Annotated in this window: 222 protein-coding genes, 9 tRNA genes, 3 pseudogenes and 2 other annotated features (2 of these 236 cut by a window edge); of the genes and pseudogenes, 104 read left to right on the forward strand and 130 right to left on the reverse strand. The window is 57.9% G+C overall.

Translation table 11 applies throughout. The annotated features are described in order from the left end of the window. From yghU to CTT34_RS04960, 3 genes are all read right to left on the reverse strand, one after another. A protein-coding gene (gene yghU / locus CTT34_RS04950) for a glutathione-dependent disulfide-bond oxidoreductase (RefSeq protein WP_159341450.1) crosses the window boundary here: on the reverse strand, window positions 1–161 show its 5' portion. The gene continues 700 nt to the left of window position 1, outside the view; the window shows 161 of its 861 coding nt (coding positions 1–161); the start codon lies at window positions 159–161; its stop codon lies beyond the left edge, outside the window. Window positions 162–412: 251 nt separating this feature from the next. Continuing rightward, window positions 413–838, reverse strand: a complete 426-nt coding sequence (locus CTT34_RS04955; protein ID WP_139525340.1) for an organic hydroperoxide resistance protein — start codon at window positions 836–838, stop codon at window positions 413–415. Window positions 839–965: 127 nt separating this feature from the next. Further along, on the reverse strand, window positions 966–1415 hold the full coding sequence (locus CTT34_RS04960) for a MarR family winged helix-turn-helix transcriptional regulator (RefSeq protein WP_139525341.1): 450 nt from the start codon (window positions 1413–1415) through the stop codon (window positions 966–968). A 308-nt stretch (window positions 1416–1723) separates the two neighbouring features. Here CTT34_RS04960 and CTT34_RS04965 point away from each other — a divergent pair, with 308 nt between their 5' ends. The 6 genes from CTT34_RS04965 to CTT34_RS04990 all read left to right on the forward strand — a co-directional run bounded on the left by CTT34_RS04965 (window position 1724) and on the right by CTT34_RS04990 (window position 7340). Further along, window positions 1724–2797 carry a TRAP transporter substrate-binding protein gene (locus tag CTT34_RS04965; protein WP_159341451.1) on the forward strand — a complete coding sequence of 358 codons (1074 nt, stop codon included), beginning with the start codon at window positions 1724–1726 and terminating at the stop codon, window positions 2795–2797. Between the two features lie 72 nt (window positions 2798–2869). Continuing rightward, window positions 2870–3496 (forward strand): TRAP transporter small permease, encoded by a 627-nt coding sequence (locus tag CTT34_RS04970; protein WP_159341452.1) that lies wholly within the window; start codon window positions 2870–2872, stop codon window positions 3494–3496. 5 nt (window positions 3497–3501) lie between these two features. Then, window positions 3502–4782: a TRAP transporter large permease gene (locus tag CTT34_RS04975; RefSeq protein ID WP_159341453.1), complete on the forward strand. Its 1281-nt coding sequence runs from the start codon at window positions 3502–3504 to the stop codon at window positions 4780–4782. A gap of 57 nt (window positions 4783–4839) precedes the next feature. Beyond that, a complete protein-coding gene (locus CTT34_RS04980) occupies window positions 4840–5340 on the forward strand; it encodes a gluconokinase (RefSeq protein ID WP_159343713.1) in 501 nt (166 codons plus the stop codon). 79 nt (window positions 5341–5419) lie between these two features. Beyond that, window positions 5420–6415, forward strand: coding sequence for a gluconate operon transcriptional repressor GntR (gene gntR, locus CTT34_RS04985; RefSeq protein ID WP_159341454.1), 996 nt, complete (start codon window positions 5420–5422; stop codon window positions 6413–6415). 88 nt (window positions 6416–6503) lie between these two features. Next, complete coding sequence (locus CTT34_RS04990; protein ID WP_159341455.1) at window positions 6504–7340, forward strand: MOSC domain-containing protein; 837 nt, start codon at window positions 6504–6506, stop codon at window positions 7338–7340. Here CTT34_RS04990 and CTT34_RS04995 read toward each other — a convergent pair. Then, window positions 7300–8205, reverse strand: a complete 906-nt coding sequence (locus tag CTT34_RS04995) for a DMT family transporter (RefSeq protein ID WP_159341456.1) — start codon at window positions 8203–8205, stop codon at window positions 7300–7302. The two genes, CTT34_RS04990 and CTT34_RS04995, sit on opposite strands and share 41 nt — an antisense overlap. Window positions 8206–8407: 202 nt before the next feature. Here CTT34_RS04995 and CTT34_RS05000 point away from each other — a divergent pair, with 202 nt between their 5' ends. The 3 genes from CTT34_RS05000 to CTT34_RS05010 all read left to right on the forward strand — a co-directional run bounded on the left by CTT34_RS05000 (window position 8408) and on the right by CTT34_RS05010 (window position 10601). Next, window positions 8408–9196 carry a MotA/TolQ/ExbB proton channel family protein gene (locus CTT34_RS05000; RefSeq protein ID WP_159341457.1) on the forward strand — a complete coding sequence of 263 codons (789 nt, stop codon included), beginning with the start codon at window positions 8408–8410 and terminating at the stop codon, window positions 9194–9196. Window positions 9197–9199: 3 nt separating this feature from the next. After that, a complete protein-coding gene (locus tag CTT34_RS05005; RefSeq protein WP_159341458.1) occupies window positions 9200–10069 on the forward strand; it encodes an OmpA family protein in 870 nt (289 codons plus the stop codon). Window positions 10070–10178: 109 nt separating this feature from the next. Beyond that, complete coding sequence (locus CTT34_RS05010) at window positions 10179–10601, forward strand: OsmC family protein (RefSeq protein WP_159341459.1); 423 nt, start codon at window positions 10179–10181, stop codon at window positions 10599–10601. Between the two features lie 117 nt (window positions 10602–10718). Here the strand turns inward: CTT34_RS05010 and CTT34_RS05015 are convergent, their stop codons facing one another. Further along, window positions 10719–11192: a PRC-barrel domain-containing protein gene (locus tag CTT34_RS05015; protein WP_159341460.1), complete on the reverse strand. Its 474-nt coding sequence runs from the start codon at window positions 11190–11192 to the stop codon at window positions 10719–10721. A 366-nt stretch (window positions 11193–11558) separates the two neighbouring features. Here CTT34_RS05015 and CTT34_RS05020 point away from each other — a divergent pair, with 366 nt between their 5' ends. Then, window positions 11559–12440, forward strand: coding sequence for a L,D-transpeptidase family protein (locus tag CTT34_RS05020; RefSeq protein ID WP_390620279.1), 882 nt, complete (start codon window positions 11559–11561; stop codon window positions 12438–12440). Here the strand turns inward: CTT34_RS05020 and CTT34_RS05025 are convergent. Genes CTT34_RS05025 through CTT34_RS05040 form a run of 4 tightly spaced genes read right to left on the reverse strand, consistent with a single transcriptional unit; the run spans window position 12437 to window position 15986 of the window. After that, window positions 12437–13099, reverse strand: a complete 663-nt coding sequence (locus CTT34_RS05025) for a response regulator transcription factor (RefSeq protein WP_159341462.1) — start codon at window positions 13097–13099, stop codon at window positions 12437–12439. The genes CTT34_RS05020 and CTT34_RS05025 overlap by 4 nt on opposite strands. Continuing rightward, complete coding sequence (locus CTT34_RS05030; protein ID WP_254436458.1) at window positions 13099–14628, reverse strand: PAS domain-containing sensor histidine kinase; 1530 nt, start codon at window positions 14626–14628, stop codon at window positions 13099–13101. The genes CTT34_RS05025 and CTT34_RS05030 overlap by 1 nt, the downstream gene beginning before the upstream one ends. A 21-nt stretch (window positions 14629–14649) precedes the next feature. Next, window positions 14650–15318: a 2OG-Fe(II) oxygenase gene (locus CTT34_RS05035; protein WP_159341463.1), complete on the reverse strand. Its 669-nt coding sequence runs from the start codon at window positions 15316–15318 to the stop codon at window positions 14650–14652. Further along, window positions 15315–15986 (reverse strand): CoA pyrophosphatase, encoded by a 672-nt coding sequence (locus tag CTT34_RS05040; RefSeq protein ID WP_159341464.1) that lies wholly within the window; start codon window positions 15984–15986, stop codon window positions 15315–15317. Before CTT34_RS05040 ends, CTT34_RS05035 begins: the two co-directional genes overlap by 4 nt. 93 nt (window positions 15987–16079) lie before the next feature. Between CTT34_RS05040 and CTT34_RS05045 the strand changes: the two genes are divergently transcribed. Then, on the forward strand, window positions 16080–16637 hold the full coding sequence (locus CTT34_RS05045) for an NUDIX hydrolase (protein ID WP_089675368.1): 558 nt from the start codon (window positions 16080–16082) through the stop codon (window positions 16635–16637). A 5-nt stretch (window positions 16638–16642) separates the two neighbouring features. Here CTT34_RS05045 and CTT34_RS05050 read toward each other — a convergent pair whose 3' ends face one another. After that, the gene (locus CTT34_RS05050; RefSeq protein WP_159341465.1) at window positions 16643–16954 is read right to left on the reverse strand and encodes a YqfO family protein; all 312 of its coding nucleotides are present in this window, start codon (window positions 16952–16954) and stop codon (window positions 16643–16645) included. Between the two features lie 124 nt (window positions 16955–17078). On the opposite strand from CTT34_RS05050, the gene CTT34_RS05055 reads away from it, so the two are divergent. The 11 genes and pseudogenes from CTT34_RS05055 (at window position 17079) to CTT34_RS05105 (ending at window position 28551) form a co-directional block, all read left to right on the forward strand. Next, the gene (locus tag CTT34_RS05055; protein ID WP_159341466.1) at window positions 17079–18032 is read left to right on the forward strand and encodes a sugar-binding transcriptional regulator; all 954 of its coding nucleotides are present in this window, start codon (window positions 17079–17081) and stop codon (window positions 18030–18032) included. 164 nt (window positions 18033–18196) lie between these two features. Further along, window positions 18197–19517, forward strand: a pseudogene (locus tag CTT34_RS05060) (ABC transporter substrate-binding protein). A gap of 77 nt (window positions 19518–19594) precedes the next feature. Next, window positions 19595–20485, forward strand: coding sequence for a carbohydrate ABC transporter permease (locus CTT34_RS05065; protein ID WP_159341467.1), 891 nt, complete (start codon window positions 19595–19597; stop codon window positions 20483–20485). A gap of 32 nt (window positions 20486–20517) precedes the next feature. Further along, window positions 20518–21369: a carbohydrate ABC transporter permease gene (locus CTT34_RS05070; RefSeq protein WP_159341468.1), complete on the forward strand. Its 852-nt coding sequence runs from the start codon at window positions 20518–20520 to the stop codon at window positions 21367–21369. Window positions 21370–21380: 11 nt separating this feature from the next. After that, window positions 21381–22538: an ABC transporter ATP-binding protein gene (locus CTT34_RS05075; protein ID WP_159341469.1), complete on the forward strand. Its 1158-nt coding sequence runs from the start codon at window positions 21381–21383 to the stop codon at window positions 22536–22538. Then, window positions 22535–23233, forward strand: coding sequence for an HAD family hydrolase (locus tag CTT34_RS05080; RefSeq protein ID WP_062359319.1), 699 nt, complete (start codon window positions 22535–22537; stop codon window positions 23231–23233). Before CTT34_RS05075 ends, CTT34_RS05080 begins: the two co-directional genes overlap by 4 nt. Then, a complete protein-coding gene (locus CTT34_RS05085; protein ID WP_159341470.1) occupies window positions 23217–24002 on the forward strand; it encodes an L-iditol 2-dehydrogenase in 786 nt (261 codons plus the stop codon). Before CTT34_RS05080 ends, CTT34_RS05085 begins: the two co-directional genes overlap by 17 nt. Before the next feature lie 7 nt (window positions 24003–24009). Continuing rightward, window positions 24010–24630 (forward strand): nucleoside/nucleotide kinase family protein, encoded by a 621-nt coding sequence (locus CTT34_RS05090; RefSeq protein WP_159341471.1) that lies wholly within the window; start codon window positions 24010–24012, stop codon window positions 24628–24630. A gap of 36 nt (window positions 24631–24666) precedes the next feature. Continuing rightward, window positions 24667–26154 (forward strand): mannitol dehydrogenase family protein, encoded by a 1488-nt coding sequence (locus CTT34_RS05095; RefSeq protein ID WP_159341472.1) that lies wholly within the window; start codon window positions 24667–24669, stop codon window positions 26152–26154. Next, complete coding sequence (gene xylB, locus CTT34_RS05100) at window positions 26154–27638, forward strand: xylulokinase (protein ID WP_159341473.1); 1485 nt, start codon at window positions 26154–26156, stop codon at window positions 27636–27638. The genes CTT34_RS05095 and xylB overlap by 1 nt, the downstream gene beginning before the upstream one ends. A 73-nt stretch (window positions 27639–27711) precedes the next feature. Then, entirely contained in the window at window positions 27712–28551 is an 840-nt protein-coding gene (locus CTT34_RS05105; protein WP_159341474.1) for a fructosamine kinase family protein, read from the forward strand. A 16-nt stretch (window positions 28552–28567) separates the two neighbouring features. Here the strand turns inward: CTT34_RS05105 and cynS are convergent, their stop codons facing one another. The 4 genes from cynS to CTT34_RS05125 are packed head-to-tail and all read right to left on the reverse strand — an operon-like array spanning window position 28568 to window position 32252. Then, window positions 28568–29008 (reverse strand): cyanase, encoded by a 441-nt coding sequence (gene cynS / locus CTT34_RS05110; RefSeq protein ID WP_159341475.1) that lies wholly within the window; start codon window positions 29006–29008, stop codon window positions 28568–28570. After that, window positions 29001–29957: an ABC transporter ATP-binding protein gene (locus tag CTT34_RS05115; protein ID WP_159341476.1), complete on the reverse strand. Its 957-nt coding sequence runs from the start codon at window positions 29955–29957 to the stop codon at window positions 29001–29003. Before CTT34_RS05115 ends, cynS begins: the two co-directional genes overlap by 8 nt. A gap of 10 nt (window positions 29958–29967) precedes the next feature. Next, window positions 29968–30825 (reverse strand): nitrate ABC transporter permease, encoded by an 858-nt coding sequence (gene ntrB, locus CTT34_RS05120; RefSeq protein WP_159341477.1) that lies wholly within the window; start codon window positions 30823–30825, stop codon window positions 29968–29970. Between the two features lie 2 nt (window positions 30826–30827). Continuing rightward, window positions 30828–32252 (reverse strand): CmpA/NrtA family ABC transporter substrate-binding protein, encoded by a 1425-nt coding sequence (locus CTT34_RS05125; protein ID WP_159341478.1) that lies wholly within the window; start codon window positions 32250–32252, stop codon window positions 30828–30830. 292 nt (window positions 32253–32544) lie between these two features. On the opposite strand from CTT34_RS05125, the gene CTT34_RS05130 reads away from it, so the two are divergent. The 5 genes from CTT34_RS05130 (at window position 32545) to CTT34_RS05150 (ending at window position 41543) form a co-directional block, all read left to right on the forward strand. Continuing rightward, entirely contained in the window at window positions 32545–34503 is a 1959-nt protein-coding gene (locus CTT34_RS05130; RefSeq protein ID WP_159341479.1) for a sigma 54-interacting transcriptional regulator, read from the forward strand. Window positions 34504–34652: 149 nt separating this feature from the next. Next, the gene (locus CTT34_RS05135; protein ID WP_159341480.1) at window positions 34653–36134 is read left to right on the forward strand and encodes a TolC family outer membrane protein; all 1482 of its coding nucleotides are present in this window, start codon (window positions 34653–34655) and stop codon (window positions 36132–36134) included. Between the two features lie 65 nt (window positions 36135–36199). Further along, the gene (locus CTT34_RS05140; RefSeq protein WP_159341481.1) at window positions 36200–37465 is read left to right on the forward strand and encodes an efflux RND transporter periplasmic adaptor subunit; all 1266 of its coding nucleotides are present in this window, start codon (window positions 36200–36202) and stop codon (window positions 37463–37465) included. Continuing rightward, the gene (locus CTT34_RS05145; RefSeq protein WP_159341482.1) at window positions 37465–40653 is read left to right on the forward strand and encodes an efflux RND transporter permease subunit; all 3189 of its coding nucleotides are present in this window, start codon (window positions 37465–37467) and stop codon (window positions 40651–40653) included. The genes CTT34_RS05140 and CTT34_RS05145 overlap by 1 nt, the downstream gene beginning before the upstream one ends. Window positions 40654–40868: 215 nt before the next feature. Next, window positions 40869–41543 (forward strand): hypothetical protein, encoded by a 675-nt coding sequence (locus CTT34_RS05150; RefSeq protein WP_159341483.1) that lies wholly within the window; start codon window positions 40869–40871, stop codon window positions 41541–41543. A gap of 12 nt (window positions 41544–41555) precedes the next feature. On the opposite strand, the gene CTT34_RS05155 is transcribed toward CTT34_RS05150, so the two are convergent. Together CTT34_RS05155 and CTT34_RS05160 are read right to left on the reverse strand one after the other, a co-directional pair. Then, complete coding sequence (locus CTT34_RS05155; protein ID WP_159341484.1) at window positions 41556–42482, reverse strand: alpha/beta fold hydrolase; 927 nt, start codon at window positions 42480–42482, stop codon at window positions 41556–41558. Between the two features lie 70 nt (window positions 42483–42552). After that, complete coding sequence (locus CTT34_RS05160) at window positions 42553–43164, reverse strand: TetR family transcriptional regulator (protein WP_062373572.1); 612 nt, start codon at window positions 43162–43164, stop codon at window positions 42553–42555. Window positions 43165–43395: 231 nt separating this feature from the next. Here CTT34_RS05160 and CTT34_RS05165 point away from each other — a divergent pair, with 231 nt between their 5' ends. Both CTT34_RS05165 and CTT34_RS05170 read left to right on the forward strand, forming a co-directional pair. Beyond that, window positions 43396–44427: a succinylglutamate desuccinylase/aspartoacylase family protein gene (locus CTT34_RS05165; protein ID WP_159341485.1), complete on the forward strand. Its 1032-nt coding sequence runs from the start codon at window positions 43396–43398 to the stop codon at window positions 44425–44427. Window positions 44428–44613: 186 nt separating this feature from the next. Continuing rightward, window positions 44614–46068 carry a catalase gene (locus CTT34_RS05170; RefSeq protein WP_159341486.1) on the forward strand — a complete coding sequence of 485 codons (1455 nt, stop codon included), beginning with the start codon at window positions 44614–44616 and terminating at the stop codon, window positions 46066–46068. A 67-nt stretch (window positions 46069–46135) separates the two neighbouring features. Here the strand turns inward: CTT34_RS05170 and dusA are convergent, their stop codons facing one another. Further along, window positions 46136–47188, reverse strand: coding sequence for a tRNA dihydrouridine(20/20a) synthase DusA (gene dusA, locus CTT34_RS05175; protein WP_159341487.1), 1053 nt, complete (start codon window positions 47186–47188; stop codon window positions 46136–46138). A gap of 322 nt (window positions 47189–47510) precedes the next feature. On the opposite strand from dusA, the gene CTT34_RS05180 reads away from it, so the two are divergent. Beyond that, window positions 47511–48341, forward strand: a complete 831-nt coding sequence (locus CTT34_RS05180; protein WP_159341488.1) for a site-specific integrase — start codon at window positions 47511–47513, stop codon at window positions 48339–48341. Here the strand turns inward: CTT34_RS05180 and CTT34_RS05185 are convergent. From CTT34_RS05185 to CTT34_RS05240, 12 genes are all read right to left on the reverse strand, one after another. Further along, complete coding sequence (locus tag CTT34_RS05185) at window positions 48338–48556, reverse strand: pyocin activator PrtN family protein (protein WP_159341489.1); 219 nt, start codon at window positions 48554–48556, stop codon at window positions 48338–48340. The genes CTT34_RS05180 and CTT34_RS05185 overlap by 4 nt on opposite strands. Beyond that, on the reverse strand, window positions 48553–48804 hold the full coding sequence (locus tag CTT34_RS05190; protein ID WP_159341490.1) for a hypothetical protein: 252 nt from the start codon (window positions 48802–48804) through the stop codon (window positions 48553–48555). Before CTT34_RS05190 ends, CTT34_RS05185 begins: the two co-directional genes overlap by 4 nt. A 93-nt stretch (window positions 48805–48897) precedes the next feature. Then, on the reverse strand, window positions 48898–49833 hold the full coding sequence (locus tag CTT34_RS05195; RefSeq protein ID WP_368027126.1) for a DNA cytosine methyltransferase: 936 nt from the start codon (window positions 49831–49833) through the stop codon (window positions 48898–48900). Continuing rightward, a complete protein-coding gene (locus CTT34_RS05200; protein ID WP_159341492.1) occupies window positions 49802–50020 on the reverse strand; it encodes a TraR/DksA C4-type zinc finger protein in 219 nt (72 codons plus the stop codon). Before CTT34_RS05200 ends, CTT34_RS05195 begins: the two co-directional genes overlap by 32 nt. 14 nt (window positions 50021–50034) lie before the next feature. Beyond that, on the reverse strand, window positions 50035–52338 hold the full coding sequence (locus tag CTT34_RS05205; protein WP_159341493.1) for a replication endonuclease: 2304 nt from the start codon (window positions 52336–52338) through the stop codon (window positions 50035–50037). Next, complete coding sequence (locus CTT34_RS05210; RefSeq protein WP_159341494.1) at window positions 52335–52616, reverse strand: hypothetical protein; 282 nt, start codon at window positions 52614–52616, stop codon at window positions 52335–52337. Before CTT34_RS05210 ends, CTT34_RS05205 begins: the two co-directional genes overlap by 4 nt. Continuing rightward, entirely contained in the window at window positions 52613–53014 is a 402-nt protein-coding gene (locus tag CTT34_RS05215; protein WP_159341495.1) for a hypothetical protein, read from the reverse strand. The genes CTT34_RS05210 and CTT34_RS05215 overlap by 4 nt, the downstream gene beginning before the upstream one ends. Then, a complete protein-coding gene (locus CTT34_RS05220) occupies window positions 53011–53340 on the reverse strand; it encodes an ogr/Delta-like zinc finger family protein (RefSeq protein WP_159341496.1) in 330 nt (109 codons plus the stop codon). The genes CTT34_RS05215 and CTT34_RS05220 overlap by 4 nt, the downstream gene beginning before the upstream one ends. Beyond that, window positions 53333–53521, reverse strand: a complete 189-nt coding sequence (locus tag CTT34_RS05225) for a hypothetical protein (RefSeq protein WP_159341497.1) — start codon at window positions 53519–53521, stop codon at window positions 53333–53335. Before CTT34_RS05225 ends, CTT34_RS05220 begins: the two co-directional genes overlap by 8 nt. A 37-nt stretch (window positions 53522–53558) precedes the next feature. Then, a complete protein-coding gene (locus tag CTT34_RS05230; protein WP_159341498.1) occupies window positions 53559–53762 on the reverse strand; it encodes a hypothetical protein in 204 nt (67 codons plus the stop codon). 31 nt (window positions 53763–53793) lie between these two features. Next, window positions 53794–54000: a hypothetical protein gene (locus CTT34_RS05235; RefSeq protein WP_159341499.1), complete on the reverse strand. Its 207-nt coding sequence runs from the start codon at window positions 53998–54000 to the stop codon at window positions 53794–53796. Window positions 54001–54041: 41 nt separating this feature from the next. Further along, complete coding sequence (locus tag CTT34_RS05240; protein WP_159341500.1) at window positions 54042–54338, reverse strand: hypothetical protein; 297 nt, start codon at window positions 54336–54338, stop codon at window positions 54042–54044. 65 nt (window positions 54339–54403) lie between these two features. Between CTT34_RS05240 and CTT34_RS05245 the strand changes: the two genes are divergently transcribed. Genes CTT34_RS05245 through CTT34_RS05255 form a run of 3 tightly spaced genes read left to right on the forward strand, consistent with a single transcriptional unit; the run spans window position 54404 to window position 56547 of the window. Beyond that, entirely contained in the window at window positions 54404–55060 is a 657-nt protein-coding gene (locus CTT34_RS05245) for a S24 family peptidase (RefSeq protein WP_159341501.1), read from the forward strand. 30 nt (window positions 55061–55090) lie between these two features. Continuing rightward, window positions 55091–56023, forward strand: a complete 933-nt coding sequence (locus tag CTT34_RS05250; RefSeq protein ID WP_159341502.1) for a hypothetical protein — start codon at window positions 55091–55093, stop codon at window positions 56021–56023. Continuing rightward, complete coding sequence (locus CTT34_RS05255; RefSeq protein WP_159341503.1) at window positions 56008–56547, forward strand: hypothetical protein; 540 nt, start codon at window positions 56008–56010, stop codon at window positions 56545–56547. Before CTT34_RS05250 ends, CTT34_RS05255 begins: the two co-directional genes overlap by 16 nt. A gap of 16 nt (window positions 56548–56563) precedes the next feature. Here the strand turns inward: CTT34_RS05255 and CTT34_RS05260 are convergent, their stop codons facing one another. Further along, window positions 56564–57133, reverse strand: coding sequence for a hypothetical protein (locus CTT34_RS05260; RefSeq protein ID WP_159341504.1), 570 nt, complete (start codon window positions 57131–57133; stop codon window positions 56564–56566). Window positions 57134–57405: 272 nt separating this feature from the next. On the opposite strand from CTT34_RS05260, the gene CTT34_RS05265 reads away from it, so the two are divergent. Continuing rightward, window positions 57406–57756 carry a S24/S26 family peptidase gene (locus CTT34_RS05265; RefSeq protein WP_159341505.1) on the forward strand — a complete coding sequence of 117 codons (351 nt, stop codon included), beginning with the start codon at window positions 57406–57408 and terminating at the stop codon, window positions 57754–57756. A 59-nt stretch (window positions 57757–57815) separates the two neighbouring features. Here CTT34_RS05265 and CTT34_RS18575 read toward each other — a convergent pair whose 3' ends face one another. The 30 genes from CTT34_RS18575 to CTT34_RS05405 all read right to left on the reverse strand — a co-directional run bounded on the left by CTT34_RS18575 (window position 57816) and on the right by CTT34_RS05405 (window position 79459). Further along, the gene (locus tag CTT34_RS18575; protein WP_302476123.1) at window positions 57816–57950 is read right to left on the reverse strand and encodes a hypothetical protein; all 135 of its coding nucleotides are present in this window, start codon (window positions 57948–57950) and stop codon (window positions 57816–57818) included. 337 nt (window positions 57951–58287) lie between these two features. Then, a complete protein-coding gene (locus CTT34_RS05270; RefSeq protein ID WP_159341506.1) occupies window positions 58288–58872 on the reverse strand; it encodes a DUF2335 domain-containing protein in 585 nt (194 codons plus the stop codon). Next, window positions 58820–59047 carry a hypothetical protein gene (locus CTT34_RS05275; RefSeq protein WP_159341507.1) on the reverse strand — a complete coding sequence of 76 codons (228 nt, stop codon included), beginning with the start codon at window positions 59045–59047 and terminating at the stop codon, window positions 58820–58822. The genes CTT34_RS05270 and CTT34_RS05275 overlap by 53 nt, the downstream gene beginning before the upstream one ends. A 387-nt stretch (window positions 59048–59434) precedes the next feature. Continuing rightward, window positions 59435–59854 carry a type II toxin-antitoxin system HicB family antitoxin gene (locus CTT34_RS05280; protein WP_159341508.1) on the reverse strand — a complete coding sequence of 140 codons (420 nt, stop codon included), beginning with the start codon at window positions 59852–59854 and terminating at the stop codon, window positions 59435–59437. A 37-nt stretch (window positions 59855–59891) separates the two neighbouring features. Next, window positions 59892–60074, reverse strand: coding sequence for a type II toxin-antitoxin system HicA family toxin (locus tag CTT34_RS05285; protein WP_159341509.1), 183 nt, complete (start codon window positions 60072–60074; stop codon window positions 59892–59894). Between the two features lie 84 nt (window positions 60075–60158). Continuing rightward, on the reverse strand, window positions 60159–61145 hold the full coding sequence (locus CTT34_RS05290; RefSeq protein WP_159341510.1) for a contractile injection system protein, VgrG/Pvc8 family: 987 nt from the start codon (window positions 61143–61145) through the stop codon (window positions 60159–60161). Beyond that, window positions 61142–61585, reverse strand: a complete 444-nt coding sequence (locus CTT34_RS05295; RefSeq protein ID WP_159341511.1) for a phage tail protein — start codon at window positions 61583–61585, stop codon at window positions 61142–61144. Before CTT34_RS05295 ends, CTT34_RS05290 begins: the two co-directional genes overlap by 4 nt. Before the next feature lie 10 nt (window positions 61586–61595). After that, on the reverse strand, window positions 61596–64688 hold the full coding sequence (locus tag CTT34_RS05300; protein WP_159341512.1) for a phage tail tape measure protein: 3093 nt from the start codon (window positions 64686–64688) through the stop codon (window positions 61596–61598). Between the two features lie 21 nt (window positions 64689–64709). Beyond that, window positions 64710–64853: a GpE family phage tail protein gene (locus CTT34_RS05305; RefSeq protein WP_159341513.1), complete on the reverse strand. Its 144-nt coding sequence runs from the start codon at window positions 64851–64853 to the stop codon at window positions 64710–64712. Between the two features lie 26 nt (window positions 64854–64879). Then, complete coding sequence (locus tag CTT34_RS05310) at window positions 64880–65230, reverse strand: phage tail assembly protein (RefSeq protein WP_159341514.1); 351 nt, start codon at window positions 65228–65230, stop codon at window positions 64880–64882. Window positions 65231–65289: 59 nt separating this feature from the next. Next, window positions 65290–65799, reverse strand: coding sequence for a phage major tail tube protein (locus CTT34_RS05315; protein ID WP_159341515.1), 510 nt, complete (start codon window positions 65797–65799; stop codon window positions 65290–65292). 37 nt (window positions 65800–65836) lie between these two features. Beyond that, entirely contained in the window at window positions 65837–67345 is a 1509-nt protein-coding gene (locus CTT34_RS05320; RefSeq protein WP_217352981.1) for a phage tail sheath protein, read from the reverse strand. A gap of 317 nt (window positions 67346–67662) precedes the next feature. Next, on the reverse strand, window positions 67663–68334 hold the full coding sequence (locus CTT34_RS05325) for an HU family DNA-binding protein (protein ID WP_159341516.1): 672 nt from the start codon (window positions 68332–68334) through the stop codon (window positions 67663–67665). Window position 68335: 1 nt separating this feature from the next. Beyond that, window positions 68336–70861, reverse strand: coding sequence for a tail fiber protein (locus CTT34_RS05330; RefSeq protein ID WP_159341517.1), 2526 nt, complete (start codon window positions 70859–70861; stop codon window positions 68336–68338). A gap of 1 nt (window position 70862) precedes the next feature. Beyond that, window positions 70863–71396 (reverse strand): phage tail protein I, encoded by a 534-nt coding sequence (locus CTT34_RS05335; protein ID WP_159341518.1) that lies wholly within the window; start codon window positions 71394–71396, stop codon window positions 70863–70865. Beyond that, the gene (locus tag CTT34_RS05340; protein ID WP_159341519.1) at window positions 71389–72279 is read right to left on the reverse strand and encodes a baseplate assembly protein; all 891 of its coding nucleotides are present in this window, start codon (window positions 72277–72279) and stop codon (window positions 71389–71391) included. Before CTT34_RS05340 ends, CTT34_RS05335 begins: the two co-directional genes overlap by 8 nt. Then, on the reverse strand, window positions 72276–72614 hold the full coding sequence (locus CTT34_RS05345) for a GPW/gp25 family protein (protein ID WP_159341520.1): 339 nt from the start codon (window positions 72612–72614) through the stop codon (window positions 72276–72278). The genes CTT34_RS05340 and CTT34_RS05345 overlap by 4 nt, the downstream gene beginning before the upstream one ends. Beyond that, window positions 72614–73183, reverse strand: a complete 570-nt coding sequence (locus tag CTT34_RS05350; protein WP_159341521.1) for a phage baseplate assembly protein V — start codon at window positions 73181–73183, stop codon at window positions 72614–72616. The genes CTT34_RS05345 and CTT34_RS05350 overlap by 1 nt, the downstream gene beginning before the upstream one ends. 78 nt (window positions 73184–73261) lie before the next feature. Further along, the gene (locus CTT34_RS05355; protein ID WP_159341522.1) at window positions 73262–73729 is read right to left on the reverse strand and encodes a phage virion morphogenesis protein; all 468 of its coding nucleotides are present in this window, start codon (window positions 73727–73729) and stop codon (window positions 73262–73264) included. After that, window positions 73726–74211 (reverse strand): phage tail protein, encoded by a 486-nt coding sequence (locus tag CTT34_RS05360; RefSeq protein ID WP_159341523.1) that lies wholly within the window; start codon window positions 74209–74211, stop codon window positions 73726–73728. Before CTT34_RS05360 ends, CTT34_RS05355 begins: the two co-directional genes overlap by 4 nt. Next, window positions 74208–74414: an Rz1-like lysis system protein LysC gene (gene lysC, locus CTT34_RS18700; protein WP_475326169.1), complete on the reverse strand. Its 207-nt coding sequence runs from the start codon at window positions 74412–74414 to the stop codon at window positions 74208–74210. The genes CTT34_RS05360 and lysC overlap by 4 nt, the downstream gene beginning before the upstream one ends. Beyond that, window positions 74329–74679: a hypothetical protein gene (locus tag CTT34_RS05365; protein ID WP_159341524.1), complete on the reverse strand. Its 351-nt coding sequence runs from the start codon at window positions 74677–74679 to the stop codon at window positions 74329–74331. Before CTT34_RS05365 ends, lysC begins: the two co-directional genes overlap by 86 nt. After that, on the reverse strand, window positions 74676–75488 hold the full coding sequence (locus CTT34_RS05370; RefSeq protein WP_159341525.1) for an N-acetylmuramidase domain-containing protein: 813 nt from the start codon (window positions 75486–75488) through the stop codon (window positions 74676–74678). Before CTT34_RS05370 ends, CTT34_RS05365 begins: the two co-directional genes overlap by 4 nt. A 1-nt stretch (window position 75489) precedes the next feature. Beyond that, window positions 75490–75762 carry a phage holin family protein gene (locus CTT34_RS05375; protein WP_159341526.1) on the reverse strand — a complete coding sequence of 91 codons (273 nt, stop codon included), beginning with the start codon at window positions 75760–75762 and terminating at the stop codon, window positions 75490–75492. Beyond that, on the reverse strand, window positions 75759–76103 hold the full coding sequence (locus CTT34_RS05380) for a putative holin (RefSeq protein WP_159341527.1): 345 nt from the start codon (window positions 76101–76103) through the stop codon (window positions 75759–75761). The genes CTT34_RS05375 and CTT34_RS05380 overlap by 4 nt, the downstream gene beginning before the upstream one ends. Before the next feature lie 19 nt (window positions 76104–76122). Continuing rightward, window positions 76123–76338, reverse strand: coding sequence for a tail protein X (locus CTT34_RS05385; protein ID WP_159341528.1), 216 nt, complete (start codon window positions 76336–76338; stop codon window positions 76123–76125). Continuing rightward, window positions 76335–76796, reverse strand: a complete 462-nt coding sequence (locus CTT34_RS05390; RefSeq protein ID WP_159341529.1) for a head completion/stabilization protein — start codon at window positions 76794–76796, stop codon at window positions 76335–76337. The genes CTT34_RS05385 and CTT34_RS05390 overlap by 4 nt, the downstream gene beginning before the upstream one ends. Window positions 76797–76900: 104 nt before the next feature. Beyond that, window positions 76901–77581 (reverse strand): phage terminase small subunit, encoded by a 681-nt coding sequence (gene gpM, locus CTT34_RS05395; RefSeq protein ID WP_159341530.1) that lies wholly within the window; start codon window positions 77579–77581, stop codon window positions 76901–76903. After that, window positions 77581–78603, reverse strand: a complete 1023-nt coding sequence (locus CTT34_RS05400; RefSeq protein WP_159341531.1) for a phage major capsid protein, P2 family — start codon at window positions 78601–78603, stop codon at window positions 77581–77583. Before CTT34_RS05400 ends, gpM begins: the two co-directional genes overlap by 1 nt. Window positions 78604–78646: 43 nt before the next feature. Further along, on the reverse strand, window positions 78647–79459 hold the full coding sequence (locus CTT34_RS05405) for a GPO family capsid scaffolding protein (RefSeq protein ID WP_159341532.1): 813 nt from the start codon (window positions 79457–79459) through the stop codon (window positions 78647–78649). A 144-nt stretch (window positions 79460–79603) separates the two neighbouring features. Between CTT34_RS05405 and CTT34_RS05410 the strand changes: the two genes are divergently transcribed. Together CTT34_RS05410 and CTT34_RS05415 are read left to right on the forward strand one after the other, a co-directional pair. Continuing rightward, the gene (locus tag CTT34_RS05410; protein ID WP_159341533.1) at window positions 79604–81394 is read left to right on the forward strand and encodes a terminase large subunit domain-containing protein; all 1791 of its coding nucleotides are present in this window, start codon (window positions 79604–79606) and stop codon (window positions 81392–81394) included. Next, window positions 81391–82452 carry a phage portal protein gene (locus tag CTT34_RS05415; protein ID WP_159341534.1) on the forward strand — a complete coding sequence of 354 codons (1062 nt, stop codon included), beginning with the start codon at window positions 81391–81393 and terminating at the stop codon, window positions 82450–82452. Before CTT34_RS05410 ends, CTT34_RS05415 begins: the two co-directional genes overlap by 4 nt. A 375-nt stretch (window positions 82453–82827) precedes the next feature. Here the strand turns inward: CTT34_RS05415 and CTT34_RS05420 are convergent, their stop codons facing one another. After that, window positions 82828–83091: a hypothetical protein gene (locus CTT34_RS05420; protein ID WP_159341535.1), complete on the reverse strand. Its 264-nt coding sequence runs from the start codon at window positions 83089–83091 to the stop codon at window positions 82828–82830. Window positions 83092–83601: 510 nt separating this feature from the next. Between CTT34_RS05420 and CTT34_RS05425 the strand changes: the two genes are divergently transcribed. Continuing rightward, the gene (locus tag CTT34_RS05425; RefSeq protein WP_159341536.1) at window positions 83602–84180 is read left to right on the forward strand and encodes a hypothetical protein; all 579 of its coding nucleotides are present in this window, start codon (window positions 83602–83604) and stop codon (window positions 84178–84180) included. 21 nt (window positions 84181–84201) lie between these two features. Here CTT34_RS05425 and CTT34_RS05430 read toward each other — a convergent pair whose 3' ends face one another. Beyond that, window positions 84202–84726: a helix-turn-helix domain-containing protein gene (locus CTT34_RS05430; protein WP_159341537.1), complete on the reverse strand. Its 525-nt coding sequence runs from the start codon at window positions 84724–84726 to the stop codon at window positions 84202–84204. Between the two features lie 286 nt (window positions 84727–85012). Between CTT34_RS05430 and gltX the strand changes: the two genes are divergently transcribed. From gltX to CTT34_RS05445, 3 genes are all read left to right on the forward strand, one after another. After that, complete coding sequence (gene gltX / locus CTT34_RS05435) at window positions 85013–86491, forward strand: glutamate--tRNA ligase (protein WP_159341538.1); 1479 nt, start codon at window positions 85013–85015, stop codon at window positions 86489–86491. A 129-nt stretch (window positions 86492–86620) separates the two neighbouring features. Next, window positions 86621–86696 (forward strand) — tRNA-Ala (locus tag CTT34_RS05440). A 51-nt stretch (window positions 86697–86747) separates the two neighbouring features. Beyond that, window positions 86748–86823: transfer RNA gene (locus CTT34_RS05445), tRNA-Glu, on the forward strand. Between the two features lie 375 nt (window positions 86824–87198). Here CTT34_RS05445 and CTT34_RS05450 read toward each other — a convergent pair. Both CTT34_RS05450 and gltA read right to left on the reverse strand, forming a co-directional pair. Further along, on the reverse strand, window positions 87199–88080 hold the full coding sequence (locus CTT34_RS05450; protein ID WP_217352982.1) for an NAD(P)-dependent oxidoreductase: 882 nt from the start codon (window positions 88078–88080) through the stop codon (window positions 87199–87201). Window positions 88081–88179: 99 nt separating this feature from the next. Continuing rightward, a complete protein-coding gene (gene gltA / locus CTT34_RS05455; RefSeq protein WP_139525436.1) occupies window positions 88180–89466 on the reverse strand; it encodes a citrate synthase in 1287 nt (428 codons plus the stop codon). A 488-nt stretch (window positions 89467–89954) separates the two neighbouring features. Between gltA and sdhC the strand changes: the two genes are divergently transcribed. The 9 genes from sdhC to sucD all read left to right on the forward strand — a co-directional run bounded on the left by sdhC (window position 89955) and on the right by sucD (window position 101712). Beyond that, window positions 89955–90332 carry a succinate dehydrogenase, cytochrome b556 subunit gene (gene sdhC, locus CTT34_RS05460; RefSeq protein WP_217352983.1) on the forward strand — a complete coding sequence of 126 codons (378 nt, stop codon included), beginning with the start codon at window positions 89955–89957 and terminating at the stop codon, window positions 90330–90332. Then, window positions 90326–90673, forward strand: a complete 348-nt coding sequence (gene sdhD / locus CTT34_RS05465; RefSeq protein ID WP_139525437.1) for a succinate dehydrogenase, hydrophobic membrane anchor protein — start codon at window positions 90326–90328, stop codon at window positions 90671–90673. Before sdhC ends, sdhD begins: the two co-directional genes overlap by 7 nt. Before the next feature lie 3 nt (window positions 90674–90676). Beyond that, entirely contained in the window at window positions 90677–92452 is a 1776-nt protein-coding gene (gene sdhA / locus CTT34_RS05470) for a succinate dehydrogenase flavoprotein subunit (protein WP_159341540.1), read from the forward strand. A gap of 27 nt (window positions 92453–92479) precedes the next feature. Beyond that, complete coding sequence (locus CTT34_RS05475) at window positions 92480–93190, forward strand: succinate dehydrogenase iron-sulfur subunit (RefSeq protein ID WP_016914530.1); 711 nt, start codon at window positions 92480–92482, stop codon at window positions 93188–93190. A gap of 333 nt (window positions 93191–93523) precedes the next feature. Beyond that, on the forward strand, window positions 93524–96358 hold the full coding sequence (locus CTT34_RS05480) for a 2-oxoglutarate dehydrogenase E1 component (RefSeq protein ID WP_159341541.1): 2835 nt from the start codon (window positions 93524–93526) through the stop codon (window positions 96356–96358). A 38-nt stretch (window positions 96359–96396) separates the two neighbouring features. Beyond that, window positions 96397–97956: a 2-oxoglutarate dehydrogenase complex dihydrolipoyllysine-residue succinyltransferase gene (gene odhB / locus CTT34_RS05485; RefSeq protein ID WP_159341542.1), complete on the forward strand. Its 1560-nt coding sequence runs from the start codon at window positions 96397–96399 to the stop codon at window positions 97954–97956. 112 nt (window positions 97957–98068) lie between these two features. Next, window positions 98069–99508 carry a dihydrolipoyl dehydrogenase gene (lpdA, locus tag CTT34_RS05490; RefSeq protein WP_159341543.1) on the forward strand — a complete coding sequence of 480 codons (1440 nt, stop codon included), beginning with the start codon at window positions 98069–98071 and terminating at the stop codon, window positions 99506–99508. 165 nt (window positions 99509–99673) lie between these two features. After that, on the forward strand, window positions 99674–100840 hold the full coding sequence (gene sucC / locus CTT34_RS05495; protein ID WP_016914526.1) for an ADP-forming succinate--CoA ligase subunit beta: 1167 nt from the start codon (window positions 99674–99676) through the stop codon (window positions 100838–100840). Further along, window positions 100840–101712, forward strand: coding sequence for a succinate--CoA ligase subunit alpha (gene sucD, locus CTT34_RS05500; RefSeq protein ID WP_044627828.1), 873 nt, complete (start codon window positions 100840–100842; stop codon window positions 101710–101712). Before sucC ends, sucD begins: the two co-directional genes overlap by 1 nt. Before the next feature lie 86 nt (window positions 101713–101798). Here the strand turns inward: sucD and CTT34_RS05505 are convergent, their stop codons facing one another. The 3 genes from CTT34_RS05505 to CTT34_RS05515 all read right to left on the reverse strand — a co-directional run bounded on the left by CTT34_RS05505 (window position 101799) and on the right by CTT34_RS05515 (window position 105997). After that, window positions 101799–102815, reverse strand: coding sequence for a glucosaminyl phosphatidylglycerol flippase (locus CTT34_RS05505; RefSeq protein WP_159341544.1), 1017 nt, complete (start codon window positions 102813–102815; stop codon window positions 101799–101801). Continuing rightward, the gene (locus CTT34_RS05510; RefSeq protein WP_159341545.1) at window positions 102793–103911 is read right to left on the reverse strand and encodes an N-acetylglucosaminyl phosphatidylglycerol synthase; all 1119 of its coding nucleotides are present in this window, start codon (window positions 103909–103911) and stop codon (window positions 102793–102795) included. Before CTT34_RS05510 ends, CTT34_RS05505 begins: the two co-directional genes overlap by 23 nt. Window positions 103912–104056: 145 nt before the next feature. After that, window positions 104057–105997 (reverse strand): exoribonuclease II, encoded by a 1941-nt coding sequence (locus CTT34_RS05515; protein WP_159343717.1) that lies wholly within the window; start codon window positions 105995–105997, stop codon window positions 104057–104059. Window positions 105998–106178: 181 nt separating this feature from the next. Here CTT34_RS05515 and CTT34_RS05520 point away from each other — a divergent pair, with 181 nt between their 5' ends. The 7 genes from CTT34_RS05520 (at window position 106179) to CTT34_RS05550 (ending at window position 113908) form a co-directional block, all read left to right on the forward strand. Beyond that, window positions 106179–106976, forward strand: coding sequence for a Cof-type HAD-IIB family hydrolase (locus tag CTT34_RS05520; RefSeq protein WP_159341546.1), 798 nt, complete (start codon window positions 106179–106181; stop codon window positions 106974–106976). 116 nt (window positions 106977–107092) lie between these two features. Beyond that, entirely contained in the window at window positions 107093–107809 is a 717-nt protein-coding gene (locus tag CTT34_RS05525) for a response regulator (RefSeq protein ID WP_159341547.1), read from the forward strand. A 74-nt stretch (window positions 107810–107883) separates the two neighbouring features. Further along, window positions 107884–109287, forward strand: coding sequence for an ATP-binding protein (locus tag CTT34_RS05530; protein WP_254436481.1), 1404 nt, complete (start codon window positions 107884–107886; stop codon window positions 109285–109287). Between the two features lie 155 nt (window positions 109288–109442). Next, window positions 109443–110723, forward strand: a complete 1281-nt coding sequence (locus tag CTT34_RS05535) for an ABC transporter substrate-binding protein (protein ID WP_159341549.1) — start codon at window positions 109443–109445, stop codon at window positions 110721–110723. A gap of 101 nt (window positions 110724–110824) precedes the next feature. Further along, window positions 110825–111739, forward strand: a complete 915-nt coding sequence (locus CTT34_RS05540) for a carbohydrate ABC transporter permease (RefSeq protein WP_159341550.1) — start codon at window positions 110825–110827, stop codon at window positions 111737–111739. Next, window positions 111732–112610 carry a carbohydrate ABC transporter permease gene (locus CTT34_RS05545; protein WP_159341551.1) on the forward strand — a complete coding sequence of 293 codons (879 nt, stop codon included), beginning with the start codon at window positions 111732–111734 and terminating at the stop codon, window positions 112608–112610. Before CTT34_RS05540 ends, CTT34_RS05545 begins: the two co-directional genes overlap by 8 nt. Before the next feature lie 176 nt (window positions 112611–112786). Next, window positions 112787–113908, forward strand: coding sequence for an ABC transporter ATP-binding protein (locus CTT34_RS05550; RefSeq protein WP_159341552.1), 1122 nt, complete (start codon window positions 112787–112789; stop codon window positions 113906–113908). A gap of 22 nt (window positions 113909–113930) precedes the next feature. On the opposite strand, the gene CTT34_RS05555 is transcribed toward CTT34_RS05550, so the two are convergent. The 4 genes and pseudogenes from CTT34_RS05555 to CTT34_RS05570 form a co-directional block, all read right to left on the reverse strand. Next, the gene (locus tag CTT34_RS05555) at window positions 113931–114968 is read right to left on the reverse strand and encodes a YcjF family protein (protein ID WP_159341553.1); all 1038 of its coding nucleotides are present in this window, start codon (window positions 114966–114968) and stop codon (window positions 113931–113933) included. Beyond that, window positions 114965–116353, reverse strand: coding sequence for a YcjX family GTP-binding protein (locus CTT34_RS05560; RefSeq protein WP_159341554.1), 1389 nt, complete (start codon window positions 116351–116353; stop codon window positions 114965–114967). The genes CTT34_RS05555 and CTT34_RS05560 overlap by 4 nt, the downstream gene beginning before the upstream one ends. A 49-nt stretch (window positions 116354–116402) precedes the next feature. Continuing rightward, window positions 116403–116594, reverse strand: coding sequence for a hypothetical protein (locus CTT34_RS05565; protein ID WP_058576924.1), 192 nt, complete (start codon window positions 116592–116594; stop codon window positions 116403–116405). 58 nt (window positions 116595–116652) lie between these two features. Continuing rightward, window positions 116653–117521, reverse strand: a pseudogene (locus tag CTT34_RS05570) (D-hexose-6-phosphate mutarotase). Window positions 117522–117650: 129 nt separating this feature from the next. Between CTT34_RS05570 and CTT34_RS05575 the strand changes: the two are divergent. From CTT34_RS05575 to CTT34_RS05590, 4 genes are all read left to right on the forward strand, one after another. After that, the gene (locus tag CTT34_RS05575) at window positions 117651–117893 is read left to right on the forward strand and encodes a GlsB/YeaQ/YmgE family stress response membrane protein (protein WP_139525453.1); all 243 of its coding nucleotides are present in this window, start codon (window positions 117651–117653) and stop codon (window positions 117891–117893) included. A gap of 183 nt (window positions 117894–118076) precedes the next feature. Then, window positions 118077–120542, forward strand: coding sequence for a DUF1266 domain-containing protein (locus CTT34_RS05580; protein WP_159341555.1), 2466 nt, complete (start codon window positions 118077–118079; stop codon window positions 120540–120542). Between the two features lie 106 nt (window positions 120543–120648). Further along, on the forward strand, window positions 120649–121284 hold the full coding sequence (locus CTT34_RS05585) for an NlpC/P60 family protein (RefSeq protein WP_159341556.1): 636 nt from the start codon (window positions 120649–120651) through the stop codon (window positions 121282–121284). Between the two features lie 37 nt (window positions 121285–121321). Then, a complete protein-coding gene (locus tag CTT34_RS05590) occupies window positions 121322–122503 on the forward strand; it encodes an MFS transporter (RefSeq protein WP_159341557.1) in 1182 nt (393 codons plus the stop codon). Here the strand turns inward: CTT34_RS05590 and CTT34_RS05595 are convergent. The 5 genes from CTT34_RS05595 to CTT34_RS05615 are packed head-to-tail and all read right to left on the reverse strand — an operon-like array spanning window position 122477 to window position 127297. Beyond that, on the reverse strand, window positions 122477–123103 hold the full coding sequence (locus tag CTT34_RS05595) for an ABC transporter ATP-binding protein (RefSeq protein ID WP_159341558.1): 627 nt from the start codon (window positions 123101–123103) through the stop codon (window positions 122477–122479). The two genes, CTT34_RS05590 and CTT34_RS05595, sit on opposite strands and share 27 nt — an antisense overlap. Then, window positions 123096–123917, reverse strand: coding sequence for an ATP-binding cassette domain-containing protein (locus CTT34_RS05600; protein WP_159341559.1), 822 nt, complete (start codon window positions 123915–123917; stop codon window positions 123096–123098). The genes CTT34_RS05595 and CTT34_RS05600 overlap by 8 nt, the downstream gene beginning before the upstream one ends. A gap of 23 nt (window positions 123918–123940) precedes the next feature. Continuing rightward, window positions 123941–124744: an ABC transporter permease gene (locus CTT34_RS05605; RefSeq protein WP_159341560.1), complete on the reverse strand. Its 804-nt coding sequence runs from the start codon at window positions 124742–124744 to the stop codon at window positions 123941–123943. After that, on the reverse strand, window positions 124737–125723 hold the full coding sequence (locus tag CTT34_RS05610) for an ABC transporter permease (protein WP_159341561.1): 987 nt from the start codon (window positions 125721–125723) through the stop codon (window positions 124737–124739). The genes CTT34_RS05605 and CTT34_RS05610 overlap by 8 nt, the downstream gene beginning before the upstream one ends. Then, entirely contained in the window at window positions 125714–127297 is a 1584-nt protein-coding gene (locus tag CTT34_RS05615; RefSeq protein ID WP_159341562.1) for an ABC transporter substrate-binding protein, read from the reverse strand. Before CTT34_RS05615 ends, CTT34_RS05610 begins: the two co-directional genes overlap by 10 nt. Window positions 127298–127401: 104 nt before the next feature. On the opposite strand from CTT34_RS05615, the gene nikR reads away from it, so the two are divergent. Then, the gene (gene nikR / locus CTT34_RS05620) at window positions 127402–127803 is read left to right on the forward strand and encodes a nickel-responsive transcriptional regulator NikR (RefSeq protein ID WP_159341563.1); all 402 of its coding nucleotides are present in this window, start codon (window positions 127402–127404) and stop codon (window positions 127801–127803) included. Between the two features lie 60 nt (window positions 127804–127863). Here nikR and CTT34_RS05625 read toward each other — a convergent pair whose 3' ends face one another. Further along, on the reverse strand, window positions 127864–128346 hold the full coding sequence (locus tag CTT34_RS05625; RefSeq protein WP_159341564.1) for an FKBP-type peptidyl-prolyl cis-trans isomerase: 483 nt from the start codon (window positions 128344–128346) through the stop codon (window positions 127864–127866). A 176-nt stretch (window positions 128347–128522) separates the two neighbouring features. On the opposite strand from CTT34_RS05625, the gene CTT34_RS05630 reads away from it, so the two are divergent. Continuing rightward, a complete protein-coding gene (locus tag CTT34_RS05630) occupies window positions 128523–128801 on the forward strand; it encodes a hypothetical protein (RefSeq protein ID WP_159341565.1) in 279 nt (92 codons plus the stop codon). 164 nt (window positions 128802–128965) lie between these two features. On the opposite strand, the gene CTT34_RS05635 is transcribed toward CTT34_RS05630, so the two are convergent. The 9 genes from CTT34_RS05635 to CTT34_RS05675 form a co-directional block, all read right to left on the reverse strand. Continuing rightward, window positions 128966–129433, reverse strand: coding sequence for an outer membrane lipoprotein (locus tag CTT34_RS05635; protein WP_062373622.1), 468 nt, complete (start codon window positions 129431–129433; stop codon window positions 128966–128968). 248 nt (window positions 129434–129681) lie between these two features. After that, window positions 129682–131280 carry an isocitrate lyase gene (locus tag CTT34_RS05640; protein ID WP_159341566.1) on the reverse strand — a complete coding sequence of 533 codons (1599 nt, stop codon included), beginning with the start codon at window positions 131278–131280 and terminating at the stop codon, window positions 129682–129684. 388 nt (window positions 131281–131668) lie between these two features. Continuing rightward, the gene (locus CTT34_RS05645; protein ID WP_159341567.1) at window positions 131669–132094 is read right to left on the reverse strand and encodes a GNAT family N-acetyltransferase; all 426 of its coding nucleotides are present in this window, start codon (window positions 132092–132094) and stop codon (window positions 131669–131671) included. 3 nt (window positions 132095–132097) lie between these two features. Beyond that, complete coding sequence (locus CTT34_RS05650; RefSeq protein WP_159341568.1) at window positions 132098–133279, reverse strand: cupin domain-containing protein; 1182 nt, start codon at window positions 133277–133279, stop codon at window positions 132098–132100. Between the two features lie 50 nt (window positions 133280–133329). Further along, entirely contained in the window at window positions 133330–134715 is a 1386-nt protein-coding gene (gene purB, locus CTT34_RS05655) for an adenylosuccinate lyase (protein ID WP_159341569.1), read from the reverse strand. A 55-nt stretch (window positions 134716–134770) separates the two neighbouring features. Then, a complete protein-coding gene (gene hflD / locus CTT34_RS05660) occupies window positions 134771–135409 on the reverse strand; it encodes a high frequency lysogenization protein HflD (protein WP_159341570.1) in 639 nt (212 codons plus the stop codon). Beyond that, complete coding sequence (mnmA, locus tag CTT34_RS05665) at window positions 135406–136563, reverse strand: tRNA 2-thiouridine(34) synthase MnmA (protein ID WP_159341571.1); 1158 nt, start codon at window positions 136561–136563, stop codon at window positions 135406–135408. The genes hflD and mnmA overlap by 4 nt, the downstream gene beginning before the upstream one ends. Before the next feature lie 73 nt (window positions 136564–136636). Further along, window positions 136637–137107 carry an NUDIX hydrolase gene (locus CTT34_RS05670; protein ID WP_159341572.1) on the reverse strand — a complete coding sequence of 157 codons (471 nt, stop codon included), beginning with the start codon at window positions 137105–137107 and terminating at the stop codon, window positions 136637–136639. Further along, window positions 137104–137775, reverse strand: coding sequence for a pseudouridine synthase (locus CTT34_RS05675; protein ID WP_159341573.1), 672 nt, complete (start codon window positions 137773–137775; stop codon window positions 137104–137106). Before CTT34_RS05675 ends, CTT34_RS05670 begins: the two co-directional genes overlap by 4 nt. Before the next feature lie 290 nt (window positions 137776–138065). On the opposite strand from CTT34_RS05675, the gene CTT34_RS05680 reads away from it, so the two are divergent. From CTT34_RS05680 to clpA, 3 genes are all read left to right on the forward strand, one after another. Beyond that, window positions 138066–140300, forward strand: a complete 2235-nt coding sequence (locus CTT34_RS05680; protein ID WP_159341574.1) for an NADP-dependent isocitrate dehydrogenase — start codon at window positions 138066–138068, stop codon at window positions 140298–140300. A gap of 300 nt (window positions 140301–140600) precedes the next feature. Further along, window positions 140601–140909 (forward strand): ATP-dependent Clp protease adapter ClpS, encoded by a 309-nt coding sequence (clpS, locus tag CTT34_RS05685; protein ID WP_159343718.1) that lies wholly within the window; start codon window positions 140601–140603, stop codon window positions 140907–140909. Window positions 140910–141062: 153 nt separating this feature from the next. After that, window positions 141063–143339 (forward strand): ATP-dependent Clp protease ATP-binding subunit ClpA, encoded by a 2277-nt coding sequence (gene clpA / locus CTT34_RS05690; RefSeq protein WP_159341575.1) that lies wholly within the window; start codon window positions 141063–141065, stop codon window positions 143337–143339. Window positions 143340–143492: 153 nt separating this feature from the next. On the opposite strand, the gene infA is transcribed toward clpA, so the two are convergent. The 3 genes from infA to aat all read right to left on the reverse strand — a co-directional run bounded on the left by infA (window position 143493) and on the right by aat (window position 145365). Next, window positions 143493–143711 carry a translation initiation factor IF-1 gene (gene infA, locus CTT34_RS05695; RefSeq protein WP_007111068.1) on the reverse strand — a complete coding sequence of 73 codons (219 nt, stop codon included), beginning with the start codon at window positions 143709–143711 and terminating at the stop codon, window positions 143493–143495. Window positions 143712–143849: 138 nt separating this feature from the next. Further along, complete coding sequence (locus CTT34_RS05700) at window positions 143850–144584, reverse strand: arginyltransferase (RefSeq protein ID WP_159341576.1); 735 nt, start codon at window positions 144582–144584, stop codon at window positions 143850–143852. 28 nt (window positions 144585–144612) lie between these two features. Then, window positions 144613–145365: a leucyl/phenylalanyl-tRNA--protein transferase gene (gene aat, locus CTT34_RS05705; RefSeq protein ID WP_159341577.1), complete on the reverse strand. Its 753-nt coding sequence runs from the start codon at window positions 145363–145365 to the stop codon at window positions 144613–144615. Between the two features lie 117 nt (window positions 145366–145482). On the opposite strand from aat, the gene CTT34_RS05710 reads away from it, so the two are divergent. Together CTT34_RS05710 and lolA are read left to right on the forward strand one after the other, a co-directional pair. Continuing rightward, window positions 145483–148752, forward strand: a complete 3270-nt coding sequence (locus CTT34_RS05710) for a DNA translocase FtsK (protein ID WP_159341578.1) — start codon at window positions 145483–145485, stop codon at window positions 148750–148752. A 148-nt stretch (window positions 148753–148900) separates the two neighbouring features. After that, on the forward strand, window positions 148901–149557 hold the full coding sequence (gene lolA / locus CTT34_RS05715) for an outer membrane lipoprotein periplasmic chaperone LolA (RefSeq protein ID WP_159341579.1): 657 nt from the start codon (window positions 148901–148903) through the stop codon (window positions 149555–149557). 64 nt (window positions 149558–149621) lie between these two features. On the opposite strand, the gene CTT34_RS05720 is transcribed toward lolA, so the two are convergent. Then, window positions 149622–150947 carry a replication-associated recombination protein A gene (locus CTT34_RS05720; RefSeq protein ID WP_159341580.1) on the reverse strand — a complete coding sequence of 442 codons (1326 nt, stop codon included), beginning with the start codon at window positions 150945–150947 and terminating at the stop codon, window positions 149622–149624. Between the two features lie 243 nt (window positions 150948–151190). On the opposite strand from CTT34_RS05720, the gene CTT34_RS05725 reads away from it, so the two are divergent. From CTT34_RS05725 to CTT34_RS05745, 5 genes are all read left to right on the forward strand, one after another. Continuing rightward, entirely contained in the window at window positions 151191–151736 is a 546-nt protein-coding gene (locus tag CTT34_RS05725) for a hemerythrin domain-containing protein (protein WP_159341581.1), read from the forward strand. A 160-nt stretch (window positions 151737–151896) separates the two neighbouring features. Beyond that, on the forward strand, window positions 151897–152709 hold the full coding sequence (murI, locus tag CTT34_RS05730; RefSeq protein ID WP_159341582.1) for a glutamate racemase: 813 nt from the start codon (window positions 151897–151899) through the stop codon (window positions 152707–152709). A 42-nt stretch (window positions 152710–152751) separates the two neighbouring features. Continuing rightward, entirely contained in the window at window positions 152752–153861 is a 1110-nt protein-coding gene (gene trmA / locus CTT34_RS05735) for a tRNA (uridine(54)-C5)-methyltransferase TrmA (protein WP_159341583.1), read from the forward strand. Between the two features lie 193 nt (window positions 153862–154054). Beyond that, on the forward strand, window positions 154055–158878 hold the full coding sequence (locus CTT34_RS05740) for an NAD-glutamate dehydrogenase (protein ID WP_159341584.1): 4824 nt from the start codon (window positions 154055–154057) through the stop codon (window positions 158876–158878). A 154-nt stretch (window positions 158879–159032) separates the two neighbouring features. Further along, window positions 159033–160049: a quinone-dependent dihydroorotate dehydrogenase gene (locus CTT34_RS05745; protein ID WP_159341585.1), complete on the forward strand. Its 1017-nt coding sequence runs from the start codon at window positions 159033–159035 to the stop codon at window positions 160047–160049. A gap of 95 nt (window positions 160050–160144) precedes the next feature. Here the strand turns inward: CTT34_RS05745 and rmf are convergent, their stop codons facing one another. Next, window positions 160145–160354 carry a ribosome modulation factor gene (gene rmf / locus CTT34_RS05750; RefSeq protein WP_159341586.1) on the reverse strand — a complete coding sequence of 70 codons (210 nt, stop codon included), beginning with the start codon at window positions 160352–160354 and terminating at the stop codon, window positions 160145–160147. 388 nt (window positions 160355–160742) lie between these two features. On the opposite strand from rmf, the gene rlmKL reads away from it, so the two are divergent. After that, window positions 160743–162953: a bifunctional 23S rRNA (guanine(2069)-N(7))-methyltransferase RlmK/23S rRNA (guanine(2445)-N(2))-methyltransferase RlmL gene (gene rlmKL, locus CTT34_RS05755; RefSeq protein WP_159341587.1), complete on the forward strand. Its 2211-nt coding sequence runs from the start codon at window positions 160743–160745 to the stop codon at window positions 162951–162953. A gap of 34 nt (window positions 162954–162987) precedes the next feature. Beyond that, the gene (locus CTT34_RS05760; RefSeq protein WP_159341588.1) at window positions 162988–163323 is read left to right on the forward strand and encodes a glutaredoxin family protein; all 336 of its coding nucleotides are present in this window, start codon (window positions 162988–162990) and stop codon (window positions 163321–163323) included. Between the two features lie 34 nt (window positions 163324–163357). Here CTT34_RS05760 and CTT34_RS05765 read toward each other — a convergent pair whose 3' ends face one another. Continuing rightward, window positions 163358–163639, reverse strand: a complete 282-nt coding sequence (locus tag CTT34_RS05765; protein WP_139525487.1) for a hypothetical protein — start codon at window positions 163637–163639, stop codon at window positions 163358–163360. Window positions 163640–163723: 84 nt separating this feature from the next. Between CTT34_RS05765 and pdxB the strand changes: the two genes are divergently transcribed. Then, a complete protein-coding gene (pdxB, locus tag CTT34_RS05770; RefSeq protein WP_159341589.1) occupies window positions 163724–164869 on the forward strand; it encodes a 4-phosphoerythronate dehydrogenase PdxB in 1146 nt (381 codons plus the stop codon). A gap of 76 nt (window positions 164870–164945) precedes the next feature. Here the strand turns inward: pdxB and htpX are convergent, their stop codons facing one another. The 8 genes from htpX to CTT34_RS05810 all read right to left on the reverse strand — a co-directional run bounded on the left by htpX (window position 164946) and on the right by CTT34_RS05810 (window position 173392). After that, entirely contained in the window at window positions 164946–165851 is a 906-nt protein-coding gene (gene htpX / locus CTT34_RS05775) for a protease HtpX (RefSeq protein ID WP_159341590.1), read from the reverse strand. Window positions 165852–165953: 102 nt separating this feature from the next. Beyond that, window positions 165954–167201, reverse strand: coding sequence for a pyridoxal phosphate-dependent aminotransferase (locus CTT34_RS05780; RefSeq protein ID WP_159341591.1), 1248 nt, complete (start codon window positions 167199–167201; stop codon window positions 165954–165956). 55 nt (window positions 167202–167256) lie between these two features. Continuing rightward, the gene (ylqF, locus tag CTT34_RS05785) at window positions 167257–168210 is read right to left on the reverse strand and encodes a ribosome biogenesis GTPase YlqF (RefSeq protein ID WP_159341592.1); all 954 of its coding nucleotides are present in this window, start codon (window positions 168208–168210) and stop codon (window positions 167257–167259) included. A 79-nt stretch (window positions 168211–168289) separates the two neighbouring features. Further along, the gene (gene msrB / locus CTT34_RS05790; RefSeq protein ID WP_159341593.1) at window positions 168290–168688 is read right to left on the reverse strand and encodes a peptide-methionine (R)-S-oxide reductase MsrB; all 399 of its coding nucleotides are present in this window, start codon (window positions 168686–168688) and stop codon (window positions 168290–168292) included. Window positions 168689–168834: 146 nt separating this feature from the next. Continuing rightward, the gene (locus CTT34_RS05795; RefSeq protein WP_159341594.1) at window positions 168835–170421 is read right to left on the reverse strand and encodes a gamma-glutamyltransferase family protein; all 1587 of its coding nucleotides are present in this window, start codon (window positions 170419–170421) and stop codon (window positions 168835–168837) included. A gap of 27 nt (window positions 170422–170448) precedes the next feature. Further along, window positions 170449–171774: a TRAP transporter large permease gene (locus CTT34_RS05800; RefSeq protein WP_062373659.1), complete on the reverse strand. Its 1326-nt coding sequence runs from the start codon at window positions 171772–171774 to the stop codon at window positions 170449–170451. A gap of 3 nt (window positions 171775–171777) precedes the next feature. Continuing rightward, window positions 171778–172287 (reverse strand): TRAP transporter small permease subunit, encoded by a 510-nt coding sequence (locus tag CTT34_RS05805; protein WP_058576902.1) that lies wholly within the window; start codon window positions 172285–172287, stop codon window positions 171778–171780. A gap of 1 nt (window position 172288) precedes the next feature. After that, entirely contained in the window at window positions 172289–173392 is a 1104-nt protein-coding gene (locus CTT34_RS05810; protein ID WP_159341595.1) for a TRAP transporter substrate-binding protein, read from the reverse strand. 360 nt (window positions 173393–173752) lie between these two features. Here CTT34_RS05810 and CTT34_RS05815 point away from each other — a divergent pair. From CTT34_RS05815 to CTT34_RS05840, 6 genes are all read left to right on the forward strand, one after another. Further along, window positions 173753–173828: transfer RNA gene (locus tag CTT34_RS05815), tRNA-Glu, on the forward strand. Between the two features lie 25 nt (window positions 173829–173853). Then, a tRNA-Gly gene (locus tag CTT34_RS05820) sits at window positions 173854–173928 on the forward strand. Window positions 173929–173932: 4 nt separating this feature from the next. Then, window positions 173933–174008 (forward strand) — tRNA-Glu (locus tag CTT34_RS05825). Window positions 174009–174050: 42 nt separating this feature from the next. Further along, a tRNA-Gly gene (locus CTT34_RS05830) sits at window positions 174051–174125 on the forward strand. 4 nt (window positions 174126–174129) lie between these two features. Further along, window positions 174130–174205 (forward strand) — tRNA-Glu (locus tag CTT34_RS05835). 31 nt (window positions 174206–174236) lie between these two features. After that, a tRNA-Gly gene (locus tag CTT34_RS05840) sits at window positions 174237–174311 on the forward strand. 153 nt (window positions 174312–174464) lie between these two features. On the opposite strand, the gene CTT34_RS05845 is transcribed toward CTT34_RS05840, so the two are convergent. Continuing rightward, the gene (locus CTT34_RS05845; protein WP_159341596.1) at window positions 174465–176093 is read right to left on the reverse strand and encodes a methyl-accepting chemotaxis protein; all 1629 of its coding nucleotides are present in this window, start codon (window positions 176091–176093) and stop codon (window positions 174465–174467) included. 275 nt (window positions 176094–176368) lie between these two features. Here CTT34_RS05845 and CTT34_RS05850 point away from each other — a divergent pair, with 275 nt between their 5' ends. The 6 genes from CTT34_RS05850 to CTT34_RS05875 all read left to right on the forward strand — a co-directional run bounded on the left by CTT34_RS05850 (window position 176369) and on the right by CTT34_RS05875 (window position 180288). Next, entirely contained in the window at window positions 176369–177331 is a 963-nt protein-coding gene (locus CTT34_RS05850; protein ID WP_159341597.1) for an ABC transporter ATP-binding protein, read from the forward strand. Beyond that, window positions 177328–178101 (forward strand): ABC transporter permease, encoded by a 774-nt coding sequence (locus CTT34_RS05855; protein ID WP_159341598.1) that lies wholly within the window; start codon window positions 177328–177330, stop codon window positions 178099–178101. Before CTT34_RS05850 ends, CTT34_RS05855 begins: the two co-directional genes overlap by 4 nt. A 54-nt stretch (window positions 178102–178155) precedes the next feature. Then, entirely contained in the window at window positions 178156–178989 is an 834-nt protein-coding gene (gene queF / locus CTT34_RS05860; protein WP_159341599.1) for an NADPH-dependent 7-cyano-7-deazaguanine reductase QueF, read from the forward strand. 28 nt (window positions 178990–179017) lie between these two features. Further along, the gene (locus CTT34_RS05865; RefSeq protein WP_159341600.1) at window positions 179018–179578 is read left to right on the forward strand and encodes a nitroreductase family protein; all 561 of its coding nucleotides are present in this window, start codon (window positions 179018–179020) and stop codon (window positions 179576–179578) included. A 23-nt stretch (window positions 179579–179601) separates the two neighbouring features. Continuing rightward, window positions 179602–180108 (forward strand): YiiD C-terminal domain-containing protein, encoded by a 507-nt coding sequence (locus CTT34_RS05870; protein WP_159341601.1) that lies wholly within the window; start codon window positions 179602–179604, stop codon window positions 180106–180108. A 92-nt stretch (window positions 180109–180200) separates the two neighbouring features. Next, window positions 180201–180288, forward strand: a tRNA-Ser gene (locus CTT34_RS05875). A gap of 1112 nt (window positions 180289–181400) precedes the next feature. On the opposite strand, the gene CTT34_RS05880 is transcribed toward CTT34_RS05875, so the two are convergent. Continuing rightward, complete coding sequence (locus tag CTT34_RS05880) at window positions 181401–182096, reverse strand: hypothetical protein (RefSeq protein WP_159341602.1); 696 nt, start codon at window positions 182094–182096, stop codon at window positions 181401–181403. Window positions 182097–182353: 257 nt separating this feature from the next. On the opposite strand from CTT34_RS05880, the gene CTT34_RS05885 reads away from it, so the two are divergent. From CTT34_RS05885 to CTT34_RS05910, 6 genes are all read left to right on the forward strand, one after another. Continuing rightward, entirely contained in the window at window positions 182354–183967 is a 1614-nt protein-coding gene (locus CTT34_RS05885; RefSeq protein WP_159341603.1) for a helix-turn-helix domain-containing protein, read from the forward strand. A gap of 78 nt (window positions 183968–184045) precedes the next feature. After that, window positions 184046–184246 carry a helix-turn-helix transcriptional regulator gene (locus CTT34_RS05890; RefSeq protein WP_153843651.1) on the forward strand — a complete coding sequence of 67 codons (201 nt, stop codon included), beginning with the start codon at window positions 184046–184048 and terminating at the stop codon, window positions 184244–184246. Between the two features lie 440 nt (window positions 184247–184686). After that, a complete protein-coding gene (locus CTT34_RS18615) occupies window positions 184687–185220 on the forward strand; it encodes an inovirus Gp2 family protein (protein ID WP_287706254.1) in 534 nt (177 codons plus the stop codon). Between the two features lie 836 nt (window positions 185221–186056). Beyond that, window positions 186057–186749, forward strand: a complete 693-nt coding sequence (locus CTT34_RS05900; RefSeq protein ID WP_159341605.1) for a PDC sensor domain-containing protein — start codon at window positions 186057–186059, stop codon at window positions 186747–186749. Window positions 186750–186761: 12 nt separating this feature from the next. Further along, a protein-coding gene (locus tag CTT34_RS05905; RefSeq protein ID WP_159340751.1) for an IS3 family transposase occupies window positions 186762–187978 on the forward strand; the annotation gives its coding sequence in 2 pieces (ribosomal slippage) (window positions 186762–187047 and window positions 187047–187978; 1218 coding nt in all). After that, window positions 187037–187153: a sequence feature (AL1L pseudoknot), on the forward strand. It overlaps the preceding gene by 117 nt. 41 nt (window positions 187979–188019) lie before the next feature. Beyond that, window positions 188020–189378, forward strand: coding sequence for a diguanylate cyclase (locus tag CTT34_RS05910; protein ID WP_159341606.1), 1359 nt, complete (start codon window positions 188020–188022; stop codon window positions 189376–189378). A gap of 152 nt (window positions 189379–189530) precedes the next feature. Here the strand turns inward: CTT34_RS05910 and CTT34_RS05915 are convergent, their stop codons facing one another. The 6 genes from CTT34_RS05915 to CTT34_RS05940 all read right to left on the reverse strand — a co-directional run bounded on the left by CTT34_RS05915 (window position 189531) and on the right by CTT34_RS05940 (window position 195318). Then, the gene (locus tag CTT34_RS05915) at window positions 189531–189947 is read right to left on the reverse strand and encodes a hypothetical protein (RefSeq protein WP_159341607.1); all 417 of its coding nucleotides are present in this window, start codon (window positions 189945–189947) and stop codon (window positions 189531–189533) included. A 131-nt stretch (window positions 189948–190078) separates the two neighbouring features. Next, on the reverse strand, window positions 190079–190849 hold the full coding sequence (locus CTT34_RS05920; RefSeq protein WP_159341608.1) for a copper resistance protein B: 771 nt from the start codon (window positions 190847–190849) through the stop codon (window positions 190079–190081). Between the two features lie 9 nt (window positions 190850–190858). Continuing rightward, complete coding sequence (locus tag CTT34_RS05925; protein WP_159341609.1) at window positions 190859–192748, reverse strand: copper resistance system multicopper oxidase; 1890 nt, start codon at window positions 192746–192748, stop codon at window positions 190859–190861. 68 nt (window positions 192749–192816) lie between these two features. After that, window positions 192817–194151 carry an ATP-binding protein gene (locus tag CTT34_RS05930; protein ID WP_254436460.1) on the reverse strand — a complete coding sequence of 445 codons (1335 nt, stop codon included), beginning with the start codon at window positions 194149–194151 and terminating at the stop codon, window positions 192817–192819. Continuing rightward, window positions 194138–194803 (reverse strand): response regulator transcription factor, encoded by a 666-nt coding sequence (locus CTT34_RS05935; RefSeq protein ID WP_159341611.1) that lies wholly within the window; start codon window positions 194801–194803, stop codon window positions 194138–194140. Before CTT34_RS05935 ends, CTT34_RS05930 begins: the two co-directional genes overlap by 14 nt. Window positions 194804–194817: 14 nt before the next feature. Further along, window positions 194818–195318 carry a cupredoxin domain-containing protein gene (locus CTT34_RS05940; RefSeq protein WP_159341612.1) on the reverse strand — a complete coding sequence of 167 codons (501 nt, stop codon included), beginning with the start codon at window positions 195316–195318 and terminating at the stop codon, window positions 194818–194820. Window positions 195319–195660: 342 nt separating this feature from the next. On the opposite strand from CTT34_RS05940, the gene CTT34_RS05945 reads away from it, so the two are divergent. Both CTT34_RS05945 and CTT34_RS05950 read left to right on the forward strand, forming a co-directional pair. After that, window positions 195661–196098: a DUF411 domain-containing protein gene (locus CTT34_RS05945; protein WP_016915528.1), complete on the forward strand. Its 438-nt coding sequence runs from the start codon at window positions 195661–195663 to the stop codon at window positions 196096–196098. Window positions 196099–196185: 87 nt separating this feature from the next. Beyond that, window positions 196186–197442 carry an ISL3 family transposase gene (locus tag CTT34_RS05950; protein WP_159341613.1) on the forward strand — a complete coding sequence of 419 codons (1257 nt, stop codon included), beginning with the start codon at window positions 196186–196188 and terminating at the stop codon, window positions 197440–197442. Window positions 197443–197464: 22 nt separating this feature from the next. Here CTT34_RS05950 and CTT34_RS05955 read toward each other — a convergent pair whose 3' ends face one another. The 13 genes and pseudogenes from CTT34_RS05955 to CTT34_RS06015 all read right to left on the reverse strand — a co-directional run bounded on the left by CTT34_RS05955 (window position 197465) and on the right by CTT34_RS06015 (window position 207892). Then, window positions 197465–199777 carry a heavy metal translocating P-type ATPase gene (locus CTT34_RS05955; RefSeq protein ID WP_159341614.1) on the reverse strand — a complete coding sequence of 771 codons (2313 nt, stop codon included), beginning with the start codon at window positions 199775–199777 and terminating at the stop codon, window positions 197465–197467. Beyond that, complete coding sequence (locus tag CTT34_RS05960; protein WP_254436461.1) at window positions 199770–200033, reverse strand: hypothetical protein; 264 nt, start codon at window positions 200031–200033, stop codon at window positions 199770–199772. Before CTT34_RS05960 ends, CTT34_RS05955 begins: the two co-directional genes overlap by 8 nt. Then, window positions 200020–201236 (reverse strand): IS3 family transposase gene (locus CTT34_RS05965; RefSeq protein WP_159340751.1). Its coding sequence is split into 2 segments (ribosomal slippage): window positions 200020–200951 and window positions 200951–201236, totalling 1218 coding nucleotides; the frame shifts between segments, so codons are not numbered across the junction. Before CTT34_RS05965 ends, CTT34_RS05960 begins: the two co-directional genes overlap by 14 nt. Beyond that, window positions 200845–200961, reverse strand: a sequence feature (AL1L pseudoknot). (Overlaps the previous gene by 117 nt.) After that, window positions 201175–201537, reverse strand: coding sequence for a hypothetical protein (locus CTT34_RS05970; protein WP_174788516.1), 363 nt, complete (start codon window positions 201535–201537; stop codon window positions 201175–201177). Before CTT34_RS05970 ends, CTT34_RS05965 begins: the two co-directional genes overlap by 62 nt. Before the next feature lie 27 nt (window positions 201538–201564). Next, the gene (locus tag CTT34_RS05975; protein ID WP_159341615.1) at window positions 201565–202902 is read right to left on the reverse strand and encodes an APC family permease; all 1338 of its coding nucleotides are present in this window, start codon (window positions 202900–202902) and stop codon (window positions 201565–201567) included. A gap of 220 nt (window positions 202903–203122) precedes the next feature. Further along, window positions 203123–203467 carry a hypothetical protein gene (locus CTT34_RS05980; protein WP_022522184.1) on the reverse strand — a complete coding sequence of 115 codons (345 nt, stop codon included), beginning with the start codon at window positions 203465–203467 and terminating at the stop codon, window positions 203123–203125. A gap of 40 nt (window positions 203468–203507) precedes the next feature. Then, on the reverse strand, window positions 203508–203714 hold the full coding sequence (locus CTT34_RS05985; RefSeq protein ID WP_035586996.1) for a DUF2933 domain-containing protein: 207 nt from the start codon (window positions 203712–203714) through the stop codon (window positions 203508–203510). Window positions 203715–204189: 475 nt separating this feature from the next. Then, a complete protein-coding gene (gene radC / locus CTT34_RS05990; protein ID WP_451923648.1) occupies window positions 204190–204732 on the reverse strand; it encodes a RadC family protein in 543 nt (180 codons plus the stop codon). Between the two features lie 44 nt (window positions 204733–204776). Further along, a complete protein-coding gene (locus CTT34_RS05995) occupies window positions 204777–205388 on the reverse strand; it encodes a lambda exonuclease family protein (protein WP_159341617.1) in 612 nt (203 codons plus the stop codon). A 37-nt stretch (window positions 205389–205425) separates the two neighbouring features. After that, window positions 205426–206175 carry an ERF family protein gene (locus CTT34_RS06000; RefSeq protein ID WP_159341618.1) on the reverse strand — a complete coding sequence of 250 codons (750 nt, stop codon included), beginning with the start codon at window positions 206173–206175 and terminating at the stop codon, window positions 205426–205428. Window positions 206176–206197: 22 nt separating this feature from the next. After that, window positions 206198–206368, reverse strand: a complete 171-nt coding sequence (locus tag CTT34_RS06005) for a hypothetical protein (protein WP_159341619.1) — start codon at window positions 206366–206368, stop codon at window positions 206198–206200. Window positions 206369–206487: 119 nt separating this feature from the next. Then, window positions 206488–207455 (reverse strand): annotated as a pseudogene (locus tag CTT34_RS06010) (DUF932 domain-containing protein). 98 nt (window positions 207456–207553) lie between these two features. Next, window positions 207554–207892, reverse strand: coding sequence for a hypothetical protein (locus CTT34_RS06015; RefSeq protein ID WP_159341620.1), 339 nt, complete (start codon window positions 207890–207892; stop codon window positions 207554–207556). A gap of 156 nt (window positions 207893–208048) precedes the next feature. On the opposite strand from CTT34_RS06015, the gene CTT34_RS06020 reads away from it, so the two are divergent. Continuing rightward, a complete protein-coding gene (locus CTT34_RS06020; RefSeq protein WP_159341621.1) occupies window positions 208049–208498 on the forward strand; it encodes a LexA family protein in 450 nt (149 codons plus the stop codon). Next, window positions 208495–209772 (forward strand): Y-family DNA polymerase, encoded by a 1278-nt coding sequence (locus tag CTT34_RS06025; RefSeq protein WP_159341622.1) that lies wholly within the window; start codon window positions 208495–208497, stop codon window positions 209770–209772. The genes CTT34_RS06020 and CTT34_RS06025 overlap by 4 nt, the downstream gene beginning before the upstream one ends. 225 nt (window positions 209773–209997) lie before the next feature. Here CTT34_RS06025 and CTT34_RS06030 read toward each other — a convergent pair whose 3' ends face one another. Then, window positions 209998–211188, reverse strand: a complete 1191-nt coding sequence (locus CTT34_RS06030) for a tyrosine-type recombinase/integrase (protein ID WP_159341623.1) — start codon at window positions 211186–211188, stop codon at window positions 209998–210000. A 229-nt stretch (window positions 211189–211417) separates the two neighbouring features. Continuing rightward, complete coding sequence (locus CTT34_RS06035) at window positions 211418–211795, reverse strand: DUF6746 family protein (protein WP_159341624.1); 378 nt, start codon at window positions 211793–211795, stop codon at window positions 211418–211420. A gap of 226 nt (window positions 211796–212021) precedes the next feature. On the opposite strand from CTT34_RS06035, the gene CTT34_RS06040 reads away from it, so the two are divergent. Next, entirely contained in the window at window positions 212022–212903 is an 882-nt protein-coding gene (locus CTT34_RS06040; RefSeq protein ID WP_159341625.1) for a GGDEF domain-containing protein, read from the forward strand. Window positions 212904–213042: 139 nt separating this feature from the next. On the opposite strand, the gene CTT34_RS06045 is transcribed toward CTT34_RS06040, so the two are convergent. Then, entirely contained in the window at window positions 213043–213822 is a 780-nt protein-coding gene (locus CTT34_RS06045) for a CLCA_X family protein (RefSeq protein WP_159341626.1), read from the reverse strand. A 500-nt stretch (window positions 213823–214322) separates the two neighbouring features. Here CTT34_RS06045 and CTT34_RS06050 point away from each other — a divergent pair, with 500 nt between their 5' ends. Beyond that, window positions 214323–215009 (forward strand): type 1 glutamine amidotransferase domain-containing protein, encoded by a 687-nt coding sequence (locus CTT34_RS06050; protein ID WP_159341627.1) that lies wholly within the window; start codon window positions 214323–214325, stop codon window positions 215007–215009. A 76-nt stretch (window positions 215010–215085) separates the two neighbouring features. On the opposite strand, the gene CTT34_RS06055 is transcribed toward CTT34_RS06050, so the two are convergent. The 3 genes from CTT34_RS06055 to CTT34_RS06065 all read right to left on the reverse strand — a co-directional run bounded on the left by CTT34_RS06055 (window position 215086) and on the right by CTT34_RS06065 (window position 218084). Further along, the gene (locus CTT34_RS06055) at window positions 215086–215874 is read right to left on the reverse strand and encodes a MipA/OmpV family protein (RefSeq protein ID WP_159343719.1); all 789 of its coding nucleotides are present in this window, start codon (window positions 215872–215874) and stop codon (window positions 215086–215088) included. 355 nt (window positions 215875–216229) lie between these two features. Continuing rightward, window positions 216230–216445 (reverse strand): hypothetical protein, encoded by a 216-nt coding sequence (locus CTT34_RS06060; RefSeq protein WP_159341628.1) that lies wholly within the window; start codon window positions 216443–216445, stop codon window positions 216230–216232. Between the two features lie 379 nt (window positions 216446–216824). Further along, window positions 216825–218084: a M20/M25/M40 family metallo-hydrolase gene (locus tag CTT34_RS06065; RefSeq protein ID WP_159341629.1), complete on the reverse strand. Its 1260-nt coding sequence runs from the start codon at window positions 218082–218084 to the stop codon at window positions 216825–216827. A 190-nt stretch (window positions 218085–218274) separates the two neighbouring features. On the opposite strand from CTT34_RS06065, the gene CTT34_RS06070 reads away from it, so the two are divergent. Continuing rightward, entirely contained in the window at window positions 218275–219498 is a 1224-nt protein-coding gene (locus CTT34_RS06070; protein ID WP_159341630.1) for a YbfB/YjiJ family MFS transporter, read from the forward strand. A 63-nt stretch (window positions 219499–219561) separates the two neighbouring features. Beyond that, on the forward strand, window positions 219562–221025 hold the full coding sequence (locus CTT34_RS06075) for a sodium-dependent transporter (RefSeq protein ID WP_159341631.1): 1464 nt from the start codon (window positions 219562–219564) through the stop codon (window positions 221023–221025). Here CTT34_RS06075 and CTT34_RS06080 read toward each other — a convergent pair. Both CTT34_RS06080 and CTT34_RS06085 read right to left on the reverse strand, forming a co-directional pair. Next, window positions 220948–222333 (reverse strand): Y-family DNA polymerase, encoded by a 1386-nt coding sequence (locus CTT34_RS06080; protein WP_159341632.1) that lies wholly within the window; start codon window positions 222331–222333, stop codon window positions 220948–220950. The two genes, CTT34_RS06075 and CTT34_RS06080, sit on opposite strands and share 78 nt — an antisense overlap. Continuing rightward, complete coding sequence (locus CTT34_RS06085) at window positions 222330–222773, reverse strand: LexA family protein (protein ID WP_159341633.1); 444 nt, start codon at window positions 222771–222773, stop codon at window positions 222330–222332. The genes CTT34_RS06080 and CTT34_RS06085 overlap by 4 nt, the downstream gene beginning before the upstream one ends. A 363-nt stretch (window positions 222774–223136) precedes the next feature. Here CTT34_RS06085 and CTT34_RS06090 point away from each other — a divergent pair, with 363 nt between their 5' ends. Continuing rightward, window positions 223137–224027 (forward strand): alpha/beta fold hydrolase, encoded by an 891-nt coding sequence (locus tag CTT34_RS06090; protein WP_159341634.1) that lies wholly within the window; start codon window positions 223137–223139, stop codon window positions 224025–224027. A 28-nt stretch (window positions 224028–224055) separates the two neighbouring features. After that, entirely contained in the window at window positions 224056–225105 is a 1050-nt protein-coding gene (locus CTT34_RS06095; RefSeq protein ID WP_159341635.1) for a patatin-like phospholipase family protein, read from the forward strand. Window positions 225106–225167: 62 nt separating this feature from the next. On the opposite strand, the gene CTT34_RS06100 is transcribed toward CTT34_RS06095, so the two are convergent. Further along, on the reverse strand, window positions 225168–225731 hold the full coding sequence (locus CTT34_RS06100; RefSeq protein WP_159341636.1) for a Smr/MutS family protein: 564 nt from the start codon (window positions 225729–225731) through the stop codon (window positions 225168–225170). Between the two features lie 150 nt (window positions 225732–225881). Here CTT34_RS06100 and prmB point away from each other — a divergent pair, with 150 nt between their 5' ends. Continuing rightward, on the forward strand, window positions 225882–226595 hold the 5' portion of the coding sequence (prmB, locus tag CTT34_RS06105; protein ID WP_159341637.1) for a 50S ribosomal protein L3 N(5)-glutamine methyltransferase. The gene runs 246 nt beyond the window's last position; 714 of the gene's 960 nt are visible here — the first part of the coding sequence; it begins with the start codon at window positions 225882–225884; the stop codon falls past the right edge of the window.

The following is a 226595-nucleotide window of genomic DNA, read 5'->3' on the forward strand; positions in this document are numbered from 1 at the left end:
TTGGGCGTGGCGAGGGAGTAGAGCTGTAGCGGATGTTTGCCTACCGGCAGCGCTTTATCATGGGTGGCGCCCGCTACCGGACGATTGATGTTTGCAAACTTACCGCCGTTGCCCGGCTCCCACTTCCAAACTCGCGGTGGCGTGTAGGTCGTATCGCTCATAATAGCCTCGCTGTTGAACAGGTGAAAAGTGCAGTACCAATTGCCTAGCTTGCTAAGTTGTGTCTTTTTAATGGGGACGTAAAACCTGGGTACAAGGGTAGTTCGCGTGTTCGTCAAATAAAAATATGCAGGGGTCGTATAGGGGGGCTGACGGTAGGAGCTGTCTGGATGACCCGCAAGGGTGGGAGAAAGCGCAGAGCAGATGCAGTGTCGCCGCCTTGCTGATTGGCAAGGCGGCAAAGAGAGCGGCTTTACACCAGTGTCAGCGTGACATCGATGTTGCCACGAGTGGCATTGGAGTAGGGGCAAACGATATGCGCTTTATCGACCAGTGCCTGCGCGACGTCCTTCTCAAGACCTGGCAAGCTGATTTTTAGCTCTACTTCGATCCCGAACCCCGTGGGGATAGCGCCAATGCCTACGCTACCATCGATCTGAGTATCTGTGGGCAGTTTGACTTTTTCTTGGCTGGCCACGTGCTTCAGCGCGCCTAGAAAGCAAGCGGAGTAGCCTGCCGCAAACAGCTGCTCTGGGTTGGTGCCGTCGCCACCTGCGCCACCCAGCTCTTTGGGGGTGCTCAGTTTGACATCCAGCGCGCCATCGGAGGACTTGGCATGGCCTTCACGGCCACCCTTGGCGTGAGCATGTGCACGATAAGCAATCGTTTCAATCGACATAGACGTCTCCTTTTTTGGTCGTTAAGTGGGTCATGCTGGGATAATGATCTGTTTTAATTTAGTCCAGCTTTATTTTGCGCGCAATATAATTGAGCGAAAAAATGTTTCCCATTTAAAAAGCGAGTCGTCATTTTGCTTTTTGCAAACTCTCACGCAGCTGTACTAAGTCCTCTTTGAGCTGCGTCAGGGCCTCGACCGATTTCTCGCTGGCATTCACTACGCAGCTAGGGATATGGCGAGCCTGTTCGCGCAGCGCCCGGCCTTTGTCGGTGAGAAAGAGCTCGACGACGCGCTCATCTTGCACACTGCGCTGGCGGCGCAGTAGCTGGTCCGCCTCCAAGCGTTTGAGCAGTGGAGTGAGTGAGCCAGGGTCCGTCAGCAGTCGCTTACTCAGCGCGCCAACGGTGATGCCATCTTCTTGCCATAGCACGAGCATGGCGAGGTATTGCGGGTAGGTCAGCCCTAGCTCTTTCAAAAGTGGTTTATAGATTTTGGTCATCGTCAACGACGTTGAATAGAGGGCGAAACAGAGCTGGTGATCGAGCTCAAGTTCGCTGCAAGGGTCTAACGCAGGCATGTGGACTCCCAGACGAAATGCATAGTGGGTAATGTAGCGCGCCAAACGATGAGTGGCTATCCCTAGACGTTGGTCGTAAGTGAGCAGTTTTGTTTTGACACCCCGCCAAGCGATCGCTAGCCTTCGCTTATTGAATGTTACCGGTAACAAAAAAGGCGTAACCCGTCGATTAGCCGCAGCATTCATATTGACGCGTTATTCGATAAAGCGAATGAAGACGCGGCTCGCTCGGGTGGCAGATAAACGCTCAGCATCTCAGTACACCACTGCTCAACATTTAACAACAATGAATGTTTGGAGATAACGTCATGACAGCGATTTGGCGCAGCACGCTTACCCTAGTGGGCGCAACGACCCTGACTTTTGGCATGGCGCATGCCCAGAGCCCCGAGCTTTCCGACCCGCCGGCCATCGAAGGGGATATCGTGGCCGACCACGGTAGCCATACGCTTCGTATGGGCATTGGCCTATCGGAAACGTCTCCGCAGTTTCTCTCTAGCCAGTACTTTGGCGAAATTCTGGAGCAGCGTACCGAAGGCCGCATTACGGTCAACGTGTTCCCCAACAGCCAGTTGGGTGACGACGTTCAAATGATGGAAATGCTGCAGACCGGTACGCTGGATATGACGTATCCCTCCAGCTCGGCCACCACCAGCTACGTCGAAGAGCTCTCCGTCTTTGACCTGCCGTTCCTGCTGCCCAGCCGTGAAGCCGCCATGGCCGTCATGCAGAGCGACGTGGCTCAGGAAATGCTGGATAAGTTCGAAGGTACTGGCCTGAAAGCGTTGGCCCTCTCCGAGAACGGCTACCGCCAGCTCTCCAACAGCGCACGCCCGGTGGAGTCGCCGGAAGACGTGGCAGGCCTGGACGTTCGCGGTTTGAGCGTACGTACCATGCAGAATCCGGTGCACCTGGCGATTTGGGAAGCCCTCGGTGCTAACCCCACGCCGATGGCCTTTGGTGAACTCTTCTCTGCGCTAGAGCAGGGCGTCGTCGATGGTCAGGAGAATCCCTGGAGCACCATCCTGACCTCCAACTTCAATGAAGTGCAGGATTACGGCACCGAAACCCGCCACGTTTACACCCCGTTCATCATGATGCTGTCCGAGCGTACCTGGGACCGCATGGCACCCGAGTATCAAGAGCTGGTACTGGAAGCTGCGCGTCAATCTGCCGAGTACGAAATTCAGCTCTCCGCTGAGTACGACGACTGGTCTCGTGAGCAGTTAGAAGAGCGTGGTATGCAGATCACTCGCTTGAGCGATGAGCAGCTGGCCGCGTTCCAAGACGCCGTGCAGCCCGTTTACGAAGAGTGGGCGCCGCGCATTGGCGAAGATCTGATCGCTGAAATTCAGCAGATCGTCGAAGACAGCAGCAACTAATACGCACCATTAAGCGCGCCATCGGGCAGGCCATTGTGCCTGCCCGACTTGTCAGTGCCCCTTGGAGTTCTTATGACACCCTCCTCAACACCTTCCAATGCTGAATCCTCTTTGAAAGCGCCCGCGATGGAAGATCCGTCGGTCTATCTGGACGATCCCAATCGCAAGCTGCTGGAAATCGATACCGAAACGCGCCAGGGCCCGGCGCTGTTTCGCTGGTTAACGCTTGGCATGGAGTATTTGATTGGCGCGATTTTGGTCGCGTTGATCGTGGCGGTGTCGAGCAATGTGGTGGGCCGTTCGCTGTTCAACCACTCGCTGCCTTGGGTCGACGAGCTGGCGCGCATGCTATTCATCTGGCTGGTCTTCATTGGTGCAGCGGCCGCGTTCGCCCGCTATGAGCACATTGCCGTGGATGCACTGGTGCGGCGTTTGCCGCTGCGTTTGGCGCATATGCTCTACTGCCTGCAGCACCTGATTATTACTGGCCTGATGCTGGTCATGATATTTGGTGGCTATCAGGTTCTGGCGCGCTCCAGCGGTCGCTCGGCCATCATGGGAGTGCCGCTGAGTTTGGTCAGTCTTTCCCTCGTGCTGTGTGTCATCTTTATCGCTGCCGTATCGCTGTGGCGGGTTTGGATGAGCGTGCGCGTCATTGTTCAACCACATGGCCCTTCGGCTAACGCGCAAGGGGAGTAAGCGTCATGCTATGGATTTTTCTCATTATTTTATTCGTGTCGATCATCATTGGCCTGCCTATCGCCTTTGGTTTAGGGGTAGCGGCGCTGGTGATGGCGGTACTGTCCGATATTCCGCTCTCCATCATGATCGAGCAGTCCATCCGTGGGGTGAATAGCTTCCCGCTGCTGGCCATTCCGTTCTTTATCTTGGTCGGTGAAGTGATGAGTAACGGCGGCATCGCGCGCCGTCTGATGGAACTGGCCGGTGCGCTGGTTGGGTTCATGCGCGGTGGCCTGGGGCAAGTGGCGATCACTGGCTCGATGTTCTTTGGCGGCATTAGCGGCTCGGCGGTGGCCGATACGGCGGCCACCGGCTCGATGATGATTCCCTCCATGAAGCAGCAGGGCTACACCGCTGCCAACGCCACGGCGATTAACACCGTCTCGTCGGTGATCGGGATCATTATTCCTCCCTCCATCCCGCTGATTCTTTACGGCATCGTCACGGAAACCTCCATTAGCCGTCTGTTCATCTCCGGTATCGTCCCGGGGCTGCTGATCGGCGCGGCCTTGATGGTGACCACCTTCATTTTGGCCAACAAACAGGGTGGCGGGGTGCGTAAATTCCGCTGGGACGTGCTGTGGAAAGCCTTCAAAGACGCGTGGCTGGCCCTGGTGCTGCCGGTGATCGTGATTGGCGGCATTATTGGCGGCGTGTTCACTGCAACAGAAGCCGCTGTGGCGGCGCTGCTCTATTCGCTGGCGATTTCGCTCTTGGTCTACCGGGAGTTCAAGCTCAGTGAACTCATGGGCATGCTGATTCGCACGGCCAGGCTGACGGGCATGGTAATGATGCTCCTGGCCTTTGCCACCGTCATTGCTTGGTTCTTGACCATCAACATGGTGCCGCAAACGCTGGTGCGTCAGGTTCAGGCGATTACCCAGGAGCCGTTCCTACTGCTGTTAATCGTGGCGGCTCTTTTACTGCTCGTCGGCTTCGTGATGGACCTGACGCCGGCCATGGTCATCATGGCGCCGATGCTGGCCCCTATCGTCACCTCGGTGGGGGTGGATGCCGCTTACTTTGGCGTGCTGATGGCCTTCATCCTAGGGATTGGCCTACTCACGCCGCCGGTGGGCACCTGCCTCTATGTGGGCTGTGGCGTGGGCAAGGTCTCCATGGAGTCGCTGGTCAAAGCCATGCTGCCTTACTACGCGGCGCTGCTGGTCGTGCTGGTGCTGCTGATTGCCTTCCCAAGCATCGTGACTTGGTTACCTGACCTCACCGCCGTACGCGGTAACTGATAGGAGTCGCGTGTGACTACTTACTCAGCTCATAACGGCTCGCATCGTATTCTCGTCATGGGCGTCTCTGGGTCGGGCAAGTCGCACATTGGTCAGCAGCTAGCGGCCAGTGTGGGGGCCACGTTCATCGATGGCGACGATCATCATTCGCCCGCCAACGTGGCCAAGATGGCCAGTGGGACGCCGCTGAACGACGATGACCGCCGCGACTGGCTGGCGACCCTGGCTGGGCTGTTTGCCGATTACAAGTCGCGGGACGAATCGGTGGTGATTGCCTGTTCCGGCCTCAAACGGCGTTACCGCGACCGTCTGCGAGAAGGGGATAGCGCGCTGCGTATCCTGTATTTAGAAGGCACCCAAGCGCTGCTACGCGAGCGCTTGGAAACGCGCGCCGGGCACTTTTTCAAGGGCGACAGCATGTTGGCCAGCCAACTGGCCGATTTGGAACCGCCCCAGGCAGATGAGGCCGTGACGCTCTCCATCAGCCTGACGCCCGAAGTGATCGTCGAGCGTTTTCGTGCCACGCTCGCGCCAGAGCCGCACCGCTCATTAGGCTAAAGGGAGGGATAGGCGACGGGCCCTGCTATTCGTTATGGTAGGGCCCGAGCGCCATCCACTGTACAAGGCAGCGACGCCATTGAAGAAAAAACGCCCTACATTACAAGATATTGCTGATCGCGTTGGTGCCACCAAAATGACCGTCAGCCGCTGTTTGCGTGACCCGGAAACGGTGTCTGAAGGTCTTCGAGAGCGCATTTTCAGCATTGCCGAGCAAATTGGCTACATCCCCAATCGCGCCCCCGACCTGCTTTCCCGTGCCACCAGCCACTCCATCGGCGTGCTGGTTCCTTCGCTGACCAACCAGGTGTTTGCCGACGTCATCGTGGGGATCGAAGCCTACACCGAGCCTGCGGGCTATCACTTGATGCTCTCCCACTACGGCTACAGTCAAGAACTGGAGGAGCGCAGCCTTGCCTCGCTGCTCTCCTATAATGTGGATGGGGTGATTCTATCCGATCGTGACCACACGCCGCGCAGCCTGCGCATGCTGGAAACGGCGGGTATTCCCATCGTCGAGATCATGGATACCCACCGTCCGCCGCTGCAGCAGGCGGTGGGCTACGACAACGTTCGTGCCGCTTACGACATGGTCAGCGAGATGATTCGCCGCGGCCGTCGTCAGGTGATCTACCTCGCCGTTCGGCTCGATGAGCGTACCCGTCAGCGCGAGCTGGGGTATCGTCAAGCCATGGAAGAGCGGGGTCTTACCCCCGTGACGCTACAGAGCAGTCAGCGCTCCTCTTACACCGTGGGTGCCGCGTTGATGCAGGAAATTCAGCGCGACTACCCCGACGCGGACGGCATTTTTTGTACCAACGACGACGTCGCAGTGGGGGCCTATTTCGAGTGCTTGCGCCAGAGCATTGCCGTGCCAGAGCAGATGGCCATTGCCGGTTTCCATGGCCACGACGTTGGGCAGGCGATGACGCCACGTTTGGCGAGTGTCGTGACTCCTCGTCAAGCCATCGGTAAAGCGGCTGCCAAGACGCTACTGGCGCGCATTCGTGGCGAAGCGCTGGAGCAGAAAGTGGTGGATTTGGGATACCGCATCGAGGCAGGGAGCACGCTTTAACGTCCGCGCTAAAAACTGTTTGGCTGCTTACGATAACCCCGTTAGGCTAGCGATTCATTCTGCTATGCCCAAAGCGTACGAGGCCGCTGTGAAGATTACGCAATTAACGGTTTACCCGGTGAAATCCCTGCAGGGGATCGATGTGACCCAGAGCGAGATTCATGCCCACGGCCTTGCTTGGGACCGCCGGTGGATGCTGGTGGATGCCCAGCAGCGCTTTGTCACCCAACGGCAGCTGCCCGCGCTGGCGACGATATCCGTGGCGTTGACGTCGGAAGCCCTGGTGCTCTCTCACCCCAGCGTCGAGCCGATATTCATCTCGTTGGCAGAGCCCGAGGGTAACCTGAGGCTGGTATCGGTATGGAATGATCACTGTAAAGCGCTGCCGGAGAGCGAGGCAGTGTCCGAATGGTTGGAGGCTGCGCTGGGTGAGCAGGCCCGAGGCATTAGCCTGGTCCGCTTCGCCACGACCTTTACCCGAGCGGTGGAAGAGGATTTTCTGGCAGGGGGTGAAGCCCACAGCTACTTCGCTGATGGCTACCCCTTTTTGATCACCACTACCGGTTCCCTGGATGCGTTGAACAGCGCGCTGGTGGCGGGAGGCAATACACCGGTACCCATGAACCGGTTTCGCCCCAATATCGTGGTAGACGCCGACGAGGCTTGGCAGGAGGATCGCTGGGCAACAATCGAGAGTGACACCTACCAACTCACCCTGCGCAAACCCTGCCAACGCTGCAAGATCACTACCGTCGATCAGCACACAGGCACGATTCCCACTCAGGCCGAGCCGCTCAAAACGCTCTTGGCGTTGAATACCCAGCCTCATTTGAAAGGCGCGCACTTTGGTCAAAACGCCACGTTAACGGCGGGTGAAGGCAGCGTCATTCGTGTGGGGGATGCGGTGTCCGTAACGCCCCGCTAGGCTTGAAGCGCAAAAGCTTCGTGGCAATCGCGGTGCCCAGTAGAGTAATCACCATACCCGTGACGACCTGTAGGCTCAGCGTTTCATCCAGTAGCAAATAGCCCCACAGCAGGGCACTGACGGGGACGAGAAACGTCACCGTCGACGCCGCCGTTGCCCCGGCGCTTGCCAGTAAACCAAAGTACAGCAAGAAGGCGAGCGTCGTGCTGAGCATGGCCAGTGCCAGGGCGTTGCCCCACGCCAGGGGGCTGATGGGCTCGCTGGGCCATAGCAGCACGCCAGGAAGGAGTAACACCAGCGCCGACATGGCGCTGCTGCCAGCGGCCAGTACCCGGGTAGGCAAGTGGCTAAGGCGCGTTTTGGAGTAGTTGCCCGCCAAGCCGTAGCAGAACGTCGCACCCAGTACGGCGATGATGAACCAGCCATCGCCGCCCAAACCGAAGTCCAGCCGGTTGGCGGAGAGCACATAGACGCCCAATAGCGCCAGCGCCAACCCCAGATACTGCTGGCGTTGCACGGGCGTCGCAAAGAAGGCGGCCCCTAACAGCGCGGTAAAAATCGGCGTGGTGGCGTTAATCAGTGACGTAAACCCCGCCTCTAACCGCGTCGTCGCTAGTGCCAGCAGCGAGAAAGGCAAGACATGGTTGACCACTCCCAGTAGCAGCAGCGGCCCTTTGTGCTGCCAGATCAGACGCACGTAATGCAGGCTCAACAGCAGCGGTAGCAGCAGTAGGGCGCCAATCCCCATTCTCACCAACACCAGCGGCAGAGGGCCAAACTCGGGCGCTGCGACCCGCATGAAGATAAACGATAGCCCCCATAACGAAGAGAGTAATAAAAGGCGCAGCGCATCGGCCGATGACATGGTGTGTCCTTACGTAAAAAACCACGGGGTTGAGTGGCCGTCAGCTTATCCATAAAGCGTATGAAAGCGAAGTATGTACAAGTCAGTAAATAGATTTGTCAATATTTGTCATGTCACGAATTTGGCGTTGACGCCTATGGTGGGAGTCTCTACTGTCTCAGCCAATCGTAGTAGGGCAATGGATACTCGTTGAGGAAACGCCGTGGATCTCGCAACGCTGATTGGCTTGGTAGGAGCTGCCGTGCTGGTAGGTGCCTCTGTCATCATGGGCACGTCGCCGGAAGTGTTTATGAACCCTACCGGGCTTTTATTGGTGGTGGGCGGCAGTTTATTCGTGGTGCTCGCCAAGTTCAGCATCACACAGTTCAAGTTTGCGTTTAAAGCAGCGGCGCGGGCCTTCAAGTTTCAGTTACCCAGTATTCAAGAGAGTATCGACGAGTTGGTGGAGCTTTCTAAGGTCGCCCGTCGAGAAGGCATGATTGCGCTGGAAAGCCGAGACGTAAACTCTCCGTTCTTGAAGAAAGGGCTACAAATGCTGGCCGATGGCTTTAGTGCCGACATGATCAAGGAGATGATGGAGAAAGAGCGCCTACTGACGCTCGAGCGTAACGAAGCCGGTGGCCAAGTCTTCTCCGCGCTCGGTGAAGTATCGCCCGCCATGGGCATGATCGGCACGCTCGTGGGGCTGGTGCAGATGCTCTCGAATATGGGAGACCCTTCCCTCATCGGCCCCGCCATGGCAGTCGCGCTGCTCACCACGCTGTATGGCGCGATGATCGCAACGATGATCGCCACCCCCCTGGCCGACAAGCTTTGGGTGCGCATGAACCAAGAATCCAAAATGCAGGAGCTTTGGATAGATGCGCTTCTCGCCATCAAGGGCGACAAAAACCCGCGGGTACTCGAACAGATGCTGACCATTTATCTGCCGCCAGAGCATCGCACTGCCGAGAGCAGCGAAGAGCGCGGTGCGGCAAGCGAGCGAACGTAGGCCATGGCACAAAAGCAGACCAACATTCCCGCATGGATGGTGACCTACGCCGACCTGATGTCGCTGCTGCTGTGCTTCTTCGTGCTGCTGCTGTCGTTTGCCGAAATCGACGCGCAGAAGTTTCGCCGCGTGGCGGACGAGCTGTCCAAAGCCTTTGGGGTGCAGCGGGACATCGAAGCCATGCAGATTCCCATGGGAACGAGTGCGGTGATGCAAAACTTCTCCCCTGCGACGCCGGACCGAACGCTCATCGAAGAGGTGCGCCAGCGTACCATGCAACAGCAGCCGCAGTTGGAGTCGATGCGTAGCATGCTGGAAACCCAGCAGCGACAGCGCAGCTTGCAAGTGGCTGGCAGCGTCGAGTCGCTGCTCGAAGACGCCCTGCCTGAAGGCGTAGCGGAGATTACGGTGGATGAGTACCGCGTGGTGGTACGCATTGCCGAAAACGGCACGTTCGACTCGGGAACCGCTACGGTGACCCCCGCGTTTGCCAGCTTGCTGCAGGAGCTTGCCGTGCTATTGGGGGAGTTGACCGGTACCGTCTCGATTGATGGCCATACCGACGATGTCCCTATTCGCACCGCGCAGTTTCGCAGTAACTGGGATCTGTCGGCGATGCGCGCCGCTTCGGTAGCCAACGTCCTGGTGAATTCCGGTGCCATTGCCCCCGGGCGTTTGATCATCCAAGGGTTTGCCGAAACGCGGCCGCTTGCCGCCAACGATACGCCAGAAGGGCGGGCCGCGAATCGCCGGGTCGAGTTGACCATCGATGCTAGCGCGCCCTTCGATGATCGCGGTGAGCGCTCCATGCAGTCGTTGCAGGCCAGTGCTTCGGAGGCGTCGCCATCGTTGGCGACGATCAGCGCACCGTAAGACGAGGGTCGTAGAATCACCGCCTAGAATCAGCTACGCTGAACAAGCACCGAACGTAACCCTGCGTTCACCCTGCGAGAAGCACACTACCCTAGGAAAGGAGAACAGAATGGATAGTAAAGCAAGCGCACATTGGGAAGGTGGTCTGAAAGATGGCCAAGGTAAGGTCGCCACTGAAAGCGGTGTCCTGGATGCAGGTTACTCCTTCAAGCAGCGTTTCGAAGGCGAACCGGGCACTAACCCCGAAGAGCTGATTGGCGCCGCACACGCCAGCTGTTTCTCCATGGCGCTGTCGATGATTCTGGGCGAGAAAGGCTACACGGCCGATGCGATCGATACCCAGGCGCGCGTCACGCTGTCACAAAGCGATGCGGGTTTCGATATTTCCAGCATTCACCTGGACGTGGAAGCCAGCGTGAGCGGTGCCGATGACGCCGCTTTCCAGGAAGCCGCAGAAACCGCCAAGGCCAACTGCCCGGTCTCCAAGGTCCTCAAAGCTGACATCACGATGTCAGCCAAGCTGAAAGGCTAATACCTTTGCCCCTGGGCAGCGGCTTTCCCGCCGCACTGCCCTGAAGACGAGAAGGGCCTTGCCAAGTGGCAAGGCCCTTTTTGCGAGCAATGGCTGCTAGAAAACCCAATGACGAGATTAGCTTTGTGTCTCGTCCATGGTGTTTTCGTCGCTATTGTTCATCTCGGTATCGCGCTCCGTGTGCAGGTCTCCCTCCCGCTCGTACGCCTGCGCATCCTGTAGCGCTTCTTCCGAGGCGTTGACGGAAATCACGTACTCCTCATTGTCCTCGCCTTTCGTCAGTTCCAGGGAGTCCCACTCGATGGCGACATTCTTTTCGCCCATTCCCAGGAAACCGCCTACACCGACGACCACGGCGTTGATTTTGCCATCCTCGTCGATGATCAAGTCGTTGATGGTGCCGATGTCTTCGTCGTTTTCAACGCTGCTGCGTACTTGATTGCCCGTCAGCGAATCGGAGTGGAAAGTGTTGTCTGGGGCATTGGTCAGGTAAGACGCTTCCGTACCCGTGTTGCCCTCATTGGCTTGAGCGATGCCTGCCGTGGCCATCAGGGCGGGAAGAATGAGGGTCGTGAGAAAAGTCGGTTTCATCGTGATTGCTCCTTGCGTGGTGATGAAGAGGGCACACGCGAGTGGCACCTCTTTTCGTCCGAAGTGTCCCGGCACCTCGCTGTGCAGGGACACTTCTCAAGGTAGGCGTTGAAGCCCTCTTTGCAATCATTAGGGCGCACTCTTAATCCATATCAAGAAAGAGCGGCGGCGACGTTAAACGCGCTGCGACAGTCTGGCGAATTGACCCGCTGCCCGTGGCTGGGCATATTCATAGCCATCCAGGCTTGCCGCAGCGCGGTGGCTGCATATAAAGGAGACTTCATGACCCTGACTGCCCCCTTACTGTCGTTTCAGCCGTTGAAACAGCGCTTAGCCAGTGGCGTTGTGGCACTCAGCACTTGGCTGATGACGGCCAGCGCGATGGCCAGTGACGCCGAACTGCCGAAAGGCCACTTTCTGTTGCCCGAATCAGGCAACATGGTCGGTGAGGTATATACCGTCACCGCCAGCGAAGAGGATACGCTGCTGGATATCGCCCGGGAGCATAACGTGGGCTACGAAGAGATCCGCATGGCCAATCCGGATGTCAGTATCTGGGTGCCGGGAGAGGGCGCCGAGGTCACCATCCCCAGCCAGTTCATTCTGCCTGATGAACCTCGCACAGGGATCGTAATCAACGTGGCCGAGCTGCGGATGTACTACTATCCCGAGGTCGAAGACGGAGAAGCGCCCCGCGTCGAAACCTATCCGATCGGGATTGGCCGCGATGCCTACAATACGCCGCTCGGTATCACCGAAACCACCATGCGTTTGGAAAACCCTGCGTGGTATCCGCCTGAGTCGATCCGTCGCGAGGCAGCCGAGCGGGGGGATCCACCGCCTGCGGTCGTTCCGCCCGGCCCAGACAATCCGTTGGGCCAGTATGCCATTTTGCTGGATATCCCCGGTTATCTGATCCACGGCACCAACCAGCCGGATGGGATTGGCATGCGCGCTAGCCGCGGCTGTATCCGTATGCACCCGGAGGATATCGAGTCGGTGTTTTGGCGTGTGCCGGTGGGCACCCAGGTGAACATCATCGACGCGCCCATCAAGCTCGGCTGGGGCGCCAATGACGATGCCTACATTCAGGCGTTCACGGCGACCGATGAGCAGGCCTTTGGCATGGAAACGCTGTTGAACGTGGTGAGCCTGATCGAAGAGCATAAAGGGGAAGGTCGTGCCAACTACGAGCAGGTGAGCCGCGTGTTGGAAGAAGCCAACGGCCAGATCGTACCGCTGAGCTAATCACGCGTCCCTGGGGCAGGAGGAAGTGCGGGCACTAGCGACAGTGCCACTGCCTGACGCACGAGGGCGGCCACATTGGCCGCTCCCATCGCCTTCATCGCCCGCAGTCGATACACCTCGACGGTTTTGGCGCTGATCCCCATATGGTCGGCGATTTCCCGGCTCGTCATCCCCTCCGCCACGTGCACCACAATGCGCTGCTCTTTCGGGCGAAGCGTCTCGAAGCAGGCTTTTAGCTGCGCTATCGACTGCTGGCGTTGGTGCTGCTGCTCGGCACTGCTGAGCGCTCGCTGCACGACGTCGATCAACTGCTGGTGGTTGAAAGGCTTTTCGATGAACTCGAACGCGCCATTTTTTAGCGCCGCCACCGCCATGGGCACGTCGCCATGCCCGGTCATCATGATGATCGGCAGGCGGGCCTGCTGGTCGATTAGCCGTTGCTGCACCTGCAGCCCGCTCATGCCCGGCATGCGCACGTCCAACAGTAGAGCGCCTAAGTCATCGTGGGAGGCCGCAAAAAAAGCGTCACCGCTGGCGAAGGCGCGGGGGGTGAGCCCCACCGATTCCAACAGCCAGACAAGAGAGTCACGCAGGGCGTCGTCGTCGTCGATCACCGCAATGACGTTAGGGGGCGTCGATAAAGGAGTAGGCGAGGGCATTAGGCATCGGTCTCCGTTCGCAGTGATACGTCAAAACAGGCGCCCCTGGCACTCTCGTCGCGCAAAGAGAGGGCGCCGCCCATACTCTCCATGAGCGTGCGGCTAATGGCCAGCCCCATGCCCAACCCTTCCTCGCGGGTGGTGAAGAAAGCGTCAAAAATGGTCTGCTGGTGTGCTTTTTCAACCCCCGGCCCCTCGTCCTCAACGCTTAGGGTGATCTGGCGCTGGCCGCTTCGCCGGGCGCTCATGAAGACCACCTTGGCGTCGTTCACTCGGCGGCTAGCGGTCAGCGCGTTCAGCAGTAAGTTCACGATGACCTGCTCCAGGGCAATCGGGTCGGCGTAGACGCGCGGCAGCGTATCGGGCAGGCGTACTACGAGTTCGATCGATGCTTGCTGATACTGCCACTCACAGAGGCGACAGGCAGCCGCGACCACCTCGTCCAGCGCCAGTGGGCGCACGTGATGGCTGCGCTTACGGACGAAGCTGCGCAGATGACGCAGCCGCTGAGCAAGGCGCTGTACCTGCTCGTCAATGCGCTCCAGAGGCAGCTGTAGCTCGCTGGCAAGCGGTGTGGGCTGCTGTTGGCACTTGAGCAGCGCGCCGCTGGTATAGTTGGCAATGGCACCTAAAGGTTGGTTTAGCTCGTGGGCGATATTGGAGGCAAGCTCGCCTGCGGCGGCTAACCGGTTAGCGTGGGCAATCTGCTCTTGATGGCGACGCGCTTGGGATTCGGCGGCTTTTCGAGCGCTAATATCGCGATTGACCAGGGCGTAGTGGCCAGGCTCGGCTCCTCGGCTGCGGTGGGCCAGTACCACGCTGAGCACCGGTACGCTGCCGCTCGCGGTGCGCATCTCCAATTCCCCGCTCCAGGAGCCGTAACGCTCCACGGCTGGAAACACTACCTCATTTAACAAGCACAGCGACTCGGCTTGGTATAGCTCACTGAGCGCAGTGGACGCTTCGTTGGGTAAGGCAAAGCAGCGGCGAGCGGCTTCGTTAGCGCTGAATACCCGCAGGTTGGGCCCTAAAAACAGCACGTAGTCGGTGGTGGATTCAACCACCTGTGCCAAACGCTCCCGAGTGGCTTCGGCCTCGATACGACGCCCGACGTCTCGGGAGACGCAGAGGATATCGATCAATTCGCCAGTCTCGGCGTCCCGCCGAGTGCGGCTGGTGGTTTCGAACCATACGTAATGGCCCGCCTTGGCGCGGAAACGGTAGGTTTGCTGATAGAAGCCGTCGTGGTAGTACACCCGCGGCGACTTGTTGAGCAGGTCGCTCAAATCGGCTGGGTGAAACAGCTGGTACGCGGAGACGCCGATGAGCTCGTCGGGTTCATAGCCCAGCAGCTCCCGCGCGGCCTGGGAGGCATACAAAAACGTGCCGTCCCGGGCGTGACGGGAGATCAGGTCCGTGGTGCTTTCGGCCAGCCACTGATAGTGGCGCTTTTCCTCCTCGAGTGCGGCGTTGCGCGCTTCCAGGGCCGCTACTTTCGCCGCCAGGGCGGCCGCTCTGTCAGCACTCACGGGACACGTCTCGCTCATCATTTAGCGCGCAGGGTCCAACACGCCGCCCATCGATGCGTTGCGGCGGAACCAGCCCGCAATGCTGGCGCGAGGCTGGCGGGTGGGCAGCACTTCATGGGGAATGGTTTCCGATAAAAAGCAGGCAAAGGTGCCGGCTTCGGGCACCACGCGGGCCACTTCTAGCGTTGGGTCATCCGGATGATAAATCACCATTTCACCGCCGCCGTCGCTCGGCCAGTCGGGATTCAAGTAGCCGACAGTAGAAATCACTCGGTTGGCCCGCCCGCGAAAGCTGTCTAGGTGACGCTGGTAGAAGGCACCGGCAGGGTAATGAGCAAAGTGGGCCTCGTACTCGAACAGACCCAGAAACAGCGCTTGGTTGAGAGACTGCTGTAGCGCTGCCATGGCATCCAGATAGCGGCGTTGGGCGTCACTTTCTCGGTCTAGCCAGTGGATGGCATCGCCGCGTATGTCTTTGCGCAAGTGATGCTGCTGGCCGCGGCCAATACCCGCCTCGTCCAGGGCGTCCAGCTCGGCCAGCTGATGAATCTCCCGGTGCAGCGCTTGGCAAAGCGCCGGGTCGATCACGCCTTTACCTACATACCACCCCTGTTCCACCAGCGCGTCTACCAGCGCTAGGTGGGCGTGGGGATCGAGGGCCGGGGTGTCGATGTCAGGCGAAGCAATCATTTCGTGGTTCTCGTCACGGGCGCGCGCTCGGCGTTGGCCGAGCGTCGGCTAGTCGGGGTACGACGTTCAGGGTAGTGGCGCAAAGCACCGGGCGGGCGCTGATACAGGTCAATCTCCATACCAAACCCCTCGGCCAGCAGCTCCACCAGCATCATCGCAGATAAGCCCCAGATCACGTGGCCATCGACGTGATAGCTGGGCACGTAGTGGGCAACGCCATCGACGGTGATCACATCGGTATGGGTACGCTGGTCGTCTAAAAAGTGGCTGAGCGGGACTTCGAAAATGGCGTCCAACTCCGCGGGATCCGCCACCAGCGGTAGGTCCGGCGGAATGATACCCACCCAGGGCGTCACGCGAATGCCGTGCAGCGAAATGACGTCCGACAGCCGCCCCAGGGGCTGTACCAGGCCAGGGGCTAACGCAATCTCTTCTTCTGCTTCCCGCAACGCCGTGGCATATAGATCAGCGTCACCCGGTTCACGTTTACCGCCAGGAAAAGCGACTTGGCCACGGTGGGTATTCAAGTGGCTGGCTCGGCGAGTAAACAGTAGGGTGGGGGCAGGGCGCTCAACAATCGGCATGAGCACGGCAGCTTCCGGCAGTGCTACATGGTCTAGCCGTTGAGGGGTATGCTGTTGCAGCCGTTTGCGCAGTTTCTCTAACATAGGAGTCTCTTTACTTTGCTCTCTTTTACCCAGCCACGGTGATCATCGTCAAGCACGTTGATGCCTCGACCCACCAGCCGTAGAGAAAACTCGATGAACTTTTGTAGTCAGTGTGGTGAGAAAGTCCGGTTTGCCGTTCCCGAGGGAGACGACCGCCCCCGCTACCTGTGCGACGGCTGTGGCACGATCCACTATCAAAATCCCCGCATCGTGGCGGGTACGCTGCCGGTGAGCGGCTCCAAAGTGCTGCTCTGCAAGCGAGCGATCTCCCCTCGAAAAGGGTACTGGACGCTACCGGCAGGGTATATGGAAAACGCTGAGACCACCCAGCAGGCCGCCACGCGGGAAACCTGGGAGGAAGCCTTCGCTGAGGTCACGCTGGGCGACTTGTACACGCTGATCGATCTTCCGCATATCAATCAAGTCTATATGATCTTTCGCGCGGATTTGGTGGGCGGCTTTGGTGCCGGGCCAGAGAGCCTGGAGGTGGCGCTATTCGAGGAACACGAGATTCCTTGGGACGCGCTGGCCTTCCCCACCATCGAGCGCACGCTGCGCCACTACTTTGCCGACCGCGAAAACGCCGTGTTTCCGCTGCATATCAGTAAAATCACGCCCGAAGATCGCGAGCGCTATGTGGGTAGCGCCTAGTCGTCTTAAAGGTCGGCGAGCTGCCACACGTCGTAGGCGACTTCTTCATAGGGATGCGCCAGTTTGAGCGCCGCAATAGCGGCCTGAATATGCTCGTCGGCGCAGACCAGCTCGACCTTGAACTCCTCGACGGTTTCTAGCGTGCCGACCTGTCCGATATGCGGCTCGGCGCCTGCCATCGGACGGAACTGACCGGTGCCTCGGGTCTGAAAGCAAACATGCTCGTAGTTGCCGATTCGACCGGCACCCGCGTCGAAGACGGCGCGTTTGACGCTGTCGGCATTCTCAATGGGAACGAAAAACGCAAGTTTATACATAGCAGCGACCTCTGTGCATCGGGATACGTCGTCAGGCGCTTATGTTAGCGGATAGGACACTACTGGTCTTGGCGAAGGCTTTGTATGATGAGGTTTTTTTAACGACAAGGCGGCGACCCCCTCCATGGATAAGTTTGAAGTAAAGCTCGACCAAGCAGCCAGGGCCGCCTGGATGTCCTATGTGGGCGGCATGACCCAGGATGAGATTGCCACTCAGCTTGGCGTCTCACGCCCTGGCGTCCAACGCTTACTGGCCCTGGCGCGCCAAGAGGGGTTGGTAAAAGTGCATATCGATCACCCCATCTCAACCTGTATGGCGCTGGGCAGCGCGCTGCGGGAGCGCTTTCAGCTGGCCTACTGCGACGTGGTGCCTGCGGACACCCAGGCCCCCGAAAGCGGCGCGTACTATCTGGCCGTGGCGGGGGCCGAGCGCATTGCGCGGCTGGTGGAGCGCAGCGAGCCGCTGACGCTCTCGCTGGGGACCGGGCGTTCAGTACGTGCGGCAGTGGAAGCGCTAAGCCGCGTGGAGCGGCCGCAGCATCGGTTTGTCTCGCTGGTGGGCAACGTGGCACGGGATGGCTCCGCCAACCGCTACGACGCCGTGATGGTGCTGGCGGATAAGACCGGCGGCGAGCGCTTTTTATTGCCTGCACCCGTAGTGGCGGAGTCGCTGGCGGAAAAAGAGGCCATGCTGTCCCAGCGCTTGTTCAAAGCGATCGCCGATGTAGCGCGAGAGTCAGAGGCGGCGTTTATCGGCATTGGCCGTATTGACCGCCAGGCCACGCTTTTTCAAGACCACTTCATTAGCGAAAGCGAGCTAGATGAGCTGCTGGGCCGCGAAGCGGTGGGAGAGCTACTGGGTTGGCCGCTGAACCGGCGTGGAGAGGTGATCGATTGCTCGATTACCCGGCGTGTGACCAGCCTGCCGCTGGAGCGTTTTGGAAAGCACCTCATGGTGGGGATTGCCGGTGGCAGGGATAAAGCGCCTGCCATTTTAGCCGCACTGCGCGGTGGCTGGCTGAAGGGCTTGATCACCGATGAGATCGCTGCGCGGCATATCCTCGAGGCGATGGAGTGAGCGCTATCTTCGCGGTTGCAACATGCAAGCGATTGAATGAATTAGCGTAAAGTCTAACGCGGCAAGCTTTGCTTTTTTTTGGCTCGCATACGATCATTTGTTCGGTTGGTGATCAATAAGATCAAGGCAACAACAATGCCAATATTTGCCAAGAGGAGTGCTGTATGCGTCTCGCGCGTCATTTGCCCGTCACGACCCTAGCGGCCGCCATTGCGGTGGCTGGCCAAGCCCAGGCTCAAACTGAGATCACCGTCGCCACGGTGAACAATAATGACATGGTCATTATGCAGAGCCTGACCGATGCCTTTGAGCAAGCGCACCCGGATATCACGCTGGACTGGGTGGTGCTTGAGGAGAACGTGCTGCGTCAGCGTATGACCACGGATATTGCCACCGGCGGTGGGCAGTTCGACGTGATGACCATCGGCACTTATGAAGTGCCCATTTGGGCGGAACGCGGCTGGCTTGAGCCGCTGGACAGCCTGCCCGATGACTATAACGAAGACGATCTGCTGGCATCGGTACGCGACGGCTTAAGCCTGGACGGCACGCTGCACGCCCTGCCGTTCTATGCGGAAAGCTCGATGATGTATTACCGCACCGATCTGTTTGAGCAGGCAGGTATCGAGATGCCCGAGCAGCCCACCTGGACGCAGGTGCGCGACTGGGCCGAACAGCTCCACGGTAGCGAAGAGGGCCTGGCGGGTATCTGTTTGCGCGGCAAGCCGGGCTGGGGCGAGAACATGGCCTTCGTCTCGACGCTGGTGAACACCTTCGGCGGCCGCTGGTTTGATGAGCAGTGGAATCCGGAGCTGAACTCTGAGGCGTGGAATAACGCGATTTCGCTCTACGTAGACCTGCTCAGCAACTACGGCCCGCCAGGCGCCAGCTCCAACGGCTTTAACGAGAACTTAGCGCTCTTCTCACGCGGTAACTGCGCCATGTGGGTCGGCTACCTCGGCGGCAGGCAAGCTCTACGACGAGAGCGAATCCGACGTAGCCGGTACGCTTGGCTTTGCGCCCGCGCCCATCGCGGAAACTCCCAAAGGTTCCCACTGGCTGTGGTCTTGGGCACTGGCTATCCCAGCCTCCTCTGAGCATAAAGAGGCAGCTCAAGCGTTCATTACTTGGGCCACTTCTGAAGAGTATATCGAGCTTGTCGGTGAGACTAACGGCTGGACCAGCGTACCGCCGGGCACTCGTGAATCCACCTATGCTAACGAGCAGTACACCTCAGCCGCGCCGTTTGCTGGCTTCGTACTGAACGCCATTAAAGAGGCTGACCCCACCGACTCTAGCCTAGAGCCGAACCCCTATGTGGGCGTGCAGTTTGTGGGTATTCCTGAGTTCCAATCGATTGGCACTCAGGTAGGCCAAACCATTGCGGCGGCGCTGACCGGCGATACGTCGGTTGAGCAGGCGCTAGATAGCGCCCAGCGTGCGACTGAGCGCACGATGCAGCGGGCGGGCTACATCGAACGTTAATGCACTCCTGCGCCTGCCCGGCCACGGGCAGGCGTTTTTGGTGGTTCTCGCAGGTCTGTTTTCTTGCAGGTATTTCCATGAATAGAACACGTGCTTCTGGCCGTACGGTCGGCGGGCTGAGAACGCTTTCGCTTCAAGCGCCCGCCGTAACGCTGCTCCTGCTCTGGATGATTGTGCCCCTAGGCATGACCATCTGGTTCTCTTTCCAGCGTTACAACTTACTGATGCCCGAGATGACCGGCTTCGCCGGGTTGGAAAACTATGAGTACCTGCTGACCGACCCCGCGCTATGGTCGGCCATGGGCACCACGCTGCTGCTAGTGGGTTGGGTGCTGGTGATTACCGTGGTGGGCGGTACGCTCTTAGCGATTCTGTTTCAACAGGATTTTGCTGGGCGGGGCATAGCCCGCGTATTGGCGATCTCTCCCTTCTTTGTCATGCCAACGGTGAGCGCGCTGGTATGGAAAAACATGATGATGCACCCCTCTAACGGGGTGTTGGCGTGGTTAGCACAGTCGCTGGGACTTTCTGCGCTGGACTGGTTCTCATCGCTACCGCTGACCTCCATCATCATCATCGTCTCGTGGCAGTGGCTGCCGTTTGCGCTACTGATCCTGCTGACGGCGATGCAATCGCTGGATGAAGACCAAGTGGAAGCCGCGCGGATGGATGGCGCGGGGCCGCTGGCGATTTTCTTCTTTATCACGTTACCGCACCTAAAGCGGGCGATTAGCGTGGTGATCATGATTGAAATGATCTTCCTACTGACGATTTTTGCCGAGATCTTTGTCACTACCTCCGGTGGGCCTGGGCTCGCCACCACCAACTTGGCTTATTTGATCTACATCCAAGCGCTGCTGGATTTCGATGTGGGCATGGCTTCGGCGGGTGGGGTGATCGCCATCATTCTGGCCAATATCGTCGCGATTTTCCTTGTCCGTATGGTCGCTAAGAACTTAGAAGACTGACCCCGGCACCAGGACGTCTTGGGAGCATTTCAATGACAACTCATCGTAATAGCGCACCAGCACATACTCGCTCGTTGCCCATCCGGCAACTGGTCTTGACCCTGTTGGGCTGGTCGATCGCGCTGATTATCTTTTTTCCTATCCTGTGGATGGTGCTGACCGGTTTTAAAACCGAGACGGCGGCGATAGCCGACCCCAGCTTTATCTTTTCGCCCACGCTGGAAAGCTATCAGGAGGTGCAGGCACGCTCGGGCTATGCCCGTTTCGCGCTGAACAGCATCGCGGTGGCGTTTGGCTCTACGTTTTTAGCGCTGCTCATCGCTATTCCTTCGGCCTATGCCATGGCTTTTTTGCCCACTAAGCGCACCAAGGGCACGCTGCTGTGGATGCTCTCCACCAAAATGCTGCCGCCGGTGGGTGTTCTGGTGCCTATCTACCTGATTTTCCGCGATGTCGGGCTGCTGGACACCCGCACCGGGCTGATCATTATTTATACCTTGATGAACCTGCCCATCGTGGTGTGGATGCTCTACACCTTCTTTAAAGATATGCCCAAAGACATTCTCGAAGCGGGCCGGATGGACGGTGCCTCCACTCTGCAGGAAGTGTTCTTCCTGCTACTGCCGCTGACCCTGCCAGGGATTGCGTCGACTGGGCTGCTCTCGGTGATTTTGAGCTGGAACGAAGCGTTCTGGAGTCTCAACCTCACCTCGTCGAAAGCCGCGCCGTTGACCGCCTACATTGCCTCGTTCTCAAGCCCCGAAGGGCTGTTCTGGGCCAAGCTGTCGGCGGCTTCTACCATGGCCATCGCCCCCATCCTAATCCTCGGCTGGATGACCCAAAAACAAATGGTGCGCGGCCTGACCTTTGGCGCCGTCAAGTAAAGGAGTTCCCCATGGCAACCTTACAACTCAAGAATATTACTAAGCAGTTTGGCGACACCAAGGTCATCAAGGGCATTGATCTCGACGTTAACGATCGTGAGTTCGTGGTGTTCGTTGGCCCCTCGGGCTGCGGTAAATCCACGCTGATGCGCATGATCGCAGGCCTGGAAAGCGCCAGCGACGGCGATATTCTCATAGATGGCAAGCGCATGAACGAGGTGGGGCCCGCCGACCGCGGTTTGGCGATGGTGTTTCAAAGCTACGCGCTGTACCCGCACATGACCGTTGAGGGCAACATGGGCTTCAGCATGCGCTTGGCCGGGGTGCCCAAAGAGGAGCGCCGCGCCAAGGTGCTGGAAGCTGCCAAGATCCTTCAGCTTGAGCCGCTGCTGGATCGCAAGCCCAAAGCGCTGTCCGGCGGGCAGCGCCAGCGGGTGGCGATTGGCCGAGCGATTGTGCGCAACCCCAGCATCTTCCTGTTCGACGAGCCGCTCTCCAACCTAGATGCGGCGTTGCGGGTGCAGATGCGTATCGAGCTGGCGCGGCTGCATGAAGAGCTGGATGCCACGATGATTTACGTGACCCACGACCAAATAGAAGCCATGACCATGGCCGATAAAATCGTCGTACTACACGATGGCGTGGTGGAGCAGGTGGGTTCGCCCATGGCGCTCTACCACCACCCGCGTAACCGCTTCGTGGCAGGCTTTATCGGCTCGCCCAAGATGAATTTCTTCAGCGTCGAGCAGCAGTCCATTGGTGATGATGGCGTCACCGTGCGCCTGCCCGGCGGGCGGCCCTGCACTATCCCTGTGGCGGGCGAACAGCTCGCCAGCGATGAAGCGCTGGAGCTGGGCATTCGTCCTGAGCATCTGCAGCTGGAGGAAAACGGCCCGCTGAGTGGGCAGATTAAAGTGTTGGAGCGCTTAGGCGGGCAGACCTCGCTGTACGTGCAGATGGGCGAGCTACTGATCACTATTATGGCCGATGGCGACGTGGCCTACCGGGTGAACGATACCGTGCAGTTTGGCTTTGCCGCCGAGCGTGCTCATCTGTTCGACGCCCAAGGCTTGGCGCTAGAGAGCCTGTCACAGCACCCGCTGGCCAGCCTGACCCGCCAGGATAACCGTGCGGCTACCGAGCCTGCTGCGCCAGGGGCGCAGGTATGAAAGCGCTGATTTTTGATTGTGACGGCGTCCTGGTGGATAGCGAAGCCCTGGCTGAAGAGACCCTGGAAACTCACCTTGGGCAGTGGCTGCCGGATCTGGATATTCCCACACTGCTCAGCCAAGCCCTGGGCATGACGACCGCCGACATCCTTAAGCACTTGGCGCAGTTAAGCCGCCATCAGCTGCCGCCTGATGCCTCCGAGCGGGTCGATAGCGCCATAGAAGCGCGTCTGGCACGAGAACTCACCGCGATTGCAGGGGTTCACGACGCCGTTAGTAGTCTCGATTTACCTAAGGCCGTGGTCTCCAACAGCCGCCGCTGCCGCGTATTGGCATCGCTTGCAACAACGCAGTTGGAAGAGGCGTTGGGCGATGTGCCGATTTTCACGGCCGAGCAGGTCGATAACCCTAAGCCGGACCCAGCAATTTACCGCTTGGCGGCGCATGAGCTTGGCTGCCCGCCCAGCCGCTGCCTAGTGGTTGAGGATAGCGTGGCAGGCGTTACCGCTGCCCATGCCGCCGGCATGCGGGTGATTGGTTTTGTGGGCGCCAGCCATATCGACGACGAGCAGCCTAACCGCCTGCTCGCGGCGGGTGCTTGGCGAATTTTGCCCCATATGCGCGGGCTTCGCGCCTTAGTGGACGAGTGGCAATTACATCTGCAAGGACAAGATAACAATGAAACTGCTCAATAAACGTGCCGTGATTACTGGCGGTGCCCGTGGCATCGGACTCGCCATTGCCCAGCGCTATTTGGCCGAAGGGGCCAGTGTCGTGGTGGCCGATATCGATGCCAAGGCCATCGAAGACGCACTCACCACGCTGCAGCAGGATGCCAGCGCCGAGCGGATCATGGGTGTGGTGCTGAACGTGTGCGACCAAGGCTCTATCGATGCCATGGTGGAGAGCGTCACCGAGCGCTTTGGTGGCATTGATATTTTGGTCAATAACGCGGCAGTGTTCGATATGGCGCCGGTGCTGGAAGTGACCCAGGCCAGCTTCGACAAACAGTTTGCGGTGAACACCAAAGGCATGTTTTTCACCCTGCAGGCCGTGGCCCGCGCCATGGTGGCCCAAGGTCAGGGAGGCAAAATTATCAATATGGCCTCCCAGGCGGGTCGGCGTGGCGAACCGCTAGTGAGTGTTTACTGCGCCAGTAAAGCCGCCGTGATTAGCCTGACCCAGTCCTGCGGGCTCGATTTGATCAAACACCGCATTAACGTCAACGGCATTGCCCCCGGCGTGGTGGATACCCCGATGTGGGAAGAAGTCGATGCGTTGTTTGCTCGCTACGAGAACCGCCCATTGGGCGAGAAAAAGCGCCTAGTGGGCGAGGCGGTGCCCTATGGCCGTATGGGGCTGCCGGAAGATCACACCGGCGCCGCCGTGTTTCTTGCCAGCCAGGATAGCGATTACGTCGTCGCCCAGACGCTCAACGTCGATGGCGGCAACTGGATGAGCTAAGACGCCTATGAGCCCTGATCTTGTTTCGTTAAGCCACCAACTGCTGGATGCCGCCGAAGGCAAGCCGCGCTTTATGGTTGCCCTGGCGGGGCCGCCGGGGGCCGGAAAATCCTACCGCAGCGCGCTGCTCTGCGAGGCGATTAATCAACTGCGCCCAGGGCACGCGGCGGTGGTGCCGATGGATGGCTACCACTTCGATAACGCCGTACTAGGCGATGAGCAGTTGCCTGTGAAAGGTGCGCCCCACACCTTCGACGTGGAGGGCTTGCATCACGATTTAATGCGCATCCGTCGGGCGGATAAGCCGGTGGCCGTGCCGGTCTTTGATCGGCCGCTGGACCTTGCCCGTGCCGGTGGGCGGTTAATTACCCCCGCGCATCGCATTGTGATTGTGGAAGGCAATTATCTGCTATTGAACCAAGATCCGTGGCGGTCACTGCACGCGCTGTTCGACTGGACGCTAATGATCGACGTCGACGACGCAGTTCTCGTAGAGCGGTTGGTGAACCGCTGGCTCTGTATGGGCCAAGACCACAGCGGCGCGCTTGAGCGCACCCACCAAAAAGACATGCTGAGCGCCGCGCTGGTAAAAACCCGCAGCGTGCCACCTGACCAGCGCTGGCGCTAGGACGCGCTTGCCCAGCCAATAACCCGGAGAGTGACGATGACCCAGCTTAATAACCACAATGTGGGTTCCCTCAGCGCGGCGGTTGAGACGCCGACCTATGATCGTCAGGCCGTGACGCCTGGCATCGTCCATATTGGCGTCGGTGGTTTTCATCGTGCCCATCAGGCGATGTACGTAGATGCGCTGATGAACCAAGGCGAAGCGCTGGATTGGGGCATTGTGGGCGTGGGGGTCATGCCCGGCGACAAACGCATGCAGCAGGCCCTCGCCGCACAAGACTACCTTTACACCCTCGTGGTCAAGCACCCTGACGGTGAATATCAGCCTCGGGTGATTGGCAGCATGGTGAACTACCTGTTTGCCCCGGAAGACCCCGAGGCGGTCATCGAAACCATGGCCGACCCTGCCATCAAAATTGTCTCGCTCACCGTTACGGAGGGCGGCTACAACTTTCATCCGGTGTCCGGAGAATTCAACATGGACGCCCCCCAGGTGCGCGACGATCTCGCCCATCCTGAGCGCCCCTCCACCAGCTTTGGCTTGGTGGTGGAAGCCCTGGTACGCCGCCGGGCACGGGGTATTGCACCGTTTACGGTGATGTCCTGCGATAACATTCAAGGCAACGGCGATGTCGCCAAGCGCATGTTCAGCGCCTACGCCCGCGCCCGCAGTGCGGAGCTGGGCGACTGGCTAGCCGCTGAGGTAGCGTTCCCCAACGCCATGGTGGACCGCATCACGCCAGTGACCGCGCCCACGGATATCGAAGAGCTCTCCCAGCGCTTTGGCGTTGAAGATGCCTGGCCCGTGGTGTGCGAGCCCTTTACCCAGTGGGTGTTGGAAGATCACTTCCCCTTGGGCCGCCCGGCGTTCGAGAAGGTCGGTGTGCAGGTTGTCGAGGATGTCGAGCCGTACGAACTCATGAAGCTGCGCCTGCTCAATGCCAGCCATCAGGCGCTGACCTACTTTGGCTATTTGGCGGGCTACCGCTACGCCCATGAGGTGTGCCAAGACCCGCTGTTTGTCGAGTTCTTGCTCGGCTACATGCGCGAAGAGGGCACACCGACGCTGGCCCCCGTGCCGGGGGTGGATCTAGAAACCTACCGGCTGACGCTGATTGAGCGCTTTGCGAACCCGCAAATCAGAGACACCTTGGCGAGGCTGTGCGCCGAAAGCTCGGATCGCATTCCTAAATGGTTAGTGCCGGTGATTCGCCGGCAGCTTGCCCAGGGCGGGGAGATTGAGCGCAGCGCCGCCGTGGTGGCCAGCTGGGCACGCTACGCCGAAGGCGTCGATGAGCAGGGTCAGTCCATTGAGATCGTGGACCGTTTGCGCGAGCCGTTAATGGCCATTGCCGCCAATAACCGCACCCATCCAGCGGCCTTCGTGGAAAACCGCGAGCTGTTTGGCGACTTGGCGGACCATCCTCGCTTCCTTAACGCCTACCTGGAAGCGCTGAAGTCGCTGCATGAACGAGGCGCACGGGCTACTCTTGAGGCTCTGGTCGCGTCCAAAGGAACGTTGTGATGTATATCGGGGTGGATTGCGGTACCCAAAGTACCAAAGTCGTGGTGGTTGATGTGGAGCGGGGCGTCATTCTGGGTGAGGGCAGCCGCCCGCATCGCCTGGATGAAGGGGAGCATGGCCGCCGGGAGCAGGCGCCGGCGGAGTGGCTGGCGGCGCTCAAAGGCGCGTTCTTTCAAGCGATTGAGCGCGCCGGGATCGATGCCAAGCAGGTGCGCGGTATTGGTGTGTCTGGCCAGCAGCACGGTATGGTGGCACTCGATGCCGATGGCGTGCCGGTGTATCCCGCCAAGCTGTGGTGCGATACCGAAACCAGCGCTCAAAATAGCGCGTTGGTGGAAACGCTGGGGGGCAAGGCGGGCTGCCTGGAGAAGCTGGGCCTGGTGCTGCAAACGGGCTATACCGCCTCAAAAGTGGCCTGGCTACGCGAGCATCAACCGGATGCCTACCAGCGTATTGCTACGCTCTTGCTGCCCCATGACTACCTGAACTTCTGGCTGACCGGCGAACGGGTTACTGAGGCAGGCGACGCCTCGGGCACCGGTTACTTCGATACCCGCGTCCAGTGCTGGCAAAAAGAGGTGTTTGCCGCCATTGCGCCGGAGCTCGACCCTGACCGTGTACTGCCTCGGATCATTGACGCCCATGAACCCGCTGGCCGCGTGCGCCCGCTAGTGGCTCAGGAGCTAGGGCTGAGCGATAACGTGTTGGTCTCCTCCGGCGGTGGCGACAACATGATGGGGGCGATTGGCACCGGCAATATTACCCAGGGGCTGGTCACGCTCAGTTTAGGCACTTCCGGCACGGTGTGTGCTTACTCACCTAATTCGGTGGTGTGTGACAGCGCCATGGTGGCGAATTTTTGCGCCAGCCACGGGGGATGGCTGCCGCTGATCTGCACCATGAACGTGACCTCGGCAACGACTCGCGTGCGTGAGCTGTTTGGGTTGGACTTGGCTACCTTTGGCGAACAGGTCGCCAGCGCCCCGATTGGTGCCGAGGGCGTCACCGTGCTGCCGTTCTTCAACGGCGAACGAGTGCCCATGCTGCCCGATGCCACCGGCGATTTTCTCGGGTTGACCAGCCTGAATATGACCCAGGCCAACCTTTGCCGAGGCGTAATGGAAGGCGCGACCTTTGGCCTACGCTACGGGCTGGAGCTGCTGGGCGAGCTAGCCGCGGGCACCAGCCAGATTCGATTGATTGGCGGCGGGGCGAAAAGCCCGGTGTGGCGGCAAATGGTCGCTGACATTACCAACACCCAGGTGATTTGCCCCGAGATTACCGATGCCGCCGCGCTAGGGGCAGCCATTCAAGCGGCCTGGTGCGATTTACAGTCCGAAGGCGTTAGCCTGGCATCGCTCTGTGAGCGCCTGGTGCATCTGGATGCGGCCTCGCTGGCGGAGCCTGATGCCGAGCGTGTGGCCGCCTATGAAGGAGCCTATCAGCGCTATTTGGCCGCGCTAGGGCAGCGCCATACGCTGTAACCACCCATTGCCTCCATGGCCGATTGCCTTGTACCGTGATCCACTCAACCACGGTAACGCAGCGGAGAATGCCATGGAGGCTAGCTTACGCCATCTGCTCACTACTCACGATATAGCGCCTACTGGCGAGCTAGAGCCGCTAAGCGGCGGCGACAGTGCGGCGGTGTATACGTTAGCCACGCGCCAGGGGCGGGTGATCGTGAAGCATGACGATCCCGAGCGCCTCAGGGGTGAGGCAGAAGGGCTGCACGCCCTTGCCGGGGCCAATATCTCGCTCATCATTCCCGAAGTGCTCGGCCAAGCGGAAGGCTGGCTAGTGATGGAAGCCCTGGAGACTCAGCCCGCCAACAAGCAGGATGCGACCGCGCTGGGAGAGGGCCTTCGCCAGCTGCACGGCGTGATAGGCACCTCCCACGGTTGGCATGAAGACAACGCCTGCGGATTGACCCCGCAGCCCAATGCGCCACTGGCTGACGGGCGGCAGTTTCAGCGCGAGCGCCGCCTGCTCCCCCTTTGCGAGGCCTGTTTTCAGCGTGGTTTGCTTGATAGCGCGCTACGTCGCCGTATCGAACAGCAGGCCGAACAGCTGGAGCGCTGGTTGCCGGATGCTCCTGGGAGTTTGGTTCACGGCGACCTGTGGTCGGGCAATGTACTGACCACCCCCCGCGGGCCCGCGCTGATCGACCCGGCGATTTATCGCCACTACCCCGAGACCGACCTTGCCATGCTGACGCTGTTCGGCTCCCCCGGTGACGCATTTTTCGAGGCCTACTGGAACGGCAACGCCCCGGCCGACTGGCCGAGGCGTGAAGCACTGTTTCAACTCTACCCACTGCTTAACCATCTGCTGCTGTTTGGTGCCAGTTACCGCAGTGGCGTCGAGCGCAGCGTAACGCTGCTGGAACGCGATTAAGCGCGCGTTATTAACGTTACCAGGACTTATAAGGCAGGAATTTGCCGTTCAGGGTCAGCAGTACTCGGTCGCCTTTCGGGTCTTCGATTTTGTCCACTTCCATGGTGAAGTCGATGGCGCTCATGATGCCGTCGCCGAACTTCTCTTGCACCACGTCTTTCAGCGTTTCGCCGTACACGCCGACCACTTCGTAGAGGCGGTAGACGAATGGGTCTTGGGGGATGGCTTCATCCCACGCTTTTGTGGGGAAGGCCGTGAGCGCGGTGGCCACGTCGCCATCCACTTCGAGTACGTCGCAGAGCTTATGGGCGATATCGGCGCTGGCGCTGTTCATGCCGTAGCAGGCAGAGGCGACCCACACCGGCGACATGCCGACGGCGCTGGCAATGTCATCCCAACTCATTTTTTTACGGGCTTTGGCAGCCAGCAGGGTATGGCGCATTTCGAGCTTATCCATGACGGACCTCCTTGGGAGTGAACTTCACTAGGTTTTCTTGTGGTTCGGTGGCAGGGGATGCCGGGGGTGAATCTGTAGTGGTGTCTGCAGACGCTAGTTGTACCGGGTTCACCGGCGTCGGGTAGCGCAGGCCTTGGCCGTCGAACTCCTGGGTGCGCAGCTCGCTGGAGCGGTTCACCAGGAAATCGACCAGGTAGTTACGAATCGTGTAGAAGTGCGGATGCTTGACGATCTCTGCCCGCTGGCGGGGCCTTGGCAGATCAATTTCCACCGCTTCGGCGATACGCGCTTGGGGGCCGTTGGTCATTAAGAAGATGCGGTCGGCCAGTAAGATCGCTTCGTCCACATCGTGAGTGATCATGAACACGGTTTGCTGATCCTGGCTCCAAATTTTGATCAGCTCGTCTTGAATGACGCCCCGGGTCAGCGCATCCAGCGCGCCGAACGGCTCATCCAACAGCAGCAGTTTGGGTTTGGTGGCAAACGCCCGGGCGATGCTCACCCGCTGGCGCATACCGCCAGAGAGCTGGGAGGGCTTGCGGTCTACCACCTCTTTCAAGCCGACCATTTCCAGGTACTTCATGCTGTGGTCGGTGACTTCCCGATCGCTCCACGCTTTCCAGCGGGCGCGTACGCCAAAGCGAACGTTTTCAAGCGCGGTGAGCCAGGGCAGCAGGCTGTAGTTTTGAAACACCACGCCACGCTCAAGGCCAGGGCCACTGATCTCTTTGTTCTCCATCACCATGGAGCCTTCAGAGAACTGATCCAGCCCGGCGAGTGCGTTCATAATGGTGGATTTGCCGCAGCCAGAGTGGCCGATGATGCACACAAACTCGCCCTTCTTGAGCTGAAAACTAATGTTCTCAAACACCGTTAGCGGTTCTGCCTCTTTAGTGGCGCCGGGGAAGCGCTTGGCAGCTTTCTGTACCTCTACAAAAGCATGACTCATGGTCGGCTCCTTATTCGGCGTAAGTGACAAAGCGGGCAATATAGGCAAGCGACATATCCAGCAGCATGCCCACCACGCCGATCATCAGGATGGAGAAGATCACGCTGGTCAGGTCGAGGTTGTTCCACTCATTCCAGACGTAGTAGCCAATGCCGGTGCCGCCCACCAGCATCTCGGCAGCCACGATGACCAGCCAGGCAATGCCGATGGAGATCCGCATGCCGGTCAGAATGGTGGGTGCGGCCGCAGGTAGAATCACTTTGAAGGCCGTTTGCAGCGACGACAGCTCGTGGGTGCGGGCCACGTTCACCCAGTCGTTGCGCACGCCCGCCACGCCAAAGGCGGTGTTAAGCAGCATTGGCCAAATCGAGCAGATAAAGATCACGAAGATGGCGGAGGCTTCAGAGTCGCGAATGATGAACAGCGCCAGCGGCATCCAGGCCAGCGGCGAGATAGGCCGCAGCACTTGAATAAACGGGTTGAGCGCTTTGTACGCCAGGGGCGACATGCCAATTAAGAAACCAATCGGAATCGCCACCAGCGCGGCCAGCAGGTAGCCGCTGAGCACGCGGTAGAGCGAGTAGCCCAACTGAATGCCAATGCCTTTGTCGTTGGGGCCTGCATCGTAAAAAGGGTTAGAAAGCTCCTGCCACGCTTTCACGGCAATTTCCGAGGGCGGCGGTACTTTGGCGCTCTCATCGGCCCCGGCCAGCAGCTGTTCGTACTCGCTTAGCGCCTCGCCGCCGCCCATCAAGGGCGATTGGTTCAACCCTTCCCAGACGCCCAGGCCAACCACGAGCAGCATAATGGCGAGAATCGTGGCACGAGCGTTAAGGCTTAATTTCCATTCGGTGGTGGTGCGGTCCATGGTTAGCCCCTCCGAATGGCGAAGCTGTCGACATACGCTTCAGGCTGGGTGTAATCAAAGGTTTTACCCATGATTTGGTAGTTGCGGGCGGTCTCTTCGGGCGCTTCGTATCCCAGCTCGCGCATCACGGTCTGGGCATCGGTGGCCAGGTACACATCCCGGGCAATCTGCTGATAATCCACGTCGCCTTCGATATAGCCCCAGCGCTTCATTTGCGTCAGGATCCACACCGCCATGGAGTGCCAGGGGAAGGGGTCGAAATCGATGCGGTCCGGCACGTTCTGCACGCCGCCTAAACCGTCGGCAAAGCGCCCGGTGAGTACCTGTTCAATCACCGTGACCGGCTGGTTCAGGTAGTTCGTCGGGGCAATGGCTTCGGCAATTTCTGAGCGGTTAGCGGGGTCTGAAGAGTACTGGGTGGCATCGATAATCGCCCGCAGCAGTGCGCCATAGGTGTTCGGGTTTTCGCGGGCAAAGCGGGCGCTGGTGGCAAAGGCGCAGCAGGGGTGGCCGTCCCAAATCTCTTTGGTCAGCAGGTGAATGAAGCCGATGCGTTCAAACACCGCGCGCTGGTTGAACGGGTCGGGGGATAAGAAGCCGTCGATGTTGCCTGCCCGCAGGTTGGCGACCATTTCGGGCGGCGGAATCACGCGGATTTGAATATCTTGATCCGGGTCTAAGCCGTGCTCGGCCACGTAGTAGCGCAGTAGGAAGTTGTGCATGGAGTACTCGAACGGTACGCCAAAAGTGAAGCCTTTCCACTGCTGCGGGTCGCGCTTATCCAGGTGGTCGTTATGTAGCACAATCGCCTGGCCGTTGATGTTTTCTACGGCGGGCATAATGAACGGCTCTGGGGTAGAGCCTGCACCGAGGGTCATCGCCAGCGGCATGGGCGTTAGCATGTGGGCCGCGTCGTATTCACGGTTGAGGGACTTGTCCCGCGCTACCGCCCAGCCAGCGGTTTTAATCACCGAGACATCCAGGCCGTAGCGCTCATAAAAGCCCATAGGGTGGGCCATGATAATGGGCGTGGCGCAGGTGATCGGAACGAAGCCGACATTAAGCTGGGTTTTCTCAAGCGGCCCTAAACTCTCTTTCACTGCGGCTTTAATCGAATCTAGGGGGAACAGGCTCGCCAGCGCCGCAGCGGCCGTCCCGCCACCTACCAGCTTCATAAACTGGCGGCGGTGCATGTCGCTATGGCCAAACATGCCGCGCACCAGCGCGCTTTCGACCATGCGATCCATCACATCATCGGCACTATTCGGCGTGGACGCCGCTGTTTTCGTGGTTGGCGGAGTAGACGACGTAATAATGCTGGGTTGGGAAGAGTGGCACTGATGACAATCGCACTGCCGTCCGTGAATCAGTGATTGGCGATGATCAAACGGGTTGCCAAGACTGCTGTGGTCGTTGTTCTCTTTCATGGACGTTCACCTCACAGGAGCAAAAGGGCTTTAAGCTGCGCCGTCTTGGTGCGAAACGTGTCCCTGCGGCGCTACTTAGTAGATAGCGACTTACGTGCCATAACGTCTTATTTTGGATTTAATACAATAAAATCAAATACTTAATATTTTTCATGGCGGCATTTTTCGAGTAGCAAAAACTCACGATATTTCGTTGATAACGATATTTCGTTGTTTAAATAACGAAAGTTCGTGATTGGCCCGTTGTTTGTATGGAGTAAGCGACATCCTGCTGGCAAATGAGGAGCCTGCGATGCACGCTGCCACCCTGAAAGATGACGCTCACCCGTCCTTAACGCTGATGGCTCACCACACGCCGTTGGCCATGGTGATTATTGACCCACTGAGCGACCGCTTAATTGATGCCAATACCGCAGCGTGTCAACTGCTGTTGATTCATCACGAGCAGCCGCTCGCTACTCCTTTTAGCCACCGTCTAAGCGCTTCATTGCCGCTATGGGTCAGCTTTACCGATGAGGTGCTGACGACCGGCCAAGGCTGGTCGGATGATTTAGTGCTGTTGGATAGCGTCCGCCAGCCTCGCCGTGTCGAGGTCTATGGGCAGCGCTTACACGACTCCTCACAGCTATTGCTGACGGTGATAGATCGCAATAAAGCCGAGCAGCGCCGCGCCAAGGCTGAGCTCAGCCGCCAGCACCGCCAGGGGGAGGTGGGTTGGCAGCGGGTCGAGCAGGTGTTCGAGCGTATCGAAAAGCAGAACCAGCTGATTCTCAGCGCCGCCGGGGAAGGCATTTATGGCCTGGATGCGGAGGGGAAAACCACGTTCGTCAACCCGGCTGCCGAACGCATTCTCGGCTGGAACACGGAAGATATGGTGGGCCACGATGCGCACTTAATGTTTCACCACACCCACGCCGATGGCAGCCACTTTCCGGTACAGCAGTGCCCCATCCATGCCTCGTTTAGCGATGGCCAAGTGCACCATGTGGATGACGAGGTGTTCTGGCATAAAAACGGCGAGGCGATTCCCGTGGAGTACACCAGCACACCGATCTTTGAAATGGGCCGACTAGTGGGGGCCGTCGTGCTGTTTCGCGATATTCGCGAACGTAAACGGGCCGAGCAGCAGCTGCGCGATGCACTGGAAGAGGTGGAGTCGCTCAAGCGCCGATTGGAGCTGGAGAACCAGTACCTGCAAGAAGAGATTAAAGCCGAGGTCAACCACCGCAATATCGTCGGCAACAGCCCAGCGGTCGCCAAGCTGGTGCAGCAGATCGCCATGGTGGCCCCCACCAGCGCGAACGTGCTGATTAGCGGCGAATCGGGCACGGGCAAAGAGCTGATTGCCCGGGCGATTCATGCAGGCAGTACCCGCAGCGACCGGCCGCTGATCCGCGTGAACTGCGCCGCGATTCCTCGTGACCTCTTCGAGAGTGAGTTTTTTGGCCATGTAAAAGGCGCCTTTACCGGTGCGGTACAAGACCGGCCAGGGCGCTTTGAGTTGGCCCACGGCGGCACGCTGTTTCTGGATGAAGTGGGGGAGATCCCGCTGGAGCTGCAGAGCAAGCTGCTGCGCGTGCTACAGGACCAGCAGTTCGAGCGGGTGGGGGATAACCGCACCCGCGAAGTGGACGTGCGGGTGATTGCGGCGACCAACCGCGAGCTAAAAGAGATGATCGATGCCGGTCAGTTTCGCGAGGATCTCTACTTCCGTTTGAACGTTTTTCCCATCGATTCCGTCCCGTTACGAAAACGTATCGAAGACGTCCCGCTGCTGGCGCGCCACTTCTTGCATCGCGCCTGCCTGAAAATCAACAAGCCGGGCGTGCGAATACCGCCAGCTCAGCTAGAGGTCCTCGCTCGTTACCCGTGGCCGGGCAACATTCGTGAATTGGAGAACGTGATCGAACGCCAGGTGATCGTGACCCAGGATCAGCGGCTCTCTTTTGATGATTTGCTACTGGCAGAGCCGCTATCCCGTCATACGACGTTCAACATACCGGCGCAAGATCATAGCGCGCTACCTGAACACCCGCTCACCGAGCAAGCGCTATGTCACCAGCAGCGCTGCAATGCGCTAAAAGCGTTGAAAGCGGCAAAGGGCAAAGTGTCTGGAGCGGGAGGGGCGGCGGAACTGTTAGGGATGAAGCCGACGACGCTGGCCTCACGTCTACAGAAATGGGGCGTCGATCCGCAGCAATATCGCCAGCGTGGTCGCAAAAGTGCGCCCACCAACGATGCTTTGGACTAAGGTAAGGAAGGATCCGCTTGACATCAGTGTTGTACACACAAATCAGGCAAGTTCAAGTCTAGCATACATACATGAATGTAACTATAATGCCACTCTTTCAGAATGGCGCTCTGCCGCGCCGTCTTACGTTGACACCTAGAGGCAATCCCATGCGACTAGCACACTGGGCAGTCAATGCCCCCTTTCGCCCCCTGTTGTTAGCAGTGCTCACGTCTTCGTTCATCCTACCTGCCCAAGCGGCCGACTTGGTGACCATTACCCGTGATGCGCTGAATAACAACGCTGCCCTGGCCTCTGCACGGTCTGAGTTTTCCAGCGTCGAGGCGGCACGAGACGTTGCACGTGGCGGACTGTTGCCGCAGGTGAATGCCTCCGGTAGCGCTACGCATAACGAGCAATTCGAGAGCCAGGGCTCTGCCCGCAGTGCAGGTACCGGCACCGGTGCTGGAGCGGGTTCCAGCGCTGGCGTCGGCGTCAGTGACGATAGCTATAACACTGTCTCCTTGACGCTAGAAGCCACCCAGGCGCTGTTCAACGCGGTCACGCGCCAGGAAGTCAACCAGGCAGAGCGTCAGATTGATCAGCAGGTGTATCTGCTGGCCGCCACCGAGCAGCAACTGCTGATCGATGTGGCAAGTGCCTACTTCGATATTCTACGCGCCCACGAAGTGTTAGAAGCGCGCTTGGCCCAAGAGCGTGCCATTGGTCGCCAGCTCGAGCAGGCCCGCGAGCAGTTCGAAGTCGGCCTGATCGCGATTACCGAGGTAGAGGAAGCGCGGGCGAGCTTCGATCAATCTCGCGCCGATCGCATTGCCGCCGAGAGCAACCTGCAAGTGGCGTTTGAAGTATTAGAGCAGCTCACGGGGCAGCGTTATGCCAGCATCGAAGCCCTGGGCGACAGCATGCCCATCGCGCTGCCGACGCCCACCGACCGTGACTACTGGGTCGAGCAGTCTCTGGAGCGCAACCCGCAGGTACTTGCCCAGCAGGCGGGTATCGAAGTCTCCCGTGTGGGGGTAGAGCTGGCCCGCGCGGGTCGCTTGCCCACCGTGCAAGCGTTTGCCAACTACCAGTACGCCGACAGCGATAGCGAGCTGGTCAGCGGTTACGACACGTCTGCTCAGGTCGGTGTGTCAGCGAACGTGCCGATTTACACCGGCGGCAGTACCAGCGCCAGCATTCGTCAGGGCACGTTCCAGTTAGAGAGCAGTCAGTACGACTTCGAGTCTCAGCGCCGCACCACGATTCAGCAGGTTCGCTCGCTCTACACCCAGGTCAGCAACAACGTCGAAACGGTCGAAGCGCGCCAGCAGGCCATCGTGTCCAACCGCAGCGCCCTGGAAGCGACCCGCGCCGGTTACGAAGTGGGAACCCGTAACATCGTCGACGTGCTGAACGCCGAGCAGAATCTCTATAACGCCATCGCCAACTACGCCGAAGCGCGTTACGACTATGTCGTGAATCTGTTGTCGCTGCGCCAGCAGGCGGGACTGCTCGACGTGGACGCCATCGAAGAAGTGAACGCATGGCTCACCGGCGATGACGTCAACTTCACCCTACCGGAAAGCAACGAGCCCGACGCGTACCAGCGCGCGATGGACATTGGCGCGCCGCCCACCCCAGGCGCCTAATCTTCGTTGTGCATGCCCCCGTGGCGATCGGTCAATGTTTAGAAAAATGAATGGGAAATCGACGCATGAAAAGAGTGATTCACTCAGGTAGAGCGAGTCTAGTGACGCTGATCGCCGCGTTAGCGCTCACGGCATGTGGTCAGGAGCAGCCACAAGAGCAGCAAAGCCAGCAGGAAGCGCCGCCCCACCCGGTGGAAGTCGCTGAAATAGCGCGTCAAGACATACCGCTGGATAAATCCTACCCCTCGCTGCTACGCAGCGACAGCGAAGTGACGCTGGTGGCGCGGGTGAGCGGGTTTCTGGAAGAGCGCCACTTCGAGCCGGGCCAAATGGTGGAGCAGGGCGACCGGCTTTATACCATCGAGCCTGACCTTTATCAGGCGACCGTCAACCAGCGTGAAGCCGACCTGCAAAGCGCTCGCGCCGAGCTGGCACGTGCCCAGCGGGATGCTCAGCGTTTCGAGCAGTTGCTGAGCCAAAACTCCGTTAGCCGCCAGCAGTACGACCAAGCGCTTGCCGAGCAGCGCGTGGCGCAAGCCAACGTGGCCCAGGCGGAAGCGGCGCTGACCAGCGCCAATTTGGATTTAGGCTACTCCAACGTGACGGCACCGGTGTCCGGCATGATCAGCTTGAGCCAGATCAACGTCGGTAACCTGGTGAATTCGGGCACCGAGCTCGCCACGATCACGCCGCTGGATCCGCTGGAAGTGCGCTTCCAACTGCCCCAGCGGGATGCCTTCGAGCTGCGTCGTCAGCTTGGCAACGACGGTGATGCTTCCCAAATCACCGCTCGCCTACAGGTGCCTGGGCTGGATGGTAGTGAAGGCAGCGAGCTGGAAGGTCGTTTGGACTTCCTCGGCTCCCGCGTGGATACCGGCACCAGCACCGTGCAGGCCTCGGCGACCTTTGCCAATCCCGATGGCGCGGTACTGCCCGGCCAATTCGTACGCGTGCGCATCGAAGGTTTGAAACGCTTCGACGTACTGGCCGTGCCGGAAATTGCCGTGACCCAAGGTCTGATGGGCCCGCTGGTCTACGTGCTGGATGACGAGAACAAAGCTCGCGAACGCACCGTTCAGTTAGGCGAAGTCGCAGGCCCCTGGCAAATCATCCGCAATGGCTTGGAGCCAGGTGACCGCGTTGTCGTCGGCGATCCGGCTGGCTTGGAGGCGGGCGTCGTGATCGACCCTCAGTCGTTTAGTGGCGACGCTGCTGACCTCGTGGAAGAGACCGAGCAAGAAGAAGCCCAGGAAGAAGCGGAAGCCGCCGACGCGATGCAACAAGCCGACGGCGCACAACCCGCTGCTGAAGGGGAAGAGGGCGCGCAATAATGAATTTCTCTAACTTCTTTATCAGCCGCCCGATTTTTGCCACGGTACTGGCAATTATCGTCACGCTGGTAGGTGTGATGGCCATGCGAGTGCTGCCGATCGAGCAGTACCCTAGCGTGGTGCCGCCCACGGTATCGGTTCAGGCCCAGTTCCCAGGGGCGGATGCCGAAACCGTGGCACAGACGGTCGCTGCGCCGCTGGCCGAGGCGATTAACGGCGTCGAGGACATGCTCTACATGACCTCCAACAGCGCCGATAATGGCACCATGAGCCTGAGCGTGGCGTTCAACATCGGCACGGATGGCGACATCAATACGATCAACGTCAATAACCGTGTTCAGGGGGCACTATCGCAGCTGCCCGAGGCCGTCCAGTCTCAGGGAGTGACCGTCGAGCTGCGGTCAGACTCGATCCTGATGCTGGTGGCCTTGACCTCCCAGAGCGGTGATTATGACAAGATCTATATGCAGAACTACGCTACGCTCAATATTCTCGATGAGCTGCGCCAAGTGCCTGGGGTGGGTAACGCCGAGGTACTTGGCGGTGGCGAGTTTGCCATGCGTATCTGGATGGACCCTGACAAGCTAGCGCAGTACGACCTTACGCCTAGCGAAGTGGCCAGTGCCATTCGTGCTCAGAACACCGAAATCCCCGCCGGTAACTTGGCCGCGACGCCACAAAGCGAGCCGCGCGCCTATACCTATACGATTACCGCCGGTGGACGTCTCACGAGCACTGACGACTTCCGCGAAATCTTCCTGCGTACCAACCCCGATGGCTCATCGCTGCGTCTGGAAGACGTCGCACGGATCGAGCTGGGTGCCTCCTTTTATGGTGTCGATGCGCGTTTGAACGGCGATGCCATGACGCCGATCATTATCAACCAGCAGCCGGGGGCCAACGCGCTGGAAACCGCGGATGCGGTGCGCGCTACCATGGAGGAGTTGTCCGGGCGTTTCCCGCCGGGCCTGGAGTACGTAACTCCGTATGATACGACGCTGTTCATCGATGCCTCGGTCGAAACGGTCATCAAGACGTTCATCGAAGCGTTCCTGATCGTTATCGTAATTCTGTTTATCTTCCTGCAGAACTGGCGCTTTACCGTCATCGCCATGTCGGTGGTGCCGGTATCGGTGATCGGTACCTTCGCAGGCTTCTATCTATTCGATTTCTCGATCAACCTGCTGACGCTATTCGCGTTGGTGTTGTCGATAGGTATCGTGGTGGATGACGCGATACTGGTGGTCGAAAACGTCGAGCGGGTCATTAGCGAAGAGGACGATATCAGCGTTCGTGACGCGACGATCCGCGCTATGAAGGAAGTGGGCGGGCCGGTTATCGCCACGTCACTGATCATGGCGGCGGTCTTCGTGCCGGTGGCTTTCCTGGGCGGGTTTACCGGGCAGATCTATCAGCAGTTTGCGATCACCGTGGCCATTTCGGTAGCGCTGTCGGCGTTGATGGCGTTGACCTTTACCCCAGCCCTGTCGGCGATCTTCATCAAGCACAACTTGCACCATTCCAAGCAGTCGGCCTTTAGGCGTGCCATCAGCACGCCACTGCGTCTGTTCGACCGCTTCTTTGCCGGTTTTACCGCCGTGTACATGTGGTTCGTCAAGAAGCTGGTGCGCTTCTGGGTGCTGGCGTTGGCGCTCACCGTGGCAGTGGGCGCGGGCTCCTATTGGCTCTACGCCAACACGCCCTCGACACTGGTGCCCGAGACCGACCAGGGGATCGTGCTGGCGAGTATCTCCTTGCCGGATGCTGCCTCGCTGAGCCGTACCCAGGCATACATGGCGGAGCTGAGCGAGCAGATCGAAGCGATTCCAGGGGTCGAGTACTCTTCTGCGGTGGCGGGCTATGACATTCTGTCCAGCGCGGTGAATACCGCACGCGGCATCATGTTCATCAACATGAAGCCATGGGCGGAGCGTGAGCTCACTGCCAATGAGCTGGTTGGCCGCATCATGCAGCTGGGTGCCAGTATCGATGGCGGTTCGGCGATGGCCTTCAACGTGCCGCCGATCATGGGACTGTCTACCACCGGTGGTTTCACCGGTTACCTGCAGTCGTTCGACGGGGCGTCTACTCGGGAACTGTATGAAGCCTCGCTGCAAATCATGCAGGCCGCGAACCAGCACCCTGTATTGAACCGAGTGTTCACGACGTTCAACGTAAACGTGCCCTCGTACCGGGCGGAGATCGACCAGCAAAAAGCGCTCAGCTACGGCGTCGCGCTTGAGAATATCAATTCGGCGCTGGCGAACACCTTTGGTAACGGGTTCGTGAACTACTTCAGCTACCAAAACCGTAACTTCCAGGTGTACTTGCAGAACGAAGACGAGTTCCGTAAAACGCCGGAAGACGTCAACAACGTCTACGTGCGCGGCGGTAATGGCGAGCGTATCCCGCTCTCTGAGTTCGTCACCCTCGAACGCCAGACGGGGCCTGCGGTCGTGTCACGGTTTGGGGTCTACGCAGGGGCGCAGTTCCAGGGTAACCCGGCACCGGGCTACAGCTCGGCTCAGGCCATCGAAGCCATGGAAGAAGTGGTGCAGGAGACGCTGGGTGATAACTGGGGCATGGGCTGGACCGGTACGGCGTATCAGGAATCCAACCTGGGGAATACGGCAACGCTTGCGATCGTGTTCGGTATCCTGATGGTGTTCCTGATCCTAGCGGCTCAGTACGAAAGCTGGTCGTTGCCGCTGGCGGTACTGACCGCCACGCCTTTCGCATTCCTTGGCGGTATTGGGGGGATCGTGCTGCGTGGTTTGGATACCAGTGTCTACGTGCAGATCGGCATGCTAGTGGTGGTCGGTCTGGCGGCGAAGAACGCCATCCTGATCGTCGAGTTTGCCGAGCTGCAGCGTAAAGAGCTGGGTAAATCGATTCGCGAAGCGGCGATTACCGCAGCAGAACTGCGCTTCCGTCCGATCGTCATGACGTCGCTGGCGTTTGTCTTCGGTACTTTGCCCTTGGCCTTGGCGACCGGTGCCAGTGACGTAAGTAGTCACCACATCGGTACCACGGTCGCCGTGGGGATGGCATCCGTAGCGATTCTGGGGAGTCTGTTCATTCCCAGTTTCTACGCCATGATTGCTGCAGTATCGGATTGGCTCTATCGCAAGCGCCATCCGAACCAGGAGCGTCAAGAGCAAGCGGAGCTCGGACACGATAAGGCGTAACCTATCTGGCCAGGCCTACCACGGGCGCCCCTTTACGGGGCGCCCGTTTTTTTGCCAGCGTTATGATGCGGGTCAAATCTGCCGCTTCATAAGCGATTAAGATGAGCTACGCTAGTAGTGACCACCGTTTTCAGCTTGTACTAATAAACGCCAATAAATAGAGCTTGGGTCAGGCGAAAACAAGACTGGGCAACGCGCTCAGAGGAGAACACGCCATGCAAACGCTTATCTCTGCTGCTCTGCAGTTTCCTACCATCGTTTTTACCTTTTTATTAGCGCTCATTGCGCTCTATTGGCTGATGGTGCTCATTCGGCTAGCGCCGTTGGAGCTATTCGAACGCGACAGCTTGCGCGATGATCACATGGCCAGCACGCTCGTTTCGCTAGGGTTTGCTGGCGTGCCCGCCACGCTAGCGCTCAGCGTCTTAGTGCTCTTTGCTGGGGCGCTGTCGCTTGCCGTTGAGCTCCTGGCCCTGCGCTGGATGGCGCTGGGCATGCTTAGGGTGCCGGTGGGGGTACTGGTGGTGTGGGCTGCGCTCGCGGTGGCTTCTCCCATGGCCGCCGCTGTATGCCATGTGTTGCAGCGTGGGCTGCACCGTTATCAACCCTTCAAACGCCGCTGCCTGCTGGGCGCTACCGTCGTGGTGGCAGAGCGCCAAAACGATGAATCTGCCAGCGCTACGCTGCTCAATGAGCCCAGCAGTACGGTCAAATTGCACTGCAAAGCCGGGGACTGCCCGCAGCCAGGGGAGCGCCGTGTGCTGGTGAAATATCTTGCTGAGGAGGGTGCGTACCGAAGCGTTTTAGAGCAGCACTACTTGGACACGCGCGTGCGTATCAATAAGCTTCGTTTGCAGCACAAGCATCACCCTAACGGCTACTCTACCTGACTTCTGTTTGGGTTAATGAAACCAGCGCCGCCACTGCTTCGTCAGCCAACTCAGTAATGAGGACGAAACGGCGGTGCTGGGGGCCGCTGCGCGATGTGCACGTGCCGGTTCGTTGAGGAAGTGGCGAATGGGCGTAACCTGCTCAGGCGTATTGAGCATCGGCGCGTGACCACAGCCCGCTGCGGTCAACGTCGTCAACGTAGGCTGTGCCTCCGCCATCTTGGGAAGCGTCTCGGCGTCGAGCAGGGTCGATGTCTCCCCTCGAATCACCATGATCGGGCAGCGTATATTGGCCCAGTCCGCCCAGGTGTCCCTGGGCGTGTCGTGGATAAACTGCTCGCCGATGCGTGGGTCGAAGTGGTAGGTCCAACTGCCATCGGGCAGGCGGCGGGCACTATGAAGGGCAAGCTCTCGCCACTCCTCGGCGCGAGTAATGCCGAAGCTAGCGTAATGCTTGGTGAGTTCCGCTTTTAAGTCGGCAAAGTTGTTGAACCGATGCGTCACGCCAAAGTAGCTCGACAGAGCGATCAATCCCTCTTTGTTCAATTCTGGCCCTACGTCGTTGAGGATCAACCGTGAAATACGCGCGCGATGCTGCTCGTTAGCCGCGATGAGTATCCCTAACAGGCCGCCCATCGACGTGCCGAGCCAGTCCACCTGTTCGAGCTGATAGTGATCCAGTAGTGCGATCGCGATGGTGAGGTAGTGACTGTAGAGATAGTCGTGAGCGGGAAACAGCGACCAGCTCGATAACCCTCGTCCGGGGGTATCGGGCGCGAGGATTCGCCATTCACTGCCCAGCTCTCTTGCCAGCGCAGCAAAGTCGCCGCCGTGACGGGCAAGCCCGTGCCAGGCGATCAACGTGCGTGGTGCATCTGGGTTCCAGATACGAACGGCAATGTCCAGTTCGCGCACGCGAACAAACTCTAACGCATCCATACGGGGTACCTGTCAAAACGGATACGCTCAGTATAGTCCGCTATGCTGCAGTGCAATAGGGAGAGTCAGCTCAGCGGTGTAGCATGGCCATCAGGGCATCGATCAATTCGCCGCCTCGTTCGCGAAGCGAAAAGGCATCCGGGTTGCGCAGCCAGTCGTGGAACAGGCCGCCCAGCGTGGACTGCATGAGCCGCGTGGCCACCTCCGGCGTGACATCGTCGCGTAAAAGCTGTTGCTGTTGAGCGAGCTGAAACACCACGAGCATCTCGTCGAAGCACTCTTCCGCAATTTCGTCCTGCATTTCGATGGGATTGATATCACTAAAGAATTCACAGCGATGCAGCAAAATGGAAAGAATGCGCTGGTGGGAGGGCTGCTCCAAACGGTTCAACCCCGCGTGGCAGGCAAGACGAATGGCATCGAGCGGCGATACGGTTGGGTCGGCGTTATTGACCTCTTCCATCAGCGACTGGAACGGCATGCGCACTCGCTGCACCAGGGCCATGAACAGGTCGCCTTTGTTCTTGAAGTGCCAATAAACGGCGCCTCGGGTAAGGCCAGCATGGCGAGCGATTTGCTCTAACGACGTGCGTGCAACGCCTTTTGCGAAAAACACCTCTTCAGCAGCATCCAACAGCGCTTCGCGAGTTGCAGCAGCCTCCGCTTTGGTTTTTCTTGCCATGAAACCATTACCTCAATATCGACACAGAATGGCGCTATTTTATCTGATGTGACGGCTTTTTTACATTCAAAACTGTATGGATAGCGGGTTAAGTTGATAATGTAGGTTATCAAGCGCGTTACTTGATGCTGAAAAGCGTATAAGATCGATTTAGAAACGCTGTTTTAAAACCCTGAGGCACCGTGTTTTGGCGTGTCAGGCTCTGTCTCAACGTACGTGTAAGGAATGGCAATGGCGCGAGCACCTTTCTCTCTAGCTGGGCATACTGTGATGCCTGGGCAACGTTTACAGATCGACGTGCCGGTGGCGCGCCTTTATACCCATACGCCGCTGCATATTCCGGTCGAAGTGGTCCACGGCCGCAAAGAGGGGCCGGTGATGCTGGTCTGCGGCGGCATCCATGGCGATGAAATCAACGGTGTTGAAATTGTACGTCGTTTGCTGCGCTCGAAAGCGATCAATAGTCTGCGCGGTACGCTAATTGCGGTGCCGGTGGTCAACGTATTCGGCTTTTTACAGCAAACCCGCTACCTGCCAGATCGACGTGATTTAAACCGCTGCTTTCCGGGCAGTGAAAAGGGCTCGCTGGGTGGCCGAATTGCGGCGCTGTTCCGGGAGGAGATCGTCGATCATGCCACCCATATCATCGATTTGCATACGGGGGCCATTCACCGCACTAACTTGCCGCAAATCCGTGCACAGTTGAGTGCGGGCAGCGAAACCGAGCGTATGGCCGACGCTTTTGGCGCGCCGGTCATTTTGAACGCGGAACTGCGCGAAGGCAGCCTGCGCCACTACGCCCAAAGCCGCGGTATTCCGGTACTCACCTATGAGGCTGGTGAAGCGTTGCGCTTCGATGAGTGGGCTATCGCCCCTGGCGTGCAGGGCGTTCTGCGCGTTATGCGCCGGTTGGGCATGCTGACAGGCGAGCAGCGCCGCCGAGCACCGGCCCCGGCGGAGCTGGCCAATGGCTCAAGCTGGGCGCGTGCGCCCATCGATGGCATCCTGCGCCCCAAAGTGCGCCTGGGGGCACGGGTGGCCAAGGGCGAAGTGCTGGGCAAGGTAGCGGACCCGTTCGGTAACGACGAAGATGAAGTACGTTCCATGGCCGATGGTATCGTCATCGGCATGAGCCGCTTGCCGCTTGCCAACGAAGGGGAAGCGCTCTACCACATCGCCCGCTTCGACGAAATCGAAGAGGCCGAAACGGCGATCGAGAGTTTTCAATCCAGCCTAACGCCTCCGCCAGACGCAATGTATTAATAAACTTCGATAGAAAAATGCTATTAGGCTAATAGCCATGCAACCAGCGCCATGGATGGCGCGATACCGCCTTGTTGACTATACCTGTGTGGGTGCCGCCTTAGCTTACGTTAAAAAAGCAGCAGCGAGCGGTGCTTTCCAGTGGTACATACCGTGCCATGTCGAGCGTGACAAGGAGGAAGAGTAATGAGCAGTGGTAGCCAGCATCCCACCACCAATGAAGCAGGTATTCCGGTATCGAGCGATGAGCATTCGCTATCGGTAGGCGCGGATGGCCCGATCGTCATGCACGATCACTACCTGATGGAGCAAATGGCGGCGTTTAACCGGGAAATGATTCCCGACCGCCAGCCCCACGCCAAAGGCAGCGGCGCGTTTGGCCACTTCGAAGTCACTCACGACGTCAGCCAATACACCAAGGCGGCCTTCCTGCAGCCAGGCACAAAGACCGATGTGCTGATCCGTTTTTCCACCGTGGCAGGCGAGAGCGGTAGTCCGGATACGTGGCGCGACCCGCGCGGCTTCTCGATTAAGTTCTACACCGAAGAAGGCAACTTCGACATGGTGGGTAACAATACCCCCGTGTTCTTCGTGCGCGATCCCATGAAGTTCCAGCACTTCATCCACTCCCAAAAGCGCCGCGCGGATAACGGCCTGCGGGACCACGATATGCAGTGGGATTTCTGGACGTTGGTGCCCGAGTCTGCCCACCAAGTCGCGTGGTTAATGGGCGACCGCGGTGTGCCCGCCACGTGGCGACATATGAACGGCTACTCCAGCCACACCTATATGTGGGTGAACGAGGAAGGTGAGCGGTTTTGGGTGAAGTATCACTTTAAAACCGATCAGGGCATTAAGTGCATGACCCAAGAGCAGGCCGACCAGATGGCCGGTAGCGATGCGGACTACCACCGCCGGGATCTGTTCGAGGCGATCAAGCGCGGCGACTACCCGACTTGGACGCTGCACATGCAGATCATGCCGTTTGAGGATGCCAAGACCTACCGCGTTAACCCCTTCGACCTTACCAAAGTGTGGTCGCATAAGGATTATCCGCTGATCGAAGTGGGCAAGCTGACGCTAGACCGCAATCCCACGGATTTCCATAGCGAGATCGAGCAGGCCGCGTTCGAGCCCAACAATATGGTGCCGGGCACCGGGCTTTCGCCGGATAAAATGCTGTTAGCGCGCTCCATTTCCTACGCCGACGCTCACCGTGCGCGGTTGGGGGTGAACTACAAGCATATTCCGGTCAATACGCCCAAGTGCCCCGTGCATAGCTACGGTCAGGGTGGTGCGATGCGCATTCGTCATGCCACCGACCCTGTGTACACGCCCAATAGCAAAGGCGGCCCCAAGGCCGACGGACAGCGCTATCCGGAAGACGCGGTGTGGTCGACGGATGGGCAATTCGTGCGCGCCGCGTATACGCTGCGCAAAGACGACGATGACTGGAGCCAAGCGCACGCATTAGTGCGTGAGGTGATGGACGATGCCCAGCGCGACCGTTTGGTTTCCAACGTGGTGGGGCATCTTTCCGGTGGCGTGACGGAACCGGTCTTGGAACGCGCCTTTGAGTATTGGCGCAATATTGATCAAGAAGTGGGCGAACGTATTGAGCAAGGCGTTCGCGCGCAGTAGCCCCTCAAAAGAAAACGCCCAGCGATAGCATCGCTGGGCGTTAGCTAAACCGTCAGCCCGTTAACCGTTAGGTTACGGGCTGGTTGGTCGTATTCTTCTCAAAAGCTTCCACTTCAAACTCAGGCTCGCGAACCAAGCCGAGCGCGTCATCAAACAAGCGTAAGCCCGCGCCCTCTTTATGTGCGTGCTCCGACAGGTGACGGCGGAACCGACGCCCGCCAGGGCAGCCCTGGAAAAGCCCTAGCAAGTGGCGAGTAATATGATTGAGCTTCGCCCCCTCATCTAGCCGCTGCTGAATGTACGGGCGAAACGCCGTGGCCGCTTCCAAGCGTGTACGGGCAGGGCCCTGCTCGCCAAAGAGCTGCTCATCCACACCCGCCAGTAGCCATGGGTTTTGGTACGCTTCACGACCCACCATCACGCTATCCACCTGCGCAAGCTGCTCTTGGCACTCCGCCAGGGTTTTAATACCGCCATTGATACCAATATGCAGCTCAGGATGGCTCTGCTTTAGCCGATGTACGCGGGGGTAATTCAGCGGCGGAATATCGCGATTCTCTTTCGGCGACAGCCCCTGCAGCCACGCCTTACGGGCGTGTACGGTAAATACTTCACAGCCTGCTGAGGCCACAATATCAATAAACCGCGCTAAATCGGTGTCTTCATCCTGGTCATCGATACCAATACGACACTTCACCGTGACCGGAATCGACACCGCCGCCTGCATGGCCTTCACCGCAGCGGCCACTTTGTCGGGGTGGCCCATGAGGCACGCGCCAATCATATTGTTCTGCACCCGGTCACTTGGGCAGCCAACGTTTAAGTTGACCTCATCATAGCCCCACGCCTGCGCAATCGCCGCGCACTCCGCCAGCTCACCCGCATCGCTGCCTCCCAACTGCAGAGCAATGGGATGCTCCACTTCGCTATAGCCCAAAAAGCGCTCGCGGGGAGAACCATGTAGCACCGCCCCGGTGGTCACCATCTCGGTATACAGCAGCGCCCGCTTGGTGAGCGTGCGGGCGAAGGCGCGGTAGTCGCGGGTCGTCCAGTCCATCATGGGGGCAATAGAAAACAACCTACCCCTGTCAGCACTGCTATTTCTATTTAAATCAGTCATTTAAGAAATTCTGTAACTGTATGGATATACATTTCTAATACCACCTGATACCGTTAAAAACCGCCCTTAGTGTACCACCAGTGTACCAAGCGGCGGCAAACTCCCAATTTCCAAAAATCTTGGTACACCAATGGCTAGTTTTCAGAAGCGGCAAGGGGCTTGGCGGGCTATTGTACGGAAGAAAGGCCACCCCTCCCAGAGTAAAACGTTCAGCACCAAAGCCCGGGCCCAGAAGTGGGCGCGCCAGGTCGAAGGCCTCATCGAAGCGGGCCTGATAGGTGAGGGCAACATACCCACCATTGATGACCTATGCCGGTGGCACTTGGCTCACCTGGAAAGAACCTCCAACCGTGGCCGCAAAAACCAGACCGGAGCGAACAACATCAAGCGGGGCCTGGGTGCAGAAACGCTAATCACCGAGATCAATTATTTGAAGCTGCAGGTGTTCTGCGAGACGCGAATAAAGGTTGACGGTGTTAAGCCCTCTACCACGCTGCTGGATGTCCTCTTTCTCTCGGGTGCCATCACCACCGCAGTGGTAGAAGGTCGCCTGCACTCTGATTATAAGACCAAAGTGAGTGGTTGGTTATCAGGCTTGAAGCGGGCAGGCTTAACAGGTAACCCGGAAGATCGGGAGCGGCGGCCGTCAAATGAAGAGCTAGAACTGCTGCTGGTTCATACCCAGCACAATCGGGCGCTTCGCACGATTCGCTATCACGACATTATCCGCTTTGCCGTGGATTCCTGCATGCGGCTTGATGAGATCTGCTCACTGCGCTGGTCAGACTTCGACGCTAAGAGCGGCACCATCGTGGTCAGGCTGCGCAAGCATCCGGTTAATAAAACCGATCAGGTCGTCCCGCTCATGGGGAAAAGCCAGGCCATTATCGAAGCCCAGCCACGCGCCGGAGAGAAGATCTTTCCCTTCAACACGGATTCGGTTTCAAACGGCTTTCGTCGTGTGTGTAATCACTTAGGGATTGAGAACTTACACTTTCACGATTTGCGGCATGAAGGTATTAGCAGGCTGTTTGAACGGGGGTATCAAATTCAGGAGGTGGCCATCGTTTCTGGCCACCGGGATTGGAAGAGTTTAAAACGGTATGTGAATCTCAAGCCCGGTGAGTTGGTGAAGAGGGAAAGGGCGGCTTAGGCCGCCGTTTCGCGTTGGGCGTCAATGAATTTGGCGGCATCGGCAATATGCACCATGGGTTGGCGGGCGGTGCGGGTGAGTGGCACCGGGAAAGTGCCTTGCGCGATCCGGTTGCGGGCGGTCTGTAGCGACACGCCCATAATGTCAGCGCAGAACACTTCCAGAGGTATCAGCGGCTTTTCGTAGCATGCCAGCAGCATGAACTCAGTTTTCATTGTGGGCTTACTCCTTTCTGACGCGCCCGCCAGTGGTTGAATCGGTTGCGTATCATGCGAAACGTTTGGCACGCGGCTGGGTTGCTATCCAGCTCGGCGCGGCTGTTAATTTTGCAGGCGGCACACAGCCAGTCGCGTGCATCTTCGGCGGTATGGGTGCCGTCGGGTAACTGGCTTTCGTTTAGTTGGTGTTTGTACCGGCGGCGGCGATCCAGGTAGAGCTGAAACGCTTTGTCTTGGCACAGCATTGCTGCCTGGCGTGCGTAGGCACCACCTTTTGGTGGTGGCGGCGTTCTCGCTGGCGGAGTGTGGCTGTGTCTTGTATTTATCATGCTGCTACCTCACTCTTCGCTGAGCAGGGCGAATGCTGCCGCCGCCACTCGTGGAACTTGTCCATTTCCAAGGGCTTTAATTCTGTCCACCCGATTGGCCACCCCATCAGCCACTCGACCCACGTCGGGTTCAGCCGGCCACCTTGACCACCCTCGGGAGCTACTGCTGTGCTCAGCCGAACCTGTTGACCTTTTTCCTTTCTCTCCAGAAGTGACTGATTGCTCCATTTGTTTGCATCCGAGGCATTTGGTGTGGGGTACATCTTTACTACATCCGCCAGTGACGGAGACCGCCGAGCCATATCTCCCGGATAGCCATTTTTGTTCCAATCTGACGCCAGCGGCGTCGGGTACTTTTTTACTGCTGTTGCTAGTCCGTCCCCGCTTTTCGCACTTACCCCTTTCCGGTTGTTGTTCCCGCAGACTGTGGGAGTAGGCCACAATCCAGATTCTTTCCCTCTCATGGTGTGCACCAAGGTCGGCAGCGGATACGCAGCCCCATGGTGCATCAAACCCCATTTCGGCCAGGTCTCCGAGAACCCTTCCGAGTCCGCGAGAAGTGAGCACTGGGCTGTTTTCCACGAAGACGTAGCTGGGCTGTACTTCGCGAATGATCCGCGCCATTTGCTCCCATAATCCTGACCGCTGCCCCTCGATGCCGGCACCTTTTCCTGCAGCGGAGATGTCTTGGCAGGGAAAGCCGCCAGAAACGACGTCAACACGGCCTCGCCATGGCTTTCCGTCAAAACTGCACACGTCAGACCAAATTGGGAAAGGCGCGAGGGCTCCATCATTTTGTCGTTGCGCCAGAACTTGTGCGGCGTAGGCATCACGCTCAACGGCGCAGACGGTGCGCCACCCAAGCAGGTGGCCGCCGAGTATTCCGCCACCAGCGCCCGCGAAAAGAGCCAGCTCATTCACGAAACCCCCGCGCCTTGTGCTCACGGATGCCTTGGCAACCGATGCAAGTAGTGGCCCAAGGCGCGGCCTGGCGGCGCGCGACTGGGATCTCGTAGCCGCAATCGTCACACTCGGTGTTTGTGACGTGTCGGGCCAGCGCAGCACGGTTGGCCAGCGTGGCTTCCAGGCTTTGTTGGATGGTGACCGCGGCGCGGTCGACGTTATCGGCCATCGTTTTTCCTTCGGTTAACACAATTCAGGCGGGAAGTACTCTTCCTGCAGGGTTGGGGGTGGCGGCGCGAAGAGGTTTCGCGCGGCTTCTCGGGCGGCGATGGCGTCTTCGTACTCGGCATCGCGCTCGACTCGGTAAATTTCTGAGCTCTGCCACGCCTTGAGGCGTTCGAGCTGGGCTTTTAGCTCTGCTGGTGATGGCTCGCGGGGCTGGATATCTGGCCCCTGCGTACAGTTAGTGACACGAGTCCAAGGGGACGCGGCTTCGCCGCCTCCCGAAACCCCCTGGTGGCGCTGCGCTTTACTGCGCACTTCCCACTTATAAAAGCGGGTCAGGTATTCGTGTTCGTTGCCTCGGCCGTCGGAGACGACGATGCCGAAAGTGCCCAGTTTGTTTTCGCCGTGGCGGCCTTTGGCTTCGACGCCTTGGCGCACTTCGCCGGTGGCGTGGCTGAATTCGGCTTGTTGGAGATCCACGCGGGGCATCGTCCAGGGTTTGATGGGGCGCTGTTTGCGGGGCAGGTTAGGGCCGCCCATCAAACGTAAGAATTGGTCCCACTGGCCCGCGTTGGCGGCCTTGCGGATCTGGTGCAGGCGATCCGCCACGCGGCGCTCGGGGCGGGTGGCGGCTTCCCAGGCGGCCAGCTCATCGATGTGCTTTTCGTTCAGGCGGCGCACTTCACGCCACACGGTAACGCTAGGCAGGCCGACAAACTGAAACTGGCGAATGCCCCACACCGCCGCCCAGGATTCAATGCGCGGCGCCACACTGTTCAGCTCATGGCCATAGCGGTCTTTATCGTCGTTGGCCACGCCTTCGCGGGTGAACTGCTCGCCGTTGATGTTTTTTGAGATGTACTTGGCCACGTAGCCAGCGGCGGTGCCTTTCGCGTAGTTGATGCGTTCCACCTTGAACCGCGCAGTGGTTTTGCGGCCACGGCGGTCGTAAAGCTCTTGGGGCGTGTCGGCTTCTGCGTGGCTCTGCATGATCTGGTTGATGCGCTTGATGTCTTCGCGCTTCATCCAGAGCAGTAGATGCCAGTGGGGCGTGCCATCGTGATTGGGTTCCGCCACGCGGATGCCGTAGATACTCAGGTTCTCGCGGGCCAACGCTGCGCGGATGCGTGCCCACACCTTCTGCAAATAGGCCTGCGCCTCGCGCGGGGTGCTGCCGTCGTACTTCGGATTGCGGGCACTATTGCTGAATAGCACTGGATGAAAGCGCGACGGCGCGGTGATGGTGTAGAACATGCCCACGTGGCCCATGCGGCGAGATTCCGCCTCGGTGTCGCTGATGCGCAGCATCAATTCAGCGCGGCGGTGGTCGGGGTTGGATAAGCCTAGCTCGGCCAGTTCGGCCAGCGTGTATACCTGACCTTCCTGGTTGATGGCTTCCAGCGCTTCCAGCAGGGCGCGGGTACGGTTCTTTTGTGAACGGCGGCGGTCGAGCGTGAGGTTGCTGCAGTAAATGCCTGCGCGTTTGTGCACACGGTGCGCTTCACGTTGCACCTGTTCTAACCGTCGACCACACAAACTTCGCAGCCGCCGACGCCACCAAAGATAGTCGGTTAGCTTGGCAAGTTGCACGCTGCTTTTCAGCTTGAGGCTAGGTGGGTTAAGGCCATGCAGGCGCGCGCGGTGGCGGGCCTTTTCGAGCGCCATTTCATTGACGACAGCGAGGTTCATCACCGGGGTGCGATGCCACCGGAAAACAGCCATCAATGGAATGATGCCCAGAGGCGGGCTTAACGGGTTGCGTGAGGTGGCGATTTGCAGCGCCACTTCAAGCGCTTGGCCGGAAAGGGTGCGCGCCTTAGGCGTTTTCAGGTTGAGCGGGGGCGGCAGCAAGCCCAAACGCAGGCGGCGGTTATGCTCGGCGATGCCGCCGATCAGCTTGCTGCGCTCGCGTTCCAGCGCCGTGGCTTGGGCTTGGGCGTGGTTTGTCATCGCTTCATCGTCGTGGGTGGCATTCAAGCCGTGCACCACTAAGCGATCCTGAACGCTGGTCAGCCACGCGCAGGCGGCTTTCAGGCCTTCGATAGTGGTGGAGGCTCGCTTCACCAGAGCGTTAAAGCCACGCTCTAAATCCTCGGCGATGGCCGAAAAGCGGCGGTAGATGCTGGCCGGGTCGATGAGATCTTGCGCGTTGCGGCGTAGCCAGAGGTTAGCCGCGGCGTGGCCATGCCGCTTGGACACATGCGCGTATCCCTCGGCCAGCTTCTGAGCCAACGACGGCAAGCGCTCGAAGTGCGCCTGCAAAAAGAGGTAGCAATCTTTGCTGCCAGAGCTGTGTTGAAAGGCTAGGGCTAACGCGCTCACGCGGTTACCTCTTGAACCACCGTGCGCTCGCTGCCCACGGCTGCCATGTCTACCCCGATGAAGCGCGGCAGAGCAGGGGGAAGCTGAACGGCCGCAATGTCGATGCGGTAGTCCTCCAGCACGCTTTCAATTTGCGTGAGCTGGCAGCCGAAGTGATGCGCCTCGCGCTTTAGCTCCTCGGCGGCCATGCGGTGGCCCGCTTGTTCCAGCTGCTGGGCGAGGTAATCGAAACGCGCCTTTACGAGGTAAAGGCTGTGCATGGTGGTGTCCAGGTTCATGCGACCCCCTTTTCGATCAAGCTGAGCCAGTGAAGCGCGGCCTTGGTGTTGCCTTCCGCGATGGCTTGGCGGGCGTGGCTGGCCAGTTCAGCACTCGGGTGCTTGCGGTTGCGCAGCTGGTCTTTCAGGCCGCTGGCGTACTCGCTCATGCGGTGGATGGCGGCGCGCACGGCGGTGCGTTCGGTTTTATCGAGCTGGCTGATAGCTAGCGTGGCATCCACGGCCACGCCTGCGCTTTTCAGCACCAGACGGCGCTCGGCAAAGGGGAGATCCGACCAGACGACGACCAGGTCTTGGTCGGAAGCGCGCTGGTGAAGCTCGGCGCGGAGTGCGCCGAAGCCCGCGCGGTCTTGCTGAACGCGGGGTGTTTGGCGAACGGGTAACGGAGTGACGTTCATGCTGAGGCTCCTTTCTTCGGTGGCGATTCAAAACCCAGACGCATCTGGCCCTCGGCCTCTAGGCGAATTTGCCGTTTCAACCACGCACCAAATTTGATGTTCACGTCTGGGTTCGGGCGGTAGCTGGGCACGATGGTTTCGATGATTCCCAGGCTCGCTTTACAGCGGAACCCACACGCAAACTCACTGGTGCAGTTCAGGTACAGTTCGCGGTAGTCGGGTAGATGCGTCTTCGAAGTTCGCACCTTCATGTGGCTACCGCAGTGAGGGCAGTCGACCCTTAGCCGACTGACCTCGTGCATGGCGACTTCAGCGTCTTCAGCCACTGCGCCCCCTTAATTCGTAAAGCGCACGGCCTCGGCCGGTGAGGTTGCCCACGCCCTTGCGCAAGCGGCGGCGGGCGAGCCATTCGGCGGCTTGGTCGATGGTTTCCAAGCCTTGTTGCAGCCTCACCGCCTCTAGCTGGCGTTCGAGTTCGTCATCCAGCACTAGGTGGTTCTGGGGCATTTCAAGTGCTCCTTTTGGCCCTTTTAAGGACCTGGTTTTAGGATGCACGCTGGCCCACACTGGACCCCACGATGTCGCTGACGCCGAGCGTTTCCAGGGCCTCTTTCAGCACCAACTGGCGCAGCAGGGTGGCTTTGGAAAGGCCGGTGTAATCGACCAGGGCATCAATGACTTTGGCCTCGTAGTCATCCAGGTTGATGGCAGCGTAACGGTGGCGAATACGGCGAGAATCTTGGTGCATGACGGTGTTCCTTCTGCAGCGGCACACAGCGCTATTCGGCGGAGAGAGTGTCTTGGTCGTACTGTGCAATACCGCGCAGCATCAACATGCGGGCGGTGGCCGATTTGGAGCGCACTTCGAGCTGTTGAATCCTCTCCAGGTCGGCGCACTCGCTCTCGGTGAGGTAGGTCATCACGGGCTGTTGGCAGCCGCGCGGGGCGTAAATCGGCTTAGGGGGAATGGTGTTGGCGGTGTTCATGGGTTAGGCTCCAAATGTGAAAGACAATGCTTTTTAACCGCTCAGCGTTCGTACAAACGCACGAGTTTGCGCTGTAGGAAGTGCTCATCCATGTGGGCGCGCAGTTCCGCCAGGGCGTCTTCGATATCCACGGCGGGGGTATGGCTGGCCAACATCGTGGCAGCGAGTTGGCCAACCGCGTTGGCCGTGGTGCTTTCTTCCAGGGCTTCGAGATCCGCCAGCGGGTTACCGCCGCCGATCTCGGCCGTGATGGCTTGGCGGGTGGCGGGCGAGCAGCGGTTCAGTTCGACCTCGACACCGCGAAACAGCAGGATCGATTGAGGTGCAGGTGTGGCCATGGCAGTGGCTCCCTTGTGCTTGTGTAATAAAGTAAAAGACTTCACTAGATTGGTGTAAATATTACATGTCGTCAAGCGTAGATGTGGAAAAAATGCTGGCTCGACTGCGTGAAGCTATTCAAAACGCGGGTTACGAGACACTGGCTGATGCCTCGCGGGCTATTGGCGACGCGACCCCGCAAGGGCTGCGCGATGTAGTGACGGGGCGTAAAAGAGCATCTGTGGAATTTATGATGCGCCTGAGTGCTGCGGGTGTAGATATTACATACGTGATGGGTGGTAACGACGTTGCTATACCCGCTCAGGAGCAAACACCGATCAAGATGTACGACATTGAAGCCGCAGCGGGCGCTGGACGCAGCTTTGAAGGCGAACCAGTAAAAACCATCCTGCACTTTCCGAGCAGTGAGCTGGCCGAGCACGGACTAGACCCGGCTCAAGTGGTGGGCATCAAAGTCCGTGGCGATTCGATGGACGGCACCCTGGCCGATGGTGACTGGGTGCTGGTGGATCGGAGTAACCGCGACCCTAAGCAGGAAGGGGTTTTTCTGCTGCTGGTGAGTGGGGAGCGGCGGATTAAGCGGGTGCAGCGCTTGGCGGGCGGGGCGCTGTATTTGATTAGCGATAACGAGCACTACCAGCCGGAAATGATCAAACCGCAGGATATGCACGATGTGGAGATCCTTGGGCGGTGTGAGATTCGGATTGGGCGAGTTGTTTGAGTTTAAATAATTAATGAGCAAGGGATAAGTATGCATTCAGTTTCTCTGTATCACATGCGGGCATTTAATAAGCATAAAAAATATGATGACGGGTCAAATTACGCTCCTTTAGATGATGTGAATGGGAAAGATATTGTTGATATATTCAAGGCCTTTGCTGATGAATTAACAAAGGATGATTTTGAGGTTTCAGAAGAGGATAAGACTGTTATTTCTTTTCAACAGCCGAATGTCTCTGCAGGGGGGAGGTGTATATGGGGTGTTATAAACACTGGTGAGTTTGGCAATAAAGGGAATATACAAGATTATAGAACTGGAAAGCTTAGCTATGCAAAAAAGCCAAATGATGCTGATGTGAAAGAGATTTTTTATCTGCTTTTTTCTCCTGAGAAAAAGAATGAAGCAATTTTTGTTTTGCACAATATTAGTGGCAATGGCATTAAAACTATTCTGGATAAGAAGTTTGGGAATAGGTTTAAGGCTCAGACAAAATTGAATCTTCAGTTTAACCCAGTGGCTTATGAGAAAGCTGTTGAGCAATGGCTTCAAGGTCAGGTTAAAGAGATAAGGGCTATAAACTTTACCCCTTTTTCAGATAAAACTGACGCCCTTCCTGGGATGGGGCATAAACAGGCAATTCTAGTTCTGAAGCCTGAGCGCAATAGAAGCTTTGGTAAATTTTTGAATTTTCGTAAGGGTGAAAGATCTGAAGCCATTGAGTTTTTAGAAACAAACTGTAAAGACTTAAAAGCAGTTGTTGCAATTGATGGAAAAGAAAGAGTTTTCCGTATTGGAGGTAATAGGCAGAATCCTGTGTTTCGGCTAGACTTAGGCGAAGAAGTGACGGTAGAGCATGGTGTGCCTGACTTTAATGAAATGTATGAATGGGCTGTAGGTGTGGTTAATGATATTTGTGCTAAGGTTTATCCAGGCATGGGGGTTAAGTTATGTCTAGAAAAATAGATGTCTTTTTTATTCTTAAAAAGCATTGCCAAACATTAAATGTCTATAAAGATGGCGAGGAGAAAATATCATTCATAGATGTTTTCTCATTTTTCTTGCTGCCAGCACTTCTTGGTGTTTTGGTTGCTTTTTTCTCACACGGTATAAGCGATAATATTCTTACTCTCACGGTGAATTTTGGTGCAATCTCGACAGCTCTTCTAATGAGTGTTTTGGTATTGGTTTATGACCAAGAAGCCAAAATAAAAGACGTTCAAGATAAAAGCCGTTTAGTAGGTGGAAGTGCTGATGACAAATTAATTCTTCTCAAAGAGCTTTATCAAAATATTTGTTACACTATTGTTGCATCTATTGTTTTAGTGATTTTTTCGGTGGCTGGCATGTCCATGATTGGAGAGAATCTTTCTTGTTTTAGACAGATAGGTTTACAAGTGACTTCAGGGTTAGTTGTTGCTGTTTTTGTAAATATTGTACTTACTATGCTTATGGTTATTAAAAGGTTTCATGCGCTACTCACTAATTGATCTTAGTTTATTTGTGCTAGAGGTGCTTTTTGATTTCAATCAAGGCATCCTGTGAAGTCCAGTCGTAGTCTACTTTTACTTTTCTTGGCATGTCATTTTGGTAATGTATAGCGTATTTTTTTCTTAATTCCGTCAAAGGGTTTTCAACTTCTTTTATTTCAAGGTGTTGCAGTATAAATGATAATCGGATTGTTTTTGTTTTGATGTTTTCTTCAAGCGCGATTATTTCCTTTTCAATGAATGACTTTGTATCATCGTGTATGAATGCATAATTTTCAGACGTGTGTTCTCCGTCAATTCTGGCTGATATCACTGCGCCGTATTTTTCATCTATTTCATATTCTGCAAAGTTTGAAAACTGTGTGGCTACTCTTTTTTTGTAACGTTGCAGTCTTTCTATGTTGTTTTTTGTTTTTTCGTTTAAAAAGAAAATGTCTATTAGTTTCCATGCCGTTAAATCTCGAAGTACGAGTATTGAGGGCTTGAGTATAGAGGCTATTATTATTGCTAAACCTGCAGAAAACATAGTTATTAGTACTGTTTTAAAACTTAGCGCTAAAGTGATTTCTTTTGGTATCTCTTCCACCTTGTAGCCTCTCTTTATTAACGTTTATAAATAATCATTAGTGTGAATTTTCCACAGTCCACAGATCAAATTATTCTGAACAGCTTGGGCTAATCCTACTGCGTAGGTAATAGAATTTTCCAGCTATTTGTTGAATTGTCTATCAGGCCTCTTTGTTATGGCCACAAGAATTAATTCCATAACCCTTGTTAAGTACTGATAATTTTTACAGTATAAGACATTGGGACGCGGTGCAGTGCATCGCTCGTAATGGAGCCAACAGGGGAACGCGGATGCGAGTGAACTACTTGGGGCCTGCCGTGGTGGGTGTGGAGCACCCTGCGGTAGCGGAGATGGACCGGCGGAAGTTTCCGCCGAGTTGTTTTCTGGTCGAGATCGGCGACGAAGTGCCCCCAGGTGGGCCATGGATGGAGGGCGATGTGCTGGTGGTGGACGAAGCCCGCTCATATGGTCACGCCGATCTGGTGGTGGCGGAGGTAGAGGGCGAGTTCCGATTATTCAAAACCCACCGCGTCGGCAGCCGCTGCCGCTTATTGCCACCTTCGGGTGGGGAAGGGTGCTTCATCACCGCGACGCAGTTTCGCGGGGTGGTGGTCAGGCAAGCGCGGTGTTGGGCGGTGTAGGCGTACTTCTGTCAGTAAAAAGCCCTTAGCCATTGCCGATGACTAAGGGCTTATTTGTATTAGCTTTTCTTGCCTTTTCCTCCACTCGGCTTGGTCACTGTCTGAACGAACGTGGTGCTGGGCTTTGCCTTCACTTCTTTCGCGGAAACAAAGCGGCCAGTTTTCGCGCTCTTATTGACGGTCGTTTTGGTCATGCCGAATGCCCTCAAGTGGCTATATATGGTACTCCACCATAGAGTACTATACTTTATATAGTGAGGGTCGTAGCGTTGGTCAAGGTCGAATTTGGTAAAATTACGGGGCTTATCGACACGGGGGCGTAGGCGGATTGCTGAGCCGTGTAAGTGATCTCTTACACACGAATCAGCAATGGCCTACAGATGTGCCGGTGTTTTTTTGAGACGATTCCTTCGTCGCTTGGAAGCACGCGGGACGGATTCCGCCTCGCCAGAAGGATGCGGCACCCACGCCCCCGGCCATGGATTGGTTGGGGGCTTTTTGTGAATAGCCTTAGGGTATTTTCTGATGTGCCTAGTCTTCGGCGCTGCGTCGACCATAGATAAAGGCCGCGACCATACCACCTATATCCATGGCTGTGATCATCGCAGCGACGCCTGCATGGTCTAAGTACAAAGCAAAAGCCGCTACGCTGAAACCTGCCAGTGCTACTGTTGCGGCTAGTAATTGGCCACGTAAATCACGAGTGGTCTCAGCACGTACAATCGTCGTTTCCGTACGGTGGCGGTGTTCGCGTTCGCTGTCAGCCCAGTCGATTATTTTGGCTGCCGAGCCAGGCACTATAGCCTCATAGCCGCTCAAAATACTGGGAGGGGGTAAAGGCCCTTGAAATGCCGAGGTAGTGCGTCGGCTGATGGCCACCGCAACGTCTGATTTGTGGCGCTGCAGTAGTTGAGTAAGTGCCTGCTGTTCTTCATCTGAGAGATCGTCTTTGCTTAGCAGGGTGCCAAGTTCGGCGAGCTCTTGTTGATCCTCAGGCGAATCAGCTTCTTGATCCGCCCGAAGGTTTTGATGATGTGGCGTATGCTCGTCGTGATCCGTTTGATCAGGCTTCTGCGACTCGCTGGCGGGCTGAGGGTTTGATGAAGGTTTGGTCATATCGTTCGACAGCGCGGTCCATGTCTTTACCGATCTGTTCCCAGTCAGAGCTGAGTCGTTCAAGATCGGTTTTATGAGCGTCAATCAGATCACGATAACGAGTATTTGGCTGGATGTCGATAAGGCTACCGACGGCGCTCAGCAGACGCTGACGGCGTGAAGATGACATCTTCATGGTCTTGGCCTCCTTTGCAGCCTTTCTTACACATCGATTCACGGAAAATTCCGCCATTTCTGATGTTCTGATGGGTATGTCAGTTACCTATAGTCTGACACTTTAAGTGTACAGCGCAAGAGCTATAGGGAAAAAATAGTAGCCTATAGCATTTATTAAGTGATGTAAGTTATTGATTTTGTATTAAAAATAAATTTAATTAGGCTGGTTTTTGAGCTGTTTTTGAAGACGCCCGTACCGGGGGCTTGACCGCAAATTAAAGGGGCCAATTCGGGCTTACAATGGCAGCTCAATGATGTGGCAGCCTGATGCAATTGTGTGTTGGCAGCCAGTATGAAATAGCCTGTTATCAAAAGCCCCGCTGAGTGCGGGGCTTTTGCGTGGGGGTTAGCTGGCTTGTTTGTTCCTGGCCAGTTCGGCCATGGCGACGCGGGAGAGAAAGCCGGAGCGGGTTTTGTCGCCGGGGTGACGGGCCACGAAGTCGTCGATCTGTTTGACCAGGAGGTCGGGCAGGGTGACGTTGATCTTGTGGCTTTTGCCCAGGTACGGGGTCACGTCGATATCGACAACGGCCCAGATCCAGCCGGTGAAGTCGGGGTTGTCCATGTGATGTTCGATGGACGTGGCTTCGGGGATGGGGTCGCCGTATTCAACGGCCACTTCCAGCCAGCCATCGATGGCTTCTTTGGCGTTGGCCAAGGCGTCTTCGAAGGTGTCGCCTGCGGAGTGGCAGCCGGGCAGGTCGGGCACCACGACGCCATAGGCGTGTTGTTCGTCGCCGCGTTCAATGGCAATGGGAAATAACATGGCTCACCTCTATCAGTGGGGGCAGCAGTGGCCAGCCTCATTCGAGGCCAGCGCTTTTCCTGATGGCTTTGACCAATCCCGTTTTCAGATCCTTTTTCGGATGTGGCACGGTGATGGTGCCGGGTTTGGTCGGGTGCCTGAAGTGGTGGTGGCTGCCTTTGACTCTGACTAGTGCCCATCCATCCGCTTCCAATTGCTTGATCAGTGCTCTGCTGTTCACCTCCTGCCCCTTCGTCGTTGAATATGGGGTTACTATAACCCCGTTTTGTGAGCCTGTCAAAATTTATAACCCCAATAACCCTGTTTATAGTTCGGAGCGCTTTTCTAGCTGTAGCGCCGTGGTGTAGCTGGCATCGGTGAGGCTGTGGGTCACTTCGGTGATGATCCAGGGCGTGGCGTCGATCTGTGGTTTCCAGCCGATGCACCAGGCAGGCGTTTCGGGGAATAGTTCGGGGTTGCCTATTGCCTGGTTGATGCTGAAAAAGGCGGTGCCGCGTTGTATGCGTTGCCATTCGGCTTGGGCGGCCTCTAACGCTTCTTCCTCACTGGCGTAGGTGTGGCGTAGCTGCTGTGCGTTTTGTGGGTCGCCGACGGTGACGGCTTCGCGGGTGGCTTGGGCGGTGTTATTCCATAGCGCGGTCACGCCGGTGTACGCATCGCGTTCGGCTTTTAGGTAGCGGTGCTGGTCGCCGCTTTGGCGGCGCAGCTGAATGGGCGGAATCTCTAGCCCGGTGGCTGTTGTGGCTTGGCCAGCGGGTACAAAAATCAGGTGGCCGGTTTTGACGGTGGCCACCGCGTCGAATCTCTCTGCCAAGCGTGTGAGGAAGTGGAGGTCTGATTCGTCGGTTTGGTCGATGTGGGTGATGCGCACGCCTGCCAGCGTTGCGCCCACGCTGGCCACTAGGTCATGCCGCGCGGCGATGGTTTCGATAATGTCTCGCACCGTCACGCTATCCCAGCTTTGTGTCCGTTTCCCCGGCAGGCCTGCGCGCATGTTGGCACTGGATGCGCGGATGTTGAGGGTATCCGGTGCGCCGGTGTGCTCGATTTCGTCCACGATAAACGTGCCGCGCTCGGTGAGCGCTTGGCCTTTCCAGCCGATGGCCAGGGTAAGTTCCGCCCCGGTGGGGGGTATATCGAGCATGCCGTCGTCGTCGGTGAGGGTGATATCGAGCTGATCCGCTTGCATGCCGCGCCGATCATGCAGCGTGAGCGATGCCAGGCGCGCGCGGAACTCGGGGCTGATGATTTGGCCCTGTAGGCTGATGCGGTAGTCGGGTTGCATGGTCATGCCAGTGCTCCGGTAATAGCGCGTAGGGCGCTGCTTTCCAGGATGCCGAGCAGTTCGGTTCGGCCTTCATCAATCCGTGTGAGTTTGATATCGAACTCGATTTGCTTGGCGGCGCCGTCTCTAAAGAACTCGCTTTTTCGCTCGGTGAGGCTTTCGATGGTGTACATGCCGTAGTAGGTGCCGGTGCCTTCGATCAGCGGCCATGCCCGGCCTTCATCGGCCAGGGCGCGGAGCATATCGAGATTCTGTTGGCCGCCGGTGAACATGGGCAGCAGGGTGCCGGTGAGGTTGATGGTGTCGTCACCGGGGCCAAGGAACTGGTGCACCGGGCGAGCGTTGATGCGCGAGGTGCTGGCGTGCCGCCAGTTGGTTTGCCGCTGTAGCTCTTGGTAAGCGGCGGTGCTGAGGCCGAAGACGAATAATCCGTAAGTCATCATCATGGGGTTGCCCTCAATCGTTATCGTGGAAGTTGCGGCGGCTGGCAGCGGCGGCGCGGCGCTCGGCATCTTGGAGGGCGCGTTGCACTTGCTCATTCACCATTCTGGCCAGCGCTTGCTCATCCATGCCGGGGGCAGCGTGTACTTCGATGTTGATGCCGCCATGAATCACTAGCCCGCCGCTGGGGGCTGCGCTGGCGTGGCTTTGCAGCGGTGGGCGGGCGTCGATCTGTACCGCGCTGGTGTCGATGTTGGCGGCGCTGGCGTTGGTGGCCAGCCCGGCACCGAGCATGAGCCCACCGGCGGCGTTACGCAGGTTGTTGGCAAGGCCGCGCACTTGCTTTATGGGGCTGTCGGCGTCGTCTTCGATACCGTTGGCCAGGCCTTGTGAGACGAAGTTGCCAATGGTGGCAAACACGCGGCTGGGGGAGTTGATGTCGAGCCAGTTACGCACGGTGCCAGTGACATCATTGGCGAGGTTAGCGGCGCTTTCGGTGGCACGGTTGGCACCGTCGCGGATGCCGTTGCCCATTCCGGCCGCTGTCTCCCGACCCCACTCCATGGCTCGGTTTGCCCCATCACCGATGGAGTCCCACGCGCTGGTCATGGCTTCTTGTACCCAACCGGCGATGTTGCCCGCCATGCCCATGACTTGGTCGCGGAGAGCCCCGGCCATGCTGGCGATCCCGTTGATCATGCCTTCCACTATGTTGATGCCGAAGCCTTCAAACACACGGCTGGGTGAGTTGATGCCCAGCACGTTTTTAAACCAAGTGGCCACGCTGCTGGCCATGCCGGTGACCCACTCGCGCAACGCGGCGAGTTTTGCCCCCATCCCGCTCAGCAATCCATCGATCACAAAGCCGCCTAGCGTGCGGAAGCCTTCGGGCACTGAGACGCCCAGCCGTTCTAACGTGCTGGTAAACGCGTTATAGATCAGCCCTAAGGGTGACCAGTTGATGAGTAGGCGCGCGACGCCGCCCACGCCTTCATCAAACGCAGCTTTCACTTGCTGCCATAGGCCCACGAAAAACGCCTTGATGGGTTCCCAGTATTTGTAGATCAGGTAGGCGGCACCGGCGATGGCGGCAATGCCCCAGCCGATTGGCCCCATGGCGACTAATAGCCCCTTCAGCGCACCGGCCACCCAGGGGATGGCGGTTTTGGCGATCCAGCCTAATGCGGTGCCTAGGCCACCGACCTTGATGCCCAGCGTGGTCATGGCGAACTTGGCGAACAGCAGCGGGGAGAGGATGCTGGCGAACGTCATTGTGACGGCACCGCCCACCGTGGCCAGGGCGATCATGCCCGCCGCCACCTTGGCGATGGTGCCCGCTAGCTCGGGGTTGGCTTTGATCCACTCGCCCACGCCGCGCGTGATGGTGGTGATGTTCTGTACAAGCTGACGCAAGGGGCCGTCGTTGGTGTCGGTGATGCTGATGCCGACTTCTTCCCAGGCACTGCGCAGGCTCTTGAGGTCGCCGCCGAGGTTGTCGGCCATGACGCGGGCCATCTCGGCGTTTTCCCCGGCGTTGGTTTGCAGGGCGTTGATGAGGTCGTCCAGCATGCCTTCGGACATGCCGTTGACCAACTCGGTCATGCCGGACCCGGCTTCGGCGCCGAAGATTTTGGAGAGCAGGGCGCGGCGCTCCACGTTGCCGAGATCCCGCGTGGCGTTGTTGATGTCGCGGAGAATGTCGGGCATGGCGCGCATGTTGCCACTGGCATCGGCCACTTCGAGGTTGAGCTGTTCCATAGCGTCGCGGCCTGCCTTCGCGGGGTCGGTCAGGCGGTTGGCCATGGCGCGCATGGCGGTACCGGCCATGCTGCCTTGAATGCCGATGTTACCCATCAAGCCCGCCATGGCGGCGGCTTGTTCCATGGTGAGGTCGAGATCTTCGGAGCCGCCCAGGTACTTCATGGTTTCGCCGAGCATTTCCAGATTGACGTTCGCGCGGCTGGCAGTACCGGAGAGGATGTCCGCGACGCGTGCCATTGCGCCGTCGGCTTCCATATCGATTTTGAAGGTGCCCGCGATGTTGGAGGCGATATCCGCCGCGCGGGCTAGCTCGGTGTTGTTTGCCAGGGCGAGATCGAGCACGTCGCGCATCGAGGCCTGAATGGCTTCCGCGCTCATCCCCGCGCGCAGCAGGAACTCTTGGCCGCCGCCGACTTCGGTGGCACTGAACGCGGTGGAGCCGCCTAGCTCGCGGGATTGTTCACGCAACGCCTGGTAGCGTTCATCGTCTGCCCCAAAGCGGCCGACCGCTTGTAGCGTGCTCATCTGTTCGCCCCAGGCGACGCCTGGCATTAGCAGGCGGCTGGCGGCGTAACCTTGCGCAATACCGGTGCCGAACATGCCCATACCCACGCCTTGGGCGCGGGCGACGTTGGCCATGCCGTTTTGGTAGCGGTCGCGGGCTTGGGTTAAGCGGCGCTGACGTTCGGCAACTTCGGAGAGGTGGCGTTTCTGTTCCTGCAGGGCGGTGTTGAGCCGTTCCTCTTTGGTGCGCAGCTCTCGGGCGCTTCGGCCCAGGTTGTCGGTGCTGATGCCCGCTTCATCCAGGCGCGTTTTTAGGCCACGGATGCGCTCGGTTTGCGTGGCGTGGTTTTGGGTGAGCCGTTTGACTTCTTCGCCTGCGTGGCGGGTTCGGTTGCGATATTCCCGCAGGGCGCGGGCGGAGCGATCGAACTCGCTTTGCTGGCCATGCAGGCGCACGCGGGCGCGTTCTAGCGAGGCGGTGAGCTGGTCGCTGGGTTGTTTGGTGCGTAGTAGCTCGCGGGCGAGGCGGTCGTATTCGCGGCGGGCAACGGTGAGCCCTGATTTGACGTTGGCGTGGGCTTCGCGCTGCTGTTCGAGTGCTTGGGTGTATTGCTGGTTGCGTGCTCGAGCGTCGCGCATCGCCCGGGTGTTCTGCCGCATGGCGGCGTTGGCCTTGCGGTAGCTGGTGAGGTCGCTTTGGGTGTGCTGTAGCTCTTTGAGCTGGTCGCGGGTTTCGCGCATGGCCTGGCCGGTGTGGCCAGCGTTTTGGCGCATGCGTTTGAGTGGGCCGGTGACACGGTCCACGGCGTTGAGCATCACTTGCAGTCGTAGATTACGTGCCATCGGTTTTCCCTATTGGCTGCCTTACTTTTTGCCTTGCTTGCCACCTTTGGGCTTGGCGCCTTCGTGGCGTTTGCGGGCGCGTTCGCGCCATTCCATGAGTTCGTCGAGTTCCATGCCGTCCATGGCTTGTGGCTCCCAGTGGAACACCATGGCGAGATCCGCCATGGCGTCTTCGACAAACTCCGGAAGCGCTAGGCTTCGATTTCCTTGAACTTCTTTGGGGTTAAAAAACCGTTCAGCGCCGTGCCGAGTTGCACGAGATCCACGATGTCCATGGTTTTCAGCTCGGCTTCGGTGAGCGCGGGCGTGGTGATGCGGGGCATGACTTTGGTGAGGGCGGCTACGTCCAGGTTCATGATGTCCACCAAGCTGACGCCGCGCATGCCGCCACTCATCGGCTTGCGCACGGTGATCTCTTTCACCAGCGTTTTGCCACGCTGTAGCGGGGTTTCGAGCTCGACGGTTTCAGTGGGTACGCCGGGGGCAGTGGCGGGCTTGGCTTCGGTGGCTTCTACGGCTTGGGCTTCGGTGTTGTCGGTCATGGTGGTGCATTCCTATGGGGTGGGCCGCCGGAGCGACCTTGATGGTTGGTGAGGTTGAGTTATAGGCCGAGGGCGCGACGGCGCTGGGCGAGGCGATCTTCGCCGCGCACGTTGAACACGTAGCCGGGCACGTCGCGCTCGATCACGTCTTCGCCGTCCACCGTGAGCTTGAAGTAGCTCAGCGTGGTGGTGACGCTGATTTGGTTGTTGTCGCCTTTGCTGGCATCGCCGAGGTTGATGGTTTTATGGCGGCCGCGCATGACGATCTCGACCGGGATGATGCTGCCGTCTTCGTCGGATTCGTAAGAGCCTGTCATGCGGAGTAGGGCGGCGTCGTGAATGGGGCTGCCGTAGGTATCGAACAGACCGGCGACGGTCATGCCGCCGAGGGTCCATTCGAAGGTTTGCAGTTCGTTGCCGTGGTCGACTTCGATGGGGCCGTCCATACCGCCGCCTTCGTACTCGACCATGCGGCGGGCGAGTTCGGGCAGCGTTAGCTCGGGCACCATGCCCTGCCAGTTGTTGCCGTCGCCGAACAAGTTAAAGTCTTTGAGGATATTGGGAAGCATGCTGATGGCTCCTGTCATGGCCTATGGCGGCGGCGGTTTATTCGCTGATGCGGGCGGCGAAGTCGACCAAGTAACGGTCGGTGATGCGCTGCTGGAAGGTGAGGTCTTCCAGGGGCGGTACCGGGGTGTAGTCGTAGTCGATGTAGAGCTTGCCGGACTTCAACACCTCGGGGCTGTTCAGCTCTTCATCAAACCAGGCGGAGCCGCCGAGGATGTAGCCGCTGCGGGTGAGTTCGCGGAACTTGGCGTTAACGCCTTCGATGATGTCGCGCACCAGGCTGGGGTGCATGGGTTTATCGACGGCCCAGAAATGGGCTTCGGCGATGGTATCCGCCAGCACTTGCGCGGTGCGGGTGTAGGACTCGAACGCGAAGAGCGGATCTGCTGAGCAGGTGCGAGAGCCCCAGAATCGGAAGCCTTCTTTGCGGATCAGCGTGGTGACGTCGGCGTCGTTCAGATAGCCCGCATCGGTGGCGGGGTTTTGCAGATCCCAGGAGACGTCTTTGCTAATGCCGGTGACGCCATTCACGGGCATGTTGGAAAGCGTCTTGTGCCAGCCGATCTGGTTATCCAGCTTGGCGCGGTGGCCGAGTGCTTTGGCGACGGCGGGCAGCGGGAGGGTTTCTTCGGCGTCGACATCGAACGCTTGCCAGTTGGGCCAGAGGATCATCACTTCGCGCTGGCCAAAATTTTCCCGGTACATGCGGGCTTCTTCTTTGGTTTGGCAGCCGTGGGCGTAGGCGTACACGAAACCGCGTAGCTGCTGGGCGATGCCTGCGAGGGCGGCGGTGACGGCTTGGGTGTCGAGATCCGGCGCGCCGAAAATGCGCGGTTTTACGCCGAACTTGGTCTCGGCGGCTGTGAACGCTTGAATGCCGGTTTTCTGCCCAGTGGCTTGATCTACGCCGCCGATCACGTTGGCGGCGGTAGCTTGTTCGTCACTGCCTTTTTCGACGCGCACCACGACCACCACGGCTTTGGTTTCTTCCACGATGGCCGTCAGCGCGCGGCGCAGCGTGCCGCCTGCCCCGGCGTTGGCGATGGCGGTGTACAGGTTGGTGAGCAGCACCGGTTCGTTCAGCGGGAAGGGTTCATTGATGCCGCCGGTGAGGCGCACGGCTTGGACAGTGGCCGGGGTGCCTTGGCCATCGCCGTTGATGGCCACGCTGACCAGCGCCGAGGCGGCGCTATCCGCTGAAATGGCGGTGGCCACTTCATCGGCGGTGCTGAGGATCTCGCCTTCGGCATCGGTGGCGAGCGTAATGGTGACGTGTTTATCGGCTACTGCGACGTTGATGGCGGTGGAGGGCTCGCCGGGGTCACGGTGGGTGATTCGGATGTTGTCACCATTCACACCGACATTGGCGGCGGTGTAGGTAAGGTTTCCGTTGGCCTCAAGGCCATCGATTACGACACTGGCGGCGACGCCGGGGCTGGCATTGGGCGCGGTGGCCACCAGCCCGATGACGGCGGTGGATACGGTTTTGATAGGGCGCGTGCCTTCGTTGATCTCGGTCACACGGACGCCGTGGAAGCGTTCGGTCATGGGCTTGTCTCCTGCGCAGGTTCAAGCGGTACTGGGTTCGTTTGGCGGTGTTAGTGGTGCCATGGTGTGGGGGTTGCGCGCGGGAGGGTAGTGGCGGGCGTTGTGCGAAAAAAACGGCACAAAAAAGGGCACATTTGGGGAATGTGCCCCTTATCACTAGGGTAGCCATCATGGAATATTGTCATGCCCTATCTAGCCCTAGTGTTGAAACACCTCTGGAAACTCCTGAAATTTTGCATTCGTATTTGGCAGCTATGGGAGGATAGCGAGTCCGAATCTGAGTAAACCACCATGCCCGCCAATACGGCGGGCATCGCTTACCAGCTCAGAGAACTGATGGTGTCGCGGTCGCCGTTTTTTAGCGCCGCGGCGATCCGGTCTTCAAGGGCTTGGCGCTTTCCGATGACGTTGCCCGCTGCTTGTTGGTAGAGGTTAGATTTCTCCAGGATCCGGTCGATTAGCTCACTGAGTTCTAGGCCGCGTGCGTTGGCGATGGATTCGATCAACGGGCCACCACCCTCCAGCGCTTCACGCTCTTGACGCTCCCAGCTGAGCTGCTCGTAGTCGGGGTATTCGTTGCGCACTGCTGCTAATGCTTCGACTGATGCGGCGTTTATTTCACGGCGCTTTTGGTCGGCCAACTTGCCAAGCGTGACCGGCGGGCGGTCGACTAGGGAGGGGTAGCCGTCGTCGGCGGGTGCTAGCACTTTGCTGCCGTCGTTTTGCATTAGCGCCTGGTGCTGTGCCTCGGTGATTTCGACGGCGTCTTCAGGCAGGCGGCAATCGGGATTGGGGACGGTGATCATTGGCGGTTCGATGGTGTCATCGCGTACCTGGATTAATGGCGCGTCGTCTTCGCCCTGATGGTTAGGATCGGGCACCTCAACCATCGGCCATTCAAAGTCGGGGTCTATGATCGTGTGCGTGGGCTCGCCGAAGAGACGGGTGTCGTAGAAGCTGTTGGTAGCGGCGCTGTAGAACGTGGTCATCTTAATAGCCCCTTACTGTAATGCTGAAGGTACGCGGCCCGCTGGTGGTGGAAGGCAGGTTAATAGTGATGCCAAAGCGTGTGAGCGTGGCGCCGATGATATCGGCAGGCCCGACGGCTGCCGACAAGCGTGAGGCGCTGTACTGCGATGCCCTGTTAGGAAATGTAGTTGGCCAAGGGGCATAGATCTCTGTTTGCCCACCGGGCAACGTGAGGTTCATGCCTTGCTCAATCCAGCCGTTCGGGAGTTCATGCCAGTAGGATTCGCCTTTGGATATGGGAAAGGCCTCTGAAAGATTACCTGTGTGGTAATAGGTTACCCAGCCAGACCAAGACCCAGTGCTGGAAGTTTTGCGATTGACGTAAAGTGTGGGATTGGGAGAGTTACTGTATGCACTGGCGATCGCGAGAAGTGTTTCTCCACCCCCTTCTCGATGATAAAGAACAGCCCCATAGGCAGAGGATGGCCGATCAGTCACATTCGCATATCTATAAAAGCCTGTTTTCATGCCGGACGTATCTAGTAATGATGCGTTCGGCCAGGCAGGATCCCCGCCCCCTAAGCCGAATGCTCCGACCGTTAAGAGTTTTCCGATGGAATCGTCTGTATAGCTGTTTTGAACTTGGTTAGCTCTCAGTACACTGCTGTCGACACTAAGCGTTCGGTTACTCGATAAATTACCACCGCCTGTTAAGCCGCTTCCTGCTGTAATGGTTCTACTAGTACGAACGACACTGCTGTCAACGGATAGAGTTCTATTCGTTGCAAGACTTCCTCCTCCTTGGAGACCATCGCCGCTAATTACTTGTCTAGAGGTTTCGACGGGATTTAGATTGTCCCCGTGGTACATTTTTACCCACGGTTGCCAAGCACTATTGGCGCGCCTTCGCATGTACATCGCGCTAGAGTGAGAGCTGACGAAAATGAGCGTCGTTGTATTACTGTTAATTCCCGAACCCACATAGACAGTGCCTCGAGCGAGCTGACTATTTTGTACATCTATTGGCATGTTCAGCGTGTTTTCATCGCATTGATAAAACCCGCTAATGAGTGCTTTTTCTATGTCGTTATCGGGGGCTAGTACTCCTCCTTTCGAAACGCCGATTCCGAAAGCCCCCACCGCCATTATTTTTCCTGCTGTGTTATCCGTCGGTTCGGTTTGAATATCGCTTTTTCTTAATACGCTACTGTCCACGCTAATCGTACGGTTGCTTTCTAAGTTACCTCCCCCTTTCAAGCCATCACCGGTGCTAATTTGCCTACTGACTTCTACTGGAGATAGGTTCCCAGAGTGGTATAGCTCGACCCATTCGCCCCACTCATTGCTTGCAAAGCTGCGTGTTAGTAACACCGAGTTAGTGGTGGCTCGTGGTACAGCGATTTGAGTAGCGTTATAAGCTCCTAGTACAAACACGATACCCAATGCCAGCTGCGGTGGCGCGCCTAATGTGCTTGTATCGAAACGATAAATACCTGTTACGAATAAATCATTTAAGTTGTTTTTGTAAGGAGCGACCCCGCTTCCGATGCCAAAAGCACCTACTTCCATTAGCCGGTTCGATGTGTTGTCAGTCGCGTTCTCTTGAACATCTCGCGCCGCTGCCGATCCCGTGTTAGTGAGTAATGGATACCGCCCATCGTGATCATCACTCTGACGGTGGTCGTTCATCGCCTTGGCTTGCAGCACGGTAGCAGTGCTGCTGGAGGTGCGGCTTGCGGTGGTGCCCATGGTGGCGGAGGCACCGAGGCCTAAGTTGCTGCGCGCCTGGCTTGGGCTGGGCAGGTCGCTTAGGTTGTTGCCGCGCTGGGGGTAGCGGTTGTCGTGGTCGCCACTGGTGCGGTGGTCGTTCATTGCCGCCGCTTGTAGCAAAAGCGTGGTGCTGGTGGAGGTGCGTAGCGCAGTGTTTCCGAGCGTGGCCGATGCGCCCAGGCCAAGGTTAACTCGCGCCGTGGCGGCGCTGGTGAGGTCGGCGAGGTTCTGGCTTTTGGCTAGGCGTGTGTTGGCATTGTCGTTGGCCGACTTCACCGCGCGCGGCGTAGCGGCTTGGTGTTGGGCGGTGCTGTCGGTGGCATTGCTGAGGGTGACCACGCCAGGGGTGGTGAGGCTGGCGGGTGGGTTACTGAAGCTGATGTCGCCGAATTCCAGGCTGGCCGCGTCGATGTCGGCCAGCACGACATCGATGGTGAGCAGCATGGTGGAGCCGCTGGACTTTTCGATAATAGGGTCAGCTTGGCCATACACGGCGAACAGGGTGCCGGACCCGGTAAAAATCCCGAAGCCGCGGATGGTGTAGGTGTCTTGGCCTTCGTCTTTGGCGGTGACGCTGATGGTATCCGGCGCGACGATCTCGCCCGCGATGCTGCTGACCCGTTTGATTTCACTGGGCAACGCGGTGAGCCCGGCGTTGGGCGTGAACGCGGCGGCGGTAAACCCGATATGGGTGAGCGTGACGGGGGCGGTGCCGGTGTTGTTGGCGTTGATGATTTCAGCACGCCCAGCGTCGGTGATGGTGATGTTGAGCGCCATGTTATTCCTCGGTCTGTAAGCGTCGATAAAGGATGGGGCGGGCGGCGGCATACGTGCCGATGCCCCCTTCGGCGGCGATGCCTGCGATTAGGGTGAAGTGGCTGCGCACGGGTTTGACGCGGTGAACTTCTTGGATGATGTCGTCTTGTAGTTCGGCGGCGTTGTTGTCGGCGCGCACGGTGAGCACCAGTTCAAACGTGTGCGGTGTGCCTTTGGGCTCGGTTTGCCACCATTCGCGGATTGCCACGCCCGCGCCGAAACTCTCGACTACGCGGCGCACCGATTGCGCGGTGCCCCGGCGGCGGTGGATCTCGACGGCTTGGCGGATGCGTTCGCGCTTGATGCGCTCGGACCAGTAGGGCTTCCATGCGGCGACGCCGAGCGACCACGCGAGCCAGGGGAGTAGCTCGGTGGGGCAGTTATCCGGGTTCCATAGGTCGCGCAGCGGCGTGGGGACGTCTGACACGCGAGCGGTGGCTTCTGCGGCGCTCTTTTCTAACGCGGTGGCGTTGGCGGGTAGCAGGTGGTTACTCATGTACGCCCCCATCGGTGAGCGCGATAGCGGTGCAGTAGGCGGCTTGCTGTCGGTTGACGTTGATCGTGGCCGAAGGGCTTGCCAGCTCGACACGCTGGACGCCTGCGCGGTGCAGGGCGGCGTAAACGCCTGACAGGGTGATGTCCATGCCTAGCCGGTGTTGGCGATCCGCGTAGCGTTGAGCTTCCGCTTGTGCTTCGGCGAGGACGACTTGGCTATCTGGCCCCGGCTGAAAGTAGAGCGTGGCGGCGATGGTGTAGGGCACGATCTCGGCCCCTTGCACCGTGACGTGATCCGTCAGCGGGCGCACCGTTTCGGCGCTGACGGCTTGCTCCACAGCATCGAGCAGCTCGGGCGGTGCGGTGCCGTCGCCCTCACGGCCTAGCACGGTGACGACGACATCACCGGGGGCGGGGCTGGTGGCACTGGCGTCTAATACGCTGCCGCTGGCGGAGAGGGCATGGAATATGTAGGCGCCTTCTGGCCCTGCGGTTGATAGCCCTTCGAGAGAAAGCAGAATCCGCCGGCGGAAGTCGGGGTTGGTTTCGTACTCCGGTGGTACCGGAGGAATAGCTGCGGGGTCGCCTGCGTAGGTTTGCAGCCGTTTGACGTTGAAGAGCGCGCCGAGGTTGTCGAGGTCTTCGTCTTCGGAGTAGGCCAGCATGACGGCGCGGGCGGCTTGGTTGACCCGCTGGCGAACCAACATTTCCCGATAGGCGGCGACTTCCAGCACTTTGTAGATGGGGTCGGACTCGGCGGGTACGTCAAATTCAGGGTAACGGCCGACCAGGTCAGCGAGCAGCTCTGCCAGAATCTCTTCGTAGTCGATGGTTTCGACCACGTTAGGCACGGGCAGTTGTGAAAGATCAATCGCAGTGCTCATGCCAGGGGCACTCCTACGTTCATGGCTTGGCCATCGGCAGTGCGGCCTTGCAGCTCGATCACCACGGCACCGTGTTGCTGGGTGTCGACGGTGCGGCGCGCGCCGGTGATTTGAATGCGTGGTTCCCAGCGGGTGACGGCGATGATGGTGGCGGCGTAGACCTGCATGAGGAGGGCGTCATTCATGGGCATGTCGAGCAGCTCGGGCACAAGGCTGCCGTAGTCGCGGCGCATGACGCGGGAGCCGATGGGCGTGGTGATGATGTCGTCAACGCTTTGGCGGATGTGGTCGATGCCATCCAGCCGCTTGCCTGTTTGGACGTTCATGCCGGGCATTAGATGGGCTCTCCTGTGTTCGCGGGGCCGGGTTGAATGCCGCCGTGCTTGTGGTCGCTACCGGTGTTTTTACCGTTGTGGGTATGGGTACCGCCCTGCTGGCTGTAGCTGCCTTCGCGCTGCATATCGCCTTTGTGCTGGATGCCGCCTACCCACTGCGTGCCGCCGGGGGCGGTGATTTCGATGGAGCCCGGCAGGTTGATGCGTAGCACGCTGTTGGCATGGTCGTATTCAAACAGGGCGCTATCGGGAAACGCGCGGCTGATTTTGCCGGGGTCATTGGTCGGTGGTTGGGCGCTGAATTGGAACAGGCTGGGCATGGCCACGCCGTTGGCGAGATCCCCGCCGGGAGAGAGGATCATTACCTGTTCGCCAACGGTGGGCGGGTTCCAATCGCGGGTAGTGCCCGCGCGGCCACCGGCCCAGGGTAGCCAACCGGTGAGCAGATCCCCCGAGCGCACGCGCACGGTGGGCAGGCGTTCACCCGCCGCGCCGTGGTCCACCTCGGCGATGGCACCGAAGCGAATGAGGTTTTGAATCAGGCGGAGTAGTTCGGCGACGTTGTTCATGCCACCAATGGTGTGAGGCTTGCGCGCGTATGGGTAGCGGTTGGCGTTGTGCCAGCCTTGCAGGACAAGCGGCGGGGGCTAGCTGGGCGGCGACAGGTGGTTCAGGACGCTTTCAGCGATGTGATCGGCGTCTTTGGCGGTGATGCCGATCAGCTCACGGCGAGCGTATTGGTGCTGTGGGCCGCCTTTCTCGACGCGGTCGCGCAGCCCGTAGTGATGCACGCGGGCGATGCGGGCGACGCGACCCAAAAAGCCCACGGCGGCTTCGTCGGCGGTGGTTTTGATCTTGAGGTATTTGGCCGTGCGCAGTCCCGTGAACATCACTTTGCGGCGGATGGCTCCGCTTCGGCCGCGTAGCTGTTTGCGTGGTTCAAACGGTGTGCCGTCGGGGTTGGTTTGAGCCTTGATGCGCTCGCGATTGGCAATACGCAGATCCCGCGCCACTTCTCTGGCCAGCACGCGTCGCTCTTTGGCGCTTAGGCTTTCGATCAGCGGCGTTAGCCAGTTATCCAACTGCTGCAGCTCTTGTTCGAGGTCGGTACTCATGCGGGGCTATCCCATTCCGCTACAAGATCATGCTCTGCATTTTCGGGGTGCTTGATATAGAGCTGCCAGTGTTTGGCGGGGCAGGCATCGGCGGGGTACTCGGGCATGCGGTGCTCGGCGTTGATGCGGCCGGTACTGCAATCCACTTTCGCCACGACGCGCTCGGTGAGGCGCACGGTCAGCGCGAGATCCCAGTGGGTGTTGCTGAGGATCTCGGCTTCAATCTGTACCGCCTCTTCTTCGATGAAATCCGGCTGGTAGGTGTTGAGCCACTGCAGTAGTGGGACCATGACCGTGTCGAGGCTGCCGCTGTAGTCGGTGATGATGATTTGAGCTTCGACGGTGTATTGGTGGGTCAGGTTTGTGCCGCGCGAAAACTTCACCTTGCCATCGTTCACGAAGGTGTGGAGCTGCTCGGGGTTTCGGCGCAGCTCTTCGACCGATGCGAGTAGGTGTTGGCGTAGGGATTGGAGTTTGATCATTGGAGCGACTCGACTAGGCCGTTATGGCGGGTTGCGCAGCCGTGATATTCAGCTGCCCAGGCTGTCATCGTGAGCGTGACATCGCTGCCGGTGCCGTCGGTGAGTGGCGGTAGGGTGTCAGGGCAGCGCTGCATCAAGTTCTGCTGTATCGGGCTGGGTTCCTGCGGCGGCGTGGTTGAGCAGGCGGATAACGTTAGGCTCAAGGCACACGCGCTGGTAAATCGGCTTTTGAATTTCACGAATGATTCCCCTATCGATGACCCGCTCATTGGCCTGCAGCTCTGCCAGGCGCGTTTCGACGTTGGCGGCGATCTCGGATTCGCGCGCCATGGCAGCGTTGATGGCTTGCTGGGCAGCGCGCTCGGCGGTGAGGGCGTGGCTGTCGTTTTGCCAGTTGGCGACTTGCCAGCCAGCGGCGAAGGTGGTGGCCAGCGCGGCGGCGCTGGCTAACAGGACTAGCTTGTTCATGCGGCCAACCTCAAGCCTTGTGTGTGGCGGCGGTAGGCGGCGGCTAGCTTGGTGTCGTAGTCGTTGGCGGCGTAGTTGGGGCCGTTATAGCGGCTGGCGAAGTCTGCCCAATCGTGGCGGCGCAGGGCGGCATGAATCGCCTTATCTTTTTCGATAAAGCGCACGAAGGCATCTAGCTGGTTGGCTTCGTTGATGGCCATGTCGGCGGCGTAGTTTTCTGCGGACTCATACCCCAGGCGTTTCCAGTGAAAGCCCATGATCTGGAACAGCCCCCAGCTTGCCGACTCAATCGACGCTGCACCGTGAATCTTGCCCGCGCGTTCGCGGCGGTTGTGCTCCCAGTGACCACCGAGATAACCGCCGGGACTGGCATTGACGATGTCGGGCATCGCGTGTTGATACGGCATGGGGTTAATCGCGTGATGCTGTAACTGACGGCGCATGATGTGGCGTTCAAACAGAATGACCGGCGCACCGTTGCGTGGCCCCCCAAAATGAAACCCGCTACCACGACTCTCAACTTCATTCACTGCCATGACGGCCGCTAACTCCACGCCTAGCCGATCTGCTGCGTCGACGAGATCCACTTGTCGCAGCATTCGTTCATTTTTCTGGCCATGCAGCGCGGCGCGGGTTTTCGGCCCTGCGATGCCGTCAACGACTAGGCCTTGTGAGCGCTGGTAGCCGCGCACGGCTTGCTCGGTTTTCGGGCCGAAGTGGCCGTCGATGCTCAGCGGGTAACCGTTGGCTTTTAGCTCGCGCTGCAGCGCGGTGACACTGGGACCGATGGAGCCTTGGCGTAGCAACATGCTATTGCCTCCGTAGTGGGCGGATGAGGTGGGCGACGTTGCCGCCGGTGCGGATGAGGCCGATGGCCAGCGCTACTAGGGTGATAGCGATCACCCAGCGCACGGCGTCATGGGATGGTGGCCCCATGACGGCTAGATACGTGGTGGCCACCACTAACAGCCATGACAGCAGGGCGATGCCAGGGCGATAGCGTGCAGTGCGGCGGCGAAAGGTGAGCAACCGCGCCAGGATCACGAGCGCAGCGGCTAATGTGATGGCATCAACGATGTTCACTTACGGCCCCCAAGCCAGGCTTTCAGGTCGAGCGTTTTTACTCCTTCAATCGCTCTTAGCCCGGCGGTTACGGAAACGGCGGATGCAATGAACGCGGCTACGGCAGAGTGCTCGAGCATGCTGCCTAGCGTGGCAGGGCCGCCGAGGTACCCCACCCAAAAACTGATGAACAGGTAGGCCAGGCGCTCCAGAATGCCTAGCTCTTTGGCGCTGATGACGAATAGCGTGGCGCCGCAAAATGCGCCTACGACTGCATTGGCGTCGATGCCGGGCAGCATGCCGATCACCAACGCGGCGAGCGATGCGGTACCGGCGGCAGCGGCGGTTGATGGTTCGGCCATGGGTTCCCCTTGTGTTCGTTCAGCTCCAGAGCTGGATTTTTGGCTTTTTGGTTTCGCGGGTGTCCGGTGGCGGCGGTAGCGTGACCGGCGTTCCCTCTTTGAGCAACGGGCCTTGCTCGGCCAGGTGCGGGTTTAGCTGCAGCGTTTGCTCAGTAATCGCTGCCGTTCTGCCGTACACGCGGTAGAGCAGGGCGTCTAACGTTTCGCCCTGGTGGGCGCGCACGATGCGGTTCATATCAGCTCGACCGTGGTGTGGTTGATGCCGGTCAGCTCTGCGATGGCCCAACGGGCATCGGCGCGGTAGTCGTCTGCCGCGAGGTCTTTGGCTTCGCCGCGTTCGTCGCCTTCGCCTGTTGCGGAAGCATCGCGGTAGCGTTCTAGGAGATCCGCCTGTGCTTGTGCGTAGACGGCGCGGCGGTAGAGCAGCTGGAGATCGCCGGGGGTCTGCCAGTTTTCGACCGGTACTTCGTCAATCGTGGCGCGGCCGCTTTCCTGCTGTTCGGCTTGGTAGTCGGCCAACTGGCGGTTTACATCTGCCATGGCGGCGCGCAGCGATTGTGTTAGTCGCTTGGGCGTGACGCTGTGCACGCGCTCTTCTTCACGGAAGTCGTTGGGGTTTATTTCTGGCCAAAAGCCGTTGTTGGCGATGGGCTCTAGCGTTGGGCTAGGCGGGTTAGTGCCGTGGGCGATCATGCTGGCCACCTGTTAAGAAAGAAGGGGGTGGACCGCTTCGCGCGAGGCTGAAAGCCCTTGCTTGGCGGTGCCCCCTTGCCGTCGGGGTGCGACTCGGTTGGGCGTTAGGCGTTGGCCTTTTCGCCTGCGTTCTTTAGCTGCCGTTCTAGCTGCTGCATGTCTTGCTTGACGCCAATTCGCTCATTGAGCGACAGCGCTTGCTTGAGCTGATCCAGCGCGCCTTCGGGATCTTCTGCGGCGCGTAGGGCGTAGCCGTAGTACTTATGCACCTTGGCTTTGATCTCATCGTGCATATCGGCATCACCGATGATGGCCACGGCGCGTGCCATGACGTTGGCTAGCGCGTCGGCGTCGGGATTTTCTTTTGCCAGTTGTAGCTTGACGCCTTCGGCGATCTCTTCGGCCAGGATGCTGACAGTGTCGCGCTCATACTGGTCGGGCGTATCGATGCTGTGCTTCACGGCGTAGGCTCCAATTTCCAGCGCTTTTTCGAAGTCGCCCACGTCGATACACCAGACCATCATGGTCATGAGCACGTCGTCTTTTGCGCCGTTGCCTTCGCTCAGCACGCCGTTGATGTAGGGCATGAATTCGGGCAGCAATTCCCGCTTTTTCTCGATCTTCGCCTGAATCGACTTGATGGTTTTGAGGGTGCGGCGGGCCTCATACAGGGCGTGCGCGTGGAGTTCGTATTGCTCGCCTCGTTGCTGCTCGCCTGGAGTGGCAGCGCCCGCCGCTTTCGCGGCGGTCACTTGCTCGTAGTGTTTACGGGCTGGGCTTTTCATTACGCACCCCCAGCGGCGACTTCAGTGATGTTCTCTACCAGGCAACCGAAGCCGTAATCTTCAATGACGTAGGCGTCATTGGAGCTTTCGTAGTTTTCGATGCGGTTGCGCTTGGGGTTGTCCATCACGTAACGGCGGCGGCTGCCGAGCTGCCAGTAAAGCGACAGGTTGGCCAGTGAGGTGATCATCACCGCACCGTCGGGCACGAATGGGGCGCGCACGGCTTGCAGGCCACCGACGCGCTTTTGGCTGATGATCAGATCAAGCGCCCGGGCTTCGGTCGGGGTTTCTGCGTTGCCTTGAATCAGCGGGAAATACTTATCCGCCAACATTTTCCGGCCCATGATGGCCACCAGCGCGGTGTCTTCTCGGTACCAGGGGTCGATCATTTCGTTGACGGCATCGAATACCAGGGCATCGAGGTTTTCATAATCACCGCCAGCGCCTACGGTCACTTTTCCCGCCGTGGCTCCATCGGTGAGCACGCGGGCGGGCGCATGAGTGCGGTACTTCTGCAGCCAGCCGATGTTCACATCCTGCAGCATTGGGTTTGCGGTGCGGTCGGTTTCCGTGGCGGCTGTGGTTCCGTTAAAGCCGATCATGATCCGGTCGAGCGCCTGACGCTGCAGGATGGCGTTGCGGATACGTGCTTGAAAGTCTGGGAAGCGTGACCAGGCATCCAGCTGCGCCCACTTGATATGGGTATCGAACTCGGTGCTGACCGCTTCGTAGCTGTTGTCGGTCAGCTCGGTGACGTCGCGGGTGGCGCGGTCTTTCTCTTCGGTGTTCGTGCGACCGGCGATGGGGCCGGTGACGCCGAGGCCCACTTTCTGCCCTTTGATCTCATCGACGCCGACCATGTTGATGCTGGACAGGAACTCGCTGGACTCCTGCATACGGGTTTCGAGCGTTTGCTGAACGCTGGGCGTGACGTTGAATTGTTCGCCCGCGCTCTCGACGCCGTTCAGCTTCGCTAGCTGATTTTTGAAGGCGTTAAAGGCTTTACGTGTATCGGTGCGCATGGTGTTTCCCTTGAATGATTGTGTTGGCGGCAGCTAGCGGGGCTTAGCAGTCGGTGAGTTGTTGGCCACCGCCTGTGGCGGGTGTGCGCGGCGGGGTGTCCGGGGTTCTGTCGATCTGGGCGTATAGCTCTTCGAAGCGTTTGTTCAGTTGGTTGTGGGCTGACTGCAACTGGCTGAACTGCTCGGCGGTGGGGCGGTTTTCCAGCTCATCGGCCAGAGCGTTGTAGTGCTCGGCGACCACTTCCAGCGTGCCTTCTAACTCGGTGCGGAAAGCTTCGAAGCCTTGGGTGGTTTTGGTGTCGTGGCGTTTGAACAAACTGGCGATCTTAGCTTTCAGGCCCTCGGCCGCCAGTGGCTTCTCTTCGCTGAAATCCAGCACGACTTCGACCGCTTCGCTGAACAGGTTGCCTTCGTGCTGCTTGCGGCTGGCCAGCGGGGAGCCTTTGCCCGCTTCGCGGCTGAACTTGATCATCTCGGTGCCGAGCGATGCGGGGGAGTCGGTGACGGCTAGGCCTTCCAGGTAGGCTTCGCCGGTGTCGCCAAACTTGGGGTTGACCTCGATGGAGCTGTAAACCTTTTGGCGCTTTTTGTTCATCGCCTTGAGTTCGTCGGTCGGGTCGATTTCGGCGAACAGGGCCAGCTTGCCGTCTTCCACTTCTCGGGCTTCTACCGAGAGCACGTCTCCGAGGGCGTTGAAGACGCTGTCGGCGGTCAGGCCGCGAATGTGTTCCATCCAGACGCGGGCACCGTACTTTTTGGGGTCGTAGTTAGCGGCCATTTGTTCGATCCATTCGCGTTGGATCTCGCGGCCGTCGGTGGTTGCGCCTTCGGTGGCGACGCGGAATGACTTGGGCATGTTGGGCTTCCTGAGCGGGTGGCTGTTCGTGTGGGCTCAGGTTCCGCGTGTAGCGCGTTTGGCTCAACGCTTTGGCGTTGTGCGGGGTTGGTAAGACAAGCCACGGCAGGCGTGGGCTTCGCGCGCGGCGGGTACGCTGGCGGCATGACGACGACAGCCCCCACCCCGATATTGAGCGCCGAGGAATCGCCGCGTATGACCGCCCGCCATTTGTACTGGCAGGGGTGGCGAGTCGCGCGCATTGCTGAGGTGATTAACGAAAAAGCCGCGACGGTGCATAGCTGGAAGGCGCGCGACCGTTGGGAAGATGCCACGCCCATCGAGCGAGTAGAACACTCGCTGGAGGCGCGAATGGTTCAATTGGTGGCCAAGCCGAAAAAAGAGCCGGGCGACTTTAAAGAGATTGATTTGCTTGGTCGCCAACTGGAGCGCCTGGCTAGGATTCGGAAGTATGACGAAACCGGGCGCGAGGGAGACTTAAACCCCAACATTGAGGCGCGCAACGCTGGGCCGAAGAAGAAGCCACGTCGAAACTCTTTGACTGAGGAGCTAATGGAGGCGTTGGAAGTCGCCTTCTTGGATTCTCTGTTCGAGTATCAAAAGGTGTGGTTAGAGGCGGGGCATAAGCACCGCATTCGTAACATCCTCAAAAGCCGCCAGATTGGCGCAACGTGGTTTTTTGCGCGTGAAGCCATCGTGGATGCGTTCAAAACCGGGCGTAACAAGATCTTTCTTTCTGCCAGCCGTGCCCAGGCGCATATCTTCCGTAACTACATCGTCCAGTTCGTCAAAGAGGTGTGCGATGTCGAGCTGAAGGGCGACCCGATTGTTTTGGATAACGGCGCCGAGCTGCACTTCCTGGGCACCAACAGCAAAACCGCCCAGGGGTACCACGGTGACGTTTATCTGGATGAGTATTTCTGGATTCATCGCTTTGCCGAGTTCCGCAAGGTCACCAGCGGCATGGCCATGCACAAGAAGTGGCGGCAGACGTATTTTTCGACGCCGTCGAGTGTTGGCCACGAGGGGTACCCGTTCTGGAATGGGGATCTGTTCAACAAGCGCCGCAAGAAGAGCGAGCGCGCCGAGTTCGATGTCAGCCACGAAACATTGAAAAACGGCAAGCTGTGCCCGGATGGGCACTGGCGGCAGATCGTGACCGTGCTGGATGCGATGGAAGGCGGCTGCGATCTGTTCGACCTTGATCAGCTGCGCATGGAGTATTCGCCGGAAGAGTTCGACAACCTGCTGATGTGCGGGTTTGTCGATGATTCGCAAAGCGCCTTCCCGCTGGCCACGATGAAGGCCTGCATGGTGGATAGCTGGGAAGTGTGGGATGACTACCGACCGTTTGCGCCGCGCCCGGTGGGTGATCGGGAGGTGTGGATCGGTTACGACCCGACCGGGCAGGGCGAGGATGGCGACGGCGCGGGGCTGGTGGTGGTTCTTCCCGCGCGTACTCGCGAGGAAAAGCACCGGGTATTGGAGCGGCACCGGCTCAAAGGTCAGGACTACGAAGATCAAGCCGCGTTCATCGAGTCGTTCCGCGACAAATACACGATTGGCCATATCGGCATCGATACCACCGGCATTGGCGGCGCGGTGGCTGAGCATGTTGAGAAGTGGTTCCCGACCGTGGTTCGCTACCGTTACGACGTCGCGCTCAAAACCTCAATGGTGCTCCAGGCTCAGCAGATCATGCGCAAAGACCGCTTGGAGTTCGATGCCGGTTGGTCGGATCTCGCCGCGTCGTTCATGTGTATCAAAAAGGAGCTGACCGGCTCTGGCCGCCAATTCACCTATGTATCGGGTCGCAACAAGGCGACCGGCCACGCGGATCTCGCGTGGGCAACGATGCACGCCTTACATTTTGAGCCTATCGACGGCCCGGCCAACGAAGGCGCTGGGCAATCCCTAATGGAGATGTACGAATGACAACGACCGCTGCGGCTAAGCCGCGTATTCGCGTGCCCGCCTATCAGACTGAAACGGCCGCCCCAGCGGTGGCCACTGACAACGGGCGGATGGAGGCGTTCACCTTTGGCGATCCTGAGCCGGTCACCAGCATGCGTGACGTTTGGTATGAAGGCGTCTGGTTGACGCCGGATGAGTGGTACGAGCCGCCGATCCCTTTGAGCATTCTAGCCAAGAGCTATCGTGCGACCCCACACCACGGCAGCGCCATGCAAGTGAAGCGGAACATCTTGCTAAAAACGTTTGTGCCTCACCCGCTGCTAAGCCGCCGCGACTTTAGCGCTTTGGCCCTTGATTATTTGGTGTTCGGCAACGGGTACTTGGAGGAGCTGAGAGGGCGGCTAGGGCGCTTACTGGGTTTACAACACCGTTCGTCAAAGTACATGAGACGCGGTGACAATGATCGGTACTGGTGGAACCCCAACTATATGGAGCGCGTGGAGCTGCCCAAGGGGCGAACCATCCATCTGTTGGAGCCCGATATCGATCAAAGCATTTACGGAGTGCCGGACTATATCGGCAGCCTGCAAAGCGCCTGGTTGAATGAGAGCGCGACACTGTTCCGGCGTCGGTACTATCTGAACGGTTCTCACGCGGGATTCATCATGTACGTGAACGACCCCGCCCACGATCAGAAAGACATCGACGCAATGCGTAAAGCGCTGAAAGAGAGCAAGGGGCCGGGCAACTTCCGGAACCTGTTTCTCTACTCGCCCAGAGGTAAGAAAGATGGCGTACAAATCATCCCGGTGTCAGAGGTGGCCGCCAAAGATGAGTTCTACAACATCAAGAACATCACCCGCGACGATCAGCTGGCTGGTCATCGCATACCGCCCCAGTTGATGGGCATCATCCCGCAAAACACTGGCGGGTTTGGCGACATCGAAAAGGCAGCGCGGGTGTTCGTAGCCAATGAACTGGAACCGCTGCAGGCGACGATGAGAGAGATCAACGAGCACGTTGGGGAAGAGGTGGTGAGGTTCGACCCTTACCGACTGGATGACCCGAACGCAGAGTGAAACAAGCCACTGAACGCAGCCGCCCACTGGGGCGGCTTTTTTGTGCGCGCATACGTGAAGCTGTGTTTTGAATGAGTCGTATTAGTCTTATGATTAGCTCTATTATTCGCTACAAACGACGCAATTCTAAGCCTGTCCCGACCGTGCGCGAAGCGAGAACGTGCCTTGTGGTGGCTGTACGGCCCGCCCGCCCACCCACGGCGACGACCCACGCCGCGCCATCGGCACCCCGCCCCGCCCGCGCGCTAAATGTGGTGGTTTTTATGCACCCTTGCAGCAGCAGCTCAGGCCGCGCCACTACTGGGCGGCAAGGAGGTTTTAAAGGACTATTTTTTCATGCGTTTTCATGCGCGTTTATGCACTTTTTGGCAGCGATTAGCGAGGTGGTGGGGTGAAGTGCGAAGCGAGCAGATTCAAGATGGCTTTGCGGTGAGCTTCCCAGGTGCGTTCATCCATCAAGTGGTCAATGACGTGGGGCATTTCGGCATAGGTTAGCCAGAGTTCAACTGTGTCGGAGGGAGTGAGGCCGATCTTAGCGCCTTGGAATTGATGGCGGATCTCAAAGACGATGGTCGGTTCGCCGGTGGGTGTATCGCGGAGGGAATAGCGGAATTTCTTAATTTTATGGGCGGCGCTCATGAGTGTACCACCAGTGTACCAAGCGGGCTGGAAAGCCCTATTTTACTGGGCTTGTCGTCCCATCCATCATGGGGGCGACGGAAAATCGGCGGGCCGCGTTTGCTGGGTGTTGTGTCGTCATATCAATCACTTGCATCAGTAGGATGCTGTCTATATGTCTTGCTCGGAGGACCACTCATGTACCAATGTCAACGTTCTTGCCGTGTCACGAAAAGAGGTGGTACACCGTGGCTATGTAGTCGGAGGGGTATCGTTAGCGTGCAATTGTACGCAAGAAGGGCTGAACAGTACAAAGCTGGGCGTACCGCTCAAACGTTAATAGGGCAGTGTCGCCCGATGATGCGTGGCTTATCAAAGGGGGCGATGTGGAAAGGCTTGTATCAATAATGGCACAGCAGATCGCTCTTCTTATAAACCCTTGCATCACTTTGCGTATTTTGCGGTCAAAAGCGGTATGGTGAGAGCTTGCGTTGTGCTGTCGTGGGCGGAACATTAACAAGAGGAGTCGTTATGGGGAAAACGCTCGGTAGTATTGGCGTGGCGCTGGTAGGCACCCTGCTATTGAACGGCTGCAGCGGGCCGGAAGAGGAGGTGGCCCAGACACAGCCGACCTCGGTTGCCGAGGAGCGTGCATCGGAGCCAGAGCAACCGACTGAGTCAATGGAGCCGCTGCAGGTCGCGATCTCTACCACGGCATCGTTAAGGCCGGATCGTCGCCTCATGGTGCAAGGAGAGACCAACTTGCCGGATAGCGCTCAAGTGCAGGTGATCGTCGAAAGAGAGCTTAGTCGTGTCCGCTGGCAGGCGCGGACGCGGGTTGACGGCGGCCGATTCGAAGCGGGGCCGTTTGGCTCGGGCAGCGGACTCCCGGATGGCGGCTACTTGGTTACGGTACAGCTAGGCGAAGCCACCGTTCAGCCGGAAAGCGTACAGGCACGCATTGGGCCGGAAGGCGAATATTTGGCGGGAGAGCTAGTGAGCCAATCCCGCCATGGGTTAGGACAGATAGCCACCTACTCGCGCCGTTTCTTGATTGGCAACGAACCAAGACGAACACGCGACCAGGTGGAGGTGATTGAGGACAACTAAAGGGATGGGGAGGTAGTTGCTTTAGGCAGGACACCAGTGTGCCAACAGCACGGCATGGATAGAGGTGTCACTGGGGGCTTTCGCAAAGTGTTCGATCACGAAGCGGTCATCACGTTGGACCAAGTAATGGCCTGCTTTGTGGAACACATGCGTCGGGCCGAGCAGGAGTAAATCACCGGATGCAAAGGGTGAAAAATCCGTGTCTTTGCCAGGAGTCGCCATCACGCAAGGCGCTTTCCAGTCGATCTTTAACGGCAGATGATGCGGTACGGTAATGGTCGTTGCCTGAACCTGTTCCCAGGGGAGGGGACCCGTATGGCTCAGGGTTAACAGTTGTGGTGCACTGTCGCCTTCTAGCAGGGTAGCCAGCGAACAATCAAGGGCATCAGCCAGCGCGACCAAGCGCTCGTGGCCGATCTGTTTGATCGCCCCAGACTCCCAGTAAGAAATGGTGACATCTGACACGCCAACTTTACGTGCAAGGGCAGCTTTGTTGAGCTTGGCCCTAAGCCGCAGTTGCTTGATACGTGAGCCTAGCGATTCCATTTCATTTTCCTGTCGATGAGCCAAATCAGCTCGTTGAATGTACTTCCACCCGTAAGGTGGCGCTCTGATCATATCGAGAAAGGCGCAACTCTTTCTCATGTATGAACACGAATCATAGGTACTACGCCATACTAAGCGATTGTGCTTTAACGCGCATCTTCCTATCGACGATCCTTGAGCATCCGATCAGACGCTTTTAAGTCGAACTCGTTCCCTTGCTAAGGCTGTTGGTTGTTCTAAGGGTGCGTATAATGGCGCCACGCTTCATTGCCAAAAGGATCCGTTTATGACCGTTCGCACTCGCATAGCGCCTTCTCCCACAGGAGATCCGCACGTAGGCACTGCTTATATTGCGCTGTTTAACCTCTGCTTTGCTCGTCAGCATGGCGGCCAGTTCATTCTGCGTATCGAAGATACCGACCGGGTGCGTTCCACGCCTGAATCCGAGCAGATGATTCTGGATTCCCTGCGCTGGCTGGGGTTGGAGTGGGACGAGGGTCCCGATGTTGGCGGCCCCCATGGCCCTTACCGTCAAAGCGAGCGGGGTGATATTTACGCAGTGCACGCTCAACAGCTGCTAGACGCCGGACATGCGTTCAAGTGCTACCGCACGAGTGAAGAGCTGGACGAGCTGCGGGAGTCGCGTAAAGAAGCGGGGCTTCATCTTGCGCTGAAGCCCGCCGATCTGGCCCTAGAGGCCGCCGAGCAGGCGCGCCGTGAGCAGGAAGGCTGGCCGTACGTGATACGTATGAACGTGCCCAGCGAGGGCGTATGCGTCGTGAATGATATGCTGCGCGGCACCATCGAGGTGGATTGGGCGCAGGTCGATGCGCAAATCCTCATGAAGTCTGACGGCATGCCAACCTATCACCTGGCTAACGTGGTAGATGACCACTTGATGGGCATTACCCACGTGCTGCGCGGTGAAGAGTGGATCAACTCAGCGCCGAAGCACCAACTGCTATACGAGTACTTTGGCTGGGACATGCCGCAGCTGTGTCACATGCCGTTGCTGCGTAATCCGGATAAGTCCAAGCTCTCCAAGCGTAAAAACCCCACGTCGATCAACTACTATCGCCGCATGGGCTTTTTACCTCAGGCCGTGACCAATTACCTGGGCCGTATGGGTTGGTCGATGCCCGATGAGCGTGAAAAATTCAGCCTGTCCGAGATGATGGCGGAATTCGATATTCAGCGTGTCTCACTCGGTGGGCCCGTGTTCGATCTGGAGAAGTTGACGTGGCTGAACGGCGTCTATATTCGGGAAGACTTGGATGACGACGCACTGCTGCAGGCGCTCCGTGAATGGGCGTTCAACGATGCGTACGTGAAGCAGATTTTGCCGCAAGTACGTCCCCGAGTAGAGACGCTTTCCCAGGTCGTTCCGCTAGCGGGGCACTTCTTCTCGGGCTTACCGGCGCTTAGCGAAGATGACTTCGAGAGTGTCAAGCTCGAGAACGAGGAGCTCGTCAAGCTCCTGCAGTTCCTGGTATGGCGCTTTGAAGCCGTGCCTGCATGGCATAAAGAGGCGCTATTGGCCGAGGTGAAAGCATTGGCGGAGCACTTCGATCTCAAGATGAAGGCTTTTTTGGCACCGGTGTTCATCGCCATCACAGGAAGCACGTCTAGTACGTCGGTCATGGACGCGATGGCCATCCTGGGCTCCGACGTGACGCGTGCTCGGCTGCGCAACGCCATCGAGGTGCTTGGGGGCGTGTCCAAAAAGCAGGCGAAGCGCTTTGAAAAAGAGTATCGCGACCTGTAATTGACCATCTTCCCTGCACACGAGGAGCGCCACGTGACCCCTAGTGAGAAAGCGTGGCGTTTTCTTCGATAAATACGCTTGACGAAGATCAGGCGAATCAGTAATATACGCTCCGTCTTCACGACATGTGGGGCCTTAGCTCAGCTGGGAGAGCGCAACACTGGCAGTGTTGAGGTCAGCGGTTCGATCCCGCTAGGCTCCACCAACATCAATTTCCATTGGTGTTGTTTTGTCCAAGATATCTCAGGTCAGATACGTCCCATTCGTCTAGTGGTCTAGGACACCGCCCTTTCACGGCGGGAACAGGGGTTCGAACCCCCTATGGGACGCCACCTCGTTTATCTGCTTCTTCAAAACAGCCTAATTCGCAAATAGCAATGAGTCTTCTCACTTGCCTTTTTTGCATTCCCGCCGTTTAGAACTTGCGTCCATTTCACGCGTTTTTTGTCAATATTGTGCTTGACTTGTCCACTTTTGCGTCTCGATGAAACGGGTTGTGCACAACCGCATAAATATGACGCAAAAAATCAGCGATTTACCTTAAACCCTTTTAAATCAGTAACTTATGTTAGGTCAAAAAATAACCAATTTAAGGCTGGGTCACTGTTCATGGCGATTGTGGGACGTTTTCTAGTGGTTGTGAACAGGGTTATCCACAGATAGTGTGGAAAACCCTGTCCAGATTGGCAGTGCCCGAAAGTCAAGCGTTATTCTGGCTTGCGCAGCCGTTTTAACAGCGAGGACGTGTCCCAGCGGCCACCGTCCATACGCTGTATGTCCGCATAGAATTGGTCGACCAGGGCGGTGACGGGGAGAGTGGCGTTCAGTCGTCGCGCCTGCTCTAGGCAAATGCCCAAATCCTTGCGCATCCAGTCCACCGCGAAGCCATGGTTGTACTCGTTGGCGATCATGGTGGTGTGGCGGTTCTCCATTTGCCAAGAGCCAGCGGCGCCTTTAGAGATGACGTCGATCACCTGGTGCTGATCAAGGCCGGCCTGTTCGGCAAAGTGCAGGCCTTCCGCCAAGCCTTGTACCAGTCCAGCGATACAGATCTGGTTCACCATTTTCGTGAGCTGACCGCTACTGGCAGGACCCATGAGCGTCACGGCACGTGCATAGTGGTTCAGGAGGGGGGCGACCGCATCGAAGTGAGCCTGCTCGCCACCGCACATGATGGTCAGGGCGCCGTTTTCCGCCCCTTGCTGCCCGCCTGAGACAGGGGCGTCGATGAATGCTACGCCGCGCTCCCGGCACGCAGCCTCTAGCTCCAGCGCTAAATCTGCTGATGCGGTGGTGTGATCGACCAGGTAGCTTCCGCTGTCCATGGTGCTCAGGGCGCCGTCGCTGCCGGTAGTCACTTGGCGCACGTCGTCGTCGTTGCCCACGCAGACCAGCACTAGGTCGGCCCCTTTGGCGGCCTCGGCAGGCGTCGCGTGGGCTGTGCCTCCGAATGCGTTGGCCCATGCCTCCGCTTTGCTGGCGGTGCGGTTATAAACCCGTGTGGTGAGACCTTGCTTGGCGAGGTGGCCCGCCATGGGGTAGCCCATGACGCCAAGACCGATAAACGCAACGGTTTTGATAGATCGCATAAAACACCTTTGTTGTTGGTAGAAGGTACGAGCAAACAAAAGGCCACCCTTGGGTGGCCTTTGTCATCCTATGCGTGCATTAGCGCGTTAGCCGCCAAATCACTTGCTAGGATAGTCACGTTTTTCGTGACCGACGTACAGCTGGCGCGGGCGGCCGATTTTGTAGCTTTCACTGAGCATTTCGTGCCAGTGAGAGATCCAGCCAATGGTGCGCGACACCGCAAAGATTACGGTAAACATGTTGGTCGGGATGCCCATGGCTTTCAGGATGATGCCCGAGTAGAAATCGACGTTCGGGTACAGTTTACGTTCGATGAAGTACTCATCCTCGAGCGCGATCTGCTCCAGACGCTTGGCGATTTTGAGCTGCGGATCGTCGGCCATGCCGAGTTCGGCCAGCACTTCATCACAGGTCTCTTTCATCACTTTGGCACGCGGATCGAAGTTACGATACACGCGGTGACCAAAGCCCATCAGCTTGAACGGGTCGTTCTTGTCTTTCGCTTTGTCGACGAAGCGCTGAATGTTCTCTTCTGAGTCGTCGCCGATCTCGTCGAGCATGTTCAGCACGGCCTCGTTCGCGCCGCCGTGGGCCGGACCCCACAGGGCGGCGATACCCGCGCTGATGCAGGCAAACGGGTTAGCGCCGGTGGAGCCCGCCAAACGAACGGTCGAAGTCGAAGCGTTTTGTTCGTGGTCCGCATGCAGCATAAAGATGCGGTCCATGGCTTTCGCGTAGACCGGGTTGATTTTGTACTCTTCGCACGGATTGCTGAACATCATGTAGAGGAAGTTCTCTGCATAGCTCAGATCGTTACGCGGGTAGTTGAACGGCTGACCCACGTTGTACTTGTGCGACATGGCCGCCAGGGTCGGCATCTTGGCGATCAGGCGGATAGCGCTGATGACCCGGTCTTCTTCTTGAGTGATGTCCATGTGGTCATGGTAGAAGGCCGCTAGGCCGCCTACGACACCACACAGAATCGACATCGGGTGCGCGTCGCGGCGGAACCCTTTGAAGAAGTTGTTGATCTGATCATGCACCATGGTGTGATTGCGAATGCGCGATTCGAAATCAGCGTACTGCTCGTCGTTGGGGAGTTCGCCAAACAGCAGGGTGTAACAAACTTCTACAAAGTTCGACTCTTTCGCCAGTTGATCAATGGGGTAACCGCGGTGCAGCAGTACGCCCTTGCCGCCATCAATATAGGTGATTGCGGACTGGCAGGAAGAAGTGGCCATAAAGCCGGGGTCGTAGGTAAACAGGCCTTCAGCACCTAGGCCGCGCACGTCGATGACGTCGGGGCCAAGTGTGCCGGAATACATGGGCAGCTCGATCGTTTTATCAAGACCGTCTACCGTCAATGTCGCTTTCCTGTCAGCCATGCTGGCCTCCTTTCGAATTCGGTTTGGGACGTAAAGTCGTTGTTTCGCATACCGCGCCGGCGAAAAGGCTTGCCCACTATAGAAGTGTGCGACATTTTGTCAATTAGCCTAAGCGCTAGTAACGCTTGTACAGACATTGTTGTTTTGAACAATTATTGTATATGATGAATAGGGTGTTCATAGTAGCGAAGTGCCAGAGGATTGACGATACGTTAACAGGCTTATCAAACCATCAATCTGCTGTCACTATAACCATGCTGCATCGCAAAATCGACTCGGGTAGGCGGCATTTTTCTTGCACCATGGTCGAGTTAAGCCTGAGATCGGTTTGTCAGCAGGGGCTAAGGTTCTTATAATCCACGGCGCGCGACCGGCAGGTAGGTGGTCGTGCCCGACTTGGCAACGGCCGAGCCCCTTCCAGCAACCACTGCCCGCTCGGGCTATGCCCGACCTGTCGCAGAGCGGGCCAAGAGAGTGTGTATAACGCCGTGAATAGCAAACGACCCGTAAACCTAGACCTAACCACGATACATTTCCCACTACCGGCGCTAACGTCGATTACACACCGTATCACGGGTGTCATCCTGTTCGTTGGCCTGATCTTCGCTTTTTGGGCGTTGGGTAAATCCCTGTCATCTCCGGCTGGCTTCGACGCTGTCAGCAGCGCCTTGGCTAACAATTTCTTCGCCAAGTTCGTTGCGTGGGGGCTGCTGTCTGCCTTGGCGTTCCACTTCGTCGCGGGCATCAAGCACCTGCTGATGGATGCCAACATTGGCGTGACATTAGAAGGTGGCGTGAAAAAAGCACAGGCGACCGTCGTAGTAAGCGCAGTTCTGATCATTCTGGCAGGAGTTTGGGTATGGTAACCAACATCACAAGTTTTGGGCGCAGCGGGCTGTCTGACTGGCTAATGCAGCGTGTTTCTGCGGTCGTTCTGGCCCTTTACACCGTTTTCGTGGTCGCCTACCTGCTGCTCAATCCGAATCTGGATTACTACACCTGGAGCGGTCTGTTCGAGCAAACCTGGATGCGCATTTTCTCGCTGCTGGCGTTTATCTCGATCGCCGCGCACGCCTGGATCGGTTTGTGGACAGTCACCACCGATTACCTCAAGTCCACTCGCCTGCGCGTGGGTGCCCAGACGCTGATCATTCTGGCCATCTTCGTGTACCTGGTGTGGGGCATTCAAATTCTGTGGGGAGCTTGATACATGTCTAACCTTCGTAGCCTGACATTCGACGCCATTATCATCGGTGGCGGTGGCTCTGGCCTGCGTGCTGCGCTTGAACTGGCGAAATCCGGTAAGAAGACAGCCGTTCTGTCCAAAGTGTTCCCGACACGCTCTCACACGGTTTCCGCTCAAGGCGGCATCACTTGTGCCATCGCGTCTGCCGACCCGAACGACGACTGGCGCTGGCACATGTACGACACGGTCAAAGGCGGCGACTATATTGCTGACCAAGACGCCGCAGAATACATGTGTTCCGAAGGCCCCAAAGCGGTCTTCGAACTGGAGCACATGGGCCTACCGTTCTCGCGTTTCGATAACGGCCGTATCTACCAGCGCCCGTTTGGCGGTCAGTCGAAAAACTTTGGCGAAGGCGGCCAGGCGGCTCGCACCTGTGCGGCAGCCGACCGTACCGGCCATGCGCTGCTGCATACTCTGTACCAGAACAACCTCAAGAACAACACCACCTTCTTGAACGAGTGGTACGCGGTTGACCTGGTCAAGAACGCCAGTGGTGATGTAGTAGGCTGTATCGCCATGTGCATCGAAACCGGTGAAGTGGTGCACGTCAAATCGAAAGCCACGGTTCTGGCCACTGGCGGTGCGGGCCGTATTTACGCTTCTACCACCAACGCTCTGATCAATACCGGTGACGGCATTGGTATGGCGCTGCGCGCTGGCTTCCCGATGCAGGACATGGAAATGTGGCAGTTCCACCCGACCGGTATTTACGGTGCGGGCACCCTGGTGACCGAAGGTTGCCGTGGTGAAGGCGGCTACCTGATCAATAAAGACGGCGAGCGTTTCATGGAGCGCTATGCGCCCAACGCCAAAGACTTGGCAGGTCGTGACGTCGTGGCACGCTCCATGGTCATGGAAATCCTCGAAGGCCGCGGTTGTGGCGAGAAGGGCGACCACGTCTTCTTGAAACTCGATCACCTGGGTGAAGAAGTTCTTGGCAAGCGTCTGCCGGGTATCGTAGAGCTGTCTAAAACCTTCGCTCACGTCGATCCGGCGAAAGACCCGATTCCGGTCGTGCCGACCTGCCACTATATGATGGGCGGTATTCCGACCAACATCCATGGCCAGGCCATCACCCAAGACGACGACGGCAACGATCGTATCGTCAACGGCCTGTTCGCTTGTGGTGAAGCGGCGTGTGTATCCGTTCACGGTGCTAACCGCCTGGGCGGTAACTCACTGCTTGACCTGGTGGTGTTCGGCCGTGCGGCGGGTATGTTCATCGAAGGCGCGCTGAACGAAGGTATCGAATACCTCGACGCTTCCGAGTCTGACATCGAGTTCGCAATGAAGCGCATCACGCGCTGGAACGAATCCGAAGAGGGTGGCGAAAGCATTCCGGCGCTGAAAGCCGAGCTGCAAGACATCATGCAGAACTCTTTCGGTGTATTCCGTGAAGAGAAAAACATGCAAGAAGGTGTCAAAAAGCTGGCGGACCTGCGTGGCCGCATTGCCAATGCGCACCTGCCGGACAAATCCAACGCGTTCAACACGGCTCGTGTCGAAGCGCTGGAGCTGGACAACCTGATGGAAGTGGCAGAAGCAACGGCGATTGCTGCCCTCGAGCGTAAAGAGAGCCGTGGTGCCCACTCGCGCTACGACTACCCTGACCGTGATGATGTTAACTGGCTGAAACACTCGCTCTACTTCCCAGCCAGCAAAGAGCTGAAGAAGCGCGACGTCAACTTCAAGCCGAAAACCGTCGATACGTTCGAGCCCAAGGTTCGTACCTACTAATCTCCGCACCGACGAGAGGGAGTCACCATGTCCAATCTTCAGGTATCCGTATACCGCTACAATCCGGAAACCGACTCCGCACCTTATATGCAGGAGTTTCAGGTCGATACCAAAGGCCGCGATCTGATGGTGCTGGATGTTCTGCACTTGATGAAAGAGCAAGACAGCGGTCTGGCCTATCGCCGTAGCTGCCGTGAAGGCGTGTGCGGTTCCGATGGCATGAACATGAACGGCAAAAATGGCTTGGCGTGCATCACGCCGCTGTCAGACGTTGTGAAAAACAACAAGCTGACACTCCGCCCGCTGCCTGGCCTTCCGGTCATCCGCGATATGGTGGTCGATATGGGGCTGTTCTATAAGCAGTACGAGCGTATTCAGCCGTACCTGCAGAACGACACCCCGGCACCGGCCATCGAGCGCCTGCAGTCGCCGGAAGAGCGCGACAAGCTCGACGGCCTGTACGAGTGTATTCTCTGCGCGTGCTGCTCCACGTCGTGTCCGTCGTTCTGGTGGAATCCGGACAAGTTCGTAGGCCCAGCGGGTCTGCTGCAGTCCTACCGCTTCCTGGCCGACAGCCGCGATACTGCAACCCGTGAGCGCCTGACCAGCCTGGAAGATCCGTTCTCGGTCTTCCGCTGCCGTGGCATCATGAACTGCGTCGCCGTGTGTCCGAAAGGGCTCAACCCGACCCGTGCGATTGGTAAAATTCGTGAAATGTTGCTCGCGGACGCCACGTAACTACTTAATCCTATGAATAAAAAGCGTCTGCCACGTAAGTTGCAGCATAAAGCTACTTAAATCGTAGCGCTTCGCTTGTTATCATAGGGGCTGTCACGGTGCGGCGACGCGTCGCACCGTGACCAGTCAAGTTTAAAAGCCGGTGCTTTAAGTACCGGCTTTTGAGCATGAACTGAGTGAGAAACGCGTCGCAAATACGTGTATGAACAAGGGCTTCCGGCCTTCGGTCGGCGCCGCCGGCAAACGTCCCGCCCCGCCGGCAGGGCAATAGCGATGTCGTTGCGCGCATGCAGCGATGCCGATACCACCCCATCAGTGCAGGGTGACCGAGAGATGCAACAAGGCATAATGGAGTTGATGTGGCGTTCCTCTCACGTTAGTGGTGGCAATGTCCACTACGTGGAAGCGCTTTACGAGCAGTACCTCGCCGATCCTGATTCTGTCTCAGACGAGTGGCGCAGCTATTTTGACCAGCTGCCGCGTCCTGAGGGCAGTGCCTCCCACGATGTTCCACTAAGCCCCATTCGTGATCAGTTCTACCAACTGGGCCGTGAAAGCCGCCCGGGCCGGGTAGCCGCCGCCCCCGACAGCGGTGAGAACAAAAAGCAGGTCAAAGTCCTGCAGCTGATCAACGCTTATCGCTTCCGTGGCCATCAGAAGGCCAATATCGACCCGCTTGGGCTGCGTAATCCCACCCCCGTTCCCGACCTCGACCTGTCGTTCCACCAGCTCTCTAAAGCTGATCTCGACACCGAGTTTCAAACCGGTTCTTTCTTCCTGGGTATTGATAAAGCGCCGCTGCGTGACATCGTCGACGCGCTGGAGCAGACCTACTGTCGCTCCATCGGTTGCGAAATCATGCACATCGTCGATACCGAAGAGAAGCGTTGGTTGCAGCGTCGTTTCGAGTCTGTCCGCAGTGCGCCCAAGTTCAGCGACGATGTGCGTAAGCACGTACTGGAGCGCTTGACCGCAGCGGAAGGTTTGGAAAACTACCTGGCGTCCAAGTACCCAGGCACCAAACGCTTCGGTCTTGAAGGTGGTGAGTCGTTCGTGCCAATGATGGACGAACTGATTCAGCGCGCCGGTGGCTACGGCACCAAAGAAGTCGTCATTGGCATGGCTCACCGTGGCCGCTTGAACCTGCTGGTCAATATCCTGGGTAAAAACCCGGCGGATCTGATCGACGAGTTCGATGGCAAGAAAGTCATCGAGCGTGGCTCTGGCGATGTGAAATACCACCAGGGCTTTAGCTCGAACGTCATGTCACCGGGTGGGGAAGTCCACCTCGCCATGTCGTTCAACCCGTCGCACCTGGAGATCGTTGCGCCGGTGGTCGAAGGGTCCGTACGCGCCCGCCAGGATCGTCGTAACGACGATGAAGGCAGCAAAGTACTGCCCATCAACGTCCATGGTGATGCCGCTTTCGCCGGTCAGGGCGTGGTGATGGAGACATTCCAGATGTCTCAAACCCGTGCCTACAAAACGGGCGGCACGGTGCATATCGTCATCAATAACCAAGTGGGCTTCACCACCTCGAACCCCTTGGATGCGCGCTCTACGGAATACTGTACTGACATTGCCAAAATGGTTCAGGCGCCGATTTTCCATGTCAACGGCGATGACCCTGACGCAGTGATTCACGCCACCCAAGTGGCGCTGGATTATCGTCAGCAGTTTAAGAAAGACGTCGTGATCGATCTGGTTTGCTACCGCCGCCGTGGTCACAACGAGGCGGATGAGCCGTCAGGCACTCAGCCGATGATGTACGCCAAGATCAAAGATCATCCCTCTTCGCGCACGCTTTACGCGCAGCGCTTGGTAGAGGAGGGCGTTATCTCGGAAGAGGACGCCAAAGCGATGGTGGAAACCTATCGCGATGATCTCGTGGCGGGTAACCACGTGGCCAACGCCCTGGTGCAAGAGCCGAACACGTCACTGTTCGTGGATTGGGCGCCGTACCTTGGCCACGAGTGGACCGGCGATGCCGACACCACCTTCGATATGAAGCGCCTTCAGCAGCTAGCCGCGAAGATGTGCGACATTCCGGACGGTGTCGACGTTCAGCGCCAGGTTGCTAAGATCTATGAAGACCGTCGCAAAATGCAGGCGGGCGGCATGGGGCTCAACTGGGGCTTTGCAGAAACCCTGGCGTACGCCACGCTGCTGGACCAAGGCCATCCGATCCGTATCACCGGCCAGGACGTAGGTCGCGGGACGTTCTCCCACCGCCATGCGGTCGTGCACAACCAGAAAGATGGTTCGACCTACGTGCCGCTGCAAAACATGTCCGATGGTCAGCCGCGCTTCACCATTCACGACTCGTTCCTTTCGGAAGAGGCCGTGTTGGCGTTCGAATACGGTTACTCGACCACCGCCCCGAATGACCTGGTCATCTGGGAAGCGCAGTTCGGTGACTTCTTCAACGGCGCCCAGGTGGTGGTGGATCAGTTCATCTCCTCGGGTGAAACCAAGTGGGGCCGTCTGTGTGGTTTGACCATGCTGCTGCCTCATGGCTATGAGGGGCAGGGGCCCGAGCACTCCTCAGCCCGTTTAGAGCGCTTCTTGCAGCTGTGCGCCGAGCACAACATGCAGGTGTGCGTACCGACGACGCCTGCGCAGATTTTCCATTTGCTGCGCCGCCAGGTGATTCGTCCGCTGCGCAAGCCGCTGGTGGTCATGTCGCCGAAGTCGCTGCTACGCCACAAAGAAGCAGTGTCGAGCCTGGAAGATCTCGCCCACGGCAAGTTCCACATGGTACTGCCGGATCAAGCGAATCTCGACGCCGACAACGTCACCCGCGTCATCATGTGTGCCGGTAAGGTCTACTACGATTTGGCTAACTGGCGCGCTGAAAACGAGCGTGACGATACGGCGATCATTCGTCTAGAGCAGCTCTACCCCTTCCCGAAAGAAGAGCTTCTGGAAGTGCTCCAGGCGTATGCCAATGTGGAAGACATCGTGTGGTGTCAGGAAGAGCCGCTGAACCAAGGCGCCTGGTACTCCAGTCAGCACCACATGCGTACCGTGGCCGATATGTTGAAAGACGGCCTTGGGCGTGAGTTGAAATTCGCAGGGCGTCCTGCCTCGGCTGCTCCGGCAGCGGGCTACATGTCCGTCCACACTGAACAGCAGCGCCAGCTGGTGGAAGACGCTTTTAATCTATAAGCGCCCACCGGGTTTAGAGAACACATAAGGGAAACGACATGGCTACTGAGATCAAAGCGCCAACCTTTCCGGAATCCGTTGCCGAAGGCACTGTGGCCGCTTGGCATAAAAAGCCGGGTGACAGCGTCGAACGCGACGAGCTGATTGTTGAAATCGAAACCGACAAAGTGGTGCTCGAAGTCGTCGCACCGGAAGCGGGTACCCTGACCGACGTAATGGCCGAAGAGGGCGATACCGTCGAGTCTGAGCAAGTATTGGGCAAAATTGGCGAAGGCAGCGCGTCTGGCAGCAAAGAAGATAGTTCTTCTAAAGAGAGCGCTTCTAGCGATAGCAGCGCTGAAAAAACCGAATCAAAAGCAGAGTCTAAGCCTGCTGGCGGCGGTAAAAAGCACGATGTAAAAGCGCCTAGCTTCCCTGAGTCCATCCAGGAAGGCACCGTCGCCACGTGGCACAAGAAGGTCGGCGAAGCGGTCAAGCGTGACGAAGTACTCGCCGACATCGAAACCGACAAAGTCGTGCTGGAAGTCGTAGCACCGGCTGACGGCGCGCTGCAAGAGATCAAGGCCGAAGAGGGCAGCCAAGTAGAGTCCGAAGCGATTCTGGCGACCTTCGTTGAAGGTGGCGGTAGCGATGAAGCTAGCGCACCGGCTTCTAACGACACTTCCAGCAGCGACGACGAAGGCGCTGACGAGAAAGTCGGCGATAAGATTCTCGCACCGGCGGCACGTAAAATGGTGGCCGAGCACGATTTGGATGTGTCCAAGATCGAAGGCACCGGCAAAGGCGGCCGTATTCTGAAAGAAGACGTGCAGAAAGCCGTTAAAGATGGCTCGGCCAAGAAAGCGGCCAAATCCTCTGCACCTGCCAAAGCCGCTGCTGCGCCAGCGGTCGAGGGTGAGCGTGCCGAGAAGCGCGTGCCGATGAGCCGACTGCGTCAAACCATCGCCAAGCGTTTGGTTCAGGCTCAGCAGACCGCTGCCATGTTGACCACGTACAACGAAGTGGACATGGGCGCGGTAATGTCGCTTCGTGCCCAGTACAAAGATACCTTCCTGAAGGCCCACGACACCAAGCTCGGCTTCATGGGCTTCTTCGTGAAAGCCGCATCCGAAGCTCTCAAGCGCTTCCCAGATGTCAACGCCTCCATCGACGGTACCGATATCGTTTACCACGGCTACCAGGATATCGGCGTGGCCGTATCGACGGATCGCGGCCTCGTGGTACCGGTTTTGCGTGATACCGACAGCATGAAAATCGCCGACGTCGAGAAGACGATCGTCGACTTTGGTAAGCGGGCGCGTGACGGTAAGCTGGGCATCGACGAAATGCAGGGCGGCACCTTCACCATTACCAATGGCGGTATCTTTGGCTCGCTGATGTCGACGCCGATCATCAACCCGCCGCAAACTGCGATCCTGGGCATGCACAAGATCCAGGAGCGTCCGATGGCGGTCAATGGCAAGGTCGAGATTCGCCCGATGATGTATCTGGCACTCTCTTACGACCACCGCATGATCGACGGCAAAGACGCGGTACAATTCCTGGTTACGATTAAAGAGCTGTTGGAAGACCCGGCTCGTCTGCTGCTGGACGTATAACGAAGCGCGCTGATCCGCCTTCGCTATTCATGAGCACGCTTAGTTAATCGCACTCAGCCTCCTTCCCGCTGTCATCCCACCGGGAGGAGGCCACCAAGCTAAAGGAGCCAACATGGCTGACAAGTTTGACGTGATCGTTATCGGTGCAGGCCCTGGTGGCTACGTAGCGGCTATTCGCGCTGCGCAGCTGGGTCTGAAAACCGCCTGTGTTGAAAAATGGATCGGTAAAGAAGGTAAGGTCGTACACGGCGGCACCTGCTTGAACGTAGGCTGTATCCCGTCCAAAGCGTTGCTTGAAGCGTCGCACAAGTTCGTCGAAGCCAAGCACGATTTCGACGACATGGGTATTGAAGCCGGTGACGTCACCATGGACGTCAAGAAAATGATGGCGCGCAAGGACAAGATCGTTAAGAACTTGACCGGCGGCATCTCTGGCCTGTTCAAGGCTAACGGCGTTACTGCCATCGAAGGGACCGGTAAAGTGGTTTCTGGCAAGCAGGTTGAGGTGACAGACCTCGACGGCAACACCACCACTTACGACGCCGACAACATCGTCATCGCAGCAGGTTCCGTGCCGGTGGAAATTCCGCCGACCCCGCTGACCGAAGGCCTGATTGTCGATTCTACCGGCGCACTGGAATTCCAGGAAACGCCGAAGCGTCTTGGCGTTATCGGTGCTGGTGTTATCGGCCTTGAGCTGGGCAGCGTTTGGAATCGTTTAGGTTCTGAAGTAACCGTTCTGGAAGCGATGGACTCCTTCCTGCCGATGGTCGACACCGCAATTGCCAAAGAGACCCAGAAACTGCTCAAGAAGCAGGGTCTGGATATCAAACTGGGCGCCCGTGTGACCGGTTCGGAAGCGAAAGGCGACGAAGTCGTCGTCAAGTACAACGATGCCAACGGCGAACAGGAAATGACCTTCGACAAGCTGATCGTTTGCGTTGGCCGTCGCCCCTACACCAAAGGCGTGATCGCTGACGGTGTAAGCGTCGAGCTGGACGAGCGTGGCTTTATCTTCGTCGACGACCAGTGCCGCACCAACGTGCCGGGCGTTTACGCCATAGGTGACTGTGTACGCGGTCCGATGCTGGCGCACAAAGCGTCTGAAGAGGGCATCATGGTGGCGGACATCATCGCTGGCCACAAAGCCGAGATGAACTACGACACCATTCCGAACGTGATCTACACCTTCCCGGAAGTGGCGTGGGTGGGTATGACCGAGCAAGATGCCAAAGCTAAGGGCATCGAAGTCAAAACTGGCAGCTTCCCGTTCGCGGCCAGCGGTCGTGCCATGGCGAACAACGCTACCGAAGGCAGCGCCAAGATCATTGCCGATGCGGAAACTGACCGTATCCTCGGCATGCACATCGTGGGTCAGCACGCGGGTGAAATGATCGCCCAAGGCGTTATCGCGATGGAATTCGGCTCTAGCGCTGAAGACCTCGCGCTGACCTGCTACGCGCACCCGACCATGTCGGAAGCCGTGCACGAAGCGGCACTTGCGGTAGAAGGCCATGCGATTCATATGGCAAACCGTAAGAAGCGTAAGTAATTCGCTAAGCAACAACCAAGCGCCACCGTCAGGTGGCGCAACACTTTCAGCCCTGCACGGTAACTGTTAGGGAATTGAAAGTACGGGGATGATCAGTGCTTTGCAGGTAGTCTGTCGAGCCAGCTGATCATCGTTCGAGTCACATGCAACCAATGGCATGAATCGATGAACCTTCACGAGTATCAAGGCAAACAGCTGTTTGCTGATTATGGTCTGCCAGTGTCCAAAGGCTTTGCCGTGGACACTCCCGAAGAAGCAGTAGAAGCGTGCAAAAAAATCGGCGGTGACATGTGGGTGGTTAAAGCCCAGGTTCACGCTGGTGGCCGCGGTAAAGCGGGCGGCGTTAAGCTGATTAAAGACCCGGCAGAAGCTAAAACCTTCGCCGAGCAGTGGCTGGGTAAAAACCTGGTGACTTACCAGACTGACGAAAAAGGTCAGCCGGTTGCTAAAATTCTGGTAGAGACCTGCACCAACATCGCAGACGAGCTCTACCTGGGTGCGGTTGTTGACCGTACTACCCGCCGTGTGGTCTTCATGGCCTCTACCGAAGGCGGTGTTGAGATTGAAACCGTCGCCGAAGAGACGCCGGAAAAGATCCTCAAAGCTGAAATCGATCCGCTGGTCGGCGCACAGCCCTACCAAGCTCGCGAGCTGGCCTTTGCGCTGGGCCTGGAAGGTGATCAGGTGAAGCAGTTCACCAAGATTTTCCTGGGTCTGTCCAAGCTGTTCCACGACAAAGATCTGGCACTTCTTGAGATCAACCCGCTGGTCATCACTGACGAAGGCAACCTGCACTGCTTGGATGCCAAACTGGGCCTGGATAGCAACGCCCTGTACCGTCACCCGGACCTGCAGGCCATGCGCGATCCTTCCCAGGAAGATCAGCGTGAAGCCGACGCGGCGAAGTGGGAACTTAACTACGTCGCCCTCGACGGTAACATTGGTTGCATGGTGAACGGCGCAGGCCTGGCCATGGGCACCATGGACATCGTCAACCTGAGTGGCGGCAAACCCGCTAACTTCCTGGACGTTGGCGGCGGCGCGACCAAAGAGCGCGTCGCAGAAGCGTTCAAGATCATCCTGTCTGACGACAACGTGAAAGCCGTTCTGGTGAACATCTTCGGCGGCATCGTTCGTTGCGACATGATTGCTGAAGGCATCATCGGTGCCGTTGAGCAAGTGGGCGTTAACGTCCCGGTGGTCGTTCGTCTGGAAGGTAACAACGCTGAATTGGGCGCTGAAAAACTGGCGTCTAGCGGTCTGAACATCATCGCTGCTACCAGTCTGACCGACGCGGCTCAGCAGGTTGTAAAAGCAGCGGAGGGCAAGTAATGAGCATCCTGATCGATAAGAACACCAAGGTCATCTGCCAAGGTTTCACCGGTGGCCAGGGCACGTTCCACTCCGAGCAGGCGATTGCCTATGGCACGCAAATGGTCGGTGGTGTTACGCCGGGCAAAGGCGGCCAGACGCACCTGGGCCTGCCTGTTTTCAACACCGTGAAAGAAGCGGTCGAGAAAACCGGCGCAGAAGCCAGCGTGATCTACGTACCGGCACCGTTCTGCAAAGACTCGATCCTTGAAGCTGCGAACGCTGGCATCAAGCTGATCGTGTGCATCACCGAAGGCATCGCGACCCTCGATATGCTCGACGCAAAAGTAAAATGCGACGAGCTGGGCGTACGCCTGATCGGCCCGAACTGCCCGGGTGTGATCACTCCCGGTGAGTGCAAAATCGGTATCATGCCGGGTCACATCCACCAGCCGGGCCGCGTTGGTATCGTTTCCCGCTCTGGTACTCTGACCTATGAAGCCGTTAAGCAGACCACTGACCACGGTTTCGGTCAGTCTACCTGTGTCGGTATCGGCGGCGACCCGATTCCGGGTTCTAACTTCATCGACATCCTGGAGATGTTCGAGAAGGACCCGAAAACCGAAGCGATCGTGATGATCGGTGAAATCGGCGGCACCGCCGAAGAAGAAGCCGCGGCTTACATCAAGGCCAACGTTTCAAAGCCGGTGGTTTCCTACATTGCCGGTGTCACTGCACCTCCTGGCAAGCGTATGGGCCACGCGGGCGCCATCATCTCTGGCGGTAAAGGTACTGCCGATGAGAAATTTGCGGCTCTTGAAGACGCCGGTGTGAAAACCGTTCGCTCTTTGGCGCAAATTGGCGACGCGCTGAAGGAAGTAACCGGCTGGTAAGCCGCGCATTTTCTTCGTGACGCTGAAAAGGGCACCTTCGGGTGCCCTTTTTGCGTTTGAGGAGGTTAAGTCAAGCGGTGAGGTGGCTAGCGCTGACGCAGCATGCGCGCGCTGTAGAGCAGTAGCAGCGGCGCGCCAGCGGCAAGATACAAGTGGTAGCTAATCAGCCGCCAAACCAACACGGCGGCAGCGGCCTGCTCCCGGCCCATCAAGGGAAGCAACAGGCTTCCGACCCCCACTTCAGCCGCTCCTGCGCCGCCAGGCAGAAAGCTGAATTGGCTGGCGGCCATGGCCAGCATCTGAGTTAAAAACGTCCAGAGCCAGTCGGCATGCCCCCCGATGCCAATCACCGCTAGGTAAAGCAAGCTGTAGCGCAGCAGCCAGTGTAGGGTTGTGAGTGCCAGCATCGCTGCCAATGTGGCTTTGGGTAGCGCCAGCGTCATACGCAGCGCATGGCGACAGCGTAACAGCCGCCGGACCAGCCAGCGCTTGCGGCTAGGGCGTAGCCAGGCCAGCCACTGGCGTCGAGTACGCAGCAGCTTGGGTAAGTACCCCATCATCAGCGAGACGCCCGCCGCTAGCAGCGCCAATCCCAGTAACGAGAGCTGAACCAGCCCCTGGTGTGGCCACTGGGCATCCCCGAAAACCGACATCGCCACCAAACCGCTCAGCATCAGCAGAAAGAACAGCAGGTCGCACCCCTGGTCGATGAGAAATACGGCGGTGCCTTTTGAGGGCGAAAATCCCCGCTGGGCAAGTAGTAACAGCAGAGTGGCCGGGCCGCCGCTACCGCCTGGCGTCGCGCAGAGCGCGCACTTCGCTGCCAGCTCGATGCCCAGCGCGCCCCTCTGCCCAAGCTGGCCAGCGCGGCCGTTCAGCATCAGGCGTAGCCGAGCAGCGTTCAAGTTCCAGCACAGCGCGGCCATGGCGATCATCAGGACCAGTAGGCCAATGGGAAACTGCGCCACATGCTCAAACGCTTGGCTGCCCCCTGCAAGCGATGTGAGCACCAGCGGCGCTACCAGGGCAACCAGCAGTAGAACGCCGTGTAGCGGACGAAAGCGCAGCAGCCGTTGAGGTTTAGCGGCGGACGACACGGGCATCGGGCTGTTCGAGTCCGCATAGATCGACATAGTGCGTCAGCAGCGAGCCAATGACGCTGTCCCAGCTAAACTGGCGCTCCACAAAATGGCGCGCGTAGCGTCCGCTGGCGGCAATATCGTTGCTAAACAGCGCGGAGCAGGCGTCCGCCATCGCGTCCGGGTCAAGCGGCTGGCAAAGCACGCCCGCGCCCAGCGGCACGTTCTCGATCAGCGCGCCTGCCCGCGCGCCAATCACCGGCAGGCCGCTGGCCATCGCTTCCTGGGCCACCAGCCCAAAGGTTTCGCGGGTGCCCGCATGCAGCAGCGCATCGCTACTGGCAAGCGCGCGGGCCACTTCATGGCTACCGCAGCAGCGATTGACCACCGTGACATTGCTAGGTACTTGAGTCGGCATGCCCGGTCCCATTAGCAGCAGGTGGTAGTCGCTGCCAAGCGCCCGCATGGTGGCGAGTAGTACGTCGATATTCTTTTCTCGGGAAAAGCGGCCGACAAAGATCAGCAGCTTTTTATCCGCAGGAATACCCATGGCCGTACGGAACCCGGGGTCGCGCCGTGAAGGGTGAAACTGCTCTAAATCAACCCCTAACGACTGCACGCGCACGTTGGGCACGCCCCACTCGGTGAGTCGGTTGGCCATCGCATGGCAGGGAGCCAGCACGCTATCAAAGCGCTGGTACAGGTCCACCACGTAGCGAATTAGCCGTTGGCGAACATGGCGGCCAAAACGGTCGCCCATCAAGTGGGGTAAATCGGAGTGGTAGAAACCCACCACCGGCACGCCCAAGCGCTGGCCAGCCTCCAGCGCTGCCCAAGCGGTAACGTAAGGGTCGCCTGCTTCGATTAACGTGGGGGAGAGGTCTACCAAGGCATCACGCCAAGGGCGGCGGCGCAGCGGGAATCGATAGCCTTGCCCAAGAGGCAGATGCAGCGCTGGTAGCGTGTGGTGGTCGCCCAAACTATCACGCTCAGCCCCTGGCACCAGCAGGCTGGTACGGAGGTTGGGTGTGCGCGAGAGGACGCGATGCTTGGCCTGTAAATAGGTGCGAACGCCGCCGCTTGCCGGGGCGTGGAACATGGTCACATCGGCGATGTGCAAGGTAACCTCCGAGCCACATGAGTGTCATCGAATTACCTTAGGGTAGAAATAAGTCAGTTCTGCGACAACGTCACCGCGCGGCGGAAATAAAAACGCCACGGCATGGCCGTGGCGTTTAGCGCTTGCTGGCAAATGCCCCGTGGGTTTAGGCAGCGGGTTTGGCAACCAGCGAGCGCGTCTCTTCGCGGGCTTCCGTGAGCGATACGCGCAGGCTATCGCCCAGCTTGAAGCGCTCTTCGCCTTCGATCTGAATGCGGCCCTCTTTGTCATCGATGACCACTTTATCGCGGTCGCTGTGCATCAAGGGGGCGGGCACGAACGCCGTCGCGCCGTTCTCGATCAGGCGAACCCGCATGCCGCCACGGTTGATCGCCATGATCTCTGCGTCAAAGGTGTCCTGATTCTGCGCGGCTGGAGTCAGGTAGCGCACGTAGAGCCAATCTTTCACGTCGCGCTCGGCCATGCGGTTCAGGCGGCGGCGCTCGGTGAGCTGCTCGGTGAGCTGCTGGCTGGCTTCTGCCGGTGCCTGCTCGCCCTTCAGCACGCGCTTGATCAAGCGGTGATTGACCATATCGCCATACTTACGAATCGGCGAGGTCCAGGTGGCGTAGGCGGGCAGCCCTAGGCCGAAGTGCGGGCCAGGCTGGGCTGACATGCTGGTGAAGCCCTGGAAACGGCGCAGGCGCGCATCCAGCCAAGCGTCGTCGCGGCTCTCAAGCGCACGCTTCAGCTCTTTATAGTGGGCAAGCTCGGTGAGCGCTTCCTGAGCCACTTCGATGTCCTGAGTCGCCAGGAACTCTTGTGCCGCTTCGGCTTTTTCCGGCTCGAAAGCGCGGTGCACGTTGAAGATGCCGTGGCCGATATGGCTGGCCAGGAAGTCCGCACAGCAGGCGTTGGCAGCAATCATCGACTCTTCGATCATGCGGTTGGCAATGCGGCGGTCTTCGGTATGAATCCCCAGCACGTTGCCCGCTTCATCCAGCTCGAACACGTAATCAGGACGATCTTTAAATACCAGCGCGTGCTCGTTACGCCACGCGGTACGGGCTTCGGTCAGCTCACGCAGGGCGTGTAGCTGCTCGGCAATAGTATCTGCCGGTGCCCAGTCGCCTTGGCCTTCAATCCAGTCAGAGACGCGCTCGTACACCAGCTTAGCGTGGGACTTCACGTTGGCCGCGAAGAAGCGGTAGTCGCCCAGGCTGCCGTCGGCGTTAATGTTCAGCGTGCAGGCTAGGGCAGGGCGCTCTTGGCCTTCCCACAGCGAGCAAAGATCATCCGCCAACTGCTCGGGCAGCATGGTCACGTTCTGGCCCGGCAGGTACACGGTAAATGCACGGACGCGGGCTTCCAGGTCAGCAGCGTGGCCCTCTTCCACATAAGCGGTGGGGTCGGCAATCGCCACGCTCAGTTGCCAGCCGCCTTCCGGGCGTGCCACTACGTGCAGCGCGTCATCCATATCGCGGGTTTTTTCACCGTCGATCGTGAAGTACGGCTGCTCGGTGAGGTCTTCACGGGTGAGGCCTTCATCGTGCAGCGGCCAGTCGCTGCCGGCATCCGGGCACTCTTGCTCCAGCGCGTGGCGAGCAAGCGTCACGCGCCACGGCACGGCCGGGTTATCGGCTTTGGCCACTAGCTCATCAATCTGAGTGAAGAAGCCGCGGTCGTTCTCTTTTAGCGGGTGACGCACCAAACGCGCCACGACCCAATCGCCGTCGGCAATCGAGTCTTCATCCAGGCTGTTTTTGATGCGTGCTTTTAGAACGTTGCGAATCGAGGGGTGATCCGGCACCACCGCGAGGCGGCCTTCGCGCTTTTGCACGCGAGCAACGAAGCGGTCTAAACCGGCTTCAATAAGCTTTTCAGGCTCAACCGACTTTTTATCACCGTTCTCGTGAATCACGGCTTCCACACGGTCGCCGTGCAGGACCTGTTTCATGGCGGGGGGCGGCACGAAATAGGATTCGCCGCTATCAGTTTCAAGAAAACCAAAGCCTTTTTCTGTGGCTTTGATCACCCCTTCAGCGCGCGGGGTGGTTTCACGGATCTGTTGCTTGAGCTGGGCAAGCAGGGAGTTGTTTTGAAGCATGTGTTCAATCAGTTGGCGAGAGTAGGTTGCCACTATACGGATTCCCACTGGCCGCGCCAATCGTTGCCCCTGGGGAAGTGGCGATGGCGACGGCAGGTCAATGACTTACTTACGGTTGGCTGAATCGGTTAAGCTGAGCGAACTGCCACGCTAACCCTGCTAACGCACAAGGAGCGCTTTGATGACCCCTCGCCTGATCGTTTCTGACCTGGACGGTACGTTGCTGGGCAGCGACCACCGGTTACATGACAGCACCGTGGAGGTGCTCCAAGAGTTGGTTCGGCAGGGGCACCATTTGGCGCTGGCCTCTGGCCGCCACTACCACGATATGCGCGTCTTCCGCGATGAGCTGGGCGTGCCTGCTCACCTGATTAGCACCAACGGGGCTTACACCCACGACCCGGACGATGGCTTGGTGAGCGCGTCGCACCTCAACCCGGATCACGCCCACACGCTGATTCATTTACCCCGGCCGCCCCAAGTGCGCCTCAGCCTTTACCGCGAAGCGGGCTGGCATGTGGAGGCCGAAGCGCCGCACTTGCTTTCATTACACGCCTCGACGGGCTTTCGCTATGAGGTCGTGCCACCGGAGCAGATGGACGCCAACGGCGTGGGTAAAGTGCTCTATTTAGGCGACCCGGACGCGCTCGCAGAATTGGAGGCTCAGGCCCAAGCGGCGCATGGCGATGGGCTCCACATTACCTACTCTACGGTGGACTCGCTAGAGATCATGGCGGGCGGGGTGAATAAAGGCGTGGCGCTAGCGGCGTTGCTGGAGTCGCTTGGGCTCACCGCCGCCGACTGCCTGGCCTTTGGCGATAACCTCAACGACACCGAAATGCTCACCCTGGCAGGTGAGGCCCAGGTGATGGCCAACGCCCATCCGGCGCTGTTTGATCGCGTGCCAGACGCCCAGCGGATCGGCCACCACGGCGAAGCAGCGGTGGCGTTATTCCTTAAGCAGCGCTTTGGGCTTTAGCATTTGTCGCTGTCATTTTCGCTCTGCCACCTTAGTCGATAGCCGCTTGCGGTAGGCGGAGCGCTCCACCATCATCTAGCCCTTAAAACGATAATAACTTAGGGGCGCTTTCCACGATGACAACCACGCCTGCGACCTTGATGGTGGTCGACGATGACCCGGAAATTCGCGAGCTGCTGGCGGATTACCTGGGGCGGCACGGTTACCACGTGCTGACCGCAGAGGGGGCGAATGCGCTCTACCAACAGCTTGCCGAACACACGCCGGATTTACTGATCGTCGATGTGATGATGCCGGGGGATGACGGTTTTACCATCTGCCGTGAGCTCCGCAAAACCAACGACACCCCCATCATCATGCTCACCGCCAGCGCTGACGATACCGACCGTATCTTGGGGCTGGAATTAGGGGCCGACGACTATATCGGCAAACCCTTCAATCCCCGCGAGCTGCTTGCGCGCATTAAAGCGGTACTACGCCGCACGCGCCCGGCGGCCGCCCCTCATGAAGCGCGCTGGGTACGCTTTGGTGAGTGGCAGCTCGACCGAATGACGCGGGAATTAGTGGATCACACCGGTGAGCGCACCGCGCTTTCCGGGGCAGATTTTCAGCTGCTCCAGGTGTTTTTAGAGCGCCCCGCCCAGGTGATTACTCGCGATGATCTCTACACCCTGACCCGTGGCCGCGATGCGCCGCCGTTGGACCGCTCGATTGACGTGCACGTGTGTCGGCTACGTCAGCGGTTAGGTGAAGATGCCCAGCATTCACAGCTGATTCGTACCGTACGCGGGGCGGGCTACGTGCTCACGGCCAGGGTAGATGCGGCGTCGTGACGTCGTGGCGACGCTGGCTAAAACGACACTCGCACTGGCTGCCCGGCAGCCTGCGCGGGCGCTTCGTCATTATTATGATTGCCGGGGTGCTGGCCGCCCAGGTGGCGAGCTATACCATTTGGACCTCTCAGGTGCGCGCCAGCCAGCTCGAACAGCTCGATGAGCTCTCCAGCAACATGGCGTTTAGCATCGCCTCCACCATGAAATTCTTCCGTTCGCTGCCGGTGGACTATCGGCATATCGTGCTCGACCAGCTGCGCAGCATGGGCGGCACGCGCTTTTTTGTCAGCGTGAACGAGCGGCGTATTCCCGTGGCGGATATCGGCAGCGGCCTGGAAAAAGAGGTGGTGGTGAGCAACGTGCGCACCATTCTGACCCAGCAGCTCTCGATTGACGATGTGGTGGTGGAGTTCTCCCGCCCGGAAACCCTGCGGGTCTTCAATAATGAAGTGCTGCTTTACGACCTGCCGCCCCGCTGGGGCCAGCACAGCCTGTTAATGGAGCCCCTTTCGCCGCCCATTCTGGTGGTGCAGCTGGAGCTTGCTCCGGATACTTGGCTCTATGTCGCCACGCTGCTGGGCGTGCCGGATATTTTCAGCGGCTACCGATGGCTCTCAGAAGAGCGACTGCTAGCGGGCATCGTCGTGCTGCTCACCGTGCTGGCGCTGTCGCTATTGGGCATCACCAGCGTGACGCGGCCGCTGGCAAGGCTCTCCCGGGCGGCACGTCAGCTCGGCGATGACCTGGACAGCCCGCCGCTGAGAGAGAGTGGCCCCAAGGAGGTAGCGGCCACCGCCGTAGCGTTTAACCGCATGCAGCGGCGTATTCGCGAGCAGGTGGAGGAGCGCGAGCGGCTCTTCTCTGCAATCTCCCACGACTTAAAAACGCCGATTACCCGCATGCGCTTACGGGCTGAAATGCTGGATGACCCGATTCAGCGTGAGCGCTTCTGCGCCTCGCTGGATGAGCTATCCGAGCTGGTCAAAGGCGCGCTCGCCTCGGTCAAGGGGTTAGATCTGCATGAAGAGCCGCAGCCAACGGATCTCAACGCGCTAACGACCGAGCTGGCCGAGGCGCTGCGCTTGCAGGGGGGCGAAGTGCAGGTGGCAGGGCAAGTGGCGCCACTAACGGTCAAACCGCTGGCGATGAAGCGCTGCCTGGCGAACCTATTAGAGAATGCGGTGTTTTACGGCCAGCGGGCGAGGGTAACGCTAGAAGAGCAGGCGGGCGTGGTGCGCCTACATATTCACGACAGTGGCCCTGGCATCCCTAAGGATCAGCTTGGCCGCGTGTTTTCACCCTTTGTACGCCTGGAGGTGTCCAGAAGCCGCCACACCGGTGGAAGCGGCCTGGGGCTAGGCATTGCCCGGCATATCGCCCGTGCCCATGGGGGCGATATTACCCTTGCTAATCACCCCGCAGGCGGCTTGTTGGCCACGCTAACGCTGCCTCGCCAATCAAGTGTTACAGACTTGTAATACTATGCAGGACTCGGTAACTCCCGTTATGCGGCTCGCTGTCGTACTCTGCTAAAAGCCGTTTTACACCGCGTGTGTCACGGCATTACAACAGCGATAGCCGCCAAGCCTTTCAGGGCTGGTGTTCGCGATAACAACAATAGCAGGAGCTACCCATGCTGATTAAGCAGTTGCCCACGTTTAAAAAATCCGCCCTCGCACTGGCCTTAGCGGCAGGCACCGCCATGGCCGCAGGCACTACCCAAGCAAGCGATGTCGAAGTACTCCACTGGTGGACATCCGGTGGTGAAGCCCGCGCGGCCAACGTCCTCAAAGAGCTACTCGAAGCCGAAGGTTACGGCTGGCAGGACTTTGCGGTGGCCGGTGGTGGCGGTGAAACAGCGATGACGGTGCTTAAATCCCGCGCCATGTCAGGTAACCCACCCTCCGCCGCGCAAATTAAAGGCCCGGAAATTCAGGAGTGGGGCGAGCTTGGCCTGCTGGGTGACTTAAATGAAGTGGCGGATGCCGAAGGCTGGAACGACCTGTTACCAGAGATTGTGGCCGATATTATGCGTTACGACGGCCAGTACGTAGCCGTGCCTGCGAACGTACACCGGGTTAACTGGCTGTGGGCCAACCCGGACGTGCTGGAAGCCGCTGGCGTAGAAATGCCCACCACCCTAGACGAGCTGTTTGCCGCCGGGGAAGCCATTCGTGAAGCGGGTTTTGTGCCGCTAGCCCACGGTGGCCAGTCCTGGCAGGACGCCACCGTGTTTGAAAGCGTGGTGCTGGGTAGCCAAGGCACTGAGTTCTATCAGCAGGCGCTGGTGGAGCTAGACCCGGAAGCCCTGGGCGGCGAACAGATGGTCGCCGCGCTGGAAGACTTCAAACGCCTGCGCGAGCTGATGGACGAAGGCATGCCGGGCCGTGATTGGAACATTGCCACCGCGATGGTGATTGAAGGCGTAGCGGGCTTCCAGTTGATGGGTGATTGGGCGAAGGGTGAGTTCACTGCTGCGGGCCTTACCGCCGGTGAGGACTACCTGTGCGCCGCCGCGCCGGGCACCGAAGACGCCTTTACCTTCAATATCGACAGCCTGGCGATGTTCCGCGTCACCGATGATGCCGAGCGCGAAGCTCAGCACACGCTGGCGCGCTTGGTGTTAGAGCCCACCTTCCAGGAAGCCTTCAACCTTGCCAAAGGCTCTATTCCCGCGCGTCCTGACCTGGATATGAGCGAGTTCGACAGCTGTGCCCAGCAGTCGCTGGCGGACTTCCAACGCACCGCCGATGAAGGTGGCTTAGTGCCCAGCATGGCCCACGGTATGGCCGTTCGCGCCGACGTTCAGGGGGCTATTTTTGACGTCGTCACTAACTACTTCAACGACGCCGATATGCCCGCCGAAGAAGCCGCCCAACGTATGGTTAGTGCCGCTGAAGCCGCTTCGTTTTAAACGCGGCGCCATTCCGGCAACAGCGCGGAATAAGCGCTGAACGTACGTAACCAGCGCCGCCGCAACGGCGGCGCTAGCGGTTGATTGGCGAGGAATTTCCCATGAGCGAAACCACAACGCGCACCGCGTTGCGGCCAACGGTATCCGGTCGGCTGCAAGCCTGGCTGCCACGGCTAGTGCTGGCACCCTCGGTGGCGGTGTCTCTGTTTTTTGTTTACGGCTTTATGCTGTGGACCTTTGTTTTATCTCTCACCAGCTCACGCATGTTGCCAAGCTACGACTTCGTCGGGTTTGGCCAGTATGCGCGGCTGATGGCCAACGAGCGTTGGTGGGTCGCCTCCACTAACCTGATGATCTTTGGCGCGCTGTTTATCATTATCTGCCTCGTGCTGGGTGCGCTGCTGGCGATGCTGTTGGATCAAAAGATTCGTCAGGAGGGCGCGCTGCGCACGGTGTATCTCTACCCCATGGCACTGTCGTTCATCGTCACGGGGGTCGTGTGGAAGTGGCTGCTGAATCCGCAGCTAGGCATTCAGGCCATGGTGCGCAGCTGGGGCTTCGAGTCGTTCGAGTTCGACTGGATCGTTGATCCGGATATGGCGGTGTATACCCTGGTGATCGCCGCCGTCTGGCAGGCCTCTGGCTTCGTGATGGCGCTGTTTTTAGCCGGGCTGCGCGGTATTGACGACAGCATCGTCAAAGCTGCACAGCTCGATGGCGCAAGCCTACCGCGCATTTACTGGCGGGTGGTCATGCCCTGCCTCCGCCCGGTGGTGTTCAGCGCGGTGATGATTCTGGCCCATATTGCGATCAAGAGTTTTGACTTGGTAGTGGCCCTCACCGGCGGCGGGCCGGGTTACGCAACGGACTTACCCGCCACCTTTATGTACACCCACGCCTTTAACCGCGCGCAAATCGGCCTGGGCTCTGCCAGTGCCATGCTGATGCTCGGCGGTGTGCTGGCCATCCTGATTCCTTACCTCTACTCCGAACTAAGGAGCCGCAAACATGGCTAATGTGATTCGTCGCCAAACGCCTGCGGCCAAGTTGTGGCGGGGCGTGCTGTACGCGGTACTGATCATCGCCGCGCTGTTCTACGTTCTGCCGCTGGTGGTCATGTTGATGACTTCCATCAAACCGCTGAGCGAAATCAGCGCCGGTACGCTGCTGTCGTTACCGCAAAACCCAACGCTGGCCCCCTGGACAAAAGCCTGGGGCGAAGCCTGCACCGGCATGCGCTGCGAAGGCGTGGGCGGTTATTTCTGGAACTCCTTTGCTATCGTCATTCCTGCGGTGCTGATCTCCACCGCCGTAGGAGCGCTGAACGGCTACGCCCTGACCAAATGGCGCTTCAAAGGCTCCGAGCTGGTCTTCGCGCTGATGCTGTTTGGCTGCTTTATCCCGTTTCAGGTGGTGCTGCTGCCCATGGCACAAACCCTGGGCTGGCTGGGGCTTTCCAGCTCGCGGGCGGGGCTGATCCTGGTGCACGTGGTGTTTGGTATCGCCTTTACCACGCTGTTCTTCCGCAACTTCTACGTGGGCATTCCCAACGAGCTGGTGTCGGCGGCCAAGCTGGACGGTGCCGGATTCTTCCGTATTTTCTGGCGCATCCTGCTGCCGGTGTCCGCCCCTATCATCGTGGTCTCGGTGATTTGGCAGTTCACCCAAATCTGGAACGACTTCCTATTCGGCGTGGCGTTCTCGGCACACGACACCCAGCCGGTGACCGTGGCGCTCAATAATCTGGTGAACACCTCCACCGGCGTGCGCGAATACAACGTCGATATGGCCGCCGCCATGATTGCCGCACTGCCCACCCTGGTGGTGTACGTGCTGGCGGGTAAATACTTCGTGCGTGGGCTAACGGCAGGCTCCGTAAAGGGCTAATAACAACTAGGTGCATGGCAGTCCCAGGTAGAGGTCAGCATCTCCCCGTAGCGGGGGTCTTTCGCCAGGACGGCGAAAGTAGCGCCCAGGGAAGGGTTTACAGCGCCCCCGCCAAGGGGTGATCTGACCGGTGCCAATGCGTGTCTTGCCAGCTCCCTTAGAACAGGATTTTGATAATGGCAGCGTTAGAGATTCACAACGTACGCAAAGAGTTTGGCAGCGAGCGGGTGCTGAAAGATGTCAGCATCTCCATCGATTCCGGCGAGTTTTTGATTCTGGTGGGGCCATCCGGCTGTGGTAAATCCACGCTGATGAACGCCATCGCAGGCCTTGAACCGGTCACCAGCGGCAATATCTATATCGACGGCGAAGACGTCACCTGGCGCACCCCCGCCGAGCGCGATATTGCCATGGTGTTCCAGTCTTACGCCCTGTACCCCAGCATGACCGTACGCCAAAACATCAGCTTCGGCCTAGAGATGCGCAAAGTGCCCAAGGCCGAGCGGGAAGCCGCCGTGGAGCGGGTGGCCGATCTGCTGCAGATTTCCCACCTGTTAGAACGCAAGCCCGCCCAGCTCTCCGGCGGCCAGCGCCAGCGGGTGGCCATGGGCCGCGCCTTAGCGCGGGAGCCTAAGGTCTACCTGTTCGACGAGCCGCTCTCAAACCTGGACGCCAAGCTGCGCGTGGATATGCGCACCGAGATTAAAAAGCTCCACCAACGTTTAGGCACCACCATCGTCTACGTTACCCACGACCAAGTAGAGGCCATGACCCTAGCGGACTGCATCGCGGTGATGCGTGATGGCCATATTCTGCAGTTAGGCAGCCCTGATGAGGTCTATAACAACCCGGTGGATATGTTCGTAGCGGGTTTTATGGGTTCACCGTCGATGAACTTCATCCGCGCTACGCTGGAAGCCGACGGCGATGGCTATGCACTGCGCATTGCCACCCCCGATGAAGCCGACCTGCTGCTGCCGTGGCCAGCGGCCCGCCATACGGCAGGGCTAGTGGAGCAGCTCGACAAGCCGGTGATTCTCGGCCTGCGGCCTGAACATTTCAGCGAAGAGGATGTGCGGCTCAGCGAGCAGGCCGAAGGCACGCTGCTGGAAGCCAAGGTGAGCGTGGTGGAGCCGACCGGTGCCGATATTCTGCTGCGCCTGCCGTTAGGGGAGCAGGAGATTACCGCGCGGGTCGGGCCGAAGTGTGAGGTGTCGCCCGGTGAGCGCTTGGCGCTGAGGGTCGATATGTCCCGGGCGGTGCTGTTCGATGCTGAAACCGAGCAGCGGCTGGCTTGAGCCGCTGGGTGAGCGAGCGGTATTAATCGCTGTTGCGTGCGGCGGGGGCGGGCTCTTTATCAAGCCGCTTGATCTGCCGCCAGAGGTCCTGGCGAAGGTCTGCCAATTTGGGCTGCTCTTCGGGTGTAAACGCTACCGGGCGGCACAGCCGCTGCGCGCGCAGGCCCAGGCGGGCGCTCAGCAGCCCCGTCGCTAAGCCCTGGCCGGCTCTTGCTGAAAGGCGGCCTGCCAAATCCAGCGAGAGCATGTCCATGCTGGCATCGGTAGCCAGTTCACTGGCGCCTGCAAACGCCATGTTGTGCAGCACGTGGCGAAATAGCCGCAGGCGGCTGGCGTAGCCAAGTTCCAGGCCGTACAGGCGGCTCAACCGATCCACCATGGCAAGGCTGCGCCACGCCACCAGCGCCATATCCACCAGAGTTAGCGGGGAAACTGCCACCATGATGGCGGTTTCCCCCGACATGCGCGTAATCAATCGCTGAGCTTCCCGGTCACGGGGGGCTAGCAGGTGGTAGCGCAGCAGGGTTTGAATCTCTTCACCGCTATGGTGCGGCTGGCACGCTCGCTGAAAGGCCAGCCAGTGCGGGTCGTCGTTGCTCAGTGCAAGCTGCTGTTTTAATTGAACGGCCATCGCCTGGGCCTGCTGGCTGGAGCGCTGGGGAAGCTCGGCTAGGTTGGCCCGTAGCTGATCGTGCCGCTTTAAGCGCCGCAAACGGCCCAGCTCCTTGAGAAGCGATATGCCGCCCAAGCCAATCAGGCTAATCCCAAACAGCTGCCACGCCATCGCCATCCAATGGGACTGGGACAGCGCGTCAGGAATGCCGGTTGCAAGCTCTACCGTGCCGAGTGTGGCACCGCCTGCCAAGGTGAACATCAGCCCCCAGCGACGCTTGCGGGGCGCGCCAAGGGTCTCTTCCGGCAACGCTTTGAGTTCGGCTTGGGTCGCCAGCGGCTGGTGCGATTCAGTCGCTGCAAAGCGTTCGTGCTGGCGCAGGGTTTCCTGGGTAGGTTCGGGCGGCGCTTCGGTGTGGAAGTCGCGGCGGGGCTGAGGGTTGCTCATGTCAGTTTGTCTCCAATCAGCCAGTCAATCGCGGCGTCCATACGAATGTGGGGCAGTGCCTCGCTATCGGCGGGCATCGGGCGGAAGCTGGGGAAATCAAACCCTTGCTGCTGCCAAAAATCGGCTTTGGGCAGGCGGCTGGGCACATCGCCGGGGTACACCAGCACGTCTTCGCCTTCTAGCGTGGTGCCTTTCAGCGCTGGCGTTCGCTTGCCATCATGCAGCACTTCGCGGGCCTCGGTGGCGCGAATGGCCGCCAGCGACAGCGCTTTCACCGGGATATCGGCAAAGCGTAAGTCTTTCAATGGCTCCGCCAGCAGCGCTTCTAACAGCTGCACCACGTGGGTGTGTTGGTCGGGCGTCACGTGGTCCGCTTTGGTGGCGGCAATGGCGAGGCGGTCAATTTTGGGAGCGAACAGGCGGGTCAACAGGCTGCGCTTGCCGTAATCAAAGCTCTTCATCAGCTGTTGCAGCGCGCGGGAAAGATCCTCAAAGCGCTCCGGCCCGGCGTTGAGCGCGCCCAGCACGTCCACCAGTACAATCTGGCGGTCAAAGCGGCGGAAGTGGTCGCGGTAGAAGGGGCGAACTACCTGCTGCTGATAGTAGCGAAAACGCGCCGCCAGGGTGGCGTAGAGGCTCGATTCGGGCAGGGCGTCGAGGGTTTCTTTGGGCGTATCTAATCCGGGCAGCGGGAAGAATTGCAGCACCGGTGCGCCATCCAGCTCGCCGGGCAGCAAAAAACGCCCCGGCTGCAGGTCAGAGAAGCCCGCCTGCTTGGCGCGACGCAGGCCCAATGCGTAGGCCTCGGCCAGCGTGGCGAGCTGCGCTTCATCGGCTTCTGCGGTGGGGTCTAGCTGCTCTGCCTCGGCCAGCCATTCGCTAAACAGTGCCCGGCGGTGTGGGCCTTCGTGCTGAGCTTGGCTCTGGCTCCAGCTGTAGAAGTCGTGCTGCAGTAGCGGCAAATCCAGCAGCCATTCGCCGGGGTAGTCGAACAGATCCAGCGTCAGGTGAGCGATATCCGGCGTAAACCAGCCCTGTTGGGCAGGGCGGTAGCGCAGCTGTAAACGCAGCTCGCTAATGCCGCGGGTGGGCTCGGGCCAGCGCGGCGGTACGTCTCTCAGCGAGGCCATGCCGGGGTCATAGGGGAAACGTGGCACGCCTAAGTCCGGCTGATTTAAACGCTGCGCGCCTAGCAGGCGGCCTTCACGGGCAACCGGTAGCAGGTCTAACTGTGCTTCTACGCCCGCATGGCGTAGTTGGTTCACCAGCGAGGTTAAAAACGCCGTTTTACCCGCTTGCGAAAGGCCCGTTACCGCCAGCCGCAGCTGCCGGTCTCGGCTTCGCTCTAACATGTTGCTCAATTCGCGGCTTAACGGCTGGCGCATCCTGTCGCTTCCTTCATCGGGTGGGGCATCTTGGCAAGGTAGTCGAGCGTTAACGCTGCCACATCAAGACAAGCTGGGAGAGCATGGGCAGGGTCGCAATGATAAAACCGACGACCGCGAGGCTATAGCCGGGCCAGCGGCGCTGCATTTTTTGTGCAAGCGTTAAGCCAACCAAGCACACCACCATACCGATCAGGTTAAAGGCAAGCGTGGCTGCTTCCAGCCATTGCTGTGGATCCATCGTCGCTCCTTGGGGGTATCAATGGCTTGATCATAGCAAAGCCTCAATGAACCGATCATTAACCGCGGCTTATTGTCGTCCCTAGCAGGTGCTGTGCCCCGGGTACCAACCAAACGGGGTCAAGGCGCGTATTGGCGGCCTCGACGCACAAAAAGTGTTTGGCGGCGTCGGCGGGCGTGTCGCTGGGCAGGCCGCTATCCGGGTGCCAGACCACCGTGGAGTCGCTGGACTGCTTGCCGATGCGCAGTGTGCGCTGACCGTCGTTGAGCAGCACCGCTTCATTGGTGTGATAAATACGGTCGACGGGGCCACGAATCGCCAGCGTGCCCTGTTGCTCAGATTCCGCAAAGTCACGCAGCTTATCCAAATAGCGCGCACCCGCGAGGCCCTCTAAGCGGCATTGATGCGTCTCATTAACGGCCAGGTAGGTATGCAGTGCGCCGCTGGTTTTGATCGGGGCATCACCAATGTTTTCGCTGATGATCTCAACGTTTAGCCGCTGGGCGTTGGCTTGAATGACCACACGGGCGGTGAGCTGGCTATGTAAGCGCTCTTCCGGTGACAGGTGCACTTCGATGCCTTCGGCGTGGTCGTCAACGGCGTCCAGACGCCACATGGCGTGGCGGGCAAGCCCATGGAAGGGGCCGTTACGCTCAGGGCTCTCATCGGCGTAGCGCTCGTCGGCAAACCAGGGCCAGCAGAGCGGGATGCCGCCACGGATCGCGCCCGGCAGCGCCTGCGGCGTTGGCGTCACCCACAGCCAGCCGGTGTCGTCTGCTGGCTGGAAGTGCAGCACTTGAGCGCCCTGTAGGCTGATCGCCATTTCCCCCAGGCCATGTTGAAGAGCGCGACGTCACGGCCTTCCCAATGGGCCCGTTGATGGCCATCAACGTGGCTAAGTAGCTGTTTAAGGGAGTCGGGAATCATAAGGGAATCCTTGTGGGCAAAGGCAACAAATGGGCAGAACAGTAGCGCCGTGTGCTATGGTAGGACAAGCATAGGTGGAAGAATAGTTTGAAGGTAAAACCCCAAGCTGAGTGAAACCAAGGAGGTAGTATGGGCTTTATTGCGTGGTTAATCATTGGTGGTTTAGCTGGCTGGATCGCTGGCAACATCATGCGTGGCGGCGGTTTTGGCGTACTCGGTAACATCGGTGTGGGGGTGGTCGGCGCCCTCGTAGGTGGCTTCCTGTTTAGTCTGCTGGGGCTGCAGGCGGGCGGCTTCATCGGTTCGCTGGTGACGGCGACCGTGGGGGCGGTGGTCTTGTTATGGGTGATCAGTAAAGTCAAAAGCGCTTAGCGCTTCTCCCCCTAAGTGGTACCCGCTGCCCGGCCTTTGTGCCGGGCAGCGCTGTTTTGTGCGGCTGCTATCGGTCTTGGCAATAGTTTCCGTTACACTATGCGTCTTTGGGCAGCCTTATCAGGCTGCTTTATTTTGTACGGTTTTCATTGATCGCTTTCTGCTTCTTGTTCGAGGTGTCTTTTGGTCGACGCACTAAATACCTGGTGGGCCCAACAGCTGGTGCTGTGTGACTGGGCTTTTACACCGCACCCACTGGCGGTGGATGCGGTAGCGGCTGAACAGCGCTTGCTGCAGCTGGGTATTGCCGATCGTGGCGCGTTGGCGGATCAGCTGTTTTTTTCACTGGGCGCACCGTCAGGCAGTGCCGATCAGCTGCTGGGTGCGCTGGAGTGGGCCGCTCTGGCGGGCGCGGCGGGCTGGTTGAGCCAAGCGCAGGCGACGAACTGGGCACACCATCTCATACGACGCATCACGTCGGACTACAGCGATCAGCGAGCGTGGCTGTCGGATCTACGTCGCGCGCTGGGGGCCAAAGGTTGGGAAACCGGTGCCGACGACCGCTTCATCGACGCTTGCCAAGCGCTGTCCAACCTGGAGAGCGAGGGGGAGGGGGTGACCTGGCAGTCGCTGGATGCCGCGCTTGCCCAGCGCGACGCTCCCACATCGCTATGGCCGCAGCCCGCCGAAGCGCAGCCTTGGCGGCTAGGTGCTCTGTTTCGCCCCCTGGTGTGCTATCCGGCCAGCGCTGCCGACTGGCCCGACGCCACTCAGTGGTTGGAGCGTATCTGGCAGATTTACGACCGTGAGCAGCTACTGGAAGTGATGCTCTGGCTAAGCGCTCAAGGTGAACGTCAGCGCTGGGATATCGAAGCCCGCGAGCTTCTGACCATGGATCACGCGCAGCGTCAAGAGTGGCAGCGGGGGGCAGTAAACGATGCTCCCTACGCACCGGTGCTCACGACGTTCGTCAATCAGGGCGAGCCGTTGGAGTGGGCCGCCTGGGACTGGCTGCGGCTAGTGGAGCTCGCCTGGGCCGGTGCCTGCTGTGGCTGGCTAAGCCAGGCGGAAGCGGACGACCTAGCGGCCCATGCGGCTGATCTCGTGGGGCGCCGTTACCACGACTGGCACGCAGTGCTGAAAGCCTACCTGCGCGGGCAAAGCCTCTTCGAGGGCGTCGATCGGCGGGGGATGACACCCAGCGCCCGCCACAAGCTGTTAATGCACGCTGCCCATAGTCCCTGGAAGCACTCGCTGGCTGCACTTTTGGACGAGCCGACGCGGCAAGCCTCGCGTACGCGTATCAAGGCCTGGCGCAACACGGCTCACCATTGGCTGCTCGCCCTGGCTGGCGTACGCGAGCCGGATGTCATGCTGCGTCAACTCAATCCCTCGGCCCCGATAGCCGAGCAGCGCCGCGCGGATGCCGCTGTTTACCTTCAGGATTCGCTTGGCCTGCATGCGGATGAAGGTCACCAGGTGCTGGCGCGCTACTGGCTTCCTGCTCAGGCGCACCACCTCAACCAGCTCGCGGCAGATGCTGTGCATGGCGTACTGCCTCCATCGCAAACGCGCTTTGGCCAGCCCACGCCTGATGAGCTAAAACAGCGTAACGCGGTGAAAGGAGTCAGTCGTCACGCCGCCACGATTCACATGGCCGAGAAGTTTGCGTTCTACCTGCACATGGCGCTCGACAGCGGCCTGTTCGAGCGCGAACCGCTCATGCAGCACGCCAGCGCTCTGCGAAGCTGCCTGTGCCGTTTTTATGCCACGCCCAAGCGCCTGCTAGAGGCCTGGTTTGCCTGGGAGAGCTGCCTGCCCGAGCCCGAGCATGACTCGTTGATCAATGAAATCGCGTGGCATCTGGAAGACCCAGGCAGCCTGTTCCATTGGTTGGATTGGCGCCCCGATGCTTGGTGCGAGCCGGGTGAGCGGCCAACGTTGACTCACTTCACGGCGATGTCGCTGGTAGGGCCGCTGAACAGCGCGGTGTGGAGCGAGCCGCAGTTGGAAAGTCCGCGCGAGTGCGCCGACATTCGCGAATGGGTCGAGAGCCACTACCACCTGACCAGTGCCGACGACATGCAGGAATTTTTGACCTTCATGTTGGAAGCTGGGGACCGTCAGGAATATCAGATCAACTACGCGCCCTATACGCTGAACCCGGAGCGGTTGGCGGCGGAAATCGCCATATTGGAGTCCGGCGACTGCGGCGAAGAGGAGCGTCACCACTTGCTGCGTCTGCGCCGAGTGAGCACCAACGAAGATGGTTGTAATGACGTTGACATGGCCGCCTGGGATATTGCCCAACTCGTGGATCTTGCCATTGCGGCACGGCAGCTAGGTTGGCTCGACAAGCCAGCGTTTGCGAACGTGCTCGACCGCGCCTACCAGTTGGCGGCAGACCACTACGCTGGTTGGCAGGAGTATGCGGCAGGCATGTACGCCGGCTTCTCGTTTTTCATGGGCGAAACGCCTGAGCGAGAGAGTTTCTTGGCCGGGTTTCGTCAAGCGCTGGTGGCGTGGCTGTGCGGTGCGCCGGTGCTTGCCGGCCCCTGGGCGAGCCTGGATTTTCCCGGCAACAAGCCGCGCCATTTCGCGCCGCTGCATATCGATACGTTGCCCGGGGATCAGCGAATCTTACATTAGACTCGCCAAGCATAGGATAACTGGCTTATAGTCCAGAGTTTGTAAAAAATGAGTTTTCTCATGCTTGGGTCTTTTCCATTTTTCATTCTGTCACGAGGTTAATCGCATGGTTGCGTCGCCACACCCCGCTGTGACCGCTGTCCGTGTTGTGAGTGTTTGTGTCGTCGTTGCTTTGTTAGCTGGCTGTGCAGGCTCCGCCTCGCGCCAGGGCATGGAAGCCCCCGAGGATTATTTCTCGATGTCGCTTCCGGGCATGGAGGGAGCCGATCCTAAAATGTCGCCCGTTGACCCGATTGATGCGCATCTTCGCAGTTTGCAGACGCCACCACCAACAGTGGTGCGCCAAGCGCTGTTAGAGCAGCACCAGCGGTGGGCGGGAACGCCTTATCGCATTGGTGGCACCACCGAACGTGGTATCGACTGCTCGGCCCTGGTCAGAAACGTGTTCCGCGATACCTTTGATGTTGAGCTACCCCGTTCTACCTACGATCAAGTGCATGAGGGACGCCCGATCGACCGCCAAGAGCTGCAGGCGGGCGATCTGGTCTTCTTCCGCCCACCCGGACGCTACAACCATGTGGGCATTTACGTCGGAAATGGCTATTTCCTCCATGCGTCCACGTCGAAAGGCGTGATTATTTCCAGCTTGGACAATAGCTATTGGCGGCGCTATTACTGGCAGTCGCGTCGTGCCTTGGAGCCGACCAACCTTGCCCAGCTAAGCAGTCGCTTCCTGCCGTAAATGCGCGCTGGCGGCGTCGGTTACTGTTGGAAAGGACATGATTGAAGCAAAAACGCGCGCCTGGTGGCGCGCGACGGCGGCTCTATGTTTAGGGTCGTTCCTGGTATTCATCAATCTGTACGTGCCACAACCGTTGTTGCCGGGCCTCAAAGAGACCTACGGGGTGTCGACACTGGGCGTCAGTTTGCTGATGTCGGTGTCGACCCTTTCGTTGGCCCTGGCACTGCTGGTGTTTGGACCGCTCTCCGATGCGATTGGCCGTGAAGGCATCATGCGCATCACCCTTCTTTTGGCCGGCGGGCTGTCGCTTGCCCTAGCCTTTGCACCGACCTTCGAAAGTTTACTGGTACTGCGTTTGCTGCAGGGTTTCGTGCTTGGCGGCTTGCCCGCCGTGGCGATTGCCTGGATGGGCGACGAGTTCGATAAAACCGCCTTGCTGAGCGCCGTGGGGCTCTACATCGGCGCCAACTCACTAGGCGGGATCAGCGGGCGTATCGTGGGCGGTGGGGCAGCGGCGATCGGTGGGCCGACGGCGGCGTTTCTCGCGGTAGGGGCCATGACGGTCGTCGGCTGTGTGCTCTTTTGGCGGTTGCTACCCAATAGCCAAGCCTTCGTGCCTAAACGCTTTCACCTGCGCGATGCAGTGACGGATCTGTTGGGGCATCTGCGTTCCCCCGTGCTGCTCGCTGCCTATTGTTTGGGCGGTATCAACTTCCTGATTTTTATCAATCAATATAGCTACATCACCTTTCGATTGGCGGAGGCGCCGTATCAACTGGCGGCGAGCGGCCTGGGACTGATCTTTCTCACCTACCTAGGCGGTACCTTTGGCTCGACAGTGTCAGGCAAGTTGGCAGGGCGCTTTTCCCCCGCCAGCTGCATGAGTGCGGGCATCGTGATTCTCATGCTAGGCACCGCCATTACTCTGGCGGACTCGCTGGCGCTCATCATTCTCGGTTTGACCATTAACGCTTTCGGCTTTTTCATGGCCCACTCGTTGGCGTCTAGCTGGGTGGGGCGCTATGCCCGAGGGGCGCGAGGCAGCGCCTCGGCGCTCTATTTGGTGTTTTACTACCTGGGGGCGAGCATTGGCGGTTTCTGGCTAGAGCCGTTCTGGCGTTGGTCGCAGTGGCAGGGGGTGGCCATCGGCTCATGGCTGCTGCTGAGCGTTACTCTGTTGATCTGTCTGGGGTTATGGCGCTTCGAGCGTCGTGCCTAATCGGCCGTGGGCCAAGTGGTAGCGCCGGTGGCATAGCCGGTCGAGCAGCGCTGCATCATGACTGATGACGATGATGCCAAGGGCATGGCGCTTGGCGTATCCGTCGAGTGCTTGCCAGAGCGTTAGCTGGGAGATGGGATCCAGCATGGTGGATATTTCATCGGCCACCACGTAACGCACGCCAGGGGCGAGGGCGCGCAGCACGCACACGCGCTGTAGCTGCCCGCCCGAGAGAGCATTGGGAAAGCGTGTCAGCCATTCGGGCTCGATGCCAAATGCCGCCATCAGGTCACTGGGCGGCGTCCAGGCTTCTTTGAGGATTTGACCGACCCGCCAGCGCGGATTGACCGCCAGCTCCGGCGATTGCGGCAGCCACTGCACCGGGCGTAGCCCACGTCTGGGCAGCGGCGAGCCATCTACCCACACGCTGCCTTGATGGGGCGTGAGCTGGCCTGCCAACAGCTTGCCCAGCGTCGATTTCCCTGCGCCTGAGTCGCCGCTGAGTCCGAGCCACTCTCCAGGGGCCAGGTGTAGCGAGACCTTCTCCAGTAGCGGCTGGCGTGGCGAAAAGTGAAACGATAGCTGATGGGCGTCAAGCAAGCGTTGGCTCCATGGGCTGAGGTGGGGAGGCGTATGTGGTGAACGCGTTATCCGGTAGCGCCTGCCAGAGTGCCCGAGCATAGTCATTCGTCAGCTGTTCGCCCTGGCCTTGGAAAGCCTGCGCAGGTGCGGTTTCCAGCGCTTGGCCTTGGCGCATAACGGTGACCTTATCAGCCACGGTGAGCGCATGGCGCAGGTCGTGGGTAATTAGCAGCACCGTTTTGTCTTCTCGCGCCAACGCCTTGAGCGCTGCCAGCACACGATCGCGCTGGATGGGGTCCAGACCCACGCTGGGTTCATCGGCAATCACCAAGCGTGCGCTGCCCGCCTGGGCCATGGCGATGAGCACTCGGCGCGCCATGCCGCCTGATAGCTCGTGGGGGTAGTGAGTCGCCGCGTGGTCGAGCTGGTAGCGGCGCAGTAGCCCATCGGCGCGCTGCTGAGCGTCAGGGCGACTGAGCCCTGCTCGTTGGGCCGCCCAGCGCACCTGATGCTGGCTGCGGGCGAGCGGGTCAAGCGCGTTCAACGACTGAGGAATGAGCGCCAACTGATGGCCTCGCAGCCGTTTCTGGCGGGTCGGTGTCAGTTTCTCCCCCTGGAAGAACACGTCGCCGGTGACCCGTGCCGGTTGGGGCAGAAGCCCTAAAATGGCGTAGGCCAATAGGCTTTTCCCTGCCCCGGAGGCCCCCACGACAGCATGCACGTCGCCCGTTTGTAAGTGGAGTGACAGTGAGTCAATGCAGGAGGTCCACTCTCGCCGCCACCAGCGTGGGTAGTGAGGCAGCTGCACGGTCAGACGGTCGATGGTCAACATGGCAAACTCCTTGGTCACAATCGCTAGCGCGCTAGCACTTCGCGCAGCATCGAGGCGAAGCGTCCAATCGCCAACACCATGAGCAGTAACCCCAGCCCTGGAAATACCCCCAGCCACCAGTAGCCGCCGGTCAGGTAGCGCATCGCGTCTGCGAGTAAAACGCCGATGGCGGGTTGCGTCGGGTCGAGGCCGACGCCTAAAAAGGTCAGGGCGGCCTCGTGCAAAATGGCGTGGGGAAAGAGGAGAAGCGCGCCCACGAGGCAGTGGGGTAGCACATGAGGCAGCAAATGACGGCTGATGATGAACCCTTGACCTTTACCCAGCCCCCGGGAGATGGCCACGTAGGGTGCATGGTGAACGTGGCGTAGCTCGGCTCTGAGTACGCGGGCAAGGCTCGGCCAGTGGGTCAGCGCCACGGCGATGATGACCGCCTCCGTGCCGCCGCCCAGCGCAAAGGCAATCAGTAGCAGTAGCAGCAGGTGTGGCACGCTCAATAGCGTATCGATCAGCAGGCTCACTAACGCATCCAGCAGGGGGGACAGCATGGCAAGACTGGCGAGACTCAACGCAACCAGCGTGCCCAGCAAGGCAGCGCTCAACCCTACCTGAAAACTCAAGGCAAGCCCCGCCAGGGTTCGCGCCCAAACCTCACGCCCGAGGGCATCGGTGCCTAGCCAGTGCTCGGGGCTGGGTGGCAGCAGTCGCGCCGCGAACTGCATCCGTGTCGGGCTATCCCCGAGCCAAGCGGTGCTGCCAAGTAGCAGTAGGGCGAGCAGGGCCAGTAAAGCGGCATAGCCTGCCGCGATCAAACGCGGCTTGCTACTCATTGGTATGGCTCCGCCGAGTCCGCGGGTCGGTCAATCGAGAGAGCCCATCGGCCGCCAGATTCCCTACGCTGACGAAGAGGGCGGTGAAAAGCGATATGGCGAGCAGCAGCGGCACGTCGCTGCGTAATCCTGCCGCGACGGTGGCTTGCCCAAGACCTGGGTAAGCAAAGACATGTTCGACCAAGAGCGAACCGCCAAACAGTTCGCCCAGTGAAGCAAACGCCAGAGTAATCGCGGGAAGGCTGGCGTGGCGCAGGCCGTGGCGCCAGGCGATATCGACACGGCTAGCGCCTTGGGCAAAGGCGTGAAGGGCAGTGTCTGAACGCATGAACGCCACCATCTTGGCGCGCGTGTGAAGAGTGAGGGTCGCGACACCTAATAGTGCCAGCGTAAGGGTAGGCAGCAGCAAGTGATGAAGGCGTGTGAGTAGCGTGACCTCTTGACTCAGCACGCCGGTTGGCCCTGCGCAGCAGGTAGGCGTCCACCCCAGCGTGACCGAAAAAAGCAGCAGTGCCAGCATGGCAAGCCAAAACGTGGGTGTCGACGCGGTGAGGTAGGCGTAGCCGCTAATCAGACGATCCAGCCAGGAGCCCTCGTTGCTCCCAGCCGCGATGCCGAGCAAGATGCCCAACGCAAGAGAGAGCAGCCAAGCGCCACCCAGCAGGAGAAACGAGCGATGAACGCGTTGGCCGATGACATCGCTGACCGGCTGATGGTAGATATGACTCCAGCCCAGCTCACCGCTAAGCAACTGCTGCAGCCAGTGGCGAAACTGCACGGCTGGTGAGGCGTCAAACCCCCAGCGCTCGGCAATCAGCGCCCGCTGTTCTGGGCTGACCTGAGCCATTTGTGGGCCCAGGTAGGCATCCACCGGGTCGATGGGGGAAAGCATCATCAACCCAAACGACACTGCGGCCACGCACAGCAGAACGAGCATCAGCCGCAGAAGGCGGTGTGCGAGCCATACCGCTAATCGCACGTCCAGCGCCACTCGAGCAGATTGGCGGTCACCGGCCAGCCGTGGCCGTGCGGGGCAACGCCCAGGTCGCCAAGGTCCAGGCAGCGGTTGGTGGCGTACACGTGAGCGAGATTGACCATCCACGCCCAGCTCGTGTCGCCCTGTACGCCATAGCCCGTAGTGCCGTCCCACTGGGCCGCTTGCCAGTGCCGGTAGGCGTCTTCGGCGCTAGCCGCCGCTTGGGCTGCCTCCAGGTGTTGGTCGACCGTCTCATTAGCGTAGTAGCCACTGTTATAGAAGCCGACCCCGGCGTGAGCACTGTGAAAGAGGTAGTACACCTCCTGAGGGCTTTGGCTGCCAAAACCAAACACGATGGCATCTTGATGGAGGGCTTCCCGTTGAATTTCGTCCCAGTGGCGGCCGGTGGGCTGCATCTCGATGCCGAGCGGCCGCACCATCTCGGCACTCACCTGAGCGAGCTGTTGGCGGGTGGTGTCGCTGCTGGGATAGGTAAGACGAAAGCGGGCCGGTTGGCCGTTTTTATAACGTAGCCCGTCGTCCTGTTTGCGCTTCCAACCCGCCTCGTCCAGTAGGGCGTTCGCGCGGGCTAGGTTAGGGGTGGCGAGTTGCTCATCCCCATGACTCCAGGGTAGGCCATCAGCAGGGCCAAACGCAGGTCGCCCAAAGCCGTTCAGCGCTACGTCCACAAGCGTTTCCCGATCGAGTGCGAGATTGATCGCTTGGCGAATGGCGAGGTCGGACGTGACGTCATTCCCCATCGGGGCGCCGTTGGTGGCGTGCTGGCCCTCGTCTGGTTGCATGGGAAACAGAATGCCTCGGTTATCGACACTCTCCATGATGACCCGCCGCATCGGATCGGGAATGTTCTCAGCCAGAGCCGGGGGGATGGCGGCCAGGTCGACCTGACCCGCGTGGGCGGCGCTGAGCGTCGCAGCTTCATCGGTGAAGAGGAACACTAGCCGCTCGAAGATCGGCGCAGGGCCGTAAAAATAGGGGTTGCGCTCTACGATCAGTTGCTCACCCTCCTGCCACTCGACTAACCGGTAAGGGCCCGATCCCAGCGGCTGTCTGCCGTACCCGTCGTCATAGCCATTGTCTCGCTCGGCGTGGGGAACGATTCCCAGCGTCATCAACTGGTCGATAAACGTAATGCGCGGTGCCTTGAGAGTCAGTTCGACGGTATTGCCATCTACGGCCCGGGCGCTCGCTAAGGCGCTGAGATCGGCTCTGCCGCCTGCTTTGGCGGCGGCACTAAACGTGAAGGCAACGTCCTCTGCGGTTAGCGGCGTGTTATCGGAAAACCGGGCATCCGTGCGTAGCGTGAGCCGCCAGGTCAAATGATCGTCCGACAGCGACCATGTCGCGGCGAGTCCTGGCTGGGGCGTTAAATCCGGCCCTCGGTTGAGCAGGGTGGATTGAAAGAGCGGGTTACCGTACTGGCCCCAGCCGAGCAGTGGGTCGAACCCCTGCTCCGGTTCGCCGCCTATGGCGAGCACTAACTGGTCTTTGGCCCACGCTGGCGTGCTTAGTGCTACGCATGTGGCCGCCAGAGCCAGTATGATAGTGCGACGCATGAGTCACCTTTTAGGCTGTTAGTATGATGTTTTCACAATAACATCATACTAACAGCGCTGGAAGTTGCGGCGATGCACCATGAGAGACCGGCGAAGGAGAGGGTATGCAGCGGGTAACGGTAACGCTGGATGAGGAGCTGTTAGGCGAGGTCGATGCGTTGATGGCGCTGCGCGGCTATCAAAATCGCTCAGAGGCGATTCGTGATCTCACGCGCAGTGGGTTGACGCAGGCCAAAGAGCAGGTTGCGCCCGAAGCCCCGTGCATGGGCGCGCTGGTGTATGTATACGACCACGCGGCGCGGGATCTTTCCAAACGGTTGACCCGCCACTCCCACGATCACCACGACTTAACGCTCTCGACGCTGCATGTGCACATCAACCACGATAGCTGCCTGGAAGTGGCACTATTGAAGGGGCAGGGGAGCGCACTAAAGCAGTTTTCCGATGAAGTGACGTCATCGCGTAGCGTACGCTACGGTCAGCTCGTGCTGATTCCGAACGACTAGCACCCTATCGCCCACAAAAAAGGGCGGCCCAGTGGCCGCCCCTTGATCGCTTCGAGCTGTTTAGTGCTCGACGCCACCTTCGCCGTGCACGTGGCCGTGCTCGACTTCTTCCTGGCTTGCTTCACGAACGGTCGCGATCTCAACGTCAAAGTTGAGGTGCTGACCCGCCAGCGGATGGTTGCCATCTACAACGACGGTGTCGCCTTCGACTTTCTTGACGGTAACCATCAACGGGCCGCCTTGAGTTTGCGCTTGGAACTGCATGCCCGGCTCGATGCTCTCGACGCCTTGGAACGCATCGCGCGGCACTTCTTGCATCAGCTGTTCCTGAACTTCGCCGTAACCCTCTTCCGGGGCAACTTTGACGTTCAGTTTGTCGCCAGCAGCGCGGCCTTCAAGCTCTTTTTCCAAGCCCGGGATGATGTTGCCCGCGCCGTGGAGATACGTCAGAGGCTCGCGGCCTTCGGAACTGTCTAGCACCTCACCTGCATCGTTGGTCAGGGTGTAGTGGAACGCGACAACCGAGTTTTGCGCAATTTGCATTGATTAACCTTTCGGTGAGTGCATGTCCCAACATGGTAACGCGTGTGGAGCGGCTTGTCAGGGGGTAAGCGGGGTTTTTCCACCCCCACGCCTTTAGCGCTATTGCGCCTGGGGGTGTGCAGGGATACCCTACATCCATCATTTTTTCACCTGCCATACACTCACTGGAGTCCGTTATGACCATCTTCTTGATTTGGGTTGTCGCCTTCGTGCTGATTGCATATTTTGCCAACAAGCGTTGGGAAAGCGGCGTTAGCCAGGGGCTGGACAAAATGCTGCCCGAGGTATTGAAAAGCCACGGTGATAACCGTTACCTGTGGGTCGCTGCATTGGCCGTGCTGGGTGCGACGACGCTGATTCGCCCGGTGGACGTGCTGCTGGTAGCGATTTTGCTGGCCGTGATTGGCTTGATCATCGTAAAACTCGCCAACTGGGCAAGCAGCATGGCGCACTGAGTGGTCATGCCCTAGACGTTCTTTGCCTAGACGTGCGTTGATTGATACCTAACGACAGCAGCCCGGCCAACTTGGCCGGGCTGCTGTCGTTTGACGAGCCATCGCTTTAAGTGCTTGCGTATGGTCTGCCAGGGCACGCTGCTGGGTAGGCGCGCCCGATCTGTTTAGTAAGGGGCTACGCTTAGGTTGGCACCGCTGCCAATCAAGCGAACCCGCTGGCCTGCCTGGAACTGGCGGTCGGCGCTCTGCACGACGACGACATCCGTGCCGTCGTCACGACGGATTTCCATCTCCAGCGCGTTAACGCGGTTAGCGCGGTCTTCTGCAGCAGTACCAGCAACTGCGCCGCCCAGCGCACCCGCCACGGTCGCGAGCTGGCGACCAGAGCCACCGCCGATTTGGCTACCCAGCAAACCGCCGATGACGGCGCCACCGCCACCGCCCAGCAGGTTGCCAGTACGGCTATCGGCTTGAATTTGGACGGGGCGGACGGCCACGATGGTGCCATAGCTGACGCTTTGCCCCGTTTGCGCTTGGTTACCACGGTAGACATCGCCTGAGTAGGGTGCGGTGTTGGCGCAACCAGCCAGTGTCAGAATGCTCAATGCGGCAACGGGTAGTAAACGTTTCATTAAAACCTCCAGTGGGTATCAGCGTCGATGGCGGTTAACCGATCGCAAAACGTTGCATACATCTCGTTTTAGAACAGCGTTCGTTAAAAGATAACGGAAACGTACAGCTTTGACCAGCCATCCCAAGAAAAGGTCACAAAGTAGAGTGTAGACAGGCATTAAGAAAGCAGTGTGCAAAAAATTTGCAGCGGGGCGGTCGCAAAGAAAACAGGAGGCCGAAGCCTCCTGTGGGTCATGCAAAGAGAGGGTTAACCAAACTGGTTCATGGTGTTGTCTTTACCGCCCGCTTTCAGCGCGGCATCGCCGTGGAAGAACTCTTTATGGTCGTCGCCGATGTTGGAACCTGCCATGTCCTGGTGTTTGACGGTGGCGATACCCTGGCGAATCTCTTGGCGCTGCACGCCTGCGACGTAAGCCAGCATGCCTTCATCACCGAAGTAGCCCTTGGCCAGGTTGTCGGTCGACAGGGCCGCCGTGTGGTAGGTGGGCAGCGTGATCAAGTGGTGGAAGATACCGGCTTCACGGGCACCGTCGCGCTGGAAGTTGCGCGTCCACTCGTCGGCGAGCTGGCCAAGTTCGGTGTTGTCGTACTCGACGCTCATCAGCTTGTCGCGCTGGTAAGCCGACACGTCCTTGCCTTCTTTCTCCCAGGCATCGAAGACCTGCTGGCGGAAGTTCAGCGTCCAGTTGAAAGAGGGCGAGTTGTTGTACACCAGCTTGGCATCCGGCACCACCTCGCGGATACGGTTCACCATGCTGGCGATTTGGCCAACGTGGGGCTTTTCGGTCTCGATCCAAAGCAGGTCGGCACCGTTTTGCAGGCTGGTGATGCAGTCCAGCACCACACGATCTTCGCCAGTGCCCGGTTTGAACTGGTAGAGGCCGGAGGCCAGGCGCTTGGGCTTGACCAGCTTGCCGTTTTGCTTGATGACCACATCGCCGTTATTGATATCCGCTGCGTTGTCGATCACATCCCCATCCAGGAAACTGTTGTACTGATCGCCCAAGTCGCCCGGCTCGTGGGTCACGGCGATCTTCTGAGTCAGGCCTGCGCCGAGCGAGTCGGTGCGAGCGACGATGACGCCATCTTCTACGCCCAGCTCCAGGAAGGCGTAACGCACCGCGTTGATTTTCGCTAGGAAGTCTTCATGGGGCACGGTGACTTTGCCGTCTTGGTGGCCGCACTGTTTTTCGTCGGAGACCTGGTTTTCAAGCTGGATACAGCAGGCACCTGCTTGAATGAATTTTTTGGCCAGTAGGTAGGTCGCCTCGGCGTTACCGAACCCGGCATCGATATCGGCGATGATCGGCACGATATGCGTTTCGTAGTTATCGATCTTATGGATCAGTGCTTGCTCTTTTGCGCTGTCACCGGCGGCCTTCGCTTCATCGAGAGCGCGGAACAGATGGTTGAGCTCCCACGCGTCGGCTTGTTTCAAGAAGGTGTACAGCTCTTCGATCAGGTTGGCGACCGAGGTTTTCTCGTGCATGGACTGGTCTGGCAGCGGGCCGAACTCGGAGCGCAGCGCGGCCACCATCCAGCCGGAGAGGTAGAGGTAGCGACGCTTGGTGGTACCGAAATGCTTCTTGATAGAGATCAGCTTTTGTTGGCCGATAAAGCCGTGCCAGCATCCCAGTGATTGCGTGTACTGGGAGGTGTCGGCATCGTAGGCGGCCATGTCGTCGCGCATGATCTTAGCCGTGTAGCGGGCGATGTCCAAGCCGGTGTGGAAGCGGTTTTGGGCACGCATACGGGCAGCGTATTCCGGTTTGATGGCTGACCATTTGCCGCCTTGGGCTTCGCGAAGTTGGGCCATCGCTTTGATATCGTCGAGCAGTCCTGACATGAGCTGATTCCTCCAGGGTTATCGTCATTCGCACGTTAGCTTGTTCTTATGCTGCACCTGCGAGATAGACTCCAGCATTGTTCAATTTCGCGGTGCTGTCTCTACACCAATCGTCTCTCAGCAAAACGTCGCGGTGAGGCGCTTCGCTTTGCACAGCGTTCATGTCTCCGAAGAGAAACTCATTAACGCTGCAGTGCAATAACTATCGACTAGCCGAGGGGATCCAACAATTGTCACTTGGGGGCACACGGCGTTGTAGTCCGACGACAGCGACTACGCCAAACGCCCTGTTTGTGTAGTCGTTTTTCGTCAGTGGTGGGTCATGGACGTGACCGTAGGCATAAAAAAAGCGCCACACGTGGTGGCGCTTTCATCAATCAAAGACGCGTTACAAGGCCAACATCATCTCACGATGGGGAATGCCTGCATCCATGAACACATCGCCATGGGCCACGAAGCCGAGCCGCTCGTAAAAAGCGAGGGCATGAAGTTGGGCGCTCAGCACCGCCTGGGTGTGGCCAGCGTCGCGGGCCGCGTGAATAGCCGCCTGCATGAGCTGATAGCCAATGCCTGTGCCGCGGGCGCGGCTCAGTACCGCCACTCGACCAATATGGCCGTCGGGCAGGAGGCGAGCGGTGCCGACCGGTTCCCCTTGCAGCATCGCGAGAAAATGCAGGCATGCCGAGTCAAGGCCATCCCACTCCTCCTCTTGAGGCACCTGCTGTTCATCGATGAAGACGACTCGGCGAATCAGCGAGGCGGGTTCCCCCAGCGATTCCCAGTCGCCGCTTGTCACGGTGACCGTTCCTACCATGGGTTACTCCTCGTCGTCGCCTTCACCCATGAAACCCAGGCTGCCGCTATTGATCAGCTGGGTAATCAGGGCCGCGGCGCCGTCGATATCCAGCACGTCCGCGTACATCGGTGTGGCGTCGGCAAGGCGTTTGGCGAGGGGTTCTGAGCAGGCGTGCCCATCGCCATCGACGAACAGCGTGGTGCCAGAAGCATCGCTACGCCAGGCAAAACGAGACCCTGGCATGTGGAAGAGCGGTTCGCCGTCTTGTAGTTGAGCAACAAGGTCGGCTTCGCTCATTGGCGTTTCGAGGGGCACGACTTGATCGATATATTTGGGCTGCGTCATCACTCTGCCAAACCACTGGGCTACCTGTTCGGGGTTGTCCAGCGTCTTCAGAATGAATTGACGCATGCGCTCGACAGCGGCATCGTCCAGCTCGCCCACTTCCTCGGTGGGTGTCATACCGGCATCGCTGTAACGCTGGGAATCCGACATCTGCTCGCCGACGTAATCGGCATACGACGTGATCGCTTCGTCTGCCGAAGGGGCGCGGAAGCCGACCGAGATGGTCATGCAGTCGTCGGTTTGGCTGACGCCATGGTGGGCCCAGCCGGGGGGAAGGTAGAGCATGTCGCCGGGTGCCAGGGTCCAGTCCGAATCCGCTTCGATGTCGAACGTCTCGAGAATGCGCAGGTCGATGCCCTGAATGATCGGCGCGTTGTCCGGCTGCTTGCCGCCCAGCTGCCAGCGGCGGTGGCCGCTAGCCTGCAGGAGGAAGACGTCGTACTGGTCGATATGTGGACCGACACTGCCACCGGGGGGAGCGTAGCTCACCATGATGTCGTCCAGACGCCAGCGGGGCAGGAAATCGAACTCGTCCATCAGCGCAGCAATGGAAGGCACGTAGTGGTCGACTGCCTGCACCAAGAGGCTCCAGTGACCTTCAGGCAAACGCTCGAAGGTTGCGTCATCGAACGGCCCGTGTGATACCTGCCAAGGGCCGTCGGGACCCTTCTCCTCGACCAGTCGCGCTTCGACACCGGGCTCGCAGGCAAGGCCTGCCAACTCATCGGGGTCGATGGGGCTGACGAAATCGGGGATAGCGCCACGAATCAGCAGTGGCTTCTGCTGCCAGTAGTTGGCCAAGAAGTCTGCAGGCGTTAAATCGCCCAGCAGGGTGAGTGGCTTATCGTGATGACTCATGGCGTTATCCTAGTTCAAGTGAGCGCTACGTCAGTGTCGCAGGGCGTCGTTTAGAGTGCAGCAAGCCGCTGGTTGAGTGCTTCGGCCTGGGCCTTCGCATTACCAATATAGCTGGCTGGCGAGAGGGCTTTCAGCTCTTGTTTTACCTCGTCGGGCAGCGCGAGGGTATCGATGAAGGCGGCGAAGCCCGCTTGGTCGATCCGCTTGCCCCGGGTCAGTTCTTTGAGCTTCTCGTAAGGCTTTTCGATGCCGTAGCGACGCATGACGGTCTGGATCGGCTCGGCCAGCACTTCCCAGCTGTTGTCCAGATCTTCCGCGAGGCGTTCGGGGTTGGCTTCCAGTTTGCTGATGCCTTTTAGGCTAGCGTGGTAACCAATCAGGGCGTAGGCCAGGCCAACGCCCAGGTTGCGCAGCACGGTGGAGTCGGTCAGATCGCGTTGCCAGCGGGAGATCGGCAGTTTTTGCGCCAGGTGACTCATGACTGCGTTGGCGAGTCCCAGGTTGCCCTCGGAGTTTTCGAAGTCGATGGGGTTGACCTTGTGCGGCATGGTAGACGAGCCAATTTCGCCTTCTACGGTGCGCTGTTTGAAGTAACCCAGCGAGATGTAACCCCATACGTCGCGGTCGAAATCGATCAAAATGGTGTTGAAGCGGCAAATCGCGTCGAACAGCTCGGCAATGTAGTCGTGGGGTTCGATCTGTGTGGTGTAGGGGTTGAAGCTTAAGCCCAGGCCTTCCACAAAGGTGCGCGCGTTGGCTTCCCAGTCGATGTCCGGGTAGGTGGTCAGGTGAGCGTTATAGTTGCCTACCGCACCGTTGATTTTACCCAGAATCTCCACGCTTTCGATCTGCTTGAGCTGGCGCTTCAGGCGGTACGCCACGTTGGCCATCTCTTTGCCAAGCGTAGTGGGGCTAGCGGTTTGGCCGTGGGTGCGCGACAGCATCGGTTGGCCTGCGTGAGCAATGGCCAGTTTGGCAATCTCGTCGGCGACTTCGTGCATCGTCGGCAGCATAGCTTTTAGGCCGTCTGCCAGCATCACGCCGTAGGAGAGGTTGTTGATGTCTTCACTGGTGCAGGCGAAGTGGATGAACTCGGTGACCGCGTTCAGCTCGGCCTGGCCTGCAATCTTCTCTTTCAAGAAGTACTCGACCGCTTTGACGTCGTGGTTGGTGGTACGCTCGATCTCTTTGATGCGCTCGGCGTCGTCTACGGAGAAATCGCGAATCAACTGCTCTAGAAACGCGGTGGCTTCTGCGGAGAGCGGCGGGACTTCGACAATCTGGCCGTGCTCAGCAAGGCGCTGCAGCCAGCGCACTTCCACAATCACGCGCGCACGGATCAGGCCGAATTCGCTGAAGTGTTCACGTAGCGCGGCGGCTTTGGCGCCGTAGCGGCCGTCAACGGGAGAGAGAGCGGTCAGAGCAGAGAGTTGCATGGCTTGGTTTCCAGAGTGGTCAAAGTCGGAGGTCGAGTGTGAGGTGGCAAGGCGGCTAACTGAAGCCATCCAGGGCTCGGCGTAGCGCCTTGCGTTGGAAGACCAGCTTCCAGCGGCGCCCGCCCTGCTGATGCCACAGCAGGGCAAAGCGAATGCCCGCCATCAAGCAGGCGCGTACCCGCTCGGGCATCATGCGGGTTTGCAGCAGTGAGGGGTCACCCTGCACCACGATGCGCGTTTTAAACGTCGAAATGGTCTCTTGGTAGGCTTCGCCAAGGCTGGCAATGACGTTTTCATGGGTCGTACCAAAATGCTCCGCTTGCCCTTGGACATGGGCGAGCTTTTGGCCCAATAGGTCCATCATTCGTCGGTCGGTGCGCAGCTTGTTCATCAACAAAAGCAGCGAGAAACCGTAGCGAAGCACGACTGGATTGGCTTGTTTGCGGCCTACCAAGGCCTCCAGTGTCTCCAGCCCGCGGCGCAGATTGTTGGGGTGGCCGCCGTAGATGGCTTCAAAGCTTTCGGGATTGGTATCGACCGTCGCGTTGATCAGCGTTTCCCAGGCGCGGGTATCGACTTGCCCGGTGCGGGCCAGCTCATCCACCAAACTGGCAGCTTGAAATACCCCCGCCAGCGCGAGGGCTTGTCGCGCGGCGGGTGTGTCGGGCGCACGGTGTATCGGGGTGGCGCTCATGCGGCGGCCTCCGTAACCTTCCAGGTGGCGCGGATAACGCCGCCGCCTAAGCAGATGTCGTTATCGTAAAGCACCAGCGACTGGCCGGGCGTGACCGCCCACTGTGGATCGTCGAACACGATTTCCACACTGCCGTCCGGCTGGGCAGTCATCTCGCAGGGGCAGTCGCTTTGGCGGTAGCGGGTCTTGGCGGTAAAGCGGCCTTGCTGAACCGGCGGCTTGCCAGCGACCCAGTCCATGGGCTCGGTGGCTAGGGCGTCGGTGTATAGCAAAGGGTGATGCTTGCCCTGCACCACGATCAATACGTTACGGTCGAGGTCTTTTGCCGCCACGTACCAAGGCTCTTCGGAGTAGTTAGCCAAACCGCCGATGCCTAACCCTTGGCGTTGGCCTAGGGTGTAGTACATCAAGCCCATGTGCTGGCCGATCACATCGCCCTCGGGGGTCTCGATGGTACCTGGCTGAGCCGGTAGGTACTGCTGTAGGAAGTCGCGGAAACGACGCTCACCGATGAAACAGATACCGGTGGAGTCCTTTTTCTTCGCGGTGACGAGGTCGTGCTGCTCGGCCAGCGCGCGTACTTCCGGCTTTTCCAGTTCGCCCACTGGGAACAGCGTGCGGGCAATGGCCGCTTCCGGTACGGCGTGCAGGAAGTAGCTTTGGTCTTTGTTGCCGTCCAGGCCTTTCAACAGGCGAGGGTGACCGTCGCGGATGCCTTGGCGCACGTAGTGACCGGTGGCGATTTTATCGGCACCCAGCATCTCGGCATACTCCAAGAAGACCTTGAACTTGATCTCCCGGTTGCAAAGGATATCCGGGTTTGGCGTACGGCCTGCCTTGTACTCCGCTAGAAAATGCTCGAAAACGTTGTCCCAATATTCGGCGGCGAAGTTGGCGGTATGAAGCTTGATGCCCAGCTTGGCGCACACGGCTTCCGCGTCGGCCAAATCCTCTTTGGCCGTGCAGTATTCGGTGCCGTCGTCTTCATCCCAGTTTTTCATAAACAGGCCTTCGACGTCGTACCCCTGCTGGAGCAGAAGGAGCGCCGATACGGAGGAGTCGACGCCGCCCGACATGCCGACGATGACCTTGCCGGTGGCAGCGCTGCGGGTGTCTGACGCATCCTGGGTGGCTGTGCCATGGGTGGATGTCATGAGCATCCTCGGTTGAAGTGGTGTGCAATTGGGCGGCGATTATACACGATGGGGGCTCGATGCTTCGAGTGCTTCACTCCTTGATCACGCCAAGCGGGTAGCGGTGGCCGTTTAGCGCGTCGTCGATACGTTGGAGAACCAGCGGGCTTCGCAGCCGTTGGGCGCCGTCCAACATGGCAATCTCCTCTCGTGTCAGCCAGTGGGTCGCGACGATGGCCGGGTCGATAGCCGAGCTAAGGCGCTGGTTGGGCAAGGCAACGAAACCGTGACTATGGAAGGTCGTACCGGTCGGCGTGTGAAAGACGTACAGCCCCAGATAGCCGGTCAAGGTGATCTGCCAAGCGGTCTCTTCCATGACTTCACGGTGAACGGCGGCCACTGGGCCTTCCCCACGTTCGACGTGTCCGGCAGGCTGATTGAACAGCGTGTGTGGGCCACCTTTATCCTCTTCTACCATCAGAAAGCGCCCCTGCTGCTCAATCACGCAGGCAACGGTGCTGTGAATGATGGGGCGGGCAACGTCCGTTTGGGCGACGCGGCTCATTTGCGTCCCCCTTTTGGTGTTGCGTTTCTCTTCGTGCTGCGCTTGGCGCTCTTGTCAGCGCCTTTGCGGGTGTTGAGTGGCTGTTGTTGCCTAGTGCGGGGCTTGGTCGCGTGGGTCGGCCGTGGAGCATGTAGCGTCTCTTTGCGCCACTCCCCGGGAGCGAGATCACCCAATTGCCAGGGGCCAATCGCGGCACGTATCAGGCGCAGCGTGGGAAAGCCAACGTGGGCGGTCATGCGGCGCACTTGGCGATTGCGCCCCTCGCTAATGGTGAGTTCCAGCCAGCTGGTCACAGGATGGCGTTTGGGGTCGATGGCTGGATCGCGCTCAGCCACGTTAGGGGGCGACATACGCCGAGCTTTGGCAGGCAGGGTAGGGCCATCTTTTAAGGTAACGCCTGAGGCGAGTGCACGAATGGCTTCGTCGGTAATGTCGCCTTCGAGCTGTACCCAATAGGTTTTCGGCTGTTTATGACGTGGATGGGCGATACGGTGGATCAGACTGCCGTCATCACTCAGTAATAAAAGCCCCTCGGAGTCGAAGTCGAGGCGTCCGGCCGCGTAAACGCCCGGCGCATCGAGAACGTCGGCCAGGGTGGCTCGGCCTTGGCTGTCAGTAAACTGGGAAAGCATGCGGTAGGGTTTATGCAGTAAATATAGGGTGCTCATCGTCTCACGAACGGTCTCAAGATCTAGAGGTGGAGGATTTGTCGACAATCGCTCATGCGGTTAAAGTGCAGCGCTGGTATAATCTGGCGCAGCTGTTTGAGATGACCCGGCAGCACAACGATGCTCACCGTATCATCCGTCGTCATCGTTACCGCAGTAACCACCGAGTGACCATAGGGGCAGCGCATACAGGATGCTCCAAACGCTTCGCGGCAAGGCCTATCGTCGTATGAGCCGCGTAGCTCAGGATTTTTTATAATCACAGCGACCGAAAAGAGGTTAACGCAAAAATGTCTAAAACGCCGAAGATCATTTATACGCTCACCGATGAAGCTCCTGCGCTCGCTACCTATTCCTTGTTACCCATTATTGATGCCTTTACCGACTCTGCCGGTGTCGAAGTAGAGACCCGCGATATCTCGCTTGCCGCCCGTGTGCTGGCACAATTTCCCGATCTTCTGAACGATCAGCAGCGCGTTAGCGATGACCTGGCGGAATTGGGCGAGCTGGCGAAGACGCCCGAAGCCAACATCATCAAACTGCCCAATATCAGCGCTTCAGGCCCGCAGCTCAAAGCAACCATCAAAGAGCTGCAAAGCCAGGGCTACCCGCTGCCGGACTACCCGGAAGAGCCGAAAAACGACGAAGAAGCCTCCATCAAAGCGCGTTACGACAAAGCCAAGGGCAGTGCAGTAAACCCGGTACTGCGTGAAGGCAACTCCGACCGCCGTGCGCCGAAATCGGTCAAGAACTACGCGCGTAAATACCCGCACCGCATGGGCGAGTGGAGCGCTGACTCCAAGTCCCACGTGGCGCATATGAGTGACGGTGACTTTTACGGCAGCGAGCAGTCGGCAGTAATGGAAAAAGCCGGCACGCTGAAAATCGAGCTGCAGCAAGCGGATGGCACCCAGGTGGTGCTGAAAGAAGGGCTCGCGGTTCAGGCTGGTGAAGTGATCGATGCGGCTTGCATGAGCAGCCGTCGTCTGCGTCGCTTCATCGACAGCCAGATCAACGATGCCAAAGAGAGCGGCGTGCTGTTCTCGCTGCACCTGAAAGCCACCATGATGAAAGTCTCCGACCCGATCATGTTTGGCATCGTGGTCGAGGAGTTCTACAAAGAGGTGCTGGAGAAGCACGCTGACGCACTGAAGAGCGCGGGCTTCAACGCCAACAGCGGTATTGGCGACCTGTACAGCGCCATCGAGAAGCTGCCCAGCGACCAGCAAGAAGCCATCAAAGGCGATGTCGAGGCGCTGTATCAAACACGCCCGGCCATGGCGATGGTGAACTCCCATAAGGGCATCACCAACCTGCACGTGCCCAGTGACGTGATCATCGACGCCTCCATGCCAGCGATGATTCGTGACTCCGGCAAGATGTGGAACGCCAACGACGAGCTGCAGGATGCCAAAGCCGTCATCCCAGATCGTTGCTATGCCACTATTTATCAAGCGGTGATCGACGATTGCAAGCAGCACGGTGCGTTCGATCCGACCACCATGGGCAGCGTGCCCAACGTGGGTCTGATGGCGCAGAAGGCCGAAGAGTACGGCTCTCACGACAAGACGTTCCAAATGCCTGCCGACGGTACCGTCGTAGTGACCGATGACTCGGGCAACACGGTATTTAGCCATGCAGTAGAAGCGGGCGATATCTGGCGTATGTGTCAGACCAAAGATGCTCCGATTCAGGATTGGGTGAAGCTGGCCGTGACTCGCGCCCGCGACAGCGGTGCACCGGCGCTGTTCTGGCTGGATGCCAACCGTGCCCACGACGCCCAACTGATCAAGAAGGTCGAAACGTACCTGAAAGATCACGACACCGCTGGCCTGGATATCCGTATCCTCGCACCGGTCGACGCGATGAAAGTCTCCCTGGAGCGTATTCGCAAGGGGGAAGACACCATCTCCGTCACCGGTAACGTGCTGCGTGACTACCTCACCGATCTGTTCCCGATCATGGAGCTGGGCACCAGCGCCAAGATGCTCTCTATCGTTCCGCTGATGAACGGCGGTGGTCTGTTCGAAACGGGCGCTGGCGGCTCTGCACCGAAGCACGTTCAGCAGTTCCTGGAAGAGAACCATCTGCGCTGGGATTCACTGGGTGAGTTCCTGGCACTGGCTGCATCGCTCGAACACCTAGGTAGCACTTTCGGCAACGCCCGCGCCACGCTGCTGGCCAAGGCGTTGGATGAAGCCAACGGCAAATTCCTCGACAGCAACAAGTCGCCGTCGCGTAAAGTCGGCGAGCTGGACAACCGTGGCAGCCACTTCTATCTGGCCCTCTACTGGGCAGAGGCGCTGGCAGCGCAGGACCAGGATGCTGAAATGAAGACCCTGTTCGCCCGCCTAGCCGAAGCCCTGAAAGCCAACGAGACGGCCATCGTGGACGAGCTCAACAGCGTTCAGGGACAGGCGGTCGATATCCAAGGCTACTTCCACCCGAACGGTGAGCTGGCTAGCCAAGCCATGCGTCCGAGCAAGACGCTGAACGATGCGCTGGCGATGGTCGCCAAGGGCTAAGTCGCCCCGCGTTTAGCCACGCGCTGTGCGCGGCTCGACCCCCTGCCTGCTTTGCGGGCAGGGGTTTTTTGTTTAGCCCAGTGTGATAATTTTGAGTTTTTCATGAACCCTTGTTGATGGCGCGCGTCTTATACAGAAGGTTATAGTGTGTACAACTGAACCACGCGTCTAGCGTCTTCAGACGACCTGCGTGTCAGACATCGCCCGTCAGCCGAGAGAAGATGATCCTTGCTGCTTATGCGTACTACAGAAAGCCCCCTCGTGGCGGCCACGTTACAGGCAGGCATGACGCGCCCTGGCATGCCCGAGCATGATGATGACTTGGCAGTACAGTCTGCCGAGCCCACATTGGCGCAGCCGCCGCTTTACAAAGTGGTCTTGCATAACGACGACTACACCCCCATGGAGTTCGTCGTTGAAGTACTGCAAGGCTTTTTCAATATGGACAGTGAAAAAGCAGTGCAGGTCATGCTGGCCGTACACACTCAGGGAAAAGCCACGTGCGGCATTTTTACCCGGGATATTGCTGAAACCAAGAGTTATCAAGTGAATGAGTATGCCCGTGAGTGCGAGCACCCGTTGATGAGCGATATCGAAGCGGCGGACTGACCGAATCGATGTGAGCTGCGTTGAAAAAAAGTAGTGAAGGGGCTTGCAACCACGCCATTTGTACCCGATGTTGAAAGTGCCGGTCGATTAAACTGATCCGACGCAAGCCCTAGGTGGCGATATGCCCTAGGTAGTAGCGAAAAGGGGACTGCCATGCTGAGCAAAGAACTTGAACTGACCCTGAACACGGCCTTCACCGTGGCTCGCTCAAAGCGCCACGAATTCATGACCGTTGAGCACCTGCTTCTGGCGCTGCTGGACAATGCTTCTGCGGTGGATGTGCTGAAGGCGTGCGGGGCAAACCTCGACAAGCTGCGGTCCGATCTGCAGGATTTCATTAACTCGACCACACCGCTGATCCCCGAGGGTCAGGGTGATCGTGAAACACAGCCGACGCTGGGCTTCCAACGCGTGCTTCAGCGTGCGGTGTTCCATGTGCAATCGTCAGGTAAGAGCGAAGTCACTGGCGCTAACGTCTTAGTGGCGATTTTCTCTGAGCAAGAGAGTCAAGCGGTCTATTTCCTGAAGCAGCAGAGTGTGGCGCGGGTCGATGCGGTGAACTACATCGCTCACGGCATCTCGAAAGTCTCCGGTCATGGCCCGTCGCCGTCTCCCTCGTCTCAAGAGAACGACGATGCGGAAGAGGGCAGCGCCGAAGGGGCTGCGCATCCGCTCACCGGCTATGCTACTAACCTCAACGAGCAGGCGCGCCAAGGTAAAATCGACCCGCTGATTGGTCGTGATCACGAGCTCGAGCGGGTGGTGCAGATTTTGGCCCGTCGCCGTAAAAACAATCCGCTGCTCGTGGGTGAGGCCGGTGTCGGTAAAACCGCCATCGCCGAAGGATTGGCCAAGCGCATCGTCGAAGAAGACGTGCCGGAAGTCATCGCCGATGCAGTCGTCTACTCCCTCGATATGGGTGCACTGCTGGCGGGCACCAAGTACCGCGGCGACTTCGAGAAGCGTCTCAAGAGCCTGTTGAGCGAGCTGCGCAAGCAGCCCAATGCCGTCCTGTTCATCGATGAGATTCACACGGTGATTGGTGCAGGCGCTGCCTCGGGTGGCGTGATGGATGCGTCCAATCTGCTGAAACCGCTGCTCTCCTCAGGCGAGCTGCGCTGCATTGGTTCGACCACGTTCCAGGAGTTTCGCGGTATCTTCGAAAAAGATCGTGCTCTGGCGCGCCGTTTCCAAAAGGTCGACGTGTTGGCGCCGTCCGTGGAAGACACCATCAAGATTCTCAAAGGGCTACGTTCGCGCTTCGAGGAGCACCACGAACTGAAGTACACCGATGGCGCTCTGGAAAGTGCGGCGCGTCTGGCAGATCGCTACATCAATGATCGTTTCTTGCCTGACAAAGCGATCGATGTGATTGACGAAGCGGGCGCGCATCAGCGGATGCTGCCTCCAGAAGTGCGTGCAAACACGATCGACGTGGAGCAGGTGGAAGCCGTCGTGGCCTCCATTGCGCGGATTCCGCCGAAGAGTGTTTCTAGCTCGGATCGTAAGCAGCTCGAGAAGCTGGACCGCGATCTGAAAATGCTGGTGTTTGGACAGGATGAAGCCATCGACTCACTGTCGGCGGCCATCAAGCTCTCGCGCGCAGGGCTGAAGTCTCCTGATAAACCCGTCGGCAGCTTCCTGTTTGCTGGCCCGACTGGGGTGGGTAAAACGGAAGTGGCCAAGCAGCTGGCGCATATCATGGGTATCGAGTTGGTGCGCTTCGATATGTCGGAGTACATGGAGCGTCACACCGTATCGCGGTTGATCGGTGCTCCTCCTGGCTATGTGGGGTACGATCAAGGCGGTCTGCTGACCGAAGCGATCACCAAGCAGCCTCACTGCGTATTGCTTCTTGATGAGATCGAAAAAGCGCACCCAGAGGTCTTCAACCTGTTGCTGCAGGTCATGGACCATGGGCGTCTGACGGATAACAACGGCCGCGAGGCAGACTTCCGCCACGTAATTCTGATCATGACCTCGAACGCCGGGGCCGAGCAGGCGTCGCGTCGCTCCATCGGCTTCCAGAGCCAGGATCATTCGACGGATGCGATGGAAGTGATTCGTCGGACATTCTCGCCCGAATTCCGCAACCGCTTGGACGGTATTATCCAGTTCCATGCCTTGCCCACCACGGTGGTGCGCAACGTCGTCGACAAGTTCCTTATCGAGCTACAGGCGCAGCTGGACGAGAAGCGCGTACAGCTGGACGTAGACGACACCGCGCGGGATTGGCTGGCAGAGAAAGGTTATGACCCGGATATGGGTGCAAGGCCGATGGCTCGCTTGATCCAAGAGAAGCTCAAGAAGCCACTTGCAGAAATGATTCTGTTCGGGGAGCTGGCCGAGCACGGCGGTATCGTGCATGTCAGCTTGGAAGAGGGAGAGCTTCGCCTCTCGACAGAGTCGGAGATGGCAGATGCGCCCTGAAAAGGGCGCTAAGATGACCGACAAGCAGTAACGCACAGCGCCCTGTCTTCGACGGGGCGTTGTCGTTTCCAGGGAGCGGCGCCGTAATTACGCGGTACGAATAGCCGTGGGGCGTGTCTGCGAGCAGACGTTGCTTGAGGGCACTAGCAAGGCTTAGCGCGAGCGGTAAACGATACGGCCTTTGGACAGATCGTAGGGCGTCAACTCTACCTTGACCTTGTCGCCAGTCAGAATGCGGATGTAGTTTTTACGCATTTTGCCAGAGATGTGAGCCGTCACGACATGGCCGTTTTCCAGCTCAACCCGGAACATGGTGTTGGGAAGGGTATCAACAATAACGCCTTCCATTTCAATATGATCTTCGCGTGCCATATAGGCAGATCCTCACTTATTTTACATCGTGGATAGTCGAATGAGTGTTTCCGACGGCGTCGACACAAACCAGCACGCCTAAGAAACAGCGCTATATTGTGCCGTAAGCCTGCCGTCAAGGCAAAAAAGCTGGCCAGATTAGCGCATCAACGGTCGCCAATGACGCCCGTCCAGCAGCTCGATAGGCGAAAACGCCTGCTTGTAACGCATCTTGCGGCACTCTTCGATCCAGTAACCGAGATAAAGATGCGGCAACCGTTTCTCTTGGCACAGTTCGATCAGCTTTAAAATCGCCAAGGTGCCAAAGGAGCGCCTCTCCAGGGCTTCGTCCACTTTGAAAAACGTATAAATGGCCGATAGCCCGTGCTCGAGCTGATCGAAGGCTGCCACCGCTACCAACTCGCCTTCCAGGTACATTTCCAGCAGATGCGCATACGGCTCTTCTAGCGTCAAGAACGTTCGATATTGATCGCGGCTAGGCGGAAACATGTCGCCGTCGGCGTGTCGCTGTCGAATGTAGTCGGCGTAGAGGGCATAGTGCGCTGCATCGAAACGCGCTGGGATGACGCGGGTCTCGATATCGGCGTTGCGCCGCCAGACTTTTCGCTGGGTGCGATTGGCGCGGAAGTCATTGACCGGAATCCGCACCGATCGACAAGCGTTGCATCCCTCGCAGTGGGGGCGGTATAAGTGGCGTCCGCTGCGTCGAAAGCCCAGTAGCGACAACGAATCGTACACCCCAGGCACGGGCGACTCCTGAGGGTCGAGAAACAGCGTGGTTGCCTCTTTGCCTGGCAGATAGCTGCAGGCGTGAGGAACGGTTAGGAAGAAGCGCAAATCCCGCACGGGGCGGCGAGGAGCGTTACTACTCACGGCTTGCCTCCTTGGTCATGAACGGCAGTCACTCTGTTGCTGCGGTGCCTGATGCAATCGCGGCGAGCCACGGCGAGTCGGGGACGCTCGGCACTTGATCCGCAGCGCTGGCCAAGCAAAATGCTTTGTCTGGCAACCACTCTTCAAGATAGTTGATGAACGTACTGCGGGCGACTGTCGTTGCGCCCAGGCTGGCCAGGTGCGGCGTGTGCATTTGGCAGTCGATCAGCTTGCCGCCATGGGTGTGCATGGCGCTTGCCAAATGGGCCAAAGCAATTTTAGAGGCGTCGGGCTGGCGTGAAAACATCGACTCGCCGAAAAATACTGGTCCCATCGCCAAGCCATAGAGCCCGCCCACCAACTGGCCGCCGTGGTGGACTTCGACGCTGTGGGCAATGCCCAACGCATGTAGACGCTGGTAGGCGTGGCGCATCTCTGGATGGATCCAGGTGCCAGGCGCGTCTTTGCGCGGGGCGGCGCAGCCTTCGATCACTTGCGTGAAGTGTTGATTCAGCGTCACGTGAAAGCCACCATGTCGCAGCCGTTTAGCTAGGCTGCGGCGTCGTTTAAACTGTGCAGGCAGCAGGATCATGCGCGGATCTGGGCTCCACCATAAAATGGGGTCATCGTCGCTATACCAAGGAAATATCCCTTTTCGGTAAGCGTCTACCAGCCAGGCTGGTGTAAGCTCTCCACCGGCAGCCAGCAGGCCGTTAGGGTTATCCAACGCCCGCTCGGTGGAAGGAAAAGTGGGGTGTGGCGATGAGAGCCAAGGTAGCATCGCTTGCTCCTGTTGCTAGTGGCGTCCGTCGAAGCGCTGTGACGGCGGAAGGATGCTCGGTATGATGCAAACTCGCAAGTGGATTAAAGACACCGTGTGGTGTAAAGGGAGAATCGCTTGAAAGTAAATAAGGCGGTAGACAAGCGAACGCAGCGGCAGTCGCGTCAGTCACCATCGAGTTCTCAATCATCGACGCGGGTCAATGCCGCGAAGGACAAGGCGCGCCGTTTTGGCCTGCGCCTGCAGGGCTCCGCCCGTGAAGGGGTGGTGGTCGTCATGCTGGCGCTGTGCGTCTTCTTGTTATTAGCGCTGTTTAGTTATCACCCTGCCGACCCTGGCTGGTCGTATCAAGGTCCGGAAACCGAGGTGCGCAATTGGATGGGGCCGGTCGGAGCTTGGCTGGCCGATGTGCTTTATTCGCTGCTCGGAGCGAGCGCGCTCTGGTGGCCGGGCATGTTTGGTTACGCCGCCTGGTGGCTAATGCGCTCACGCCAGGTGCGCTTCGAATTAGACCCCGTGGCGATTGCCGTGCGGGCGGGTGGCCTTGTGCTGCTGATGTTCGGCACGACCATGTTGGGCGCCTTGCACTTTTATCACCCCGATAGCATTTTGCCCTATGCCTCCGGCGGTATCCTGGGAGAGGGGCTCGTGGGCACCTTGAAACCCCTCGTCAGTAGCGGCGGCGTGGGCCTGATCGCGGCAGCGCTCATCCTGATTGGGTTTCCGCTGTTTAGTGGCATGTCGTGGCTACAGATTGCCGATGAAGTCGGTCGTAAGCTTTGCCGTATCGGCGGTTGGTTTGGCGAGCGTCGTGCCAAGCGGCGCGAAAAGCGTGCCGAACGTGCTGCCGTGCGTGCAGCGGCCAAGGCGGCGTCCAACAAAGTGAAGCAGCGCTCCTGGGCAGAGCCGAGCGATACGAGTACTGACCCTGTCGATGAAGAGGTCGATGAGGAGAAAGCGACAGTCGCTCCGCGCATCCGTGAAGCCCCCGAGCCACCCGTGCGTGCTGCCGTGAGTGAGCGTTCACCAGCCGGTCGTCGTGAGCGCCGTGAGCCGAGCTTCACGGCACCCGCCGAAGAGGAAGAGGCGTCGTCGGTCACCGATACGTCGATTCCTTGGGAAGCGGCTGCTGTGCTGAGCGAGCGTTACGCACCGCCCCCTCCCGCTGCTGCCGTATCTCAAGACCCCGAGCCGGAGACAGCGCCTGCTCCGAAGGTGACGCCAGAGAAAGACGCGCCCGACGAGCCGATCATGCCGCTCTCCGCGCGCACACCGGAGGACGTCGAGGAGCCTGCTCCAGAGCCAACGCCCTCTATCGCCGATACTGAGGTACCGCTCGAAGCGTCCGAGGCATCCTCGCCAAACGCACAGGCGTTTGCGACCAAGCCCGTGGGTGAGCCAGAGCCTGCAGTACATCAGAAAGAGAGTGAGTACTCACCTCTAAACGCCAGCGAGGAGCAGGCAAGCGACGTCTATGCCCCGACCGTGCCGTTGCGCGCAACTCGCGATGAACACGACGAGCAAGAGTCATCTGTACCCATCGCGCCGGGGACGGTGACGCGTCGTTCGGAACCAGAGCCAGAACCAGAACCCCGCACGCTGCGCAGTGAGGCGCATCCACCTGCCTATCAGGCGTCTCCCATGTCAGCGGAGCCGCGCCGAGAGCGTGTGCCTGAGGTAGTGCCCGAGCCGGTGTGGGAGGACGATGACGAGGAGCTCCCGATCCGTCCGGCCACCGCTCCGCAGGCTGCGGCCAGCGCCCGGCATGAACCCACGTTCTCGACCGACTCGGTGGACGAGGAGGCCGATAACGGTCCCACCCTCTGGACCGTCGAACACCTGCAGAGCCAGCGTCCGGCCTTTGAAACGCTGCCAGAGCCCGAGGGGGATGTGCCCAGTTTGCAGCTACTTACGCCACCGGAGCCGCATCAGCCGAACTATACCGACGAGCAGCTTGCCGACATGGCCGAGCTACTGGAAGTACGGTTACGGGAGTACGGCGTCAAAGCCGAGGTAGTGGATACCTGGCCCGGCCCGGTCATTACCCGCTTCGAAATCAAACCGGCTGCTGGGGTAAAAGTCTCCAAAATCAGTAATTTGGCGAAAGATCTTGCGCGCTCGCTGATGGTGAAGAGCGTTCGCGTGGTCGAGGTCATTCCCGGTCGGCCCACGGTGGGCATCGAGATCCCTAACCCGCACCGTGCCATGATTCGACTGCGCGAAGTGATCGACTCGGACCGCTACCAGCAGGAGAGCTCGCCGCTCACGATGGCGCTTGGCCAGGATATCGGCGGAGGCCCGGTGGTCGCGAACTTGGGCAAAATGCCCCATCTGCTGGTGGCCGGTACGACCGGTTCGGGGAAATCGGTGGGCGTCAACGCGATGCTGATCTCTATGCTGCTCAAGGCCAAGCCCGACGAGCTCAAGTTGATCATGGTCGATCCCAAGATGCTGGAGCTGTCGGTGTATGACGGCATACCGCACTTGCTGGCTCCGGTCGTCACCGATATGAAAGAGGCCGCCAACAGCCTGCGCTGGTGCGTGGCCGAGATGGAGCGCCGTTACAAGCTGATGGCTGCCATGGGTGTGCGCAACATCGCCGGATTCAACGCGCGCCTCGATGAAGCTGAGCGCGCGGGTGCCCAGGTCGCCGACCCGTTGTGGGAGCCGCAGCCTTGGGAGATGCACCAAACACCGCCGGTGCTGGAAAAGCTGCCCTACATCGTGGTGGTCATCGATGAGTTTGCCGATATGTTCATGATCGTCGGCAAAAAGGTCGAAGAGCTCATCGCGCGACTGGCACAGAAAGCGCGGGCCGCCGGTATCCATCTGATTCTGGCCACCCAGCGCCCCTCGGTGGATGTGGTGACCGGTCTGATCAAGGCGAACATTCCGTCACGGATGGCGTTCCAGGTCTCCTCACGGATCGATTCGCGCACCATTCTCGATCAGGGCGGTGCCGAAAGCCTGTTGGGTCATGGCGATATGCTCTACTTGCCCGCGGGCTCCGGTCCGCCGAATCGTGTCCATGGTGCCTTCGTGGACGACGATGAAGTCCACCGGGTGGTCGATGACTGGAAACGTCGCGGTGAGCCGGAGTACATCGAAGAGATTCTCTCCGGCGGCGTATCTGCCGATGCGCTAACCGGGCTCGAAGCGGAAGGCGTCGACGGTGACGATGCCGAACAAGATGCCCTCTACGATGAAGCGGTGCAGTTCGTTACCGAGACCCGCAAGGCGTCCATTTCCGCCGTACAGCGGCGCTTTAAGATCGGCTATAACCGCGCGGCGCGGTTAGTCGAAGCCATGGAGGGCGCGGGTGTGGTCTCTTCCATGGGAACCAACGGTGCCCGCGAGGTGCTGGCGCCGCCACCGGTGGGCCACTGAGCGTGACCACACCAACCATGCAACAAGCGTGAAAGTCGCGCCGCTGGTGAAACCCCGCGGCGCGTTTCGCGTCTGAGGGGCATAGGGAGCTTTTTTACGCTCTTTGCCTCGTCCGCTATTCGGCAATGATTGCCTAGGGAGAAAGAACATGCGCGAACCCTCTAACCGCCGCTCACCGGCCTTGGCACTGGCAGCCAGTGCGCTCGGTCTGACCTTTGCTGCCCCCATGGCAGCCTGGGCCAATGAAGCTGCAGAACGGCTCACCGAACGCCTAGATCCGCTGGAAAACTACCATGCCACCTTCGAACAGCAGATTCTCGATGGAGGCGGTGATCGTTTGCAGAGCGCGCGTGGGGAAATGTGGCTGTCGCGTCCCGGCATGTTGCGCTGGGAAGTCGAGGCGCCCTATTCACAAACCGTGGTTTCCGACGGTGAGGACGTTTATCTCTACGACCCCGACCTGGAGCAGGTGACGGTACAGGCGATGGATGACCGGGTCACCCACACGCCCGCGCTGCTGCTATCAGGCAGTGCCGACGAGCTGACCGAAAGCTACGATGTGTTCTACGAGCAGCAGGATGGCGACGATGTCTTTACCTTGATGCCTACGCTGGCAGATACGCTGTTTGAAGAGCTCAGTATGGTGTTCGACGGCGATACCCTCACCGAGCTGTGGATGATGGACAGCACCGGTCAGCGCACCGCCATTACCTTTAGCGACATTACTCGCAACGGTAATATCGACCGCGAACTGTTCGATTTCCAAATTCCGGAAGGCACGGACGTTATTCGCGAAGAGATGTAGAGAGCGAGTCCGTAGAGAAGGGCGGGCGTGTTCAGCCCCGCCTGTGATGTGACGATCGGGCGCTCTATGGCGCTCGATCTGCTTCCTGGTCGCGCTCTTCCCGCCACGCCATGATCTCTGCGAAGCGTTTCTCCTGTCCAAATGCGCTCGGCTCGTAGAAGCGTGCGTTGGGCACGTCTTCCGGCCAGCAGTTGTGGGCGCAGCCTGCTGGATAACCGTTCGGCTCGTTATGGGCGTAACGGTAGCCCTCACCATGACCCAGCTGCTCCATCAATTTGGTGGGCGCATTACGCAAGTAGGTGGGCACCTCTACCTGCGGCTGCTGTTGCACGAACTGCTGGGCGCTCTTCCAGGCGCGGTCGATGCGGTTGCTTTTGGGAGCCACCGCTAAATGAATGGCCGCGTGAGCAATCGCCCGCTGGCCTTCATAATCACCTAGCCTTAAATAGGCATCCCAGGCAGCGATGACCAACGGCAGCGCGCGCGGGTCGGCATTGCCGACGTCTTCGGAGGCAATGGCGGTCAAACGCCGCACGATGTCCAGCGGGTCACCACCGCCCTGAATGAAGCGTGCCATATAGAGAAGCGCAGCATCGGGGCGGGAGGAGCGAATCGATTTATGAATCGCCGATAGCAGGTCGTAATAGGCATCGCCCTGTTTATCGAACGCGCTGGATTGATGGCCCACTACATCCGCCAGCACCGCTTTGCGCAGCACGTCACGCCCATTCTGCCGTTCGGTGAAGTCACAGGCGGTTTCAAGCAGCCCCAGGGCGCGCCGGGCATCCCCCGCGCTGGCGTGTGCCAATGCTGCCAATACGCCGGGCTCCACCTCGATGGCCCGTTTGCCCAGCCCGCGCTGCGTGTCGGCAAGCGCTTGCTCCATCACCTCGATCAGCTCTTGCGGTGTCAAGGATTTCAGCACGTAGACGCGCGCTCTGGAGAGCAGCGCCGAATTCACCTCGAACGAGGGGTTTTCGGTGGTGGCACCAATCAGCGTTAACAAGCCGGACTCTACGTGAGGCAGCAGCGCATCCTGCTGGCTCTTGTTCAAACGGTGAATCTCATCTAAAAAGAGAAGCGTGGGCGCGGTGCGCTGGCGTGCGCGCTCCACCACCGAACGAATCTCTTTGACGCCAGCCATTACCGCACTTAGGTGCTCGAGATGGGCGTCGGACGCCCGTGCCAACAGCTCTGCAAGGGTGGTCTTACCAACGCCGGGTGGGCCCCACAAAATCATCGAGCGCACTACCCCCGACTCGGCCATACGGCGCAGCGGCTTGTCTGGCCCAACGAGTGCCTGCTGGCCGATGTAGTCATCCAGGGTCAACGGGCGCATGCGATAGGCTAGCGGGGCCTCGTCCCCGGGGGTTGCATCAAAAAGATCCATATAAACTTCCGTTGTAAATCGAGACGTTGAACGACCAACGCTTAACAAGTGTCTGTGGTAAATAGCGTAACGTCAGGCTACCTTTTGGCATAACCGTGAATAAGCGCCCGTCCTGTGTGGATCAATCTAGAGGCGCATGGCAAGGATTAACGCTAGTGTAGTAGAACCCAGCTCATGATCGCGTGCCTATTGCTTTTGTAGGGAGAGAGCAGCAGGCATGACACTTACGAAGGAGACGGCACGATGTTAAACCAACTGCGTCTAGATCATGCCAACATGGCGCGAATGCTCCATGTGCTGCAGCTAAAGCATAAAACCTTGGCCAGCGGTGAGCGGCCTGACTTCCAATTGATGCGCGAAGTCGTGGACTACATTCTGTCCTACATGGATGGTTTTGCAACGCCGCTGGAGCGGATCTGTGTCGAGCGGCTGCAGGTTCAGGCTCCGGAACACCTGCCTCTGATGGAGCAGATGGCCAGCGATTATCGTGAGCTCAAGCCCCGTTTGATGCGCCTTTCCCATGATATCGACATGATTCTCATGGATAACATTCTGCCGATGGATCGCTTTGCCGAAGATCTCAAGGCGTACCTGGACGCGCATCGCGGCTATCTTCGCCACGAGCGTGAAGGGCTTTTCCCGCTGATCGACAAACACTTCAGCGAAGAGGACATGGAAGAGCTTCGTCAGGCCCTGCCGGACGGTGCCGAAAAAGAGCTGGAGCGGCTTCAGCTTGCCTACCCTGAGCTATACGCCGAGCTGTGCGGGGCTGATGTGCCCGCGCTGTAAGTGCGATCCCATGTGAATCCTTCTGTGCCGAACGGGGCGTGTTAAACTAGCGCCCCGTTTTTATGGGCGGCTGACACGTTACGCCAACGCGTGACGTGACTGGCCATGGGGCGTTGCGTAGCGCTGGGATTTAACAATGCGGATGGGCAGGTGAGGGGTAATGTCAGGGCCAATACTGATTTTTGATTCCGGCGTGGGCGGGCTGTCCGTTGCCCATGCGCTGCGCCAGCACTATCCCTCGGCTGCCCTTTGCTACGCCTGCGATAACGCTTGGCTTCCTTACGGGCTGCGTGACGACACGACGCTAGCCGAGCGCATCATCACGGTATGCCAAGCGGCGGTAACAGCCTGCCAGGCTAGCGTGCTTGTCGTGGCGTGTAATACCGCCAGCACCCTCGCTTTGGAGGGGCTGCGCCAAGCGCTTTCGATTCCAGTGATTGGCACCGTACCGGCGATCAAACCGGCGGCGCAATTGAGTGCCACGCGGCATATCGGTTTACTGGCCACGACGGCCACGGTGAATCGCCCCTATACCCAAGGGTTGATCGATAGCTTCGCCAGCGATTGCCGCGTCACCAAAATAGCGGCAGATGCCCTGGTAACGGAAGCCGAAGCGTGGCTAGCGGGCGTGCCTCTCGACATGTCGCGTGTGCAGCAGGCGCTGACGCCCCTATGGCAAGCCACCAAGGCGCACCCCGCGCTGGATACCGTGGTGCTGGGCTGCACCCATTTTCCGCTACTGCAGCCGCAGTTGGTCACGCTGGCCCCGGTGCCGATTACCTGGGTCGATTCCGGCGATGCCATTGCCCGCCGGGTCGGGCAAGTTGCCACCACGCTGGTCAGCAGCGCCCACGATGGTCGCTGCTACACGACAGCGCCCGCTACCGCGTTGACCGATGGCTTCGCCCGCTACGGCTTTCAGCCACCACGGCTGCTGGCGCTGCCCGATGCCCGTGAGGCTGTCGACCAGTAAAGCGCCTTTTTAGACGTTCACCATGAGTAATGAGGAGCCACCTTGGCGATCCCGACTGTAGATCCAGCACGCTACGACGAGCAGCTGGCCGAAAAGCAAGCCTACGTGGCCAGCACCTTCGCCGCGTTCGATACACCTGAACTGGAGGTGTACCCCTCGCCGCCCAGCCACTATCGCCAGCGCTGCGAGTTCCGTATTTGGCATGAAGAGGATGACCTGTTCTATGCCATGTTCGAGGTCGACCCGGAGAACCCCAAGAACAAACGCGTCGTGCGCCTCGATCAGTTTCCAGTCGCCAGCGCCCAGATCAACGCGCTGATGCCCAAGCTACGTGAGGCATGCCTGGCCAGCGACGAACTGCGCCGCCGTCTGTTTCAGGTGGAGTTTCTCACCACGCTGTCCGGCCAAGCGCTGGTGACATTGATTTATCACCGCCCGCTGGGGGAGGCCTGGGAGGCAGAAGCGCGTGCCCTGGAGAAAGCGCTGGATATCATGATCATTGGCCGCTCCCGCAAGCAGCGTCTGGTACTGACCCAGGATCACGTATGGGAGCGGCTCACGGTGGATGGCCGCACGCTGCACTACCAGCAGGTAGAAAACAGCTTTACCCAGCCCAATGCCCACATTTGCCAAACCATGCTGAGCTGGGCCAAAGAGGTGACGCAAGGTCGCCAAGCAGAGGATCTGGTGGAGCTCTACTGCGGCAACGGCAACTTCACGATTGCTCTGGCCGACAATTTCCGCCGCGTACTGGCGACTGAAATCTCGCGCACCTCGGTGGCTAGCGCCAACGTCAATCTCGAGGCCAACGGCGTGACCAATGCCCACGTAGCGCGCATGTCGGCGGAAGAGTTTGCGCTGGCGTTGAAGGGCGAGAAGACCGGCCGCCGCGTGGCCGACATGGCCCTCGACGAGTACGACTTCACGACTGTGCTGGTCGATCCACCCCGAGCGGGGCTGGATGAGCAGAGCTGCCATCAAATCAGCGAATACGCGCAAATCGTCTATATTTCATGCAACCCGGTCACACTGGCCGAGAACTTAGCGCTGCTGACCAAGACCCACGACATCGAGCGATTCGCGCTATTTGACCAGTTTCCGTTTACCCACCACTGTGAATGTGGCGTGCTGCTCACTCGACGCGCGTCTTGAACAAACGCACATGAGCGGCGAGGAACTTGTCAATAGTGCTTATGATGCACAAGCGGCATACACCATGAATAACCTGTCAGATGGTTAGGGTGGCGATGATGGGTAGCGTAAGCTAACGGGTAGTGTGGCCTAAAGGCCTATTGTCCTTCGTTTTTTTGGCCTAAGTAGTGGCCCCAGGCAGTCGAGGTGATGGATGCATTACGTTGCGATCGAAGAGAGTCGGCGGGATCTTTTAAAGCAGCTACAAGAGCGCTTGGAAGCGCGACTGGAGCCAGCGCGGGCGGCCGACATCGAAGCCTTTGCGCGCCACTTTTATGCCACGGTGCCGGTAGAAGACTTGGTCGACCGTCGCTTGGACGATCTGTACGGTGCGACGCTGTCCATCTGGCAATTTCTCCAGCACCATGATCCGAAAAGCCCTAAAGTCCGTATCTTCAATCCGGATTTCGAAGAGCACGGCTGGCAGTCTACCCACACCTTCGTGGCGGTGCTGCATGAAGACATGCCGTTTTTGGTCGACTCCGTGCGCATCGAACTCAACCGTCGCGGCCTAACGGTACACGCCATTCAAAACGCCGTGTTCGCTGTGGCCCGTGATAGCCAGCATCAGCTGAAGGCGCTCACCTCTCCCAAAGATGAGAATGCACCGGACGCCCGTGAATCGCTGATCGTCATCGAAGTTGATCGCCACACCGATGCCGAGTCTCTGGCAAAAATCGAGCGTAACCTGCAAGAAGTCCTACGGGACGTGCGTACCGCCGTGGGCGATTTCGATGCCATGTGCGGTCAAATCACCTCCGCCATTCAAGAGCTGGAAAAAAACTGCCCGCCGCAGATCGACCCGGACGACCATGAAGAGGCCATCGCTTTCCTGGAGTGGTTGCTGAAAGATAACTTCACCTTCCTGGGCTACGATGAGTACCTGCTGGAAGGCAACGAGCTGCAGCGTGATCCCAACAGCGTGCTGGGTGTGTTCCGGTTGGACCAGCCGCGCTACCGTGAGCGTATCCGCACCGAAGAGGGCATCGATGAGCACGATGACTATGTGCTGGTGCCGCAGCTGCTCTCGTTCGCTAAAAGTGCCCACCACTCCCGCGTGCATCGGCCAACGTACCCGGACTACATCACCGTCGACCGCTACGACGATGACGGCAACGTGATCGGTGAGCGTCGCTTCTTTGGCTTGTTCACCGCCACGGTGTACAACGAGTCGCCGCGCAATATTCCGTTGCTACGCCGCAAACTCAAGGCCGTGATGGATATCGCGGGCTTCAACCCCCAGGGCCACAACGGCAAACAGCTCTTGCAGGTGCTGGAAGTCTACCCACGAGACGATCTGTTCCAGATCAGCACCGAATCCTTGGCCAGCACGGCGCTGGGTATTCTCAACATTCGCGAGCGCCGTCAGGTGCGGCTATTCATCCGCGCCGATGTCAGCGGTAAGTTCTACTCCTGCTTGGTGTTCGTGCCGCGCGACGTCTTCTCGACCGACCTTCGCCAGCGCATTCAGGGCATGCTGTGCGATGAGCTCGACGCCCACTTTGGCGACTTCAACACCTATTTATCCGAGTCGGTGCTGGCGCGTATCCAACTGATCCTGCGCTTCAACGGCGATGCCCCGAGCCAATACGATCTCAAACGTCTGGAGAGTAAAGTCGCTCGCTTAGCCCGCAGCTGGCGCGATGACCTGCAGGCGGCGATGATCGAAGGCTTCGGTGAAGAGCGTGCGAACCACCTAATCGATCAGTTCCACGATGCGTTCTCCGCCAGCTATCGGGAAGATTTCAACGCTCGCACGGCCGTGTTCGATGTCCAGCACCTGCTGAATCTGGATAACGGCGACGATCTCTCGCTCTCGCTTTATCGCCCGCTGGAAGAGCAGGCGGGCGGCATGAACCTGAAGTTGTTCCACCGCGAATCGCAAATTCCGCTCTCTGACGTGCTGCCAATGATGGAAAATCTGGGGCTGCGCGTGATTGGCGAGCGCCCCTACGATATCAATGCCCCACAGCAGCGCTACTGGATTCACGATTTCGAGCTGGAGCATAGCCGTGAAGGCGTCAATCTCAGCGAAATGCGCGATACCTTCAGCGAAGCGTTCAAGCGTATTTGGGCAGGCGAGGCCGATAACGACGCCTTCAACCGCCTGATCATCGGCGCTGGGCTGGACTGGCGCGAAGTGGCCATGCTGCGCGGCTACGCCCGCTACCTGAAGCAGATTCGCTTCGGTATGTCGCAAGACTACATTGCCGCAACGCTGGCCAACTATCCGGCCATTACCCAGACCCTGGTAGAGCTGTTCCGCTTGCGTTTCGACCCGGCCCTGCAGTCCAGCAGTGTCGATGATTGCCTTGCGCGACTCAACGAGCACCTGGAAGGCGTTGCCAGTCTCAACGACGACCAACTGCTGCGCCGCTTCATGGAGTTGATTCAAGCGACGCTGCGCACCAACTACTACCAGACCACCGACGATGGCCGCTACAAGGATTACATTGCCTACAAGCTAGAGCCATCGAAAGTCACTGGGATGCCCAAGCCGCGTCCGGCGTTCGAGATCTTCGTCTGCTCGCCGCGGGTCGAAGGCGTTCACCTGCGCGGTGGTAAAGTGGCGCGGGGTGGCCTGCGCTGGTCGGACCGTCTTGAAGATTTCCGGACCGAAGTGCTAGGCCTCGTGAAAGCGCAGCAGGTGAAAAACGCAGTCATCGTGCCCGTCGGCGCGAAGGGCGGTTTCGTATGCAAGCGCATGCCGGAAAACGCCGACCGCGAAACCCAGCAAAAGGAGGGGATCGCCTGCTACCAAATCTTCATTCGCGCGCTGTTAGACGTCACCGACAACCTCGTAGGTGGCGAGGTAGTGCCGCCGCAAAACGTCGTGCGTCACGATGATGACGATACCTACTTGGTGGTTGCTGCCGATAAAGGCACCGCGACCTTCTCCGATATCGCCAACGCGATTTCGGTGGAGTACGGTCACTGGCTAGGCGACGCCTTTGCTTCCGGTGGTGCCAACGGCTACGACCACAAGAAGATGGCGATCACGGCTCGTGGGGCGTGGGAATCCGTGAAGCGCCACTTCAAGAACCTGGGCGTGAATACCCAAGAAGATCTGTTTACCGTGGTGGGTATCGGAGACATGGCGGGGGACGTGTTCGGTAACGGCATGCTGCTCTCCGACAAGATCCAACTGGTGGGCGCCTTCAACCATCTGCACATCTTCGTCGACCCGAACCCGGATGCCGCAGCGGCCTTTGCCGAGCGTAAGCGCCTGTTCGATCTGCCGCGCTCCAGCTGGGAAGATTACAGCAGCGAACTGATCTCCCAAGGGGGCGGCGTATTCAGCCGCAGCGCCAAGTCGATCACCATCACGCCGGAAATGCAGCAAGCGTTTGGGATCGAAGACGCTCGCCTGTCGCCCAACGACCTGATTCGCGCCATGCTCAAAGCGAAGGTCGATCTGATTTGGAACGGCGGTATCGGTACTTACGTGAAGAGTTCTGAAGAGACCGATGCAGACGTGGGCGACAAAGCCAACGATGCGCTGCGTATCAACGGTAAAGAATTGAACTGCCGCGTGGTCGGCGAGGGCGGTAACCTGGGTCTGACCCAGCGTGGCCGGATGGAAGCCGCCGCCAACGGGGTACGCGTCTACACCGACTTTATCGACAACGCGGGCGGCGTGAACTGCTCGGATCACGAGGTCAACATCAAAATCTTGATCGATGAAGTGGTCAAGCGTGGCGATATGACCGACAAGCAGCGTAACCAGCTGCTGGCCGACATGACCGAAGAGGTCGCCGACCTGGTGATTCTGGATAACTACCGCCAGACCCAGGCGCTGGACCTGTCGGAGATCTTGTCTCACCAGGGCATGGGGCCGTACCGTCGCTTCATCAGCGAGCTGGAGTCCGCCGGTCAAATCGACCGCGAGCTGGAGTTCCTGCCCGCCGATGACGTGCTCAAAGAGCGCGCCAGCAACAATCAGGGCATGCGCTTACCGGAACTGTCGGTGCTGATCTCCTACGCCAAGAGCACCCTGAAGGGCGACTTGATCAACTCCGACGTGCCGGACGACCTCTATATCCATCGTCACCTGGAGCGTCTCTTCCCGGCCGTGCTCACCGAGCGTTATCAGAGCGAGATGTACGATCACCGTCTGAAGCGTGAAATCGTCGCCACGCAGGTGGCCAACGATCTCGTCGATCACATGGGCATCGTCTTCGTACGCCGCTTGATGGACTCGACGGGCGCTGGCCGCGCCGATATCGCCCGCGCGTACGTGGTGGCTCGCGACGCCTTCAACCTGCCGTCACTGTGGGCGCAGATCGAAGCGTTGGATAACCAAGTGCCGAGCCGTGTGCAGTACTCCATGATGCTGGACCTGATGCGTATGATCCGCCGCGCTACGCGCTGGTTCCTGCGTCAGCATCTGGGGCTCTCGACCCAGGACACCATCGAGTACTTCGGTCCGCGCTTGGCGCAGTTGCAGGAGGGCATCGGCGAGCTGCTCAGCGGCGAAGAGCAGGCCGTATGGCGTCAGCGCTGCGACGAGCTGCAAGCAGCCGGCGTGCCGGAAGCACTGGCCGCTACGGTGGCCGCCGCGCCCAGCCTCTACGCTGGTCTGGGCATCATTCAGGCCGCACGGATCACCAACGAGAAACCCCAGCGGGTGGCCGAGGTGTTCTACGAAATCGGCAGCCGCCTAGAGCTACCTTGGATGATCCAACAGGTCACGCATCTGGAAGTTCGCGACGCCTGGCAGGCCCAGGCGCGGGAAACCTTCCGCGACGACATTGACCGCCAGCAGCTGGCGCTGACCACCAGCGTCCTGAAGTTGGAGGCGGGCAGCCGCGATACCCAAGAGCGAGTAGCCCAGTGGCTAGAGCAGCATGCCGAGCTACACCGTCGCTGGTGCCGCTTGATCGACGAAGTGCGCGGTGGCAGTGAAGGTGGATTCGCACTGTTTGCCGTGGCCGTGCGTGAGTTGGTCGACCTCGCCGAGAGCGACAGCGAAGCGTAAGCCGCAACGCGTACTCAGCGACTCGCTGTACGCTCGTGGAAAAGCCGCGCCCTGGTAGACCAAGGCGCGGCTTTTTTCATCCTGCGAAGCCCGGGCGATGTGAGCTATACTGCGCCCGCTCGCATGTCGCCCACCGCTTAGGAGAGTCTTGCCGATGTACCCAATTGCCCGCTCGCTGCTGTTTCGCCTGGACCCCGAAACCACCCATGGCATGGCGCTGAACGCGCTCGACGCTTTGCACAAAGTGGGCGGTATTCAGCGGCTGTATGGTGAGCCGGTGAGTGACCCTATCGAACTCATGGGGTTACGTTTTCCTAATCGGGTCGGGCTGGCGGCCGGGCTGGACAAGAACGCCGACCATCTCGATGCGCTGGGCGAGCTGGGGTTTGGTTTTGTGGAAGTGGGCACCGTGACGCCCAAAGCCCAACCGGGCAACCCGAAACCACGCCTGTTTCGGCTGGCTGGGCATGAGGCGATCATCAACCGCTTCGGGTTCAACAACAAAGGGGTGGCGCATCTCGTTGCCCAGGTCAAAAAGCGCCACTACAACGGCATTGTCGGTATCAACATCGGTAAGAATCTGACGACATCGGTAGAGCATGCCTTGGATGATTACCTGCTGTGCCTCGACGCCGTTCATGGCGCGGCGGACTACATTGCGGTGAATATCTCGTCACCCAATACGCCGGGGCTACGCACGCTGCAGTTTGGCGAACAGTTAGACGCGCTGCTGGGGCCGATTCGTGAGAAAAGCCGAGAGCTGAACGGCCAAGCAGGCCGAAACGTGCCGCTGCTGGTAAAAATCGCACCGGACATGAGCGAAGAGGAAGTCGCGCTGGTGGCTGGCAGCATTGCGCGCAACGAGCTGGACGGCGTGATTGCGACCAATACCACCGTCTCCCGTGACGCCGTGCAGGACGACCCTCAAGCCCAAGAGGCTGGGGGACTTTCGGGTAAGCCGGTGTTCGAGGCATCCAATACGGTCATCCGTTTGCTGCGCGCACATCTGCCGATGCTGCCGATCATTGGCGTAGGCGGTATCGATAGCGGCGAGGCGGCCAGGGCGAAAATAGCCGCGGGAGCGGATGTCGTACAACTCTACTCAGGGCTGATCTACCAAGGGCCTGGTCTGGTGAGGCAGTGTGTCGAGGCGCTAAAGCAGCAGGGCTAACACCGCAGTGTTGAGAGGATACGTGGTGTTGAGACGATAAAAAGCCCGCTTGGTAGCGGGCTCCGTCTCCAATGTTTGGGTAAAAGGTAAATAAACTAGGTCATGACCATGGGGTTTTTGTGAATGCCGGAAACGCCGATCATTCCATCCCACTGGTCGCCGCGACCTTCACGCCAACCGCTCATCCAATACTCGCGTAAATTGACATCTTGACTGGGACAATCATCACGGGAGCGACCCGTAATGCCCGCTTTGTAGCCGTGAACATAAGCCCGTTGGAAGCGATCACGTTTTTGTCGTTTCATTGGCTAACCTCTTTGCATGAAAGCCTTTGATAAGAAGCAGTGCGTAAGGCAACGTAGTAACAGCAGGCCCGCAGGCGCGCTTTACCAGGATTGCCAACTCCACTTCGAGAGGTGACTTCAAGTTCAAGAGCGAGCTGCTGCCTCAGCGCTAATGCCTAGCACTCACGTGCTGAACGGGCGAAGCGGCAAGCTCAGACAAGCCATGGGTCGTTATCGGCGTTTTGAAACAGACACGATAGAGACCCTGACAAGCAACGCATGCGTTTTTAGTAGCTACCCTCTTATTGTTAGACCATGATGGGGTCACTTGTCGACCATCAAATTGTCATAAGACATACATTCATTTGCCATATATAGGAATATCGCGCGGTTACGCGCGGCGATCATCATGACCGAGCTGAGCCAAACTGCCCCTCTTAATCTCCTGGCGACCTGCCCCAAAGGCATCGAAGGCCTGCTGGCGGATGAACTGTCGGCCCTGGGCGCCGAACTGGGTAAAACCACTGTGGCGGGGGTCTATTTTTCTGCCGATCAAGCCACTGCCTACCGGGTTTGTTTATGGTCCCGCCTAGCGAACCGCGTGATTCTGCTATTGGCGCGTGAAGCGATGATAGAGACCGCCGAGCAGGTGCGCGACGTGGTTGCGCGCATCGCCTGGAGCCAGCATCTTGCCCCCGGCAAGACCCTGGCCGTGGATTTTCATGGCCGCAGCGACCATATTCGCCACACGCGCTTCGGCGCACAAACGGTGAAAGATGGCGTGGTGGATGCGCTGCAGCTGGCCGGTCAAGAACGGCCCAATGTCGATACCAAAACCCCCGACCTGCGTATTTACGCCCACCTGCACCGGGCCAATCTGAGCCTGGGGATTGATCTCTCTGGCGAGAGCCTGCACCGCCGTGGCTACCGCCGCGATGTGGGCCACGCGCCGCTTAAAGAGAACCTAGCGGCAGCGCTGCTGGTGCGGGCCGGCTGGCCGGAGCGGGCCAAAGCGGGCGAGCCATTGATCGATCCGCTATGTGGGGCAGGAACGCTGCTGATCGAAGCGGCGCTGATGGCGGCTGACCAAGCCCCTAACCTGAACCGCGAGCGGTTTGGCTTTCACGGCTGGGCAGGCCATCAAGACGCTGTGTGGAGTGAGTTAAAACGCGAAGCCGAAGCACGCGCCTCCATTGGCCGAAAACGCTGCAAAACGGAACTGTTGGGCTTCGATCAAAGCCCGGCAGCACTGACTGCCGCCAAGTCTAATGCCATGCGGGCGGGCATTCCGGCGTTAATTACGCTCCATGGTCAGAGTCTGGCTCAACTGAGCCGACCAGACACCCTGACCGCCGAGCAGGGGCTAATGATCACCAACCCGCCCTACGGCGAGCGCTTGGGCGAGCTGCCGGAACTGGTGCGGCTCTATGCCCAACTAGGTGAAAAAGCCAAAGCACTGTTCCCAGGCTGGACGCTGGCGCTGTTTACCGGCAACCCGGATCTTGGCCACCGCTTAGGCCTGCGTGCCCATAAACAGTACGCACTGAAAAACGGCGCGCTGGATGCCAAACTGCTGTTAATGGAGATTGGCAGCTCCCGCCCTGCGCCTGAGAAGAGCGGTGAGCCGACAGACGCGGGCGTAGCGCCTCAGGCAAGCCGTACGGTAAAACCGGCGGTGTCGGAAAATGCGCAGATGTTTGCCAATCGTCTGGCGAAAAACCAGAAACGGCTAAAAAAGTGGCTGAAGCAGAGCGGTGAGACCTGCTACCGCATTTATGATGCCGATATGCCGGAGTACGCGCTGGCGGTGGATCGTTACGGCGACCGCGTACATGTGCAGGAGTACGCCGCGCCCAGCTCTATTAATCCGGCGCAGGCGCAAAAACGGCTGTTCGATGCCCTGGACGTGCTGCCTGAGGCGCTGGGTGTCGACCCCAGTAAGATTTACGTCAAGCGCCGCGAGCGGCAAACCGGTGCGGCCCAGTACCAAAAGCGCGATGCCAGCGGCGAGCGTTTTGAAGTGCAGGAGGGTAGCGCACGACTATGGGTCAACCTGCGCGATTACTTGGATACCGGCCTGTTTCTAGATCACCGTCCGGTACGCCGGATGCTCGGCGAGATGGCCAGCGGCAAGCGCTTTCTCAACTTATTCTGCTATACCGCGACGGCCACTGTGCAAGCCGCGCTAGGCGGGGCCAGCGACAGCGTTAGCGTGGATATGTCCAACACCTACTTGGAGTGGGCGCGGGACAACTTTGCGCTCAATAAGCTTGACCCTAGGCTTCACCGCGTGGTGCGGGATGACTGCTTCCGCTGGCTGGAAACCGCCAACGCGCAGTTTGATCTGATCTTTATGGACCCGCCGACCTTCTCGAACTCGAAGAAGATGCGCGACACGCTGGATGTTCAGCGCGACCATCCGCGTTTGGTGGAACTGGCCATGGCACGCCTGGCCCCCGGCGGTACGCTGGTGTTCTCCAACAACCAGCGGCGCTTTAAGCTGGATGAAGCGCTAAGCGAGCGCTACGCGGTAGAGGAGATCACCACGCGCACCTTCGACCCGGATTTCCAGCGGCGCACCAACCTGCACCACGTGTTTTTGCTGCGCCACTCTTCATGAGCCACTCCTCCTGAGCCGATAAAGAGCAAGGGCGATGATTGAACTATCGATTTACACGACGCTGGGGTGCCATTTGTGCGCCCAGCTAGAGGCGCTGGTGGCCACACTGGCTAATCAAGAGGTGAGGTTGCACCACATCGAGATCAGCGACGACGACGCGCTGGTGGAGCAATACGGCACGCGGATTCCGGTACTGGTGGATGCCAACGGGGTTGAGCTGGATCGCGGCTTCGATGTGGCGCGTTTAAGCCACTGGTTGAACGAGCGGGGCTGGTTGGATGAGGCGGCACTTGCCGCGCTCACCACGCCGCCAGAACACGCGCCCCCTGTGGGGGCGCATCAGCGCAACGGGCGGCGCTTCTTAGGCTAATGAAGCGGGGAGAGTCGTCTAAAAGAGTGATGCGTCAGAGCGCGTCTAATAGCGACAGCTGGCGCATCGCTTCTTGGCCTTCCGGTGTATGGTCGGCGGCTTCCAGCACTTTGCGAAACCCGCGTGAGGATTGAATCGTCGTTTCATCCTCTAGCCACATCTCTGCTTGCTCCAGAGTGTCCGCCAACTGGTGTTTCAACCCGCCAAACTGGGTGCCGATTTGCCCCCAGGCGCGGCTGAAAATCCAGTCGCCGAACATATCCTGGTGAATATGCACCAACACATAGTCATGGTCGGTTTCCCAGCGTACGATCACACCCATCTCCTTAACCACTGCTTGATCACGCCTGCACAGCAAGCCATTGCGGGCGTATTGTAAAGCCCGGATACCAAAACGCCTATGAAACTTGTTATCGACGCTAATATCCCCGCTGCCGACGCCTGTTTTGGAGGCCTAGGGTTGCTGCACCGCCTGCCGGGCCGTGAGATCCGAGCGGCAGACGTGAAAAACGCCGATGCGCTGATCGTGCGCTCCATCACTCAGGTGAATCGCGCACTGCTGGCGAACAGCCCGGTACGTTTTGTGGGCACCTGCACTATTGGCACCGACCATATTGATCTTGATTATCTCAAAGAGCGCAATATTGGCTTTGCCAGCGCGCCAGGGTGCAATGCGGAGGCGGTGGTGGACTATGTGCTCAGCAGCCTGCTGGCTGTGAGCGAGCGAGAAAGCTGGCCGCTGCTGGAGCGAACCGTGGGTATCGTCGGGGCAGGCAACGTGGGTAGCCGCTTACAGCGCCGTTTACAGGGGCTTGGCGTGGCGGTACGGGTGTGCGATCCACCCAGAGCAGAACAAGAGGGCGCAAGCGGCTTTGTGTCACTCGATAAACTGATTGATGAGTGCGATGTGATTTGCCTGCACACCCCGCTGGTGAAGGCTGGCCCTCACGCCACCTATCAACTGCTGAACGCTCAGCGCATCAACGAGCTGGCCCCTGGTACGCTGCTGCTAAACGCTGGGCGTGGCGACTGCATTGATGGCCTAGCGCTGCGTAGCCGTTTGGCAGGGAAGGGCGATATCACCGCCGTGTTGGACGTTTGGGAAGACGAGCCGGGCATTGATGCCGGGCTGCGCGATTTGGTCACTTTAGCAACGCCGCATATTGCCGGGCATAGTCTGGATGGTAAGCTGCGCGGCACCTGGATGATTCAACAGGCGTTGGCAGCACAGTTAAACCTGCCCAGCGGTATGCCGTTTAGCGAACTCTGCCCGCCGCCAGCGCTGGCCACCCTCACGCTGCAGAGCGCATTGCCGGTGGAAGATGCACTTCGGCTGTGTGTTCGGGCCGTGTATGACGTGCGCCGTGACCACGATGCGTTGCAGCGTCAGGTGATGCACCAGGGGATTGCCAAGGGCTTTGATAGCTGCCGCGCCAACTACCCGCTGCGCCGCGAGTTTGCCACGCTGACCGTTTACCTGGAGAACGATGCGGTGTCATTGCAGCCATCGCTGCAGGCAGCCGGTTTTCAGGTGCGCTGCGGCTAACTCACCTTATGGGTTTGTTTAAATGCGCAAGGCCCGCATTGGCGGGCCTTGGCGTATCTTATCAAGCGTTCACAGCTTACTGACGGTACGCGGCTTCTTTCAGGGCGCGAATGCGGTCATCCAGCGGCGGGTGGCTGGCGAACAGCTGCTCGACCAGCGAGCGGGTCTGACCTTTGGTGATGGCCATCGCGCGCAGGGTGTCCGGCATTTGATCGGGCATCTCGGTTTCGGCTTTCAGGCGTGCCAAGGCGTTGACCATCGCACCAGTGCCAGCCAAGCGGGCACCCGCTTCATCGGCACGGTACTCGCGGTAGCGGGAGAACCAGGCCACAATCGCGGAAGCAACGATGCCAAATACAATCTCTGCTACCATCACCACTGCAAAGTAGCCCATGAAGCCTAGGCCACCTTCGCCGTCGCTGCGGCTTTTCAGGAAGCTATCGACCAAGTGAGCGACAACGCGGGCAAAGAACATGACGAAGGTGTTCACCACGCCCTGGATCAGCGCTAGCGTCACCATGTCGCCGTTAGCCACGTGGCCAATTTCGTGCGCCAGCACCGCGCGGACTTCTTCAGGACGCATGCGGTTGAGCAAGCCTGCCGATACCGCTACCAGGGCATCGTTTTTATTCCAGCCGGTGGCAAAGGCGTTGGACTGCTGGGCGGGGAAGATACCCACTTCCGGGGTTTTAATGCCCGCTTCGCGGGAAAGCTCGGCCACGGTATCCACCAGCCACTGTTCGGTGGAGTTCGACGGGTTTTCGATAATCACGGTACCCGTCGAGCGCTTTGCCATCCATTTGGAGATGAACAGCGATACCAGCGAGCCCGCCATACCGAACACAAAGCAGAAGATCAGTAGGCTGGTAAAGTTAATGCCCTGGCTACTGAGATAGCTCTCAACACCCAACAGTCGCAGCGTGATGCTGGCAACCAGCAGCACGGCAATGTTGGTGGCTAGAAACAGCACGATTCGCATCATGGCTTAGGGTCTCCCTCAAGGTCATAACAAGTGTCAATGGACTGATGGCTTAGATACGTGCTTTGCATGACAGTTTCAAGTCGCTGTTTTTTCTGTCGATCGTTACTGTCGATAGCGAGACAGGAAATTGGCAAAGCGGTCGAGCGCGTCACCCAGCTGGTCGGCCCAGGGCAGCGTGACGATACGCACGTGGTCGGGGTCTGGCCAGTTGAAGGCAGTGCCCTGCACCAGCAGAATTTTCTCCTGCAAGAGTAAGTCCAGCACCAACTGCTGGTCGTCTTTGATATTGAACACCTTGGGGTCCAAGCGCGGGAACGCGTAGAGCGCGCCTTTGGGTGTCACGCAGGAGACCCCAGGAATCGCGTTGAGCTTCTCAACGGTAATGTCGCGCTGGGCCAGCAAGCGCCCGCCCGGCAGAATCAAATCGTTGATCGACTGATAACCGCCTAGCGCCGTTTGAATGGCGTGCTGGGCAGGAACGTTAGCGCATAGCCGCATCGAGGCCAGCATGGTCAGGCCCTGAATAAAGTCCTTCGCCCTCTGTTTCGCTAGCGTGCCGGAAATAGTCATCCAGCCAGAGCGAAAGCCCGCGCAGCGGTAACTTTTAGACAGCCCGTTCATGGTGATCACCAGCTGGTCATCGTCGGCCAGCGCGCCGGTAGCGGTGTGCTCGACGCCGTCATAGAGAATCTTGTCGTAGATCTCATCGGAGAACACCACCAGATTGTGCTCTTGGGCGATATCCAGCACTTCCCTCACCACTTCCGGTGGGTAGACCGCACCGGTGGGGTTGTTTGGGTTAATAATCACAATGGCGCGGGTGCGGCTGGTGACTTTGGCACGAATATCGGCCATATCCGGTGCCCAGTCGGCCTGCTCGTCGCACAGATAATGCACGCCGTGGCCGCCGGAAAGGTGGGCGGCTGCTGTCCAGAGCGGGTAATCCGGCGCGGGGATCAGCACTTCGTCGCCATCGTTCAACAGCGCCTGCATGGCCATGACGATCAGCTCGGAAACGCCGTTACCAATATAGATATCTTCGATACCCACCCCAGGAATCTGCTTACGCTGGCACTCCTGCATGATCGCCTTGCGGGCAGAGTAAAGGCCTTTGGAATCACAGTAGCCCTGGGCAGTGGGCAGATTGCGCATCACATCCTGCAGAATCTCTTCCGGCGCTTCGAAGCCAAACGGTGCCGGGTTGCCAATGTTGAGCTTCAAGATTCGCTGGCCTTCTTCTTCGAGGCGCTTGGCGTGGTCGAGGACCGGGCCGCGAATGTCGTAGCAAACGTTGTGCAGTTTGTGTGATTTTTTCAGCGTGTGTGAGTCTCTAGGCTGCGGGGTGTCCATGGGGTGCGTTATCCAAAAGTGTCCAGTGCCAAGGAAGTATCTGTTGTGCGGTTCATTATGCGTCGGATGGTGCCGGGCTGTCTTGGTCGTTTTGCTCGGGCGGCGGCGGAATGTCTGCCGGGGTTTCCAGCGTGATGCGTCCAAGCTTACCGTCGCGCAATTCATGCAGCAGCACTTCGGCGCCACGGTGCAGGTCCACTTCCCCGCCAGGGCGCAGGCCGCCGCGTTTTCCGGCGATCTCTTTGAGAATGGCGTGGCCGTCAAACCCGGCAATAGCAAGGAAATCAGGCTTCTTAGGGCCGTCGGCGTCGACTTCCTCCACCACGGGGGCTTCGTAGGTGGGCAGTTTTTTCAGCTTATAACGGGCGGTGAGCTCGGCAGGGTAGCGTTTGGCGAGCTCCGCACTGGCCACGATAGCCACATCGGTGTATTCGATGGCGGTATCGCGAATCGCGCCGCTGGCCGCCAAGCGGTAGGCGCTGGCTTGGTCTTCGATTTTGGGCCACAGCACCCCAGGGGTGTCAATGAGTGCCACGCGACCATCGATGCGCACTTTTTGCTGGCGCTTGGTCACTGCAGGCTCGTTGCCGGTTTTGGCAATTTTGCGCCCGGCCAGGCCGTTGATCAGCGTCGATTTGCCCACGTTGGGAATGCCCATCACCATCACGCGCACGTCGCGGTCGGCGCGCACTGCACCGGCCAGCTCGTGGCAGAGCTTGGGGATTTTTTTTAGCTCGCGGGTGTTAGTGGTGGTAATCGCCAGGGCGCGAGTGTCTTCCTGAGCATCGAAAAAGGCGACCCACTCGTCGGTACGGGTGGGGTCTGCCAAATCCGCGCGAGAAAGAATTTTCAGCACCGGCTTATGGCGGGTCAGCTCGGCCAGCATGGGGTTGGCGCTGGAGTAGGGCAGGCGCGCATCGAGCACCTCGATCACCACATCAATTTCCGGCAGCGCGTCCTTGATCTGGCGGCGGGCCTTGTTCATATGTCCGGGGAACCAGCCGAGCATGGGTTTCTCCTACAAGCACAAAAAAGCGGGCGCCCATTCTAGCAGATGGTGCCCGCCTTGCCGTGCTTCCTTTCAGGGGTTACTCGTCGGGGTGGAACTCCAACGAGACGGAGTTGATGCAGTAGCGCAAGCCGGTGGTGTCTGGCGGCCCGTCCGGGAAGACGTGGCCCAGGTGGGCATCGCAGTGAGAGCAGACCACTTCGGTGCGAATCATGCCGTGGGAGGTGTCGCGGTGCTCCTCGACGCAGCGCGTTCCTAGCGGCCGGTCAAAGCTTGGCCAGCCGCAGCCCGCGTCGAATTTGTGCTCGTTTTCAAATAGCGGTGCGTGGCAGCAAACACAGTGATAGATACCTTGGGCATCGCTCACTTGGTAGTCACCGGTAAATGGCCGTTCGGTGCCTTTCTCCCGGGCGACCCGGTACTGCTCTGGGGTGAGCTGCTTGCGCCATTCGTCGGGGGATTTTTCTATTTTCGCCATGGGGTCTCCTCTCCCTCTGGTTGCCGTTCATCAGAGGCTATCTAGGTCGGCTAGCCTATCATCGTTAGGCCGCGCTGTGGCTAATGACAATAGGCCGACCATCCTAGTTCAGCATGTGCGAAACTCGCCAAATTCGCCAGTGGGCTTTATACGCTAGCGGCACCGCCGTTGCTGCGTGGGTCGTGAGCGCTCTCGATCAGCCCGTCTGGGTGGCGCACGATGCCGCCCGCGTGGCCCATGGTGTCGCTGAAGGCGTCGGGCAAAACCTCGACATCGTGGCCCGCCGTGGCCAGCGCCGCGACCAGCTCATCATCGAAGCGTTTTTCCAGCTTGAGATTGGTACTCGTTTCGCCCCAGGTGCGGCCTAGCAACCAACGCGGGGCGGTGATGGCCTGTTGCAGCGGAATGCCGTGCAGCGCGTAGCGGGAGAACACCGCCGCCTGGGTTTGCGGTTGGCCTTCGCCGCCCATGGTGCCGTACACCATGGTGCGGCCATCGTTGAACAGTGCCAGTGCCGGGTTGAGCGTATGGAAGGGTTTGCGTCCCGGGGCTAAGCCGCGTAAATCGTCTGGGTCGAGCGAAAAACTAATGCCACGGTTCTGCCATAGCACGCCGCTTTCAGGCAGTACCACGCCGCTACCAAACTCCCAGTAGATGCTTTGAATAAAGCTCACCGAGCGGCCTTCGCTGTCGACGGTGCCCATCCAAATAGTGTCGCCGGGCGCGGGCTCGTAAGGCCAAGGCAGTGCTTGGGCGGCATCAATTTCGGCGACTTCTGCGCTAAGGCGTTCGTCGCTGAGCAGCGCCTGCAGCGGCGTGGGCACTCGGTGTGGGTCTGTAACGTAGCGGTCGCGCAGCATGAAGGCGCGTTTGGTAGCTTCAATCAGCCCATGCAGGTGGGCAAAGCCGTTGGGCTCGGCGGCTTTGATACGCTCGTAAATGCCCAAAATCATCAGCGACGCCATGCCTTGCGTCGGTGCGGGCAGGTTATACAGCGTAGCGTCATTGAGTTGTACGTGCAGCGGTGTGACTTGCTGAGCGCGGTAGGCGTGAAAATCGGCTAAGCGCAGCGGGCTGCCTAGCGCCTCTAAATCCTTCGCCATGCTGGCGGCAAGCTCGCCACGGTAGAAATCATCCAGCCCGGCACTGGCCAAGCGCTTTAACGTATTAGCCAAGCGCGGCTGGCGCAGGCGCTCGCCTTCACGGGGAACTTGGCCGTTAAGCAGCAGGGCATCGCTAAAGCCGGGGCTTTGGCTCAGGCGTTCCAGGTGTTTGGCGGTAAGCGTTTCCTGGCTCTGTGAGACGGCCACGCCCTCATCGGCATGGCGAATGGCATCGGCCAGCAGCGTGGGCAGCGGCAGCGCGTTACCCCAGCCCGCCGCTACGTTGAGCGCTTCCTGCCAACCGCTAATGGTGCCCGCCATGGTCAGCGCGGCTTTTGGCCCACGTTCCGGGATCTGCGACTCGCCTGCGTAAAAATCACGGTTGGCGAGTTGGGCGGCAGGGCCACAAGCGTCGATGGCCACCGGCGCTTTGCCCGGCTCGTGAATCAGCCAAAAGCCATCGCCCCCCAAGGCATTCATGTGCGGGTAGACCACGGCGATGGCCGCCGCCGCGGCAACCATGGCTTCGACGGCATTACCGCCTTGCTTTAATACATCGCGACCGGCGCTCGCGGCAAGGTGGTGCGGCGCGACACAGCTGCCGCCGTAACTACGTTGGGTATGGAGCATTGAAAAGTCCTTTGTTATTGGTTGTGGTTACCAGCCAATGGCGTTTGGTAGCCACGTGGCAATGCTTGGAAAGATAAACACCAGCGCCACGGCTAAAAACTGTAGCCCGATAAACGGCAGCGCCCCTTTATAGATATCCAGGGTGGAGACTTCTTTAGGCGCCACGCCTTTCAAGAAAAACAGCGACCAGCCAAACGGTGGGGTTAGAAACGACGTTTGTAGCACCAGTCCCACCAAAATGCCTAGCCACACCATATCCACGCCCATCTGTACGAAGAAGGGTAAAAAGAGCGGCAGGGCGATATAGCTAATCTCAATCCACTCCAGGAAAAAGCCAAGTACAAACATCAGCAGCAGCATGAACAGCAGGGCGCTGACTTCTCCACCGGGCACCCACTCAAACATCCGTGCGACCAAGTGCTCGCCGCCCAAGCCCCGGAACGCGAGGCCGAACACCTGAGCGCTGATCAAAATAAAGAACACCATGGCGGAGATCACCAAGGTGGCTTTGGCCACTTCGCTCAACAGCGATACGGTTAAGCGTCCAGAGCAGGCAACAAACACCAGCGCCCCCAGCGCGCCCATCGCGGCGGCTTCGGTTGGGGCGGCAATACCGCCAATGATGGAGCCCAAGACCGCAAACACCAGCCCTACCGGTGGGCCGACCACGGTGACCACTTTATACAGCAGCCGTTTCTTGCTGAGCTGGGCACGCTCTTCAGCGGGAATGGGTGGCATCATGCCAGGGTAGAGTTGGGCCACCACTAAGATGGCCACGATGTAGATGCCTGCCAGCGCCAAGCCAGGCACCATCGCGGCGGCAAACATGGTGCCTACGGATTCGCCGAGGATTTCTGCTAAGAGAATCAGTACCAAACTAGGTGGGATAATTTGCCCCAGCGTACCTGATGCGCAGATCATGCCGGTGGCCAAAGTTTTGGGATAGCCCCGGCGCAGCAGGGTGGGCAGGGTGAGCAGGCCAAGTGTGACGATGGTGGCCCCCACGATACCGGTGGCGGCTCCCAGCAGCACACCCACAAAAATAATCGCCACGCCCATACCGCCGGAAATCCCGCCGAACAGGTGGCCAATCACATCGATTAACTCTTCGGCCAGTTTCGACTTCTCTAGCATGACCCCCATAAATACGAAAAGCGGTATCGCCATAAAGGTGTAGTTCGTCACTACCCCATAAATGCGTGACGGCAACAGGTTGAACAGCATTGGGCCAAAGCCCAAATAGCCAAACACAAAGGCGGTGACGGCAATGCTGATGGCCACCGGTATACCAATGATCAGCAATACAAAAAAAGCGGCGATCATGCCGATCGCGAGCCACTCATTAGGAGACATGCGTTATTCACCTCGGCTTGGAAGGGCAAACCCTTGGCGCAGCGCGTGGGCCAAGCCCTGCATTGCCAGTAAGAGAAAGCCAAAGGGGATCAGGGCTTTGAGCACCCAGCGAAGCGGCAGGCCGCCAGGGTTGGGGGACGCCTCGCTACGTAGGTAGGACTGCTCGACCCAAGGCAGCGTAAGCCAAGCGATATACAGCCCCATGGCGAGCAGCAGCAGGCCGCCAATCACTTCAATTACCCGCTGGAGCGCCACTGGGAAGCGTTCATAAAACACGTCGACCCGCACCTGTTCGCCCATAAACAGCAGATACGACATACCAAATAGAGCAATGGGGGAGATTAAGTGCCACTGCAGCTCTTGTAGCCATACGGCACCAATGCTGAATAGGTAGCGCATCACCACATCGCCCGCAACCAGAGCCACTAATACCACGCAGGTCCAAGCGGCGATCCAGCCAAACAGCCGGACCACCGCTTCGATCCCGTGGACAACACGTTCCACGGCTTGCATATCACACCCCGATAATGTCGTTTAACCAGGCACGTTCGCTGGCACCTGCCCAGCGGTCATGGTTGGCCTTAAAGGCCATGTAGCTGTCGTGTACTTTGCGCACTAGCGGGTCGGCGTTGGCTTCGGTGGCGAGCGTATCCATAGTGGCTTCGCGCAGGGCGTTCACTACGGGTTCCGGCAGCATGCTAGCGGTCACGCCGTGGGTATCAACAAGGTCGGTCATTGCTTCGCCGTTCACCGCTTCTGACCACGTCACGCTTTCCAGGCAGGCTGCCATACAGGCGCTCTTCACGATCATCTTCAGGTCATCAGGCAGTTCGTCCCAGTGCTGCTTGGAAATCAGCAGTTCACCGGTGGTGGAAGGTTCGTGCCAGCCAGTGGTGTGGTAGAACTTGGCCGCATTTTGCAGCCCCATGCGGCGGTCTTGGTAAGGGCCAACGAATTCAGCGGCGTCAATCACGCCACGCTCCAGGGCTGGGAAAATTTCACCGCCGGGCAGTACGCGGGCATCGACACCCAGGGCTGAGTACACCTTGCCTGCCAGGCCAGGTACGCGCATGCGTAGGCCGTTCAATTGGCCGATGTCTTCAATCGGCTCACGGAACCAGCCGGTCATCTGCACGCCGGTGTTGTTGAGCGGCAGGGCGATCATGCCGTAGGGCGCATAGACTTCTTCCCACAGTTCTAAACCGCCGCCGTGGTAGAGCCAAGCCATGTGGCCCATAAAGCTCATGCCGAAGGGCACGGTGGTGAAGTACTGGGCAGCGAACGTGGTTCCCGACCAGAAGTAACTGTTGGCCGCATTCATTTGAATGGTGCCGCTTTGTACGGCTTCGAAGCCTTCCAGGGCAGGAATCAGTTCGCCCGCGGAAAAGTGTTGAATGTTCAAGCGCCCGCCAGACATGGCATTGATTTTGGCGATCACATCGGTGGGGCTGCCGGGACCTTCGACATAGAAGGGCGAGCCGGGGCTGTAGGCGTTGGTCATGCGCCAGTTGAAGCGCTCGGCGGATTGAGCGGTGGCCACGCTGGGTGCGCCAAGCACCAAGCCAGCCGTGGAGGTCAATGCAGCGGTGGTAAGAAACTTGCGTCGGGTAAAGGACATTGGGCACCTCAAGCCGTCTGGAGAAACGAGAGTTAGCGGATCAGTCACGTCGTTCGTTCACTAAAGGCGTTGCAAGGGGTGTGCCAAAAAATCGATTTTATTTTAAATGAAAGATTTTTGCCGGTTTGTCGTTACTTTGCCATGGGAAGGCTGGGCTACTACTGGTGCACGAAGAAGGGAAATGCACCGCGATGATGCGGAAACGAGGCGTATCCTCCTTGATAAGCACTACGATTGCGCAGTCGCTGCGTGGGGTGGTCACCTCTCATGATTCGTTAATTAATGTTTTGATATCAGAGTGCTTGACACTCACCCCCTGCTCTGAGTAATATACGCGCCACCTCGACGAGGCAATGAAACGTCCCATTCGTCTAGTGGTCTAGGACACCGCCCTTTCACGGCGGGAACAGGGGTTCGAACCCCCTATGGGACGCCAATTAAGTCGTTAAGGTATCGGAGTTGCGGGAATAGCTCAGTGGTAGAGCATCGCCTTGCCAAGGCGAGGGTCAAGAGTTCGAATCTCTTTTCCCGCTCCAGCACGTCCCATTCGTCTAGTGGTCTAGGACACCGCCCTTTCACGGCGGGAACAGGGGTTCGAACCCCCTATGGGACGCCAATCCGATGGCAAAAATGCTTGTGTAGTGAGACAGCTTGTTTAGCGGGAATAGCTCAGTGGTAGAGCATCGCCTTGCCAAGGCGAGGGTCGAGAGTTCGAATCTCTTTTCCCGCTCCAGCACGTCCCATTCGTCTAGTGGTCTAGGACACCGCCCTTTCACGGCGGGAACAGGGGTTCGAACCCCCTATGGGACGCCACTCACTCTTAAGCGTGTAGCATGTTTGCATTGCGGGAATAGCTCAGTGGTAGAGCATCGCCTTGCCAAGGCGAGGGTCGAGAGTTCGAATCTCTTTTCCCGCTCCATGCAAACTCCTTCCTGTTTTTTTATATCTCCCTAGACGATTTTTTTGATACCGCCTCGAAGCGGCGTTTTTGTGTGCCCGTGATTTGCGTCAAGCGATGCGGATGGTAGATGGCAGGTGCGTGCCCAGGCCAACGGCCTGGGCAGCCGGCGGGTCAATCCACCAACGTGAAGTGGCCGACGACGCTGTTGAGCGATTGGGAGCGCTGCTTCAGGTCGTGGGCAGATGTGGCGGTCTGCTGCACCATGGCGGCGTTGTCCTGCGTGGCCTGATCCAACTGAGCAATGGCGACGTTGATCTGCTCGATACCGCGCGTTTGTTCATGGGTGGCGGCAGTGATGTCAGTGAATAGGTCGTTGACCCGCTGTATGCGCTGATCGATATCCTGCATGCGCTGTTTAGCGGTATCTACTAAGGTAGCGCCGTTGCTGACCTGGGCGTTGGACGTATGGATCAAGCCTTTGATCTCATGAGCCGCGTTGGCCGAGCGGTTGGCTAGCTGGCGCACTTCACCGGCCACCACCGCGAAACCGCGGCCATGTTCACCCGCCCGGGCGGCCTCGACAGAGGCGTTGAGGGCCAGAATGTTGGTCTGAAACGCGATGCTGTCGATCAGCGTGACGATCTCGGTGATTTTGTCCGCTTCGGCCGTGATCTCTTTCATGGACGCCACGGCGTCGCCGATGGCTTTCTGACCCGCTTGAGATGTTTCACCTGCGCTGCGCACCAGCTCTTTGGCTTGTTCCACGCTGTCGGCCGTTTGACGGACGGTAGCGGTCACTTCTTCCATGCTGGAAGACGTTTGCTGTAACGCAGCAGCCTGCTGTTCGGTTCGCGATGACAGTTCCTGGTTGCCCGCAGCGATATCGCCCGCGTTATGATCCACAGCGGTGCTGGTGGAGTGAATCTCTTGCATCGCATCGCGCAGCTTGTCGCGCATTTGTCGAATGTCATACAGCAGGCTGCTCGTGTCGTTGGGGTGAAGCGTTACGGGGGCAGTCAAGTCGCCCTGGGCGATGCGCGATACCACACCCGCAGCGTAGCGTGGCTCTCCGCCCAGCCGGCGCAGAATGAGTGAGATCATGCCCCAAAAGGCCAGCGTGACCAGCGCGCCTGCCACGATGCCGACCAAGATGCTTTTGACGAGCTGGCGCATGATGGTGCTACTGACGTCACCCACGAAGACGCCGCTTGCCACGTAGACATCCCACGGCGTAAAGGCGGCTGAGTAAGCGCGCACTTTGGGCTTGGCGTCGCCCCCACGAGCAAAGTTGGAGAAGTACTCGGTAAAGCCACTGCCGGTTTGCTGCGTATTATCCAGAATGGTTTGGAAGATCAGCGTCCCCTCGGGGTCTTTGACTTGCGAAATGTCCTCTCCTACGTCACGGCTTGGGTGAGCAAGCATGCGCAGGCTGCCGTTGAACGCGAACAGGTAGTTGTCCTCTTCGCCGAAGCGCACGTCGCGTAGGGTGTTGAAGGCTTGTCGCTGCGCTTCTGGCATGGAGAGCTGGCCCTGTTCGGCAAGCTGATGGTAATGCTCCAGCGTAGACACGGCGATATCCACGGCGGTGACCATGCGCTGCTCGCGTTCGGCGTAAAGTAGCGCGCGACTTTGAAACGCGTTGATCGCAATCATGACGGCCAGAATCAGCCATAAAATGGCGACGCCCAGCAGACGCTGGCGACGCAGCGGTAGGGCGGCCAGCCCTTTTTGTGCGGAGACAGTCGACCCTGATGACGGGTGAGTGTTAGCGACGGGTGACGACGTAATGGCGGTGCTCATTATCGGTTAGGCTCGCTTATATGGTCAGTATGTTCCCTTGAAGTGCCGCTGCCTGGGCAGGCGGGCACTAGGCTAATACTAAAGTATTAGTCGAGGCGCTACCGCAGCAATAGCGTGGCAAAGTGTCACCTAATGTAGTGCTAAATAGAGAAAAATCAGGGGCATGGAAGTGGTGGTTCAGAGGTTATAAGCCGCAAACTTGAAAAAACATATGCATGCCCCGATATCCTCTCTTCTATCTCTTTTTGCTCCCCACTTGCTGACAGGACATGTTCATGGCCGAACCGGCATTGTCGATCCGTGGCCTTACCAAGATGTATGGCAACGGTTTTCAAGCGTTAAAAGGTATCGATTTAGACGTCCAGCAGGGCGATTTTTTTGCGCTGCTGGGTCCCAATGGGGCGGGAAAGTCCACCACTCTGGGTGTGGTGTGCTCGCTAGTGCAGAAAACGGCGGGCAAGGTGTCGATTTTTGGGATCGACATCGACAAAGACTTCGCCAAAGCGAAATATCAGCTTGGCGTGGTGCCCCAGGAGTTCAACTTCAACCAGTTCGAAAAGGTGCTGGATATCGTACTGGCCCAGGCGGGCTATTACGGCATGAAGCGCAGCGAAGCGCTGCCTCGCGCCAAGCAGCTCTTGACTGACTTAGGGCTATGGGAGAAGCGAAACGGCAGCGCGCGGATGCTCTCGGGTGGCATGAAGCGCCGCCTGATGATTGCGCGTGCCTTGATGCACCGCCCCAAACTGCTGATCCTCGACGAGCCTACCGCCGGGGTCGATATCGAGCTTCGCCGCAGCATGTGGGAGTACATGCGGCGTATCAATCGTGATGAGGGGACGACAATCATCCTCACCACGCACTACCTCGAAGAAGCCGAGAGCTTGTGTCGTAATATCGCGATCATCAATCACGGTGAGATCGTGCGAAATACGAGCGTGCGCGAGCTGCTGGCAGAGCTGGATACCGAAACCTTCCTGCTGGATCTGGCCGAGCCGGTAGAACAAGTGCCCACCCTCGAAGGCTTCGAACTGCAGCAAATCGAGCCCTCTCAGCTGGCGCTGGTGATTCACCGTGGCCAGCAGTTGAACGATGTGTTCAGTGCGTTAAGCGCGCAGGGCATTCAGGTGGTATCCATGCGTAACCGCGCCAACCGCTTAGAGGAGATGTTTGTTTCCATGGTAGAGAGCAGTCAGCAGGCCATCGACCAGCGTGAAAAGCAGGAGGCCCGCGCATGAATGCAATGCAAACCCTCGTGGCTTTATGGACGCTAGTGCTCAAAGAGGTCAAGCGCTTCACCCGTATCTGGCCGCAAACCCTGCTGCCGCCCTCCATCACCATGGCCATGTACTTCATCATTTTTGGCAACCTGATTGGGTCGCGTATTGGTGATATGGACGGCTTCAGCTACATGGACTTTATCGTGCCAGGGCTGATCATGATGTCGGTGATCACCAACAGCTACTCCAACGTGGCGTCCAGCTTCTTCTCCAACAAATTCCAGCGCTCCATTGAAGAGATGATGGTGTCACCCATGCCCAATGGCGTGATCCTTTCCGGGTTTATTCTGGGCGGCATGGCACGTGGCCTGGGCGTGGGGCTGATCGTGACGCTGGTATCGCTGTTTTTCACTCGCTTAACGGTCGAGCATCCGCTGCTCACGGTGTTGGTGGTGGTGCTCACCTCGGCGCTATTCTCCATTGGCGGCTTTATCAACGCCCTGTTGGCGAACAAGTTTGATGATATCTCCATCGTGCCGACGTTTATTCTGACGCCGCTCACCTATTTAGGCGGGGTGTTCTACTCGATTTCGATGCTGCCGGATTTCTGGCAGGGCGTCTCGATGCTCAACCCGATTCTGTATATGGTGAACGTCTTCCGCTACGGTTTTCTGGGCGTTTCCGATATTCCGGTAGGCTGGGCGCTGGCCGCCATTTTTGCCTTTATTATTGTCCTGTTCATGGTCGCGCTGACCATGCTAGAGCGCGGTAAAGGCATTCGCAGCTAATTCACGGCCTGACTGCAATGCCCTTATTGAACTAGCACGACTGAGAGAGTTTCCATGGCACATCGCCCCGACACTTTAGAACACGCGCCCCTGGGGCGCGATTCCGTTTACCCAGAGCAGTACGATGCGGGGTTGTTGTATCCGATTCCCCGTGCTGCCAACCGCGCGCCGCTTGGTATTGAAGAGGGCGCGCTGCCGTTTGTCGGCGAAGACGAGTGGCACGCGTTCGAGGTCTCTTGGCTCAACGCGCGTGGCAAACCCATCGTTGCGGTGGCGCGGTTTCGCTTGCCCGCCAGCTCGCCTCATCTCATCGAGTCCAAATCCTGGAAACTCTACCTCAACAGCCTCAACCAAACGCGCTTTGCCAGCCAAGCCGAGGTGGAGAAGACGTTGGTACACGACCTGAGCCGCGCTGCCGGTGCCAGCGTTAGCGTCGAGTTGCTGGGCGTTGATGACAGTGAACTGGCGCCCAAGCGCCTGCCAGGGGAGTGCTTAGACGACCTGGATATTGAGGTGAGCGACTACACGCCAAGTGCCACGCACCTTGCTACCCGTGATGAGATCGTCGAAGAGACCCTGCATTCGCATCTGCTAAAATCTAACTGCCCGGTGACCGGTCAGCCGGATTGGGGAAGCGTTTTGATTCGCTATAAAGGCCCCAAGCTCGACCGAGAAGGGCTACTGCGCTACCTGATTGGCTACCGGCAGCACCAGGATTTTCACGAGCACTGCGTCGAGCATATCTTCACTGATTTAATGCAGCAGGCGAAGCCGGAAGAGTTGCTGGTGTTGGCGCGCTACGTGCGTCGTGGCGGCTTGGACATCAGCCCGTGGCGTGCCACACCGGGTTTGGCACCCCCTAGCCCGCTGCGCCTGGCGCGCCAGTAACGCTCACCCTAACGGATAAGGAGTCACCATGGACGCCCTCACGCTGCTTCACGAACGTAGCTCCATGGGCAAGCTCGCTGAGCCTGCCCCCAGCGCCGACCAGCTCAGCGCCATCTATCAAGCGGCGCTTCGTGCCCCCGACCACAAAGAGCTGCGACCGTGGCGCTTCATCGAATTCACCGGTGAAGGCCGGGAGCGCCTGGGCGAGCTGTTTGCCGAAGCGGAGTTTCAGGAAGACCCTCACGCGAGCGACGAGACGCTCAACGCCGCCCGTAAAAAGCCTTTACGCGCGCCGATGATCATTGCCGTGATTGCCAAGGTCACCCCGGATATTCCCAAGGTGCCCAAGATGGAGCAGGTGATTTCCGCAGGCTGTGCCGCTCACGGCATCCTGCTGGCGGCTCATGCGCTCGGTCTTGGGGCCATGTGGCGCAGCGGAAAATACGCGTTCGACCCCGTGGTGCGTAAGGGGTTAGGGCTTGATGAAGAAGATGAGGTCGTCGCCTTCATCTATCTGGGTAGCGTGGGCGGTCGCCACAAGCCTCTTCCCCAGCACGACACGGCAGATTTCGTCGAACGTTGGCAATAATCGCCGCCGTCAAGGAGAGCGACATGCGCCCAACACGCCAGCCGGGTATGCCACACCCACGATTGCCGCTGCCGGAAGGAGAAGAGGATCTCATCGCTTTCCAGCGCTGGTTGGAGGCCGCCATTCCCATGGTGGCAGCGCTTGGTATTACCCGTATGAGCCAAGCCAACGGTGCACTCACGTGGCAACTGGCGCTGACGCCCAATCTCAACGACAAAGGCACTGGCTTCGGTGGGGCGCTGACCGCGCAAACCACGCTGCAAGGCTGGTGTTGGGTCACCCTGTGGCTTCGCCAGCAGGGCAGGGCGCAAGACGTGGTGGTCGCCGAGGCTAGCCAACGTTTTCTCGCCCCGGTCACCGGTGACTACCGCATGACCTGTGCCCCCAGCCATCCGGATGGCCCTGCAAAGCTCGCCGCCAAACTCAGCGAGCGAGGCAAGGGCAGTATCGAATTGACCCACCAGCTCTACTGCGGTGATGCGCTCTGTTTAGAAGCCACAGGCCGTTACGCCGTGCTGCCAAACGCCTAGTCAGGAAAAAGGCTTGCTATTTCACGGCTTAGACCATAGAATATGCGCCGTTCTGTTGAGAAAGGCAGCGCCTAACAGCAGAGCTGAAATGTGGAGAGGTGTCCGAGTGGTCGAAGGAGCACGCCTGGAAAGTGTGTAAGTCGAAAGGCTTCGAGGGTTCGAATCCCTCCCTCTCCGCCAAGAATATAGATTAAGCCGCTGATTTCAGCGGCTTTTTTGGTTTTATAGTTTTATCAGTCCCCCAATTAGTCCCCCAGCGCTCCCAGGTGGTAGGAGAGTGCGTCTCGGCTGTCTTGCTACTGCCGTTGTCCGATAATCGCCAGCCGATGATCTCGCGTGTATAGCAGTCAATGATGACCGTTAGGCTACCTATCCTTACTACACCATAGTGTGACAAGTCGGTTGCCCAACGCTCATCCGTCCTTGAGGAAGCTGACGGTAGGCTCCTGGCTCAAGACCGAAAGTCTTGAGGCCGCTTGCGTACCTGCCAAACCTTCAGTCGAAAGATGTGCTGTATAGGCTTGCGGGTCACACTCCAGACGGCGATAGCCGTAAGTAGGAGAGTGCTCCAAGGCTAGTTTTACTTGGCTGACCAGCTCAGTATTGATCAAGCTGGGTTGGTTTATAACGTCCTCCTGATGGCTGCACTATAAACTGTGCAGCTACGAAGGGGCACTTCAATAGTTCAAGGGTAATCTAAAATACTTTGGAATTTAATGGCTTCACCTTTTTCACAGTATTGATGTTATTGCTTTGATTGCTATGGTTTTCATGGGACTCAGCAGTGGATTATCACTAACCCAGCCAATAGCCTCAACCAACGCTAAATAGGAAATCGAATTAATTGTGAATCGCCAATGACGTTCTAGGCCATCGTGCGGACTTTAGTGTTATTTTTGATACCACCAGGAGCGTGTATTTCCATTTTTAAAGTGAGCGATAAGGTGGTCTTAGTAAGGGCTTCTGTATTCTCCATAGAAGTTAAAGAGCTTGGCTTTTTCTCTGAAACCTCTAGCTAAATATTGAGTTTGACCATGATGCGTTAAAATAGAATTAAAACTTTTATTTACACTTCGTGAACTGCGATTTTTGTTAATTGTGCCTTGTCTGGTACGTGCTCATCACGTTAATAAGAGCCCTCCGTTAATCAAGTTGTAATAAGCCTAACTGTGTTTGCTCTGTGGAATTTCACGAAATAGGCAGTCTTTATGTTTAGGTTGATGTAAGTGTTAAGTGTGACGATATTGCTGAATTTCAGGTTGCCATCTTCAAGTTTTAATGATTGGCGTTTTTTAGTAGTAGTAAAAGCCATATTTACAACCTTTTTTTAAGGCTTTTTCAAGTGTTTCAGGGTTTATAGAGCCGTCAGGAGACTGCATGATAGAGATTGTAGTCGCTAGCTCTGTAACGCGTTCTCTGACTAATTTAAAATAAATGGTGCGTAGGTTAAAGTCTTTAGATGGATCTCCTCCATTCTTCAGTACTTCAAGGCTACAGCGGTGGTTAATTTCGTTCATCAATTCATCGATCAAACTATCCACGTCACTTTGATGTATATATTGTTGTGCTACATCTAAAAACGAATCGCTTAAATTGCTGGTTTCTTTAGCTATAAAATTCTTTTTTCCCAGCGCCTCGTTAATAAGGTCGCTGAGTGTTTGTGCTTGAGACTGTTTACGCTTTTTCGCTAAAAGCTTTAGTTGCTTTATTTTTTTCTCTGGGATTTGAAGAGAGACTGGGTTGCCATTCTTCTTACGGTATTGGTACGTATTCCAGGCTCCTTTCATTTGCCTGCTGGCTTCTCGATATTCAGCTTCATCAGGAAGCTTCTTCAAGCTTTTAGCCATCTCAACATAACCGTACTCAGCAGGCGGTTTTACCGAAATGAACGCCGTAGAACCTTTGAAAATCTTACGCGCCAAGTAACTAGCTATCCACTCCAGCTGAGCAGGATCACGAGTTACGATCCAATCGAAAGGTTGAGTCATGAACAATTTCCACTAGTGAATTAGATATATCTAATTTTTTTGAGTCGGCTGTCACATGTCAAATACATTGTACACATGCAATGTACGGTTTCAATGGTTAATTACAATGTAATAGAACAACGTAAAAAAGTGAATTGTTAAAAGTCCGTGAAATCGGATTTTTATTTTTTGTAGAATGCCGTAAGCTGCATGCTATGCACACATCCATTCTGACCTACAAGAACGCTCGCCTAACGCCCGAAGAACGATGGCTACTGATGCAGTGGGCGTCTGTGATAGGCGCTGACCAGAGCTTTGATGGCACGTTGAAGGATCTCTTCATGAGCCTAGGCATGACGTATGCGCAAGGCCGTCGAGCCTGGGGTTGTCTCATAAAAAAACACGGAGAAAGGCAAAACCAGTTTATTGAGATTGAGCGGCTACCTATTAAAGGACCAGGACGGCCAGCGGTACGTTATCGTTTATCAGCAAAGTTTGTGAAAGAACTACAGAAGTATCCGTTGTCTTCTACGCACCACGTAGAAGAAATAGCCACACTTACCAAAACGACCCTACTATCTGCTGAAAATAAAAATAAGGATCTGGTAAGAGATGGACGTCGCCGCCGTTCAAGGTTGACCTTGCCTAACCGGTGGCTATTAATGGTGTTGCTAGCTCATGCTGATACGCCAGGTGTAATAACCAGCCTTGGAATATCAACAATACGTCACCTCACTGGGATGTCACGCTCCCGCATAGATAGGCAACTGAAGAAATTGGTCGATTTAGGTATCGTTGCTCACCATGAGCCAGGGCGATACTCACACCAAGCTAAAAAACGCAAAACCTCTATTTATCTGCTTGATTTAGCCCACCCCTCATTTGGAAAACACACAAGAACGCCCATTACAATTGTGTCGCCGCCTTCAAGCACCAAACCCGAGGTAACGGAATCAACAAAAGGTGAAATAAAAAGAACGGAGTTAGTCGGTGGAATAGTGGATGCAGTGATGACTGCAGGGGTATGCAGCTTGCAAATCGAAGCATTGTTGAAGGAGTACAATGCCAACAAGGGTTCTGATAGTACCGTGTCAGACGATACTAAGGATGAATCAAAACGAGAGCATGATCCTTATCGCGAGGCTAAAAAATATCAAGAGAGATACAACGAAATCAAAATGGTTTTTGACCTGGCGCTATCAATGCTGCCAAGCACACGTTATCTAGAAGGTGGCGTTGAAGAACTTCTTAAGCGCTACGATGTGGAGGATGCAAACTGGTTACTTACCAGTGTTCATATCGATACTTGTCGTCTGCTAACTTCCTCCTGGAATGAATTGAAAGAAGGTTGTTCCGGGCCTGAACAGCCACAACATGACGTTATAGTGGCGACTGCTCGTCGTTTAGGCATAACGCCTGAATATGTGATCGAAACGAAACCTGAGCAGGAGTCAGAATGGGCGTCTGAAAAAGCAGACAACTATACAAAGGCCTTGGACGATAAGCCTCCCACAGTAGAACCAATAACAGAACAATTCTCTTATCACCCCTTGGCGCTACTGTTTTATGCCCTGTCACATCACCTAGCCAAACAGCTTCAGCGTGACATCATCCGTAATGGACACGGAGACGACGAAGCAATGACCTACATGCTTGTGCCTGTTTTTCCCAATTCACCTAACGGCTCGACCTTACCCGCGTTTCAACTACGTAGCTATGGCCTGCGTTCCGAAGATGCCGGTAAAGAGCCAACGACCACTATATCCCGCAGCCCTGTCAGCGAGGATCTAAAAACCTATTGGCAAACACATCATCAGGATTGCCTTTCAGCTATCAATGATGAGCCAGATGATGGCACAGAGTCTGACGCTCAAGAGCCGAGCGACGCATGACCACCAGTCGCCAAAGTCACTCTCCAATTAAAAAATACTCACCTGCCTCATCTCATGAACGAATAACAGGAGTTCGTCATGAGCAACCGACTCATCCGCATCAAAGACGTCATGGATCGCACCGGGCTGGCTAGATCGACGGTCTACAAGTACATCAACCTTGGGCAGTTCCCTCAGCCCATCAAGCTGGGCACTCGGGCTGTTGCCTGGGTCGAGCGCGAGGTGGAAGCCTGGATCTGCGAAAGCATCGAGCGCAGAGATCAAGTAGTGCTGAAGTAACTCAACCTTTCCTCATTTAATTGAAGAGTGATTATTCGCTAACGGCGACTCACTCCCACCAGCAACCATCAGTACCTATCGGTCACTACCCATTCCCAAGAACCTTGTTTAATTATTATTATTTAAATCAATTAGTTAAATCAAAGGGTAATGGAAGGGGCATCAAGCCCCGTACCTGAGTAGCGAGCGTAAAGGTAGCCATCCACACGTATCCGTCTCAATGAATCCAGCCTCCGCTGGAGGCTTCGTCGTGCCTGACATACATGCTCATGCCTCCGAAGGCATGGGTCGATCTCACTATCGAGGTAATTAAAATGCTTCAACGACACCCATCAAACGCTAATTTGTGCTTGAACGCTGCTTCTACCTTCAACGGGCTTGCTCTCCAAGTGAAACATCTCCCAATGACCGATGAATACCTTCAGGCCCTTTACAATACAATGCACAAGGCTCTCGCTGACTACCCTCGCGTGCTAGCCTTCAGAGTCGATCCTGTCATTCCTACAACGATAAGTGACCGGATGAGGCCGGAGGATCACAAAGGCCTTATCGCAAGGTTCATCGCTTCCTTGAAAGCGATTATCAAACATGATCGTGAGAGTAAACGCCAAGCTGGCTGGGTGCCTGACACTAAGGTGCGCTACGTGTGGTGCCGGGAGATTGGCCTTAACGGCAAGCCGCACTATCACTTCTTCTTCCTACTGAATCGTGACGCGTATCACATGCCAGGTAAGGCAGGCTCTCAAAACGAGAACCTTATCAGCCGGGTGTCACGTGCTTGGTACAGCGCGCTGGGAATCACGTGGAACCCTCAAGAGCCATGGGTACACATACCTGCTAACCCGTACTACTGGATCGACCGAGGTGACCTGACTAGCTTTGAGCAGGCTTTCACACGTGCCTCTTATCTCTGTAAAACGAATACAAAGCAGTACGGGCTAGGTGTACGAGCGTTTGGCACCAGTCGTCACTGAAAGTCTCATGATGATCATTGAGCAAGGCTGCTAAGCAGCGCTTTGCCCCCATGCCCCCACACCGCTAAACTCGGCTCACTCTTTTGTGGGGGCTAGGTATCCGCCATGCCCACGGTTACTGCCATACATGGAATCATCAATGAGCCACACCGTTACGCTGCAACAGCTGGAAACCCCAGTAGGACTTTAACCTGTGAGCAAGGGATTATGAGTGCAACCAAACAAACTTTGGGATCGCGCCTGCAATGCGGAAACAAAGGTTTTTCAATGAGTTAAGTTTTCCATGGTTTACATTACCCACATGGTTTTCACCCTGTTAGCAGCCAAATGACAACCAGGCGGCAACCAATTGACAACCAAATTACCACCGCTGCAGCAAGACGAGGGTGACTACATAGCAGGCTGCATAAAGCGGCTTAGACAGTGAATCAGGGAACAACCTGATAAGCGCACCATTGGAAAAGCAGGCTTCTGCGCTCAGCCCTACCTTCCGTCAGCAGACGTTGAGCCAATTCGTTCACTGTTTGTAAAGCTTCATTCCATGTAGCGGGCTCATCATGATAAACCAGTGAGCCAATAAAACGCTCGTAGCGATACGGATGGATGGGGTTGGTCTTTAAGCACCCGAGGCCATAGAGCAGCTTAACTGCTGGGCTAGTGACAAATTGTGTATGCTGGTTGCCGGACGGAGCCACTGCCCAGCGCGTAGCGGCTCCGTTCCTCTTTTGTTACGTATATTTCATTCAGCACTTTTGCAACTGTTATGATGACTACACTTTTTCCGAAAGGTAGGTGAGGCGCAACAGCGTTGATACCTCGCCCACCAGGTACAGTTCATGACATTGATATCTAATAAAAATGCTTCTTCCAAGCATCGCCCCCAACACTCGTTCATACGCTTGATCATGTTTCCCTTTGCTACTTTGCGTGGGCGCTTGGTCGTTGGTGCCGTAGTGCTGTGGAGCTTGCTTTGTCTTGTCATCTTAACGTTCGGTTGGCAGGCAGGTAAGTACCTGGTTAATGAGACTAATCACCAGCATCTGCGTTATGAGACAGAGCTCATCAGTAACTCGATCACCCTTCAGGTGAATGAGCGGCTCAGAGAACTTGAACGCTTGGCCGAGAGGGTTCCGCTGCCTAGAGAAGGGGCTCTATTTGAACAGCATGGTCACAAGTTGGAACCTCTCTTCGAAGCGCTAATACTCTTTGATACGAGTAGCCAAGTCGTTGATGAATGGCCTATCGACGGAGGACGCCGTGGCAACAATTTCGCCGACCGGGAATATGCTCGATTCATGAGCGCTTTTAAAACGCCTTATGTCAGTGAACCTCTCATGGGTCGCATCACTAACACGCCGTTGGTGCTCATGCTAGTTCCTCTTCGTGACGATGAGGGACACTACACAGGTTTCTTAGGTGGGTTAGTTAACCTCAAGCAAAGCCAGCTATTTAGAAACTTTGACCTACTTCGATTAGGTGAAGGTGGCTATGTGAACCGCCCCGGCTTTACCGGAGACTCCATATCTTGAGAGGATGGAGTTATGAACTCACCAAAACGATATTCCCCAGAAGTCCGGGAGCGAGCTGTTCGATTAGTCCTTGAACAGCAAGGCGAATACCCGTCCAAGTGGGCGGCGATCTGCTCCATTGCCAGCAAGTTCGGCTGTACACCAGAGACTTTGAGAGCCTGGTGCAAACGCACAGAACTCACGCAGGAAAACAGCTCGGTTAACCTGCCTGAAAATGAACGACTCAAGCAGCTAGAGCGTGAAAACGTCGAATTGAAGCGCGCTAATGAAATTCTCCGTAAGGCGGCTGCTTTTTTCGCCCAGGCGGAGCTCGACCGCAAACCCAATTGATGGTGTCATTTATCGACGAGCATCGTGCTCAGTTCGGGGTCGAGTCGATTTGTAGTCAACTGCCAATCGCCCCATCGACGTATTACCACCACAAGGCACTTGAAGCTGATCCTGAACGGCGGGCAGACCGGTATCGACAGGATGCGTTTCTTACCGCTGAGATTCAGCGCGTGTGGGAAGAAAACTTCTGCGTCTACGGTGCCCGTAAGGTCTGGCGGCAACTCCGCCGTGAAGGCGTTAATGTTGCTCGTTGCACTGTAGAACGGCTCATGCGCCGCCTAGGAATTCGCGGCGTGGTGCGAGGCCAACGCCCCTTCACGACCCTCAGTGATCCCGGCCAGAAACGGGCACCTGATTTAGTGAAACGTGACTTTACGGCTATGCGTCCTAATCAGCTTTGGGTAGCCGATTTTACCTATGTCGCTACCTGGTCTGGCTTCGTTTACGTTGCGTTCGTTATCGATGTTTATGCACGCTGTATCGTGGGTTGGCGTGTAGCGACGTCGATGAGAACGGCACTGGTGCTGGACGCTCTGGAGCAAGCTCTGTGGGCACGAAAACACAGACAAGGGTTGATCCATCATAGTGATAGGGGAAGCCAATATCTCTCGATCCGCTACACCGAGCGTATGGCTGACGAGGGTATCAATGCCTCAGTCGGCACCACCGGCGACTCCTACGACAATGCGCTGGCTGAAACCATCATCGGCTTGTTCAAAACGGAGGTGATCCATCATCGTGGCCCATGGAGGGGACTGGATGCCGTTGAGTATGCCACGCTGGAGTGGGTTGACTGGTTCAACAACCGCCGACTGCTGGAACCCATCGGAAACGTTCCACCAGCAGAACGAGAAAGGACGTATTATCGTCAACTGGAAGAGTCGGGTGAAGCTGCTTGACTCAAACAAACCGGTCTCCGGAATAACCGGGGCGGTTCAATGTGACGATTACGACAGCGTCTGGTCAACGCATCTACGACCCTTACCAAACAGACGCCATCGTGACATTACCTAGCACCATTTCACCTGTCTTAGCACAGGCGCTGGATGGCTGGGAAGGTGAGAGTCATGAGCGCTCACTATCCGGAGAAGATCAACTGGTTGCCTATCGACAAATTTGGCCTGCGAATTGGATTGTCGGTGTGCATCTGCCACAAGTGCAAGCTGAAGCACCTCTTATTGCGGGTATGAAGAAAATTACCACCTACGTATGGGGCATACTCATCTTTATTTTGCCTCTTATCTGGATATTGATTTGGATGGCGTTGCGACCTCTAACGCATCTTGCTCGGCAGGTACTGGAGCTACGAAGTGGTTTCCGCCCTGTATTGGATATTCCGACCACGATGAAAGAACTTCGCCGTGTCGTTGATGTGATTAACGTGACGGAACTTGCTCGCCAGGGGGTCTTACGTGACTTAGCCGAACGTGAAGCTTTATTGAGAGGTACGTTGTCTGCGTCTCCACAAGGCATGTTTGTAACGGATCAGCGTGGCCGATTGACGTTTATCAACGATGCGTTACTTCAGCTTCTAGGCGATGATACTCCTCGAAGCATGCAAGCCTGGAGCCGCCGGATTCACCGTGATGACCGCCGAGATGTCAGAACAGCGTGGTTGCGCAGCCTTGTAAAACAAACGAATTTTGCGCGTCAATTTCGCTTTATAAGCGCCAATGAAGGCGTGCTCTGGCTAGATGTGAGTACCGCGGCTGTACGTGTTGAAGGGCATTTTATCGGGACTGTCGGCACAGTGCTCGATATCACTCAGCACCAACAAGACTATGCTCAAAAACGCTGGGAAGCAGAGCATGACTCTCTAACCGGTTTGCTCAATCGTCGCGGTCTGACGAGGCACCTCGAAGAGTTGCTTATTCAGTGGCAAGGCTCGGAAAAACCAACCGCGGTCATGCTTTTCGATTTAGATCACTTTAAGCCAGTCAACGATCAAGGGGGGCACGCTCTAGGCGACCAAATGCTTCAACAGATTGCGCGTATCGTACAGAGCGAAATTCGCAGTAGCGATTATGCCGCTCGACAAGGGGGAGATGAATTTGCCGTATTGCTACCGGGCTGTACTCCAGCACGTGCACTCACCATTGCCGAGTCTCTGCGTGCAAGCATCGCGGATAGCTCGATTGAGGCGCAAGGACGCCAATGGCAAGTGACCGCTAGTATAGGGGTCAGTCATTTCCATCAAGGTGACAAGACAATCGACGACATTCTTAGTCGTGCCGATACGGCCAGCTATCGGGCAAAGCAAAGTGGACGTAATAAGGTTGAAGGAGATGCCGATGGCTAGCCGAAAATCACTTTACCAAGCTGACACTTAGTTACTTTCGTCCAACTTAGGCCCTTAATGTATATCAAAGGCTCTTAGATTTGATATTCGCCTTACAGATTAAAAGGGCCAGCATGAAGGCTGGCCCTATATTTTAAATCATTGACTATATATTAATAGTCAACATGTAACTCATAGCGGTTATTGTCCTTTTCTTTAGCACCTCCCAATGCATTACCTGTTACTTCAAGCTGATAATTGCCTGGCTGCAATTGGCGAACCATTTCAAAATGGCCACGGGGGCTGGATGCTTCTGCCACCTGCTGTCCAGCTGCATTGTAAAGCACAGCAGAGATACGGTTACCAGTGCTGGTTGCGCCTGGGAAGTGCTCACTTACTATCTTCAGCGTAGTCGCTTGTTGAATGTTAATATTGAAACGCTTTGATTGGCCTTGGGCCAGCAATTGTGTAGAAGAGACGCCTCTTTCAAGTAGTGGCAGATCTTGGATGGTCGTCCCATAGTTAGCCAATGCAGGCGTTGAAAGAATGCTAGCTACAAGCGCTCCAAAGAGAATTGATTTAACTTTCATGATAACTACTCCAGTGGTTGGTTACATGGTTATATTAGCTGGGGTTTTTGAAATGAAGCTGAATATAAAAATAAAAATAATAAAAAACGCCACCATTTGGTGACGTTAAAAGTTACACACTGTCAGAGTCGTTAGAACATTAGTTTAACACCGGCAACAACTCCAGTATCTTCCGTGTTGTCGCCACTGGCTCGGGAGAGATCTGCAGTGTCGCCGTATTCTTTCTCCCAATAGGCACCGATGTAGGGGGCGAAGCGTCGGGTCACTTCGTAGCCTAGCCGTAGGCCAGCACGAACCGAGTTAAGGCCTTCGCCCACGCCAAATTCTTCAACTTCACTGGCGGCCACGGCAATTTCGGTGCGCGGCTGTAGGTAGAGCCGCTGAGTCAGGCGCAGATCGTATTCGCCTTCAAAACTGGCGGCCACGTCGCCATCTTCACTCACTTGTAATGCCACGTCGGTTTCAATGCCGTAGGGCATTACGCCTTGCAGGCCGACAACCCCATAGGTGCGTTCAGCGTGATCATCGGAGAAAACACCGCCTTGATAACCGATCCCCCCCTGTAACTCCCAAAAATCAGCCACTAAACGACTATAGAGTAGTTCCAAAGACTCAAACTCAGCATCTTCGCCGTCGCCCTGGACATTTTCGCCTTCTGACTTTAGGTAAATGCGGTTGATATCGCCGCCGTACCAGCCTTGAAAGTCCCATACCACGGCTTCTGGGCCTTTATCAGGCACGCTATATTCGAGCCGATCAAACAGTGCCATACCCATATTATGTTCCTCAGTGGGCGCTGGCCAACTGTCTGGTGCCGCATAGCCATCTTCGGCTTGAGCGGTCGTGGCGGCGGCCATGCCAAGGGCGGCGCTGGCGAGGGTTAAGTAGTGCTTGGTTTTCATACTGCCTCCTTAAGAAACTTGAACAACGCGGAACATGCCAGCATCCATGTGATAGAGAAGGTGGCAGTGGAACGCCCAACTGCCCTCTGCGTCTGCGGTGATCAACGCAGACACGCGCTCACCAGGCTTCACATTTAGGGTGTGTTTGCGTGGTATCAATTCCCCTTGGCCGTTTTCCAGCTCCATCCACATACCGTGGAGGTGGATAGGATGCTCCATCATGGTGTCGTTAATGAGGATTAGGCGCAGCCGCTCATCTTTCTCAAAATGAATAGGGCCGGTCACTTCGCTAAACTTCTTACCGTCGAACGACCACATATAACGTTCCATATTACCGGTCAGGTGCAGCTCAAGCTCACGGCCTGGTTCACGGCGGTCAGGCCATGGCGTGAAGGCTTTTAAATCGCGGTAGACTAAAACACGACGTTCATCAGAGTCGATGCCGATGCCCGCCTGGTCGTATCGAGAGCCGGGCTGGGCTTCACCGGCAACGAGCAAGCCATTTTCGCCGATTTTCGCCTGTTCACCCGCCATGCCACCCATATTAGAGTGATCCATGCCTTGCATGTTGGACATGCTGGAGTGGTCCATCCCCGCCATGCTGGAATGATCCATGCCTTCCATATTCGACATGTTTGAGCGATCCATTTCCGACATGTTGGAATGATCCATACCTTCCATATTCGACATGCCGGAGTGGTCCATCCCCGCCATATTTGACATGCCAGAATGATCCATCCCGCCCATACCGTGGGCACCCATGGCTTCCATACCGCGGTCGGCAATTTGACGGCGTTCAGGAATCTCCGCCTGCATGCCTTCACGTGGGGCTAGCGTGGCGCGAGCATAGCCGCTCCGATCCATGGCTTCGGCGAAGATGGTGTATGCCCGGTCGTCTTCAGGTGAAACCAGCACATCGTAGGTTTCAGCCACGCCAATACGGAACTCATCAACAGGAACGGGTTGCACCGGCTGTCCATCAGCGGCCACCACGGTCATCTTCAGGCCAGGAATACGGACATCGAAAAAAGACATGGCTGAGCCGTTAATCACGCGTAGCCGTATCCGCTCACCAGCTTTGAACAAGGCATTCCAGTTTTCTTGAGGAGAATGTCCGTTGAGAAGATAAGTATAAGTACTACCGGTGACATCGGCGATATCCCGCGAACTCATGCGCATTTGAGCCCACATGCCACGCATTTCAGCGGTCTGAGCAAAACCGTTGTTACGAACATCGGCAAAGAAGTCAGCAATCGTGCGCTCTTGGAAGTTGTAATAGCCTTCCATGGTTTTCAGATTTCGGAACACCGACATCGGGTCTTCAAAAGTCCAGTCAGTGAGCAGTAACACATGCTCACGGTCGTAACGGATAGGCTCACGCTCGGCAGCGTCGATAATCAATGGCCCGGCATGGCCAAGCTGCTCCTGCATACCGGAATGACTGTGGTACCAGTAGGTACCGTTCTGACGGACGGGAAAACGGTAGGTAAAGGTTTCACCGGGGGCGATACCTGCAAAGCTAACGCCAGGCACACCATCCATTTCCGGCGGTAGAATGAGACCATGCCAGTGGATGGAGGTGGGCTCGTCCAGCAGGTTGGTGACACGCAGTACTGCGTCTTGACCTTCTTTCAAACGAATCAGCGGGCCAGGACTGGTACCGTTAATGGTAATGGGTTGGGCTTCTTGTCCGTCAATAGGCAACGATTCACGGCGGATCGCCAGCGATACTTCGGGCCCTTCTTCAACGCCCTGAGCATAGACATTGGTACGGCCCCAGGGGTTTGCCCAGGCGGGAGTTAACCCCATTGCCGCAGCAGAACCTAAGCCTAAGGCAGCGCCTCCTTTTAACACTTGCCGACGAGAAAGAGGGCGAGAAATGATACTTGAGCGTGCCATGTGTAACTCCCATCAATGGTGAATAGCACTATCTTGATGGAAGAAGCTGAATCAAAGCTGAATGATGATTAATTGACTACTTCGCCCGTCAAGGGCAAAGCAATCGTTACGCGTAAACCACCCAGCGGGCTTCGCTCAAACTGAGAGTAACCCGAGTAGCGGGCAACTAACTGTGCAAGAATCGAAAGGCCTAAGCCGTAGCCAGGGCGGCGCTCATCCAGACGTGTACCACGCTCTCCCAAGCGCGAAAGTTCCTCGTTTGCAACGCCCTGACCATCATCATCAATCGTTAGCGTGAGTGCAGTTACAGTGACGGCAACATCGCAATGAACGCGCCTGCTTGACCATTTTCCTGCGTTATCAAGCACGATGCCTAATATTTCTGAAAAGTCGTGAGATTCAATGGGAACTTGTTCTTCCTCACTTGCTGAGTGAGTCAGGTCGAATATACGCTCAGGATAGAGGCTACGAAACATCTCAATCAGCCGTAAGCTATCACGAGTAACGTTGGCCATTCGTCCCGCATTAGGACCTGCGATACGTGAACGACGCAGCTCCGCATCCAACTGGGCGTTGATGTCTTCAATACGGCTGAGTAGTTTATGGCGTCTGTTCTCATCGATAGGCCGGTTGCCACGCAGTACTTGAGTCACGGCTGCAAGCGGTGTTTTTAATGCATGTGATAGGTTGGCGACCGATTCTCGCGAGCGCTTTAGACGAAGATCGATGTCGTCCATGAACCAGTTCAACTGGTCGACTAATTCATCTAGCTCCGAAGGGGCTACTAATGACAAGCGATCTCGTTTGCCTGAGCGCAATGCTTCAAGTTGTTGGCGCAGTTGCCAGAGTGGTATGAGTCCACGGTTAACCGCCAGCATATTGAGTATGATGAGCATCCCTAAAAGCACGGCGGCAATCCCACCGACCCACCAGTGCAAGGTCGCAAGTCCTGCTTCCACCTGTGAAAAATCCTCACCCACCAGTAGCACACCCTGTGTGCCCTGCCACTCAAAATGGCGACGATAGACGAGCATGTGCTGCGTTCCGCGATTCACGTCTATTAGGGCATCACCGTTTTCTTCCAGCAATGGAGCCAGCTGTTGCTGCCATTGCGGGTCGGAAGCGCTGACCGAGCCATTGAAGCGGAGTACATAGAGATGATGAAAGACTTGATAGCCTTGGCTAACCGAGTCGAGCGCAGTCGGCACAGCCGTTTGGTCTTGCTCTAGCTGCGCAACCGCGTGATTTGCTTCACGTTGTAAGCGTTCACCTAAAAAATCTCTTGCCAGGCTCTGTAAAAAGATCCCGTGCAATAGCCACGTGGTGACCACCACCAGTAGCGCGACGCCGCCTAGCCATGCGAGTAGCCGAATGCGTAAACTGCGTCTATCAATGTGAAGCAAAGAAATACCCCTGACCACGTCGCGTTTGAATGACTGATTTACCGAGATAACGGCGCAGACGAGCGATGTAGACTTCCACCAAGTTAGGTGCGGCAGCGTCCTGCTCCAAGGCGTAGAGCTGCTCTAGTAGCTGATCTTTCGAGTGAATACGGTCTGGATGAAGCATTAAGTAGCGCAGTAATCGAAACTCCGTTGCTGTTAGCGAACGCCACGTTTCCCCTTCTAAGCACACACGTTGACCCGCCTCATCCAACGAGACACCGTTTAGCGTAATCACCTGAGATAACTGACCAGACTGCCTACGCAGCAAGGCCTTCAGGCGGGCCATGAGTTCGGCTTCGTGGAAGGGCTTGGTGAGATAGTCATCGGCTCCCGTTTCAAGTCCAATCACTTTATCTTCCCAGGTATCGCGCGCCGTCAAAATCAAAATAGGCGTACTGCGCTTCTGCTTGCGCCAATGAGCGAGAAGATCTAACCCCGATCCATCGGGCAAACCGACATCTAAAATAGCCAGCTCATAATGCTCGGTTGCCATCAGCGACTTGGCCGCTTTCAATGAAGCGGCCAAATCAACCAGGTAACCGTTGTCCTTGAGACTCTCTGCCAAGCTTTCTGCCAACAAATCATCATCTTCGAGTAGCAACAGTTTCATGGGTCTACGTCAGATTAGAGAGAAAAGTTACCGTACATGCCGGATTCATAATGACCGGGAATGTTACAGGCATACTCTAGCTCGTTAACATTGTCAGGGACACTCCATAATAAAGTCCCGGTTTCACCAGGCTCAATGGTGACACCTGCCATGTTCATGCTAGCCATATCGTGACCGTCGCCGTGTGACATATTCGACATATCATGGCCTCCGCCGTTGGCCATGTTTAGCATCATTTGACGATGTTCTTCTTGGGCTTCTTTGCTACCGATCACAAACTCATGTTCTAAATTGCCGGTGTTGGTGATTTCAAATTTGACAATTTCACCCGCCGCCATTTCTAACGTTTCAGGGTCGAACCACATATCGCCAGCATCAAGAGTGATCGTGCGGTCAACGTCAGCGTCGGTCAGGCCACTGTCACCGCCGCCATGGCCGGGTGCAGCCCATGCCGCGCTTGTTACTAGGCTTAGTGAAAGAGCTAGCAAAGACGTTGTTAAAATGGTGTTGCGCATGGTCATTTACCTCAAAAGGGTTGTTGTCACTGCTTCCTTATACGGTGTTAACCTGAAACGAGCCTGAACCCAGCGGGTAGAATATGATCCATCGCAACTTTTCATTTTTTACAACGTTACAAGGCTTGACCTTGAGGTAGCCCTAGAGTCGTACACTCAGGGCGTAATTTCTAACTGACTTGATCGGAGGCTTACCATGATGAATGCCGATTGCTTAGCTTTTATGAGCTCAATGGGCTGGTACGGCTGGCTGATGCCGCTGTTTTTTCTTCTGCTCGTAGGCTTAGGTATCGCGTCGCTCGCAAAATACTTGTTTAGCCACACAACGAGGGCAGGCCGTTCATGAAACATCTTAACGCTACTATTCTATCAATTGCTTTGGCTCTCGGGGCTACATCGGCTCAGGCTGCACTGCCGGACGAAGCTACACTGTACAAAAATCCTCAGTGCGGATGCTGTGATGAATATGCTCGCCACTTGGAAATGCTGGGAGTCGATGTAACCATTGTCGATAACGTTGAGCTCGGCGATATCAAACAGAAGGCTGGCGTCCCTTATGGTTTGGGGTCGTGCCACACCATCGAAATAGGTGACTACTGGATTGAAGGGCACGTGCCGATGGAGGCAGTCGAGGCATTATTTGAAGAACAACCTGACATAGGTGGGATCGGCCTAGCAGGGATGCCCATTGGTACACCAGGCATGCCAGGGCCTCAGGGTGAGCCTTACGAAATCTATATGTTCACTGACCACAAAGACGATTCGTTTATGACTCTGTAGTAGATTTTTGGCTCTTCGACGTTGGGTGTGGAATTCGCCCCCTGAGCTGGGCCAGAATATGACCTCCACAGCGGCAGGAGGTATGACATGGACGGCACCCAGATTCTAACACTCGGCCTGGGCTTGGAAGCGCCCTGGATCCTCAAGAACCAGTACCTGGATACCGCCGTGTCGCCCCACCGCTTGGACCTCTATGTCGAGGCGGAGCGAGGCAGTCTCTATCCCTGCCCAGAATGTGGTAAGGCCTGCCAAGCTCATGACTTTGCCGACAAAACCTGGCGGCATCTGAACTTCTTTCAGCATCACTGTTACCTGCATGCTCGCGTGCCGCGCACGAAGTGTCCTGACCATGGCGTCAAGCGCATAGAGGTGCCCTGGGCCCGGCCGGGCAGCGACTTTACCCTGCTGTTCGAGCAAGCGGCCATGTCACTGGTCAAGGAGATGCCGGTACTGGCCGTCTCCCGCCAGTTGGAGATTTCCGACAAACGACTATGGCGCATCGTGCACCGCTACGTTGGCCGCATGTTGGGGGAACTGGATCTGTCCAAGGTGGTGACGGTCGGCGTGGACGAAACCGCCTCCCGGCGCGGTCATCGCTATGTCACGGTGTTCCTCGACATGCAGCGCAAGCGGGAACCGGTTATCTTTGCCGTCCCAGGCTGCGGCAAGGATGCCATCCAGGCTTTCAGCGCCTTCCTGGCGGCCCATGGCGGCGACCCGAATAATGTGGTCGAGGTCGTCTGCGATATGTCGCCAGCCTTCCTTAGCGGCGTGACCGAGCACCTTCCCAAGGCCGAGGTAACGGTCGACTGGTTCCATATCGTACAGACCTTCACCAAGCGGCTGGACGAGGTACGCAAGAAAGAGCGCCGGGAGCAGGGGCACCCCAAGTCGCTGCGCTGGGCCCTGCTGAAGAACCTGGATAACAAGAACCTGACACCCAAACAGCTTTCGGCGCTCCAGGAGTTGGTGGCCGATCAGAGCGCCACGGCCGATGCCTGGGTGATCAAGGAGAAGCTACGCTGGATCCAGAAGGCTCCAACGCCCAGAGCGGCTCGGTGGCGCATCACGAACTACCTCAAGGTCATGCAGGCGGCGGTGTCTGAAAAGCCACTGCTGAAGCCGATGGGGAAAGCCCTGGCGACGCTTGAGCGGCACCCCGACGCGGTGGTCAGACGCTGGCTCTCGGGACTGACGAACGCAAGACTGGAAGGAATGAATGGTCTGTTCCAAGCGGCTCGGTCACGAGCACGTGGCTACCGGAACGAGGCCAACTTTATCGCCATGATCTACCTGATTGGCAGCCCGGTGGGCCGCCTATTCGATCAGGCCAAATCCACGTGAAGTGACGAAGAACCAGATATTGTTACTTAATAGCAATCATCCTAAGTCGTAAAGCATTGCCAATCACGCTCACTGAAGAGAGTGACATCGCCGCCGCCGCGATAATCGGTGATAACAGCATACCTGTGAAGGGGTACAAAATCCCTGCGGCAATGGGGATGCCTGCCGCGTTGTAAGCAAAGGCAAAAAAGAGATTTTGGCGAATATTACGCATGGTGGCTTTTGAGAGCTTATGCGCCGTGGCAATACCGGTAAGATCTCCTCGCAGTAGAGTAACCCCAGCGCTTTCTATCGCCACATCGGTGCCGGTTCCCATGGCAATGCCGACATCCGCTGTAGCCAGCGCAGGTGCATCGTTCACGCCGTCGCCGGCCATGACAACAATGCGCCCTTCATCACGGAGACGCTGAATCACTCGGCCTTTATCCTCTGGAAGCACTTCAGCTTCGACCTCATCAATGCCTAGCCGACGTGCCACAGCGTTGGCGGAGGTGCGATTATCGCCTGTCAGCATCACCACTCGAATGCCGCCAGCCTGGAGTGAACGAATGGCTTCTTCGGTGGTTTCCTTGACCGGATCGGCAATGGCGAGCAGCCCAGCTAAATTCCCGTCGATGCTCGCAAAGATGACAGTAGCACCGTCGCTGCGCAATTGATCGGCATGTGTGTCTTGAGACTGGGTGTTAACGCCCTCGCTTTCCATCAATAGCCGGTTGCCCAGGGCAATACGCTTGCCATCTATCTGGCCTATAACGCCCATGCCATTGGGAGCCTCGAAGTCCAACGCTTCTGTTAATTTTACCTCTGCCTCTTTAGCCTTTTCGACTATTGCATGGGCCAAGGGGTGCTCGCTGCCTCGCTCAAGACTAGCTGCCAAGCGCAAAAGCTCCGATTCAGCAATGCCTTCAGTGAGAATCAACTCGGTCACTCGTGGTTTGCCTTCGGTAAGCGTGCCGGTTTTGTCGACGACGACGGTGTCGACCTTCTCTAGACGTTCAAGAGCTTCGGCATCGCGAATCAACACGCCTAACTGGGCACCTCGCCCTACACCGACCATAATTGACATGGGGGTAGCAAGACCTAGCGCGCACGGGCAGGCAATGATCAGAACACTAACCGCCGCAATAAGGCCAAACGCCATCGGCGGGGTAGGGCCCCACAATGACCAGGCGATGAAAGCCACAACAGCAATGAGAATAACGACGGGTACAAAGATGCTGGCGACTTTGTCGGCAAGCCCTTGAATGGGTGCGCGGCTGCGCTGGGCGCTGGCGACCATTTGCACAATCTGCGACAGCATCGTGTCCTGGCCCACCTTGTCAGCGCGCATGACAAAGGATCCTTGACCATTGATGCTGCCGCCAATGACGCCATCGCCGACTTCCTTTTTCACCGCTAGTGGTTCACCGGTAACCATGGATTCGTCAACGTTGGAGCGACCTTCCATCACTTCGCCATCTAATGGCACCTTATCGCCGGGGCGCACCCGGAGACGATCCCCTACCTGAACCTGGTCAAGAGAGATATCTTCCTCATTGCCCTGATCATCAAGGCGTCGAGCGGTAGCAGGCGCCAAGTCGAGCAGAGCACGAATAGCGCCAGAGGTTTTTTCACGAGCGCGTAGCTCTAATACTTGTCCCAGTAAAACTAAAACGACAATCACTGCCGCTGCTTCGAAATAAACGGCCACCGAACCATCGGCTTGACGGAAGGCGTCGGGAAAGATGCCCGGTGTGAGGGTGGCCAGCAAACTGTAGAGCAACGCGGTGCCGGTACCGATCGCGATTAGCGTGAACATATTAAGGCTGCGATGCACTAGCGAACGCCATCCGCGTACAAAGAATGGCCAACCTGCCCAGACGACTACCGGCGTTGCCAGCAGCAGTTGAATCCAGTTAGAGGTTTGCTGGGAAATAAAATGCATAAGGCCAAACACGTGGCCACCCATTTCTAGGGCAAACACGGGGAGGGTCAGTACTAGGCCGATCCAGAAACGCCTGGTCATGTCCTTGAGTTCGTCCGAAGGGCCGGTGTCAGCAGAGACGGTCTCAGGTTCCAGCGCCATGCCACAGATTGGACAGTCGCCTGGGCCTTCTCGTCGAACTTCTGGGTGCATCGGGCAAGTATAAATAGACCCCGAGGGTACTGACGCTTGTGACTGTTTGCTTGGCTCAAGATACGCATCAGGCTTGGCAATAAACTTTTCCTGACACTTTTCTGAGCAGAAGTACCAAGTCTTACCCGCGTGATCGGCACGGTGGCGGGAGGTATGGGGATCAACGTCCATGCCACAAACAGGGTCTTTCACCTTTGTCTCGTTATGGTCTTCAGACATCGTTCATTCTCCCCGTTTGGCGAACAAGGCGCATGGCTTCGTGCTCTTCAAGTGCTAAAAGGGAATCTAAGAGCTCTTTAGCCTCAGGAATTTCCGCTTTGCCAACGAGGGTTCGATAAAGGTTTATCGTTTGTTCATGGAAATCAAAAACCTCTCGGCAAATGTCGTCAACACTTAGCGTGGAATAGGGCGCATCGCAGGTATGAACCGCCCCGGTTATTCCGGAGACCGGTTTGTTTGAGTCAAGCAGCTTCACCCGACTCTTCCAGTTGACGATAATACGTCCTTTCTCGTTCTGCTGGTGGAACGTTTCCGATGGGTTCCAGCAGTCGGCGGTTGTTGAACCAGTCAACCCACTCCAGCGTGGCATACTCAACGGCATCCAGTCCCCTCCATGGGCCACGATGATGGATCACCTCCGTTTTGAACAAGCCGATGATGGTTTCAGCCAGCGCATTGTCGTAGGAGTCGCCGGTGGTGCCGACTGAGGCATTGATACCCTCGTCAGCCATACGCTCGGTGTAGCGGATCGAGAGATATTGGCTTCCCCTATCACTATGATGGATCAACCCTTGTCTGTGTTTTCGTGCCCACAGAGCTTGCTCCAGAGCGTCCAGCACCAGTGCCGTTCTCATCGACGTCGCTACACGCCAACCCACGATACAGCGTGCATAAACATCGATAACGAACGCAACGTAAACGAAGCCAGACCAGGTAGCGACATAGGTAAAATCGGCTACCCAAAGCTGATTAGGACGCATAGCCGTAAAGTCACGTTTCACTAAATCAGGTGCCCGTTTCTGGCCGGGATCACTGAGGGTCGTGAAGGGGCGTTGGCCTCGCACCACGCCGCGAATTCCTAGGCGGCGCATGAGCCGTTCTACAGTGCAACGAGCAACATTAACGCCTTCACGGCGGAGTTGCCGCCAGACCTTACGGGCACCGTAGACGCAGAAGTTTTCTTCCCACACGCGCTGAATCTCAGCGGTAAGAAACGCATCCTGTCGATACCGGTCTGCCCGCCGTTCAGGATCAGCTTCAAGTGCCTTGTGGTGGTAATACGTCGATGGGGCGATTGGCAGTTGACTACAAATCGACTCGACCCCGAACTGAGCACGATGCTCGTCGATAAATGACACCATCAATTGGGTTTGCGGTCGAGCTCCGCCTGGGCGAAAAAAGCAGCCGCCTTACGGAGAATTTCATTAGCGCGCTTCAATTCGACGTTTTCACGCTCTAGCTGCTTGAGTCGTTCATTTTCAGGCAGGTTAACCGAGCTGTTTTCCTGCGTGAGTTCTGTGCGTTTGCACCAGGCTCTCAAAGTCTCTGGTGTACAGCCGAACTTGCTGGCAATGGAGCAGATCGCCGCCCACTTGGACGGGTATTCGCCTTGCTGTTCAAGGACTAATCGAACAGCTCGCTCCCGGACTTCTGGGGAATATCGTTTTGGTGAGTTCATAACTCCATCCTCTCAAGATATGGAGTCTCCGGTAAAGCCGGGGCGGTTCAGTACGATGCGTACGGATAGGTTTATGCTCCAAATAGTCATAAACGTAGGTTTTTAATGCTTTCGCGTCAGCAGTCTGTTCAAAGCGCGCCACAACGCGCTGCATTTCCGCTTCCTGTGCAGCTAAGTAATTGAGCAACATGCGAGCGCGCTCTTCTTCGTGTATATCGGCGCAATGAGCAAGGCAAGCTGCAAGATGCTCGTGTAACTGACGGGTCCAATCGATCAATTCACCAAAGGTTCTAACGTCCATTTGGTACCTCCTATAACGCTATTAACGTTAATGAGTGTGAGAGTGCTCGCTATCGTTTGAAGCGTCGCGTTTGGATAGGAAAATCCATTCGCCGAGTAAAAGAGTAGCCATTACTACGCCAGCAACGATGAGCACCATGGGGTCCGAGATGGCTTTTACCCATAAAAAGCCGATTAACACGACAGCATCTAGTAGTATGGCAATGCTAGGAATAACAGGATTAGCCCCCACTCTGTCCTTGAGATGACGAAGCACACCCCAGTGGATGGCCATATCCATGATCAGGTAGAAAATGATGCCTAATGCTGCGATGCGGCTCAGGTCAAAAAAAGCGGTGAGCACTAAGCCAAATACGATGGTGTACACCAGTGTATGCTTTTGTACACTGCCGGGCATGTGGAAATGGCGGTGAGGAACCAGCTTCATTTCTGTCAGCATGGCGAGCATGCGTGAAACGGCAAAGACGCTGGCGATGATACCGCCCGCCGTTGCCAACATGGCGAGAATGACGGTAAACGCAACTGCCGCTTCACCCAGTGCGGGACGGGCAGCGGCGGCCAGGGAGTAGTCTTGGGTTTCGATAATTTCAGGCAAAGATAGGTTGCTGGCAACGGCAAAACCGACAAGGGCATAGATCACCACGCATAGCGCAATCGAGATCGTGATAGCTTTGCCAAGATTCCGCTTAGGATCTTTAAGCTCCGAACCACTATTGGTAATCGTCGTGAAGCCTTTAAATGCCAGTATGCCGAGCGCCGTAGCACCTAAAAAGCCCGTTATCGTAGGCGTAGGTGCATCGTTGCCAGCACCCATTTCGATGGAGTCGGCAATAAACACGCCGACAATACCAAACACTATAATGCCACCTATTTTGATAAATCCGAGCACCGAGGCGACGGTCTCGATCAAGCGGTTGGCGGATAAATTGATCAAAAAGGCTATTAGCAGTAAACCAACCCCGAGTAGGGGCACAAATAGTGAACGATCCCCCAGGTCAAACAACTCAAGCGTGTAGGAACCAAACGTTCTCGCCAAAAAACTCTGTGCGATCACCATGGAAAAATACATCAGGAGGGCATGAAAGGCGGTGGGAAGCGTCGGGCCATACGCTTTCTGTAAATACATGCCAATCCCACCTGCTGATGGGAAGGTATTGGACATTTTAACGTAAGAATAAGCGCTGAAAGAGACAATGACGGCAGCGGCCAGAAAGGCTAGAGGAAATAGCCGACCAATCATTTCGGCCATTTGGCCGGTTAGCGCAAAAATACCGGCCCCAATCATCACGCCGGTGCCTAATGCAACGGCACCGACCAACGAAAGACTGTTTTCTTTATATTGTGGCGTTCTATCCTGCCCAACCATGAAAGCGACTCCTTGTATTAACGGCAACCACAGCAGCAATAACTGCCAAGGACTCCTGTGCGGTGTTTTTTGATGCTATATAAATTAAATATAGAACCTATGTGCAGCCACATGGCAAATGACTAACGGAAGGTCTGATTTTGCGAGGCCACAGGCAAGCAGCTCTTACCCTAAACTAGCTAGTCTTGCTCCTGGTTGTGTCATGTAGCCGTTATGACTATTAATGACAGCTCCAAGGTTCCTGTTTAGCGTTGTCTTTAACGTTCTGATCGACGAAACGGTAATACTCCTTCTTAAAGCGGTTCCACCGATCAGCGCTGACCTGTATGTCATGGAGCTTGAGAATTTTTTCAACGTCATCGATGCAGAGCCTCAGCGCATCGTAAGCAAGGCTGATATTTCGGTTTTTCTCGTTGTAGACCACCTTATCCATTCCATAGAGTCGGTCGATATCTGACAGCGCTTCTTCAATGCGTTTGGATTTACTAGGCTTGATTTTTAAATTCCGAGTCACCAGTGTGTTTTTGGAAACACCCAAGCGGTGCTCTTGTTGTGTCGTTTTCATGGTCTTTCTCCCAGGCGCGTACATGTATATATAGAGTGGTTCAGTCCTTGTCTATTTTGTCCTTATGACCGCCGTGGTGTTTATGCATGAAAATATGCATCAGTGGGCATGCTGCCAAAAAGAGGAAAGGTAAGAACTGAAATAGGTGGAGACGGTGCTCGGTTCCAATCAGGTATCCCGCCCAAATGACAAACCCAGCAAGTGGCACCCACAACATCAGCAAACGACTACTTGTACTGTTACTCATAATCACCTCAGTAACTCGCCCAAAGAGCCAACAGCAGTTAAGGCCGTTGGTTTGGGAAAAATCAAATAAATAACCCCAATAACATCATGGATGATTTGTCTGAACGCAACCTGAACAGCATCGGAGGGAAATATGATCCTGATCAAGCGCCTCGCAAAAAGTAGGCGATAATTACCCAAGCGGTATCCATAGCCTCATTCCCATCATCATTAGGTTTTCGGTGAGCGATACAAAGCTTAATGGGTATTACTGTTGCCGACACAGGCGCACTTGAGCTCACGTTTATCGAGGTATATCGCTTTAAAGACAGAACCTGTCACACGGTGCCAACTAATAGCGCCAGTGGCGCAGCCAGCCAGATAAGCGTATCGGCCAGCAATTAGTAGCTTCGGAAGTATCTAGGCAAAAAAATAAATTGAGCATTGGAGACAGGTACTGCCCCTGGGGCAGTACCTGTACCTTCGAGTATGAACGTTTACAGATACCCTTTTTCTGCGAATGACGTGCATCCATCACTCCCTACCACCACATGGTCAATCACCCGTATATCCATCAAGCCAAGCGCTTCCTTCAGTCGCTCGGTAATACGCCGATCCGCATCACTAGGCTCAGGGTCACCGCTGGGGTGGTTATGCACCAGAATGACAGCGGCGGCGTTGTAGGCGAGCGCTGCTTTTAGCACTTCCCGTGGGTACACGCTGGCAGAATCAATAGTGCCGCGAAACAGCTCTTCAAAGCGGATGACGCGGTGCTGGCTGTCGAGGAACAGCACGCTGAACACCTCATACTCATAGTCCTGAAGCAACAGCTGCAGATGCTCAAACGCTTGCGAAGGCTGAGTAATCTTGCGGCCTTTGGCGAGCTTGCGGCGTGCGAACCGCTTGGCCATGGTGATGATGTCGGTTTCTGTGACCGGCGAAGTGACTAAGTAGGTGCCCGCCACTTCACCGGCTTTGAGTTTGCTATGGGGCATGATGACCTCCAAAAAATAAAGATGCCGGGGTGGTGGCCCCGGCATCTATGTCGTTAATGGTTGAAAGGAATATCTGTGAAAGTGACCGTTCACGCAGCCATCACTTGGCTCATGCGCCGCTCCATCTCCTCATGAAATGCTTCGACTCGCTCAACAATCGTGCGGATCATGATGTCGTCACGGTAGGCACGTTTAATAAACAGCGGCATGCCAGGCCAATAACTCACAAAGTCGATCCACTCCCGCTCGCTAACCCACAGTCCACCTTGGCACTGAGCAACATGCTCGGCGGGAATCTCCCCGCTAAGCAGTACCTCTATTTGGAATTTGGGCAGCTTGGTTTTGATTTCCAGTAGGCCGTTATCACCTACCAAACTGTCTGGTGAGTAGCCCACCTCGTGATTGAGGATAATGCCCACTTCCTGTGGTTCCGGTTCACCAGCGGCATCGCAATAAAGCGTGCGTGCCACGCCTTCCAGCTCATGACCACGACGGGTATGCGCATTACCCTGAAATGGCTCGGCCAGTTCGCCGGTAATCCGCTCGCCAATCAGCTGATGCATATACGAAAAAGCCCCAGTGCCAAATCCACCGGGGCCTTTCCCGTTAACCAGCAGCGTTTTTAGCTCCGACATGGTGACGTGGCCTAAGCGCGCCGCCAGCCATTCAGGGGAGCCTTGCTCCATGTTGAGTATCTGCATGGATGCCTCCTTTACTCAGGTAGGGTTAGTACGCCGTTTACTTAACAGCTCGCTTAGTGAGGGACGCCCGCAGCTTGTCGAAGTCCGCCTGAGGCACCTGAACGGCAGAACCGTACTTGCCGCTGAACCACTCCTGGGTCGTGGCGGGGCATTGGCTGATCAGCCGCTGGATCTGCCCCGCCTGAAAGGGCGTTACTAGCTTTACTCTAGTGCTGGTGTTGCCGTTATCGTCCTGGCCTCGCGTGGTGATATTAAGCAGGGCACTCAGCACGTAGCGTTTGCCATAGCTAGTAGACGAGCCAAAGGCCTGTACTGCGTTTTTGTTGCCGCTTATATCCGCAGGCAGAAGCATACTGGTCTCTTCACGGTGGCCGTCCTTGTGCATCAACACACCGGTGACCTGAATGCCGCGCTCCTGCGTCTGAATACGGAAGCTCACTGCAAAGCCATGCTTCTGCATAATGGGCCGCACGGTATCGACGATATCTTCCAGCGTGGCGTATTTACCGTTATTGCCTTGGCCATGTTCTTCGATGCTGGGTAACTCGGTCTGCATCGCCGCCATCGCGGCGCTATAGGCCATCATGGCTTGTCGATCCATCACCCGTTCCTGCATTTGCAGCAAACGCTCCATCTTGTCGATATCAACGTCTGGGTTAAGCGCCGCACGCTCAATGACCTGAATGATAGCGGTGCTGTCGGCATGTGCCGGGGCTGAATTAGCCGGAACGGCCTGGAGGGAGGTGGTCGTTGTGTCGCGATTTACCACATTAGTGTTTGTTGCCATGGGGAGGCTCCTTGAACAGTCTTTAAATATCGCTGGGTAGTTCGTTGGGAGAAATAGGCGTTAAGCGCAGCTCAGCGCGGTAGAACTGGCCTTTAGCCATCACATAGGTTTCAGCGTGGGTTTGCTCTTTGGTGAGCAGGCGCTCGGTGAGCTGAGTGAGGGCAATATCGAGATCACGGTGAAGCAGTGCCATGGTGTACTCCTAACCAATAAAAACGCCCAGCCGGTAAGGGCTGGGCGTATGGTGTGATAGTGGAAAAACGTTAAACGATTATGAGAACCTGCGTTCCGGAGCGATAAAGCCAACGCCGGTCAGCTGACCAAGGCCAGCGCTGTATTCAGAGCTTCCTGCTTCAGCTGTGCGCCTTGGCCAAACCATGCAGAATCCATGCGGGTATCGTTACTGCGTGCCCGCTTGTCGTGATCGACGTACTCCGTTACGGCATTGAGCAGGCCCCAGGCCGTGTCTTTAGCGGTGATCAAGTGAGAACCGCGTCCTTCCCCTGATACAGCTTCTGCACCTTATTCAGCGCCCGGTAATTCGGTAGCTTGGAAGGGTCATCTATTGGCTTATCGATACCGCAGAGCACCGACTGAAAATACTGCTGCGCCTCGCGGTGATCGATCTTACGTTCCGCCAGTGCTTTCATCTGGTACATGAAGTCGTTCCACTGAGAGACCGAAATCCCCAGCTGACGCTTCACCGCACGCGGATCGAACTCTGAGCGATGCGGCACCTTCACCGCTTGCGACGTGCCATCAACGGCAATTTGCAGCGTGTTGTTGCACACAACCCGCACCGTGGTGGGCGTTGCCATGGTAGCGAGAGTGCCATCGCAGGAAGTAGCCAACAGCAGGTAGTCATTGACCTCATCCTGACCTTTGAGCGACGTGCTTAAGCCGCTACGGGCTAGCGCCCAGAACTTACGTCCGCCTTTGAGCACGCCAGCGGTTTCTAGCTCATACCCGGCGTACTCGGTCAGGTCACGGTAAAACTCCAAAATCTCCTCGGGCTGCACCACCTTATAGCGCTGTGACACCACCGACAGCGGTGCTTTAGTATCTGAGCGGTAGAGCACCTTTTGCTCAGGGAACGAGTGAATGCTGCCAAGGTGGCTAGCCCCTTCGGCAATAAAGCGTACTGGGGCTTCTTCAATGTGCCAATTCATACCAGCCTGTTGCTGCCAGACCTCCAGCGGTTGATGACGGTCGAGTTGCTGCCCCAGGCCATGCCAAGGGTTATCGCCAACGTAAGCCATTTGTTCAACGAGATGTGCCATGAGTCATTCTCCAGACATAAAAAAAGCGCCGACCAAAGGCCAGCGCGAGAAAGTGAGTAAGCAGATCATTCGCCCCACATGGGGCGAACAACGATGGGTTAAGCGTTAGGTGCTAAAGGCGGGTGGGTATCGCGATAAGTGCAGCCGCAAGACAAGCATAACCACGGTGTTCCGCTACCAACAGGCAGCCACTGCTCAAACAGCGAGTGGGCGATGCGCGAGCCGCTCTGGCCACCAGCAAACGCGCCCATCATCGCGGCAGGCAGCTCTGCGAGGGGAAAGCGAGTAACCGCAAGCGACAGCGGGCCGGTCATAGCCGTCGCCCGCCAGGCACCAATGGCACCGCCTAACAGGGTACTACCCACGACGCCAACGCGTTGGGCAGTCTCAAGGTTCAATGTGCGCGGTGATGCACAGCGTGTGCAGGATGGGGGCATAAACAGCGCTCCTATGCAGAGGAAAAAGGCTCCAGGGTGGTGGATGCATAGGAGTGATATAGGTCTGAATTTTTTTGGCTTTGACCTTTAAGGGCTTGCGTCATCAGGGTGCTTTATTGATACTGTTTTTTTATACAGTTAAAAAGAGGTGCCCTTATGTCTTTACCTGTTTCCTTTATAGGTCAAGCGGATGCCATGGCCTTGCCCAGTCCCTTACCGTTTTACTCCAGCGCCGTGCGTGCTGGGTTCCCCTCACCAGCGGATGACCACCTAGATACCGATTTGGATCTGCACACGTACGTCGTTAAGCGACCGGCAGCAACCTACTTTGTGCGCTCCGAAGGCGACTCCATGATCGGTGACGGTATTCACCATGGAGATTTGTTGGTGGTTGATCGCAGCCTGGAAGCGCTGCCAGGGCGAATTATCGTGATCTGTGTGGATGGGGAGCTCACGGTGAAGCGCCTTGAACGTGTGGGCCAACGTACTTACCTCTGTGCGAGTAACGCCGCTTACCCGCCCATTCCCATCGATGGCCGCGAATCCCATGTTTGGGGTGTCGTCACGCATGTGATTCACAGCTTGCCAGGGGCTACTGTGCAATGATCGCCTTGGTCGACTGCAATAACTTCTATGTCTCTTGCGAACGGGTGTTTAACCCGGCCCTCGAAGGACGTCCGGTGGGAGTGCTGTCTAATAACGATGGATGCGTAGTAGCTCGCAGTAACGAACTCAAAGCCCTGGGTGTGGAGATGGGGACAGCCATGCACCTGCTTGCACCGCATATTCGTCGCCAAGCGGTGTTGCTCTCCAGTAATTATGCCCTGTATGGCGATATGTCCCAGCGGGTTACCGAGGTGCTAGGCGAGTTTTCACCCCATGTGGAGGTGTACTCCATTGATGAAAGCTTTGTCGGCTTTCAGGGCTTTGACCCCGATACGTTGGAAGCGCGGGGCAAAGCCATGCGCGATACCGTTCGGCAGTGGACGGGCATTCCAGTGTGCGTGGGGTTTGCACCTACCCGCGTATTGGCCAAAGTGGCGAACCAAGCGGCTAAAAAACATCCCGCCTACAAACAGCACGGGGTGTGTAAGCTGATCGCTGATAGTGAAACGACCAAGGCACTGCTTAAGCAGTTGCCGGTGACCGAGCTATGGGGAGTGGCACGCCGTACCGGTGAACGTTTAAGGGTGATGGGTATTGAGTCCGCATGGGATCTGCGCGAAGCAGACCCTAAGCGTATTAGACAGCGCTTTAGTGTGGTGCAGGAACGCATCGTATGGGAGCTACGCGGGCAATCTGCCATCCAGTTGGATGACATGAGCTTACCCAAACAACAGATCATGGTATCGCGCTCATTCGGTAGGCTAACTGGCAATCCCCATGATCTACGCGAAGCCTTAAGGCAGCACGCCGCCAGAGCAGCTGAGAAGCTTCGAAAACAGCACAGCGTGACCAGCGCAGTCATGGTGTTTGTACGTACCAATCCGTTTCGTACCGACCTACCACAATATCAACAGCGTGTGGTCGTCTCCCTTGAAAGGCCCACCGATGATAGCCGGGACATCATCGCAGCAGCGGTTCAAGGCTTGCGGCGTCTCTGGCGCAAAGGGTATGCCTATCATAAAGCAGGCCTGATGCTGCTCGACCTTTCACCCAAGGCTAACCGACAGCTCACCCTTACGGAAACCCCGCAAACCAATGAAGAGGCCAAGCGCAGCGAACGTCTGATGGCGACGATGGATAAACTCAACCGAGAACTGGGTAAGGGAACGGTACAACTGGGCTTGCCCCGTAAAGGCAATGCTTGGTCGCTGCGTAGTGAGCGGCGTACACCTCGATATACCACCCAGTGGAACGAGCTGTTGGTCGTTAGGTAGATCCACCTCGGTTTTAGGGCAGTTGTCCACCTAAGTAAGCAATCGAGCAACATGCCTGGTTAGCCGGGATCTACGCACCATTACGCTGAAATAAAAAGTTATCCACTGCTGAAAAGCATTAGGGCTGTAATGCTGGGCCTATGAAGAAAAAACTGATTCGCCTCAAGTTTTTAAGTGATCGGACGATAATTGGCTAAGATAGTAGGGGTTCTCCCTGCTGTTTTATCAGTCTTTTTTCGTTATATAATCAGCCCACTCCTGCATCATAGCTCTGCGTTTTTCAAAAAGATCACCACGCCGATAGGCGGCTTCTACCTTGTTTTCTATAGCATGCGCTAACGCCATCTCAGCAACATCGCGTGGATAGCTGGTCACTTCACCTGTCCAGTCGCGAAAACTTGAACGAAAGCCATGAGGTACATAGTTGCCTTTGTCACCGCTTGGGCCGTAACCAAGGCCTCGCATAAACTGCAGCAGTGACATGTTGGAAAGAGGGCGACTAGGTTTCATGCCCGGAAAAACAAATGAATTGCCTTTAACACTTGGAAGAGTAGTGATCAGCGCTAAAGCTTGGTGGGAGAGGGGAATACGATGTTCGCGGCTAGCTTTCATGCGCTTAGCAGGAATCGTCCACGTGGCGTTAACAAGATCAATCTCATGCCACTCGGCATTGAGGACTTCCGACGTTCGTGTTGCTGTCAGGATCAGCAACTGCAGCGCTTTTGATGACACGCTGTTGTAATCTTGTACAGCCCCCATGAATGCAGCAACTTGTTCGTAGGGCATTGCAGGGTGATGAGTAACTTTCTGAACCTTTGATGGTTTTGGCAACAGTTTATCAAGGTGACCACGCCAACGAGCTGGATTGGCTTCATCGCGATATTTGTGTGCTGAAGCAAAGTCCAACACATTCTCAATTCGGCCTTGAACACGCTTAGCAGTTTCAGTCTTAGCTATCCATATGGGGCTAAGTATATTGAGTATTTGATGAGTATCGATTTCATCAACAGGCATTTCGCCAATGACTGGCCTTGCGTAAGTCTTTAATGTGCTAACCCATTGTCGAGCATGCTTAGCATTTCGCCAGCTACGCCGGTGAGACTGAATATACCGTGCAGCGCAATTTGTAAACGTAGGGGTCGATTGTTGCTGCGTTTCCAGCTCGCGAGCGTGAATTGGGTCAGTGCCTTCTTTGGCTAGCTTTCTATAGTTTTCAGCTTTACGACGAGCCTCGGCTAAGCCTGTGTCCGGGAAGCTGCCAAGCCCCATTTCTCGGCGTTTACTTTTTAAAGTAAATCTAAGTACCCATTTCTTAGCCCCACCTTTAGAAACCACTAGGCGTAAACCGCCACCATCTTCATGTTTGCCCGGTTCAGCAGTAGCTACTTTGCGTGGGCTAAGCTTGTGTATTGCCACGGCTTACCTCTCTTAAAATTGGGGTTAGTCCCCCAAGTAGTCCCCCATGCGTTATAGATCAACATAGACTTCAATAGACAAAAATGCAATACAAGCACATGATTTTATAGGTAGTTGTAGTTTTTGGTAGATAGTGGTGGATGTTAAGTCAGCGGACTCCCTCTCCGCCACAGAATTTAAAAAAGCCCGCTGAGCAATCAGCGGGCTTTTTTGTGTTTTCGAGCATCGTTTACTGGTTGGTTAGTGGAGCAGCGGCTTCCAAGTAAGCTGCGCCATTCGAGCTCACGCGCTCTTGATCCAGCGTTTCAGAGCCCAGGTGCACCTCTTCCAGTGAGATTGCCATGGCGTCGACTTCTTGATCGATGCGTTGCAGTGCATTTTCAAGCGTGTACGTCAGCATGTGGATCTCACCCATTTGCTCGTCCGAGAGCGTCTCAGCGCTAAGGAGTTGGTTGAGACGTTGGTTCCCTTCTTGAATATTCTCAAGGGCTTGGGGGAGGTTCTCGGAGGGCGCGCCCTCAAAGTGATCCAGGCGGTCTTGGCTGTCTGCCAGCACCAGCCCGCTACTCATCAAGCCACCTACCATCACTAAGAAAAGTCGTTTCATTGAAAGCCTCGTCGGAGTGTTGCGGGATTATGTGAGCTTTTTATTTGAGCGCAAAAATAGTCTTTTTGCAAATCTTAATGATATATATTCGTATTTACGATCAAAGAATATCAAGAGTCCATCCCGGTTGCATGGCGAGCAAGCGGTGCACATGCCTGGACAATGGGTGTCCAGACGGTTCGTGATCCGTCTATACTCGGGATAAAGTCACCCCACCAGGCTGCCCATGTCCGTTGATTTGCAGGCGCTTTACCCCAAGCTGATTCACTTGATGCTCGATACTGTGTTCGTAGTCGATGCAGGGCATCGCATTCTATTCGTCAGCGATGCCTGCGAGTCGCTGCTGGGCTACCGCGCGGATGAACTGGTAGGCACACTGATTACTCGCTATATGCACCCAGAAGATTTGGCGGCCACCCAAGACTCCATCAAGCGGGTGATGAACGGGCAGCCCCATCTCGATTTTCGCAATCGCTACCTGCACAAAAGTGGAAGCGTGGTGCACGTGCTGTGGTCGGCGCGCTGGTCGGAGGAGGATCAAGTACGCATCGGGGTGGCTCGCAATGTGACCGCCCTGGTGCAAGCGGAAGACGATCTGCGGTTTCTTGCACACCACGACCCGTTGACCAAACTGACCAACCGGTCGCTGTTTTACGATCGTCTGGCGTCGGCGATAAGCGCTGCCAAGCGATATCGAACGCGTTTTGCGCTGCTCTTTTTGGATGTGAACGACTTCAAGCGCATCAACGATGTGCATGGTCATGCGGCAGGCGACGCCGTGCTATGTGAAATAGCGCGTCGTTTGAAAGAGTGCGTCCGGGAAACCGATACGGTGGCCCGTATGGGCGGCGATGAGTTCACGGTGCTGTTGACCGATATTCACTCTAAAGAGACCGCGATGGAAAAAGCGGCCCAGCTGCTCGATGCGTTAGTCACGAACGAAAAGAGCGGTACACCTAGTATCGGCATGCCGTCTTGCAGTGTAGGGGTGGCCATCTACCCTGAAGACGGCAAAAGTGCCGATGCGTTGCTTCACTATGCTGACGTCAACATGTATCGAATGAAGAGACAGCGCGGACGCTCGTCATCCGCCATGTTAAAACGGTAGGCCGCCGCTAACGCCAAAAACCGCCACGGCAATCACGACAACGACAACCACGATGGTAGTAGTAGATGGCATGCTCTCGTCCTCTGAGAAATGAGTGAGCTATTAGCCTAGACGCTAGCGGACGATTTCGCACATTGGGCTACCGCCCATAGCCTAGCGCTGCACCAAGAGCTGAAAAGTAGTCGCTAAACGCTCCGTTGATCTGCGCACGCTGTTCGCCTTGTGGGTACAGGCCGCGCTCGGCTTCAGGCGAAGTTTTGGTACCTTTGACCAAAAAGTGATTTGTGATGGCAGCGTCCTGCACGAAGGCTTCGAAAGCGCGGGCGCAAAGTTCTTCGGGTTTGCTGTAGTAAAGCTGTCCCAGCGCCTTGTCCATCGCGGCAGAGTGGCGAAATAGCGGACTAGGCTGCTGGCCGTCCGATTGAAGCAAGATGGCCCGAAAGCAGGCGATCAATTGTTGGTTGAGAGGGTGGCGAATGGGCGTGGCATCGGCTAACCAAGCGGCGGATGCAAAGGCGTTGCGGGGGGCTGCCTGGAAGCACTTAGGCGCAATGTAGTGGTCGAAGGCGTGAAACCACTCATGGGCAATGCTGCCCGGTCCTGCGTTCTTGGCGAGTGCAAAGCTGCGCTGACTGGGGTCGTAGTGTGCCGATACCCCTGGGCGGCCTCCGGTGCCGTACTGTAGTGCCAGTGTGCCTCTCAGCGAAATCAACGTTTCCGTGCCCTGCAAGATCAGCATGAGGTCACAGAGTGCGTCGTGAAACAGCGCTGCGGCTCGGTCGCGCTCTTCGTTCGTCACCCAGCGGCCAATCTCGATGGAGCGGAAATCGAATTGGCGACGAATTGCGCCAAAGCTGCTGGCAGCGTCTGCGCGATGTCGCGGACCGTTACGAAAAAATGTGCGTTCGTGAAAGCTCACGTGTCACCTATGACGGTGGGAGTCATCGCGTTGGCTACATGGCGCCCATGAAAAAGCGCCCTCATAAATGAGGACGCTTTTTTAAGCACCAATGCTTCCAGTACCTAGCCTTCCATGGTCATCACTTAGCTCTTCCTGAGCGTGCTCCTTCCTTGGCGTTACATGGCTCTTCCTGAGCATGCTCTTTCCATGAGCAGTATCTCGCTGTTCCTTAGCGTTCATTCCCTTGTGACGCGGTATCCCTGCCGCGAACGTGTTTAACTATAGGTTAGGGATAAATAATGTACAAGATTAAATTGTATCTTTATTGTACTTGAATAGTACGTAAATGATGCTACGTGTTATCTATTGGCGTGAAAACATCGCGTTATCCGAGCGTTGGCACTGAGGGATTTTCTATACACGAGACGTGGAGGGGGCTTGTAACCCACCATGATCGCCCCAACGTAGGTGAAGCAACGCACCACGCTATCCCACTCTTCACTATTAGGAGCATCGAGATGAGCAAGCGTATTCTAGTGGTATTGACCTCGCACGATCAGCTCGGCGATACAGGCGAAAAAACCGGCTTTTGGCTGGAAGAGCTGGCAGCGCCTTACTACGTATTCAAGGATGCGGGAGCAGAAGTGACGCTTGCCTCACCCAAAGGTGGACAGCCGCCGCTGGACCCCAAAAGCGATGCGGAAGATAGCCAAACCGACGAAACCCGTCGCTTCCAGCAAGATGAGGTGGCGAAAGCCGAATTGGCGAACACTCACCGCCTGAGCGACATGAGCGCTGATGATTTCGACGCCGTGTTCTATCCCGGTGGTCACGGCCCCTTGTGGGATTTGGTGGATGACAAAGACTCCATCAAACTGATCGAAACCTTCATCGCTCAGGGTAAGCCGGTGGCATCCGTCTGCCACGCGCCTATCGTGCTGGTGAATGCCAAGGACAGCAACGGAGAACCGGTGGTGAAAGGCCGTCAAGTCACCGGATTCACCAACGGTGAAGAAGAGGCGGTTGGCCTCACTAACGTGGTCCCACACTTGGTGGAAGATGCGTTGCAGAAGTGCGGCGGTATCTATAGCAAAGCCGATCTCTTCACTCCCTACGTACGTGAAGATGGCCAACTGATCACCGGCCAGAACCCGCCTTCCTCTGCACCCACGGCAGAAGCGCTGATGGCGTGGTTCACGCGCTAAGCCATGGCGTGACAGCGAAAAAAGGCGGGCCGTTGAGCCCGCCTTTTTGATACCTGTGCGAGTGGCCGGTCAGATGCTAAAACCGATAGGTCAGCGATACGCCACCCAACCCCTGCCAGTCACTGCCCAGCTCATCCACGATGGGGCTATCCGACGCGTTGCCGGTGAGGACGGTCGTGCCTACGAAGCCCGTGGCGGTCCATTCCCGGGTGAGCGCGTAACTCAGAGAAGCATTGACACCTGCTCGCCAGTAGCCGCCATCCGGTGAGTAAGGAGCGATGCCGCTGCGTGCGCTATCTTGGGCAGAAACTCCAAAGAACGATTCGGTCCACTTTTCGTTGGAGTAGCTCACGCTGGGCGTCAGCGTGAAGAGCGCGCGCTCGCTCATGGGCAGTCGCAAGGCCGCCTCACCCGTGAAGTTAGCGCCTTCGACATCTCCCGTCACCGCCGTGCTGCCCGCGATGCTGTAGCGCCACATGCCCTGCTGGTAGCTGACACGCAGGCCAAGGGTCGCGCCGCCATCCACTTTCTCGAAGCGGCTGATGTCGCCTTCGTTGTCTCGCCCGAAGGTGTAACCGATATATGGCGACACGGTCCAGTCACCTTGGCGGAGAGCGTGCCAAGCGATCCCGTCGCGCAGGTTGATGGAAACATCGTCACCGTACGTGAGGTTCAGTACCGGTAGCGGCTGTACGTCGTAATCATCGCTACCCAGATAGTCGGGGGCGTAGGCCGCACCGGCGCCCACGGTACCTTCCCAGCTATTAGCCAGGGCAGGGGTCGCCAGCATGACCCCGAAGGCTGCTGCGAGGTAAGGAGCCAGGCGCGTGGATGAAGCAGAGGCAGAAAACGTTGAGAGATTCATGGTCACGGGTATGTCCTTGTGAGTAACAAACGTACGTGATGGTATGTTTTTCTCACTCGCCTGCGCAAGCGCGAGTGAGCGCGCCCGGCGATGACACGAAAAACTTTTTGCGTTTCATATCCCAGGTTAGATAACTGAGCCGTGATAGGGCGCACTGTGTGCACATAACGCAGGGATGGCGTTACAAGGAAGTGCAAGCAGGGAGTGCTTGCGGCGCACAAGGAAGCATGAACAGGACGTTCGTGACGTAAGATTAAGGAGGACCTGATGAAACCCCGGCCAGCGATGGCCGGGGTTTTTTTATGAGCCAGCAACGTACGGACTGTTGCTGTGGTCGCGGCCGTTGCAAAGGCCATTAACAGGCGTAGTGATAGAACAGAGTGCTGAGCTGGCTCATGGGTGCTGACACTGCCGTTTGGCAGCTTAAACAGCGCAGCAGCACGCTGTCTTTACCGGTGCCTTCCAACCGGAACCGATTGAGGTACGGTGTTGTGGCGGATTCTGCATTGCCGCAGTGGCGGCACATGATATCCACACCGTGGACTTTCGAACTGATCATGATATGTCGCACGCTGACCTCCTACCGCTAGGGGGTGAATGGGTTCAGGCGTGGTAACGTCCGTGTAGAGAAGCATCACGAAGGATGCTCAAAAAGTATAGGTAGCGCTGACACAAAGCGCTATAAAAAGCATGCGCAGGCGTTTTTGGGCGAATGGCAGAGGGAAGCGTCAAAAAATTTAATAAAAGTGCGGTGTTTTCTATCTCACGTTAATGTCGTTGACACATATAAAGTTCATGGTGGGCAGTAACACAGGGAGGGTGTCAAGGAGTAAGAGCAAGCACGGAGCGCTTGTAAGACCAGGGATGCACGAACAGGACGTTCGTGAAGAAGGATCACGGAGGAGTCACTGCTACCCCGGCCATGTTTGGCCGGGGTTTTTTTATGCTAATTAAGCGGAGACTTCTTCGTCGCTACCGGGTTTGGCGCTGCCTTGGTGAGCCAGCGGGCTGGCTTGATCGAGACGCGGGTGATTATCCAAGAACGCCCGCTTAAGATTGGGCAGGGCATCCAGCGCTTGAATGGTGTGGTGCAGCGCGTGAACCGCTGCCAGCACGTCTTGGGTGTTACCGGTTTCCGAAATGGTGTGCATATTGCGGATCGGGAACCCCATGGAGGTCGCTGCACTATCGATGGAGGCCAGGACGCCTGCCATGCCATCAGTGCCGGTATCCACACCCACGATGTCCCGCTGCATGGGAATGTCCTGCTCTTTAGCGGCGCTGGCGATGATGCGGTTGAGCTGCTCGCTGGCAATCGAACCCACCGATAGCGTAAAGCCTTTGCCCATTTCCAGCGGCTGCATGCGCTTGTCGCCAATGCCGGGTGCTGCTACGTAGTCGTGGTTCACGTCCACGCCAATCAGCGCATCGGGCTTTAGCTCACCGGCCAGCACGCGGCTGCCGAAGCGGCCAATCTCTTCGTAGCTGGCAATGGCAAACATGACCCGTACATTCTCGGTGCCGCCTGCTTCGGCGATCAGACGCGCGACTTCCGCTGTCACGAAGCAGCCCAGGCCGTTATCTAAATACGCACCGTAGAACGTATTCGGGCTAAAGCCTTGGCGGATAGGGCGGTTGAAGATGATCGAGTCGCCCGGACGCACGCCCAGGTTCAGCACCTGCTGCTTCTTGTTCTCGCCATGAATCTGCAGGTCGAGGTAGATCTGCTCTTTCTTGATGCCTTTGCTGCCATCGCGCTGGGCAGGGTCGGAGAAGTGGATCGCGCCCAGCGCTTCTACCGTGCCGCCCTCGATGCTGCGGTAGCTGCCGGGGGCGTCCGGGTCTTCGCTGAACAGCGTCACTTCATGACCGATCAATACGCCGGGCAGGAAAGAGTCGGTATTGATCCAGATTTTGCCGTCTTCACCAATCGAGCGAACCTGCATGCGGATTTTGTCCGCATGGCCGATGATCATCAGCTTGAACATATCATCACGGCCCGGGTGCGTATCCAGTACCACGCCCGCGTTGCCTTTGAACTGGTGCAAGTGCCAGTCGCTGGGGGCGAAGCGCTCGAAGTAAGGCTTCAGCACGCCGTAGGTCATCGCGCCTTCCAGGCCTACCGGGCTGGGAGCTGCCAAAATGTCGCGCATCAGTTTGAACTGCGCGTCGGGCATCGATTGCGTCCAGGGTTTTGCAGTATCGCTCATGGTGCTTACTCGCTTATGAGGGTAGTGAACGTGAGAGTTAGTCTGCCAGATTCCGAGCGCTAATGCGCTGCTTCTCCATGCCACGTTTAGCCGATAGTACGGCACTGGTTTCCGCGTATGATGGAAGATAGCTGGCTACCTATTTAAGCCACACTACCACAACAAAAATAGTCACGACGAGGGAGTGTCCATGCCTACTAGAAGTGTTCAGGCCCAGCGCTTTAAAGTGCTGTTGGCGGGGGTATTTAGCCAAATTTTATGTATCGGCATTGCGCGATTTGCCTATACGCCGCTACTGCCGGTGATGCAGCAGCAGAGCTGGATCAGTGATGCCGATGGCGGTTGGCTAGCAGCGTTGAATTACGCTGGCTATATGCTAGGAGCGGTGCTGGCGGCCTCTATTCGCACGATTTATTTGAAGGACACGCTGTTTCGCATTGGCTTAGTGCTGGCCGTGTTAACCACCGCCGGTATGGCGCTAACCGAGCACTTTTGGGTATGGGCGGGGCTGCGCTTTTTGGCGGGGCTTTCTAGCAGCGGCTCGATGCTGTTGGCATCAGGGCTGATTTTGCACTGGCTGATTCAGCACCATCAGCGGGGCGAGCTGGGCATCCACTTTGCAGGCGTCGGCATTGGCATTGTGGTCGCGGCCTTAGCAGTAGAGCTAATGCTGGCGCTGCCAATGAGCTGGCAAGCGCAGTGGTGGGGCTTTAGCGCGTTGGGGGCGGTGCTGCTGGTGCCTGCCTGGTGCTGGTTACCGCGTCCGGTGAAACCGGTGGTAGGCAGCGCTGCCAGTCATCAACCTGCAACGCCGCCTAGCCGCACCTTTATGCGTTTTATGCTGCCTTCCTACTTTTGTGCGGGCTATGGCTATGTGATCAGCGCAACGTTTTTGGTCGCGATTGTGGAGCGTGAACCGCTGCTGGCCGGAGCCGGAAACTGGGCCTTTGCGCTGGTGGGGCTGGCCGCAGCACCCGCCGTGATGCTGTGGGATTTAATCGCGCGGCGGATTGGTTACTTAGGCGCGCTGATTATGGCCATGATGGTGCAGGTAGTCGGCATTGTGCTGCCTGCGATCAGCCCAACGTTACCGGGCGTTTTGATTAGCGCAGTGCTCTATGGCGGCACGTTCCTGGGGTGCGTCAGTTTAGTGCTGACCATGGCGGGTAGGCTGTACCCCGCCAGCCCCGCCCGCTTGATGGGACAAATGACGTTGGCTTACGGCGCAGCGCAGATTGTGGCACCTGCGCTCACCGGCATGCTCGCGGAAGCCTCCGGCCATTACGATGTCGGCTTGTGGTTAGCGGGTGGCTTTGTGGGGTTGGGTGCCTTGCTGTTGGCGTGGCTGCGTCGCGTCGACCAAACCGCCCAGCGGCTAGATACCGAAGCCAAAGCCAGCTATGCCACGCCGTGATACGTGGGCATTCGCGGCAAAATCCACTAGGATAGGCGCTTTTTTCCGATAGGGTGGAAGGTCATGGCGTCTTCGGGACAACCTCGCATTCAGTGGCTGGGCCGCTGGGGCTTCATGCTGGCAGCCACAGGCTCAGCGGTAGGGCTCGGCAATATTTGGAAATTCCCTTACATCACCGGTGAATACGGTGGTGGGGCCTTCGTGCTGGTCTATTTGGCCTGTATCTTGGCGGTAGGTGTGCCGGTCATGATGACGGAAATTGCCTTTGGCCGCCGAGGGCGCGGTAGCCCCATCGACGCCATTCGCCGGGTGGTAAACGAGTCTGGCCGCTCGTCCGCTTGGTCGCTGCTGGGCTGGATGGCCATGCTGTGCGGCTTCATGATTTTGTCGTTCTACGTCGTGGTGGCGGGCTGGTCGTTCTCCTACTTGTGGAAAATGCTCTCCGGCGGTTTGGCAGGCACCAGCGTCGACGACATGGCGGCCGTGTTTGGGGCCAACAATGCCAACCCGCTGACGCTGGGGGGATGGAGTACGCTGGTCACGCTGCTGACTATGGTCATCGTCGGCAAAGGCGTTCAAGAGGGCATCGAAAAAAACGTCAGTTGGATGATGCCTGGCCTCGTACTCATGCTGCTGCTGTTGATCGTGTTTGGCGTGTTTTCCGGCGGGTTTGGTGACGCGGTGCGCTTCCTGTTCTCCTTCAAGGCGGGTAGCCTCTCCAGCGAAGGGATGCTGGCGGCGCTGGGTCATGCGTTCTTTACGCTCTCGCTAGCGTCGGGAGCGATCCTGACCTATGGCAGCTACCTGCCCAAAGGCACCTCCATTGGCCGCACCACGCTCAGCGTCGCCGTGGCGGATACCGTGGTAGCGCTCATGGCCGGGCTGGCGATCTTCCCGGTGATTTTTGCCAACGGCATGAACCCCGGCGAAGGCCCAGGGCTGATCTTCATGAGCTTGCCGCTGGCGTTCCAAGCAATGCCCATGGGGACGCTCTTCGGCGTGCTGTTCTTCTTGATGCTCTCCATGGCCGCGCTCACGTCGTCGATCTCCATGGTGGAAGCGACGGTCTCGTGGCTGTGCGATAACAAAGGCATGAGCCGTAAGTCGGCTGCCTGGGCCACTGGCATCGTGCTGTGGCTGATCAGCACACTGGCGATGCTGTCGTTCAACCTGGGTGCCGACTGGACGATGGCAGGCAAGAACGTCTTTGACTGGCTGGATTACCTCACCTCCCGCTGGATGATGCCGCTGGGCGGTCTGGGCATGGTGCTGTTGGCGGGCTTCGTATTGAAAAGCGAGACGTTCCGCGACGAGCTGGGGCTAGCGCCGCTGCCCTATGCGCTGTGGTTGGCCATGGTGCGCTACGTCAGCCCGCTGGGCATTCTGGTGATCTTTGTCGATGCCTTGGGCCTGTATCAGGTCTCGTTTGCCGCCCATTGGCCGGTGCTGCTAGCGCTGCTGGTACTCATTGCCGTGATCGGTGAAGCCATTAGCCCGCGTCTTCGCCAAGCGCTTTCCGCCCGCTAAGCGCTGTTTTTCTCGCCTTGCCCTGGCGTCGGCAATCGCGCCAGGGTGAGTACCTGCCTCCATTAACTCATCCCAGCACGTGGTGTAACGCCTGGAACGATGCGCGCAGCGCAGTTGCCAAGGCGCGTCGGCACCGGTCATACCAAAGCGCAGCGTGCCTTGCCCCATCTTTTGGTTGATGGCGTCGACCGTCTTCATCAGCTGCGGGTGCGCCTTGGTCGTGGGCTGCAGCAAAGAGAGCTGGTACTGCTGCGCATCCACCAAGTCCAGCAGCATGACGCCGGCTTTCATGAATGTGTAGCCGGGGCGATACATCTGATCGAGCCCTTCACGCACGGCTTCTAGAATGAGGCGGGTATCGTCAGTGGGCGCAGCGAGGGGAATCATCGCGCTGGGCGAGAGCTGCGGCTGATCTTTGCGGTGGCGGTTGGTGTTTAAAAAAAGCATCACCGCGCGGGCCAGGCTGCCTTGCTGGCGCAATTTTTCGGCACTTCGCTGGGCGTGACGGCGTAGGGCGGCGTGCAGCTCCTCTTTTACGCCGGTGGATTGGCCGAACGAGCGGGAGGTCATGATGCGCTGGCGGGGCTGCTCCACGGCGTTCATCTCTAGGCAGGGCGTACCGCGTAGCTCCAGCGCGGTGCGTGCCAGTACCACGGAAAAGCGTTTGCGCAGCTGCTTGGGGTCGCACTCGCGCAGATCCCAGGCAGTGCGAATGCCGCTGACCGCTAGCCGCTCCGCCAAGCGCCGACCGACGCCCCATACCTCGCTAACAGCGAGCTGTTTCAGCACTACCTGCGTGGTAAGGCTCTCGCCGTGAAGCAAGCACACTCCCTCGTAATGCGGCTGCTTTTTGGCCACGTGGTTGGCAAGCTTGGATAGCGTGTGTGTCGGCGCAAGGCCCACGCACACGGGCAGCCCTAAATGGCGACGAATACGGCGGCGCAGCGCTGCACCGATGGCTTGGCACTGGGCATCGTCGAAGCCATCCAGGTAAATGAACATCTCGTCGATGGAGTAGGGGGCGACCTCGGGGCAGGCATCGCGCAGCAGTTGGGCCAGCCGTGCCGACATATCGCCATACAGCTCGTAGTTGGAAGAGAGCAGATGAATCGCCCCACGGCGGCGTAGCCCCTCTAACTGGTACGCGGGCGTGCCCATGGCGATCTCCATGGCTTTCATCTCCTCCGAACGAGCAATCACACAGCCGTCGTTATTCGACATCACGCCAACCGGCTTGCCCTCTAGCGCGGGGTTGAACACCCGCTCGCAGGAGACATAGAAGTTATTGGCATCCACTAACCCGATCATGGCAAGTACTCGTGAATGACGGCGCGCACCACGCCCCATAGCTGGCAGTCAGTGCCTTCTAGCGGCAGCGGCGGATAGTGGGGGTGGGCAGAGCAGAGGTGGGGCGTGCCGCGATATAGTGCGTAGCGCTTGATCAGCACTTCCTCGTCGAACATGGCCACGAGGATATGCCCTAAGCGGGGCGTCACGCTGCGGTCGACGACCAGTAAATCGCCTTCGAAGATTCCCCAGCCCTCCATGCTGTCGCCGGTGGCGGTGAGGTAAAACGTTTGGGTGGGGTGTTTGATCAGCCGCGCATTGAGATCGAGGGTGCGCGGCTCGTAATCTTGGGCGGGGGAGGGAAAGCCGCTAATGCCGGCGCGGCCCGTTTGGGGAGGAAACGGCAGCGGCTGAGACGTTAACGGCAAGGCTGTCGCAACGGGGGCGAGTTGAGACGGCATCGTCGGTATCCTCAAGAATAAATAGTGTGTTTATATACAGTATATATAAACAGTATTTATTCACGAGGCAAAAATTGCAAGCACTGCCCTTAGCGAGCCAGCCACAGCCCCACGACCAAAGCACTGATGACTGTAATAAAGAACACAAGGTTGCGAACGCGGGTATCGCGGCGAGGTTTCATGGCAATCTCCATCAAAAAATGAACGGCGTCGTGGCCCATGGCCGCGTAAAAGCAGCACAAGCGCTGCGCCGAGCATGGTAACGTTTGAGCCACAACGTTTGCACCGCAATGTTTGCATCGTAATGTTCACATTTAGGCGCATCATCAGACGCGCCAGATTTTCGCAGTGAGACCCATTGTTATGAACGACGCTTCCCGAGTAGGCGCGGCGCCTCAGCCGCTTTCGTTGGCCGGTGGGCGGTTGGCGGCATTGAGCTGGGGGCAGTACGACGCACCCACCTGGCTGGCGCTGCATGGTTGGCTGGATAATGCCGCCAGCTTTACACGCTTGGCCCCACGCTTGGTGAGCGCGCTGGGCATTCGCATCGTGGCGATCGATTTTCGAGGCCACGGGCACTCCGCTCATGCCCCGACTGGCAGCGACTACGCGCTTTGGGACTACACCCACGATGTGCTGGATGCCATGGATGCCCTAGGCCTCGAGCAGACCACGCTGCTGGCGCACTCCATGGGCGCGGCGGTCTCTTGCTTGGTCGCGGCCGCGCTGCCGGAAAAAGTAGCGCGACTGATTTTGCTGGACGGGTTGGGCGCGCTCAATACGTCGGCAGAAGAGACGGCCAGCCAACTGCGTAAAGGCATCATCGCTCACCGGCGCTCCTCGTCTCGCACACCGCGCTACCCCGACCTGGAAAGTGCCATTGCGGCCCGGGTGGCGGGCGGCGTCACGCCGTTGGATAGCATCACCGCCACGCCGCTGGTCGAGCGTAATACTCAAGCCACGGCCGATGGCAAAGTGCAAATGCGTACCGACAGCCGCCTGCTCAAGCCCTCTCTGGTGCGCTTTACACCGCCGCAAGTGCTAGCGGTACTGAGCGAGATTCGCGCACCGGTGCTATTGATAGAAGGAGAGCAGGGCATTTTGGGCGAGCGTGCCTGGGCAGCCCAGGCGCGGCAGGCGGTGCCGCAGCTCACTCGGCACGTGCTGGCTGGCGGTCACCATTTGCATTTGGAGCCGCAGGCCGTCGAGCGCGTGGCCGAGGTGATTTGCCGGGAAGGCCACACGGCCAGTTAACGTTGGAACACAAGAACGACGTGTGCGTATGAGACACCATGCCAAAAAGGAGGGGCAGAACGTGGTTAGCCAGTTGACGGGGAGAGCGTTGGGGAGCGGTCGTAAAGTGGCCCTGGTGCTGGGGAGCGGCGGTGCAAGAGGGTACGCCCATATCGGTGTGATTGAAGCGCTGGAGGCCCGAGGCTTCGAGATCATTTCGATTGCCGGGTGCTCCATGGGTGCGCTGATCGGTGGCATTTATGCCTCGGGCAAGCTGCCGGAGTACCGCGAGTGGGTGTGCAACCTCGACTACTTGGACGTGCTCAAGCTGGTCGACGTGACCTGGAGCCCCATGGGGGCGATGCGCGCCAATAAAGTGATGAGCAAATTGGAAGAGTTGGTGGGCGACCGACTGATCGAAGATCTGCCCATCCCAGTGACCACCGTGGCGACGGACTTGGTGCGCCAACGCGAAGTCTGGTTTCAAAACGGCCCGCTGCTGCGAGCCATTCGCGCCTCGATTGCCGTGCCTGGGGTGATTACGCCGGTCCACATCGGCGAGCAGGTGCTGGTGGATGGCGGGCTGCTCAACCCGCTCCCCATGATGCCGATTCTCGCCGCCCACGAGGCGGATTTCGTGGTTGCCGTGAACGTTACCGCCCACAGCCCGCAGCCCGTAACGCTGGACGAGCTGCTGCCCCAGGAGGGGGGCGATGACGACCGCACCGCCTTGGAGCGGGACCGCGACGCCAACATAGGCGGCTGGATGGATGAAGTACGCGCCACGACCCGGCGGCTTTGGGGCGGCCTGGGCGGCGGCGGTGACGACAGCGACGACGATGAGACGGTGGATCTGCGCGGTAAGCGCGAGTGGGGCAAGCTGGATATGATTCTGGAGTCGTTCGATATCACCCAGGCGGCGCTGGCGAAGTACAAAGTGGCGGGCTACCCGCCTGACGTACTGATCGAAATTCCCAAAACGGTGTGCAGTACCTACGAGTTTCACCGCGCCAACGAGCTGATTCGGTTAGGCCGCCACCTAGCCGACGAAGCGTTGGAGCGACGCATGCCGAGCATCGCCTCGGATGCAGCTGAGTAGTCGTGACGAGGGCGTGGCGGCGAAAAAAACAGTGATTCAACGCAATGGCAGAAAAGGTATCGCTACTGGCCGCGCTTGCGCAGCAGGATATACACCGCCCCGGTGCCGCCATCGATATCGGTGGCGGAGCAGAACGCCAGCACGCCGGGCCACTCCCGTAGCCACGCGTTGGTGTGGCTTTTCAGTACCGGGAAATCAGACGTGGTGCCCCACGCCTTGCCATGCACCACCAGCACACAGCGCAGCCCCTGGGCAGCGGCATCGCGCAAAAAACTCTCCAGCTCCAGCCGCGCCTCTTCCAAAGTGTAACCGTGCAGATCCAACCCCGCCTGCCACGCCGTCTGCCCGCGCTTGAGCTGGCTGAAGGTGCGCCAGGGCAGGTCCGGCACGCTGAACTCTAAATACTCCGATGGCCGTACGGCTTCCACCCGGCCATCGGACGTGCGCCCGCTGGTTTGCAGCGTACTGCTCTCGACCGCCGCTCGGCGACGCGCTTCGCTGGCATCTGACTGGCGCTTTGGCTTGCCGGGGTCGGCTTGGTTGGTGGCAATACGGCGTACCCCTGCCGCCTGCAGCGCTTGGCGAAAGGCACTGATATCGTCATCGTTGGGCAGGTGTCGCGTCATGGTCGGCTCGAATCAACTAAGTAGTGGTGAAAAAAGGGGCGGTGGATAAAAAACGCTAAGGCGAGACAGTATAGCGAGCTTGGCGCTGCTGTGAACCGGGCGGCGTCAAAGGTACAATCCCCCAACGACCTTTTGACGCCAGGAGCCCTTGTGACCACGCATCTCACCGATGAGTCCTCCCCTTCGACGCTATCGCTGCCGGATTCGGCGCTGGTCAGCGATCTTTTTACACTGCGGGACTATTTGCGCTGGGTCTCCAGCGAGTTCTACTTGGCGGGGTTGCACTATGGGCACGGCACGCAGTCACCCTGGGACGAAGCGGTCGCCCTCTGCCTGGGCGCGCTGCATCTTCCTTGGAACGTCGACCCGGCCGTGCTGGATGCGCGGCTGCTGCCCATCGAGCGTGAGCGGATCATTCGCCTCGCCCGCGAGCGCGTTACCACGCGCCGCCCGCTGCCTTACCTGCTGGGGGAAGCCTTCTTCGCAGGCTACCCCTTCAATGTAGATGAGCGCGTGCTGATTCCCCGCTCACCGATTGCCGAGCTGATCGAAGATGGCTTTGCGGCGTGGTTCCCCGAAGAGCCGCCCGCCCGCGTGCTGGATTTGTGCACCGGCTCCGGCTGCATTGGCATTGCCACGGCGCTGGTATTGCCCACCTGCGAAGTGGCGCTGGCGGATATCAGCCAGGATGCCTTGGCCGTAGCGCGGCAGAATATTACCCGCCACGATGTCGGCGACCGTGTACGCGCCGTGGAGTCTGACGTGTTCGACAGCCTGGAAGGCCAGCGCTTCGACCTGATCGTCTCCAATCCGCCCTATGTCGATGAACGCGACCTGGCCACCATGCCCGCCGAGTTCCGCCAC

It is taken from the genome of Halomonas meridiana, from assembly GCF_009846525.1.
Classification (GTDB): domain Bacteria; phylum Pseudomonadota; class Gammaproteobacteria; order Pseudomonadales; family Halomonadaceae; genus Vreelandella.

Coding starts and splice junctions, on each gene's coding strand:
- CTT34_RS04955 (WP_139525340.1), bottom strand. CDS start 838: ATGTCGATTGAAACGATTGCTTATCGTGCACATGCTCACGCCAAGGGT.
- CTT34_RS04960 (WP_139525341.1), bottom strand. CDS start 1,415: ATGCCTGCGTTAGACCCTTGCAGCGAACTTGAGCTCGATCACCAGCTC.
- CTT34_RS04965 (WP_159341451.1), top strand. CDS start 1,724: ATGACAGCGATTTGGCGCAGCACGCTTACCCTAGTGGGCGCAACGACC.
- CTT34_RS04970 (WP_159341452.1), top strand. CDS start 2,870: ATGACACCCTCCTCAACACCTTCCAATGCTGAATCCTCTTTGAAAGCG.
- CTT34_RS04975 (WP_159341453.1), top strand. CDS start 3,502: ATGCTATGGATTTTTCTCATTATTTTATTCGTGTCGATCATCATTGGC.
- CTT34_RS04980 (WP_159343713.1), top strand. CDS start 4,840: ATGGGCGTCTCTGGGTCGGGCAAGTCGCACATTGGTCAGCAGCTAGCG.
- CTT34_RS04995 (WP_159341456.1), bottom strand. CDS start 8,205: ATGTCATCGGCCGATGCGCTGCGCCTTTTATTACTCTCTTCGTTATGG.
- CTT34_RS05005 (WP_159341458.1), top strand. CDS start 9,200: ATGGCACAAAAGCAGACCAACATTCCCGCATGGATGGTGACCTACGCC.
- CTT34_RS05010 (WP_159341459.1), top strand. CDS start 10,179: ATGGATAGTAAAGCAAGCGCACATTGGGAAGGTGGTCTGAAAGATGGC.
- CTT34_RS05015 (WP_159341460.1), bottom strand. CDS start 11,192: ATGAAACCGACTTTTCTCACGACCCTCATTCTTCCCGCCCTGATGGCC.
- CTT34_RS05020 (WP_390620279.1), top strand. CDS start 11,559: ATGACGGCCAGCGCGATGGCCAGTGACGCCGAACTGCCGAAAGGCCAC.
- CTT34_RS05025 (WP_159341462.1), bottom strand. CDS start 13,099: ATGCCCTCGCCTACTCCTTTATCGACGCCCCCTAACGTCATTGCGGTG.
- CTT34_RS05035 (WP_159341463.1), bottom strand. CDS start 15,318: ATGATTGCTTCGCCTGACATCGACACCCCGGCCCTCGATCCCCACGCC.
- CTT34_RS05040 (WP_159341464.1), bottom strand. CDS start 15,986: ATGTTAGAGAAACTGCGCAAACGGCTGCAACAGCATACCCCTCAACGG.
- CTT34_RS05045 (WP_089675368.1), top strand. CDS start 16,080: ATGAACTTTTGTAGTCAGTGTGGTGAGAAAGTCCGGTTTGCCGTTCCC.
- CTT34_RS05050 (WP_159341465.1), bottom strand. CDS start 16,954: ATGTATAAACTTGCGTTTTTCGTTCCCATTGAGAATGCCGACAGCGTC.
- CTT34_RS05055 (WP_159341466.1), top strand. CDS start 17,079: ATGGATAAGTTTGAAGTAAAGCTCGACCAAGCAGCCAGGGCCGCCTGG.
- CTT34_RS05065 (WP_159341467.1), top strand. CDS start 19,595: ATGAATAGAACACGTGCTTCTGGCCGTACGGTCGGCGGGCTGAGAACG.
- CTT34_RS05070 (WP_159341468.1), top strand. CDS start 20,518: ATGACAACTCATCGTAATAGCGCACCAGCACATACTCGCTCGTTGCCC.
- CTT34_RS05075 (WP_159341469.1), top strand. CDS start 21,381: ATGGCAACCTTACAACTCAAGAATATTACTAAGCAGTTTGGCGACACC.
- CTT34_RS05080 (WP_062359319.1), top strand. CDS start 22,535: ATGAAAGCGCTGATTTTTGATTGTGACGGCGTCCTGGTGGATAGCGAA.
- CTT34_RS05085 (WP_159341470.1), top strand. CDS start 23,217: ATGAAACTGCTCAATAAACGTGCCGTGATTACTGGCGGTGCCCGTGGC.
- CTT34_RS05090 (WP_159341471.1), top strand. CDS start 24,010: ATGAGCCCTGATCTTGTTTCGTTAAGCCACCAACTGCTGGATGCCGCC.
- CTT34_RS05095 (WP_159341472.1), top strand. CDS start 24,667: ATGACCCAGCTTAATAACCACAATGTGGGTTCCCTCAGCGCGGCGGTT.
- xylB (WP_159341473.1), top strand. CDS start 26,154: ATGTATATCGGGGTGGATTGCGGTACCCAAAGTACCAAAGTCGTGGTG.
- CTT34_RS05105 (WP_159341474.1), top strand. CDS start 27,712: ATGGAGGCTAGCTTACGCCATCTGCTCACTACTCACGATATAGCGCCT.
- cynS (WP_159341475.1), bottom strand. CDS start 29,008: ATGGATAAGCTCGAAATGCGCCATACCCTGCTGGCTGCCAAAGCCCGT.
- CTT34_RS05115 (WP_159341476.1), bottom strand. CDS start 29,957: ATGAGTCATGCTTTTGTAGAGGTACAGAAAGCTGCCAAGCGCTTCCCC.
- ntrB (WP_159341477.1), bottom strand. CDS start 30,825: ATGGACCGCACCACCACCGAATGGAAATTAAGCCTTAACGCTCGTGCC.
- CTT34_RS05125 (WP_159341478.1), bottom strand. CDS start 32,252: ATGAAAGAGAACAACGACCACAGCAGTCTTGGCAACCCGTTTGATCAT.
- CTT34_RS05130 (WP_159341479.1), top strand. CDS start 32,545: ATGCACGCTGCCACCCTGAAAGATGACGCTCACCCGTCCTTAACGCTG.
- CTT34_RS05135 (WP_159341480.1), top strand. CDS start 34,653: ATGCGACTAGCACACTGGGCAGTCAATGCCCCCTTTCGCCCCCTGTTG.
- CTT34_RS05140 (WP_159341481.1), top strand. CDS start 36,200: ATGAAAAGAGTGATTCACTCAGGTAGAGCGAGTCTAGTGACGCTGATC.
- CTT34_RS05145 (WP_159341482.1), top strand. CDS start 37,465: ATGAATTTCTCTAACTTCTTTATCAGCCGCCCGATTTTTGCCACGGTA.
- CTT34_RS05150 (WP_159341483.1), top strand. CDS start 40,869: ATGCAAACGCTTATCTCTGCTGCTCTGCAGTTTCCTACCATCGTTTTT.
- CTT34_RS05155 (WP_159341484.1), bottom strand. CDS start 42,482: ATGGATGCGTTAGAGTTTGTTCGCGTGCGCGAACTGGACATTGCCGTT.
- CTT34_RS05160 (WP_062373572.1), bottom strand. CDS start 43,164: ATGGCAAGAAAAACCAAAGCGGAGGCTGCTGCAACTCGCGAAGCGCTG.
- CTT34_RS05165 (WP_159341485.1), top strand. CDS start 43,396: ATGGCGCGAGCACCTTTCTCTCTAGCTGGGCATACTGTGATGCCTGGG.
- CTT34_RS05170 (WP_159341486.1), top strand. CDS start 44,614: ATGAGCAGTGGTAGCCAGCATCCCACCACCAATGAAGCAGGTATTCCG.
- dusA (WP_159341487.1), bottom strand. CDS start 47,188: ATGACTGATTTAAATAGAAATAGCAGTGCTGACAGGGGTAGGTTGTTT.
- CTT34_RS05185 (WP_159341489.1), bottom strand. CDS start 48,556: ATGAAAACTGAGTTCATGCTGCTGGCATGCTACGAAAAGCCGCTGATA.
- CTT34_RS05190 (WP_159341490.1), bottom strand. CDS start 48,804: ATGCTGTGCCAAGACAAAGCGTTTCAGCTCTACCTGGATCGCCGCCGC.
- CTT34_RS05200 (WP_159341492.1), bottom strand. CDS start 50,020: ATGGCCGATAACGTCGACCGCGCCGCGGTCACCATCCAACAAAGCCTG.
- CTT34_RS05210 (WP_159341494.1), bottom strand. CDS start 52,616: ATGAACCTGGACACCACCATGCACAGCCTTTACCTCGTAAAGGCGCGT.
- CTT34_RS05215 (WP_159341495.1), bottom strand. CDS start 53,014: ATGAACGTCACTCCGTTACCCGTTCGCCAAACACCCCGCGTTCAGCAA.
- CTT34_RS05225 (WP_159341497.1), bottom strand. CDS start 53,521: ATGCCCCAGAACCACCTAGTGCTGGATGACGAACTCGAACGCCAGCTA.
- CTT34_RS05230 (WP_159341498.1), bottom strand. CDS start 53,762: ATGCACCAAGATTCTCGCCGTATTCGCCACCGTTACGCTGCCATCAAC.
- CTT34_RS05235 (WP_159341499.1), bottom strand. CDS start 54,000: ATGAACACCGCCAACACCATTCCCCCTAAGCCGATTTACGCCCCGCGC.
- CTT34_RS05240 (WP_159341500.1), bottom strand. CDS start 54,338: ATGGCCACACCTGCACCTCAATCGATCCTGCTGTTTCGCGGTGTCGAG.
- CTT34_RS05245 (WP_159341501.1), top strand. CDS start 54,404: ATGTCGTCAAGCGTAGATGTGGAAAAAATGCTGGCTCGACTGCGTGAA.
- CTT34_RS05250 (WP_159341502.1), top strand. CDS start 55,091: ATGCATTCAGTTTCTCTGTATCACATGCGGGCATTTAATAAGCATAAA.
- CTT34_RS05255 (WP_159341503.1), top strand. CDS start 56,008: ATGTCTAGAAAAATAGATGTCTTTTTTATTCTTAAAAAGCATTGCCAA.
- CTT34_RS05265 (WP_159341505.1), top strand. CDS start 57,406: ATGCGAGTGAACTACTTGGGGCCTGCCGTGGTGGGTGTGGAGCACCCT.
- CTT34_RS18575 (WP_302476123.1), bottom strand. CDS start 57,950: ATGACCAAAACGACCGTCAATAAGAGCGCGAAAACTGGCCGCTTTGTT.
- CTT34_RS05270 (WP_159341506.1), bottom strand. CDS start 58,872: ATGACCAAACCTTCATCAAACCCTCAGCCCGCCAGCGAGTCGCAGAAG.
- CTT34_RS05275 (WP_159341507.1), bottom strand. CDS start 59,047: ATGAAGATGTCATCTTCACGCCGTCAGCGTCTGCTGAGCGCCGTCGGT.
- CTT34_RS05280 (WP_159341508.1), bottom strand. CDS start 59,854: ATGTTATTTCCCATTGCCATTGAACGCGGCGACGAACAACACGCCTAT.
- CTT34_RS05290 (WP_159341510.1), bottom strand. CDS start 61,145: ATGACCATGCAACCCGACTACCGCATCAGCCTACAGGGCCAAATCATC.
- CTT34_RS05295 (WP_159341511.1), bottom strand. CDS start 61,585: ATGATGATGACTTACGGATTATTCGTCTTCGGCCTCAGCACCGCCGCT.
- CTT34_RS05300 (WP_159341512.1), bottom strand. CDS start 64,688: ATGGCACGTAATCTACGACTGCAAGTGATGCTCAACGCCGTGGACCGT.
- CTT34_RS05305 (WP_159341513.1), bottom strand. CDS start 64,853: ATGGCGGATCTCGCCATGGTGTTCCACTGGGAGCCACAAGCCATGGAC.
- CTT34_RS05310 (WP_159341514.1), bottom strand. CDS start 65,230: ATGACCGACAACACCGAAGCCCAAGCCGTAGAAGCCACCGAAGCCAAG.
- CTT34_RS05315 (WP_159341515.1), bottom strand. CDS start 65,799: ATGCTTCCCAATATCCTCAAAGACTTTAACTTGTTCGGCGACGGCAAC.
- CTT34_RS05320 (WP_217352981.1), bottom strand. CDS start 67,345: ATGACCGAACGCTTCCACGGCGTCCGTGTGACCGAGATCAACGAAGGC.
- CTT34_RS05325 (WP_159341516.1), bottom strand. CDS start 68,334: ATGACCACGTTCTACAGCGCCGCTACCAACAGCTTCTACGACACCCGT.
- CTT34_RS05330 (WP_159341517.1), bottom strand. CDS start 70,861: ATGGCGCTCAACATCACCATCACCGACGCTGGGCGTGCTGAAATCATC.
- CTT34_RS05335 (WP_159341518.1), bottom strand. CDS start 71,396: ATGAGTAACCACCTGCTACCCGCCAACGCCACCGCGTTAGAAAAGAGC.
- CTT34_RS05340 (WP_159341519.1), bottom strand. CDS start 72,279: ATGAGCACTGCGATTGATCTTTCACAACTGCCCGTGCCTAACGTGGTC.
- CTT34_RS05345 (WP_159341520.1), bottom strand. CDS start 72,614: ATGCCCGGCATGAACGTCCAAACAGGCAAGCGGCTGGATGGCATCGAC.
- CTT34_RS05350 (WP_159341521.1), bottom strand. CDS start 73,183: ATGAACAACGTCGCCGAACTACTCCGCCTGATTCAAAACCTCATTCGC.
- CTT34_RS05355 (WP_159341522.1), bottom strand. CDS start 73,729: ATGAGTACCGACCTCGAACAAGAGCTGCAGCAGTTGGATAACTGGCTA.
- CTT34_RS05360 (WP_159341523.1), bottom strand. CDS start 74,211: ATGATCAAACTCCAATCCCTACGCCAACACCTACTCGCATCGGTCGAA.
- CTT34_RS05365 (WP_159341524.1), bottom strand. CDS start 74,679: ATGAACAAGCTAGTCCTGTTAGCCAGCGCCGCCGCGCTGGCCACCACC.
- CTT34_RS05370 (WP_159341525.1), bottom strand. CDS start 75,488: ATGTTGCTACGCCAAGGCTCCATCGGTCCCAGTGTCACCGCGCTGCAG.
- CTT34_RS05380 (WP_159341527.1), bottom strand. CDS start 76,103: ATGGCCGAACCATCAACCGCCGCTGCCGCCGGTACCGCATCGCTCGCC.
- CTT34_RS05385 (WP_159341528.1), bottom strand. CDS start 76,338: ATGAACCGCATCGTGCGCGCCCACCAGGGCGAAACGTTAGACGCCCTG.
- CTT34_RS05390 (WP_159341529.1), bottom strand. CDS start 76,796: ATGATCGCCCACGGCACTAACCCGCCTAGCCCAACGCTAGAGCCCATC.
- gpM (WP_159341530.1), bottom strand. CDS start 77,581: ATGAAAAGCCCAGCCCGTAAACACTACGAGCAAGTGACCGCCGCGAAA.
- CTT34_RS05400 (WP_159341531.1), bottom strand. CDS start 78,603: ATGCGCACCGATACACGTAAAGCCTTTAACGCCTTCAAAAATCAGCTA.
- CTT34_RS05405 (WP_159341532.1), bottom strand. CDS start 79,459: ATGCCCAAGTCATTCCGCGTCGCCACCGAAGGCGCAACCACCGACGGC.
- CTT34_RS05410 (WP_159341533.1), top strand. CDS start 79,604: ATGACGACGACAGCCCCCACCCCGATATTGAGCGCCGAGGAATCGCCG.
- CTT34_RS05415 (WP_159341534.1), top strand. CDS start 81,391: ATGACAACGACCGCTGCGGCTAAGCCGCGTATTCGCGTGCCCGCCTAT.
- CTT34_RS05420 (WP_159341535.1), bottom strand. CDS start 83,091: ATGAGCGCCGCCCATAAAATTAAGAAATTCCGCTATTCCCTCCGCGAT.
- CTT34_RS05425 (WP_159341536.1), top strand. CDS start 83,602: ATGGGGAAAACGCTCGGTAGTATTGGCGTGGCGCTGGTAGGCACCCTG.
- CTT34_RS05430 (WP_159341537.1), bottom strand. CDS start 84,726: ATGGAATCGCTAGGCTCACGTATCAAGCAACTGCGGCTTAGGGCCAAG.
- gltX (WP_159341538.1), top strand. CDS start 85,013: ATGACCGTTCGCACTCGCATAGCGCCTTCTCCCACAGGAGATCCGCAC.
- CTT34_RS05450 (WP_217352982.1), bottom strand. CDS start 88,080: ATGCGATCTATCAAAACCGTTGCGTTTATCGGTCTTGGCGTCATGGGC.
- gltA (WP_139525436.1), bottom strand. CDS start 89,466: ATGGCTGACAGGAAAGCGACATTGACGGTAGACGGTCTTGATAAAACG.
- sdhD (WP_139525437.1), top strand. CDS start 90,326: ATGGTAACCAACATCACAAGTTTTGGGCGCAGCGGGCTGTCTGACTGG.
- sdhA (WP_159341540.1), top strand. CDS start 90,677: ATGTCTAACCTTCGTAGCCTGACATTCGACGCCATTATCATCGGTGGC.
- CTT34_RS05475 (WP_016914530.1), top strand. CDS start 92,480: ATGTCCAATCTTCAGGTATCCGTATACCGCTACAATCCGGAAACCGAC.
- CTT34_RS05480 (WP_159341541.1), top strand. CDS start 93,524: ATGCAACAAGGCATAATGGAGTTGATGTGGCGTTCCTCTCACGTTAGT.
- odhB (WP_159341542.1), top strand. CDS start 96,397: ATGGCTACTGAGATCAAAGCGCCAACCTTTCCGGAATCCGTTGCCGAA.
- lpdA (WP_159341543.1), top strand. CDS start 98,069: ATGGCTGACAAGTTTGACGTGATCGTTATCGGTGCAGGCCCTGGTGGC.
- sucC (WP_016914526.1), top strand. CDS start 99,674: ATGAACCTTCACGAGTATCAAGGCAAACAGCTGTTTGCTGATTATGGT.
- sucD (WP_044627828.1), top strand. CDS start 100,840: ATGAGCATCCTGATCGATAAGAACACCAAGGTCATCTGCCAAGGTTTC.
- CTT34_RS05505 (WP_159341544.1), bottom strand. CDS start 102,815: ATGCCCGTGTCGTCCGCCGCTAAACCTCAACGGCTGCTGCGCTTTCGT.
- CTT34_RS05515 (WP_159343717.1), bottom strand. CDS start 105,997: ATGCTTCAAAACAACTCCCTGCTTGCCCAGCTCAAGCAACAGATCCGT.
- CTT34_RS05520 (WP_159341546.1), top strand. CDS start 106,179: ATGACCCCTCGCCTGATCGTTTCTGACCTGGACGGTACGTTGCTGGGC.
- CTT34_RS05525 (WP_159341547.1), top strand. CDS start 107,093: ATGACAACCACGCCTGCGACCTTGATGGTGGTCGACGATGACCCGGAA.
- CTT34_RS05530 (WP_254436481.1), top strand. CDS start 107,884: ATGATTGCCGGGGTGCTGGCCGCCCAGGTGGCGAGCTATACCATTTGG.
- CTT34_RS05535 (WP_159341549.1), top strand. CDS start 109,443: ATGCTGATTAAGCAGTTGCCCACGTTTAAAAAATCCGCCCTCGCACTG.
- CTT34_RS05540 (WP_159341550.1), top strand. CDS start 110,825: ATGAGCGAAACCACAACGCGCACCGCGTTGCGGCCAACGGTATCCGGT.
- CTT34_RS05545 (WP_159341551.1), top strand. CDS start 111,732: ATGGCTAATGTGATTCGTCGCCAAACGCCTGCGGCCAAGTTGTGGCGG.
- CTT34_RS05550 (WP_159341552.1), top strand. CDS start 112,787: ATGGCAGCGTTAGAGATTCACAACGTACGCAAAGAGTTTGGCAGCGAG.
- CTT34_RS05555 (WP_159341553.1), bottom strand. CDS start 114,968: ATGAGCAACCCTCAGCCCCGCCGCGACTTCCACACCGAAGCGCCGCCC.
- CTT34_RS05560 (WP_159341554.1), bottom strand. CDS start 116,353: ATGCGCCAGCCGTTAAGCCGCGAATTGAGCAACATGTTAGAGCGAAGC.
- CTT34_RS05565 (WP_058576924.1), bottom strand. CDS start 116,594: ATGGATCCACAGCAATGGCTGGAAGCAGCCACGCTTGCCTTTAACCTG.
- CTT34_RS05575 (WP_139525453.1), top strand. CDS start 117,651: ATGGGCTTTATTGCGTGGTTAATCATTGGTGGTTTAGCTGGCTGGATC.
- CTT34_RS05585 (WP_159341556.1), top strand. CDS start 120,649: ATGGTTGCGTCGCCACACCCCGCTGTGACCGCTGTCCGTGTTGTGAGT.
- CTT34_RS05590 (WP_159341557.1), top strand. CDS start 121,322: ATGATTGAAGCAAAAACGCGCGCCTGGTGGCGCGCGACGGCGGCTCTA.
- CTT34_RS05600 (WP_159341559.1), bottom strand. CDS start 123,917: ATGTTGACCATCGACCGTCTGACCGTGCAGCTGCCTCACTACCCACGC.
- CTT34_RS05605 (WP_159341560.1), bottom strand. CDS start 124,744: ATGAGTAGCAAGCCGCGTTTGATCGCGGCAGGCTATGCCGCTTTACTG.
- CTT34_RS05615 (WP_159341562.1), bottom strand. CDS start 127,297: ATGCGTCGCACTATCATACTGGCTCTGGCGGCCACATGCGTAGCACTA.
- nikR (WP_159341563.1), top strand. CDS start 127,402: ATGCAGCGGGTAACGGTAACGCTGGATGAGGAGCTGTTAGGCGAGGTC.
- CTT34_RS05625 (WP_159341564.1), bottom strand. CDS start 128,346: ATGCAAATTGCGCAAAACTCGGTTGTCGCGTTCCACTACACCCTGACC.
- CTT34_RS05630 (WP_159341565.1), top strand. CDS start 128,523: ATGACCATCTTCTTGATTTGGGTTGTCGCCTTCGTGCTGATTGCATAT.
- CTT34_RS05635 (WP_062373622.1), bottom strand. CDS start 129,433: ATGAAACGTTTACTACCCGTTGCCGCATTGAGCATTCTGACACTGGCT.
- CTT34_RS05640 (WP_159341566.1), bottom strand. CDS start 131,280: ATGTCAGGACTGCTCGACGATATCAAAGCGATGGCCCAACTTCGCGAA.
- CTT34_RS05645 (WP_159341567.1), bottom strand. CDS start 132,094: ATGGTAGGAACGGTCACCGTGACAAGCGGCGACTGGGAATCGCTGGGG.
- CTT34_RS05650 (WP_159341568.1), bottom strand. CDS start 133,279: ATGAGTCATCACGATAAGCCACTCACCCTGCTGGGCGATTTAACGCCT.
- purB (WP_159341569.1), bottom strand. CDS start 134,715: ATGCAACTCTCTGCTCTGACCGCTCTCTCTCCCGTTGACGGCCGCTAC.
- hflD (WP_159341570.1), bottom strand. CDS start 135,409: ATGAGCGCCACCCCGATACACCGTGCGCCCGACACACCCGCCGCGCGA.
- mnmA (WP_159341571.1), bottom strand. CDS start 136,563: ATGACATCCACCCATGGCACAGCCACCCAGGATGCGTCAGACACCCGC.
- CTT34_RS05670 (WP_159341572.1), bottom strand. CDS start 137,107: ATGAGCCGCGTCGCCCAAACGGACGTTGCCCGCCCCATCATTCACAGC.
- CTT34_RS05675 (WP_159341573.1), bottom strand. CDS start 137,775: ATGAGCACCCTATATTTACTGCATAAACCCTACCGCATGCTTTCCCAG.
- CTT34_RS05680 (WP_159341574.1), top strand. CDS start 138,066: ATGTCTAAAACGCCGAAGATCATTTATACGCTCACCGATGAAGCTCCT.
- clpS (WP_159343718.1), top strand. CDS start 140,601: ATGCCCGAGCATGATGATGACTTGGCAGTACAGTCTGCCGAGCCCACA.
- clpA (WP_159341575.1), top strand. CDS start 141,063: ATGCTGAGCAAAGAACTTGAACTGACCCTGAACACGGCCTTCACCGTG.
- infA (WP_007111068.1), bottom strand. CDS start 143,711: ATGGCACGCGAAGATCATATTGAAATGGAAGGCGTTATTGTTGATACC.
- aat (WP_159341577.1), bottom strand. CDS start 145,365: ATGCTACCTTGGCTCTCATCGCCACACCCCACTTTTCCTTCCACCGAG.
- lolA (WP_159341579.1), top strand. CDS start 148,901: ATGCGCGAACCCTCTAACCGCCGCTCACCGGCCTTGGCACTGGCAGCC.
- CTT34_RS05720 (WP_159341580.1), bottom strand. CDS start 150,947: ATGGATCTTTTTGATGCAACCCCCGGGGACGAGGCCCCGCTAGCCTAT.
- CTT34_RS05725 (WP_159341581.1), top strand. CDS start 151,191: ATGTTAAACCAACTGCGTCTAGATCATGCCAACATGGCGCGAATGCTC.
- murI (WP_159341582.1), top strand. CDS start 151,897: ATGTCAGGGCCAATACTGATTTTTGATTCCGGCGTGGGCGGGCTGTCC.
- CTT34_RS05740 (WP_159341584.1), top strand. CDS start 154,055: ATGCATTACGTTGCGATCGAAGAGAGTCGGCGGGATCTTTTAAAGCAG.
- CTT34_RS05745 (WP_159341585.1), top strand. CDS start 159,033: ATGTACCCAATTGCCCGCTCGCTGCTGTTTCGCCTGGACCCCGAAACC.
- rmf (WP_159341586.1), bottom strand. CDS start 160,354: ATGAAACGACAAAAACGTGATCGCTTCCAACGGGCTTATGTTCACGGC.
- rlmKL (WP_159341587.1), top strand. CDS start 160,743: ATGACCGAGCTGAGCCAAACTGCCCCTCTTAATCTCCTGGCGACCTGC.
- CTT34_RS05760 (WP_159341588.1), top strand. CDS start 162,988: ATGATTGAACTATCGATTTACACGACGCTGGGGTGCCATTTGTGCGCC.
- pdxB (WP_159341589.1), top strand. CDS start 163,724: ATGAAACTTGTTATCGACGCTAATATCCCCGCTGCCGACGCCTGTTTT.
- htpX (WP_159341590.1), bottom strand. CDS start 165,851: ATGATGCGAATCGTGCTGTTTCTAGCCACCAACATTGCCGTGCTGCTG.
- CTT34_RS05780 (WP_159341591.1), bottom strand. CDS start 167,201: ATGGACACCCCGCAGCCTAGAGACTCACACACGCTGAAAAAATCACAC.
- ylqF (WP_159341592.1), bottom strand. CDS start 168,210: ATGCTCGGCTGGTTCCCCGGACATATGAACAAGGCCCGCCGCCAGATC.
- msrB (WP_159341593.1), bottom strand. CDS start 168,688: ATGGCGAAAATAGAAAAATCCCCCGACGAATGGCGCAAGCAGCTCACC.
- CTT34_RS05795 (WP_159341594.1), bottom strand. CDS start 170,421: ATGCTCCATACCCAACGTAGTTACGGCGGCAGCTGTGTCGCGCCGCAC.
- CTT34_RS05800 (WP_062373659.1), bottom strand. CDS start 171,774: ATGTCTCCTAATGAGTGGCTCGCGATCGGCATGATCGCCGCTTTTTTT.
- CTT34_RS05805 (WP_058576902.1), bottom strand. CDS start 172,287: ATGCAAGCCGTGGAACGTGTTGTCCACGGGATCGAAGCGGTGGTCCGG.
- CTT34_RS05810 (WP_159341595.1), bottom strand. CDS start 173,392: ATGTCCTTTACCCGACGCAAGTTTCTTACCACCGCTGCATTGACCTCC.
- CTT34_RS05845 (WP_159341596.1), bottom strand. CDS start 176,093: ATGAGCACCGCCATTACGTCGTCACCCGTCGCTAACACTCACCCGTCA.
- CTT34_RS05850 (WP_159341597.1), top strand. CDS start 176,369: ATGGCCGAACCGGCATTGTCGATCCGTGGCCTTACCAAGATGTATGGC.
- CTT34_RS05855 (WP_159341598.1), top strand. CDS start 177,328: ATGAATGCAATGCAAACCCTCGTGGCTTTATGGACGCTAGTGCTCAAA.
- queF (WP_159341599.1), top strand. CDS start 178,156: ATGGCACATCGCCCCGACACTTTAGAACACGCGCCCCTGGGGCGCGAT.
- CTT34_RS05865 (WP_159341600.1), top strand. CDS start 179,018: ATGGACGCCCTCACGCTGCTTCACGAACGTAGCTCCATGGGCAAGCTC.
- CTT34_RS05870 (WP_159341601.1), top strand. CDS start 179,602: ATGCGCCCAACACGCCAGCCGGGTATGCCACACCCACGATTGCCGCTG.
- CTT34_RS05880 (WP_159341602.1), bottom strand. CDS start 182,096: ATGACTCAACCTTTCGATTGGATCGTAACTCGTGATCCTGCTCAGCTG.
- CTT34_RS05885 (WP_159341603.1), top strand. CDS start 182,354: ATGCAGTGGGCGTCTGTGATAGGCGCTGACCAGAGCTTTGATGGCACG.
- CTT34_RS05890 (WP_153843651.1), top strand. CDS start 184,046: ATGAGCAACCGACTCATCCGCATCAAAGACGTCATGGATCGCACCGGG.
- CTT34_RS18615 (WP_287706254.1), top strand. CDS start 184,687: ATGCACAAGGCTCTCGCTGACTACCCTCGCGTGCTAGCCTTCAGAGTC.
- CTT34_RS05900 (WP_159341605.1), top strand. CDS start 186,057: ATGACATTGATATCTAATAAAAATGCTTCTTCCAAGCATCGCCCCCAA.
- CTT34_RS05915 (WP_159341607.1), bottom strand. CDS start 189,947: ATGAAAGTTAAATCAATTCTCTTTGGAGCGCTTGTAGCTAGCATTCTT.
- CTT34_RS05920 (WP_159341608.1), bottom strand. CDS start 190,849: ATGAAAACCAAGCACTACTTAACCCTCGCCAGCGCCGCCCTTGGCATG.
- CTT34_RS05925 (WP_159341609.1), bottom strand. CDS start 192,748: ATGGCACGCTCAAGTATCATTTCTCGCCCTCTTTCTCGTCGGCAAGTG.
- CTT34_RS05935 (WP_159341611.1), bottom strand. CDS start 194,803: ATGAAACTGTTGCTACTCGAAGATGATGATTTGTTGGCAGAAAGCTTG.
- CTT34_RS05940 (WP_159341612.1), bottom strand. CDS start 195,318: ATGCGCAACACCATTTTAACAACGTCTTTGCTAGCTCTTTCACTAAGC.
- CTT34_RS05945 (WP_016915528.1), top strand. CDS start 195,661: ATGAAACATCTTAACGCTACTATTCTATCAATTGCTTTGGCTCTCGGG.
- CTT34_RS05950 (WP_159341613.1), top strand. CDS start 196,186: ATGGACGGCACCCAGATTCTAACACTCGGCCTGGGCTTGGAAGCGCCC.
- CTT34_RS05955 (WP_159341614.1), bottom strand. CDS start 199,777: ATGTCTGAAGACCATAACGAGACAAAGGTGAAAGACCCTGTTTGTGGC.
- CTT34_RS05970 (WP_174788516.1), bottom strand. CDS start 201,537: ATGGACGTTAGAACCTTTGGTGAATTGATCGATTGGACCCGTCAGTTA.
- CTT34_RS05975 (WP_159341615.1), bottom strand. CDS start 202,902: ATGGTTGGGCAGGATAGAACGCCACAATATAAAGAAAACAGTCTTTCG.
- CTT34_RS05980 (WP_022522184.1), bottom strand. CDS start 203,467: ATGAAAACGACACAACAAGAGCACCGCTTGGGTGTTTCCAAAAACACA.
- CTT34_RS05985 (WP_035586996.1), bottom strand. CDS start 203,714: ATGAGTAACAGTACAAGTAGTCGTTTGCTGATGTTGTGGGTGCCACTT.
- radC (WP_451923648.1), bottom strand. CDS start 204,732: ATGCCGGGGCCACCACCCCGGCATCTTTATTTTTTGGAGGTCATCATG.
- CTT34_RS05995 (WP_159341617.1), bottom strand. CDS start 205,388: ATGCAGATACTCAACATGGAGCAAGGCTCCCCTGAATGGCTGGCGGCG.
- CTT34_RS06000 (WP_159341618.1), bottom strand. CDS start 206,175: ATGGCAACAAACACTAATGTGGTAAATCGCGACACAACGACCACCTCC.
- CTT34_RS06005 (WP_159341619.1), bottom strand. CDS start 206,368: ATGGCACTGCTTCACCGTGATCTCGATATTGCCCTCACTCAGCTCACC.
- CTT34_RS06015 (WP_159341620.1), bottom strand. CDS start 207,892: ATGCCCCCATCCTGCACACGCTGTGCATCACCGCGCACATTGAACCTT.
- CTT34_RS06020 (WP_159341621.1), top strand. CDS start 208,049: ATGTCTTTACCTGTTTCCTTTATAGGTCAAGCGGATGCCATGGCCTTG.
- CTT34_RS06025 (WP_159341622.1), top strand. CDS start 208,495: ATGATCGCCTTGGTCGACTGCAATAACTTCTATGTCTCTTGCGAACGG.
- CTT34_RS06035 (WP_159341624.1), bottom strand. CDS start 211,795: ATGAAACGACTTTTCTTAGTGATGGTAGGTGGCTTGATGAGTAGCGGG.
- CTT34_RS06040 (WP_159341625.1), top strand. CDS start 212,022: ATGTCCGTTGATTTGCAGGCGCTTTACCCCAAGCTGATTCACTTGATG.
- CTT34_RS06050 (WP_159341627.1), top strand. CDS start 214,323: ATGAGCAAGCGTATTCTAGTGGTATTGACCTCGCACGATCAGCTCGGC.
- CTT34_RS06055 (WP_159343719.1), bottom strand. CDS start 215,874: ATGAATCTCTCAACGTTTTCTGCCTCTGCTTCATCCACGCGCCTGGCT.
- CTT34_RS06065 (WP_159341629.1), bottom strand. CDS start 218,084: ATGAGCGATACTGCAAAACCCTGGACGCAATCGATGCCCGACGCGCAG.
- CTT34_RS06070 (WP_159341630.1), top strand. CDS start 218,275: ATGCCTACTAGAAGTGTTCAGGCCCAGCGCTTTAAAGTGCTGTTGGCG.
- CTT34_RS06075 (WP_159341631.1), top strand. CDS start 219,562: ATGGCGTCTTCGGGACAACCTCGCATTCAGTGGCTGGGCCGCTGGGGC.
- CTT34_RS06080 (WP_159341632.1), bottom strand. CDS start 222,333: ATGATCGGGTTAGTGGATGCCAATAACTTCTATGTCTCCTGCGAGCGG.
- CTT34_RS06085 (WP_159341633.1), bottom strand. CDS start 222,773: ATGCCGTCTCAACTCGCCCCCGTTGCGACAGCCTTGCCGTTAACGTCT.
- CTT34_RS06090 (WP_159341634.1), top strand. CDS start 223,137: ATGAACGACGCTTCCCGAGTAGGCGCGGCGCCTCAGCCGCTTTCGTTG.
- CTT34_RS06095 (WP_159341635.1), top strand. CDS start 224,056: ATGAGACACCATGCCAAAAAGGAGGGGCAGAACGTGGTTAGCCAGTTG.
- CTT34_RS06100 (WP_159341636.1), bottom strand. CDS start 225,731: ATGACGCGACACCTGCCCAACGATGACGATATCAGTGCCTTTCGCCAA.